This is a genomic window from Pseudarthrobacter sp. MOO14 (genome assembly GCF_058267675.1).
Genome location: NZ_CM177849.1, coordinates 3,738,819 through 3,969,504, shown reverse-complemented (window position 1 = coordinate 3,969,504; position 230,686 = coordinate 3,738,819). Strand labels below are relative to the sequence as shown.

General features: G+C 67.7%; 187 protein-coding genes, 4 tRNA genes and 2 riboswitches (2 of these 193 only partly in view). Of the genes, 73 read left to right on the top strand and 118 right to left on the bottom strand.

What is annotated here, in order from left to right:
• The 3 genes from AC4EEV_RS18270 to AC4EEV_RS18260 all read left to right on the top strand — a co-directional run.
• A protein-coding gene (locus AC4EEV_RS18270) for a DUF4439 domain-containing protein (RefSeq protein ID WP_491329664.1) crosses the window boundary here: on the top strand, positions 1–675 show its 3' portion. It extends 426 nt beyond the left edge of the window; only the last 675 of its 1,101 coding nucleotides appear in the window; its start codon lies beyond the left edge, outside the window; its stop codon occupies positions 673–675.
• 97 nt (positions 676–772) lie between these two features.
• The gene (locus AC4EEV_RS18265; RefSeq protein ID WP_491329663.1) at positions 773–1,540 is read left to right on the top strand and encodes a VIT1/CCC1 transporter family protein; all 768 of its coding nucleotides are present in this window, start codon (positions 773–775) and stop codon (positions 1,538–1,540) included.
• Positions 1,541–1,544: 4 nt separating this feature from the next.
• On the top strand, positions 1,545–2,576 hold the full coding sequence (locus AC4EEV_RS18260; protein WP_491329662.1) for an aminoglycoside phosphotransferase family protein: 1,032 nt from the start codon (positions 1,545–1,547) through the stop codon (positions 2,574–2,576).
• 39 nt (positions 2,577–2,615) lie between these two features.
• Here the strand turns inward: AC4EEV_RS18260 and AC4EEV_RS18255 are convergent, their stop codons facing one another.
• Genes AC4EEV_RS18255 through AC4EEV_RS18245 form a run of 3 tightly spaced genes read right to left on the bottom strand, consistent with a single transcriptional unit; the run spans position 2,616 to position 6,665 of the window.
• Entirely contained in the window at positions 2,616–4,007 is a 1,392-nt protein-coding gene (locus AC4EEV_RS18255; protein WP_491329661.1) for a pyridoxal phosphate-dependent decarboxylase family protein, read from the bottom strand.
• A gap of 55 nt (positions 4,008–4,062) precedes the next feature.
• Positions 4,063–4,857: a sulfite exporter TauE/SafE family protein gene (locus AC4EEV_RS18250; protein ID WP_133832606.1), complete on the bottom strand. Its 795-nt coding sequence runs from the start codon at positions 4,855–4,857 to the stop codon at positions 4,063–4,065.
• Complete coding sequence (locus AC4EEV_RS18245; protein WP_285320522.1) at positions 4,854–6,665, bottom strand: proline--tRNA ligase; 1,812 nt, start codon at positions 6,663–6,665, stop codon at positions 4,854–4,856. Before AC4EEV_RS18245 ends, AC4EEV_RS18250 begins: the two co-directional genes overlap by 4 nt.
• A 437-nt stretch (positions 6,666–7,102) precedes the next feature.
• On the opposite strand from AC4EEV_RS18245, the gene AC4EEV_RS18240 reads away from it, so the two are divergent.
• The 3 genes from AC4EEV_RS18240 (at position 7,103) to AC4EEV_RS18230 (ending at position 9,383) form a co-directional block, all read left to right on the top strand.
• Positions 7,103–7,918 (top strand): ABC transporter ATP-binding protein, encoded by an 816-nt coding sequence (locus tag AC4EEV_RS18240; protein ID WP_491329660.1) that lies wholly within the window; start codon positions 7,103–7,105, stop codon positions 7,916–7,918.
• An 11-nt stretch (positions 7,919–7,929) separates the two neighbouring features.
• Complete coding sequence (locus AC4EEV_RS18235; protein WP_491330910.1) at positions 7,930–8,673, top strand: ABC transporter permease; 744 nt, start codon at positions 7,930–7,932, stop codon at positions 8,671–8,673.
• Between the two features lie 143 nt (positions 8,674–8,816).
• On the top strand, positions 8,817–9,383 hold the full coding sequence (locus AC4EEV_RS18230; protein WP_018763465.1) for a TetR/AcrR family transcriptional regulator: 567 nt from the start codon (positions 8,817–8,819) through the stop codon (positions 9,381–9,383).
• On the opposite strand, the gene AC4EEV_RS18225 is transcribed toward AC4EEV_RS18230, so the two are convergent.
• The 8 genes from AC4EEV_RS18225 to dxr form a co-directional block, all read right to left on the bottom strand.
• Entirely contained in the window at positions 9,376–10,131 is a 756-nt protein-coding gene (locus tag AC4EEV_RS18225) for a hypothetical protein (RefSeq protein ID WP_491329659.1), read from the bottom strand. The genes AC4EEV_RS18230 and AC4EEV_RS18225 overlap by 8 nt on opposite strands.
• A gap of 38 nt (positions 10,132–10,169) precedes the next feature.
• Positions 10,170–11,060, bottom strand: a complete 891-nt coding sequence (locus tag AC4EEV_RS18220; RefSeq protein ID WP_026265065.1) for a GNAT family N-acetyltransferase — start codon at positions 11,058–11,060, stop codon at positions 10,170–10,172.
• Entirely contained in the window at positions 11,023–12,189 is a 1,167-nt protein-coding gene (gene ispG, locus AC4EEV_RS18215) for a flavodoxin-dependent (E)-4-hydroxy-3-methylbut-2-enyl-diphosphate synthase (protein WP_491329658.1), read from the bottom strand. Before ispG ends, AC4EEV_RS18220 begins: the two co-directional genes overlap by 38 nt.
• 34 nt (positions 12,190–12,223) lie before the next feature.
• Entirely contained in the window at positions 12,224–12,517 is a 294-nt protein-coding gene (locus tag AC4EEV_RS18210; RefSeq protein WP_018763461.1) for a YciI family protein, read from the bottom strand.
• 71 nt (positions 12,518–12,588) lie between these two features.
• Positions 12,589–13,071: a hypothetical protein gene (locus AC4EEV_RS18205; protein ID WP_018763460.1), complete on the bottom strand. Its 483-nt coding sequence runs from the start codon at positions 13,069–13,071 to the stop codon at positions 12,589–12,591.
• A complete protein-coding gene (locus tag AC4EEV_RS18200) occupies positions 13,068–13,805 on the bottom strand; it encodes a hypothetical protein (RefSeq protein WP_026265062.1) in 738 nt (245 codons plus the stop codon). The genes AC4EEV_RS18205 and AC4EEV_RS18200 overlap by 4 nt, the downstream gene beginning before the upstream one ends.
• A 79-nt stretch (positions 13,806–13,884) precedes the next feature.
• Positions 13,885–15,213, bottom strand: a complete 1,329-nt coding sequence (locus AC4EEV_RS18195; RefSeq protein ID WP_491329657.1) for a M50 family metallopeptidase — start codon at positions 15,211–15,213, stop codon at positions 13,885–13,887.
• Between the two features lie 17 nt (positions 15,214–15,230).
• Positions 15,231–16,412 carry a 1-deoxy-D-xylulose-5-phosphate reductoisomerase gene (dxr, locus tag AC4EEV_RS18190; RefSeq protein WP_491329656.1) on the bottom strand — a complete coding sequence of 394 codons (1,182 nt, stop codon included), beginning with the start codon at positions 16,410–16,412 and terminating at the stop codon, positions 15,231–15,233.
• A gap of 73 nt (positions 16,413–16,485) precedes the next feature.
• Between dxr and AC4EEV_RS18185 the strand changes: the two genes are divergently transcribed.
• Positions 16,486–17,952, top strand: a complete 1,467-nt coding sequence (locus AC4EEV_RS18185; protein ID WP_133832614.1) for a lipase maturation factor family protein — start codon at positions 16,486–16,488, stop codon at positions 17,950–17,952.
• On the opposite strand, the gene AC4EEV_RS18180 is transcribed toward AC4EEV_RS18185, so the two are convergent.
• The 7 genes from AC4EEV_RS18180 to AC4EEV_RS18150 are packed head-to-tail and all read right to left on the bottom strand — an operon-like array spanning position 17,949 to position 25,925.
• Positions 17,949–18,788: an HpcH/HpaI aldolase/citrate lyase family protein gene (locus AC4EEV_RS18180; RefSeq protein ID WP_491329655.1), complete on the bottom strand. Its 840-nt coding sequence runs from the start codon at positions 18,786–18,788 to the stop codon at positions 17,949–17,951. The genes AC4EEV_RS18185 and AC4EEV_RS18180 overlap by 4 nt on opposite strands.
• The gene (locus tag AC4EEV_RS18175; protein WP_240617721.1) at positions 18,785–19,351 is read right to left on the bottom strand and encodes a MaoC family dehydratase; all 567 of its coding nucleotides are present in this window, start codon (positions 19,349–19,351) and stop codon (positions 18,785–18,787) included. The genes AC4EEV_RS18180 and AC4EEV_RS18175 overlap by 4 nt, the downstream gene beginning before the upstream one ends.
• Positions 19,348–20,127: a CoA transferase subunit B gene (locus AC4EEV_RS18170; RefSeq protein ID WP_018763453.1), complete on the bottom strand. Its 780-nt coding sequence runs from the start codon at positions 20,125–20,127 to the stop codon at positions 19,348–19,350. Before AC4EEV_RS18170 ends, AC4EEV_RS18175 begins: the two co-directional genes overlap by 4 nt.
• A complete protein-coding gene (locus AC4EEV_RS18165; protein WP_018763452.1) occupies positions 20,124–20,930 on the bottom strand; it encodes a CoA transferase subunit A in 807 nt (268 codons plus the stop codon). The genes AC4EEV_RS18170 and AC4EEV_RS18165 overlap by 4 nt, the downstream gene beginning before the upstream one ends.
• Positions 20,931–20,978: 48 nt before the next feature.
• Positions 20,979–22,142 (bottom strand): acyl-CoA dehydrogenase family protein, encoded by a 1,164-nt coding sequence (locus tag AC4EEV_RS18160; protein ID WP_491329654.1) that lies wholly within the window; start codon positions 22,140–22,142, stop codon positions 20,979–20,981.
• Between the two features lie 2 nt (positions 22,143–22,144).
• The gene (locus tag AC4EEV_RS18155) at positions 22,145–24,310 is read right to left on the bottom strand and encodes an acetyl/propionyl/methylcrotonyl-CoA carboxylase subunit alpha (RefSeq protein WP_491329653.1); all 2,166 of its coding nucleotides are present in this window, start codon (positions 24,308–24,310) and stop codon (positions 22,145–22,147) included.
• A 7-nt stretch (positions 24,311–24,317) separates the two neighbouring features.
• Entirely contained in the window at positions 24,318–25,925 is a 1,608-nt protein-coding gene (locus AC4EEV_RS18150) for a carboxyl transferase domain-containing protein (protein WP_491329652.1), read from the bottom strand.
• Positions 25,926–26,070: 145 nt separating this feature from the next.
• On the opposite strand from AC4EEV_RS18150, the gene AC4EEV_RS18145 reads away from it, so the two are divergent.
• Positions 26,071–26,751: an SACE_7040 family transcriptional regulator gene (locus AC4EEV_RS18145; RefSeq protein ID WP_491329651.1), complete on the top strand. Its 681-nt coding sequence runs from the start codon at positions 26,071–26,073 to the stop codon at positions 26,749–26,751.
• On the opposite strand, the gene AC4EEV_RS18140 is transcribed toward AC4EEV_RS18145, so the two are convergent.
• Genes AC4EEV_RS18140 through pdhA form a run of 3 tightly spaced genes read right to left on the bottom strand, consistent with a single transcriptional unit; the run spans position 26,748 to position 30,363 of the window.
• Positions 26,748–28,175: a dihydrolipoamide acetyltransferase family protein gene (locus tag AC4EEV_RS18140; RefSeq protein ID WP_491329650.1), complete on the bottom strand. Its 1,428-nt coding sequence runs from the start codon at positions 28,173–28,175 to the stop codon at positions 26,748–26,750. The genes AC4EEV_RS18145 and AC4EEV_RS18140 overlap by 4 nt on opposite strands.
• Positions 28,176–28,183: 8 nt before the next feature.
• The gene (locus AC4EEV_RS18135; protein ID WP_018763446.1) at positions 28,184–29,194 is read right to left on the bottom strand and encodes an alpha-ketoacid dehydrogenase subunit beta; all 1,011 of its coding nucleotides are present in this window, start codon (positions 29,192–29,194) and stop codon (positions 28,184–28,186) included.
• Positions 29,194–30,363: a pyruvate dehydrogenase (acetyl-transferring) E1 component subunit alpha gene (gene pdhA / locus AC4EEV_RS18130; protein ID WP_491329649.1), complete on the bottom strand. Its 1,170-nt coding sequence runs from the start codon at positions 30,361–30,363 to the stop codon at positions 29,194–29,196. Before pdhA ends, AC4EEV_RS18135 begins: the two co-directional genes overlap by 1 nt.
• Before the next feature lie 193 nt (positions 30,364–30,556).
• On the opposite strand from pdhA, the gene AC4EEV_RS18125 reads away from it, so the two are divergent.
• From AC4EEV_RS18125 to AC4EEV_RS18110, 4 genes are all read left to right on the top strand, one after another.
• Positions 30,557–31,030: an Lrp/AsnC family transcriptional regulator gene (locus AC4EEV_RS18125; protein WP_491329648.1), complete on the top strand. Its 474-nt coding sequence runs from the start codon at positions 30,557–30,559 to the stop codon at positions 31,028–31,030.
• A 123-nt stretch (positions 31,031–31,153) separates the two neighbouring features.
• Positions 31,154–31,699: a hypothetical protein gene (locus tag AC4EEV_RS18120; RefSeq protein ID WP_240617723.1), complete on the top strand. Its 546-nt coding sequence runs from the start codon at positions 31,154–31,156 to the stop codon at positions 31,697–31,699.
• Between the two features lie 171 nt (positions 31,700–31,870).
• The gene (locus tag AC4EEV_RS18115; RefSeq protein ID WP_491329647.1) at positions 31,871–32,275 is read left to right on the top strand and encodes a DUF4383 domain-containing protein; all 405 of its coding nucleotides are present in this window, start codon (positions 31,871–31,873) and stop codon (positions 32,273–32,275) included.
• A 2-nt stretch (positions 32,276–32,277) separates the two neighbouring features.
• Complete coding sequence (locus tag AC4EEV_RS18110; RefSeq protein WP_491329646.1) at positions 32,278–32,928, top strand: hypothetical protein; 651 nt, start codon at positions 32,278–32,280, stop codon at positions 32,926–32,928.
• Positions 32,929–33,037: 109 nt separating this feature from the next.
• On the opposite strand, the gene AC4EEV_RS18105 is transcribed toward AC4EEV_RS18110, so the two are convergent.
• Both AC4EEV_RS18105 and AC4EEV_RS18100 read right to left on the bottom strand, forming a co-directional pair.
• On the bottom strand, positions 33,038–34,654 hold the full coding sequence (locus tag AC4EEV_RS18105; RefSeq protein ID WP_018763440.1) for a monocarboxylic acid transporter: 1,617 nt from the start codon (positions 34,652–34,654) through the stop codon (positions 33,038–33,040).
• Complete coding sequence (locus tag AC4EEV_RS18100) at positions 34,651–35,031, bottom strand: DUF485 domain-containing protein (RefSeq protein WP_491329645.1); 381 nt, start codon at positions 35,029–35,031, stop codon at positions 34,651–34,653. Before AC4EEV_RS18100 ends, AC4EEV_RS18105 begins: the two co-directional genes overlap by 4 nt.
• 207 nt (positions 35,032–35,238) lie before the next feature.
• Here AC4EEV_RS18100 and AC4EEV_RS18095 point away from each other — a divergent pair, with 207 nt between their 5' ends.
• From AC4EEV_RS18095 to AC4EEV_RS18075, 5 genes are read left to right on the top strand one after another with little or no spacing between them, the layout of a single operon-like run.
• On the top strand, positions 35,239–36,420 hold the full coding sequence (locus tag AC4EEV_RS18095; RefSeq protein WP_491329644.1) for a sensor histidine kinase: 1,182 nt from the start codon (positions 35,239–35,241) through the stop codon (positions 36,418–36,420).
• Between the two features lie 33 nt (positions 36,421–36,453).
• Positions 36,454–37,170: a LytR/AlgR family response regulator transcription factor gene (locus AC4EEV_RS18090; protein ID WP_018763437.1), complete on the top strand. Its 717-nt coding sequence runs from the start codon at positions 36,454–36,456 to the stop codon at positions 37,168–37,170.
• Positions 37,167–37,538: a DUF485 domain-containing protein gene (locus tag AC4EEV_RS18085; RefSeq protein WP_133832624.1), complete on the top strand. Its 372-nt coding sequence runs from the start codon at positions 37,167–37,169 to the stop codon at positions 37,536–37,538. Before AC4EEV_RS18090 ends, AC4EEV_RS18085 begins: the two co-directional genes overlap by 4 nt.
• 34 nt (positions 37,539–37,572) lie before the next feature.
• Positions 37,573–39,045 (top strand): sodium/solute symporter, encoded by a 1,473-nt coding sequence (locus tag AC4EEV_RS18080; RefSeq protein WP_491330909.1) that lies wholly within the window; start codon positions 37,573–37,575, stop codon positions 39,043–39,045.
• Positions 39,046–39,064: 19 nt separating this feature from the next.
• On the top strand, positions 39,065–39,754 hold the full coding sequence (locus tag AC4EEV_RS18075) for a hypothetical protein (protein WP_043424430.1): 690 nt from the start codon (positions 39,065–39,067) through the stop codon (positions 39,752–39,754).
• Between the two features lie 22 nt (positions 39,755–39,776).
• Here the strand turns inward: AC4EEV_RS18075 and AC4EEV_RS18070 are convergent, their stop codons facing one another.
• From AC4EEV_RS18070 to rpsB, 6 genes are all read right to left on the bottom strand, one after another.
• Positions 39,777–40,361 carry a DivIVA domain-containing protein gene (locus AC4EEV_RS18070; protein ID WP_491329643.1) on the bottom strand — a complete coding sequence of 195 codons (585 nt, stop codon included), beginning with the start codon at positions 40,359–40,361 and terminating at the stop codon, positions 39,777–39,779.
• A 147-nt stretch (positions 40,362–40,508) separates the two neighbouring features.
• Positions 40,509–41,429, bottom strand: coding sequence for a phosphatidate cytidylyltransferase (locus AC4EEV_RS18065; protein ID WP_018763432.1), 921 nt, complete (start codon positions 41,427–41,429; stop codon positions 40,509–40,511).
• Entirely contained in the window at positions 41,429–41,986 is a 558-nt protein-coding gene (gene frr / locus AC4EEV_RS18060) for a ribosome recycling factor (protein ID WP_018763431.1), read from the bottom strand. The genes AC4EEV_RS18065 and frr overlap by 1 nt, the downstream gene beginning before the upstream one ends.
• Before the next feature lie 126 nt (positions 41,987–42,112).
• Positions 42,113–42,850, bottom strand: coding sequence for a UMP kinase (gene pyrH / locus AC4EEV_RS18055; RefSeq protein ID WP_018763430.1), 738 nt, complete (start codon positions 42,848–42,850; stop codon positions 42,113–42,115).
• 145 nt (positions 42,851–42,995) lie between these two features.
• Positions 42,996–43,832 (bottom strand): translation elongation factor Ts, encoded by an 837-nt coding sequence (gene tsf / locus AC4EEV_RS18050; RefSeq protein ID WP_018763429.1) that lies wholly within the window; start codon positions 43,830–43,832, stop codon positions 42,996–42,998.
• Positions 43,833–43,959: 127 nt separating this feature from the next.
• The gene (gene rpsB, locus AC4EEV_RS18045) at positions 43,960–44,817 is read right to left on the bottom strand and encodes a 30S ribosomal protein S2 (RefSeq protein ID WP_491329642.1); all 858 of its coding nucleotides are present in this window, start codon (positions 44,815–44,817) and stop codon (positions 43,960–43,962) included.
• Between the two features lie 451 nt (positions 44,818–45,268).
• Here rpsB and AC4EEV_RS18040 point away from each other — a divergent pair, with 451 nt between their 5' ends.
• Positions 45,269–45,913: a M23 family metallopeptidase gene (locus tag AC4EEV_RS18040; protein WP_491329641.1), complete on the top strand. Its 645-nt coding sequence runs from the start codon at positions 45,269–45,271 to the stop codon at positions 45,911–45,913.
• A 23-nt stretch (positions 45,914–45,936) separates the two neighbouring features.
• Here AC4EEV_RS18040 and AC4EEV_RS18035 read toward each other — a convergent pair whose 3' ends face one another.
• The 6 genes from AC4EEV_RS18035 to AC4EEV_RS18010 form a co-directional block, all read right to left on the bottom strand.
• Positions 45,937–47,127, bottom strand: a complete 1,191-nt coding sequence (locus AC4EEV_RS18035; RefSeq protein ID WP_491329640.1) for an acyl-CoA dehydrogenase family protein — start codon at positions 47,125–47,127, stop codon at positions 45,937–45,939.
• Between the two features lie 162 nt (positions 47,128–47,289).
• A tRNA-Ile gene (locus tag AC4EEV_RS18030) sits at positions 47,290–47,363 on the bottom strand.
• Between the two features lie 74 nt (positions 47,364–47,437).
• The gene (locus AC4EEV_RS18025) at positions 47,438–48,634 is read right to left on the bottom strand and encodes a glycosyltransferase (protein ID WP_018763425.1); all 1,197 of its coding nucleotides are present in this window, start codon (positions 48,632–48,634) and stop codon (positions 47,438–47,440) included.
• 112 nt (positions 48,635–48,746) lie between these two features.
• Positions 48,747–49,655 carry a DMT family transporter gene (locus AC4EEV_RS18020; RefSeq protein WP_109044947.1) on the bottom strand — a complete coding sequence of 303 codons (909 nt, stop codon included), beginning with the start codon at positions 49,653–49,655 and terminating at the stop codon, positions 48,747–48,749.
• On the bottom strand, positions 49,655–50,278 hold the full coding sequence (locus AC4EEV_RS18015) for a CDP-alcohol phosphatidyltransferase family protein (RefSeq protein ID WP_109044948.1): 624 nt from the start codon (positions 50,276–50,278) through the stop codon (positions 49,655–49,657). Before AC4EEV_RS18015 ends, AC4EEV_RS18020 begins: the two co-directional genes overlap by 1 nt.
• 63 nt (positions 50,279–50,341) lie before the next feature.
• The gene (locus AC4EEV_RS18010) at positions 50,342–51,199 is read right to left on the bottom strand and encodes a phage holin family protein (protein ID WP_026265057.1); all 858 of its coding nucleotides are present in this window, start codon (positions 51,197–51,199) and stop codon (positions 50,342–50,344) included.
• A gap of 175 nt (positions 51,200–51,374) precedes the next feature.
• On the opposite strand from AC4EEV_RS18010, the gene AC4EEV_RS18005 reads away from it, so the two are divergent.
• The 3 genes from AC4EEV_RS18005 (at position 51,375) to AC4EEV_RS17995 (ending at position 53,292) form a co-directional block, all read left to right on the top strand.
• Entirely contained in the window at positions 51,375–52,604 is a 1,230-nt protein-coding gene (locus AC4EEV_RS18005) for a multidrug effflux MFS transporter (RefSeq protein WP_018763421.1), read from the top strand.
• Between the two features lie 36 nt (positions 52,605–52,640).
• Positions 52,641–52,820 carry a glycine zipper 2TM domain-containing protein gene (locus AC4EEV_RS18000; protein ID WP_018763420.1) on the top strand — a complete coding sequence of 60 codons (180 nt, stop codon included), beginning with the start codon at positions 52,641–52,643 and terminating at the stop codon, positions 52,818–52,820.
• 64 nt (positions 52,821–52,884) lie between these two features.
• Positions 52,885–53,292 carry a hypothetical protein gene (locus AC4EEV_RS17995; protein ID WP_018763419.1) on the top strand — a complete coding sequence of 136 codons (408 nt, stop codon included), beginning with the start codon at positions 52,885–52,887 and terminating at the stop codon, positions 53,290–53,292.
• An 84-nt stretch (positions 53,293–53,376) separates the two neighbouring features.
• Here AC4EEV_RS17995 and AC4EEV_RS17990 read toward each other — a convergent pair.
• From AC4EEV_RS17990 to AC4EEV_RS17940, 11 genes are all read right to left on the bottom strand, one after another.
• Positions 53,377–53,449: transfer RNA gene (locus tag AC4EEV_RS17990), tRNA-Asn, on the bottom strand.
• A 122-nt stretch (positions 53,450–53,571) separates the two neighbouring features.
• Positions 53,572–53,644 (bottom strand) — tRNA-Asn (locus tag AC4EEV_RS17985).
• A gap of 86 nt (positions 53,645–53,730) precedes the next feature.
• A complete protein-coding gene (dnaG, locus tag AC4EEV_RS17980) occupies positions 53,731–55,665 on the bottom strand; it encodes a DNA primase (RefSeq protein WP_491329639.1) in 1,935 nt (644 codons plus the stop codon).
• A gap of 15 nt (positions 55,666–55,680) precedes the next feature.
• Positions 55,681–55,941: a ferredoxin gene (locus AC4EEV_RS17975; protein ID WP_491329638.1), complete on the bottom strand. Its 261-nt coding sequence runs from the start codon at positions 55,939–55,941 to the stop codon at positions 55,681–55,683.
• Positions 55,938–57,194: an NADH-ubiquinone oxidoreductase-F iron-sulfur binding region domain-containing protein gene (locus tag AC4EEV_RS17970; RefSeq protein WP_491329637.1), complete on the bottom strand. Its 1,257-nt coding sequence runs from the start codon at positions 57,192–57,194 to the stop codon at positions 55,938–55,940. Before AC4EEV_RS17970 ends, AC4EEV_RS17975 begins: the two co-directional genes overlap by 4 nt.
• Positions 57,191–57,748, bottom strand: coding sequence for a ferric reductase-like transmembrane domain-containing protein (locus AC4EEV_RS17965; RefSeq protein ID WP_240617724.1), 558 nt, complete (start codon positions 57,746–57,748; stop codon positions 57,191–57,193). The genes AC4EEV_RS17970 and AC4EEV_RS17965 overlap by 4 nt, the downstream gene beginning before the upstream one ends.
• Positions 57,741–58,877 carry an FAD:protein FMN transferase gene (locus tag AC4EEV_RS17960; protein WP_491329636.1) on the bottom strand — a complete coding sequence of 379 codons (1,137 nt, stop codon included), beginning with the start codon at positions 58,875–58,877 and terminating at the stop codon, positions 57,741–57,743. Before AC4EEV_RS17960 ends, AC4EEV_RS17965 begins: the two co-directional genes overlap by 8 nt.
• Before the next feature lies 1 nt (position 58,878).
• Positions 58,879–59,193: a hypothetical protein gene (locus AC4EEV_RS17955; RefSeq protein ID WP_491329635.1), complete on the bottom strand. Its 315-nt coding sequence runs from the start codon at positions 59,191–59,193 to the stop codon at positions 58,879–58,881.
• Positions 59,194–59,316: 123 nt separating this feature from the next.
• Entirely contained in the window at positions 59,317–60,657 is a 1,341-nt protein-coding gene (locus tag AC4EEV_RS17950; protein ID WP_442852944.1) for a deoxyguanosinetriphosphate triphosphohydrolase, read from the bottom strand.
• A complete protein-coding gene (dusB, locus tag AC4EEV_RS17945; protein WP_491329634.1) occupies positions 60,641–61,819 on the bottom strand; it encodes a tRNA dihydrouridine synthase DusB in 1,179 nt (392 codons plus the stop codon). Before dusB ends, AC4EEV_RS17950 begins: the two co-directional genes overlap by 17 nt.
• A 107-nt stretch (positions 61,820–61,926) precedes the next feature.
• On the bottom strand, positions 61,927–63,399 hold the full coding sequence (locus tag AC4EEV_RS17940) for a YibE/F family protein (protein WP_491329633.1): 1,473 nt from the start codon (positions 63,397–63,399) through the stop codon (positions 61,927–61,929).
• Between the two features lie 140 nt (positions 63,400–63,539).
• Here AC4EEV_RS17940 and AC4EEV_RS17935 point away from each other — a divergent pair, with 140 nt between their 5' ends.
• On the top strand, positions 63,540–64,322 hold the full coding sequence (locus AC4EEV_RS17935; RefSeq protein ID WP_133832634.1) for an alpha/beta hydrolase: 783 nt from the start codon (positions 63,540–63,542) through the stop codon (positions 64,320–64,322).
• An 11-nt stretch (positions 64,323–64,333) separates the two neighbouring features.
• A complete protein-coding gene (locus AC4EEV_RS17930) occupies positions 64,334–65,161 on the top strand; it encodes a lysophospholipid acyltransferase family protein (protein ID WP_491329632.1) in 828 nt (275 codons plus the stop codon).
• Between the two features lie 75 nt (positions 65,162–65,236).
• On the opposite strand, the gene AC4EEV_RS17925 is transcribed toward AC4EEV_RS17930, so the two are convergent.
• The 3 genes from AC4EEV_RS17925 to AC4EEV_RS17915 form a co-directional block, all read right to left on the bottom strand.
• The gene (locus AC4EEV_RS17925) at positions 65,237–66,268 is read right to left on the bottom strand and encodes a GNAT family N-acetyltransferase (RefSeq protein WP_491329631.1); all 1,032 of its coding nucleotides are present in this window, start codon (positions 66,266–66,268) and stop codon (positions 65,237–65,239) included.
• 2 nt (positions 66,269–66,270) lie between these two features.
• Positions 66,271–67,656 (bottom strand): glycine--tRNA ligase, encoded by a 1,386-nt coding sequence (locus AC4EEV_RS17920; RefSeq protein WP_133832637.1) that lies wholly within the window; start codon positions 67,654–67,656, stop codon positions 66,271–66,273.
• Positions 67,657–67,783: 127 nt separating this feature from the next.
• Positions 67,784–68,779 carry a DMT family transporter gene (locus AC4EEV_RS17915; protein WP_491329630.1) on the bottom strand — a complete coding sequence of 332 codons (996 nt, stop codon included), beginning with the start codon at positions 68,777–68,779 and terminating at the stop codon, positions 67,784–67,786.
• Between the two features lie 32 nt (positions 68,780–68,811).
• Here AC4EEV_RS17915 and AC4EEV_RS17910 point away from each other — a divergent pair, with 32 nt between their 5' ends.
• Positions 68,812–69,045 carry an RNA-binding S4 domain-containing protein gene (locus AC4EEV_RS17910; RefSeq protein ID WP_018763404.1) on the top strand — a complete coding sequence of 78 codons (234 nt, stop codon included), beginning with the start codon at positions 68,812–68,814 and terminating at the stop codon, positions 69,043–69,045.
• A gap of 31 nt (positions 69,046–69,076) precedes the next feature.
• On the opposite strand, the gene AC4EEV_RS17905 is transcribed toward AC4EEV_RS17910, so the two are convergent.
• A complete protein-coding gene (locus tag AC4EEV_RS17905; protein WP_018763403.1) occupies positions 69,077–69,727 on the bottom strand; it encodes an alpha/beta hydrolase in 651 nt (216 codons plus the stop codon).
• A gap of 77 nt (positions 69,728–69,804) precedes the next feature.
• Between AC4EEV_RS17905 and AC4EEV_RS17900 the strand changes: the two genes are divergently transcribed.
• Both AC4EEV_RS17900 and AC4EEV_RS17895 read left to right on the top strand, forming a co-directional pair.
• Positions 69,805–70,674 carry an SGNH/GDSL hydrolase family protein gene (locus AC4EEV_RS17900; RefSeq protein ID WP_018763402.1) on the top strand — a complete coding sequence of 290 codons (870 nt, stop codon included), beginning with the start codon at positions 69,805–69,807 and terminating at the stop codon, positions 70,672–70,674.
• 49 nt (positions 70,675–70,723) lie between these two features.
• Positions 70,724–71,329 carry a hypothetical protein gene (locus AC4EEV_RS17895; protein WP_491329629.1) on the top strand — a complete coding sequence of 202 codons (606 nt, stop codon included), beginning with the start codon at positions 70,724–70,726 and terminating at the stop codon, positions 71,327–71,329.
• A 20-nt stretch (positions 71,330–71,349) separates the two neighbouring features.
• On the opposite strand, the gene AC4EEV_RS17890 is transcribed toward AC4EEV_RS17895, so the two are convergent.
• From AC4EEV_RS17890 to AC4EEV_RS17880, 3 genes are all read right to left on the bottom strand, one after another.
• On the bottom strand, positions 71,350–72,486 hold the full coding sequence (locus tag AC4EEV_RS17890) for an alcohol dehydrogenase catalytic domain-containing protein (protein ID WP_491329628.1): 1,137 nt from the start codon (positions 72,484–72,486) through the stop codon (positions 71,350–71,352).
• 120 nt (positions 72,487–72,606) lie between these two features.
• On the bottom strand, positions 72,607–73,722 hold the full coding sequence (gene metX / locus AC4EEV_RS17885; protein WP_491329627.1) for a homoserine O-acetyltransferase MetX: 1,116 nt from the start codon (positions 73,720–73,722) through the stop codon (positions 72,607–72,609).
• A gap of 12 nt (positions 73,723–73,734) precedes the next feature.
• Positions 73,735–73,850: riboswitch (SAM riboswitch) on the bottom strand.
• 99 nt (positions 73,851–73,949) lie between these two features.
• A complete protein-coding gene (locus tag AC4EEV_RS17880) occupies positions 73,950–75,275 on the bottom strand; it encodes a bifunctional o-acetylhomoserine/o-acetylserine sulfhydrylase (protein WP_018763399.1) in 1,326 nt (441 codons plus the stop codon).
• 43 nt (positions 75,276–75,318) lie between these two features.
• Positions 75,319–75,433, bottom strand: a riboswitch (SAM riboswitch).
• Between the two features lie 270 nt (positions 75,434–75,703).
• Between AC4EEV_RS17880 and AC4EEV_RS17875 the strand changes: the two genes are divergently transcribed.
• The 3 genes from AC4EEV_RS17875 (at position 75,704) to AC4EEV_RS17865 (ending at position 80,713) form a co-directional block, all read left to right on the top strand.
• Positions 75,704–78,061, top strand: coding sequence for a S8 family peptidase (locus tag AC4EEV_RS17875; protein ID WP_491329626.1), 2,358 nt, complete (start codon positions 75,704–75,706; stop codon positions 78,059–78,061).
• A 101-nt stretch (positions 78,062–78,162) separates the two neighbouring features.
• A complete protein-coding gene (locus AC4EEV_RS17870; RefSeq protein WP_026265047.1) occupies positions 78,163–78,801 on the top strand; it encodes a VOC family protein in 639 nt (212 codons plus the stop codon).
• Positions 78,802–79,015: 214 nt separating this feature from the next.
• Positions 79,016–80,713, top strand: a complete 1,698-nt coding sequence (locus AC4EEV_RS17865) for an HNH endonuclease signature motif containing protein (protein WP_491329625.1) — start codon at positions 79,016–79,018, stop codon at positions 80,711–80,713.
• Between the two features lie 43 nt (positions 80,714–80,756).
• Here the strand turns inward: AC4EEV_RS17865 and AC4EEV_RS17860 are convergent, their stop codons facing one another.
• From AC4EEV_RS17860 to tdh, 6 genes are all read right to left on the bottom strand, one after another.
• On the bottom strand, positions 80,757–81,536 hold the full coding sequence (locus tag AC4EEV_RS17860) for a CPBP family intramembrane glutamic endopeptidase (protein WP_491329624.1): 780 nt from the start codon (positions 81,534–81,536) through the stop codon (positions 80,757–80,759).
• Positions 81,537–81,670: 134 nt separating this feature from the next.
• Positions 81,671–82,459 (bottom strand): DeoR/GlpR family DNA-binding transcription regulator, encoded by a 789-nt coding sequence (locus AC4EEV_RS17855; protein WP_018763027.1) that lies wholly within the window; start codon positions 82,457–82,459, stop codon positions 81,671–81,673.
• Positions 82,460–82,558: 99 nt separating this feature from the next.
• Positions 82,559–83,770: an imidazolonepropionase gene (gene hutI, locus AC4EEV_RS17850; protein ID WP_491329623.1), complete on the bottom strand. Its 1,212-nt coding sequence runs from the start codon at positions 83,768–83,770 to the stop codon at positions 82,559–82,561.
• 11 nt (positions 83,771–83,781) lie between these two features.
• Complete coding sequence (locus tag AC4EEV_RS17845) at positions 83,782–84,897, bottom strand: NAD(P)/FAD-dependent oxidoreductase (RefSeq protein ID WP_491329622.1); 1,116 nt, start codon at positions 84,895–84,897, stop codon at positions 83,782–83,784.
• A gap of 108 nt (positions 84,898–85,005) precedes the next feature.
• Positions 85,006–86,202 carry a glycine C-acetyltransferase gene (locus AC4EEV_RS17840; RefSeq protein WP_491329621.1) on the bottom strand — a complete coding sequence of 399 codons (1,197 nt, stop codon included), beginning with the start codon at positions 86,200–86,202 and terminating at the stop codon, positions 85,006–85,008.
• Positions 86,203–86,210: 8 nt separating this feature from the next.
• Positions 86,211–87,257 carry an L-threonine 3-dehydrogenase gene (tdh, locus tag AC4EEV_RS17835; RefSeq protein ID WP_491329620.1) on the bottom strand — a complete coding sequence of 349 codons (1,047 nt, stop codon included), beginning with the start codon at positions 87,255–87,257 and terminating at the stop codon, positions 86,211–86,213.
• Positions 87,258–87,388: 131 nt separating this feature from the next.
• Here tdh and AC4EEV_RS17830 point away from each other — a divergent pair, with 131 nt between their 5' ends.
• Positions 87,389–88,300, top strand: coding sequence for a LysR family transcriptional regulator (locus tag AC4EEV_RS17830; protein ID WP_133830281.1), 912 nt, complete (start codon positions 87,389–87,391; stop codon positions 88,298–88,300).
• A 71-nt stretch (positions 88,301–88,371) separates the two neighbouring features.
• Here AC4EEV_RS17830 and AC4EEV_RS17825 read toward each other — a convergent pair whose 3' ends face one another.
• The 5 genes from AC4EEV_RS17825 to AC4EEV_RS17805 form a co-directional block, all read right to left on the bottom strand.
• On the bottom strand, positions 88,372–88,980 hold the full coding sequence (locus tag AC4EEV_RS17825) for a DUF5666 domain-containing protein (protein WP_491329619.1): 609 nt from the start codon (positions 88,978–88,980) through the stop codon (positions 88,372–88,374).
• A gap of 210 nt (positions 88,981–89,190) precedes the next feature.
• A complete protein-coding gene (gatB, locus tag AC4EEV_RS17820) occupies positions 89,191–90,699 on the bottom strand; it encodes an Asp-tRNA(Asn)/Glu-tRNA(Gln) amidotransferase subunit GatB (RefSeq protein WP_109864150.1) in 1,509 nt (502 codons plus the stop codon).
• Positions 90,699–92,270 carry an Asp-tRNA(Asn)/Glu-tRNA(Gln) amidotransferase subunit GatA gene (gatA, locus tag AC4EEV_RS17815; protein ID WP_491329618.1) on the bottom strand — a complete coding sequence of 524 codons (1,572 nt, stop codon included), beginning with the start codon at positions 92,268–92,270 and terminating at the stop codon, positions 90,699–90,701. The genes gatB and gatA overlap by 1 nt, the downstream gene beginning before the upstream one ends.
• Positions 92,271–92,272: 2 nt before the next feature.
• Complete coding sequence (gene gatC / locus AC4EEV_RS17810) at positions 92,273–92,569, bottom strand: Asp-tRNA(Asn)/Glu-tRNA(Gln) amidotransferase subunit GatC (protein WP_018763018.1); 297 nt, start codon at positions 92,567–92,569, stop codon at positions 92,273–92,275.
• Positions 92,570–92,714: 145 nt separating this feature from the next.
• Positions 92,715–94,217 carry a CitMHS family transporter gene (locus AC4EEV_RS17805; RefSeq protein ID WP_491329617.1) on the bottom strand — a complete coding sequence of 501 codons (1,503 nt, stop codon included), beginning with the start codon at positions 94,215–94,217 and terminating at the stop codon, positions 92,715–92,717.
• 212 nt (positions 94,218–94,429) lie between these two features.
• Between AC4EEV_RS17805 and AC4EEV_RS17800 the strand changes: the two genes are divergently transcribed.
• Together AC4EEV_RS17800 and AC4EEV_RS17795 are read left to right on the top strand one after the other, a co-directional pair.
• The gene (locus AC4EEV_RS17800) at positions 94,430–96,199 is read left to right on the top strand and encodes a sensor histidine kinase (RefSeq protein ID WP_018763016.1); all 1,770 of its coding nucleotides are present in this window, start codon (positions 94,430–94,432) and stop codon (positions 96,197–96,199) included.
• On the top strand, positions 96,192–96,854 hold the full coding sequence (locus AC4EEV_RS17795; RefSeq protein WP_018763015.1) for a response regulator: 663 nt from the start codon (positions 96,192–96,194) through the stop codon (positions 96,852–96,854). Before AC4EEV_RS17800 ends, AC4EEV_RS17795 begins: the two co-directional genes overlap by 8 nt.
• Before the next feature lie 13 nt (positions 96,855–96,867).
• On the opposite strand, the gene AC4EEV_RS17790 is transcribed toward AC4EEV_RS17795, so the two are convergent.
• From AC4EEV_RS17790 to AC4EEV_RS17695, 20 genes are all read right to left on the bottom strand, one after another.
• Positions 96,868–97,248: a RidA family protein gene (locus AC4EEV_RS17790; protein WP_018763014.1), complete on the bottom strand. Its 381-nt coding sequence runs from the start codon at positions 97,246–97,248 to the stop codon at positions 96,868–96,870.
• A 47-nt stretch (positions 97,249–97,295) separates the two neighbouring features.
• Complete coding sequence (locus tag AC4EEV_RS17785; RefSeq protein ID WP_133830277.1) at positions 97,296–97,799, bottom strand: GNAT family N-acetyltransferase; 504 nt, start codon at positions 97,797–97,799, stop codon at positions 97,296–97,298.
• A gap of 131 nt (positions 97,800–97,930) precedes the next feature.
• Positions 97,931–98,740, bottom strand: a complete 810-nt coding sequence (locus AC4EEV_RS17780) for an inositol monophosphatase family protein (protein WP_491329616.1) — start codon at positions 98,738–98,740, stop codon at positions 97,931–97,933.
• Positions 98,737–101,091, bottom strand: a complete 2,355-nt coding sequence (gene ligA / locus AC4EEV_RS17775; protein ID WP_109045929.1) for an NAD-dependent DNA ligase LigA — start codon at positions 101,089–101,091, stop codon at positions 98,737–98,739. The genes AC4EEV_RS17780 and ligA overlap by 4 nt, the downstream gene beginning before the upstream one ends.
• Before the next feature lie 79 nt (positions 101,092–101,170).
• Positions 101,171–101,806, bottom strand: a complete 636-nt coding sequence (locus AC4EEV_RS17770; RefSeq protein WP_491329615.1) for a hypothetical protein — start codon at positions 101,804–101,806, stop codon at positions 101,171–101,173.
• Between the two features lie 122 nt (positions 101,807–101,928).
• Positions 101,929–106,374, bottom strand: coding sequence for a type VII secretion EssC family protein (locus AC4EEV_RS17765; protein WP_491329614.1), 4,446 nt, complete (start codon positions 106,372–106,374; stop codon positions 101,929–101,931).
• The gene (locus AC4EEV_RS17760; protein ID WP_018763009.1) at positions 106,371–107,075 is read right to left on the bottom strand and encodes a hypothetical protein; all 705 of its coding nucleotides are present in this window, start codon (positions 107,073–107,075) and stop codon (positions 106,371–106,373) included. The genes AC4EEV_RS17765 and AC4EEV_RS17760 overlap by 4 nt, the downstream gene beginning before the upstream one ends.
• 88 nt (positions 107,076–107,163) lie before the next feature.
• The gene (locus AC4EEV_RS17755; RefSeq protein ID WP_491329613.1) at positions 107,164–108,918 is read right to left on the bottom strand and encodes a serine/threonine-protein kinase; all 1,755 of its coding nucleotides are present in this window, start codon (positions 108,916–108,918) and stop codon (positions 107,164–107,166) included.
• A complete protein-coding gene (locus AC4EEV_RS17750; protein WP_491329612.1) occupies positions 108,915–110,969 on the bottom strand; it encodes an FHA domain-containing protein in 2,055 nt (684 codons plus the stop codon). Before AC4EEV_RS17750 ends, AC4EEV_RS17755 begins: the two co-directional genes overlap by 4 nt.
• A complete protein-coding gene (locus tag AC4EEV_RS17745) occupies positions 110,956–111,891 on the bottom strand; it encodes a PP2C family protein-serine/threonine phosphatase (protein WP_133830271.1) in 936 nt (311 codons plus the stop codon). The genes AC4EEV_RS17750 and AC4EEV_RS17745 overlap by 14 nt, the downstream gene beginning before the upstream one ends.
• Complete coding sequence (locus tag AC4EEV_RS17740) at positions 111,888–113,717, bottom strand: RDD family protein (protein WP_491329611.1); 1,830 nt, start codon at positions 113,715–113,717, stop codon at positions 111,888–111,890. Before AC4EEV_RS17740 ends, AC4EEV_RS17745 begins: the two co-directional genes overlap by 4 nt.
• Positions 113,714–116,371 carry a transglutaminaseTgpA domain-containing protein gene (locus AC4EEV_RS17735; RefSeq protein WP_491329610.1) on the bottom strand — a complete coding sequence of 886 codons (2,658 nt, stop codon included), beginning with the start codon at positions 116,369–116,371 and terminating at the stop codon, positions 113,714–113,716. The genes AC4EEV_RS17740 and AC4EEV_RS17735 overlap by 4 nt, the downstream gene beginning before the upstream one ends.
• Positions 116,368–117,711, bottom strand: a complete 1,344-nt coding sequence (locus AC4EEV_RS17730; protein ID WP_491329609.1) for a DUF58 domain-containing protein — start codon at positions 117,709–117,711, stop codon at positions 116,368–116,370. The genes AC4EEV_RS17735 and AC4EEV_RS17730 overlap by 4 nt, the downstream gene beginning before the upstream one ends.
• Positions 117,712–117,785: 74 nt before the next feature.
• Complete coding sequence (locus AC4EEV_RS17725) at positions 117,786–118,757, bottom strand: AAA family ATPase (RefSeq protein ID WP_018763002.1); 972 nt, start codon at positions 118,755–118,757, stop codon at positions 117,786–117,788.
• Positions 118,758–118,835: 78 nt separating this feature from the next.
• Positions 118,836–124,946 (bottom strand): Ig-like domain-containing protein, encoded by a 6,111-nt coding sequence (locus tag AC4EEV_RS17720; RefSeq protein ID WP_491329608.1) that lies wholly within the window; start codon positions 124,944–124,946, stop codon positions 118,836–118,838.
• A 169-nt stretch (positions 124,947–125,115) separates the two neighbouring features.
• Positions 125,116–131,244: an Ig-like domain-containing protein gene (locus tag AC4EEV_RS17715; RefSeq protein WP_491329607.1), complete on the bottom strand. Its 6,129-nt coding sequence runs from the start codon at positions 131,242–131,244 to the stop codon at positions 125,116–125,118.
• A 189-nt stretch (positions 131,245–131,433) separates the two neighbouring features.
• Positions 131,434–132,648 carry an adenylate/guanylate cyclase domain-containing protein gene (locus AC4EEV_RS17710; RefSeq protein ID WP_491329606.1) on the bottom strand — a complete coding sequence of 405 codons (1,215 nt, stop codon included), beginning with the start codon at positions 132,646–132,648 and terminating at the stop codon, positions 131,434–131,436.
• Complete coding sequence (locus AC4EEV_RS17705) at positions 132,638–133,234, bottom strand: PH domain-containing protein (RefSeq protein ID WP_491329605.1); 597 nt, start codon at positions 133,232–133,234, stop codon at positions 132,638–132,640. The genes AC4EEV_RS17710 and AC4EEV_RS17705 overlap by 11 nt, the downstream gene beginning before the upstream one ends.
• Complete coding sequence (locus tag AC4EEV_RS17700; protein ID WP_018762996.1) at positions 133,227–134,135, bottom strand: biotin--[acetyl-CoA-carboxylase] ligase; 909 nt, start codon at positions 134,133–134,135, stop codon at positions 133,227–133,229. Before AC4EEV_RS17700 ends, AC4EEV_RS17705 begins: the two co-directional genes overlap by 8 nt.
• A gap of 119 nt (positions 134,136–134,254) precedes the next feature.
• A complete protein-coding gene (locus AC4EEV_RS17695; protein WP_026264931.1) occupies positions 134,255–135,142 on the bottom strand; it encodes an SDR family oxidoreductase in 888 nt (295 codons plus the stop codon).
• Positions 135,143–135,357: 215 nt separating this feature from the next.
• Between AC4EEV_RS17695 and AC4EEV_RS17690 the strand changes: the two genes are divergently transcribed.
• From AC4EEV_RS17690 to AC4EEV_RS17675, 4 genes are all read left to right on the top strand, one after another.
• Positions 135,358–136,941 (top strand): acyl-CoA carboxylase subunit beta, encoded by a 1,584-nt coding sequence (locus AC4EEV_RS17690; RefSeq protein WP_018762994.1) that lies wholly within the window; start codon positions 135,358–135,360, stop codon positions 136,939–136,941.
• A gap of 11 nt (positions 136,942–136,952) precedes the next feature.
• On the top strand, positions 136,953–137,180 hold the full coding sequence (locus AC4EEV_RS17685; RefSeq protein WP_043424302.1) for an acyl-CoA carboxylase epsilon subunit: 228 nt from the start codon (positions 136,953–136,955) through the stop codon (positions 137,178–137,180).
• Between the two features lie 95 nt (positions 137,181–137,275).
• Positions 137,276–138,961, top strand: a complete 1,686-nt coding sequence (locus AC4EEV_RS17680; protein ID WP_491329604.1) for a DUF885 domain-containing protein — start codon at positions 137,276–137,278, stop codon at positions 138,959–138,961.
• A gap of 251 nt (positions 138,962–139,212) precedes the next feature.
• The gene (locus tag AC4EEV_RS17675; protein WP_026264930.1) at positions 139,213–140,652 is read left to right on the top strand and encodes a dicarboxylate/amino acid:cation symporter; all 1,440 of its coding nucleotides are present in this window, start codon (positions 139,213–139,215) and stop codon (positions 140,650–140,652) included.
• A 145-nt stretch (positions 140,653–140,797) separates the two neighbouring features.
• Here the strand turns inward: AC4EEV_RS17675 and AC4EEV_RS17670 are convergent, their stop codons facing one another.
• Positions 140,798–141,352 carry a hypothetical protein gene (locus AC4EEV_RS17670; RefSeq protein ID WP_491329603.1) on the bottom strand — a complete coding sequence of 185 codons (555 nt, stop codon included), beginning with the start codon at positions 141,350–141,352 and terminating at the stop codon, positions 140,798–140,800.
• 175 nt (positions 141,353–141,527) lie between these two features.
• Between AC4EEV_RS17670 and AC4EEV_RS17665 the strand changes: the two genes are divergently transcribed.
• The 6 genes from AC4EEV_RS17665 to AC4EEV_RS17640 all read left to right on the top strand — a co-directional run bounded on the left by AC4EEV_RS17665 (position 141,528) and on the right by AC4EEV_RS17640 (position 148,597).
• Positions 141,528–142,199: a TetR/AcrR family transcriptional regulator gene (locus AC4EEV_RS17665; RefSeq protein ID WP_491329602.1), complete on the top strand. Its 672-nt coding sequence runs from the start codon at positions 141,528–141,530 to the stop codon at positions 142,197–142,199.
• 16 nt (positions 142,200–142,215) lie between these two features.
• Positions 142,216–144,738 carry an MMPL family transporter gene (locus AC4EEV_RS17660; RefSeq protein ID WP_491329601.1) on the top strand — a complete coding sequence of 841 codons (2,523 nt, stop codon included), beginning with the start codon at positions 142,216–142,218 and terminating at the stop codon, positions 144,736–144,738.
• 9 nt (positions 144,739–144,747) lie between these two features.
• Positions 144,748–145,392, top strand: coding sequence for a Maf family protein (locus AC4EEV_RS17655; RefSeq protein ID WP_491329600.1), 645 nt, complete (start codon positions 144,748–144,750; stop codon positions 145,390–145,392).
• A 129-nt stretch (positions 145,393–145,521) separates the two neighbouring features.
• A complete protein-coding gene (locus AC4EEV_RS17650) occupies positions 145,522–147,333 on the top strand; it encodes an acetyl/propionyl/methylcrotonyl-CoA carboxylase subunit alpha (RefSeq protein ID WP_491329599.1) in 1,812 nt (603 codons plus the stop codon).
• A 17-nt stretch (positions 147,334–147,350) separates the two neighbouring features.
• Positions 147,351–147,788, top strand: coding sequence for a YybH family protein (locus AC4EEV_RS17645; RefSeq protein WP_018762985.1), 438 nt, complete (start codon positions 147,351–147,353; stop codon positions 147,786–147,788).
• 77 nt (positions 147,789–147,865) lie between these two features.
• On the top strand, positions 147,866–148,597 hold the full coding sequence (locus AC4EEV_RS17640; RefSeq protein ID WP_491329598.1) for a glutamine amidotransferase: 732 nt from the start codon (positions 147,866–147,868) through the stop codon (positions 148,595–148,597).
• A gap of 57 nt (positions 148,598–148,654) precedes the next feature.
• Here the strand turns inward: AC4EEV_RS17640 and AC4EEV_RS17635 are convergent, their stop codons facing one another.
• Positions 148,655–150,064 (bottom strand): MFS transporter, encoded by a 1,410-nt coding sequence (locus tag AC4EEV_RS17635; RefSeq protein ID WP_018762983.1) that lies wholly within the window; start codon positions 150,062–150,064, stop codon positions 148,655–148,657.
• 279 nt (positions 150,065–150,343) lie between these two features.
• Here AC4EEV_RS17635 and AC4EEV_RS17630 point away from each other — a divergent pair, with 279 nt between their 5' ends.
• From AC4EEV_RS17630 to AC4EEV_RS17620, 3 genes are read left to right on the top strand one after another with little or no spacing between them, the layout of a single operon-like run.
• Positions 150,344–151,819, top strand: coding sequence for an MFS transporter (locus AC4EEV_RS17630; RefSeq protein ID WP_018762982.1), 1,476 nt, complete (start codon positions 150,344–150,346; stop codon positions 151,817–151,819).
• A gap of 1 nt (position 151,820) precedes the next feature.
• Positions 151,821–154,028: a molybdopterin oxidoreductase family protein gene (locus AC4EEV_RS17625; RefSeq protein ID WP_491329597.1), complete on the top strand. Its 2,208-nt coding sequence runs from the start codon at positions 151,821–151,823 to the stop codon at positions 154,026–154,028.
• Positions 154,025–155,578 carry an FAD-dependent oxidoreductase gene (locus tag AC4EEV_RS17620; RefSeq protein WP_491329596.1) on the top strand — a complete coding sequence of 518 codons (1,554 nt, stop codon included), beginning with the start codon at positions 154,025–154,027 and terminating at the stop codon, positions 155,576–155,578. The genes AC4EEV_RS17625 and AC4EEV_RS17620 overlap by 4 nt, the downstream gene beginning before the upstream one ends.
• Positions 155,579–155,611: 33 nt before the next feature.
• Here the strand turns inward: AC4EEV_RS17620 and AC4EEV_RS17615 are convergent, their stop codons facing one another.
• A complete protein-coding gene (locus tag AC4EEV_RS17615; protein ID WP_026264929.1) occupies positions 155,612–157,027 on the bottom strand; it encodes an NAD(P)H-quinone dehydrogenase in 1,416 nt (471 codons plus the stop codon).
• A gap of 104 nt (positions 157,028–157,131) precedes the next feature.
• Between AC4EEV_RS17615 and AC4EEV_RS17610 the strand changes: the two genes are divergently transcribed.
• Both AC4EEV_RS17610 and AC4EEV_RS17605 read left to right on the top strand, forming a co-directional pair.
• Positions 157,132–157,950, top strand: a complete 819-nt coding sequence (locus tag AC4EEV_RS17610) for a purine-nucleoside phosphorylase (RefSeq protein ID WP_018762978.1) — start codon at positions 157,132–157,134, stop codon at positions 157,948–157,950.
• Between the two features lie 58 nt (positions 157,951–158,008).
• A complete protein-coding gene (locus AC4EEV_RS17605) occupies positions 158,009–159,751 on the top strand; it encodes a phospho-sugar mutase (protein WP_491329595.1) in 1,743 nt (580 codons plus the stop codon).
• 49 nt (positions 159,752–159,800) lie between these two features.
• On the opposite strand, the gene nirD is transcribed toward AC4EEV_RS17605, so the two are convergent.
• Positions 159,801–160,181 carry a nitrite reductase small subunit NirD gene (gene nirD, locus AC4EEV_RS17600; RefSeq protein ID WP_133832166.1) on the bottom strand — a complete coding sequence of 127 codons (381 nt, stop codon included), beginning with the start codon at positions 160,179–160,181 and terminating at the stop codon, positions 159,801–159,803.
• A 258-nt stretch (positions 160,182–160,439) separates the two neighbouring features.
• Here nirD and nirB point away from each other — a divergent pair, with 258 nt between their 5' ends.
• The 6 genes from nirB to AC4EEV_RS17570 all read left to right on the top strand — a co-directional run bounded on the left by nirB (position 160,440) and on the right by AC4EEV_RS17570 (position 167,544).
• Positions 160,440–163,082: a nitrite reductase large subunit NirB gene (nirB, locus tag AC4EEV_RS17595; protein ID WP_491329594.1), complete on the top strand. Its 2,643-nt coding sequence runs from the start codon at positions 160,440–160,442 to the stop codon at positions 163,080–163,082.
• Positions 163,083–163,084: 2 nt separating this feature from the next.
• A complete protein-coding gene (gene cobA / locus AC4EEV_RS17590; RefSeq protein WP_491329593.1) occupies positions 163,085–164,116 on the top strand; it encodes a uroporphyrinogen-III C-methyltransferase in 1,032 nt (343 codons plus the stop codon).
• A 14-nt stretch (positions 164,117–164,130) separates the two neighbouring features.
• A complete protein-coding gene (locus AC4EEV_RS17585) occupies positions 164,131–165,279 on the top strand; it encodes a uroporphyrinogen-III synthase (RefSeq protein WP_018762973.1) in 1,149 nt (382 codons plus the stop codon).
• Between the two features lie 201 nt (positions 165,280–165,480).
• Positions 165,481–166,374, top strand: coding sequence for an FAD-dependent oxidoreductase (locus AC4EEV_RS17580; RefSeq protein ID WP_491329592.1), 894 nt, complete (start codon positions 165,481–165,483; stop codon positions 166,372–166,374).
• Between the two features lie 133 nt (positions 166,375–166,507).
• The gene (deoC, locus tag AC4EEV_RS17575) at positions 166,508–167,227 is read left to right on the top strand and encodes a deoxyribose-phosphate aldolase (protein ID WP_133832162.1); all 720 of its coding nucleotides are present in this window, start codon (positions 166,508–166,510) and stop codon (positions 167,225–167,227) included.
• Positions 167,228–167,280: 53 nt separating this feature from the next.
• A complete protein-coding gene (locus AC4EEV_RS17570) occupies positions 167,281–167,544 on the top strand; it encodes a hypothetical protein (protein ID WP_018762970.1) in 264 nt (87 codons plus the stop codon).
• A 78-nt stretch (positions 167,545–167,622) separates the two neighbouring features.
• Here AC4EEV_RS17570 and AC4EEV_RS17565 read toward each other — a convergent pair whose 3' ends face one another.
• Together AC4EEV_RS17565 and mfd are read right to left on the bottom strand one after the other, a co-directional pair.
• On the bottom strand, positions 167,623–168,438 hold the full coding sequence (locus AC4EEV_RS17565; protein WP_491329591.1) for a metal-dependent hydrolase: 816 nt from the start codon (positions 168,436–168,438) through the stop codon (positions 167,623–167,625).
• Between the two features lie 3 nt (positions 168,439–168,441).
• On the bottom strand, positions 168,442–172,137 hold the full coding sequence (gene mfd, locus AC4EEV_RS17560) for a transcription-repair coupling factor (protein ID WP_243835492.1): 3,696 nt from the start codon (positions 172,135–172,137) through the stop codon (positions 168,442–168,444).
• 213 nt (positions 172,138–172,350) lie between these two features.
• Between mfd and AC4EEV_RS17555 the strand changes: the two genes are divergently transcribed.
• The 3 genes from AC4EEV_RS17555 to AC4EEV_RS17545 are packed head-to-tail and all read left to right on the top strand — an operon-like array spanning position 172,351 to position 174,623.
• A complete protein-coding gene (locus AC4EEV_RS17555) occupies positions 172,351–173,856 on the top strand; it encodes an SDR family oxidoreductase (RefSeq protein WP_491329590.1) in 1,506 nt (501 codons plus the stop codon).
• Positions 173,857–173,900: 44 nt separating this feature from the next.
• Positions 173,901–174,398 (top strand): DUF2505 domain-containing protein, encoded by a 498-nt coding sequence (locus AC4EEV_RS17550; RefSeq protein ID WP_018762966.1) that lies wholly within the window; start codon positions 173,901–173,903, stop codon positions 174,396–174,398.
• Between the two features lie 3 nt (positions 174,399–174,401).
• Positions 174,402–174,623 carry an SCO4848 family membrane protein gene (locus AC4EEV_RS17545; RefSeq protein ID WP_018762965.1) on the top strand — a complete coding sequence of 74 codons (222 nt, stop codon included), beginning with the start codon at positions 174,402–174,404 and terminating at the stop codon, positions 174,621–174,623.
• A gap of 89 nt (positions 174,624–174,712) precedes the next feature.
• Here AC4EEV_RS17545 and sufU read toward each other — a convergent pair whose 3' ends face one another.
• From sufU to AC4EEV_RS17500, 9 genes are all read right to left on the bottom strand, one after another.
• Complete coding sequence (gene sufU, locus AC4EEV_RS17540; RefSeq protein ID WP_018762964.1) at positions 174,713–175,162, bottom strand: Fe-S cluster assembly sulfur transfer protein SufU; 450 nt, start codon at positions 175,160–175,162, stop codon at positions 174,713–174,715.
• Between the two features lie 23 nt (positions 175,163–175,185).
• A complete protein-coding gene (locus AC4EEV_RS17535; RefSeq protein ID WP_491329589.1) occupies positions 175,186–176,511 on the bottom strand; it encodes a SufS family cysteine desulfurase in 1,326 nt (441 codons plus the stop codon).
• 535 nt (positions 176,512–177,046) lie between these two features.
• Positions 177,047–179,638 carry a LuxR C-terminal-related transcriptional regulator gene (locus AC4EEV_RS17530; RefSeq protein WP_491329588.1) on the bottom strand — a complete coding sequence of 864 codons (2,592 nt, stop codon included), beginning with the start codon at positions 179,636–179,638 and terminating at the stop codon, positions 177,047–177,049.
• A gap of 52 nt (positions 179,639–179,690) precedes the next feature.
• Complete coding sequence (locus AC4EEV_RS17525; protein ID WP_026264928.1) at positions 179,691–182,426, bottom strand: helix-turn-helix transcriptional regulator; 2,736 nt, start codon at positions 182,424–182,426, stop codon at positions 179,691–179,693.
• 109 nt (positions 182,427–182,535) lie between these two features.
• Positions 182,536–183,141 carry an aminoacyl-tRNA hydrolase gene (pth, locus tag AC4EEV_RS17520; RefSeq protein WP_018762960.1) on the bottom strand — a complete coding sequence of 202 codons (606 nt, stop codon included), beginning with the start codon at positions 183,139–183,141 and terminating at the stop codon, positions 182,536–182,538.
• Between the two features lie 103 nt (positions 183,142–183,244).
• Entirely contained in the window at positions 183,245–183,868 is a 624-nt protein-coding gene (locus tag AC4EEV_RS17515) for a 50S ribosomal protein L25/general stress protein Ctc (RefSeq protein ID WP_018762959.1), read from the bottom strand.
• Positions 183,869–184,136: 268 nt separating this feature from the next.
• Positions 184,137–185,117 (bottom strand): ribose-phosphate diphosphokinase, encoded by a 981-nt coding sequence (locus AC4EEV_RS17510; protein WP_018762958.1) that lies wholly within the window; start codon positions 185,115–185,117, stop codon positions 184,137–184,139.
• 2 nt (positions 185,118–185,119) lie between these two features.
• The gene (gene glmU, locus AC4EEV_RS17505; RefSeq protein ID WP_133832156.1) at positions 185,120–186,598 is read right to left on the bottom strand and encodes a bifunctional UDP-N-acetylglucosamine diphosphorylase/glucosamine-1-phosphate N-acetyltransferase GlmU; all 1,479 of its coding nucleotides are present in this window, start codon (positions 186,596–186,598) and stop codon (positions 185,120–185,122) included.
• 103 nt (positions 186,599–186,701) lie between these two features.
• Positions 186,702–186,773: transfer RNA gene (locus AC4EEV_RS17500), tRNA-Gln, on the bottom strand.
• 134 nt (positions 186,774–186,907) lie between these two features.
• On the opposite strand from AC4EEV_RS17500, the gene AC4EEV_RS17495 reads away from it, so the two are divergent.
• Positions 186,908–187,534, top strand: coding sequence for a TetR/AcrR family transcriptional regulator (locus AC4EEV_RS17495; protein ID WP_018762956.1), 627 nt, complete (start codon positions 186,908–186,910; stop codon positions 187,532–187,534).
• A gap of 70 nt (positions 187,535–187,604) precedes the next feature.
• On the opposite strand, the gene AC4EEV_RS17490 is transcribed toward AC4EEV_RS17495, so the two are convergent.
• The 5 genes from AC4EEV_RS17490 to AC4EEV_RS17470 form a co-directional block, all read right to left on the bottom strand.
• Positions 187,605–189,437, bottom strand: a complete 1,833-nt coding sequence (locus AC4EEV_RS17490; protein ID WP_491329587.1) for an ABC-F family ATP-binding cassette domain-containing protein — start codon at positions 189,435–189,437, stop codon at positions 187,605–187,607.
• 35 nt (positions 189,438–189,472) lie between these two features.
• Positions 189,473–190,435, bottom strand: coding sequence for a 4-(cytidine 5'-diphospho)-2-C-methyl-D-erythritol kinase (locus tag AC4EEV_RS17485; RefSeq protein WP_109863438.1), 963 nt, complete (start codon positions 190,433–190,435; stop codon positions 189,473–189,475).
• Positions 190,432–191,304: a 16S rRNA (adenine(1518)-N(6)/adenine(1519)-N(6))-dimethyltransferase RsmA gene (gene rsmA / locus AC4EEV_RS17480; protein WP_285320083.1), complete on the bottom strand. Its 873-nt coding sequence runs from the start codon at positions 191,302–191,304 to the stop codon at positions 190,432–190,434. The genes AC4EEV_RS17485 and rsmA overlap by 4 nt, the downstream gene beginning before the upstream one ends.
• Before the next feature lie 109 nt (positions 191,305–191,413).
• Positions 191,414–192,580 carry a resuscitation-promoting factor gene (locus AC4EEV_RS17475; protein ID WP_018762952.1) on the bottom strand — a complete coding sequence of 389 codons (1,167 nt, stop codon included), beginning with the start codon at positions 192,578–192,580 and terminating at the stop codon, positions 191,414–191,416.
• 280 nt (positions 192,581–192,860) lie between these two features.
• Complete coding sequence (locus tag AC4EEV_RS17470) at positions 192,861–193,763, bottom strand: TatD family hydrolase (protein WP_491329586.1); 903 nt, start codon at positions 193,761–193,763, stop codon at positions 192,861–192,863.
• A 163-nt stretch (positions 193,764–193,926) separates the two neighbouring features.
• Between AC4EEV_RS17470 and AC4EEV_RS17465 the strand changes: the two genes are divergently transcribed.
• Genes AC4EEV_RS17465 through AC4EEV_RS17455 form a run of 3 tightly spaced genes read left to right on the top strand, consistent with a single transcriptional unit; the run spans position 193,927 to position 199,040 of the window.
• Entirely contained in the window at positions 193,927–195,027 is a 1,101-nt protein-coding gene (locus AC4EEV_RS17465; RefSeq protein ID WP_461841432.1) for an AAA family ATPase, read from the top strand.
• 9 nt (positions 195,028–195,036) lie between these two features.
• The gene (locus AC4EEV_RS17460) at positions 195,037–196,500 is read left to right on the top strand and encodes a DUF58 domain-containing protein (RefSeq protein WP_133832151.1); all 1,464 of its coding nucleotides are present in this window, start codon (positions 195,037–195,039) and stop codon (positions 196,498–196,500) included.
• Positions 196,497–199,040 (top strand): transglutaminase TgpA family protein, encoded by a 2,544-nt coding sequence (locus AC4EEV_RS17455; RefSeq protein WP_018762948.1) that lies wholly within the window; start codon positions 196,497–196,499, stop codon positions 199,038–199,040. Before AC4EEV_RS17460 ends, AC4EEV_RS17455 begins: the two co-directional genes overlap by 4 nt.
• Positions 199,041–199,101: 61 nt before the next feature.
• Here the strand turns inward: AC4EEV_RS17455 and AC4EEV_RS17450 are convergent, their stop codons facing one another.
• Together AC4EEV_RS17450 and rsmI are read right to left on the bottom strand one after the other, a co-directional pair.
• On the bottom strand, positions 199,102–200,601 hold the full coding sequence (locus AC4EEV_RS17450) for an NAD-dependent succinate-semialdehyde dehydrogenase (protein ID WP_018762947.1): 1,500 nt from the start codon (positions 200,599–200,601) through the stop codon (positions 199,102–199,104).
• Between the two features lie 183 nt (positions 200,602–200,784).
• Positions 200,785–201,660, bottom strand: a complete 876-nt coding sequence (rsmI, locus tag AC4EEV_RS17445) for a 16S rRNA (cytidine(1402)-2'-O)-methyltransferase (RefSeq protein ID WP_018762946.1) — start codon at positions 201,658–201,660, stop codon at positions 200,785–200,787.
• A gap of 45 nt (positions 201,661–201,705) precedes the next feature.
• Here rsmI and AC4EEV_RS17440 point away from each other — a divergent pair, with 45 nt between their 5' ends.
• Both AC4EEV_RS17440 and AC4EEV_RS17435 read left to right on the top strand, forming a co-directional pair.
• Positions 201,706–203,430 carry a dolichyl-phosphate-mannose--protein mannosyltransferase gene (locus AC4EEV_RS17440; RefSeq protein WP_491329585.1) on the top strand — a complete coding sequence of 575 codons (1,725 nt, stop codon included), beginning with the start codon at positions 201,706–201,708 and terminating at the stop codon, positions 203,428–203,430.
• A 67-nt stretch (positions 203,431–203,497) separates the two neighbouring features.
• A complete protein-coding gene (locus tag AC4EEV_RS17435) occupies positions 203,498–205,327 on the top strand; it encodes an AMP-dependent synthetase/ligase (RefSeq protein WP_491329584.1) in 1,830 nt (609 codons plus the stop codon).
• Here AC4EEV_RS17435 and AC4EEV_RS17430 read toward each other — a convergent pair.
• The gene (locus AC4EEV_RS17430; RefSeq protein WP_491329583.1) at positions 205,318–206,430 is read right to left on the bottom strand and encodes a TIGR01906 family membrane protein; all 1,113 of its coding nucleotides are present in this window, start codon (positions 206,428–206,430) and stop codon (positions 205,318–205,320) included. The two genes, AC4EEV_RS17435 and AC4EEV_RS17430, sit on opposite strands and share 10 nt — an antisense overlap.
• A gap of 124 nt (positions 206,431–206,554) precedes the next feature.
• Positions 206,555–207,547, bottom strand: coding sequence for a stage II sporulation protein M (locus tag AC4EEV_RS17425; protein ID WP_491329582.1), 993 nt, complete (start codon positions 207,545–207,547; stop codon positions 206,555–206,557).
• An 87-nt stretch (positions 207,548–207,634) separates the two neighbouring features.
• Here AC4EEV_RS17425 and AC4EEV_RS17420 point away from each other — a divergent pair, with 87 nt between their 5' ends.
• Complete coding sequence (locus AC4EEV_RS17420; RefSeq protein WP_109863447.1) at positions 207,635–208,435, top strand: RDD family protein; 801 nt, start codon at positions 207,635–207,637, stop codon at positions 208,433–208,435.
• Position 208,436: 1 nt separating this feature from the next.
• Here the strand turns inward: AC4EEV_RS17420 and AC4EEV_RS17415 are convergent, their stop codons facing one another.
• From AC4EEV_RS17415 to AC4EEV_RS17400, 4 genes are all read right to left on the bottom strand, one after another.
• Entirely contained in the window at positions 208,437–209,675 is a 1,239-nt protein-coding gene (locus AC4EEV_RS17415) for a L,D-transpeptidase (RefSeq protein ID WP_285320090.1), read from the bottom strand.
• A 64-nt stretch (positions 209,676–209,739) separates the two neighbouring features.
• Positions 209,740–211,206, bottom strand: a complete 1,467-nt coding sequence (ahcY, locus tag AC4EEV_RS17410; protein ID WP_491329581.1) for an adenosylhomocysteinase — start codon at positions 211,204–211,206, stop codon at positions 209,740–209,742.
• A gap of 74 nt (positions 211,207–211,280) precedes the next feature.
• Entirely contained in the window at positions 211,281–211,508 is a 228-nt protein-coding gene (locus tag AC4EEV_RS17405) for a Trm112 family protein (protein WP_026264923.1), read from the bottom strand.
• Between the two features lie 79 nt (positions 211,509–211,587).
• The gene (locus AC4EEV_RS17400) at positions 211,588–211,974 is read right to left on the bottom strand and encodes a DUF3499 domain-containing protein (protein WP_026264922.1); all 387 of its coding nucleotides are present in this window, start codon (positions 211,972–211,974) and stop codon (positions 211,588–211,590) included.
• Between the two features lie 118 nt (positions 211,975–212,092).
• On the opposite strand from AC4EEV_RS17400, the gene AC4EEV_RS17395 reads away from it, so the two are divergent.
• The gene (locus AC4EEV_RS17395; RefSeq protein ID WP_026264921.1) at positions 212,093–212,605 is read left to right on the top strand and encodes a metallopeptidase family protein; all 513 of its coding nucleotides are present in this window, start codon (positions 212,093–212,095) and stop codon (positions 212,603–212,605) included.
• A 68-nt stretch (positions 212,606–212,673) separates the two neighbouring features.
• Here the strand turns inward: AC4EEV_RS17395 and AC4EEV_RS17390 are convergent, their stop codons facing one another.
• The 3 genes from AC4EEV_RS17390 to AC4EEV_RS17380 are packed head-to-tail and all read right to left on the bottom strand — an operon-like array spanning position 212,674 to position 218,277.
• On the bottom strand, positions 212,674–214,368 hold the full coding sequence (locus AC4EEV_RS17390) for a DUF5719 family protein (protein WP_491329580.1): 1,695 nt from the start codon (positions 214,366–214,368) through the stop codon (positions 212,674–212,676).
• The gene (locus AC4EEV_RS17385) at positions 214,361–217,717 is read right to left on the bottom strand and encodes a glycosyltransferase (RefSeq protein WP_491329579.1); all 3,357 of its coding nucleotides are present in this window, start codon (positions 217,715–217,717) and stop codon (positions 214,361–214,363) included. Before AC4EEV_RS17385 ends, AC4EEV_RS17390 begins: the two co-directional genes overlap by 8 nt.
• Before the next feature lie 29 nt (positions 217,718–217,746).
• The gene (locus AC4EEV_RS17380) at positions 217,747–218,277 is read right to left on the bottom strand and encodes a WhiB family transcriptional regulator (protein WP_018762934.1); all 531 of its coding nucleotides are present in this window, start codon (positions 218,275–218,277) and stop codon (positions 217,747–217,749) included.
• 389 nt (positions 218,278–218,666) lie between these two features.
• Here AC4EEV_RS17380 and AC4EEV_RS17375 point away from each other — a divergent pair, with 389 nt between their 5' ends.
• A complete protein-coding gene (locus tag AC4EEV_RS17375) occupies positions 218,667–219,368 on the top strand; it encodes a TIGR03089 family protein (protein ID WP_491329578.1) in 702 nt (233 codons plus the stop codon).
• Positions 219,369–219,380: 12 nt separating this feature from the next.
• On the opposite strand, the gene AC4EEV_RS17370 is transcribed toward AC4EEV_RS17375, so the two are convergent.
• Positions 219,381–219,938, bottom strand: a complete 558-nt coding sequence (locus AC4EEV_RS17370) for a GtrA family protein (protein WP_018762932.1) — start codon at positions 219,936–219,938, stop codon at positions 219,381–219,383.
• 219 nt (positions 219,939–220,157) lie between these two features.
• Between AC4EEV_RS17370 and AC4EEV_RS17365 the strand changes: the two genes are divergently transcribed.
• From AC4EEV_RS17365 to manA, 4 genes are read left to right on the top strand one after another with little or no spacing between them, the layout of a single operon-like run.
• Positions 220,158–221,306 carry a 5-(carboxyamino)imidazole ribonucleotide synthase gene (locus AC4EEV_RS17365; RefSeq protein WP_243835491.1) on the top strand — a complete coding sequence of 383 codons (1,149 nt, stop codon included), beginning with the start codon at positions 220,158–220,160 and terminating at the stop codon, positions 221,304–221,306.
• Positions 221,303–221,887, top strand: coding sequence for a 5-(carboxyamino)imidazole ribonucleotide mutase (gene purE / locus AC4EEV_RS17360; RefSeq protein WP_018762930.1), 585 nt, complete (start codon positions 221,303–221,305; stop codon positions 221,885–221,887). Before AC4EEV_RS17365 ends, purE begins: the two co-directional genes overlap by 4 nt.
• A gap of 10 nt (positions 221,888–221,897) precedes the next feature.
• Positions 221,898–223,541 (top strand): LCP family protein, encoded by a 1,644-nt coding sequence (locus tag AC4EEV_RS17355; RefSeq protein ID WP_491329577.1) that lies wholly within the window; start codon positions 221,898–221,900, stop codon positions 223,539–223,541.
• 33 nt (positions 223,542–223,574) lie between these two features.
• A complete protein-coding gene (gene manA / locus AC4EEV_RS17350; protein ID WP_491329576.1) occupies positions 223,575–224,819 on the top strand; it encodes a mannose-6-phosphate isomerase, class I in 1,245 nt (414 codons plus the stop codon).
• On the opposite strand, the gene AC4EEV_RS17345 is transcribed toward manA, so the two are convergent.
• Positions 224,816–225,859: a lipid II:glycine glycyltransferase FemX gene (locus AC4EEV_RS17345; RefSeq protein ID WP_491329575.1), complete on the bottom strand. Its 1,044-nt coding sequence runs from the start codon at positions 225,857–225,859 to the stop codon at positions 224,816–224,818. The two genes, manA and AC4EEV_RS17345, sit on opposite strands and share 4 nt — an antisense overlap.
• Positions 225,860–225,948: 89 nt before the next feature.
• Positions 225,949–226,971: a class II fructose-bisphosphatase gene (gene glpX, locus AC4EEV_RS17340; RefSeq protein WP_018761877.1), complete on the bottom strand. Its 1,023-nt coding sequence runs from the start codon at positions 226,969–226,971 to the stop codon at positions 225,949–225,951.
• A 138-nt stretch (positions 226,972–227,109) separates the two neighbouring features.
• On the opposite strand from glpX, the gene AC4EEV_RS17335 reads away from it, so the two are divergent.
• The 4 genes from AC4EEV_RS17335 to AC4EEV_RS17320 all read left to right on the top strand — a co-directional run.
• Positions 227,110–227,877 carry a DUF4245 domain-containing protein gene (locus AC4EEV_RS17335; protein ID WP_240617805.1) on the top strand — a complete coding sequence of 256 codons (768 nt, stop codon included), beginning with the start codon at positions 227,110–227,112 and terminating at the stop codon, positions 227,875–227,877.
• A 9-nt stretch (positions 227,878–227,886) separates the two neighbouring features.
• The gene (locus AC4EEV_RS17330; RefSeq protein ID WP_018761879.1) at positions 227,887–228,501 is read left to right on the top strand and encodes a carbonic anhydrase; all 615 of its coding nucleotides are present in this window, start codon (positions 227,887–227,889) and stop codon (positions 228,499–228,501) included.
• Positions 228,502–228,588: 87 nt separating this feature from the next.
• Entirely contained in the window at positions 228,589–230,016 is a 1,428-nt protein-coding gene (locus tag AC4EEV_RS17325; RefSeq protein ID WP_018761880.1) for a class II fumarate hydratase, read from the top strand.
• A gap of 129 nt (positions 230,017–230,145) precedes the next feature.
• A protein-coding gene (locus AC4EEV_RS17320; RefSeq protein ID WP_043424020.1) for a TetR/AcrR family transcriptional regulator crosses the window boundary here: on the top strand, positions 230,146–230,686 show its 5' portion. It continues 131 nt past the right edge of the window; the window shows 541 of its 672 coding nt (coding positions 1–541); it begins with the start codon at positions 230,146–230,148; the stop codon falls past the right edge of the window.

The window sequence follows — 230,686 nt, the reverse complement described above, 5'->3', positions numbered from 1 at the left end:
GGCGGCTTGGCCCGCCTCCTGGCCGGGACCGGCACCGCCCAGCTGCTCGCGGCCGGGAGGCTCGCTGCGGCGGCCGGGCTGCCGGCGCCGCAGGGCACGGCACCATTATCCGACGCGGATGCTTCCGGGGCTGCCGCCAGCGCGTCACCCTGCGTGGCGCCACCTGCCACTGCGGCCGCGCCGGAGTCCACCGGGTCCGGCGCTCCTGCCGGCGCGCGCCAGGCCTTGGCAGCCGTAACTGTCGCCGAGCAGCAGGCCATCTATGCCTACCAGGCGGCCCTCCCCCGCCTCGCACCGGCGGAGGCGGGCCCTGCGTCTGAATTCCTGGGCCAGCACAAAGGCCTTGCCGCGTCCGCGGAAGCACGCTTCCGGCGTGCCTGCGGAGTACCCGTGCCGCAGCAGCCGGGCTTTATCCTCGATGGCGGCTTCCTGGCCGCACCTGTGGCGGGGCTGGGCCGGATCGAAGCGTCAACCTTGGCGGCCTACGGCGATGCCGTGGCACTGACCCAAGGCCAGGACCGGGCCTGGGCGCTGGGGGCGCTGGAGTCCACGGCGGTCCGGGCCGCGCGGTGGGGCGCAGACCCGGGACCGGTCCCAGGCCTCATCCTGGACGTGGGGCAACTGCCTGCGCTTCGTGGCGGCGAATCCGCCACGGCATCCCCCACACCATCCTGACCGCAAACTGTGCCCCGTTGACTCCCAAAGGCGCCGGCTCGCAGGGGACCACGCCGGAGGGGTGGCACCGGGGCGTCCGGGGTGGTTTGCTGAAGGCATGAACGCGGACGAACCGGCCGACGCCCGGGGCACCACCCCGGAAACCCCGGAGCTGAACCGCCACCGTGAGACCGAACCCCACGGCGACGATACAGCCCACCGGCTGAACTGGCTGCGTGCCGGTGTCCTGGGCGCCAACGACGGCATCGTCTCCGTGGCGGCGATCGTGGTGGGCGTGGCAGGTGCCACCGCCGCGTCCGGCCCCATCCTCACGGCGGGTGTCGCCGGCGTGGTGGGCGGTGCGGTGTCCATGGCGTTGGGCGAGTACGTTTCCGTGAGCAGCCAAAGTGACAGCCAGCGGGCCCTCATCGAGAAGGAACGCCGGGAACTGGCGGAAGAACCGGACGCGGAACTGGCCGAGTTGACCGCCATCTACCAGGCCAAGGGCTTGACCCCCGAGACTGCAGCCAAGGTGGCCCGGGAACTTACGGCCCATGATGCCCTGGCAGCACACTTGTCCGCGGAACTGAACATTGACGAAACGGATATCGTCAGTCCCTGGCACGCGGCGTTCGCCTCGGCGCTCGCCTTTACCATCGGCGCCATCCTGCCCATGCTGGCTATTCTCCTTCCGCCGCCGGAGCTCCGGATCCCGTTGACGTTCGTGTCGGTTTTGGTGGCCTTGGCGTTGACGGGAGCCCTGGGGGCATGGATTGGCGGGGGGTCAAGAACCAAGGCGGCCGTCCGGGTGGTGGTGGGCGGGGCCCTGGCGCTGGCGGCGACGTTCCTCATCGGCAACCTGCTCGGCGCCTCGGGCGTTGTCTGATCCGGTGACCAGGGCGCAGGCAGTCTCCATCCCTCCGGACCTCGAGTCCCGGTACGCACGCACCAGCGCCGGCCGGGCCTGGATCGGCGCCTTGACCGGGCTGCTGGAGGACCGCTTGGCGCAGTGGCACCTTGAGGTCGACCTGGCCCCCGCCAGCCTCCCCTGGAGCGGGCACGGCGGCATGGTGGTCCCGGTCCGGCAGGAGGACGGCTGCCCTGCGGCGCTCAAGATCGCTTTTCCCCACGACGAGGCCATGGTGGAGCGCCATGCGCTGGCGCTTTGGAACGGGCTGGGTGCCGTGGCCCTGCTGGCCTCGGACACCGGGTCATGCGCCATGCTCCTGGAACGCCTTGACGCCGGGCGGTCGCTGGCTGCCCTGCCGGTGGACGACGCCGTCCCGGTGTGGGGTGCCTTGGTCCGGCAGTTGGGGCTGCTCCCGGATGAGCGCCCGCAGTGGCTGGAGTTCGGCCACATTGCAGCGCGGGCGGAGCAGTGGAGCGACGACTTTCCCGCGGACTGGGAGCAGCTTGGACGGCCTTTTCCCCGCTGGCTGCTGGAAGCCGCCCTGGAAGTGTGCCAGACCCGCGGCGTGGTCGGGCGGAGGTCTGCCCGGGACCTGCTGGTCCACACAGACCTGCATTTCCTGAATGTCCTGGCCCGTCCCGGGACTGCGGCACCGGATGGGCCACACAGGCGGGACGGTTACGCGGCCATCGACCCGCAGCCAATGATCGGCGAGCCGGAATTCGCCGTCGCGCCCCTGCTGTGGAACCGCCTGGCGGACCTGCCGGCAAAAGATGCCGGCCGCGGCCTGCTCCGGCGGTGCCACGACTTCAGCACGGCCGCCGGCCTCGACCCGGACGCGGCCCGGCAATGGGGCATCGCCAGGGAGGTGGACAACGCGCTGTGGTACGCCGCGCACGGGCACGACGGCGACCTGGCCCGGTCGCTCTGGGTTGCCAGCACGCTGGCCGGGGGCACCCTGGAGGGCTTGCCGCACCCCCATGCCCTGCCGGAGCCGGGCCAGGGCGGATAGGAGCCGGCAGCCGGCCGGAACGTCCCGCACCGGAAATGGTCACGAAGTCCGCACGGCGGCCAGGGCTGAGCGAACAGCTTCCACGGCGGTGGCGACGTCCCCACCGCCGGTATGCCAGTTGCTCACGGAGACGCGGAGGATGTCGCGGTCCTGCCAACGCGAACCGGACATCCATACTTTCCCGTCCTCGATGATGCGGGCCGTCACCGCACGGGTGGTCTCGTCGTCTCCGAACGCGATGCACACCTGGGTGTAGCCGACGTCATTGAGGACCTCCACGCCGTCCAGCGCTGCCAGGCCGTCGGCGATCGCGGCGGCAGCAGCCGCCAGCCCGGCCACCTGGGCTGCGACCCCATCGCGGCCCAGGCTTTTCAGGGCTGCCCAGACCGGCACTCCGCGGGCGCGCCGCGACAACTCCGGGACCTTCTCGAACGGGTCCCCCGGGCCTTCGGCGTCGTGCACGAGGTAACTGGCGTGCAGGCCCATGGCGGCCCGGAGCGCCGCGGCGTCCCGGACAATCGCAATGCCGCAGTCATAGGGCACGTTCAGGGTCTTGTGGGCATCGGTGCCCCACGAGTCTGCTTCCTCGAAGCCTGCGGTGAGGTGCCGCAGTTCCGGCGCGGCAGCCGCCCACAATCCGAACGCACCATCGATGTGCACCCACGCCCCGTGCTTGCGCGCGACGGCGATGGCGTCCGCAAACGGGTCGAAGGCGCCGGAGTGCAGGTTCCCGGCCTGGAGGCACACCAGGGCGGGTCCCGTGCCGGACGCGAGGGCGGCATCCAGCGCGGCAGGGACCAGGCGCCCTTGACCGTCGGCGTCCACCGCCGTCGGCTGTCCCAGCCCAAGGTACCGCAGGCCGAGGTCCACGGTGTCGTGGCGCTCCTTGCCCACGAAGCAGCGGATCCGGGGTGCGCCGGACAGCCCGTCGCGGTCCAGGTCCCAGCCTGCGCCGGTCAGCAGCCGCCACCGGGCGGCAGCCATGCCAGTGAAATTCGCCATGGTGGCGCCGGTGACGAACCCAACGTCCGCGGCGCCGGGCAACCCCAACAAGTCCAGCAGCCAGGTGCCGGCGGCTTCCTCTATGGCAGCCGTGGCCGGAGTGGCATAGCGCAGGCCGGCATTCTGGTCCCAGGCGCTGACCAGCCAGTCCGAGGCAAGGGCAGCGGGAAGGGTGCCGCCGATCACCCAGCCGAAAAACCGGCCCGAGGGCATGGCCATGAGTCCGGGTTCGGCCGCGGCGGCAAGCAGGTCGATGACCTCTGCTGCCGGCATGCCGGCGTCCGGGAGCGGCCCGCCAAAGGCTGCGGCAAGCTCGGACGCCTGCAGGCTGGGCCCCACAGGCCGGATTGGAAGGCTGGCCAGCCAGGCTTGGGTGTGCCTCGCCGCGGCCGCGAGTGCCGGTGCGTACTCGTCATCCCCGGGTGCCATACCTGCATGCTACGCCCGGGCGGGTTCCGCCACGAGGAGCAGTTTTGCGCACCGGTCAGGCGAAGTTGTCCTCCCAGACGTCGTAGCCGAGCTTGACGATCAGCGCGGCGACAACCACCAGGAAGACCACCCGGACAAACTTGCTGCCCTGGTTCACAGCGGTGCGGGCGCCAAGGTAGCCGCCGGCCATGTTGGCCGCCCCGAGCAGCAGGCCGAGGCCCCACAGGATGGACCCGTGCGGCAGGAAGAACAGCAGCGCACCGGCGTTGGTGGCCATGTTCACGATCTTGGCTTTGGCGCTGGCCTCCAGGAACGCGTAGCCCATGGCGGACACCAGGGCGATGACCAGGAAAGACCCCGTCCCGGGACCGATGAGTCCGTCGTAGAAGCCGATCACGGCACCGATGAGGCAGGCGACGACGTAGTGCTTGTGGCCGTCGTGCCGCAGCGCCGTCAGCTCGCCCACAGTGGGCTTCAGCGCGGTGAAGAGCGCGACGGCGACCAGCGCCACCACGATGATCGGCTTGAACACCCCGGCGGGCAGGGAAGCGGCCAGGCTGGCGCCGCCAAAACTGCCCGCCAAGGCAATGGCTGCCATGGGAACGGCGGTCCGAAGGTCTGGTCCCACCCGCCGGTAGTACGTCGCTGCACTCGTGGCGGTTCCGAAGATGGAGCCCATCTTGTTGGTGGCCAATGCCTGCACCGGCGCGATGCCGGGAACCAACAGCAGCGCCGGAAGCTGGATGAGGCCTCCCCCGCCCACTACCGCATCAACCCAGCCGGCCGCGAACCCAGCTACCACGATCAGGATGATGGTGGTGAGCTGGATCGACTCGAAGCCGGAGATCACCGGTTGCGGACGGCGTTGACCACGTAGTCGACGGCCTTGTCCACTGCAACGTTCTCGGCCTCGCCGCTGCGGCGGTCCTTGATCTCCACCACGCCGTCCACCAGTCCGCGGCCTACGGCCAGGATGGTGGGCACGCCCACAAGCTCGGCATCGCCAAACTTCACGCCGGGCGAGACTTTGGGGCGGTCGTCGTAGATCACGGAGAGGCCGGCCTCTTCGAGTTCTGCGGACAACTTTTCCGCTGCCTGGAAGATTTCGTCCCCGCGGCCCACGGCCACGACGTGGACGTCGGCCGGAGCCACCGTGCGGGGCCAGACCAGGCCGCGCTCGTCATGGTTGGCTTCGGCAAGCGCGGCAACGGCACGGGTGACGCCGACGCCGTAGGAGCCCATGGTGACCACCACCTGCTTGCCATTCTGGTCCAGGACCTTGAGGTCAAGGGCTTCGGCATACTTGCGGCCGAGCTGGAAGATGTGGCCCATCTCGATGCCGCGGGCCGTCTCCAGGGGGCCGGAACCGTCAGGTGAGGGGTCCCCTGCGCGGACTTCGGTGCACTCGATGACGCCGTCCCAGGTGAAGTCGCGTCCGGCCACCAGGCCGAAGACGTGCTTGCCTGCCTGGTTGGCACCGGTAATCCACGTTGTTCCGCTGACCACGCGCGGGTCCACCAGGTACAGCAGCTTGGTGGCACTCTCGGTGCCCAGGAGCGGCTGGTCGAGCGACAGGCCGGGGCCCAGGTAGCCCTTGACGATCAGGGGCTGCTTCTTGAGGTCTTCCTCGCCGGCCTGCTCGAGGCCGATCTCGCCCGCGATCGGCAGGAACGCACCAATGTTGGCTTCCACGCGCTTGAGGTCCACGGCGCGGTCGCCGGGAACGCCGATGACCACCAGCTGCCGCTCGCCGGTGGGCAGCGTCACGGCGAGGACCACATTCTTCAGCGTGTCAGAGGCGCTCCAGGCGCCGCCGTCGGCCTCTGCCCGCGGGGCAATCTGGTTCGAAGCCGCCACCAGCGTCTCGATGGTGGGCGTATCCGGGGTGTCCAGGACTTCGGCGGCCGGGGCGTTGCTGAAGTCGATCTCGTCGGGAACCACGGTGGTGACGGCCTCGACGTTGGCTGCATACCCGCCGGCGGAACGGACGAAAGTGTCCTCCCCGATTTCGGTGGGGAACAGGAATTCCTCGCTCTTGGACCCGCCCATGGCACCGGCGGTGGCTGCCACCGGAACCACCTCGAGGCCCAGGCGTTCGAAGATCTTCAGGTAGGCGCCCCGGTGGGCTGCGTAGCTGGCATCCAGGCCGGCGTCGTCGACGTCGAAGGAGTAGGAGTCCTTCATGATGAACTCACGGCCGCGCAGGAGGCCCGCACGCGGGCGTGCTTCATCGCGGTACTTGTTCTGGATCTGGTACAGGCTCAGCGGGAGGTCCTTGTAGGAGGAATACAGGTCCTTGACCAGGAGCGTGAACATTTCCTCGTGCGTGGGAGCCAGCAGGTAGTCGGCGCCTTTGCGGTCCTGGAGCCGGAACAGGCCCTCACCGTATTCGGTCCACCGGTTGGTGGCCTCGTACGGTTCGCGCGGGAGGAGTGCCGGGAAGTGCACTTCCTGGGCGCCGATGGCGGCCATTTCCTGGCGGATGATCTCCTCGACCTTGCGCAGGACGCTCAGCCCCAGCGGAAGCCACGTGTAGATTCCGGGAGCCGCGCGGCGGATGTAGCCGGCGCGGACCAACAGTTTGTGGCTGGCAACCTCGGCATCGACGGGGTCTTCGCGCAGCGTGCGCAGGAAAAGCTGGGACAGTCGTAGGACCACGGGTGGTATCCGTTTCTGGGGAAGTGCTGGGTCAGCAGGGCCGGACAATTCGTCTGGGTACTAATCTACCGGCACACGCCCTGCGGCACTGACTGGAGGGGCAGCCCGCCCGGGCCGGGAAGCCCGCTGCGCCGGGAAACAGTAGGGCCACGCCCGGAAAATACAAAGCCCCTGGCCCCCCAGTGAGGCTGGTCATCGCATCCGGGCGTGGCCCAACGCCGTTATCGCCTAAGTACTGGTGAGGACTGGTGAGACCGCCCACCCCACTTCCAGCGCAGCTAGATTGAACCTATGTGATGGTGAACACGTTTGACAAGTGTTTCTGCGCCGGAGGATTCCCTTGCCCCCTCGGCCACCCCGGCCTACATTTAATTCACCAGGTGATGAATTCCCCGGCGGATCCGTCAGGGGAAGCCCTGCGCGGCGACGGAGGCGTTATGACCCACCCGGAAGCACCCCTGGCGGAGGTCCGCCGGCAGGCCATCCCGGCCGTCGCGGCGTCCTCACTGACCGTGAAACTGGGACGGCGTACCGTGCTGGCCGGGCTGAACTTCAGCATTCCCGCAGGACGCATCACCGGTCTGCTGGGACCCTCCGGAAGCGGCAAGACCACGCTCATGCGCACCATCGTGGGAGCGCAGCGCATAGCCGGCGGCACCGTCGAGGTGCTGGGCCTGCCGGCGGGCAGTGCCACCTTGCGGCGGCAGGTTGGGTACGTCACCCAGTCCCCCAGTGTCTATCCGGACCTGACCGTCGAAGCGAACGTCCGCTATTTCGGTGCCATGCACCGGAAAGGGAAAGCCGACGTGGCCGAGGCGATTGCCGCCGTCGGCCTCGAAGCCCTGGCACGCCGCAAGGCCGCCGACCTCTCCGGCGGCCAGGTCAACCGCGTCTCCCTGGCCTGCGCACTGGTGGCCCACCCCCGCCTTTTGGTGCTGGACGAGCCCACCGTCGGCCTGGACCCCGTCCTCCGGGCCGACCTGTGGGAACGGTTTCGGGCCATGGCGCGGGCCGGGACCACCCTCCTGGTCTCCAGCCACGTCATGGAGGAGGCCAGCCGCTGCGACACGCTGCTGCTGTTGCGGGAGGGCCGGCTCCTCGCGCAGCTCACTCCGGACGAGCTCAGCAGGCGCGGGCACAGCAGCAACCTGGAACAGGCCTTCCTGGCCATCATCCGGAAGGCGGACCACGACGGGACAGGCGATGAACCGGAAGCCGTGGCATCGTCCCGCCCGGAGGGGACGGTGCACTGATGGATATCCTGATGATGCTCGCCACCACCCGCCGGGTGCTCAGCCAGCTCCGCCACGACCACCGCAGCATCGCCCTGATCCTGGTGGTGCCGGCGCTGCTGCTCACGGCGGTCTACTTCCTGTATGAGAATGAGGTGCTGCCGCCGGGTGTTCCCCGGACGTTCGACCGGGTTGGCCTGATGATGCTGGCGATCTTTCCGTTCGTGGTGATGTTCCTGGTCACGTCCATCACCATGCTGCGGGAACGCATGTCCGGGACCTTGGAGCGGCTGCTCACCACGCCGGTGCACAAGGCGGACCTGTTGTTCGGGTACGGCGTGGCTTTCTCCCTGATGGCCGCGCTCCAGTCACTGGTGGCCACAGCGGTGGCCTACTGGATTTTTGGCCTGGACATCGCCGGCGCCCCGGGCTACGTGGTGCTGATCGCGGTGATCAACGCGGTCCTGGGCGTCGCGCTGGGCCTGTTCTGTTCGGCCTTTGCCAGGACCGAATTCCAGGCCGTCCAGTTCATGCCGGTGGTGGTGGTGCCGCAGATCCTGTTGTGTGGCCTGTTCGTTGCCCGGGACCGGATGAATGACGTACTGGAAGCCATCTCCAACGTGCTCCCCCTGACGTACTCCGTGGACGCCCTCCAAGAGGTCGCCGCCCATGCTGAGGCCACCAGCCGGTTGTGGCAGGACGCGGCGGCCATGGCCGGGATCTCGCTCGGCGTGCTGGTGCTTGCCGCGTTGACGCTTCGCAGGCGAACAGCGTGACCTTTCCCGGACCAGCGGATCCGGGAGGGAGTCCGGCAGAGGATCCGGCTGGCCGTCCGGCGGGTTCCGCCGGACGCCCGAAGGGTTCCGGCCGCCCGGCGGGCTCCGGCCGCCCGGCGGGTTCCGGGCGCCGCGGACGCCGCGTGGGCGCCACCGCGTCCCGCGACCACATCCTCGACGCCGCCCGGAGGCTTTTCGCCGAACACGGCTTTGACGGGACCAGCCTGCGCCAGGTGGCCCGCGCCGCGGGAGTGGATCCGGCCATGATCCACCATTTCTTCAACGGCAAGGACGAACTCTTTGCCCTCAGCGTGGAACTGCCTGCCGACCCGGAGCAGGTCCTTGCGGGCATGGCGGAATCGGACCCTGACCAGCGGGCCGAGTTGATGGTCCGCACGGTCCTCCGGCTCTGGGAAAGCCCCGCCCAGGCCGGCCTCCTGGCCTTCCTGCGCGGAACCATCGGGTCCACGGCCAGGACGTCGCAGCTTCGGGAGGCGGTGGCACGCCGGGTGATCACCAGGATCACGGCTTCGGTTCCCGGGCCGCCGCAGGAAGTGGCGCTGCGCGGAAGCCTCGTGGCAAGCCAGATCGTGGGTTTGATGATGGTCCGTTACGTGGTGCGGCTGGAACCGCTCGCGTCAGCACCCGCGGATGATGTGGTGCGGCTGGTGGCACCCACGGTGCAGCGCTACCTCACCGGCCCTATTTGACCAGGGCAGCAGCCGAGTCGAGGAGCGCACCGGCCCGTTGGACGGCGTCGTCCTCGCTCGCGCCCCCGGAGGCGACGGAAGTGAGCACCACGCCCTGCTGCACCGCCTGCGCCGTGACCGTGGACTGCGTACGGCCGTCCGGCAAGGTGGCGTCCGTACGATATGCGAAGACGCCGGGAACAGAGCCCACGCCCTGCAGGGCCTTCACGGTGACCGAGACCTCCACGCCCGAGGCCGTCATGGTCATGGAGGAGCACTTGGCCAGCTGGTCCGCGGAGCTGGCCACCTTGCCCAGCAGGCTCTGGTCCAGGCCGGCGATCAGCGATAGCGCGGTCGCCGCGCCTGTGCCGGCGTCGGTGCTCATGCCGATGGCCATGGTGGCGCCATCGACGTTCGGCACGGCGCTGGCAGCTGCGAGTTCCTTGCACTCCGCGGGCTTGACGTCGATCGACGCGAGCATGGTCTTGGTCTGGTCCAGCGTCTTGGTGATATCAACGGCGGGCAGGACGGTCAGCCTGCGGTCCGCCGAGTCCCTGACCTGCCCCACGATGGCAGCAAGCTGTTCGGACGTATAGGCCTTGGCGGTAGGCGTGGGCGTTGCCGTGGGAGTTGGGGCGGCTGTGGTCTGTGACGCCGCGGGCGCTGCGGTCGGGGAATCCGCGGCCTGCGGGGCCGGTCCCCCGCACCCGGATACCGCCATGGCCAGGAGGGCGGAAGCCCCGAATGTTCCCAGCACGGTCTTCTTCATTTTTCCCCCAATTTTCAGTTCTCCTCCGGCGGACGCCGCTAGAAAAGAACTGTAGCGAACGTACCCACCTGCCGGAAGCCGACACGTTCGTACGTGGACCGGGCCTTGGTGTTGAAGCCGTTGACGTACAGGCTGGTCACGGGCGCGATCTTCTGCGCTCTTTCCACCACGGCGGACATGTAGCCGGAGCTCAGCCCCTGGCCGCGGTACCGGGGATTCATCCACACGCCCTGGACCTGGGTGACGTCCGCGGTGACGGCCCCCAGTTCGGCCTTGAAAACCACTTCATGTGCCTCGTTCAGGTGGACCAGGGAGTGGCCCTGCCGGATGAGGCCTTCCACCCGGCGGCTGTAGAACTCCCGGCCGCCCAAGTATGGCGAGTACCCTACCTCTTCCTCAAACATGGCGGCGCAGGCCGGAAGGATACGGTCAAAGTCGGCCAGGTTGCCCTGGGCCAAACCCGGGTGGGGCTGGACCCGTGGCCGCTCCGCGATGACCATCAGCGGCTGGTCCGCCCGCACTTCGTGGGCACGGTGGCCCAGTTGGGCGAGTTCCGCATGAAGGGCCAGCACTGCCTCTGCGGGGCCAAAGGCGGACGCATACCGGCGCCCGGAGCTGTTCGCGGCCCCGGCTACCAGCGGCGCAAGGGCGGGGTCCAGCTGGACCGGCACCAGGTTTGCCCCGGCCCAGCAGGCACCGGAAAGGACGCCGTTGTCGAACACGCCCAGAACGCCGGCGCCTCCGGCAGTGGGTGCTGCGGTGCCCGTGGCGCGCAAATGCGCCAGGATGAACACGTTGGTAACGGGATCCTGCTGCGCCAGACTGGTCAGCGCCGCGGTGTCCTGGCCGTCAAGCGTTCGGACGGAAATACCCGCAGGGTCGGGATCGTCCCTACGAGACGCTAACCACGGGGCTACCCTTGACAGCATCTTCGCCATCGGCCTCCCCCATCTCTTCCGCGATACGCATGGCCTCTTCGATCAGTGTCTCAACAATCTGGCTCTCAGGGACAGTCTTGATGACCTCGCCCTTCACAAAGATCTGGCCCTTGCCGTTTCCGGACGCAACGCCGAGGTCCGCTTCGCGGGCCTCGCCCGGACCGTTCACGACGCAGCCCATGACAGCGACGCGCAGCGGGATCTCCATCCCTTCCAGCCCGGCGGTGACCTGCTCGGCCAAAGTGTAGACGTCCACCTGGGCCCGTCCGCAGGAGGGGCAGGAGACGATTTCCAGCTTGCGGGGACGAAGGTTGAGGGACTGGAGGATCTGGTTGCCCACCTTGATTTCCTCCACCGGCGGGGCGGACAAGGACACCCGGATGGTGTCACCGATCCCCCGGGACAGCAGGGCTCCGAACGCGGTGGCGGACTTGATGGTCCCCTGGAACGCGGGGCCGGCCTCGGTGACGCCGAGGTGCAGCGGCCAGTCGCCCTTTTCGGCGAGCATTTCGTAGGCAGCCACCATGATCACGGGGTCGTTGTGCTTGACCGAGATCTTGAAGTCGTGGAAGCCGTGTTCCTCGAAAAGGGACGCTTCCCAGACGGCGGACTCGACGAGCGCTTCGGGGGTTGCCTTGCCGTACTTCTTGAGGATGCTCGGTTCCAGGGAGCCTGCATTGACGCCGATCCGGATCGAGGTGCCGTGGTCCTTCGCGGCGGCCGCGATTTCCTTGACCTGGTCATCGAACTTCCGGATGTTCCCGGGGTTCACGCGCACTGCCGCGCAACCGGCCTCGATGGCGGCGAAGACATACTTGGGCTGGAAGTGGATGTCTGCGATCACCGGGATCTGGGACTTGCGGGCGATGATGGGCAGCGCCTCGGCATCGTCTGCGGACGGGCACGCGACGCGCACGATGTCGCAGCCGGACGCCGTCAGCTCAGCAATCTGCTGGAGGGTGGCGTTGATGTCCGTGGTGGGCGTGGTGGTCATGGACTGCACGCTGATGGGGAAATCAGATCCCACGCCTACCGAGCCGACTTTGATCTGGCGCGTCTTGCGGCGGGGTGCCAGGACGGGCGGCGGTGCTGACGGCATTCCCAGGCTGACCGAGGTCACGTGGACTCCTTGGGTTGAAAGGGTAGGGATGCGGTTACGCGGCGAGCCCGGCAAGCATGCCGGTGACCGGTGACCATTCAGTGATGCGGGTCCCGGCGATGACGCCGGCCGCGGCAAACGGGTCCTGCTTAAGGATCGAGTTCAGGGCAGCTTCGTCTGTTGCCGTGAAGATCAGGAGGGCACCGGCCCCGTCGCCGTAGGGTCCGCTGGCCACGATGACACCGTCCTGCGCCAGGCCGCCTGTCCATTCGCGGTGCGCGGGCCGGACCTCGTTGCGGGTTTCGGTGGAGTTGGCGGCGTAAACGTACTCAACGGCAAAAACTGTCATACGGCTACCCTATCGCCATGCCTGCCTTCGTACCCATCCGGGCTGTCCCGGTTCGAGGACGCGGTGGACGTTTACTGCAGGAAAAGGACTTTGGCGGCGGCTGCGGTTCCTGCCGCCCAGAGCATGGAGGTGAGGGTTCCGATGATGAAGCGCTCCGCGGCCACAGGGGTCTCCTTGAGTTCAGCGAATCTGCCGAGGCCCTTGATCGCGACGATGTAGGCGATGGCGACCGGCTGGCCGGCCAGGATGGCAAGGCATACGCCGAGCCGTTCCAGCACGCCGATGATGGCGCCGCCGCGCAGGATGCGCTGGCCCGGAGCCGACGCTGCTGCGTCCGTTCCGTTCGACGCCGCCGGCCCGGGTTGCGCCGTCAGCTCGCCGTCCACCGTGACGTCGGCAGACGGGTCCTGGGCAGCGGAGCCGGCGTCCGTTGCCGTCGTGGCGGCATCGGCTTTGTCGTCAATGGTCCTGGCGAGCTTGAACACCAAGGCCGTCACCGGCCATCCCACGAAACCTGCCACCGCCAAGGCCACGGCCACCCACACTGCGGTCACTTGACTCCTCCATCGCCGGCTCCGGTTTCCTGTACGGCCGGGACCACCTGTGCTTGGGCGAGATCAAGCAGCAGCGATGCGGCCGGCCGTGCTGCCCATTCTTCCTGCCATCCGGAGCGAAGCACGGTACGGCTCACGGACTGCTCCGATATTCCAAGTTCCCTGGCCACCTGCTTTTGGCTGCCGTGCCGGGCCGGACCAGGCCGGCCGGCTCCGGGCGCGCCGGCGTCCAGGTGCCGCAGCGCGTCAACCACCCGCCACTGGGCTTCCGTCCGCTCTTGGACCAGGCGGCCCAGCAGCCGGAGCACCGCTTCGGCTTTGGCGCATGTCCGCTCCCCTTCCCCGGCCGGGGTATTCCCGCCCGCCTCCCCCGCCATGATGCCGGCCACCACTGACACCGGCACTTGGGAAGCGGCGGCCTTGGCGCGCTCAACGGCCTTCCGGGCAGCCACGAACGCGGTTCCGGTGCCTTCCCGCGGGCTGGCACCCGCCGGCAGCGTCACGGTTCCGACGCCGATGCCGACGTACCAGTGCCCTTCGCGGAGCGCGTACAGGGCGATGTCCACGACGGCATCAGCGTCCCGCACCACCCCTTGGACTTCGTCGCCGACCGACCGCTCGAAAGCCGGCCTGCCGGCGCCGGCAGGTTCGAGGCGCGCGATCTGCTCAATGAAACCCGGGACCCGGTCCAGGTCACCGGTGCTGCCACGCTGGTCGATCGTCATTACGAACATAGATCAACCATAGGCGGATGATTCATATCAATCAATCAAATCTGACTGATTTAGCAAAGTCAGCCTAAATCGGCTGATATCAGAACAGATTGACGGGCTTGACGATGTCCGCGTAAATCAACAGGGCGCTCATGCCCATCAACAAGGCCGCCACGACGTAGGTCACTGGCAGCAGTTTCGCGATGTCGAACGCTCCCGGGTCCGGCCGGCCGCGCAGCCTGGCCACGGCGCGGCGCGCTCCTTCGTACAGGGCTCCGGCCACATGGCCGCCGTCAAGGGGCAGCAGCGGGATGAGGTTGAATACGGCCAGTGCGAAGTTCAGGCCGGCCAGCAGGCCCACGAGGGTGGCGAGCCGGGACTGGAGCGGGACAGCTTCCATGGCGGCAACCTCGCCGGCCACCCGGCCCACGCCCACCACGCTGATGGGGCCGTTGGGGTCCCGGGGTTCCTCGCTGAAAGCGGCCTTGGCTACGCCCACCACACGGGCGGGCAGGTTGAACACCACGCCGGCCACCTGCCGGATGTTCTCTCCGGCCATGGGCAGGACCGACGACGCCGGCTGGGACACGAGCGCCGTTTGCGCGCCGATGCCAAGGAAACCGACGTCCTGGTACTCGAGGTTGCCGGCAGCATCGGTGGCCTGCCGCCCGTCGGCGCCCATCACGGGCCGGGAAGACAGGACCGGCGTCACCGTGGTTGACACGGCAGCGCCGTCCCGCTGAACGGTGATGGCCACGTCCTTGCCGGCAGAGGCGCGGATCCACTCCGTCAGCTGGTCCCAGCTGGTGACGGCCTTGCCGTCGAAGGAGGTGATGGTGTCATTGGGTTTGAGCCCCGCCGCTGCCGCGGGGGTCAGCTGGCAGTCGGCAGAGTCGGGATCGACGGTTTGCCCTGCGGCCACTTGGCATTTGGAGACGTCGGAGATGGTGGTGGTGGCGGTGGCAATGCCAAATCCCATCAGGAGGACGGCCGTCAGCACCACCCCAAGGACCATGTTCATGGCCGGCCCGCCCAGCATCACGATCACTTTTTTCCAGACCGGCAGCCGGTAGAAGACGCGGTCGTGGTCGCCGGGTCCTACCTCTTCGTGGGCTAGTGACCGGGCTTCCGTAGCCAGCGTCTGGAACATCCCGGTACTGGAGGGCCGGACCGAGCCGTCCTCCTTGTTGGGCGGGTACATGCCGATCATCGAGACGTAGCCGCCCAGCGGAACGGCTTTCACGCCGTACTCGGTTTCACCCTTGCGGCGTGACCAGAGGGTGGGCCCGAAGCCGATCATGTACTTGGTGACGCGCACCTTGAAGAGCTTGGCCGGCACCAGGTGCCCCACCTCGTGGAGGGCGATGGACACGGCAATGCCGACGGCCACGAAGACGACGCCGAGGATGAAAAGTAGGACAGGGGTCATGGAGGTGCTGCTGCTTCCTAGAGACTGCTGACTGCTAAACGTTCGTGGGCGCGGGCGCGTGCCCAGCTTTCAGCATCCAGCACCGACTCCACTGTCAGCCCGGAGGAACCTGAGTGTTCGCTGAGCACCCCGTCCACGGTATCGACGATGTCGGTGAACCGGATCCGGCCCGCATGGAACGCCGTAACGGCCTCTTCGTTGGCCGCATTGAAAACAGCAGGGAAGGTGCTGCCTTGCTTGGCGGCGTCCTTGGCAAGGTCAACGGCCGGGAAGGCTGCAGCATCCAGGGGTTCAAAGGTCCAGGTGGCGGCCTGGGTCCAGTCGCAGGCGGGCGCGGCCATGGGTACCCGGGCCGGCCAGCCCAGGCCAAGGGCAATCGGAAGCCGCATGTCCGGTGGGGAGGCCTGGGCAATGGTGGAGCCGTCAACGAACTGGACCATGGAATGGACGACGGACTGCGGGTGCACCACCACATCGATCCGGTCGAGCGGGATATCGAACAGCAGGTGGGCTTCGATGACTTCCAGTCCCTTGTTGACCAGGGTGGCCGAATTGGTGGTGACCATGACCCCCATGTCCCAGGTGGGGTGCGCCAGCGCCTCGCGCGGCGTGACGGAATGCAGCTGCTCCCGGCTCCTGCCGCGGAAAGGCCCCCCCGAGGCGGTCAGGATGAGCCGGTCCACCTCGGCTGCCGTCCCTGCGCGCAGGCACTGGGCGATCGCCGAGTGTTCCGAGTCGACGGGCACAATCTGGCCTTCCTTGGCCGCAGCCTTGACCAGGCTGCCGCCAACGATCAGCGATTCCTTGTTGGCCAGGGCCAGGGTGGCCCCGGAGCGGAGTGCCGCAAGGGTGGGCGCCAGGCCAATGGAACCGGTGATGCCGTTGAGGACCACGTCCGCTTCCACCGCGGCGATCCGGGCCGAGGCGTCAGGTCCGGCCACGATTTCCGGGCGGTACCCGGGACGGCCGGCGGCGGCTGCTTCCCGGATAAGGGATTCCAGCCGGCCGGGGTCACCGGCGGCGATGCCCACCACGGCGGCGCCGGTGTGGACCGCCTGGCGGGCCAGCAGTTCAAGGTTGCCGCCACCGGCACTGAGTGCCACCACCTCGAAGAGGTGCGGGGCGCCGTCGACGACGTCGATCGCCTGGGTGCCGATGGAACCGGTGGATCCGAGGAGGACGATTCTGCGTGGCTGCATCCGTTAAGTATCCCGCACGCGGCCGGGCCTGCTGCGCCTTGACCGCCGGGCGGCCGGGCGTAACGTGGAAACCGTGGACTGGCTCACCTGGTTCGATGCGCCGGAGTATGAATTTGCCCGGCAGGTGCTGCAACGGGGCGTCGCAGCGTTGTACTTCGTTGCGTTCCTGTCCACGCTGAACCAGTTCCCGGCCTTGCTCGGAGAGCGCGGCCTCCTTCCGGTGCCGGACTTCCTGGCCGCGTTTTCCCGGTTGTCCCGGCCCACGCTGTTCCGTTGGCGGTATTCCGACCGGCTGCTGCGCGGTGTCTGCGCCGCAGGCCTGGCGGTCTCGGCGCTGCTCGTCGCCGGGCTCCCCCAGGCCGGACCGCCCTGGGTTCCATTGCTGGCGTTCCTTGCCCTGTGGCTTTTGTACATGTCCATCGTGAACGTGGGGCAGACCTTCTACGGGTTCGGCTGGGAGATGCTGCTGCTGGAGGCCGGTTTCACCGTGGCCTTCCTGGGATCGGACCAGACGGAACCGCCGCGGACCATCCTGATCCTGGTGGTGTGGCTGGTGTTCCGGCTGGAATTCGGGGCAGGCATGATCAAGATCCGCGGCGGCCGCGAATGGCGGGACCTGACGGCCTTGTACTACCACCATGAAACCCAGCCCATGCCGGGCCCCCTCAGCAGGCAGGCACACCTGCTGCCGAAGCCGCTGCACCGGGTCGAAGTGGTGGGCAACCACATCGCCCAGCTGGTGGTGCCGTTCCTGCTGTTCGCCCCGCAGCCGGTGGCGGGCGTGGCGGCGGCCGTCGTCGTGGCCACCCAGCTGTGGCTGGTGGCGAGCGGCAACTTTGCATGGCTGAACTGGATGGCGATCATCCTGGCGTTTGCCGCGGTCAGCGATCCCGTGGCCCACGCCGTGATCCCGGCCGTCCCGGCGGACTGGCACGCCGGCGCAGCACCGGCCACTCCCCTGTGGTGGCTGGCCATAACGCTGGCGGCGTCCCTCCTGCTGCTGGTCCTTAGCTACTGGCCTTTGCGGAACCTCTTCTCCCGCCGGCAGCTCATGAATGCCAGCTTCAACCGGTGGCAGCTGGTCAATGCCTACGGCGCCTTCGGCACGGTGACCAGGCAGCGCATCGAGATCGTGGTTGAAGGAACCTTGGACGGGAACCCCGGGGACGCGTCGGACTGGCGCGAGTACGGCTTCAAGGGCAAACCCGGCGATGTCAGCCGCATTCCCCGGCAGTGGGCTCCGTACCACCTGCGGCTGGACTGGCTGATGTGGTTCCTGCCGCTGCGGAGCGTGCACGAGGAATGGTTCTATGCCTTCCTGGGCAAACTGCTCGTGGCGGACCGGCAGGTGTTGCGGCTGCTCCGGCATGACCCGTTCGACGGCGCCGCGCCGCGCCTGGTGCGCGTGCGAAGTTTCCATTACCGCTTCGCCACCCGGAAGGAGCTCCGGGAGACCGGGAACCGCTGGGTGCGGACGCTGCTGTACGAGCCCATTCCGCCCACGTCCCTTCGCCGGCCGACGGGACGGAAGGGCAGCTAGGCGTCCCTGCCTGCACGGCGCAGGATGCCTTCGGCGTGCTTCAGGATTGGCCCGTCGATCATCTTTCCGTGGTGTTGGAAGACCCCGCTCCCGGCCGCCGCGGCAGCGTCCAGCAGTTCACGCGCCGCGGCCACCTCCTCCCCGGAGGGAGCGTAGGCTTTGCGGACCACGGCAGCCTGGCCTGGATGGATACACGCCTTGGAGCCGAACCCGGAGGCCACGGCGTCGGCGGTTTCGTCCGCCAGCCCGTCGAGGTCGGGGATGTTGGTGTACACGGCGTCGATGGCTTCCTTGCCCAAGGCCCTGGCGGCCAGCAGCACCGAGGAGCGGGCGTGCAGGGCCACCGCCCGGTAGCCGCCGTCGTCCTTCCTGCTGGAGGTGCCGCCCAACGTGGCCACGAGGTCCTCTGCTCCCCACATCAGGGCCACAACGTTGGGGGCAGCCGCAATGGCGGGGGCGTTCAGCACGCCCAGGGCCGTTTCGCACAGCGCAATGACCTGGTAGCCTTCCAGCGCCTTGAGCTGTTCAGCCGATTCCGCCTTGGCGAGCATCACCGTGCGGTACGGCGTGTGCGCCAGGCAGTGCAGGTCCTTCGCGAAGTCGTCCGTGCCGACCGGGTTGACCCGGACGATGGTCCGGCTGGGGTCAAGTTCGGGATCGTCTCCTGCAGCGCCCGCCTGGGCCAGGATTGCCCCGCGCGCCCGCTGCTTGTCCGGTGGCGCCACGGCGTCCTCGAGGTCCAGGATCACGGCGTCCGCCCGCGCTGCGGCTTTCAGGTAGCGCTCGGGGCGGTCGGCGGGGCAAAAGAGCAGGGCCGGGCCCATCACAAATGTCATACGGGCATTCTCCCCTGTGCGTCGGGCTGGTCCTGGTGGGCGGCCCGGGTCCACATCAGGCAGCTTCTCGTGGCCCGTGCCACCACGGCTCCGTCCTGGTTGCGCCCGGTGTGCTCCATGGTGGCAATGCCCTGGCCCGGCCGGGAGGCCGAAAGCCGTTTGCCGGTGATCACGGTCTCTGTGTAGAGCGTGTCCCCGTGGTAGAGCGGGTGCGGAAAGGAGACATCGGTCAGCCCGAGCTGGGCGATGATGGTCCCCTGGGTCAACTGGGTGACGGACTGCCCCACCATGGTGGCGAGGGTGAACATCGAGTTCATCAGCCGCTGGCCAAAAGGCTGCCCCGCGCTCCAGGCAGCATCCAGGTGCAGCGCCTGCGTGTTCATGGTGAGGGTGGTGAAAAGGACGTTGTCCGTTTCCGTCACGGTGCGTCCAGGCCGGTGGGCATACAGCACGCCCTCCTCCAGCTCGTCGAAGTAGAGCCCGCGCTGCTCGATGACGCGCCGGCCGCCCCCTGGGGCCGCTGGTCCGGCCGGGAACCTATCAGTGGGGTCGGTGCCGGTCATACGGTGAGTTCCTGGTCTTCTTCGTACAGTTCCGCGCCGGTGGCGGCCACCACGTCTTCGACGGAAACGTTGGGGGCCAGCTCGCGCAGGACCAGCCGGGAGGGGCCGCCGTCCCGGACGACGTCGATTACGGCGAGGTCGGTGATGATCCGGTCCACGCAGCCTTTGCCGGTCAGCGGGAGCGAGCACTCCCTGACAATCTTGGGATTGCCGTTCCGGTCCACGTGCTCCATCATCACGATCACGCGCTTGGCGCCAAACACCAGGTCCATGGCGCCGCCCATTCCCTTGACCATCTTTCCCGGGACCATCCAGTTGGCGAGGTCTCCGTTGGCGGCCACTTCCATCGCGCCGAGGACGGCGAGGTCCACGTGGCCGCCGCGGATCATGCCAAACGACGTTGCCGAGTCGAAGAACGCCGCACCCCGGTTGACCGTCACGGTTTCCTTGCCGGCATTGATCAGGTCCGGATCCACCGCGTCCTCTGCCGGGTAGGGGCCGACGCCCAGGATCCCGTTCTCCGAGTGCAGCACCACTTCCACCCCGGCCGGAATGTAGTTGGGTATCAGGGTGGGCATGCCGATGCCAAGGTTGACGTACTGGCCGTTGCGGAGTTCCCGGGCAACCCTGGCGGCCAGTTCGTTCCGCGTCCAGCCTTTGCTGCCTGCTGCGGCGGCGGCTCCGCCGGGCCCGGGCTGGTGCCCGCCGCCGCGCCGGTACTCCGGACGGACCGCTTCCGGGCGGGGCGCCTCGGGGCTGTTGGGATCCATGGTCATGCTCCTGCCTGCTGGTCACTGCCGGCGGGGTTCCCGCCCGCCGCGGCCGGGGCCTCCAAGGCCACCGTCCGCTTTTCGATGCGCTTTTCCCCGCCGGCCGCCAGGACCACCCGCTGGACAAAGATCCCGGGGGTGTGGATGTGTTCGGGGTCCAGTTCGCCGGGTTCGACGAGTTCCTCCACCTCGGCGATGGTGATGCGTCCGGCCATGGCGCAGAGCGGATTGAAGTTCATGGCCGTGGCATGGAAGACCAGGTTGCCGTGCCGGTCACCCTTCCAGGCGTGCACCAGCCCGTAGTCGGGGGTGAGGGATTCTTCCAAGACGTAGTCCACTCCCCCGAAGGAACGCACTTCCTTGGCCGCGGAGGCGATCGCGATGCCGCCGTCGGCGTCGTACTTCTGCGGCAGGCCGCCGTCGGACACCTGGGTCCCCACCCCCGCCTTGGTGTAGAACGCGGGGATGCCGGCGCCGCCGGCGCGCAGCTTCTCGGCCAGGGTGCCCTGCGGTGTCAACACCACCTCGAGCTCACCGGCAAGGTACTGGCGGGCGAACTCCTTGTTCTCCCCCACATAGGAGCTGATGGTGCGGCGGATGCGGCCGTCGCGGAGCAGGATGCCCAAGCCCCAGTCATCCACGCCGCAGTTATTGCTGACCGTTTCCAGGCCAGTAGTGCCGGCGCGGTGCAGGGCGTCGATCAGGGCCACCGGGATGCCGCACAGCCCGAAGCCGCCAACCGCCAGGGAAGCCCCGTCCGGGATATCCGCCACGGCGTCGTCGGCGCTGGCTACAACCTTGTCAATCATCATTGATCCTTTCCGGCCGGCTGCGATCAGTACTGCTGGCGCAGGTGCTTACAATCCCAGTTCACGGGCGATCAGCATCAGCTGGACTTCCGTGGTGCCCTCCCCCACTTCAAGGATCTTGGAGTCGCGGTAATGGCGTGCCACGGTGAACTCGTTGATGAAGCCATAGCCGCCGAATACCTGGGTGGCATCCCGCGCGTTGTCCATGGCCGCCTCGCCTGCGACCATCTTAGCGATGGCCGCCTGGGTCTTGAACGGCTTGCCGGCCAGCATCCTGGCGGCCGCATCGTAGTAGGCCAGGCGGGCCGTGTGGGCCCGCGCTTCCATCCGCGCGATCTTGAAGGAGATGGCCTGGTACTTGCCGATTTCCTGGCCGAATGCCCTGCGTTCCCTGGCGTATTTGACCGACAGGTCCACGCAGCCTTGGGCGGCGCCGGTGGCCAGCGCGGCAATGGCGATCCTGCCTTCGTCCAGGATGGACAGGAAATTCGCATACCCGCGCCCTTCTTCGCCGAGGAGGTTTTCCTCCGGTACGCGGACATCCTTGAGGGTCAACGGGTGGGTGTCGGAGGCGTTCCAGCCCACCTTGTTGTACGGCTTCTCGGCTTTGAAGCCCGGCGTATTCGTGGGCACGAGGATGGTGGAGATCTCCTTCCGCAGGCTGCCGTCTGCGGCTTCCTTCCGGCCGGTGACGGCGGTGACGGTGACCAGCCGGGTGATATCCGTTCCCGAGTTGGTGATGAACTCCTTGTTGCCGTTGATGACCCAACTGCCGTCCTCGCGGCGGGCGGTGGTCTTGGTACCGCCCGCATCCGAACCTGCCTCCGGTTCGGTGAGCCCGAAGCCCGCGAGCGCCTGGCCTGATGCCAGGAGCGGAAGCCATTCCTGCTTCTGGGCATCGGTTCCAAAGCGGTACACCGGCATGGCACCCAGGGAAACGCCGGCCTCCAGCGTGATGGCCACCGACTGGTCCACGCGTCCGAGCTGTTCCAAGGCCAGGGCGAGCGCGAAGTAGTCGCCGCCCATGCCGCCGAATTCCTCCGGGAAGGGCAGCCCGAACAGGCCCATCTCGGCCATCTGTTTCACCACGTCATAGGGGAAGCTGTGTTCCTCATCGTGTTTGGCGGAGACCGGGGCCACCACGTTGTCCGCGAAGTCGCGGACGGTGTCGCTGAGGTCCTGGTATTCCTCGCTGAGTTCGAATCCGGTCATGGTCAGGCTCCTTCGCCTTGGCTGGTGTCTGTGTCTGTGTCGGTATCTGCGGGCGTCGGTTCCGCGTCTGCAGGGTGGGGGTGCACGGTGGCCAGAACCTGGTCGGCCTTCACGAGGTCGCCGGTGCGGGCGCTGAGGTGCACGGTGCCGGCCAGCGGCGCAACGAGGTGGTGCTCCATCTTCATGGCCTCCACGGACACCAGGACCTCCCCGGCCTGGACCGCGTCGCCGTCGGTGACCGGGACGGCCACCACGGTTCCCGTCATTGGCGAGCGCACCTCGGGATCCGCTGAGCCTTCTTCGCGTTGAATGGCGGCCAGCACCCGGTCCAGCCGTGCCTCCCGGGCCAGGACCTCAAGCCGGCAGGACCAGCCATCACTGCCCAGGAAGAGCCGTGTGGGTCGGCCGGGGATTGCGCCGACGGCGTAGCTTCGGGTGCCGTCGCCCAGCCGGAGGACGGCCCGCCGCGGGTCCTCAAGGGACAGTCCGGCGCGCTCCTGCTTTCGCCCGTCAACGGCTGCCGTGACGGCGGCTTCCCCTGCTGGGCTTCCGGTGACCTCAACCGTGGCCACGCCGTCGTCGGCCGTTCCCAGGCTGATCCGGCGCGGTGCCGGCGTTCCGAGCCGCCAGCCGTTGTGGGCCCGCCACGGTCCGCTCCCCGGGGCAGTGTTGTGGTCCTCCAGGGAGAGCGCGTACAGCGCCGCGGCCACCAGTTCGGCGTCACCGGCCTTCCGGAATTCCATGCCGGGCAGCTTGCGTTCGATCAGGCCGGTGTCCAGGTGGCCGGCCTTGACGTCGGGGTCGTTCAGCAGGAGCCGCAGGTACTCCACATTGGTGTCAATGCCCAAGGCGGTGTAGCGGGCCAGGGCCTCGTCAAGGGTTGCCAGCGCGGCACCGCGGTCTTCGCCCCACGCGATGACCTTGGAAATCATGGGGTCATAGTGGGCCGGGAGTTCCAGGCCCTCCAGCAGGGAGGAGTCCACCCGGACCCGGCCCCCGGCCGGGGATGGCAGTTCGTCCAGCACCAGCACGGTCCCGGTGGAGGGGAGGAAATTCTTCTCCGGCACCTCGGCGTACACGCGCGCTTCCACGGCATGGCCGGAAAGTTCGACGTCGGCCTGCCGGAGCGTCAGTTCCGCACCTGCTGCGATCCGCACCTGCCATTCCACCAGGTCGATGCCGGTGACCATTTCGGTCACCGGGTGCTCCACCTGCAGCCTGGTGTTCATCTCCATGAAGAAGAACTCGTCCGGTGCGTCGTCGGAAACCAGGAATTCCACGGTTCCGGCGCCCCGGTAGTTCACGCTGCGGGCTGCATTGCAGGCCGCCTCGCCGATCCGTGCCCGAATGGCCGCCCCGTCCGGAAGGCCCTCCAGCAGCGGCGACGGCGCTTCCTCGATGACTTTCTGGTGACGCCGCTGCAGCGAGCATTCCCGCTCGCCCAGGTGGATGACGTTGCCGTGGCTGTCCGCCAGCACCTGCACTTCGATGTGCCGTGGGGTGGTCACCAGGCGTTCCAGGAACAGGGTGTCGTCGCCGAACGCGGCGGCGGCCACGCGCCGGGCCGTTGCCAGGGCGGCGGCCAGGTCCTCCGGTTTTTCGACGGCGTGCATCCCCTTGCCGCCGCCGCCGGCGGAGGGCTTGATCAGGAGCGGAAAGCCGACCCCGCCGGCTGCCTCCACCAGTTCGCTGTCGGTCATGCCGGGCTCGGCGATGCCGGGAACCACCGGCACGCCGTAGCCGGCCACGTGGTTCTTGGCCCGGATCTTGTCCCCCATAACGTTCAGGGCCTCCACGCCGGGTCCGATGAACGTGATGCCGGCCTTCTCCAAGGCGCGGGCGAAGTCCACGTTCTCGCTCAGGAAGCCGTACCCCGGGTGGACGGCCTCGGCGCCCGATTGCCGGCACGCCTCAATGATCGCGTCCGCGCTCAGGTAGCTGTCGACGGCGGCTGCCGGGCCGATGCGCACGGCCGCGTCAGCTTCGCGGACGTGGCGGGCGCCGGCGTCGGCATCGCTGTAGACGGCCACCGACCGGATGCCCAGGCGGCGCAGGGTCCGGATGACCCGGCAGGCGATTTCACCGCGGTTTGCCACCAGGACCGTGCCGAACAGGCGTGGGGTGGACGTGCCGCCGGGGGCTGGATCTGTTCGGGTTTGCATGGTCATTACGGGCTCACATCCGGAAGAGGCCGAAGGAGGTCTCCGGCAAGGGGGTGCGGGAGACGACGTCGAGCGCCAGTCCCAGGACGGTGCGGGTGTCTGCGGGGTCGATCACGGCATCGTCCCAGAGCCTGGCCGTGGAGTAGTAGGGGCTGCCTTGGTCCTCGTACTGGCGGCGGATGGGTGCTTTGAACGCCTCTTCATCGCTTGCCGGCCATTCTTCGCCGGCCGCCTCGTACTGGTCGCGTTTCACGGTGGCCAGGACGCTGGCGGCCTGGTTGCCGCCCATGACGGAGATCCGGGCGGCCGGCCACATCCAGAGGAACCGCGGCGAATAGGCCCGGCCGCACATCGAATAGTTGCCGGCGCCAAAGGAGCCGCCGATCACCACCGTCAGCTTGGGAACGCGGGCGGTGGCTACGGCGGTCACCATCTTGGCGCCGTTCTTGGCGATGCCGCCCTGCTCGGCGTCCTTGCCCACCATGAAGCCGGAGATGTTCTGCAGGAACAGCAGGGGGATGCCGCGCTGGTCGCAGAGTTCGATGAAATGGGCGCCCTTGAGCGACGATTCGCTGAAGAGCACGCCGTTGTTGGCCACGATTCCCACGGGGTGTCCGCAGATCCGGGCGAATCCCGTGACAAGGGTGGTGCCGTATTCCCGTTTGAACTCGTGGAACCTGCTGCCGTCCACCAGCCGGGCGATGACTTCGTGGACGTCGTAGGGGGCGTTGACGTCCGTGGGCACGGCGCCGTAGATTCCGTCCGGGTCCACGGCGGGTTCGACGACGGGCTCCACCTGCCAGGCGGGCGCGGCGGGCGGTGGGAGGGTGGCAACGATATCCCGGATGATCTGCAGGGCGTGCTCGTCATTTTCGGCCAGGTGGTCGGTCACCCCGGAGATGCGTGCGTGCACGTCTCCACCGCCGAGTTCCTCCGCAGTCACGATCTCCCCGATGGCGGCCTTCACCAGGGGCGGGCCGCCCAGGAAGATCGTGCCTTGGTTCCTGACAATGACTGTCTCGTCGCTCATGGCGGGGACGTAGGCACCGCCGGCGGTGCATGACCCCATGACGGCGGCGATCTGCGGTATCTTCGCGGCGGAGAGCCTGGCCTGGTTGTAGAAGATGCGGCCAAAATGGTCCTTGTCCGGAAAGACCTCATCCTGCTTGGGAAGGAACGCCCCGCCCGAATCCACCAGGTAGATGCAGGGCAGCCCGTTTTCGAGAGCTATCTCCTGGGCACGCAGGTGCTTCTTCACCGTCATCGGGTAGTAGGTTCCGCCTTTGACGGTGGCATCGTTGGAGATCACCAGCACCTGCCGCCCGTGCACCAGTCCGATCCCGGCGATGACCCCGGCTCCCGGTGCGTCGTCGCCGTACATCCCGTTGGCAGCCAGCGGCGCGATCTCCAGGAACGGGCTGCCGTCATCCAGCAACTGGTCGATCCGGTCCCGTGGCAGCAGCTTCCCCCGGGCCACGTGCCTCTCCCGCGATTTCTGTGGGCCGCCGAGGGCCGCGTCCGCCAGCCTCTTCCGGAGGTCGCCGGCGAGGGCCAGTTGCGCTTCCCGGTTGGCGCGGAAGGACTCGCTTGCGGGGTCGAGCCTGCTGGCCAGGGTCTCCATTTACGATCCGTTCCTGTCTGGACCGGGCCGGCTCCAGGCCAACTCGGTTAGTGACTAATAACTGAAATTCAGGTTAGTCTCGATTAACTGTGATGTCCAACACATGGCGGTGTTGGTAGAATCTGCGTCGGTCCGAGGAGGAAAAGTGCCAAGCACGGAAACACAGTCCAGCAACGCCGCGCAGCCAGGCACCACGCCGCACCCGGCTCCCACCACGCAGCGCGGCAAGGCGAAGGAGAACCGGCGGCAGGCCCTGCTCACCGCCGCGGCTTCCCTGTTCGCACTGAACGGGTTCAACCGGGTGTCGCTCGAAGACCTTGGCGCGGCCGCGGGCGTGAGCGGCCCCGCGGTGTACCGCCATTTCCCGGGCAAGCAGGCAGTCCTCGCCGACCTCCTGGTGACCGTGAGCCAGGAACTGCTGGACGGCGGACGCCAGGTGGTGGAAGACAGCGCCGACCCGGCAGCCGCCCTGCGCCGGCTGGTGGAGTTCCAGGTGGACTTTGCGCTCGGCAAGCCCGACGTGATCCGCGTCCAGGACCGGGACCTCAGCAACCTCTCCGAGCAGGACCAGTCAGCGGTGCGCTCCCTGCAGCGCAGCTACGTGGAGCTATGGGTGGACGTCCTCGCCGGAGTCCACCCCGGGACGGACGCTGCCGAACTCCGCATGCGGGCGCACGCCACCTTCGGCCTCATCAACTCCACTCCGCACTCCGTCCGCAGCCATGGCCGGCGGATGGCGGCAGGCGTGGCCCGCCCCCTGCTTGAGCGCATGGCACTGGCAGCGCTGCTGGCGGACAGTGCAGGGGACGCCCCGCCCTCCCGCTAGACCATGGTGAGCACCATTCCCGGCTCGGCCAGGATGGTGCCGACGTCAGCCAGGAACCGGGAGCCTTGTTCGCCGTCCACCAGCCGGTGGTCGAAGGACAGGCTCAAGGTGATCACCTGGCGCAGGGCCACCTCGCCCCGGTATTCCCACGGCAGGGTCCGGACGGCGCCCAGCCCCAGGATGGCCGCTTCACCGGGATTGAGGATGGGAGTACCGGCGTCGATGCCGAAAACGCCGATGTTGGTGATGGAAATGGTGCCCCCGGACAGCTCGGCAGGCGTGGTCTTGCCGGCGCGGGCCGTTTCCGCGAGCGCCGTCAACGCCTGGGCGAGCTGCGGAAGTTGCATGGTGTCCGCATCCTTGATGTTGGGAACGGTGAGTCCCCGGGGCGTGGCCGCCGCGATGCCAAGGTTGACGTAGTTGTAGGTGACGATTTCCTGGTGTTCCTCATCCCAGTGCGAATTCAGCGCCGGATTCCTGCGGAGGGCGACGAGGACTGCCTTGGCCGCGAGCGTCAACGGGGTGAGCTTGAGGCCGGCGAACTCCCTGCTGTTCTTGAGCCTGGCCAGCAGTTCAAGGCTTGGCGTCACGTCCACGGTGAGGAATTCGGTGGCGTGCGGGGCGGTGAAGGCACTCTGCACCATGGCGGCCGCGGTGTATTTGCGGACGCCCTTGATGGGAGTCCGGGTTTCCCGCTCCCCCAACCGGCTGCCTGAGAGGGCCACCGGCTCCGCCAGGGGCGGGACAGCTTCTTCGCCGTGTCCGGCAAATCCCCGGACGTCTTCCCTGGTGATCAACCCGCCAGGCCCGGTGCCGGGAACCCGTGCCAGGTCCACCCCCAGGTCCCTGGCCAGCTTGCGCACCGGTGGTGTGGACCGTGGCCGCTCGGCGGTTGCAGTGTCAGCAGGCTTGGTTTCGGCAGGCTCAACCACCGAAGGCCCGTTTTGGACCGGCGCGGTTTTGACCTGCTCAGTTTTGAGCGGCTCGATTTTGACCGGCTCGGTTTTGACCGCGCCAACCACCGGGGCGGCGAAGTTCCGGGGCCGGCGGGCCGGCCGGCCGGAGCCTTCGACGACGGCGCCGTAGCCCACCAGGTTCGGTTCCCGTTTCTGCGTTTCCGCGCCGCGCTCCCCCGGCTCCGCCGTCAACGTGCCGGCCGGGTCCGAAGGTGCCGTTCCGGCGTCGTCCGGCACCTCGAACGAGACAATGGGCTTGCCCACCTCAACCACGGACCCGGGCTGCTCGTGGAGCTCCTTGATAACCCCGGCATACGGAGAGGGAAGCTCCACCACGGCTTTGGCTGTCTCCACCTCGGCAATGACCTGGTTCAGGCTGACGGTGTCCCCAACGTCCACTTTCCAGCTGAGGATTTCTGACTCTGTGAGCCCTTCACCCAGGTCAGGGAGACGGAATTCCTTGATCATGGTGGCGCTCATCCTTCCAGCCCGCTCAGGGAATTCGGGCGGCCCAAGGCGCGGTCCACGCCGTCGAGGATACGGTCCAGGCCCGGCAGGTGGTGCATTTCCAGCTTGGAGTACGGGTACGGAATGTCGAACCCGGTGACCCGGACCGGAGCAGCTTCGAGGTGGTAGAAACACCGCTCGGTGATGCTGGCGGCCACTTCCGCTCCGAGGCCGCCGGACTGTCCGGCTTCGTGCGTGACCACCAGGCGCCCGGTCTTCCGCACGGAGGCGACCACGGCGTCGTAGTCCACCGGGGCCAGCGATCGCAGGTCGATGACTTCGAGGGAGATTCCCTCGTCGGCTGCGGCCGTGGCAGCGTCCAGTGCGGTCTTGACCAGGGGTCCGTAGGCCACCAGGGTGGCGTCGGTACCCTCGGTCAGCACGCGGGCCTTGTCCATGGGCAGGGCGGAGGAAAGAGCGGCCGACTCATCCACCTCGCCTTTGTCGTGGTAGCGGCGTTTGGGTTCGAAATACAGGACGGGATCGTCGCAGGAAATGGCCTGCTGGATCACGGTGTACGCGTCCTGGGGGTTGGAAACGGCCACCACGCGCAGCCCGGAGGTGTGCGTGAAGTACGCTTCCGGGGACTCGGAGTGGTGCTCCGGCGAGCCGATCCCGCCGCCGAAGGGAACCCTGATGGTGATGGGCATCTTCACCGCGCCGCGGGTGCGGTAATGCAGCTTGGCCACCTGGCTGACGATCTGGTCGAACGCCGGATAGATGAATCCGTCGAACTGGATCTCCACCACAGGGCGGTAGCCGCGGTAGGCCAGGCCGACGGCAGTCCCCACGATGGCGGATTCGGCCAGCGGCGTGTCCACCACCCGGTGGGTGCCGAAGTCTTTTTGCAGACCGTCGGTTACCCGGAACACGCCGCCGAGGGCACCGATGTCCTCGCCGAGGAGGACCACCTTGGAGTCGCTTTCCAGCGACTTCCGCAGGCCGGCGTTTATGGCGCGGGCAAAGGTCAACTGGGTCATCAGCGTGCACCTTCCTCTGAAACTGCTCCTGCGGGGTCGCCGAATGAAGCCAGGTAGCGGGCGTAATGGTCCTGCTGGCGTTCAAGCCAGGAGTTGGGGGCGCTGTAGACGTGCTTGAAGACGTCCATCGGCTGGGGATCCGGCATGGTGGTGCAACCGCGGCGCATTTCCGCTGCCACGGAATCGGCCTTGCGCCGGACCTGCTCCTGCAGCTCCGCGGTCAGGAGGCCCTTCCGGTCCAGGAGCGATACCAGCCGGGAGATGGGGTCCTTTGCCGCCCAGTCCTCCAGTTCGTTGGCGTCCCGGTAGCGGGTGGGATCATCGGCGGTGGTGTGCGGTCCCATCCGGTAGGTGACGGCTTCGATGAAGGTGGGGCCGCCGCCGCGCCGCGCCCGGTCCAGTGCAAGCCGGGTGCCTGCCATGACAGCCAGGACGTCATTGCCGTCCACCCGCAGGCTGGGGATGCCGAAGCCGGTGGCCCGCTCCGCAAGGTGGATGTGCGACTGCAGCCGTACGGGCTCGGAGATGGCCCAGTGGTTGTTGGTGCAGAAGAACACCACGGGGGCCTGGAAGCTGGCGGCGAACACCATGGCCTCGTTGACGTCGCCTTCGCTGGTGGCGCCGTCGCCGAAGTAGGCAACTGCCACGGCATCGGCGCCGTCGTTCTGGATGCCCATGGCATAGCCGGTGGCGTGGAGGGTTTGGGCGCCAATGATGATCTGCGGCGTTGCCATGTTGATGCTGTAGGGGTCCCAGCCGCCGGAGGCGTTGCCGCGCCAGACCCGGAGCAGGTCTGTCAGGTCCACTCCCCGGCAGTAGGCCACGCCGTTCTCGCGGTAGCTGGAGAAGACAAAGTCGTCCGCCCGCATGGCGCGTCCCGAACCGATCTGGGACGCCTCCTGCCCCAGCAACGGCGGCCAGAGCGCCAGCTCTCCCTGCCTTTGCAGGGCGGTGGCTTCAACATCGATCCGCCGGATGACCGTCATGTCCTCGAACAGCGAACACAACTGCTCGTCGGTGATGTCCTTGACCCAAAAATCGAACTCCGGGTGGCTGATCCGCTCGCCTTCCGGGGTGATCAACTGGAGGAGTTCCTGCCCGGACGCGGTGGATTCCCCTGCTTTGTCGGGGGTGATTGCACCGCCATGGCCCGTTTCGTCTGTAGACACGATTGCCGCAACCTTCGTACGTCGTTGACCTGTGGTTTTCGGGCTTTTGGCTCCAGCCGCCACCGGCCTTCCGGGCGCCATTGCCCCAGATACTGTGACCCTACTCACAATGCTCAGGGGGTACAACCACCACGGCTGTTTCTGAGCAAAATGCCCTGTCCGCCGTGCTGCCACCGTGCTAGCGTTGCGCATTATGCAAGCTTTGGATGGCACTGACACCCGCCTGCTGTCGGCGCTGTCGCAGGACCCGCGCCGGACCGTGGTGGCACTGGCGCAAAAGCTCGGCCTGTCCCGGAACACCGTCCAGGCGCGGATGGCACAGCTGGAAAAGAAGCACGTCTTCCTGTCCTTCGAACGGCGCATTAATCCAGTGGCGCTGGGGTACCCGCTGATGGCCTTCATCTCCGTGCACGTCCAGCAGCAGAAACTTGGGCGGCTGGCGGAGGAGATGGCGGCGATCCCCGAGATCCTGGAGGGGTACGGGCTCACGGGGTCGGCAGACCTGCTGCTGCGCGTGGTGGCCAAGGACGCCGAGGACCTGTTCCGGATCAACGGCAAGATCCTGGCCTGCGACGGCGTGGAGCGGGCGGACACGGCCCTGGCCATGGGCGAGCTGATCCCCTTCCGGGTGCAGCCCCTCCTGGAACGGGGCTCGGAGGGAGGGTAGCTGCACCACTGGAGGCACGACGCCGGAGGCCGGGGTTATAGGCTGGTTCCAGTTACGCGCCGGGCCGGGATGGGCCCGGGCAATCCGCCGGTGCCACCGCACCCGTCCCCGAAAGGCTCCCCCTTGAGCAGTCCCCAGGATTCGTACCGGCACGGACACGCGGACCCGTCGCCGCAGCAACTGCCCCCGATGCCTGCGCAGCCGGCCCCGTTCGGCCTGCCCGGGGAACGTCCGCGGGTGCGCAGCCGGCGGAAACTGTGGATCGTGCTCGGCGGCATCGGCGGGGTGCTGCTGTTGGTGATCCTCGGCGTCGTGATCCTGGTGAACGTGGTGAACAGTGCCACCAACCAGGCCAGGGGCCTCGCCGACGACTTCACCAAGAAGGTGATCGCGGGCGAGGTGACCACCGCATATGACAACTACCTTGACCCCGCGCTCCAGCAGCAGCTTTCCAAGGAGGCGTTCATCGCCGGGGTGAAAAGCCTGGAACTGGATGACTCCTGCAAGCCCGCCTACACCGACCTCAAGGTGGCCACCGAAAACGGCCTGAAATCAGCCGACGTGGCGGGCCAGATCAGCTGTAACGGCAAGAAGGTCGACCTCGCCTACCGCTTCGAGGGCACCAACGACCTCAAGATGACCAACATCAAGCTCCGGCCCGCTGCCTGACCGCTCCGCCGCGCGATTGCGGGCGGGCCGGTGCGGCCCCGGCAGCCGCGCAGTACAAAGGGTACTGATCTTTTCACCCATCCTTCTCCTGCAGTGATGCGAACTGCTTCCGAGGGTCCGTCCGGGCCCGGCGTTCGGGGAACTGTCCCCGCCCTAGGAAGGATTCGTCCCATGCGCAACTCACCCAACCGTCTCGTCGCCACCGTTTTCGGAGCCGTCTACCTACTGGTGGGCCTCCTAGGCTTTGCCGTCACGTCCGGCGTCGGATTCGTCGCCACCGAAGGCGCGAACCTGATCATCTTCGAGGTCAACCCGCTCCACAACGTCATCCACCTGGCCATTGGCGCGGCCCTGCTGTTCGCCGGACTCCGCGGGACGGACACCGCACGCACCCTCAACGCCACCGTGGGCGCCGTTTACCTCCTGGTGGGCATCGTGGGCTTGTTCCTGCTGGACGCGCCGCTGAACATCATCGCCCTGAACGGTGCCGACAACGTCCTGCACCTCGCCAGCGCCGTCCTGCTCCTGGGCGTGGGCCTGTCCCTGGACAAGTCCCCGGCCGCTGCCCGGGCATAGCCATGGCGGCATCCGGCATGGCCGCCTCCGGCCCGGCGGCTCCGGGGGCTGCTGCTGCCGCCCCTGCCTGGGCGGCGTCCCCTGCCGTCCCGGCCGTCCGGCTTGTTGCCGGGTTCGCCGGCTTCGGCGCGGGATCGGTCAACCTGGCCATCGCGTCCAGCTTCTTCGCCGCGGCAGCCGGGCCCGCGCAACCTCTCGGGCTTGCCGCCGGTGCGGCAGCCGCGCTGTGGGGCACGGCCCTGCTGGCGGGAGCCATCGTGTTCCTGGCCAAGGAGCCTCCGGCGGGCGGCCGCCGGGTGCGGTATGCCTTGGGAGGCGCCGCAGCAGTCCATGTGGCGGCCATCGCCTTCGCCGCTCCGCGGATGTCCGGGCTCAACCTCACGCAGCTCTCCGCCCTGCTGCTGACGCTGATGATCATTGCGTCCCTTGGCTGGCTCGGGCGGGCGGAAGCACGCCGGGAAGGCGGGCCGCGGGCAGGCCGCGGTACGGCGGGATCGGTCCGGCCCGGACGGCTGCTTGCGGCAGCCTTCGCCGGCGCCGTGCTGGTGGCGGGAATAGCGACGCCGGGACTCGCTGCGTCGACGGCGGGCCAGTACGCCGTCCCGCACGGAGAACACGGAAACCTGGCCCCGGCCGGCCACCATCAACGATGAAACGCAACGGCGAAAGCCGCCCACGGCTGCACCGCTGCACAACAAAAGAGCCTCCACACCGCACCAGCGGCATGGAGGCTCTTCCGTGTTCCGGGCTGCCCGGCGTCAGTTAGTGGTCCACCGCCTTTTCAGCCCCGATGCCCGTCAGCGAGCGCACTTCCATTTCGGCCTGCTTGGCCGGGTCCTCGCGCCGCTTGTCCAGCGTGGTGCCCAGCCAGCCCAGCAGGAACGCCAGCGGGATGGACACGATGCCGGGGTTGCTGAGCGGGAAGAGGGCGAAGTTGGCGCCCGGGATCATCGAGGTCTTGGCACCGGAAACAACCGGGGAGAAAACGATGAGCAGGATCGCCGACGCCAGGCCGCCGTACATGCTCCACACCGCGCCCTGGGTGGTGAACTTCCGCCAGAACAGCGAGTAGATGATGGTGGGCAGGTTGGCGGACGCGGCGACGGCGAAGGCCAGGGCCACCAGGAAGGCCACGTTCTGGCCGTTGGCGAAGATGCCGCCCAGGATGGCCAGGATGCCGATCACCACCACGGTGCGCCGGGCCACCCGGACTTCCGTGGCGGCGTCGGCCTTGCCCTTGGCGATGACGTTGGCGTAGATGTCGTGCGCGAAGGAAGCGGCGGCGGTGATGGTCAGCCCGGCCACCACGGCCAGGATGGTGGCGAACGCTACCGCGGAGATGAAGCCGAGCAGCAGCGGGCCGCCCAGGTGGAAGGCCAGCAGCGGGGCGGCCGCGTTGACGCCGCCGGGGGCGCTCTTGATGGTGTCAGCGCCCACCAGGGCGGCTGCGCCGTAGCCGAGCACCAGGGTGAAGAGGTAGAACAGGCCGATCAGCCAGATGGACCACACCACGGATTTCCGGGCCTCCTTGGCCGTGGGCACGGTGTAGAAGCGCATCAGCACGTGCGGCAGGGCTGCCGTGCCCAGGACCAGGGCCAGGCCCAGGGACATGAAGTCCAGCTTCGAGGTTTCCGTCTTGCCGTACTGCAGGCCGGGGTTCAGGACGGCCGGGTTGTTGGCGGTTTCCACGGCGCCGCCCAGGAGGGCGGAGAGGTTGAAGCCGTAGATGGCCAGGACCCACAGCGTCATGACGGCGGCGCCGGCGATCAGCAGCATGGCTTTGATGATCTGCACCCACGTGGTGCCCTTCATGCCGCCGATCAGGACGTACATGATCATGAGGGCGCCGACGACGATGATTACCAGCGCCTGTCCGCCCCAGTCACTGATGCCCAGCAGGAGTGAGATCAGGCTTCCCGCACCGGCCATCTGGGCCAGCAGGTAGAAGAAGCAGACGGCAAGGGTGGAGATGGCCGCCGCTATCCGGACCGGGCGCTGCTTCAGCCGGAAGGACAGGACGTCCGCCATGGTGAATTTGCCGGTGTTCCGCAGCAGTTCGGCCACCAGGAGCAGCGCCACGAGCCACGCCACGAGGAAGCCGATGGAGTACATGAAGCCGTCATAGCCGTTGATGGCGATGGCGCCGGTGATGCCCAGGAAGGATGCCGCCGACAGGTAGTCCCCGGCGATGGCGGTGCCGTTTTGCGAGCCGGTGAACGACCGGCCGGCGGCGTAGTAGTCGGCGGCGGTCTTGTTGTTCCGGCTGGCACGGAACACGATCACCATGGTCACGGCCACGAACAGGCCGAAGATGCCCATGTTCAAGAGGGTGGTGTCTTTGAGCGCGGCAACATCCACGGCGGCTGGGATTGCGATCATTTGTTGGCTCCGCCCACTCGGTGTCCGTCCTTGTCGAATTCGTGCCCCTCGATCTCGTTCCTGATTTCGGTGGCGATCGGGTCCAGTTTCCGGTTGGAGTAGTGCACGTACCAGCCGGTGATGGCGAAGGTCGAGACGAATTGAAGCAGCCCCAGGATCAGGCCGACGTTGATGTTGCCCCAAATTTTGGTGGACATGAAGTCCACCGCGTAATCGGCCAGGAGGACGTAGGCGAAATACCACAGCAGGAAGGCCACTGCCATGGGGAAGACAAAGCTGCGGTGACGCCTGCGCAGTTCCTGGAACTGCCCGGTCGACTGGACTTGCTCGAAGTCCACGGACGCCGCTGCGTCCGGAGTATGGGCCTCGTTACCCATCGTTCCTCCTCATTGAGTCATGCGGGTACACACCGGGCGGCAGGGCCCGCGGCAGGAAACTGCCCGGGAACTCTGCCAGGGAAACCGCAGATGTGACTGCAATCACTCTGCGGCCTGTCCGGCGCGGTATTCCAGAACTACGCGGCGCGGGGTCGCTCAACGGCTGCGATGCTGCGGCAAACGGCACCCGCCGCTACGCTGGGCACCATGCCGGACTCCCCCCTCCTGACCGCCGCGGCAGTGGCGCTGATCGCCATGGCCATTGCCGTCGTCGTCGGCGTGGGCCTGAAGGTGCTCCGTTCTTTCAGGGAGCTGGGCACGGACGCCGAGCGGGCCACCTACCGCACGCTGCACGCCGCCTCCCAGGCAGGCCAGCACCTGCGCCGAGGGCTGAACCCGTCAGGAGCCGCGAAGGCCGCCCGCCAGCTTCGTTGCCTGCTGGGCTGCGACGCATTGGCCATAACCGACACGTCCGGCGTCCTGGCCTGGGATGGCGGCGCTGAGGAAATCCGGGCGCGGCTGATGCAGCTCGCCGCCGGCGCCATGGAATCAGGCCGGGCGGCCGTGCTTCCTGCAGGCGCGGAGGGAACCGGCGGGCCTCTGGCCGCAGTTATCGCCCCGGTGCGGGCCGGCACCCGCGTGGTGGGCGCGGTGGCGGCGTTCGCCCCCACGGCCGGCGCGGGCCTCGTCCGTGCAACGGGGGAAGTGGCCGACTGGGTTGCGGTGCAGGTGGAACTCGCGGAGCTGGACGCATCCCGCACGCTGTTGATGGAGGCGGAAGTGCGGGCGCTGCGGGCGCAGATCAGCCCGCACTTCATCTACAACTCGCTGAACGCCATCGCCTCGTTCATCAACACGGATCCCGAGCGGGCCAGGGAGCTCGTGGTGGAGTTTGCCGACTTCACCCGGTACTCGTTCCGGCGGCACGGCGACTTCACCACCCTTGCAGAGGAACTCCGGTGCATTGACCGCTACCTGCTGCTGGAACGGGCCCGGTTTGGCGAACGCGTCCAGGTCAGCCTGCGCGTAGCCCCCGAGGTCCTCAGCACCGTCATCCCCTTCCTGAGCCTGCAGCCGCTGGTGGAGAATGCCGTCCGGCACGGCCTTGAGGCCAAAGCGGGGCCCGGACACATCACCATCACCGCAGAGGACGCCGGCGCCTTCGCCGAAGTCACCATCGAGGACGACGGCGTGGGGATGGATCCGGAACAGCTCCGGTCCGTGCTGGCAGGCCACACCGACGGGGACCACGTGGGGCTGCGGAACGTGGATGCCCGGCTCCGGCAGGTTTACGGCAACGACCACGGGCTGGTGGTGGAAACGGCGCCGGGCGAGGGAACCCTGATCACCATGCGCGTACCCAAGTCCCAGCCCGGACATGACGCGTGAGGCGGCTCCCGCTGCTGGAAGTACCCTAGGAGCATGATTAACGTCCTCGTCGTTGATGATGAGCTGCCCGCCGTTGAGGAACTGGCTTTCCTGCTGGGCAGGGATGAGCGCATCGGCAAGGTGCTGCGGGCAACGTCCGGCGCGGAAGCCCTCGCAGCCCTGGCGGGCGGCGGCATCGACGCCGTGTTCCTGGACATTCACATGCCCGCCGTGTCCGGCCTGGACATCGCCGGCTTCATCGCCCGGAGCAGCAATCCCCCGGCGGTTGTGTTCGTTACCGCCGACGAGGACCATGCCCTGGCAGCGTTTGAACTGGCCGCCGTCGACTACCTGCTCAAGCCCGTCCGCACCGAACGCCTGGCGCGCTCTGTGGGCCGGATCAGTGAACTGCGCGACGGCGGCAGCGCGCCGGAGATGATCACGGTGGACCAGGGCGGGACCACCAGGATGATCCGGCGGGACGACGTCACGTATGTCCAGGCGCAGGGCGACTATGCCCGCCTGCACACCGCCGACGCCAGCTACCTGATCCGGGTGCCCCTGGCCGACCTGGAACAACAGTGGGCGGATGCGGGATTCATCCGGACGCACCGCTCCTACCTGGTGGCGCTGAAGCACGTGTCCTCCATGAAGCTGGCGGCCGACGGGCCCCGCGTGACCGTGGCCGGGGCCGGGCTGCCCATCAGCCGGCGCCACCTGCCCACGGTGCGGGAGAAGCTGGAAGCAACCCGGATCAGGCCGCACGCATGACCAGGGTCCGGGTTACCGCCCCGCACGCCTCCCCCGGCGGCCCCGGCCGCGGCGGACCGCGCCCGCTGGAATCACGCGAAGCCGCCCAGGACACCGAGGTTGGCCAGGTATTCGTGCGTTCCCTGATCCGCTCGCAGCTGCGGCTGGCACTGGTTGTCGCCGGCGGCTTCCTGCTCATCCTGGCCGCGTTCCCCCTGGTCCTGGTTGCGGTTCCCGGCCTTGCCGACACCAGGATCGCCGGTATCCCGTTCGACTGGCTCCTGCTGGGCCTCGGCATCTACCCGGTCATCGGCTTGAGCGCGTGGCTGTATGTCAGGAGCGCGGCCCGCAATGAGGCGCGCTACCGCGACCTGGCCGGCGAACAATGAACCCGGCGGCACGGGGCGCCCCGGTGGTGCCGCAGTGAACGCCGGGGTCGCCATCACAGCGGTCGCGGTGGTGTCCCTCGCCACGGCGATCATCGGGTTCTACGGGCTGCGCATCTCGCGCACCACCGGGGATTTCTACGTCGCTTCCCGGACGGTGCGGCCATGGTGGAACGCGTCCGCGATCGGCGGCGAATACCTGTCCGCCGCCAGCTTCCTTGGCGTGGCCGGGCTGATCCTGTTGTCCGGGACCGACGCCCTGTGGTTTCCCGTGGGGTACACGGCGGGCTACCTGATGCTGCTGCTTTTCGTCGCCGCGCCACTGCGCCGGTCCGGGGCGTACACCATCCCGGACTTCACGGAATCCAGGCTGGCGTCGCGGACCGTCCGCAGGGTGACCAGCCTGGTGGTGGTCATGGTCGGCTGGCTGTACATCGTGCCGCAACTCCATGGCGCGGCCCTGGCGATCCGCATCACCACGGGCCTGCCGTCCTGGGTCGGCTCGGTGGCCGTCGTGGTGGTGGTGTGCCTGACCGTGGCAGCCGGCGGCATGCGGTCCATCACGTTCGTGCAGGCATTCCAGTACTGGCTCAAGCTCACGGCGCTGGCCGTGCCCATCCTGTTCATTGTGTTCGTGCTGGCCGGCCAGGGCAGGCAACCGCTGGCCCCGGCCGCCGTCAACCCCACCGGGGCGGCCCCCGCAGGCCCGTACCAGAATATTTCCCTGCTGGTGGCGTTGCTCTTCGGAACGCTGGGGCTGCCGCACGTCCTGGTGCGTTTCTACACCAACCCGGACGGACACACCGCGAGGCGCACCACGCTGATCGTCCTGGGGTTGCTGTCCGTGTTCTACCTGTTTCCCACCGCATACGGCCTGGTGGCGCGGATGTTCGCCCCGGACCTGGCACGTTCGGGCCAGCCGGACGCCATGGTCCTGCGGCTGCCCGGTGAATTCCTGGGCGGCACGGCGGGCAGCCTGCTCTCCGCCCTGGTGGTGGCCGGGGCCTTCGCCGCGTTCCTCTCCACCACCTCGGGACTGGTGGTCTCCCTGGCCGGCGTCATCAGCCAGGACGTCCTGGGCGGAAGCGTCCGCGGCTTCCGGCTCGCCGCCGTCGTATCCGCCGTCGTGCCGCTGGGCTTTGCCTTCATGACCGATTCCCTGGCCCTGGCCGGAAGCGTGGGACTGGTGTTCGCGTTTACTGCCTCGACGGTGTGCCCGGTCCTCCTTCTGGGCATCTGGTGGCGTGGCCTAACGGACACAGGGGCGATCGCCGGCATGGTGACCGGCGGCGTGCTTTGCGGCGGGGCGATGATCGCCGGCTCGCTGGCGCTGGCCGGTTCCGGGCAGACTCCGGCGTGGCTTGCCCAGCCTGCCGCCTGGAGTGTACCCACGGCCTTTGCCGTCATGGTCCTGGTCTCCCGGGCCACGGCGCACCGTATTCCCGCAACGATGCCGCGGACCATGACGCGCCTGCACACCCCGGAAAGGCCGCTGGCAACCGGACGGTGATCGGGTGGACAATAACGCCATGTCCATCGAGGACGGCGGGCCGTCCCGCCGGGAAGGCGCAGTCCCTTCCTCCGTTCGGGCGCAGCTGCTCGCCACGGAACACTGGGGCCTGCTGGCATCCCGGAGCACCGCCCAAAGCGAGGTCCTGACGCGGATCAGCATGTTCCTGACGTTCACTTCCGCGAGCGTTGTCAGTGTTGCCTTGGTGGGCCAGGCGACGGGATTCTCGGAAGCCTTCGTGCTCTTGGCCGTGGTGGTGCTGTTCATCGACACCGCGATTGGGCTGCTGACCCAGCTCCGGGTCATGAACGTGGCCCACGAGGACCTGATGTACGTCACGGCCATGAACCGCCTGCGGGCCGCGTATGTTGACCTCGACCCGGGCGTGGCCCCCTACCTGATGGCGTCATACCATGACGACGAGGCAGGCTCCGTCCAAACGTACTATTTCTTCGGCCACCGAGGCACATTCAGCCACGTGGCCGGGAGCAGCATGATCTTCATGACGACGGCGAACGCCGCCTTGATTGCCATCTTTGCCGGGCTGCTGGTGTCCCTGGCGGGCGCGGGCATCGCGGCCGCGACGGTGGCGGGAGCTGTGTGCGGTGCCGGGTTCCTGGCAGTGTCCGCCGTGCGCGGCTACCGCAGCTACCGCGAGGTGTGGCGGCGGTTCAGCCCGCTCTCCCCCACCCCTCCGGCCGGGGACTAAGCGGCCTCCCGGGAGCGGTTCGTCAGTCGATGGCCGCCATGAGTTCGACCACCCGGTCCAGGAACGCGTCCACCTGGGATTCTTCGTAGCCGTCGCGGCCCACGGCCGGGCGGAAGACCGCACGCCGGACGCTGTCGACGCTCAGCGGCTTGTCCTGCTCCAGGTAGGCAACGAGTTCGCGGCACAACCGGTCGACGTCGGCCGTGTTGTAGCTTCGGGCTTTCTTCTTGGTGGGCCGGCGGAAGCGCTCGCCGTCCGGCCGGTGCAGCCGTCCGCGGAGGATACCCGAAAGGCTTCCGATTTCACGCAGCCAGGCCTCTTCGCCCCGGGCGGCGATCAGTTCATCGCGCTCGCGGCGGGCGAACGCGTCCTCAAGCCGGTCCAGCGCGGCGTCCACCACAGCGGCGGAGTAGCCTCCCTTGACGGGGTCGAATGAAACGGCCCTGACGTCGGAGCTGTTGACGGGCTCGCTTGCGGACTCGGGGGTTTCCAAGGAGACCCGGGCCCGCTGCAGGAACTGGTCCACCTGCTTGGCGTTGTAGCCGTACTCACTGCGCTGCACGCGCTCAAAGGACGCAGGGATCTGCCGATGAATGTCCAATGCCACTTTGATTCCTTCAATGCTCTTCAGCCTTAGTGCTTCCGCACCAGTTTAAGGTGCCGGGGAAGGTGCAACCCTCCGGCCCCGTTGTGTGTCACGGGCGCCCCGCGTGGGGCCAGTTTCTCGTTGGCTGCCCCGCGCCGGGGGCATCCCTCAGGCGCCGGCCACGAGTCCGTACAGGATGAAGGCCACGGGCGAGGCGAAGACGATGGAGTCCAGCCGGTCCATCACGCCGCCGTGGCCGGGCAGGATGCTGCTCATGTCCTTGACGCCAAGTTCACGCTTGACCATGGACTCGGCCAGGTCCCCGGCGGTGGCGGCGGCCACCGTTCCCACCGCGAGGACCACGCCTACCCACCACGGCTTGTCCAGTACGAAGATGGCGGCCAGAACGCCGATCAGCATGGCGCCCGCTGCCGATCCGGCGAAGCCCTCCCAGGACTTCTTGGGGCTGATCTTGGGGGCCATGGGGTGCTTCCCGATGGACGCTCCCACCAGGTAGCCGAAGGTGTCGTTCGAGACCACCAGCAGCAGCATGACTGCAATTTCCCAGGCGCCGATGGGCGCCAGGCCGCCTGGCCACAGCCCCAGCGGGATGGTTCCGGCCGCGTGCAGCGGCAGGGCCGCGAAGCTGATGAAGAACGGAACCCAACCCAGCGTGAAGACGCCGGCGAAGATGCTGTTGGCCGATCCTGCGGCGCTTTCGATCGACCGCCACAGCAGGACGGCCACGGCGCTGAGCAGGAGGGCGAACAGCTGGCTCTCAATGCCGCCGAAGTAGGCGGCGAACGGCAGGGCCACCGTGCCCGTCATGACCGGCACGATGGGCATCCTGGTTCCGTTGGCCTCCAGCGCACGGTAGATTTCCCAGACGCCGAAGACGGCGAAGGCCGTAACGATCGCTACGAACGCCAGCGGGAGGAACAGCAGGCCGCCCAGCACGCCCAGCAGCATGGCCAGGCCCACCACGACGGCGGCGGGCAGGTTCCGCCCGGCTTTCGGCGTCGGGTTGCTCCTGGGCTGCTTCCCCCGTGTGCGGGCCCGTGAAGCGGGGGCCTGATCTGCCTGGCCCATCAGACTTCGAGCAGCTCTGCTTCCTTGCGCTTGAGCAGTTCGTCGATGCCGTCCACGTGGGCCTTGGTGAGGCTGTCCAGTTCCTTCTCGGCCCGGCTGCCTTCGTCCTCGCCGGCTTCGCCGTCCTTGACCAGGCGGTCCAGCGTTTCCTTGGCCTTGCGCCGGATGTTGCGGATGGAGATCTTCGCGTCCTCGCCCTTGGTCTTGACGATCTTGACGTATTCCTTGCGGCGTTCCTTGGTCAGCTCAGGAATGGTGATCCGGATGACGTTGCCGTCGTTGGACGGATTGGCGCCAACCTCGGAGTCGCTCAAGGCGCGTTCGATGTCCCGGAGGGCGGTCTTGTCGAACGGGGTGATCAGGATGGTGCGGGCGTCCGGGATGGCGAACGAGGCGAGCTGCTGCAGCGGCGTGGGCGACCCGTAGTACTCCACCAGGACCTTGTTGTAGAGGCCGGGGTTGGCGCGGCCGGTGCGGACGGACGCGAAGTCTTCCTTGGCTACCTCTACCGCCTTGTCCATCTTTTCTTCGGCTTCGAGCAAGGTTTCTTCGATCACGGTCTCTCCTGACGGTTCTGGTGCAGTCCGATCGCGCCGGTTGCACTCACGTGGTTCTCTGTTGCTGTCTCCGTCCCCGCCGTCGCAGGCGGGGACGGAACTGTCCTGAAATCATCCTAGCCGGAGCTAGGCGGTGACCAGCGTGCCCAGCTTCTCGCCGAGGATGGCGCGGGTGACGTTGCCTTCACCCTCCATGCCGAAGACGACCATCGAGAGGTCGTTGTCCTTGCACATGGTCATGGCAGTCTGGTCCATGACCCGGATGTCACGGCGCAGCGCATCGTCGTAGCTGAGGGTTTCGAGGCGTTCGGCGCTCGGGTCCTTCTTGGGGTCTGCCGTGTAGACGGCGTCCACTCCGCTCTTGGCCATCAGGACGACGTCGGCGTGGACTTCCAGGGCCCGCTGGGCGGCCACCGTGTCGGTGGAGAAGTAGGGCAGGCCGGCGCCGGCGCCAAAGATGACCACGCGACCCTTTTCCATGTGGCGGATAGCGCGGCGTGGGATGTAGGCCTCGGCCACCTGGCCCATGGTGATGGCGCTCTGGACGCGGGTTTCCACTCCGGCCTGCTCCAGGAAGTCCTGCAGGGCGAGGCAGTTCATGACGGTCCCCAGCATGCCCATGTAGTCGGCGCGTGAGCGGTCCATGCCGCTCTGGGACAACTCTGCGCCGCGGAAGAAGTTGCCGCCACCTACCACGATGGCCACCTCAACCTGCGGGACGGCCGCTGCGATCTGCTTGGCGACGTCGCGGACGGTTTCGGGGTCGACACCCAGTTTCCCGCCGCCGAAGACCTCGCCGGAGAGCTTCAGGAGGACCCGCCGCTTGCTCTTCTCTGAATGCATGTCAGTGTTGACGGCTTCCATGATGCCTTCCCGTTGGTGATTCTGAAAAAAGGGTATCCTGCCGGGTCCCGTGCTCGGAACCGGCCGCGCTTGCCGCTGCGTTTCCAGCGGATTGGGCGCATGCAAAAGGGGCGGCCACCGAAGTGGCCACCCCTTGCAGTTTCGACTAGGAGCCGACGCGGAAACGCGTGAACGCAGTTCCCTTGACACCGGCCTCTTCAAGGATCTGTGCCACGGACTTCTTGGCGTCCTTGGCGAATGCCTGGTCAACCAGGACCTCGCCCTTGTAGAAGCCCGTCACGCGGCCTTCAACGATCTTGGTGAGGGCTGCTTCAGGCTTGCCTTCTGCCTTGGCGGTCTCCTCGGCGATGCGGCGCTCGGACTCAACGAGATCGGCCGGAACGTCCTCACGGGTGAGGTAGTTCGGAGCCATCGCGGCGATGTGGACGGCGACGTCGTGGGCAGCCGTGGCTGCGGCTTCGCCTTCACCGTCAACGGCGAACAGGACGCCGACCTGGGCGGGGAGGTCCTTGGAGGTCTTGTGCAGGTAAGCGTCGACCGTTGCACCCTCGATGCGGGAGATGCGGCGAACCACAACCTTCTCGCCCAGGATGGCACCCTCTTCGACGACGACCTCGGACAGCGGCTTGCCGTCGACATCGGTGGCGAGCAGGGTTTCGAGGTCGGCAGCGCCGGACTCGACGGCGACGGCCAGGACCTTGTCGGCCAGCTGGATGAACTTGTCAGCCTTGGCAACGAAGTCGGTCTCGCAGTTGACCTCGATCATGACGCCGACGCCGTTGCTGACCTTTGCGGCCACCAGGCCTTCGGCGGTGGAGCGGCCTTCACGCTTGGTAGCGCCCTTCAGGCCCTTGATGCGGATGATCTCGATGGCCTTCTCGGCGTCACCGTTGGCTTCGTCAAGAGCCTTCTTGACGTCCATCATGCCGGCGCCGGTGCGCTCGCGCAGGGCCTTGATGTCAGCGGCAGTGTAGTTCGCCATGTGAACCCCTCTGTCTAGAAATGTTTGGTGGTGTACGGACCGACAGGACGGCAGCCCACGGGTGTGGGCTGCCATCCTGTCAGCAGCTCCGGCTGCGGACAGCGCGGAGAATCCGGATTGACGTGTGTTACTTGGCGTCTTCGGCGGGAGCCTCGGCAGCGGGAGCTTCGGCGGCCGGAGCTTCAGCGTTTTCGGCCGGAGCGGCAGCGGCTTCCGCCTTGTTGCCTTCGAGGAGCTCGCGCTCCCACTCGGCGAGGGGCTCTTCCGGAGCGTCGGTGGTGCCGGTGCCGCGGTTGTTGCGGGCGATGAGGCCCTCGGCGACGGCGTCGGCGACAACGCGGGTCAGGAGGTTCACGGAGCGGATGGCGTCGTCGTTGCCCGGGATCGGGAAGTCGACTTCGTCGGGATCGCAGTTGGTGTCCAGGATGGCAACAACCGGGATGTTCAGCTTCTTGGCCTCGTCAACGGCGAGGTGTTCCTTCTTGGTGTCGACAACCCAGAGCACGGACGGCGCCTTGGTCAGGTTGCGGATGCCGCCGAGGTTGGACTCGAGCTTGGTCAGTTCACGCTTGAGGAGCAGGAGCTCCTTCTTGGTGTAGGCGGAACCGGCGACGTCGTCGAAGTCGATCTCTTCGAGTTCCTTCATGCGCTGGATACGCTTGGCGACAGTCTGGAAGTTGGTCAGCATACCGCCGAGCCACCGCTGGTTCACGTAGGGCTGGCCCACGCGGGTTGCCTGCTCTGCGATTGCTTCCTGGGCCTGCTTCTTGGTACCGACGAACAGCACGGTGCCGCCGTGGGCAACAGTGGCCTTGACGAACTCGTAGGCGCGGTCGATGTAGGACAGCGACTGCTGCAGGTCGATGATGTAGATACCGTTGCGCTCGGTGAAGATGAAGCGCTTCATCTTCGGGTTCCAACGGCGGGTCTGGTGTCCAAAGTGGACGCCGCTGTCAAGCAGCTGGCGCATGGTTACGACGGGCATTCCGACGCTCCTTATTTTCCGGCAGGTCATTCATGAGAAACCCCGAAGGCTTCTTACCCTGCCAATAGTTGACGGTTGATCAGCGTGGCCCGGACGGGCCTTGCTCCTGGCATCCTCCGGCCGTCCCATCAGGACCAAAGCCCTGACCGCGGGAAGACCGGTCCTCCAAGGCCAACGCCGTGGCGTTGGGTCCCGGAGGCCCGGATGCGCGTAGTCAGCCGCTGTTCCCCCACACTCCTGAATGAGATGTGCCGACGCAATCCGGACAGGGGAAGGCACCGCGGGGGTGAACCACTGGGACGGGATGCGTTGAGGGCGCAGCAAACTGCTCCATCAAGTGTACTACAGGGACCCCTGCGCGCCGGACCGTCCCGGCAGGGCCCGGGCCGGCATATCCACATAGCCGGACTGCCCCCTTCCGGCCTGCGGAACGCCCGGGCACGCTGGTGCCATGAAACGATCAATCCTCCTGGCAGCAGTGCTGATGCTGCCGGCATCCATGGCATCGGCAGGGCCGCCGTCGGCAGTCGGTCCGGTTTCGGCAGTCGGTCCGGCTGAAGCCGGCGCCTCCGCGACGGCAGGCGGCCCGGTTGAGGCCGGCAGCTCCGCCAGGTCCGGCGCGGCACCACTCCAGCGGGCCGGGGGCACGACGGCGGCTGCCCGGCCTGGTGCCACGGCAGCCTGGCGCTGGCCCCTTGCCCCGAAGCCGCCGGTGCTCCGGTATTTCTCTCCCCCGCCGCTCCCCTGGCTCAGCGGTCACCGCGGCGTCGACCTTGGCGGCGCCGCGCCCGGCGCCGACGTAGTGTCCCCTGCGGCGGGGACGGTGAGTTTCGTCGGAGTCGTGGTGGACCGGCCCGTGATCACCATCGACCACGGCGATGGCCTGCGGAGCAGTTTCGAACCCGTGGACAGCCCGCTGGCCGTTGGGACGCCGGTGGCGGCAGGCGAGGTGGTCGGCACAGTGGTCCCCGGCCACTGCCCCTTGGCGGCGTGCCTGCACTGGGGCGTCAGGGACGGGGAGCAGTATGTCAATCCGCTCCAGTTCGTCCTGGACCTGCGCCCGTCCATCCTGCTCCCACTGGCCGGCGCACCCTGACCGGAACGCGGCCGGGCGGCGGATCAGACGATGGCCGAGATGCCCGTGATGGCCCGGCCCGTGACCAGGGTGTTGATCTCGGCGGTCCCCTCGTAGGAGTAGATGGCCTCTGCGTCGGCGAAGATCTTGGCCATCTCGAAATCGGTCACGATGCCGTTGCCGCCAAGGATGCCTCGACCCAGCGCCACGCTCTCGCGCATGCGCGCGGTGGTGAAGGCCTTGGCCAAGGCGGACTGCTCGTCCTTCGCCACTCCCGCGTCCTCCAATTGCGACAACCGGACCATCATGCCCATGGAGCTGACCGCGTTGCCGAGGATCCGCACCAGCTGGTCCTGGACGAGCTGGAAGGAGGCCAGCGGCCGGCCGAACTGCTGACGTTCCACTGCGTAGCGCCGGGCAACGTCGAACGCTGCCAACTGGAGTCCCACGGCCTGCCAGGCAACGGCCAGGCGGGTGACCTTCAGGACTTTGTTGACGTCGCGGAAGCTGTTGGCGTTCGCGAGCTTGAAGTCTCCGGGAACGGCAACGTTATCCAGGACAATGTCGGCGTTCTGGACGGTGCGCAGGGATATCTTGTTTTCGATCTTTGTGGCGCTGAAGCCGGCCAACGAAGTGTCCACCATGAAGCCCTTGACCTGGTTGTCCGCCTCATCCCGGGCGTACACCACCACCCAGTCCGAGAAGGTGGCGTTGCCGATCCAGCGCTTGGCCCCGTTCAGGATCCACCGGTCACCGTCTTTGCGTGCGGTGGTGCGGGTTCCGCCGGCAACGTCGCTGCCGCCCAGCGGTTCGGTCAGGCCGAAGGCGCCGATCTTCTTCAATGCATAAATATCCGGCAGCCACTCGGCCTGCTGTTCCGGGGACGCCAGCAGTTCGATGGACCCGGTGAACAGCCCGTCATGCACCCCCAGGAAGGTGGCGATGGAGGCGTCGGCCCGGGTGGCCTCGGCATGCAGCATTCCTGCGAAGAGGTTGGAGTAACCCTGCCGCCGGACGGGGCTGACCAGGTCCACATCGGCGAGCTTGGGCACCAGGCCCATCGGGAACTCGGCGCGGTTCCAGCAGTCCACGGCGATCGGCCGGACCTCGCGCGCCAGAAAGTCCCTGACTTCGGCCAGCCGGTCGCGTTCCTTGTCCGAGAGGAGTTGCTCAAAGGCGAAAAAGTCGCCGTCGGCGTAGGGAAGCTCACGGGGATCGGCTGCAGAGGCGGGCATGGGTACCTTCTTTGGTGATCAGCGCTGACCGGGCCGCGGTGGCGGCCAGGATGTTACTGATCAGTAACATACCCGAGGGTGTCCAGTTAACCAAGAACACCCGGCCTTAACCACGAAGACCGCGGCCGACAGGGATTGTCGGCCGCGGTCTTCGTGTGGCGGTAGGGCTACTCGGACTTGAACCGAGGACCTTAGGATTATGAGTCCCGCGCTCTAACCAGCTGAGCTATAGCCCCCAACCACCCCGGGAGCGGGCCTGAAGGCCGCGCTCCGGCAGGGCAGAAACACTCTAGCAAACCCGGGAAAGGGTTCAGACCACTTTGTCCTCGTAGGTGGCACCGCGGTACAGGTCCTCGAAGGTCTGCAGGGTCCCCTGGATACTGTGGGGCTCCACCATCTCCCGGCTGGCCCTGCCCATGGCGCGCCGTTCCTCCTCGGGCAGTTCCAGGACCTGGGTGATCTTCTTGGCGAGATCGTCACTGTCGTTGGGCGTAAACAGGTAGCCGTTTTCGCCGTCGCGCACCAGATGCGGAAGGGCCATGGCGTCGGCAAGGACCACGGGGGTGGAAGCGGACATCGCCTCAAGGGTCACCAGCGACTGCAATTCAGCAGTTCCGGGCATGCAGAAGAGGTCGGCCGCGATGTAGGCCCTTCGCAGTTCCTCGTCGCTGGCAAGCCCCAGGAATTTCACCCGGCCGCCAAGTCCCAGCCGCAGGACCAGGTCCTCGAGGGCGGGCCGTACTTCGCCGCCGCCCACGATCTCCAGGTGCACATTCAGTTCCGGCGGAGTCTTACCGATGGCTTCGATGAGCACGTCAACGTGCTTTTCTTCGGCCAGGCGGCCGGCGAAGAGCACCGTGGGGTGGGCATGCGGCTCAATACGCTCGCCGGGCTTCAGCTCATAGGCGGCGGAGTCGATGCCGTTGGACAGCGGCAGGACTTTGCGCAGGAAGGCGTGCTCATGCATGGCCCTGGCGGCCAGCGGCGTGGGCGTGGTGACGACGTCGGCCTGGCCCATGACCTTGCCCATGTCCTTCCAGGAAACCCGGCCGACGATGTCCTTGAACCACTGCGGGAACGGCAGGAAGGGGTTGAGGTTTTCCGGCATGAAGTGGTTGGTGGCCACTACCCTGATGCCGCGTTTCACGGCCTCATAGAGGACGTGCTCGCCGATCATGTAGTGGCTCTGGATGTGCACCACGTCCGGTTTGACCCGGTCGAAAAGCAGGCTGATTTCCTTCTTGATTTCCCACGGGAAGCAGATGCGGAAGGTCTCGTGGGTGAACGCCCGGTGCGAGCGGAGCCGGTGCACGGTTGCTTCCGCACGGAATTCGGTGAAGCTCTTTCCCTTGCTGTCGCGGGACGCCAGGACATGGACGTTGTGGCCCCGGGCGGTCATGCCCTTGGCCAGCCGGTATCCGAACTGGGCGGCGCCGTTGACGTCCGGCGGGTAGGTGTCCGCCGCGATCAGGATGGTCAGGGGGCGCTGGTCGGCTGGCGTGGTCATGTGGAGTACTCCTGATGGTCACGGTGCGGGCAGCGTGGAACTGACAGCACGGTTGGCCGCCGGCGCAGGTGGCGCACGGCCTCGTGGTTTGCTTGATGTGTGCGGTGACGGGCTACTGGTTCGGTTTGCCGGCGGCCCTGCGCGCGTCCTTCTTGCGCTTGGTGACCTCCGGGTGGTGCCGGGAAAGGGCGATAACCCCAACGATAGCAAGGCACGCCGCCGTTCCCATTGCGATGGCCATGACGGCGTGGACGTCGGGGCGCAGTTCGCCCAGGATGATGATGCCGATGGCGATGCCCACCATGGGGTCGATCACCGTGAGTCCGGCGATCACCAGGTCCGGAGGGCCGGTGGAGTAAGCGCTCTGGACAAACCAGGAGCCCAGGCCGCCGGCAGCGATGATGGCCACCACCGAGTACCACTGCACGTTCAGCAGGAAAAGCCCGTTGGGGTCCAGGAGGTGCTTGCCGATGATCCGGGTCAGGACCGCAACGAAGCCGAACAGGATACCGGCGCCAAGGATGTAGACGAACGCGTTCATGCGGTGCCTGAACGTCACCGCCAGCGTACCGAACAGGCCCACCGCGAGGGCGAGGAGCAGCACGATGGTCAGCTCGTCTGCAAGGCTGACGTGGTGGCTTTCCTGCGTCACGTTCACGGCAAGGAGGACGAAGAGCGCCGATCCCGTGACGCATGCGGCGATGGAGACCGCCGTGGCGCGGTTGATGGTGAGGTCCTGGTCCCGGGCGTTAACCACCGTGGTGATCACCAGGGCAATGGCACCAATGGGCTGGACCACGGTCAGCGGGGCTGATACGAGGGCCACGGCATTCATGGCCATGCCCAGGCACAGCAGCAGGAGCCCGAACATCCAGCGCGGGTTGCGCAGCAGCCGGAGGAAACCGTTGGAGCTCAGCGCGAGCCCGCCGGTATCGGCTTTGACGGCACTCCCCTGGCGCTGGGCACCGAGGGCCAGGCAGAAGGCACCCAGGACCGCCAGCGCGACGGCGAACCACACCATCAGCCGTGACCGCCGTTGTGTTGTTCCGTTTCCCGGCCCTTGCGCAGCATGGCCCAGAAGTAGTTGTAGGCGGCAATCCAGTGGCCCACCAGGCCCAGGACCAGGACCACCCAGGCGGCAGCGAGGAGCAGGCCCGCGGCGACGGTGTCCACCCTGGACAGGAGCAGCAGCGGCGTTCCCAGCAGGAGCAGGCCGGTCCTGACCTTGCCCACAACACTGACGGGGAGGTCGGGATGGCCATGGAAAAGGGAGAGCGTGAGGACCAGCAGAATGGCGTCGGGAATCACCAGCGCGGCGAGGTAGAGCCAGTGCACGACGCCGGCGATCACCAGGGTGACCGCCACGGCAAGCAGGGCCAGCCGGTCAGCAATGGGGTCCAGGACACGGCCGAGTTTGGAAGCTTGGTCGAAACGGCGGGCAATGTAGCCGTCAATCCAGTCCGTACCCGCCATGACCGCCAGGACGGCCACGCCGGCTCCGTATTCCCGCTGGGCCAGGACGAGCCAAATGAAGAGCGGAACCCCCATGAACCGCACCACGGTAAGCAGGTTGGGGATGGTGAACACGCGGTCGTGGTCCACCTGGGGGCGGCCGGGGCGGGCGCCTGCGCCAATGAACCTCACCCGTCCCCCTCTCCTTGCTGTTGCGCCGCGGCGCGGTCTATCGGTTGTGCGTTACGGACCTGTTCAGGCTTGGTTGGCGCGCAGGAGCCGCCGGAGCAGGACCACCAGCACCGTACCGGCCGCTGCGAGGGCTGCCAGCGGCTTCCAGCGGCGGCCCAGGTCCGCGGAGTCGGCGACGGCGGCGAACCGCTGCGATGCCGCGTCCGCGCCGCGGGCGGCGAGCAGCTGGGCCTCACGGGCTTTGACCTGGGCGGCGGCCAGCAGGTAGCGGGCCTGCGTCTTGAGGTCCAGCTCCGTGCCGAGTTCATCCCGGACCTCGGCGAGGTGGTGCCGGCGCTGGCTGAGCCGGCGAACCAGCTCGGGCTCGGAAGCGTGCGGGAACTCCTGATCGTGCTGGGCGGCCTTGGCTTCCTTCTCGGCCTTGGCCTTGGCGGCGGCTTCGGCCTTTGCAGCCTTCGCTGCCTTTGCTTCCGGGCTGTCCGGATCCAGGACCGCGGGATTGAAGGCGGACCCTTCGCGGGCGACGCCGAGATCGTACTTAATGCCGCGGATGGTTTCTTCAGGCACCAGCGGCATGGCTTTCTTGAACCTCGCAAGGCCTACAAGGCCGCCGACCAAAGCGATGACCAGGAAGGCGGCGGACACCAGGAGTGCTGCCAGCCAGGCAGGCATGATGGTGGCCAGCCCCATGATGGCGGCGACGATCAGGCCAACTACCAGGAACGCCACGAAGACCAGGGCGATGGCGAAGAACGCTGCGGCCACCCCAACCTGGATGCCCTTGCGCTTGAGTTCGATCTTGGCGAAGGCGATCTCGTCGTTGAGCTGGCGTGGGGCCAACCGGAAAAGGAGTCGTGCCGTTCCCGGCAGCGCGGTGATGCGCAATCCGGGACTGGTACGCCCGCTGTGACGTCCGCTCATCGGTTCCGCCTTACTGGTCGTCTGGGTCGATACTGCCTGCGTTGTCCTGCGGAAATGTGCAGCCGCACAGTCCACGCCACCCAAACTATCATTCAGGTTCAGGGCGAACTCCGGGGCTTGCCGGGCGGCGCGGCCTACAACGCTGAAAAAACGTCCCCCGCCGGGCCTAGGATTGGTGATCGTGACCAATGCCCCCAATCCCGGCGACCTGCTGACCCGCCGCCGGAAGCTTCTGTACATCCTCCTCCTGGGCGCCCTGACGGCCTTGGGTCCGTTCACGATCGACCTTTACCTGCCCGCATTTCCTGCGCTGGAGGCAAGCCTGGGCGTGACGGAGGCGCAGGTTCAGTTGACGCTGGCCGGCACCACCGTGGGCTTTGCGTTCGGGCAGCTGGTGGTGGGGCCGTTCAGCGACAAGTTTGGCCGCCGGACACCCTTGATCCTTGCCACCGCCCTCCATATCGCAGCGTCCGTGGGTGCGGCCTTGTCCGCGGACATCACCACCTTGGGGATCTTCCGTGTCCTGATGGGTGTCGGCGCTGCCGGCGGCGGCGTGGTGGCCATGGCCATGGTGCGCGACCTGTTTTCCGGGTATGCCATGGTACGGATGTTTTCGCGGATGGCGCTGGTCAACGGCCTGGCCCCCATCCTGGCACCGGTGATCGGCTCGCAGCTGCTGCTGGTCATGCCCTGGCCCGGGATATTCGTGTTCCTTGCCTCCTACGGAACCCTTGTCATCGTGGCCGCCCTGCTGCTGGTGCGCGAGACGCTTCCGCCGGAGAAGCGCGGCAAGAGCGGCATGACTGCCCGGCAGCGGTACAAGGCGCTCTTCAGCGACCGGATCTTCGTGGGGCTGCTGATGGTGGCCGGATTCAACTTTGGCGGCCTGTTCACGTACCTGTCGGCGTCGCCCTTCCTGTTCCAGGACGTGTTCGGCTTCTCCGCCCAGCAGTACGGGTTGCTCTTTGGCATCAACTCCCTGGGCATCGTTGCCGGCGTCCAAACCAGTGCGCGCCTGATCCGGGTTGTCCCGCCACAGTGGATCCTGGCGTGCGCCACGGCCTGGATGTTCCTGATGGCCGTGCTGATCGTCGTGTTCGACCGCATGGGCCTGGGGCTGTGGGGAGTGATGGTCCCGCTGTGGTTCTACATCCTGGGGACAGGCTTCATGTTCCCCTGCGTCCAAGTGCTGGCACTGGCCGGCCACGCAGCCCAGGCGGGGACGGCGGCGTCGCTCCTTGGTGCGGCCACGTTCCTCATGGCCGGGCTGATTTCCCCCGTGGTGGGCTGGCTGGGCATTACCAGCGCGGCGCCGATGGGTTCGGTGCAGGCCGCATGCATCCTGCTTGCCATCGGGGCCTTGTGGCTGGTTGTCCGCCCGCGCACGGTACCCTCAATCCACTAACGCCGATCCACCGAACGTCCACCAGGAAGGCCGCCGATGAGCCGGAAACCGCACCGCAACGGACGGGGACTCTTCCTGGGCGCCGTGCTCGGCGCCGTCGTCGGCTATTTTGCCGGCCGGGCCGTGGGCAACCCGGCCTGGGGCATCATCCTGGGCACGCTGGCCGGCGCAGCCCTGCTGTACCGGATCAACCCCGGGTCCCGGAAACGCCGCTGACTGCCGGGCCCGGCTGCGGACGCGCCACCTGCCTTCCCGGGCCTTCCCGCGATAAAATATTCCCGTGCCCAGCTGGCAGAACCAACCGCCACTTCCGGCCACATGGCAACGGTGCGACGCCCGGATCCTGCCACTGTGGTGGGAGCGCCTGTGTGCCCAGGCCGGGCAGCAGTCAGCGGCGCTGTACGCCGCGGGGCTGTTCACCGAGGACCGCCGCCGGCCCATCGCCCAGTGGTTCAATCCCGCCTTCAATGCAGCCCTGCTGGTGGCTCCGGAAACCTCGCCGGAGTGGCCGGTCCAGCGGTTCGGTATTTTCTACGCCCCGCCGGATGCCGGCTTTGTCCGCATCCACTCGGCCCCGCACGAATGGAACCCGCGCGAACCCCGCAGGTCGCCCACGGAAAACGAGGCCTTCAACGCAGCCATCGCGGAGGCCGAAAGATTCCTGCAGGTGGAAATGGACTTCGTCTGATCTGCCGGGCGCGTCCAAGGCTTTGCCCGCGAAGACAAAAAATCCCTGTTCCGCCGGCTGGAGGAACAGGGATTTTCCGTTGCGCTCCTCCTGCTGGACTTGAACCAGCAACCCTTCGATTAACAGTCGAATGCTCTGCCAATTGAGCTAAGGAGGAATGAAGCAGCTATGACATTAGCAAAGGATTCCGGCCCAAGGGAAATCGGCGGTTTTCCGGGCCCAAACAGCCCGCGGGCAAAGAAAAGTCCCCGTTCCGGAGGCCGGAACGGGGACTGTGCGCTCCTCCTGCTGGACTTGAACCAGCAACCCTTCGATTAACAGTCGAATGCTCTGCCAATTGAGCTAAGGAGGAATGAAGCGGGTATTAGCCTAGCAAACACTTGCGGCGGAAACGAAATCGGGACGCCGTCCGTCCCGGCCACCCCGGTACGGGCCCGGCTACGCCTCGGCGCGCAGGGCCCGGCGTTCCATTTCCAGCATCATCAGTTCACGGTTGAGCCGCTGGTAGGTTTCCGGATCCGCGGCCGGATCGAGCCGTTGCAGCTGCCCCATCTTGTCCGCCTTGACCCGGGTGATCTGCAGCTCGAACAAGCGGGACAGGATGTCGCGGCAATACTTCAGCACGGCCTCCTCCGTGTGGGCAGGCAGCGGCACCACAGCCAGTTCCGAGACCAGCGGCCGGAGGGGTTCGGGAACTTCGTGCATCACGTGTTCCACCCAGCGCACCGGATCACCGGCCGCCTGCCCCGGACCGGTGGCGCGCATGGCGTCGTGGACCGCCTGGAAGGCGGGCGTGGCGAACCGGGCGTCTGCGAAGCGGTCCCAAACGGCGCCGGCCAGCAGGGACGGCTGCTGGAGTGCCACCTCCAGGGCCTGGCGTTCCATCGAGGCCACGGGGTCCCGGGGGTCGGGCCGGTGGTAGGAAGGCACCGCGCCCGACGACGGCCCGGCAGCAACGCCGGGGCCGCCGGGTTGGGCGGCGCCCGGCTGGGCGGCCTTGCCGGCCTGCGGGTGGCCGGAGGCCGCCGGACGTCCGGTGTCCCCCCGCTTCACGGCGGCCGTGACCAGGCGCAGGACTTCGTTGGGGTCCGGCATCCCGAGCCAGCCGGTCAGCGCCTGGCAGTAGCCGGTCCGCGTGGAGGCGTCACGAATGGCGGCCACCACGGGCACTGAGGCTTTCAGGCCCTGTACGCGGCCCTCAACGGTATCCAGGTTGAACTGCTTCAAGGTGGTGCGGATGGCGAATTCAAACAGCGGCCGGCGGGACTGGATGAGGGCGTGCACTGCTTCGTCTCCCCTGCTCAGGCGGAGGTCGCAGGGGTCGGCGCCCGTGGGTTCCACCGCCACGTAGGTCTGGGCCGTGAAGCGCTGGTCTTCCTCGAAGGCGCGGAGGGCCGCTTTCTGTCCCGCGGCGTCCCCGTCGAACGTGAACACCACTTCTCCCCCGGTGCCGTCGTCGGACAAAAGCCGGCGGGCAATCTTGATGTGCTCGGTGCCGAACGCCGTTCCACAGGTGGCCACCGCCGTCGTAATTCCTGCAAGGTGGCAGGCCATCACGTCCGTGTAGCCCTCCACCACCACGAGTTGGCGGTCCTTGGCGATGCTGCGCTTGGCGAGGTCGATTCCGTAGAGGACCTGGGACTTCTTGTAGAGCGTGGTTTCCGGGGTGTTGAGGTACTTGGGGCCCTGGTCGTCCTCGTAGAGCTTGCGGGCGCCGAAGCCGATGGTGTCGCCGGCGATGTCCTTGATGGGCCAGATGAGGCGGCCGCGGAAGCGGTCGTAGATGCCGCGGTTGCCCTCCGAGAACATGCCGGTGAGCTTCAGCTCGGCGTCGGTGAAGCCGCGGCCCCGGAGGTGCTTCAGCAACGCATCCCAGCCTTGGGGGGCATACCCGCAGCCGAAGTGCTCGGCGGCTGCCCGGTCAAAGCCCCGTCCGTGCAGGAAGTTCCGGGCCTCGGCGGCACCAGGCGTGAGCAACTGGGCGCGGAAGAACTCGTCGGCAACTTTGTGGGCGTCCAGCAAACGCTGCCGCCGGCCCACTTCCTCCCGGTTGGGCCCGCTTCCGCCATCCTCGTAGCGCAGCTCGTAGCCGATCCGGGCGGCGAGTTTTTCTACCGCCTCGTGGAAGGAGCTGTGGTCCTGCTTTTGGACGAAGGCGATGACGTCACCGTCCTCGCCGCAGCCAAAGCAGTGGTAGCGGCCTACCTGGGGGCGGACGGTGAAGGACGGCGAACGCTCGTCGTGGAAGGGGCACAGGCCCTTCCAGGTTCCCAGCCCGGCGCCTTTGAGCGTGACGTAGCCGTCAACCACTTCCTTGATGTCCGTGCGCTGGCGTACTTCGTCGATATCTTCACGTTTAATCAGCCCAGCCACACAGCAATCTTAGTGTCACCGTCCCGGCTTACGGCTTTCACGTGCCGTCGCCATGCGTTCCTGGAGGCTCAGGGCCAGCTTGGGGCAGAGGAACACGGCCTCCTGCGCGGCGTCCCGGTCCGGGTCCCGCAGCGGAATGTCCGTCCGTTCGCGGCCGGACTTCCCGCGTGCCACGGGGTATCCCCAGTCATCACGGTCCAGTACACCGGGAAGCAGTTCTGTGCACAGGCCGCGGCCGTCGCAGCTGGTCCAGTCGATGTGCAGAATGGCCGTCATGCCGCCACTCCCCCCAGGGGAACACAGTAACCGGCGAGGTGCGCACGGAAGTCCGCGGCGAACACCTCCAGGGCGCTGCTGACCAGCCCAGTGGTCCCCTCAGGATGCCGGCAGGCGCCGCGGCCGGACACCAGCCGTCCCAGTCGGTCCAGTTCGGAGGCGAGGCGGGGGTTGCGTTCCCCGCCAGCGATCCGGTTGAGGACGGACGCCATGGCCGGCAGGCCGAACATGCAGGGTCCGCATTGCCTTGCCGATTCATTGGCGAGGTAGGTGAGGATCCGGGCGGTCGCCCCGATCCCGCAGGCGTGCGGATCCAGCGCATGGATCACGCCTGCTCCGGGGCGCACCGTCCCGCCCACCGGCCCCACCGGCGAGAGCACATGGGCAGCAGGCCGTACCCAGCGGCCGTGGTAGCCGCCCACCAGGACGGCCGACAAGGGAGCCGGGTCCATCCCCGCTTCCTTGAGGACGGCAGACAGTTCCACCCCGCCCGGCACCTCCAGCACCACGTCGCGGACCGGGGCCGGACCGGAAACTGACACGAGCCGGGTTCCCGGATCCGTCGCAGTTCCCGCTTGGCGGAACCACTGCGCCCCGTAGCGGGCGATCAGGGCAACCTGTGCCAGGGTTTCGACATTGACCACCAGCGTGGGGCGGCCGTTCAGTCCCGATTCGCTCAGGCGCCGGCGTTGGTCAACCGGCACCGCATTTCCGGTGGCAATCATGTTGACCACCGCGCTCGACTCGCCCGAGATGAACGTTTCCGGCGCCTCCACCACCCGGACCCGCTTGGTGCCGGGACGCCCCGCGAGGGCCTGCCGGACACGGGGCAGGCCTGCTGCCGGCGCGTACACGTAGGTGCCGGCGCCGCCCAAGGCAGCCGCCAGGGTGAGCAGGCCGTCGATGACCAGGTGCGGTGCATGGCTAAGGAGGGTCCGGTCTTTGAAGCTGAGTGGTTCGCCCTCGGCGCCGTTGGCGATCACCACCGGCCGGGCCGCAAACAGGCCCTTGCGGCCGGACTCCGCCGTGGCGGTCACCTTGCGCCAGGTTTCGAACGCTGCCCCGCCCCGGCCGGTCAGCCCCGACGCCGCGAGCGCGTCAAGCAGCCCCGGTGCGGCCGCGTCTGCGTCCAGGGGGCCGAAGGTATCCAGGTGCTGGTCCCAGCCGGCATCCGGGCCGGCCGCGAGGAGGCGCGGTTCCTGCCGTGCCGCATCCGGGGGCGCCGGCTGGGAGGTGTCTCTGGCGTGGCTCACGGGAGGTTTCCTTGCCTGGCAGCGGAGGTTTCAAGAAATGTCGGTGACAGCCGCCACAACAGCGCCGCGGCCACGGCGACGGCGGACGCCGCGGCAAGCAGCAGGAACCAGCCGCTCGAGACGTCGGTACCGTTTCCGAGGGCGTGCGCCATCGCCACCGGCCAGACGCCATAGGTCAGCCAGTGGACCGCCTTGAAGGTCCGTTGTCCGATCCGGTGCCGCAGCAACCCGGTGACAACCACGGCCAGGACCAGGTCAAGGGCCACCGTCCCCAAACCCTGCCAGAACGGTTGGAAGGAGCCCAGGAAGGGCACCACGACGTCCACCGGCTTCAGCTTGGCAAAGGAGTCCAGCAGCAGTGAGCCCACGTGGAGCCCCAGGAAGACGGTGGCGAGCAGGGCGATGTTCCGGTGCAGGAGGCTGATGGAAAACCGCGGCAGCACCATCAGGGGACGGCCAGACCTGTTGAGGATTCCCAGCAGTACGGACGCGGTGAACAGGGCAAGGGAGATGAAGCCGCTCACCCGCCCGAAAGCCCACATTGCCTCATCCATGGCGGCCACCCACCGCAGCGCCGGGGCGGGCTGCTTGGCGGGGTGGGTCTGCAGGATTGGACCCGGCGCCGCGGGGGACTTGGCTATCGGTGGGCCAGCCGCCGGTGGTGACAATCCGGCCGTGGCGGTCCACGAGCCGGGCCACGATATTTTCGGCCCGGAACCAGTCCACGGCGGCGTGGCCGCGGACAATGGCGGCCGTGCTGCAGGCGTTGGCATCCAGGCATGTGGGTGCGGCCACTGTCACGGACCGCCAGACGGGCTCGGCCGGGAGCCCGAAGCGCGGGTCAAGGATGTGGTGGACGTCGGTTCCCCGGTGCGTCCAGCGGCGCTTTTGCGTGCTGGACGTGGCGAGGGCATACCCGGACGCGAGGGAGATGTGCTGGGCGGGGTCGGCGGGCAGGTCCTGGACCAGTATTTGCCACTGGCCGGGTTGGCCATCCACGAGGGGTCCGGGCCCTGCGCTGGCCAGGTCTCCGCCGAGCCCTACGAGGACCCCGCAGCCGAGCCGCTGGTGCACTTCGTCGGCGGCGAGGTCCGCCGCGACCGCCTTGGCCGTGGCACCGAGGTCAAGCCGGAGTTCGGCAGGCAGGGTCAGGGTGGTGGAGTCGAGGCCGAGCCTGGTCCATCCGGGTGCCCGCGTCGCGGGCATGTCAGGGGATGCGGCCGACGGCGGCGCAGGAGTTCGCGCCGCTCCGTTCGCCAGTGCCGGCACCGGCACGCTGCGGAGCCCCGTCATACCCTGTTGGTCCGGGCCGTGGCCCAGTGCGGCCAGGTCCGCTCCGAGGGTGGGGTCGACGTCGCCGCCGGTCATGGCCGCCGCGTCCAGGGCCCGTTGCAGGAGCAGCCGGAGCATCGGGCTGACGGTGACGCCCTGCGCCATCCGGGGTTGGAGGATCACAAGTTCCGAGTCGTTGCGGAAACGGCTGCAGGCGGCGTCGACGGCGGCCACCACGTCGCGGACGATCCGTTCCGCGCCAGCCAGGGCGCCGGCGTCCGTAACGGTAACGGAGGCCTCAAGCTCCCAGACTGTCCAGGTTGATTGGGCCGCCATACCGCGTTCCGCCGCCCCAGTGCCGGCCGGGCCGGACCGGCCCATGCGGGCACCGTGCGCGTCAGGACCGTTCATTTCAGGATCCCGAAGACCTGCCGTGGACCGTGCCGCCGTTGCCGGGTTGGACCGGCGTGGTGCTTCCGTAGCTCTTGGAACGGCGCGTGCCGTCCTGCCGGCTCCCGTAAATGTCGTTGCCCGAACCGGTGGAACCGCTCGGTTTCGGCGTGGTGCCTTGGGTGCTGTTGTCCGTCCCGGGAGTGGTCCTGGCGATGACGGAAGGCGTGGCGGCGTACACGGCGGCCGCGCTGACGCCCGCAACGGCGACGCTGCCCACGCCCACCGCCACGGTAATCCCGGTGGCGAGGCGCTTGCCCCTGCTGCGAGTACTCATGACCTGCTCCCGTGCTTTAACGGCCTGCCTTTTCCCCTATCTTGCCCCTCGTTCCTGTGGAAACTCTTAGAGCAAGCTGTTGATCGGTCGGGTGTTGGCAGGATCCGCCACGGCCTCGCGGGGCTACCAGAGCGAAGGCAGGCTCCCCACCAGGCGCTCGTACATGGCAAGCGCCGAACCATCCGTCAGGGACGCCACCTGGTCGATGACCACCCGCAGCCGTGCCCCGTCGTCGGCAGCGTCCCGCCAGTCGGCGGCAAACATCGGTTCCAGGTGCCTGTCCCCCGTGGCGCTCAGGGCAGTGACCAGGGCGTGCAGCACTTCGCGCTGGCGCTCGTAGATGGGCTGCCGGTGTTCAGTGGTCATCACGAACGTGGTGGCGAGGCCCTTCATGACCGCGATCTCCATCACCGTCTCATCCGGCACCATGAGCTCGGCGCTGTACCGGGTGAGGTTTTCGGGGCCGTAGACGGCACGGGTGGTTTCCAGGGCGCTCTGGCAGAACCTGCCGATCAGCTGGCTGGTCATGTTCTTCAGGGCTGCCATCGACTTGCGGCTGCCGTCCGCCTCGCGCACCCACACGTCCGTGGCCTCGAGCCGGGCCAGCGCGGCGTCGATCGCCGCAGGATCGTTGTGCGGCAGGTACCACTGCTTCGCGTACCCCACCACGCGGGCCCGGTGGTCCGGGTTGTCAAGCCAGCGCAACTGGAAGTGGCCGGCAACGATCGCGTCCTCCACGTCGTGCACCGAGTAGGAAATGTCGTCCGCGAGGTCCATCACCTGGGCTTCCAGGCAGGACCGGCGCTCCGGGGCACCCTCGCGGATCCAGTTGAAGATGGGGAGATCGTCCTCGTAGGCGCCGAACTTGCTGGTCCGCTGGCCGTGGATCACCGGGGCTTCCAGGGCAGACCACGGATATTTAGACGCGGCATCGAGGCTTGCGCGGGTGAGGTTCAGCCCTGCCGGGCGGCCGTCAGCCGTGAGCACTTTGGGTTCGAGCCGGGTGAGCAGGCGGAGCGTCTGGGCGTTGCCTTCGAACCCGCCGATGGCGTGCGCCACCTCGTTCAGCGCCGATTCGCCGTTATGGCCGAACGGCGGGTGGCCGAGATCGTGGCTCAAGCAGGCCGTGTCCACCACGTCGGGGTCGCAGCCCAAGGCCCGGCCGAGTTCCCGGCCCACCTGCGCCACTTCCAGGCTGTGCGTGAGCCGAGTGCGGACGAAGTCGTCCGTGTCAGGGGCCACCACCTGGGTTTTGGCGCCCAGCCGGCGCAGGGCCGAGGAGTGCAGGACCCGGGCGCGGTCCCGCTCGAAATCGGAGCGGTACGTGTTCTTGGGCGGTTCCTCCACCCAGCGGGCGGAATCGTGCAGCTCGTAGCCGGGCAAGGCGAGCGCCGCGGTAGGCGTGCCGGACGCCGGAGTGCCGGCGACCGGGGTGCTCAGGGAAGCCTCAGCCACCGGAGACATCCAGCTCGGCAGCAGCGATGTCCCGGGACTGGTCGGCGTTCAGGGCGCGGGAATCGAGCCAGTCCTTGGGCAGGGCAGGACGTTTCGGGGAGCCGGCACGTCCGCGCGGGCCCTCGGCGTCAACCCCGGGGTAGGGCGAGTCCAGGTCCAACTCCGCGAGGGTATCCCGGAGCACCTCAAGGCTGGTGACCAGGGCCAGCCTGGTGCGCAGCTCACCGCCCACCACGTAGCCCTTGAAGTACCAGGCGATATGCTTCCGGATTTCACGCAGCGCCTTGCCCTCGTCACCGAAAGTCTCCACCATCAGTTCGGCGTGCCGGTAGACACCCTCGGCCACCTGGCGCAGGTTGGGCCGGTGCCGGACATCACTGCCTTCGAATGCCGCCTGAAGGTCGCCGAACAGCCACGGGCGCCCTTGGCAGCCGCGGCCCACCACCACGCCGTCCACGCCGGTTTCGCGGACCATCCTGACGGCGTCCTCTGCTGACCAGATATCGCCGTTGCCCAGCACCGGGATGTCCGGCAGGGCCTCGCGGAGGCGCGCGATGGCGGACCAGTCCGCCTTGCCGGAGTAGAACTGGGCGGCCGTGCGGCCGTGCAGCGCGACGGCGGCAACCCCGGAGTCGCGGGCGATGCGGCCGGCATCGAGGTACGTCAGGTGGTCATCGTCAATGCCCTTGCGCATCTTGATGGTCAGCGGAACGTTACCCTTGCCGGCTTCCTTGACGGCGGTCTGCACGATCGCGGTGAAGAGGTCGATCTTCCAGGGCAAGGCCGAGCCGCCGCCGCGCCGGGTCACCTTGGGGACCGGGCAGCCGAAGTTGAGGTCGATGTGGTCCACCCGGTCTTCCTCCACGAGCATCCGCACGGCGGCGCCGACGGTGCCCGGATCCACACCGTACAGCTGGACGGAACGGACTTTCTCGTCGTCGTCATGCGAAATGATGCGGAGTGATTCAGGGGTCCGTTCCACCAGTGCGCGGGAGGTGACCATCTCCGCCACGTACATGCCGCCGCCGTATTCACGGCAGAGCCTGCGGAAGGCGGAGTTGGTGATGCCGGCCATGGGGGCCAGGATCACCGGAGTGTCAACGGTGATGGGTCCCAGCTTCAGGGGCGGGAGTTCCAGCTTGGGGGCGGGAGGGGTTGCTGCAACAGTCACCTGTCCATTGTTGCAAAGCCGGGCAAATCGAAGGTTTCCGCCGTGACACCAGGCCTCTCCGGCGGGGCTTTCCGGCCCGCCCCGCAGGCACATCGCCGCGCACCCCGTCAGCCGCGGTCCGCCCTCCGGCCCCGGCGGGTGGCGGTTTCCGCAGCTGGTTCGACGCCGGCCCGCCGGCTGCGCTCCCCCAGCGCGGCTGCGGCGAGCGCCCCGGTATCCGCCACGTCTCCGGCGTGGACGTGGCCGTCGTCGTGCGCCCCGACCCCGGCATGGCCCTCAACTGCCCTGATGCCGGTGGCCTTGACCACGAGCACGGCGATCAGGGTGGTGACCGGGATGGCCAGGACCAGGCCGATGGAGCCCACCAGCGTGCGGATGACTTCCTCGGACAGTTCCGAACTGGTGAGGGTATCCATCAGGGGCCGGTCGTAGAGCATGACGATGATCAGGATGGGCAGCGCGGCCCCCGCGTAGGCGAAGGCGATGGTGTACACGGTGGAGGCGATGTGGTCTCGGCCGATCCGCATGGCGGAGGTGAAGAGTTTCCGGGCGCTGGTGCCCGGCGCCAGTTCGTAGAGCTCCCACACGGCAGAGGACTGGGTGATGGTGACGTCGTTCAGGACGCCCAGTCCCGAAATGATGAGCCCGCACAGGATCACGCCGGAGATTGAGATGTTCGCCGAGGTGTTCACCAAGGTGGCGGCGTCATGGCTGCCGACGCCGGCGAGGTTGGCAGCGTCCGTGGCCCAGGCGGCCAACAGCGCCGTGATGCCGAGCCCGAAAATGGTGCCCAACAATGCCGTGGACGTCCTCGCCGAGAATCCGTGGGCAAAGTAGAGCACACCGATCATGATCACGGTGGAGCCCACCAGGGTCAGGAGCAGCGGAGGCTTGCCCTCCACCAGGCCCGGGAGCAGGAAGTTGGCCAGGACAAAATAGGCGCCCACGAGTCCGACCAGGGCGCGGAGACCGCGCCACCGGGCGACAGCGATGACCACCGCGGCATAGAGCACGGCGAGCAGGACAATCGGCAGGGTGCGGACGAAGTCCACAAAGACGTAGGCCGGCGAACCCTGCGACCCGGTGGCCCCTTGGACCTTCGAGAGGTTCAGGTACCGGATCTGGTCCCCGGGCTTGACCCCGTGCGAAGAGGCCACATCCGGGTTGATCACCACCTTGACCGGGCTCCCGCCCTTATCCGGCTCCGTGAACGCGAACGTGCAGTCCGAGCCCTGGCGGGGAGGCTGTCCGGTGGAATCCTGGCCCGTCCCCTGCTGGGTGGAATCCTGGCCCGTCCCCTGCTGGCTGGACTGCTGGCCGGCCCCCGGCTGGCCGGATTGCTGGCCGGCCCCCGGCTGGCTTGATTGCTGGCTGGTCCCCTGCATGCAGTTCTCGGCCACCACGCTTTGGATGGTTCCCGTATCGAATGTCACGCCGGGGGCCGTGGAGTACGGGTTGGCGAGGGTGATTCCTTCCTTGCTGCCGGAGGGCCACAGCGCGGCCATCCCGGCCAGGGTCAGCAGCGCCAGCGGGATCAGGACCGCGGCCAGGATGCGGTTCGCCTTGCTGCGGGCAGCCATCGCTTGCGGTGTCGGCTCCGAATGGCTCTCGGAAGTGTGGGAGTGACCGGCGCCCATCAGCAGTACAACCTCATGGCTTGTACTCTACGTGCGGCGCCATAGGGTTTATAAATGGACCATCGGATGGGGAGGAACCAGGCATGGACAACGGTGGGACACGTGGAACCGATACCCGCGGGACGGGAAAAAGTGGCGGGGAACAGGCCGGGCGCGCGCCTTCGGATCCCCAGCACCGTCCCGTACTGAGCGTCCTTGCGGCATCCGGTGCCACCAAGGGAGTGGTCCTGGTCCTGCACGGCGGGAGGGCGCACAGCCGCGCACCCGTGGAGGCCCGGCACCTGAGCCCGGCCAGGATGGTCCCCTTTGCCCGGGACCTGCACCGCATGGGAAGGAAACACGGGCTGGCGGTCTGGTCCCTGCGCAACAGCGTCCGCGGCTGGAATGGCCCGGACATGACCCCGCTGCAGGACGCACGGTGGGCGCTACGGCAGATCGAGGAACAGCACCCGGGCGTACCGATCTTCCTGCTGGGCCACTCGATGGGCGGCCTGACAGCCGTCTGCGCCGCAGACCATCCGCAAGTTGAAGCCGTGGTGGCCCTTGCGCCATGGCTAAGCCCGGAGACCCCTTCCGCCCGGGTCGCCGGACGGAAGGTGCTGATCGTGCACGGAACCACGGACCACATGACCAGCCCCAGGCAGTCGCTGGCATTCGCCCGCCGCGCCACCGCGGAAGCGTCCAGCATGCAGTATGTGTCCCTGAAGGGTGTGGGGCACTTCATGCTCCGAAAGATCCGGGTGTGGCAGACGCTGGCCTCCGGGTTTGTCATTAAGTCCTTCGCGGAGAGCACGGGCGCCCCTGTCCGGCCGCCGCGTTCTTTTTCGCAGCTGCTGCCGGAATCGTCCGTGCACGTCACCCTCTAGGCGCGGTCCCGATGCCTTGGCGTCCCCCGTCCAACGACACCTTCTACCGGGTCATCGTCCGTACCGGGCAGTTCCTGCGCTGGGCCCTCCGGCTGGACATCCAGGCGACCGGCCTGGAAAACCTTCCCGCGAAGGAACCGGCCACCGGCCCTTCCCGCCGGGCGTCCCCCGGAAAGGGAGCGGTCTTCGCCATCACGCACTTCGGCTACGTGGACTTCGCGGTAGTTGAGCTGCTCCTGTGGCGGCATACGAGTGCCCAGCTGCGGTTCCTCGTCCATCAAGGCGCCGCAGACCACTGGTTGGCCGGCCCCGCCATCAGCGCCAGCGGCCATGTGGTGGTGGGCTATGCGGACCGTTCAGACGCCTACGATGCCGCGGTGGCCAAGCTGCGGGCCGGCGAGTACCTCGCGGTCTTCCCGGAGGCCGGGGTGAGCCGCAGCTTCACGGTTCGCGAATGCAGGACCGGTGCCGTGCGGATGGCTGCGGAAGCCGGGGTCCCGGTCATTCCGGTTTCGGTCTGGGGTGCCCACCGGGTGATGACCCGCGGCCACGGATTTTCCCTTCGGCGCAGCTGGCGGGCACCGGTGCGCCTCGAAGTGGGAGCGCCGATCGTCTTTCCGCATGACGTTGACGTTGAGGAGGCCACGGAGGCGCTGCGCGGCACGCTCCAGGCCGGGATCGACCGGTGCATTGCAGGCTTTCCGCTGCAGCCGGAGCACGGGGCGTGGTGGATGCCGGCGCACTTGGGCGGCGGCGCTCCTTCGGACGCCGAGCGGCAGCGCCTGGACGCCGCAGACGCCGCCGCGGGCCGGCGTCGTGGTTCCCGCCAAACGAAGTAAGCGCCAGGTCTTGCCGTGAAGGTCACGGCAAAACCTGGCGCTGCCTTGGCTGCCGGGTGGGCCGGCCGGCCCCGGTCAGTCGGAGACCACCAGGGTTTCCGCCGCGGCGAGGCGGGCCTTGCCGGACTCCAGGAGGGGTTCGACGGCGGCGCGCAGCGCGGTCATCGAGTCGTCCAGTTCCAGCATCACCGGGTGCTGGTACGCGATGAGGGCGAGCATGTCGCGCACGGCCTCGGCAGCGTCCGCGGCGGACAATGCCGGCTCATGTCCCACGAAAACGTCCGTGGGCGTGTCCGGTCCTGCGGACTCGGTCCCCGGGGCCGCGTCCGGCCCGGCGGGGGCCGCGTAGCTGACGGCGAAGGCCCGGATGCGGCCCTTCTTGCTCGGCGCCACGCCGGCACCGAAAGCCGATTCCGGTTCGGCCCGCAGCACGATGGCGCCGTGCGCGCCGGTGAGCTCGTCCAGGAACAGTTTCTGCACCTGTCCCACGGAGAGGACCCCGGGTGAATCCCAGTCATGGATGGCGGTGTAGTAGCGTCCCACCACGTCGGTGAGCTCCACCGAGCCGGTGGCCAGGTCCATGACGACGTCGGAGCCTGCGTTCTCGCCGCCGGCCGCACCGTCCCCGTCCTTGGCCGGGAAGACGGGCAGCCGGAGGGCGCCCGGCTCGACGACCACCAGGCGCGAGCGCTGGATGGGTTCCAGCCCGAACGCTTCGGCGAAGGCGGCCCCGGCGGTGCCGGGCTCCACCTTGGCGCGCAGCCTGGTGACACCCGACGGCGCGTTTTCGGCTTCGCGGCGCAGCATGGTCAGCAGGCTGGCGCCGATGCCGGCGCGGCGGTGGTCCCGGGCCACCTCGATGTAGGTCCAGAGGCGTTCCGGGTGCAGGGACGCCTCGTAGACGACGCCGGCGGCTACCGGGATGCCGACGCCGTCAATGACGTCCTCGGCCACGATGCAGCGGCGCCACGGCGTGCCGTCCCGGCCGTTGGAGGACAGTGCCAGGGCGCCGCGGAACTGGCGGGCCTCGCCGGTGTCCGGGTCACCCCAGATTTCCAGCAGCGCAAGGTCGTCACCATCGCGCCATGGGCGGTATTCGATGGTCATTTTCAGGCGCCGATCAGCCGTGCGGCCAGGTAACCTTCCACCTTGTCCAGGGAAACACGTTCCTGGCTCATGGTGTCCCGCTCGCGGATGGTGACGGCCTGGTCCTCGAGGGTATCGAAGTCCACGGTGATGCAGAACGGGGTGCCGATCTCATCCTGGCGGCGGTACCGGCGGCCGATTGCACCGGCGTCGTCAAAGTCGATGTTCCAGTTCTTGCGCAGCTGGGCGCCGAGTGCCTTGGCCTTCGGTGACAGGTCCTCATTGCGGCTCAACGGCAGCACGGCGGCCTTGACGGGGGCCAGGCGCGGGTCAAGCTTCAGCACGGTGCGCACGTCCACGCCGCCCTTGGCGTTGGGGGCCTCGTCCTCGGTGTAGGCGTCCACCAGGAACGCCATGAAGGAACGGGTCAGGCCGGCCGCGGGCTCGATCACGTAGGGGGTGTAGCGCTCGTTGGTGGCCTGGTTGAAGTAGCTCAGGTCCGTGCCGGAAGCCTTCGCGTGGGTGGAGAGGTCAAAGTCGGTCCGGTTGGCGATACCTTCCAGTTCGCCCCACTCCGAGCCCTGGAAACCGAAGCGGTACTCGATGTCCGTGGTGCCCTTGGAGTAGTGGCTCAGCTTCTCCTTGGGGTGCTCGAAGAAGCGCAGGTTCTCGTCGCGGATGCCCAGGCCGGTGTACCAGGCCATGCGCTCGTTCATCCAGTACTTGTGCCACTCTTCATCCGTGCCGGGCTCGACGAAGAACTCCATTTCCATCTGCTCGAACTCGCGCGTGCGGAAGATGAAGTTGCCCGGCGTGATCTCGTTGCGGAAGGACTTGCCGATCTGGCCGATGCCGAACGGCGGCTTCTTCCGCGACGTGGTGAGGACGTTGTTGAAGTTCACGAAGATGCCCTGGGCGGTTTCGGGGCGCAGGTAGTGCAGGCCTTCCTCGCTGGCGACCGGGCCGAGGTAGGTCTTGAGCAGGCCGGAGAACTCCTGTGGCTCGGTCCACTGGCCGCGGGTGCCGCAGTTGGCGCAGGCAATGTCCTTCAGGCCATTTTCCGCCGGGCGGCCCTTCTTCTCCTCGTACTCTTCCTCGAGGTGGTCGGCGCGGTACCGCTTGTGGCAGGAGAGGCATTCCACCAGGGGGTCGGAAAAGACCTCGACGTGGCCGGAGGCCTCCCACACCTGGCGGGGCAGGATCACGGAGGAGTCAAGGCCCACCACGTCCTCGCGGCCGCGGACCATGGACTGCCACCACTGACGCTTGATGTTTTCCTTCAGCTCAGCGCCCAAGGGGCCGTAGTCCCAGGCAGAACGCGAACCTCCGTAGATCTCACCGGCCTGGAACACGAAGCCCCTCCGCTTGGAGAGGGAAATGACCTGGTCGAGGACGGATTTTGCTGCCATGGGGTAACTCCAATTTCTACAGGGCCGCTGGGTGCGGTCCGCGGTGTGCAAACCCCGGCTGCGGCGTGCAGGGCACACCGGGCACCGGGTGGGCGGATGGGGGAAGATGCGTCAAAAGCTGCGTGTACTAGCCTACCGGCCGGCGCCCCCGGAGCGCGCCCCGCGGCCAGGGCAAGGTTGCCAGGATGATGGCGCCGAGGGTGAGCAGGGTCCCAAGGACCGTGGCAGGGGCGACGACGGTGCCAGGCGCGGGCAGCACCAGGTCCAGTGCCAGGGACCCCAGGAGTTGGCCCGCGATCATGCCGAGCCCGGTGACCAGGACGCCGAGGCTGCGGACCAGCAGGGCACCCAGGCCGATGAACACGCAGCCCATGGGACCGCCCAGGTAGTACCACCAGTCGGCGGGCAACGGATTGCCCGGCCCGGCCACGGCGAGCTTCACAGCGAACGCCGCCCACAGCACGATGGTGCCGGCCACGAAGTTGACCAGGGTGGCGGCGATGGGGGTGCCGTAGTGGACGGTGGCGGTGCCGTTCATGGCCTGCTGGAAGCTCATCAGGAAGCCTGCGGCCACCGGCAGTAGCAGCGGAACGAGCAACGCAGCCGGGTCGGCGCCGGTACCGGCGCCTCCCCCGCCGAACCGCGGCGACACTGCCCAGGCGACGGCGGCGATGGTCAGGAGGCAACCGATGATGCGGATTCCCGTAACGGACTTCTTCCCGGCCGGGCCGATCCCCAGCCGGTCCACCAGCAGCCCGCTCACGGTCTGTCCCGTGACGGTGGCGACGGTGAAGAGGGCCACCCCGAGGAGGCCCACGGTAAAGGACTGGGCGAAGACGAACAGCGCCCCGATGGCGCCGGCCAGCACGTAGATGCGGGGAAAAGCCCGGGTACGGACGGCCGGGAGGATGGCCGCCAGCCCGGCCCGGCCCCGCGGCAGGACCAGCGAGATCAGGATCATCACCAGCAGGCCGGTGCTGAAACTGACCACGGCAGCGGCGATTCCGTCGTTGAGGCGGGCGCCGAGGGCCCCGTTGATGCGGCCTTGGACGGGGATGGCCAGGCCGGCGCCCACCGCCAGGGGCAGGCCTGCGAGGACGGGCAGGCGTGGAGGGGAGGTCATTGGATCCACCTTAGTTCAGGCATTATTGCTGTATGAGCAACCCCATTGACGACGTCCCCATCCGCGACAGCATGATCCGGCTGGGCCAGCTGTTGAAGCTTGCCAACCTCGTGGAGGACGGCGTGGAGGCAACGGAGCTCATCAAGAACGGGCTGGTGAAAGTCAACGGCGAAATCGACGACCGCCGCGGCCGCCAGTTGCACCACGGCGACACCGTCACCGTGAACGGGCACACCGTGAAGGTGGTCGCGCCGGAGGCGGGCTGACCGCCACGGCCGCGGCGCCGTCGTCGTACGCCTACTTGTTGAGCACCTCGTGGGTGAGGAACTCCCCCACGTGGCCGATCTCCTGCTGGTTGATGCCGTGCCACATGCCCGTGTAGAGCACCTTGGTGAGCTTGACGTGCTTGCGCACCCACCCCATGGTGAACTCGATCTTGTCCTGGGTGATCACCGGGTCCTGCTGGTCCCGGCCCCAGAACATGGGGATGGTTCCGTCCAGTTCGGCATCCTTGAAGGTGGGGTCGCCGGCGGCGTCCACCACGAAGCCCGAGAGCCCGACGACGGCAGCGAAGTCCGTGGGACGCTGCCGCAGGAGGGTGGTGGCCATGGCCATGCCCATGGAGAAGCCCAGCAGGGAGACGGAGGGGTGGCCTTCCCTGATGGTGTCAATCCATTCCTGGACGTAGGCCGACGCCGCCTTGACCCGGTCCAGGGAGTAGTCGATGGACGCCGTCAACGGGAACCAGGTGAAGCCCGGGCCCATGGCTATCGGCGCCCGGACGGATGCCACCGCAAAGTCCCCCGGAAGCATCCCGGCAAGGCTGAACAGGTCCTGTTCGTTGGCGCCGTAGCCATGGAGCAGCACCAGCAGCGGTTTGCCGGCACGCTGGTCTTCGGGGTGGGACCACAGGACAACGGGAGCGGGAAATACTTCGGCGTCAGTCATGGTTTCCATTCTTACAGTTACCCGAAAGTAACAACCTACGTTGGCGTAGCCATTGAAGCGGAAGGCAGGATAGGACAGTGACTGACGCAAGTGCCATCCAGACCCCGTCCGTGCACCCCGGTTCCCACCCCTGGAGCCGGTACGTGGCGATGGGCGATTCCTTTACCGAGGGCATCGGCGACCCCGAGCCCGCAAGCCCCGGAGGCCACCGCGGCTGGGCCGACCGGGTGGCCGAAGAACTGGGCCGCACCAAGCCGGACTTCGCCTACGCCAACCTCGCCGTCAGGGGCCGGCTCCTGCAGCAGATCGTGGACCAGCAGCTGGCCCCGGCCCTGGCCCTGAAGCCGGACCTGGTCACCTTGTCAGCAGGCGGCAACGACCTCATCCGCCCGGGCGGCGACCCCGACGCACTGGCCGAAAAGCTCGATTCCGTGGTCCAGATCCTGTCCATGGGCGGCGCCACCGTGGTCTTGTTCAACGGTCCGGACACAGGCTCCTCGGTCCTGGGCAGGATCCGGAGCAAGGTGGCCATTTATAACGAGAACCTGCGGACTGTCGCGGCCCGGCACGACGCCGTCATCGCCGACATGTGGTCCCTCCGGCAACTGAGCGATCCGCAGATGTGGGACCAGGACAGGCTGCACTTCTCCCCGTTGGGGCACCACACCATCGCGGCCATGGTGCTGGATTCTCTTAACGTTGAACATTCGCTGGAACCCCTCCAGCCCAAGGATCTGCCGCCCCGGACCTGGCGCGAGGCAAGGACCGGGGACTTGGTGTGGGCGCGCGAATACTTCGTGCCCTGGGTCCTGCGCCGGCTCCGGCACCAGTCCTCCGGTGACGGCGTCACGGCGAAACGGCCGACGCCGGGTCCCGTCTTTGGCCCGGGCGTTCCGTTGGGGTCCGGCGAGGGTCCGCTGGGAACCTCGGAACCCAGCCGCCGGTAGGACCGCACGGGGTTACGCTGGAGGGACAACCTTTGAGAGGCGCGGCACCGTGAGCAGCTTGTTTTTGTGGATCATCATCCTGTCCTTCGTTGTCCCCATGGCCATGCGGATGTACCGGCGGTCCATGGCACGGCGGGACCGGGACCAAGGCTTGCCGGGCCAGTACCCTGGCCAGTTTCCGGGACAGTACGGGCCTGGCGGGTTCCCCGGGTCCGGCCAGTTTCCCGGGTCCGCGGGGCCGCAGAGCAACCAGCCCCGCGACGGCTACACCCAGCAGGACTACTACTCCGGCGGCTTCCGCCAGCCCACCCCGGCCGGTGAATCACAGCCACAGCCCTACCAGTACGGGCAGCCCCCCATGCCGGACCCCCGCTACGGCGCGCCCCAGGAACCGCCGTTCCAGCAGTTCCCGGGCCAGCAGTTCCCCGGCCAGCAGTTCCCGGGCCAGCAGGGTCTGGGCCAGCAGTTCCCCGGCCAGCAGCAGGGTACCGGCCACACGCCGGCCGGCCCGCCTCCAGGCCCGGCCGTTCCCCCGCCGGGAGCGCCCCAGGGATTCCGTGCCCGGAAGCTCGCAGAACTGGACCAGCAGTACAGCAACGGCGAAATGTCCATGGAGGACTACATGAAGCGCCGCAGCGACATCATGAACGGCTGAGCCCCAGCCGCCGCCACGCCTCAAGCCCGGAAGAGCCGCCTGACCACCTGCCCGGACGCCAGCGCATCCAGGCCTTCATTGACGTCCGCCAGCGGCCGGGTATCGGTGTGCAGCAGTTCCACCGGAAGCCTGCCTTCCCGCCAGTAGCCCAGGTACGCCGGGATGTCTCGGCGGGGAACCGCGTCGCCCATGTAGGAGCCGAGGAGCCGTTTGCCCGCGCCTGCGAACTGCAGTGCCGGAACGGACAGTTCAGCAGACGGATGGGGCAGTCCCACCGAGACAACCGCGCCGCCCCGCGTCACCAGATCAAGGCACGTTGCGATCACGCCGGCCAAGCCGACTGCTTCGACGGCCACATCCACCCCGTCACCGGCAGCCTCGGCCACAAGACGGGCCGCATCCGCAGGCGTTCCCACCGCCGTGGCACCGGCGTCCAGGGCCAATGGGTGCTTGCCCGGATTCGGATCGATGGCTATCACTCCGGCGGCCCCGGCGAGGCGGGCCGCCATGACGGCCGATAAGCCTACTGCGCCGATGCCGAAGACAGCCACGGACTGTCCCGGACTGACGCCTGCCGTATTGAGCACGGCCCCCATTCCGGTGAGCACGGCGCAACCAAACATCGCCGCGACGGTGTCCGGGACGTCGTCGTCAATCACCACCACCGACTCCCGCGCCACCACGGCGTAATCCGCAAACGCCGAGACGCCCAAATGGTGGTTGATGCGCTCCCCCCCCGGCGTGCGCAGCAAGGCCGGCCCATGCAGCAGGTCACCGGAGCCGTTGACCTCCGCAGCGCGGTGGCAAAGCGCGGGCCTCCCGGCCCGGCAGGCCCGGCAATGGCCGCAACTGGGCACGAAAACGAGCACCACGTGGTCTCCCACGGACACATCGGCTACCCCGTCGCCCACGGACACCACCCGCCCCACCGCCTCGTGGCCCAATGCCATCGGAAGCGGCCGGACCCTGGAGCCGTCCACCACGGACAGGTCCGAATGGCACAGGCTCGAATAGGTGATGGCAACCCCAAGCTCACCGGCGCGCGGCTGCGGTTGGTCCAGTTCCTGCACGACCAATGGTTTCGCGTCAGCGTAGGCGGGCTTTCCCGGTGCCTGTCCGGCGGCGGGAACGGTCGAATACAGGACGGCTGCCTTCATGACACGATCATGCCGTACTTCCACCCCGGGCCTGCCGCACTGTGGCACCGCGGCGTCCACCGGCAGCGTGCACCGGAAGCACCGCAGGGCAGCAGCCGGCCGCTGCCGGGACGGGCACAGCTAGGCCAGGAACGTCGTCCGGAGCTGGTTCCCCAGCTGTCCGATCTCGGTCAGGAAGCCGTCATGGCCTATCGGTGCCGAGATCATATGCACGTCAACCTCACCCGGCAGGGCCTGGGCCAATTCGCGGGACTGGGACGGGAAGTAGAGCCGGTCGGAGTCCACGGCGGCAACGAAGAACCGGGCGGTGGCGGATGCCAGGGTCTCGGCCAGCGGCCCGCGGCCACGGCAGACATCGTGGCTCATCAACGCCTCGGTGAGGGCGATATAGCTGTTGGCGTCGAACCGGCGGACGAGCTTCCTGCCCTGGTGGTCCAGATAGCTTTCCACTTGGTAGCGTCCGCGGTTTGCCAGCAGTCCGCCGTGCAGGGGCGACTCGGGAGCCTGGGGTTCCCGGCCGAAGCGCCCTTCCAGTTCCGCGGCGGACCGGTACGTGATGTGGGCGATCCGCCGTGCCAGGGCCAGTCCGTCTTCCGGACACGGTCCGCCGTAGTAGTCGCCGCCGTTGAAGTTCGGATCCTGGCGGATGGCCAGGGTCTGGGCCTGGGCGAAAGCGATCTGTTCAGCCGTGCTGGCAGCGCCGACCGAGATGACGGCGCAGCGCTGCACCCGGCCAGGGTAGGTCACCGCCCACTCCAGGGCGCGGGCACCCCCCATGGAACCCCCAAGGACGGCGTACCAGCTCCCGATGCCCAACTGGTCCGCCAGCCGGGCCTCGGCAACAGTGCTGTCCCGCAGGGTGACCAGGGGGAAGCGTGAGCCCCAGGGTGCTCCGTCGGGAGCGGCCGACGACGGGCCCGTGGACCCGTAGCAACCGCCCACAATGTTGACGGACACCACGAAGAACCTGTCCGTATCGACGGGAGCCCCGGGACCGGCCAGCTGTTCCCACCAGCCCTCTTCGTCGGTGTCGCCCCGGGTCACGTGGGTGCTGCCCGTCAGGGCATGCTCGATCAGGATGGCGTTGCTGCCGTCCGCGTTCAGCGTGCCCCAGGTTTCGTACGCCAGGGTGACATCCGGCAGGTAGCCGCCGCCTTCGAGCTCGAGTCCTCCGATGGAGGCGTAGCGGACAACTCCGTGTTCGGGAATGGTGGTACGGGCGACGGTAACCGTCATGGCAAGACCTCTTCTACGCGCTTGCCTGCCGTCATTTGACCGGCAGGCCAGGTCTTCACCCGGGGCACCCCACCGCGGAAGGAGGGTTGCCGGCCAGCAAGCCGGGGCTGTCACTGGCACTCATGACCTGGTTCGAGTGTACGAAACACTCCCCGGTCCAGGCCAAGAGTGTGACTGGTTGTGACTTCCCGGCGCTGCCGGCCGGCAGCGCCCCGGCGTGCTGGCGGTCAGGCGTCGGCGCCGCCCTTGGCCGCGCGGAAACCGGCCTCCAGGTCGGCCAGGATGTCGTCGATGTGCTCCAAGCCAACCGACAAGCGGACCAGCCCCGGATTGACGCCGGCCACCACCTGCTGCTCGGGCGAGAGCTGGCTGTGGGTGGTCGACGCCGGGTGGATGACAAGCGAACGGACGTCGCCGATGTTGGCGACGTGCGAGTGCAGTTCCAGGGCGTCGACGAAGCGCTTGCCCGCCTCCGCGCCTCCGGCCAGGTTGAAAGCGACGACGGCGCCGGTCCCCTTGGGCCCGTACTTGCGGCCCCGTTCGTACCAGGGGCTGGACGGCAGCCCCGCGTAGGCGACCGATTCGACGTCGTCCCTTCCCTCCAGCCAGCGCGCCACCTCCGTGGCGTTGGAAACGTGCCGTTCCACCCGCAGGCTCAGCGTTTCCAGGCCCTGCGAAATCAGGAAGGCGTTGAAGGGCGAAACCGCCGAGCCAAGGTCGCGCAGCAACTGGACACGGGCTTTGAGGATGTAGGAAAGGTTGGCGCCCAGTGCGCCACCCTCGCCAAGGTCCCGGGCGTAGACCAGCCCGTTGTAGGTGGGATCCGGGGTGTTGAAACCGGGGAACCGGTCGGGGTCCTTGCCGAAATCGAACTTGCCGGAGTCGACGATGACGCCGGCAATCGCCGAGCCATGACCGCCCAGGTACTTGGTGGCGGAGTGGATCACGATGTCCGCACCCCACTCCAGCGGCCGGATCAGGTAGGGCGTGGACAGGGTGTTGTCCACGATCAGGGGAACGCCGGCGTCGTGGGCCACCTGGGAGATGCCTTCGATGTCCAGGACGTCCTGGCGCGGGTTGGATACCACCTCGCCAAAGAACAGTTTGGTGTTGGGCTGAACGGCATTCCGCCACTGATCCAGGTTGTCCGGATCTTCCACGAAGGTGACCGCGATGCCGAACTTCTTCAGGGTGTGGGCGAACAGGTTGTAGGTGCCGCCGTACAGGCTGGGGCTGGCCACGATGTGGTCCCCGGCCTCGGCGATATTCAGGACGGCGAAGGTCTCCGCGGCCTGCCCCGAGCTCAGCAGCAAAGCGGCCAGGCCACCTTCGAGGCTGGCGATCCGCTGCTCCACCGCGTCCTGGGTGGGGTTGCCGATGCGGGTGTAGATCGGCGCCAGTTCGGCCAGCGCAAAACGGTTGGCTGCGCTCTCGGCGCTCGGGAACACGAAGGACGTGGTCTGGTAGATGGGAAGGGCGCGGGCCCCGGTGGCGCTGTCAGGCTCCTGGCCTGCATGGATCTGGCGGGTTTCGAAGGACCATCCGTTGGACATCTCAGTCTCCTATGACATGGGCCCGGCATGCTGGGAGCACCACGGGCCGCGCTTGCTTCCGGCAATTGCCGGACAGCCTGGTCCTCACCCGGGGCACCCCACCGCGGATGGAGGGTTGCCGGCCAGCGAGCCGGGGCTTAACGCTGGCACTCATGACCTGCGCCCAGTGTAGGAACATCACTCCGGCCGGGACAGCATTGTGACGAACATGGTCTTGCCGCTGTGTGCGGGCCGTGGGGGTCTCAGCCGACGGGCGGGGGACGGATCCGGGCGCGATGGCAGTCCGATGTGGAGGTTTTCCAAGGTTCCACAAATAATGCGAAGGATCGCCCGAGGTTTGGCCGCCAGCCGTCCTGGCCCGGATACCGTGGAAGCCGGACGACGTTATCCCGTCGCCCCCCAACCACGCACAAAGGAATTCGATTCCGTTGCCCCAGTCTTTGCGCCTGGCCCTTGCCGCCGCACTGTTGTCCGCCGTCGCCTTCTGCTCAAGCGGTACACCAGTGCAAGCCTCGGCGCCGCCAGCGGCAGCCACCGCGCCCGCCGCCGCTCCCTCGTCCGCTCCCGACAGCCCCAATGGCCGCTACCTGGTCCAGTTCCCGGCGGGAACTGACGTCCCAACGGCGGCGCGCAACCTTCGTTCCCAGGGGGTCGCCGTCGACCACACGTTCAGCAAGGCCCTGCACGGAGCGGCGATCAAAGCCACGGCGGCGCAAGCCGCCGCACTGCTGCGGTCCGGCAAGGCAACAGCCGTGGAACCCGATGCGGTATCGACGATTTCCGCCACGGAAAAACCCGCGCCCTGGGGTCTTGACCGGCTGGACCAGCAGGCGTTGCCACTGTCCGGCGCCTACACGTATGACGCTTCCGGCCTCGGTGTCCGCGCCTATGTGGTTGACACCGGAGTTCTCGCCTCGAACGTGGATTTCGGCGGACGGGTTGCCGCGGGATGGACGGCACTTTCCGACGGCGGCGGGACAAGTGACTGCAACGGACACGGCACCCACGTTTCGGGGATCATCGCCGGAACCGTCTACGGCGTGGCCAAATCCGCCACGATCGTGCCCGTGCGGACCTTGGCCTGCGACGGGTCCGGCTACTACTCGGACATCATCGCCGGACTCGACTGGATTGCCGGGGACCATGCCGCAGGAACTCCGGCCGTGGTGAACATGAGCCTTGGCGGACCGGTCAGCAGCCTCCTTGACACCGCAGTCCAGAATGTCGTCGACGATGGAATTTCCGTCGTCGTCGCGGCCGGGAATTCGGCCACGGATGCCTGCACGTCCTCGCCCGCCCGGGTCCCGTCCGCCTTGACGGTGGCCGCGAGCGACTCCTCGGACCACCAGGCCTCGTTCTCCAACTACGGCCAGTGCGTGGACCTTTACGCCCCGGGGGTGGCCGTTACCTCCACCTGGAACACGTCGTCGACGGCCACGGCAGCGCTGAGCGGGACCTCCATGGCCTCACCGCACGTTGCCGGCACGGCAGCCCTCATCCTCTCCCGGCACCCGCTCTTCACGCCTGCGCAGGTCACGGACACCGTCCTGTCGACGGCTGTTCCGGGAACCATCGCCGGTGCCGGCGCCGGAACGCCAAACAAACTGCTGCACGTGCCTGCCAGCCCGCGCCTGCCGGGGGCATTCTCGTCGCAGGCGCCCTTCCGGCAGCTGGACACCCGCTACGGCACCGGCGGAGCCAGCGGCCCCGTCGCACCCGGAGCCACCATCCGCGTCTCCGTCACCGGCCACGGCGGCATCCCCACCACCGGAGTCTCCGCCGTCGCCGTCAACGTCACCGTCACCTCACCCACCAGATTCGGCAACATCACCGTCCACGCCGGCGGCACCCCCACCCCCGGAACCTCCAACCTCAACTTCAACACCGACCAAACCACCCCCAACCTGGTCATCACCCCCGTTGCCGCCGACGGAACCATCGCCCTGACCAACAACTCCGCCGGCACCGTCCAACTCATCGCCGACACCTTCGGCTACTACATCGCAGGGGCCCCGGTAGACCCTGGCACCTTCTCGTCGCAGGCGCCCTTCCGGCAGCTGGACACCCGCTACGGCACCGGCGGCATCAGCGGCCCCGTCGCACCCGGAGCCACCATCCGCGTCCCCGTCACCGGCCACGGCGGCATCCCCACCACCGGAGTCTCCGCCGTCGCCGTCAACGTCACCGTCACCTCACCCACCAGATTCGGCAACATCACCGTCCACGCCGGCGGCACCCCCACCCCCGGAACCTCCAACCTCAACTTCAACACCGACCAAACCACCCCCAACCTGGTCATCACCCCCGTTGCCGCCGACGGAACCATCGCCCTGACCAACAACTCCGCCGGCACCGTCCAACTCATCGCCGACACCTTCGGCTACTACATCGCAGGGGCCCCGGTAGACCCTGGCACCTTCTCGTCGCAGGCGCCCTTCCGGCAGCTGGACACCCGCTACGGCACCGGCGGCATCAGCGGCCCCGTCGCACCCGGAGCCACCATCCGCGTCCCCGTCACCGGCCACGGCGGCATCCCCACCACCGGAGTCTCCGCCGTCGCCGTCAACGTCACCGCCACCTCACCCACCAGCTTCGGCAACATCACCGTCCACGCCGGCGGCACCCCCACCCCCGGAACCTCCAACCTGAACTTCAACACCGACCAAACCACCCCCAACCTGGTCATCACCCCCGTCGCCGCCGACGGAACCATCGCCCTGACCAACAACTCCGCCGGCACCGTCCAACTCATCGCCGACACCTTCGGCTACTACATCGCAAGCTGAACCCGACCTGCCGGGGGCTTCTTCAACCACTGCCAGGGACGCAAATCCAAGTAAGGGCACCCTTAGCTGAGAGCCCGATCACAAAGTGCCAAGATGTTGCCATGCGCATGGATCACGTCTCTTACGCCTGTGAACACGATGGCCTCGCGGCCACTACCGAACGTATTTCAACTGCCCTCGGCGTTGAGGCAGTGAAGGGCGGGGTCCACCCCCGGTTCGGCACCCGGAATATGATCATCCCCCTCGCCGGGCACAAATACCTCGAAGTTGTGGAGGTCCTGGACCACCCGGCTTCGGACAAAGCACCGTTCGGACAGGCAGTTCGTGCCCGTTCCGCTGCGGGCGGCGGCTGGATGGGCTGGTGCGTTGAAGTGGACGACCTTGCCCCGTTCGAGGAACGGCTGGGCCGAGCTGCCGTAAACGGCAACCGCAAGTTCCCGGATGGCCGCGAACTCGTGTGGAAGCAGATAGGCATCCTGGGCCTTATTGCAGACCCCCAGGTCCCCTACATGCTCAAATGGGAAGGCGACCCGTCCCTGCACCCCTCCAATGCCTACGAGAGCAACCTCAAGATGAGCTGCCTGACCATTGCCGGCTCCGCGTCGCGGGTGACCGAGTGGCTGGGCGAGCCGGTGGAGAAGCCGCTTGAAGACGTTGCGGTCGAGTGGGTAGCGCCGCACGGCACTCCCGGCATTCTGTCCGTCACATTTGAAACCGCCAACGGGGCCGTCACCATCTGACCATCCCTCGCGCTCTCCGGCTTAGTTCCGGAGAGGGCCTTATAAGCGTGCGCCCAAAAGCTTCGGCCGCCATCGGGTGGTGACAACGGCGTCACCACCCGATGGCGGCCGAATTCATTTAAGCGTTCCCGGGGAGGATCGCTGAATTATGCGGAAGGGCGCTGAACCACAAGCCTCCTCCATAAATGTCGGACCCTGGTTGGATGATTTCTTTATGGGAATCGGTACTGATCTGGCGGTGGTGATGGAGGGTGTTTCTGCCTCTGTTGCTGCCCTGGATGCACTGGTTCTGAGGGATGTTTCCCTCGCTGCCGGTCCCGGCACTGGCGCGGATGTGGACGTGCTTCAGCGGCGGTATGGGCTGTGCCTGGAACGGCTGGAGCTGGTGGCCCGGTTGGAGGCTCAGCTGGCGGCGGTGAAAGCCCAAGACGTGGCGGATGCCGTTGACATCCAGCATGCTTTGCTTCCGCCGGACGCCCCGGTGGATGAGCGCACGTTCGCGGAGATGTCCGCGGTGGAGGAGATCGCCGGGATCCTCACCATCAGCTCCGCCGCCGGGGCGCTGGTGGAGCAGTCCCGGCGGGTCTGTTCACTGCCACCGGTGTTCGAAGCCTTGGCTGCGGGTGGGGTGTCGTGGCAGCACGCCCGGATCGTGGCCGACGAAACCGAAGGACTGACCCCTGCAGGGGCGGCCGGCCTGGTGGCGCACTTCTTCGACCCTGACGCGCCCAACCCGGCCCGGGGCGCCGCACCCGGTGACCTTGTCCCGTCCCGGTTCCGGGCGAAGGTCCGGGCCTGGCGGGAACGCCACCACCCCGAAACCCTGGAAAAACGCCATGCCAAGGGGGTGGCGGACCGGCGGATGGATTACGCCCCGGACCGCGACGGGATGGCCTGGCTCTCGTTCTACCTGCCCGGGGACACCGCATGCGCGATCTGGAACCGCAGCACCGCCACCGCCCGCGGCCTCCAAAACCCCGACGAGCCCCGCACCCTCACCCAGCTCCGCGCCGACGTCGCCGCCTCACTCCTCCTCGGCGCCAGACTGCAGCCCACCACCACCCCCAACGGCCGCACCAGCCTGTCCCTCGGGGCCGGAACCAGCCCCACCGGTGGCACCGAACCTCCGCACCAGCCTGACACCTGCCGCGCCACCGGCCCGGGCAGCTTCACCGATGCGGGAACCGCCGGCGGGCTTGGCAAGATCCCCACACCCCGGGCGGATGTCCTGGTCACGGTCCCGGTGTTCTCGCTGCTCGGCCTCACCGAGGAACCCGCGCTGCTGGACGGATTCGGACCGATCCCGGCATCCATGGCGCGCAAGCTCGTCGCCGGCGGCGCGGAATCCTTCTACCGGGTCCTCACCGACCCCCGCGACGGGGCACCCCTGGAAATCGGCCGCACCCGCTACCGGCTCCCCGAAACCATCAAACAATGGATCCGGCTACGGGACCGCACGTGCACCTTCCCCGGCTGCACCAACCACACCCCCGACAACGACACCGACCACCTCACCCCCTGGCACCACGGCGGCACCACCGACGCCCAGAACCTCGCCCAACTCTGCCCCAAACACCACCGACTCAAACACCACACCACCTGGACCCCCGACCCGGCCACACGGAATGAACCACCCGGCTGGACCTCACCCACCGGCCGACACTACAAACCCGAACAACACGACCCCCAACCAACCCACTGGCCACCAGGAACCCTGCCACGTGCCGAAGTTCAAGCGTGGCCGGCTCTGGAGACGGAGGATCCGGAAACGGAGGAGCCTGACGGAAACAACCTGCTGGATCCCGACGAGCTTTGCGCGACTGATGCCCTCTGGGACGACTTCTACGCAAAACCCTTCGTGTTGCCACCGGACCCGCAAGCACAGTGGCCCTTGCTGTTGTCGCTGATGTGACAGCACATGTACGGGTTGAGCCGCCGAGGCTAATTCCCCACTCCTACCCCAACCCCACGGCCTTGCCAAAGAGACTGAAGCCGACGAACGCCACGATGTCCAGCAGCGCGTGGGCGATGACCAGCGGCATGACGCGGCGGGTTCGGGTGTACAGCCAGGCGAAAACCACCCCCATGATCGCGTTGCCGATAAATGGCCCGAAACCCTGGTAGAGGTGATAGCTGCCGCGGAGCACCGAACTGACGGCGATAGCGAGAGGCGTGCTCCAACCGAATTTGCCGAAGCGGTCCAAGAGGTAGCCCACCACAATGACTTCTTCCAGGACCGCGTGCCGGATCGCGGACAGGATCAGGACCGGCACCGTCCACCAGTAGGCGTCGAGCGCACTGGGAATGATCGCCGTCGTGATTCCCAACGCGCGGCCGGCGGCGTACAGCCCCAGCGACGGGATCCCGATCAGGGCCGCCAGCCCCAGGCCCTGCAGCAGGTCCCTTCCGGGCCGCGCAAAGTTGAACCCAAGCTTCCGGAACGCCGAACCTGATGAACCGGCGTCGCCCGGGGCGGCCTGGCGCTGGTCCGTGAGGAAGTAGAGGACCAGCAGCACGGGAACCAGCGCAAAGATGATGTCCAGCAACTGGTAGGTCAGGTCAAAGTACTCCCGCGTACTCTGCGACCGGTTCAGGGTGGAGGTTCCCTCCGCCAGTGGCGCACGGGTCATCTTATCCAGCAGCTGCACCACAGAGTACACAGCCGACTGGCCGAGTGAAAGGCCCAGAACGATCCAGACTTCGAGCCGCAGGCGACGGCGGGAGGGAACCAGCATGTTCCCATCTTGCCCTCAGTTTCTGGATCCGGGCTGATGGAGCGGCCGGAGGGAACCACAAGCCGGGGCAACACCAAGGATCCAGGCAGCACACCAGAGGGCGCACAGGCCACGCTTACACCAGCTGCCGGGCATCAGGCAGGCGCGATAATAACTTCCGTACCCCGGGCTTCGAAGGCCGCCTTGTCGTGGGCAGAAATGCCGGAATCAGTGATGAGCCGGGTGAAGTCGTAACCGTCCATGGTGGCGAAGGCCCGGACGCCCACCTTGGAAGAGTCGGCCAGGACGTACGAGACGCGGGCCCGGCTGGCGAGCAGCGCATTGACCGAGGCCTCCCCTTCGCCGGTGTTGGTGGGTCCCACCTCGGGGTCGATGCCGTTGACTCCGATGAATGCGATGTCCAGCACCACCTTTTGCATGATGATGTCCGTATAGGGCCCAACCAGCTCGTAGGAGCGGGGGTTGAGGATGCCCCCGGTGACCATGACTTTGATGTTGGGCCGCACCGCGAGCTGGCCGGCGATGTTGATGGCGTTGGTGACCACGGTGAGAGTTGGCTGGTTGGACGGGGCGTTCAGGTCTTCCCGCGTCGCCAGGATCTGCGCCAGGGCTGTGCTGGTGGTGCCCCCGCACAGCCCAATGACTGCTCCAGGCCGGATCAGGGCCGATGCGCACTGCGCGATTTGTTCCTTGGCCTCTGCGTGGTCGTCACGGTTGTAGCGTCCGGGCAGGTCGTAGGCCAAGGCACCGGTAGTGGCGCCGCCGCGGGTCCGGGTCAGCAGCCGCCGCTTGGCAAGGCTGTCCAGGTCGCGGCGGGCAGTGGCCGGCGAAACATTCAGGCTGCTGACGATCTCGTCAACTTCCACTTGGCCGGTCCTGGCCAAGAGGTCAAGAATGGCCGTCAGCCGGTCTGTGCGCGTCATGCAGGGGGGCCTTTCAGTACACCAGCCACCCTATCGGATGACGTTTTCTGATTGTAACCCCGGGTGAACAATCAAGAAGAATCACTTAACCGGCAATCTTTACCGAGCCCGCACTCCGGCACGCCACACAGCGTACGTCAGCGGCATGCCCGGGCGGTAAGCGAGGTGGGTGGCGGAGGGTGCGTTGAGCAGGTGGAGGTCGGCCCGGTGGCCGACGGCGATCGATCCTACGGCCCGCTCGCCGTCCGCGTCACGCCCCACCTCCCGGTGCAGCGCCAAGGCACCGCCATAGGTGGCAGCACGGACGGCCTCGTGCACGCTCAGGTGCATCTGGAGAACGGCAGTGGTCACGCAAAATGCCATGGAACTGGTGTAGGACGTGCCCGGATTGCAGTTGGAGGCCAACGCCACCTGGACGCCAGCATCAAGGAGTGCCCGCGCCGGTGCCAGCGGCTGGCGGGTGGACAGGTCGCAAGCGGGCAGGCAGGTGGCCACCGTGCCCCGCTCCCCCGTGCCGGTGGCCGGGTCCCACGCGGACCACGAGGCCGCCAGGGCCTTGACGTCCCGCCCGGAAAGGTGGTTCACGTGGTCAACACTGGCAGCGCCCACCTCGACGGCTAATTGGACGCCCGGCCCTTCGCCCAACTGGTTGCCGTGCACGCGCAGGCCGAGCCCGGCGTCGCGGCAGGCCAGGAGCACACGGCGCGACTGCTCGGCAGTGAAGGCACCTTCCTCGCAGAACACGTCCGCCCACTGGACATAGGGCCTGACGGCGGCGAGCATCGGCCCGCAGACCAGGTCCGTGTAGGCCTCGGCATCCTGGCCGGCGGGAACCAGATGGGCACCAAGGTAAGTCACCTGGTCTGCCACTGTGGATGCGATCCGGGCGCTCCTGGCCTCATTCTCAATGTCCAGGCCGTACCCGGTCTTCGTCTCCAGGTAGGTGGTCCCCTGCGAGACGGCCTCAGCCACCCGGCCCATGGCCAGGCGCGTGAGATCAAAATCGGATGTGGCCCGGGTGGCCTTCATGGTAACGGCGATGCCGCCGGCAGCGTAGGCCTCACCGGCCATCCTGGCTTCGAACTCGGCGGTGCGGTCCCCGGCAAACAGCAAGTGGCTGTGGGAGTCCACCCATCCCGGCAGCATGGCCCGCCCGCCGGCATCGACGGCGTCGTCCGCGGCAGGTGCATCGGCCGCCGCGCCGATCCACGAGATCCGTTCCCCATCCACCACCACGGCGGCGTCCCGCAGGACCCGGTGCTCAAGGTCCTGCGTCATCAGCTCGGCGATATTGGTGATCAGGGTGCTCATGGGACCATTCTTCAGCGTCGAACGGACCAGCGTGTGGCAGCCAGTGCCTCCACTGTCCGGGATGCCGGACCCGCCCCGCCTGCGCCGCCGCCGCCGGATTGCCCGGCAAGGATCTGGGTGGCTGCAAACTCGGCCATAGCTGCGGAGGTCTGGAATCCGTAGCCGCCCTGCCCTGCGAGCCAGTAGAACCCCGGCGCTTCGGCGTCGAAGCCCGCCACCGGCACCCCGTCGGCCGCTTCGGTGCGCAGGCCCGTCCACGCACGCCGGATGTGGGTGATCCCGAGGCCGGTGGCGGAGTTCAGCATGGCCACCAAGCGTTCCACGTCGCCTGGCCGCGGACGCGCATCCTCGGGGCCGCTGGGCACCGTTTCGGACGGAGAAATCAGTACATCCTGGCCGTCCGGCCGGAAATAGAAGGAATTGTCCGCGGCGGCCACCATGGGGCTGTGTTCAGGCAGGGAGCGTTCGACGGCGGCAATCGCCGCAGTGCGCCGGTACGGCTGGAGTCCGAGCTTCTCGACGCCGCTGATCACGGCTAGTTCGTCGGCCCAGGCACCCGCCGCGTTGACCAGGACCCCGGCCTCAAAGCCTTCGCTTCCGGCGCCCACCTGCCACCCCGAGCCCTGCCGCTGGGCCGAGTGGACGCGGGCGCCCGTGATGATGTCCGCCCCGGCAGCGAGCGCCCTCTCGCGGTGATCCGCCAGCAGGACAGGGGCGTTGCATCCGAAGGAACCAGTGTCCAGCCCTGCGGCGGTAAACGTTCCCGGCAAGAGCGCCGGGCAGAGCTCGAGGGCACGGTCCACCGTGATCGGCTGCATGTGTCCGCTCGCCTCGGATGCCACATCCGGCTCCGAGCCGATCAACATGAAACTGCGCGGCGCCAGAACCGGTTCGGGCAGTTCCCTGTCGCGGGCGGCAAGCAGTTCGAGGGTCCGGACGGTGAGTTCCTGCACCACGGGAGGCCCGTAACTGGGGATGAGCTGGCGGGCGGAGCGGGAGGACGTGTGGTACGCCAGTTCCTGCTCCGCCTCCACCAGCGCAACGCTGCAACGCCCCGCCAGCGCGGACGCCAGGGACAGGCCGGCGATGCCGCCGCCTACGATCAGGACATCGTAATGTGCTGCCATTGGTCCATCCTCGCAGAGTTCATGCCGGGCGGGGGTTTATGCCGGGCGGAGTTCAGGCCACGCATGGGTCCATGCCGGGCGCGCGTTCAGGCCAGCCGGCGCTGCCGTCTAGGCTGCCGCCTCGGCACGGCTGGCAACGAACGCACGCACGCATGCTTCGACGTCGTCCGCTGTATGCGCGGCGGACAACTGCACCCGGATCCGGGCGGCACCGCGCGGGACCACGGGGAAGCTGAAGGCAGTGACGAAGACACCGTGCTGCAGCATCCGGTCCGCCACCTTGGCTGCCATCACTGCGTCCCCAAACATGACGGGCACGATGGCGTGCTCGCCCGGGAGCAGGTCGAAGCCTTCTTCGGTCATCCTGCGGCGGAACTGCGCGGCGTTCTCGATCAACCGGCGCCGGAGGTCCGCGGAGTTCTCCACGAGGTCAAGCGCTTTGAGCGTCGCGGCCACAATGGCGGGCGCCAGTGAGTTGGAGAACAGGTACGGCCGCGCCTTTTGCCGCAGCATGGCCACGATCTCGCCGCGGCCGGACACGTAGCCGCCGGACGCCCCGCCAAGTGCCTTGCCGAAGGTTCCGGTGTAGATGTCCACCCGGTCCGAAACCCCTGCATGCTCCGGGGTGCCCGCGCCGGTAGCGCCCATGAAGCCCACCGCATGGGAGTCGTCCACCATCACCATGGCGCCGTATTTTTCGGCGAGGTCGCAGATGGCCTCGAGCGGGGCGAGGAAACCGTCCATGGAGAACACGCCGTCGGTGACGATCAGCTTCCGCCGCGCGTCCTGGGCCTCCTGGAGGCGGGCCTCGAGCTCGGCCATGTCCTGGTTGGCGTACCGGTAGCGGCGGGCCTTGCACAGGCGGATGCCGTCAATGATGGAGGCGTGGTTGAGGGCGTCCGAAATGACGGCGTCGTCCGGGCCGAGGAGGGACTCGAAGACGCCGCCGTTGGCATCGAAGCAGCTGGAGAAAAGGATGGTGTCCTCGGTCCCCAGGAACGCGGAGACCCTGGCCTCGAGGCTGAGGTGCAGGTCCTGGGTTCCGCAGATGAAACGGACACTGGCCATGCCGAAGCCGCGCTCATCCATGGCGGTTTTTGCGGCATTGATGATGTCCGGATGGTCGGCCAGGCCCAGGTAGTTGTTTGCACAAAAGTTCAGCACGTCGCTGCCTTGACCGCCGATCCGGCCCGCGATGATGTGGCTTGACTGCGGTGAACTGATGCTGCGTTCGGTCTTGTAGAGTCCCGCGGTGCGGATCTCGTCCAGCTCGCCGCGGAGCTGGTCCTTGATGGAGGTGTACATGGGGTTCCTTACAGTCGGGTCCAGTCGAGGACAACTTTTCCGCCCACGCCGCTGCGGGCGATGTCGAAGCCCTTCTCCCAGTCCGTGGCGGGCAGCGTGTCCGTGACCACGGCGGAGATTCCGGCGTGCAGCACCAGGTTGGAGGAGAGCATGGCGCTCATGGCGTACCAGGTTTCGTACATCTCCCGGCCATAGATGCCTTTGAGCGTGAGCATGTGGGTGACCACCTTGCCCCAGTCGATGGTGATGTCCTGGCTGGGCAAGCCCAGCATGGCGATCCGGCCGCCGTGGTTCATGTTGTCGATCATCTCAGGCAGGGCGGTGGGGTGGCCGGACATTTCCATTCCGACGTCGAACCCCTCCCGCATGCCCAGTTCACGTTGGGCATCGCGGACGCGGGTCGTGGAGACATCGATGGCGAGGTCGGCGCCCAGCTGCTTGGCCAGCTCCAGCCGCGGCACCGACACATCCGTGATGGCGATCTTGCGCGCGCCGGCGTGGCGGGCCACAGCGATGGCCATCAGGCCGATGGGACCTGCGCCGGTGATGAGCACGTCTTCGCCCACCAGGGGGAAGCTCAGCGCCGTGTGGACGGCGTTGCCGAACGGGTCGAAGATGGCGCCAAGCTCGGGAGTGACCGAGGGGTCGTGGTGGACCCAAACGTTGGTCTCCGGGATGACCACGTATTCGGCGAAGGCGCCGTCCCGTTGGACTCCCACGCTGACCGTGTGGATGCACATCTGCCGGCGCCCGGCACGGCAGTTGCGGCAGATACCGCAGACCACGTGGCCTTCGCCGGAGACTCGGTCTCCCACCTTGACCTCGCGGACGTCCTCGCCCACCTCCACCACTTCGCCGTAGAATTCGTGGCCGGCGATGAGCGGAGCCTCGATCATGCCCTGCGCCCAGGCGTCCCAGGACTGGATGTGGAGGTCGGTTCCGCAGATCCCGGTGGTCATCACGCGGATCTTGACGTCGGCCGGACCCGCCGTGGGTTCCGGCCGGTCGACGAGTTCGAAACCGGCGTGCGGGCCGGCCTTGTACAGGGCCTTCATTGGCGTCCTTACTTCTTGGCATTCACATCAGCGGGTTGGTGTCCTCCTCATTGAAGCCCCGGGAAAGCATTAGCACAACAGGAATCTTCTCAATCGACGATTTAGATTTTCCTAATGTATACACTGGCGGAGTGGAAATACATCAGCTGGAAATCCTCCGCGAACTTGGGGCGCTGGGCAGCGTGAAGGCGGTGGCCGACACCCTCATGGTCACCCCGTCGGCGGTCTCCCAACAACTGGCCCACCTGCAACGGACGGTGGACGTGCCGTTGACGCGCAAGGAGGGCCGGAACCTGGTCCTGACCGAAGCCGGCCAAGTCCTCGCCGACGCCGGCGCCGCCGTCCTCAGCGCCATGGCCGATGCCCGTGGCGCGCTGGGCTCATACCACGGTTCGCCCGCCGGCCGGGTCACCGTCAGTGGGTTCCACAGCGCCGGGCAGGCCCTCTTTGGCCCGCTGGCGCGGATGCTGGACCAGCCGGGACATCCGCGGATCGAACTCTCCGACGAGGACGTCGCCCAGCAGGACTTCCCGGCCCTCACCGCCCGGTACGACCTCGTGCTGGCGCACCGGATGGACCACAGCCCCCGCTGGCCCGCCGAGCGCGTCGCCGTGATCCCGCTGGCCCACGAGCCGCTGGACGTGGCCCTCCCCGCCGGGCACCCGCTGGCCCGGCAGGACACCGTCACGGTGCACGACGTCGGCGCCGAAGCCTGGGTGACCAGCCACCCCGGCTACTCCCCCGCCGACGTGCTCTCCGCCGTCGCGGCCGTATCCAGCCGGGAACCGAACATCGTCCACCGCATCAACGACTACTCCACGGTGGCTGCCCTGGTGGCCGCGGGCGGGGTGGTGGGGCTGCTGCCCAGGTACACCGCCGGGCCGGTCCTGAATCCGGACATTGTCCTGCGCCCGCTCGAAGGCATCAGCACCCGCCGCCGGATCGACCTGCTGGCCAGGCCGGAAAACCTCAAGCGGCGTGCAGTAGTGCTGGTCTGTGAGGCCCTGGAAGACATCATGGCAGGGCTGGTGCAACAGGGGTAAGCGGGAGCTGGCTGGTGCAGGGGCGGGCACGGTGTCACGGACCCGTGGCAGGCGTGGCCGGACCGGCGCAGCTACGCCCCTTCGCCATCCTGATGGTTGCCCGCACCCATCTTTTTGCCCATGCCGTGCCCACGTCCCAACCCCAGGCCCGGGCCGTCACCGGCGCCGTCGACGATCCGCTTGGCAGTGGCCTGGTCCCCGTCCTTCACGCCGGCCACGCGCACGGTGTCGCCGGCGGCGATGTCCGCCATCGATCCGGCTGCCGGCTTGCGGCCCGCACCATCGTCGGCCGCCGAAAGTTTGGTGATCCTGGTGTCCGCGTTGACTGCATAGGACTGGATGAAGCCGTCCTCGCTCTTGACGGTGATGGCGGAGTCGCTGACGGACTCCACGGTTCCGCGCTGTTCGAGGACAGTCTGGAAGGTTCCGTCGGGCTGCTTGACCACTGCCTCACCGTGGAGCGGTTGGCCATGCCGGGACTTCTGCTGCCCGGGTGCCTTCTGCTGCCCGGGTGCCTTTTGTTGGCCCGGTGCCTTCTGCTGTCCCGGTGCAGTCTGGGAGGGGGACGGCGTTGGCGTCCCGGTGGCCGACCAGGCCATTGCCGCCCCGGTTCCGGAAAGGGCCAAGGCCACCGCCCCGGCCAGCATTGCCTTGCGCATCCTCAATGGGTCCCGGACCATGGTTGTTCCCTCCTCAGCACTGCCAAGGCATCATCGCCCTGTACCCTCCTGTGCCCTGTGGGCTCCAGTCTAGGTCCGCCACGCACGTGCGGCCACGGGTACTTTGCGGCCGGCGGCACCTGAGTACTTAAAGCCCAACCGGGCCGCAGTTGATGTCGTTATGGATGCTCAAAACGGACATCTGCTGCGACCCGGGTGGGTATCGGAGTGCTAAGCGGTGACGCCCAGCTTCTCCAGGATCAACTCCTTGACGCGTCCTGCGTCGGCCTGCCCGCGGGTGGCCTTCATGACCCCGCCCACGATCGCTCCCACGGCCTGCACCTTGCCGGCGCGGATCTTGTCCGCGACGCCGGGCTGCGCGGCCAGCGCGGCGTCGATGGCTTCCAGGAGGGGTCCGTCGTCGGACACCACGGCGAGGCCGCGCGCTTCGACGATCTCTTCCGGGGTGCCTTCGCCGGCGAGCACGCCGTCCAGCACCTGGGAGGCCATCTTGTTGTTGATCTTGCCGGCCTCCACCATGCGGCTGAGCTCCACCACGGTGGCAGCCTCGACGCCCAGCTGGCCGGGGTCCACATCGGCAGCCTTGGCGCGGCCGACGATCTCGCCCATCCACCACTTGCGGGCCACGGAGGCGGAAGCCCCGGCCGCGATGGTTTCCTCGATTTCGTCCAGGACGCCGGCGTTCACAACGTCGCGGAATTCCAGGTCGGAGTAGCCCCAGTCGGCCTTGAGCCGCTTCCGGCGCTCGGCGGGCGGCTCGGGCAGCGTGGCACGCAGTTCCTCCACCCATTCGCGCGAAGCGACCACCGGCACCAGGTCAGGTTCCGGGAAATAGCGGTAATCGTCGGCGTCGGACTTGGGCCGGCCCGAGGTGGTGGTGCGGGTGTCCTCGTGCCAGTGGCGGGTTTCCTGCACCACCGGGTTTCCGGAGTCCAGGACGGCGGCGTGGCGCTGGATCTCGTAGCGCACGGCGTGTTCCACGGCGCGCAGCGAGTTGACGTTCTTCGTTTCGGAGCGGATGCCGAAGCGTTCGCGGCCGTGCGGGCGCAGCGAGACGTTGGCGTCGCAACGGACGTTGCCGCGTTCCATCTTTGCATCGGAGACGCCGAGGTTCTTGACGATTTCGCGGATGGCGGCCACGTACGCCTTGGCGAGCTCCGGTGCGCGCGAGCCCGCGCCCTCGATGGGCTTGGTGACAATTTCCACCAGCGGTACGCCTGCACGGTTGTAGTCCACCAGGGAGAAGTCGGCACCCTGGATGCGGCCGGTGGCGCCGCCCATGTGCGTCAGCTTTCCGGCGTCCTCTTCCATGTGCGCGCGCTCGATTTCCACCCGGAACACGGTGCCGTCGTCGAGTTCAATATCCAGGTAGCCGTCGTACGCGATGGGCTCGTCATACTGCGAGGTCTGGAAGTTCTTGGGGGTATCCGGGTAGAAGTAGTTCTTCCGGGCAAACCGGCAGGATTCGGCGATCTTGCAGTTCAGCGCCAAGCCGATCTTGATGGAGGACTCCACCGCCGTCTTGTTGACCACCGGCAGGACACCGGGCATCCCCAGGTCCACCTCGTTGACGTTGGTGTTCGGCTCGTCGCCGAAGACGTTGGGCGCGGAGGAGAACATCTTGGTCTTGGTGTTCAGTTCGACGTGGACCTCGAAGCCGAGGACGGGGTCGTACTTCTCCATGGCCTCTTCGAAGCTCAGGATTTCGTCGGTGCTCATTATTTTGCCTCCTGGGTTTCGAGGGATTCAGCGCCCAGCGCGGGAGCCTGGGCCAGCAGCGGGCCGCCCCATTTGGCTTCCAGCAAGGACTCCAGGACAGCACCCACCCGGTAGAGGCGGGCATCCTCGCGGGCGGGTGCCAGCAGCTGGATGCCCACGGGCAGGCCGTCCTCGTCCGCCAGGCCGCCGGGCAGGGACAGCCCGGGGACGCCGGCGAGGTTCGCCGGGATGGTGGCGACGTCGTTGAGGTACATGGCCAGGGGGTCGTCCAGTTTTTCGCCGAGCGGGAAGGCCGTGGTGGGGGCGGTGGGCGAGATCAGGACGTCGGCCTGCTCAAAGGCGGCATCAAAGTCCCGCTGGACCAGCGTGCGCACCTTCTGGGCGGACCCGTAGTAGGCGTCGTAGTAGCCGGCCGACAGGGCGTAGGTACCCAGGATGATGCGGCGCTTGACCTCATCGCCGAAGCCGGCGGCGCGGGTGGCGCCCATGACGCGTTCAATGGTCATGGGACCGTCTTCCGGCAGGACCCGCAGGCCGTACCGGACGCCGTCGAACTTGGCCAGGTTGGAGGAGGCCTCGGACGGCATGATCAGGTAGTAGGCGCCCAGGGCGTACTGGAAGTTGGGGCAGGAAACCTCCACGATCTCGGCGCCGGCTTCCTTGAGCAGCTCCAGGGCATCGTTGAAGCGGTTTTCGACGCCGGCCTGGTAGCCCTCGCCGTGCAGTTCCTTAATGATGCCGATCCGCAGGCCCTCGACGTTGCCGGTCTTCGCTGCGGCAACGAGGTCAGCCAGCGGTTCCGGCAGGGAGGTGGAGTCGCGTGGGTCGTGGCCGCCGATGACCTGGTGCAGCAGGGCAGAGTCCAGGACGGTGCGGGTCACGGGGCCGATCTGGTCCAGGGAGGACGCCATGGCGATGGCGCCGTAGCGGGAGACACTGCCGTAAGTGGGCTTCACGCCCACGGTGCCGGTGACGGCACCGGGCTGGCGGATGGATCCGCCGGTGTCCGTGCCGAGCGCCAGCGGAGCCTCGAAAGCGGCCACGGCCGCAGCCGAACCGCCGCCGGAGCCGCCCGGAATCCGGTCCAGGTCCCAGGGGTTGCGGGTGGGTCCGTACGCGGAGTGCTCGGTGGAGGAGCCCATGGCGAACTCGTCCAGGTTGGTCTTGCCAAGGATCGGCATCTTGGCCGCGCGCAGCCGCTCGACGACCGTGGCGTCGTACGGGCTGTGCCAGCCTTCGAGGATCTTGGAACCGGCAGTAGTGGGCTGGCCGATGGTGACGATGAGGTCCTTGACGGCGATGGGCACGCCGGCGAGGACGTGCAGGGATTCCGCCTCCGCGCCTCCGGCGGCACGGATGGCGTCCACCTCGGCGGCGACGGCAAGGGCTTCCTCGGCGTTGACGTGCAGGAAGGCGTTGACCTGCCCGTCGACGGCGGCGATGCGGTCGAGGTACGCCTGGGTGGCCTGGACGGCGGTGACCTCGCTGGCAGCCAGCTTCTCAGCGAGCTGCGCGGCGGAGAGGCGGATCAGGGTTTCGGCGCTGATGCCGGTGGAGTTCTGTTCAGTCATGGTTATGCCTCATCCAGGATGGCCGGGACCTTGAAACGGTTGTCATCGGAATCCGGAGCACCGGAGAGCGCCTGTTCCGCCGTGAAGGTGTGTCCCACGACGTCGTCGCGGAAGACGTTGGTCAGCGGGATGGGGTGGGAGGTCGCCGGGACGTCATCCCCTGCGGCCTCGCTGACGGACTTGACCGAATCGACGATAACGGCCAGTTCGCCGGCCATCCTGTCCAGCTCTTCGGCACTCATCTCGATGTGAGCGAGCCGCGCGAGATGCGCGACGTCGTCACGGTTGATCGCAGCCATGGATCTCCCCTGCAAAGTTCGAATTGTTTTCCGATCCAGTCTAGTGGGGAAACGCCGATGCCCGTCTGACATCCCCCAGCGGGCGTCAGACGGGCACCTTCGTGCCAGGCCCTGCCTCGGGGACAGGAGCACAGGCAGCTACAGACTAACCGATTCCGATGGCTCCGGTCAGCATCCCGACGCCAAGCATGACCAGGGAGATGACGGCGGTACGCCACAGGACTTTCTTGTGGTGGTCACCGAGGTCCACCTTGGCCAGCGAAACCAGCAGCAGGATGGCCGGAACGAGCGGGCTCTGCAGGTGGAACGGCTGGCCGGTGATGGAGGCCCGGGCCATGTCCGCGGCGCCGACACCGTAGTGCGCGGCCGTCTCGCTGAGGACGGGCAGGACGCCGAAGTAGAAGGCGTCGTTGCTCATGAAGAACGTCATGGGGATGCTCAGCACACCGGTGATGACGGCCATGAACGGGCCCATGGAGGACGGGATGATCTGGACCAGCCAGGCGGACATGGCTTCCACCATGCCGGTGCCCTTGAGGACGCCGGTGAGGACGGCGGCGGCCATGACCATGCTGACCACGGCGACGATGGAAGGTGCGTGCGCAATGAGCTGGGCGCCCTGGTCCTTGACCTTGGGGAAGTTGACCAGGAGGGCGATCGCGGCGCCCACCATGAACACGAACGGCAGCGGGATGACGTTGGCGACGAGCACCACCATGACGGCGACGGTCAGGGCCAGGTTGAACCAGAACAGCTTGGGGCGCAGGGTGCTGCGGTTGGGATCGAGCGCGGTGTCGGTGAGTCCGGCGCTGCTGTCCTCAAGGAGGGTGTCGGTGCGCTCCAGCACGGCTACGGAGGATCCTACCGGGGAGCCGCCGACGGTGGGGGCTGCTCCGCCGGGGTTGCCGCCCTTGCGGCCACGGCCGGCGCCGGACACGCCGGTGCGCGAACCGCCGGCGGTAGTGCCGCCGTCGAACTCTTCTGCCGTGAAGGGCTCTGCCGAAGACGGGACGCCCCAAATCTCGGGAGCAACGGCACGGAGGCGGTTGCGTTCCTGAAGCCCCAGGAGCCAGGCGAAGGCGAATACCACGACCAGGCCGGCCACCAGGGACGGGATCATGGGGACGAAAACGTCGTTGACATCGATCTTCAGGGCGGTGGCGGCGCGGGCGGTGGGACCACCCCAGGGCAGGATGTTCATGGTGCCGTTGGCCAGGCCGGCCACGCAGGTGAGGACCACGGGGCTCATCTTCAGGCGCAGGTAGACCGGCAGCATGGCGGCGGTGGTGAGGATGAAGGTGGTGGACCCGTCGCCGTCCAGCGACACGGCGGCCGCGAGGATGGCGGTGCCCAGGACCACCTTGGCGGGGTCGTTGCCCAGCTTGCGGAGGATGAACTTCACCAGCGGGTCAAAGAGCCCGACGTCGATCATCAGGCCGAAGTAGATGATGGCGAACATCAGCAGGGCCGCGGTGGAGGTCATGGACTTCATGGAGTCCATGACCATGTCGCCGACGCCCAGGCCGGCGCCGGCAAAGAGGCCAAAAACGGTGGGGACAATGATCAACGCCAGCACTGGCGTCAACTTCTTCGTCATGATCAGCACCATGAAAACCGCGATCATGGCGAATCCAAGTATTACCAGCACAGCCGGCTCCTTCTTGTGAACAGCGGCACACCGGTGTGACGCGTGCTACAGACTGTAGGGTGGCGTCCGTCACGGCGGTGCCTTTGGCTCAATTGATTGGCATACTGCTTATTGGGAGCATTTTGCTCATTGTGCTCACGCTGTGTCGGCGCCTGGCGGCAGCCGATACGGTTGAGCCATACCCGTCGCGCCACACCCGTCAAGGAGGATGAATGCAGCGTCCCGCGCCCCGGCAGCCGCTGCGCTTTTCCACCCAGACACTCTTGCTGCAGGTGGCCGTCGTTCTCCTGGTGGTCCTCCTGAGCGCCACGGTGCATGCCTGGCTGACGTATGACCGGGTAGGCAGCGACGCGGAGAACCAGGCCCTGACGCTGGCCCGGACCGTCGCATCCGATCCGGAGGTCAGGGCAGACGTACTGGCCATCAGCGAACAGCCCGGCACTCCCCCGCCGGCCGCGCTCCTCGCGGGTCCGCTGCAGGCCTCCGCAGAGGCCGCACGGACCAGGACCGGCGCCCTGTTCGTAGTGATCACCGACGAAACCGGGATCCGGCTGGCCCACCCGGATCCGCAGCGGCTCGGCGAGAAGGTGAGCACGGACCCGTCCGAGGCGCTGTCCGGGCAGGAAATCACCACCCGGAACACGGGAACCCTGGGCCCTTCCGCCGGAGCAAAGGTTCCGGTGTATGCCCCCGGCACCGCGACGGTGGTGGGTGAGGTGAGCGTGGGCTACTCCATGGAAACCGTGGCCCAGAGCGTGAGCCGCGACATCGGCCCGGTGGCCCTGACCGCCGCCGGCGCACTGCTGGCCGGAGTCCTCGGATCCTTCCTGCTGCGCCGCCGCCTCCAGCGGCTCACCCTGGGCCTGGAACCGGAAGAGATCAGCACGCTGGTCCACGACCAGGTGGCAGTGCTGCAGGGCGTGGACGACGGCGTCATCGGCGTCCGTGCCGACGGCCGGGTCAGCGTGTTCAACGCCGCGGCGCAGCGCCTGCTCGATTTGCCCGACCTGTCCGGGACACGGTGGGAGGACGCCCCCGTTCCCGCCCAGCTGAAGTCACTCACCAGCCCCGCCCCCGTGGCCGCCGCTCCGCGGTTGGCTGCCGCCGGACCGGAAGGGAATGCCGCGGGGCCGGATGCCCTGGAACTGGTGGCGGGCGGCCGGGTCCTGGTGGTCAATGCCCGCAAGGCGCTGCACCGCCGGGAGGACCTGGGCTGGGTGATCATGCTCCGCGACCGCACAGAGCTGCAGGAGCTCACCCGGCAGCTGGACGCCGTGGGCACCATGTCCACGGCCCTGCGCGCCCAGCGGCACGAGTTCGCCAACCAGCTGCACACCCTGGCCGGTTTCCTGGGCATCGGGCAGCACCAGGAGGCCCGTGACTACCTGGCCGGGCTGGCCGCCACCGGTCCCCTGAAGTTCCCCGTGGACCAGGCCGAACTGCTCCAGGACCCCTACCTGCAGGCGTTTGTGGGGGCCAAGGGCGTGGAAGCGGACGAACGCGGCGTCGCCCTCCGCATCGGGCCCGAAACCCTGGTCCGCGGCCAGGTCACGGAGGCCCAGGATGTGACCACGGTGCTGGGGAACCTGATCGACAACGCCGTCAACGCCGCCGTGGCAGGATCCTCGACGGACCGCTGGGTTGAGCTCGAGGTGCTGGATGAGCCGGGCGACGACGGCGGGACGCTGCACATCGTGGTGGCGGACTCGGGCGACGGGCTGGCGGACGGAACCGATCCCGAAGGCGTCTTCGTAGAAGGATTCACCACCGCTGCGGGCCCGGTGCGTGCCGGTGGCGGGCAGGGCTTCGGCCTGGCCCTGGCCCGGCAGCTGGCACGCCGCCGCGGCGGCGACGTCAAAGTACTGGATCGCGGCACCGCCGGCGGGCCGGGCGCCGTCTTCATGGCGGTCCTCCCGCACACGACGGCGGGAAACCCTGCCGCGAAGACCCCCGGGGCAGCCGGAAAGGACAACAATGGCTGATGATTTTCGGGTCCTGATCGTGGACGACGACTTCCATGTGGCCAAGCTGCACGCAGCCTACGTGGACTCCGTGGCCGGATTCCTGGCCCTGGCCCCCGTTGGCACCGCCTCGCTTGCACTGCAGGCAATCCACAGCCTGCGCCCGGACCTGGTGCTGCTGGATGTCTACCTCCCCGATGCGTCCGGCCTGGACTTGCTGCAGCAGCTGGATGTGGACACGATCATCCTCAGCGCCGCCTCGGATGCCGCCTCCGTCCGGGTGGCGTTCCGCCGGGGCGCCTTGGGGTACCTGCTCAAGCCCTTCACCGCTGAGTCGCTGTCCCAGCAGCTTCGTTCCTATGCCAGGTACCGGCGCCTCCTGGGCCAGGCCGGGGCCCTGGACCAGGAGGCCGTGGAACGCGCAAAACGGTCGCTGATCCCGGGGGACGTCACGTCGTCGTCGAAACCCCGCTCGGCAACCGAAGCCGCGGTGCTGGAATCACTGGCTCCGGGCGAACAGTATTCCGCCGCCGAGGTGGCCGCCCGGGTGGGCGTCTCCCGCGCCACGGCGCAGCGCTACCTGTCGTCGCTGGCCGACGACGGCGCCGTGGACATCCAGCTGCGCTACGGCACCACGGGCAGGCCGGAACACCGCTACGGCCTGCCGGCAAGGTAGGGCAGGGAGAGCGTCAGGCAGCTTTCCGGGCGACCAGTTCGATCTCGACGAGCATGTTCGGGTCAAGGAACGGCAGCACATGGACCAGGGAGAGGGTGGGGCGGATCTCGCCGAATACTTCGCCGTGTGCCCGGCCGGCCTCTTCCCATTTGCTGATGTCCGTCAGGTACAGCTTGGACTGCACCACATCTTCGTACGCGAAGCCGGCGTCGGCCAGGACCTTGCCGAGCTTCTGCAGGATGTACTGGGTCTGCGTGTAGAAGTCGTCTCCCACGATTCCGTCGTCGCCGCTGGCCGCGGTGGCGGAGATGTAGAGGGTGTTGTCCACCTGGACGGCGCGGGAATAGCCGAGCGTCTGCTCCCAGACGGAGCCGGTGCCGAAGGTTTTACGCATGGGTGGGCCTTTCAAAGCTGGAATGGGTCGCCACCACTGTAGGGCCGCTACAGGTCGCGCCGGTAAACCAGCAGTTTTGTGTCGGTTCCGGGAACGAACCAGTCCCGTTCAGGCACCCGGTGGAAGCCGGTCCTGCGGTACAGGCCATGCGCGCTTTCCCAGTCTTTCCCCGTGGTCAGTGCCACCGCACGGATACCCGGCAGGGTTCGGGCATGGCTGATGATGGCTTCCACCATGACGCGTCCGGCGCCGCTGCGCTGGACGGCAGGGTCCACCACCAGCATCCGGAATTCCAGTTCGTCCGGCAGGGCAATGTCAGCGTACGGTTCACCGGCAAGTGCCAGGGTGACCGAGCCAATGACCGACCCCTCCCGTTCAGCCACCCAGATGGTGGCCTGCTCCGCGCGCGCCGCAACGTCCATGACCTTGACCATGTACGGGTGGGCGGCGTCGTCGAAATACCCTGCGGCGAGGTAGGAGTCGCCGGTGATGCGGGCGACGTCGCCGAAGTCGGCTTCGACGGCGGGACGGATGGTTAGCTGCGGCTGCACCCGTCAATGGTAGTGGCGGTTCGGGTCCCCGCGGGCCCAAACGGGGCTTTCCGTGATCGAACTATCAGTACCGGGAGGAGTTACCGCCGCACCCAAGCCGGCCGGCGGACAGCGCGCCCGGCTCGGTACACCTAGAGCGGAAACTTTCCTGACAGTTCCAGCCCGGCCGCGCAGGTCCAGGCGTCCAGGCGTTCGTCGTCGGAGGGACCGCCGTCGAGCGGACTGGTCAACCGCGGCCGGCGCACCCAGCAGCCTGCTTCCTCGGCGATCAGGGCACCGGCCGAGAAATCATGCTCGTTCAGGCCGCGTTCGCCGTAGGCGTCGTGTGTCCCGTCCGCCACCATGCACAGGTCCAGGGCAGCGGAGCCGAGCCGCCGCACGTCGGCGAAGCCATCCATCAGCGTGGCGAACGCTGCCGCCTGCTCGGAGCGGACGGCCGGCTCGTAGCTGAACCCGGTGGCCAGGATCTGCCCGGTACGGCCCGAAACCGGCCCTTCCAGCCGGGTGAGCGTTCCCCGCTCCTCCAGCCACGCGCCCTGGCCGCGGGCGGCGTAGTACACCCGCCCCAAGGCTGGGGCGTTGACGACGCCGGCCTGCCAGACGCCGTCGGCATCGGCCACTGCCACGGAGGTGGCGTAGTAGACGATGTTGCGGATGAAGTTGGTGGTTCCGTCCAGGGGATCGATGGACCAGCGGTACCCCGTAGATTCAGCGGGGCGCGTCGTTCCCTGTTCCTCCCCGGTGACAATATCGCCAGGGCGGGCAGCGGCGATCACGGCGCGCACGGCGTCCTCGGCGGCGATGTCGAAGGCAGTGACCCAGTCCCCGGCCGCACCCTTGTTGTTGGGGTCCAGGGCGTTGCCGTCACGGCCGGACAGTACCTGGGCACCGGCCGCGGCGGCCCGCCGGGCCACATCCAACAGTTCAGACGCGGATGTCATGCGCTTTCCTCCACAGTGGTGTCGTCGGGCGTGTTGTGGCGGGCGCTGCCTTGGTCCGGGCTGCCTTGGTCCGCGGCGTGGTGGTCCGCGGCGTCGGCGTCCGGTGTGGTGCCGTCGGGTGCGGCGTCGCCCAGGGCTGCCGGCCCGCCGTCGAGCAGCTGCCTGAAGCCGTCCTCATCCAGCACCCGGATCCCCAGCTGTTCGGCCTTGTCCAGCTTGCTCCCGGCGCTTTCCCCCGCCACCACGTAGCTGGTGTTCTTGGAAACGGAGCCCGCGGCCTTGCCGCCGCGCAGCAGGATGGCTTCCTTGGCTTCGTCGCGGCTGAAGTTGGGCAGCGAGCCCGTCACCACCACGGTGAGGCCCTCCAGGGTCCGCGGCATGGACTCGTCCCGTTCGTCCTCCATGCGGACGCCCGCAGCCGCCCACCGGTCCACGATCTCCACGTGCCAATCTTCGGCGAACCACTCTTTGAGGGCGGCGGCGATGGTAGGTCCTACGCCGTCAACGTGGGCGAGCTCCTCCTCGCTGGCTGCCCGGATACGGTCCATGGTGCCGAAGGCCTGCGCCAGGGCGCGTGACGCCCGCGGGCCCACGTGCCGGATGGACAGCGCCACCAAGACCCGCCACAAGGGCTGCGTCTTGGCCTTCTCCAGTTCCTTGAACAGTTTCTGGGTGTTGGCGGTTGGCTTGGATGGCGATTTGGCGGTGCCCTTGCTGTAGAAGTACGGCACCAGCTCGAACTCCCCGGTGGGGACGCCCTTGGACTTCTTCTCCCGGCGGATCCGTACCTCGGCCAGGTCCTCGGGGGTGAGGTCGAACAGCCGTGCTTCGGACGTCAGCGGAGGCACTTCAGGTTCGGCCGGCTGGGTCAGGGCGATGGCCGCTTCCCAGCCCAGGGCCTCAATGTCGAACGCGCCCCGGCCGGCCACGTGGAATACCCGCTCGCGGAGCTGGGACGGGCAGGACTTGGAGTTGGGGCAGCGGACGTCCACATCGCCTTCTTTGGCGGGGGCCAGCGGGGTTCCGCAGGAGGGGCATTCGGCGGGCATCACGAAGTCCCGGACCGGCGGATCCTGCTGGTCCCGGAGGGCCAGGACCGGGCCAACGATCTCGGGGATGACGTCCCCTGCCTTCCGCAGGATGACGATGTCGCCGATCTTCACGCCCTTGGCTTTCACCACGTCCTGGTTGTGCAGCGTGGCCATTTCCACGGTGGATCCGGCCACCTTGACCGGCTCCATGACGCCGAAGGGGGTTACGCGGCCGGTGCGGCCCACATTGACCTGGATGTCCAGCAGCTTGGTGTGGACTTCCTCGGGCGGGTATTTGTAGGCCACCGCCCAGCGGGGAACGCGGGTGGTGTTGCCCAAGGCGCGCTGGGTGGCGAAATCGTCCACCTTGATCACGATGCCGTCGATTTCGTGGAGCAGCTTGTGGCGCTGGTCCCCGTACCGCTGGATGAAACCCAGGACGTCGTCGCGGGCCGCCAGCACCTCGAAGTACGGGCTGACGGGCAGGCCCCATTCTTTGAGCTGATGGTAGGTTTCCGACTGGCTGCGGGCTTCAAGCCCCTCGCGGGCGCCGATGCCGTGCACGAACATTTTCAAGGGCCGCTTGGCGGTTTCGGCGGGGTCCTTCTGCCGCAATGAACCCGCCGCCGCGTTGCGGGGGTTTGCCAGCGGGGCTTTGCCGGCCTCGATCAGGGCGTCGTTGAATTCGGCGAACGCCTTGGAGGGAATGAAGACCTCGCCGCGTATTTCCATCTCGGCGGGAAAGCCGCTGCCCTGCAGTTCCTGCGGGATTTCCTTGATGGTGAGCAGGTTGTGGGTGATGTCCTCGCCGGTGGTACCGTCGCCGCGGGTGGCCGCGCGCACCAGCTTTCCGTCACGGTACAGGAGGTTGACGGCGAGGCCGTCGATCTTGAGTTCAGTCAGCCATGCGGCTTTGGTGCCGCCGTCACCGATCTTCGCGATGCTTGCCTCGGCCCGGTTGAGCCAGGCTTCGAGTTCCTCAAGCGAGAAGACGTCCTCCAGGCTGTACATCCGCTGCAGATGCTCCACCGGGGCGAATGCGGCAGAAACCTCGCCGCCGACTTCCTGGGTTGGCGAGTCATTGGCCACCAGTTCCGGGTGCAGGGCCTCAATCTCTTCCAGGCGGCGGAAGAGGGTGTCGAACTCGGCGTCCGAGACCAGGGGCGCATCCTCCTGGTAGTAGGCGAACCGGTACTTCCGCACCAGGTCCGCGAGGTTTTCGTATTCCTCGCGGAGGGCTTCGGTGGGGATGGCCTCGGGCTCATGCGGGGCCGCGGTCCGGGCGGCGGTCTGTTCTGCGGGTCCTGGTCCTGTACTCACAGACCTATCTTGCCCTACCCCTCCGACGATTTCCTTGGCAGGGCGGCGCGGCACGGGACAGGGCGGCGCGGAGCCGGCGTCAGTGCGACCGGAGCCGGTTGCGGTTCCACCAGGTGAACGCGCCGGCCGCTATGGCCAACAGCACCGTTCCCAGTGCGATGGGCAGGAGCGCCGGGCCGCCGGGGCCTTCGCCCCGGGCGGGAGAAACGGCAGCCAGCTGGGTTGGCGCCGCGGACCGGGTGACCGGGCTGTTCCAGTCCACCCCGCTGGAAGGACCGGTGGGCGGGCGGTACCCGGCGTCGGCCGATGGGACTGCGGTTGGCGCGCCGTCGGATGCTGCTTCCGCCTCTGCAGCCGGCACCGAAGCGTCGGCTGGTGGCGCGGTGGCGGCCGGAGGCCCGGCGGGCTGTGGCGGCTGGACCGGAGCTTCGGCGGCGGGAGGCGCGGGCTGGGCGGTCGGCGGTACGGGGTCCTTGGACTTGCGCGGCCGCCCGGTTTGGCCGGTGTCCGGACTGCTGGCAAGGACGGGCAGGCAGAGCAGCCCGCAGTCCGGCGCCGTTTGGGTTCCCGACACCTGGGTGGATGAAGGCTGGGCAGGTGCGGCCAGGGGGGCGGCGGCCGCCGCCCCGGCCGGGAAGATGCCGAGGGCCAAGGCCATGACAGCTGCTGTTGCCGTCGTCGAAACAGTGCGGAGAACCGGTGCGGACGGGGCCATTGCTACCTTTCGCTGCGCGCAGTCCCCCCACCGCGGCTTTCTGGTGTCCCCGGTAGTCTTCTACAGCGCCGTGCGGGGCCGCAAATCCGCGGCTGCGGCGGCCCCGCACATCTCCGGGCTGCTCAGTCGCGGTTTTCGGGCGGCAACGCCACCTGGATCTTCCGTGCCTTGCCGCGTCCCACCACGTAGCCCCGGCCGGGAATGAAGTCCGGGCTGACCCGGCCCAGGGAGGTGTTGAGCAGGCCGTCCCCTTCGATATCCCCGGGGTTGAGCAGCAGTCCCCGCCGGCCGGATTTGAAGGGCTGGGCAAGCTGCCAGGCCGAGGACCAGGTGGAGGACTCGGACTCGCCGATCACCCACTGGTCTGCCTTGAGGGACGCCGTGACCAGCTGGGCAATGCCGGATTCGGCGATGGTGTCCGTGAACTCGGTGAGGCCTTCGATGAAGATGGCCACCGAACCGGGATTTCCGGTTGAGTGCTCCACCAGGTCCTCGACCACCTCGGCGAGATCATCCGGGCCCACCACGGAACGGTTCCAGATGGGCAGGGACGCGACGGCGGAGCGGCGGGAGCCGAGGTAGATCAGCTCGGTGGCGGGGTTGGACCGGCGCAGCGCGTAGGCCAGGGTGACCAGTGCAACGGTACGCCCGGACCCTGGCGGGCCCGCCAGGAGCAGCGGGCCGCGGGCCATGAGCTCGGCCGGCTGCAGCGATTCGTCGTCCACGCCGATGACGGGCAGGTCCGGGCTGCCGGCGGGCAGGACGTCCAGGTCCACCTGGTCCGGGAGCCGTTCGATTCCGGGGGCGGTGTCCAGGCCCTGGCGCTGCATGGCTTCGCTGAGTTTGTGGACTTCGCGGGCCTGCAGGGCCAGGTTCGAGTTCCCGCCCAGGACTGCCAGCTGGACTTCGAGGCCGTCGAGGAGACCGCGCCCAGGGGGCGAGGTGGCGGTAAGGACGTCCCTGGGAACATCCAGGGAGATGTAGTCGTCCTCGGAGGACAGGCGCAGGACCAGCCTGCGCTGGATCGAGGCCAGCAGGGAGGCCGGCACGGCGTTTGGCCGGTCGCCCGTCACCACGAGGTGGATGCCCAGGGTGCGGCCGTCGGTGGCCAGCTGGAGGAAGATGTCCCACAGTCCGGAGAGCTTGCTGTGCTCGTATGCCTCGCGGAACGCCGACATGCCGTCCACCAGCACGAAGATCCGCTTCTCGTCCGGCCGGTTCGCGAGCTTCCGGTATTCGACGATGGTGGACGCACGTACCTCGGCGAACTGCGCTGACCGCAGCTCGGCGATGTCGCGCAGGAGCCGCAGCAGGCGCCCCACGCGTTCGACGTCGTCGCCGTTGATGATTTCACCGACGTGCGGAAGCTCCTCGAGCATCCGCAATCCCGCGGAGCCGCAATCGATGCCGTAGACGTGGACCGGTCCGCCGCGCGGAGTCACCGCGGCGGCAATGGCGATGCCCCGCAGTGCGGCCGACTTGCCGGAGCCGCCCGTGCCGTAAATGGCCATGTTGCCGTCCCTGTCCGGTTCGTAGAACACGGTGGGCTGCTCCTGGTGCACGGGGTCGTCGGCAACGCCCAGAAGCAGCTGTTCGTCCGTGCGGGGATTGGGCAGCTTGGAGAAGTCGTAGGTCTTGGCCAGCTCATCCAGCCACGGCTTGCGGGGCGCCCTGATGTCCAGCGAGTCCGCCGCGTGCACGATCGTGGACGTCATCCGTGCAATGTCGTTGGGGCCGGCAGGCTCCTGCGCCAGGGGCTTATCGGGCGCGGGCGCCTCCCAGCTGGGACCGGAACCGAAGGCCATCTCCACGATGTCGATCTGCGGCCGCTGCGGCTTGTCCGTGGTCCAGCCGCCCGCGTAACCGGTTTGGAACCCTTGGATCCTGCCCGGGCCGGTCTTGGCTGCGCCGCGGCCGGGGATGGCGGGATCGAAATAGGCAGCGTCCGGGACGCCCAGGATGTCCGTGGCGTCCTCCTCGTCGGCCATGCGGAGGGCCACGCGAAGGTTGGTGTTGGCGCGGAGGTTGTCCTTGATGACACCGGCCGGCCGCTGGGTGGCCAGGATGAGGTGCAGGCCCAGGGACCGTCCACGGGCCGCCACGTCCACCACGCCGTCAACGAACTCGGGAACCTCGTTGGCCAGGGCGGCGAACTCGTCCACGATGATGATCAGGTAGGGCGGTGCGTCCGGGTCGGCTTCCCGCTGCAGTGCCAGCAGGTCCTTGGCCTTCTTCCGGTTCAGCAGCTGTTCGCGGTAGTGCAACTCGGCGCGCAGGGACGTCAGGGCCCGGCGCACCAGGTGCGGGGAAAGGTCGGTGACCAGTCCCACGGTGTGCGGCAGGTTGATGCAGTCCGCGAACGCGGCGCCGCCCTTGTAGTCGACGAACAGGAAGCTCACCCGGTCCGGGCTGTAGGCGGCGGCCATGCCCATGACCCAGGACTGCAGGAACTCGGACTTTCCTGCACCGGTGGTACCGCCCACCAGGGCGTGCGGGCCCTCATTCTTCAGGTCGAGGTAGAGCGGTTCGATGCCTTTGGAACCCACGAGTGCGCGGAGGGTGCCGTTGTCCTTGCGGTTCGCCACGGCGGTGGCGTGCACGGAGTTGTTTTCGGTCCAGCGCTCGGCCACCGCCTGCGGGTTGTCCAGGAAGTCCTTGCCGATCAGGGTGGCATACGAAACGGCCCGCGGCAGGTCGGAGTCGTCGTTGACCGGCTTGCCCACATCCACCACGGGAGCCAGCATCCGCGCGAGCTGGGCCGCCAGCTCCGCGTCCACGCTCTCACAGCTGACCGGGTAGGTGTGCCGGCCCAGGCGCACCTGTCCGGTGGTGGTGCCGTGCTCGCCGTCCACAACCATGAAGTCGCGGCAGGCGGCCGGCAGCGCCTGGATGTCCGTGGCCACCCACAGGACGTGGACGCCGGCATCGGGTCCCCGCTCGGCCAGCCGGGTCAGCCGGCCGCGGTCGACGGGCGCGTCATCCTCCACGACCACCAGCACGGCGGGCAGGACAGGATCTTCGAGGTCGTGCTTGTCGGGGTCGATGCCCGGGCGCAGCTCCGGACCCGACCGCTTGGCCGCGGCTTCGCGGGCGTCCACCAGGTCCTCAAGCCGGGCCAGCAGGGAGGATCCGCCGGCCGAGCCCGCCGCAAGGTGGTCCCCGCCCAGCGGGCTGTGGCCGGAGCCGACGTGCGGCAGCCACTGCAGCCAATCCCAGCGCCCGCGCGACTGGGCGGATGTGATGGCGGTGAGGACAACCTCGGCCGGGGAATGCAGGCCTACCAGTTGCAGCACCATTCCCCGGGCCACATCGTCCACCAGGCCGCGGGCACCGGCGATGCCCAGGGCACCGGAGGTCCGCAGCTGGGAAACAACCGGAACGCCTTCGATCTCGCTGAACTGCTTGATGCAGTCTTGGATTTCGCGGCTGTACTGTACTTCGGTGTCATTGCTGGAGGGTTCCTCCAGCGGGACCCGGGACGGCGCCGTGCCCAGCCCAAACCGGAGGCCCAGGAACGAGGAATGCTCCGGGCGGTGGGTCCACAGCAGCGGGCCCAGCTTATAGATGGCATCCACCGTGTCACTGACCGACGGTGCTTCCTGCAGCCGGACAGCCCGCTCCACCTGCTGCAGTTCCGTCAGGTCCTGCCGGAACGCCGCCATGGACGCCCGGAACTGCTTGAGCTGCTCCTTCTGCTGCTTCCTGGTCCGCATCTTCTGGTCCACGTAATGGCCCACGATGAACAACGGCATCATCAGCATGAACACCATGGACAGCACGTTTTGCGTGACCGCGAAGATCACGGCGCCCATCATCAGCGGCGCCACCAGCATGATGTACGGGAAGGGGTGGTCTTCGGGGCGTTTGGGGCCGGAGGGCAGGACCCGTTTGGGCACCTCGAAGCGGGGCACCACCCGCGGGGAACGGTTGAAGTCCACCAGGGGCGACGTCGGCGCTGCCGCATGGTTGTGGCCCAGCGGAACCACGGTGACCGTGGTGTCCCCCAGCGTCACCGTGTCGGAGGAGTTCAGGGTTGCGCGCGTGACGGGAAGTCCGTCCATCAACAGGCCGTTGGCGGAGTTCGTGTCCACGATCTCGATGCCCTCTGCCACGGTGATACGGGCATGCCGCTTGGAGGTGAGGGGGTCCGTGAGGCGGATATCGACGTCCCGGTCCCGGCCGATGTAGCTGGTGCCGGTGGGCAGCGAAAATTCGCGGCCGACGTCGGGCCCTGACAGGACACGCAAGGTGGCCGCAGCCGGTCCGCGGCCGGCGCCGGGCTCATGGAATGGCTCGCTGACCTGGGCCAGCGATACCACCGAGCCGGGGCGCAGGCCTGATTCGAGCAGGTTGTCCTGGCGGGCCAGGACATTTCCGCTGATGCCGGCACCGACGAACGCTTCATCGATGCGCAGCGAGAGGTTCTCCGGAGGGGGCGTTCCTTTCCGGTCCGGATCAGCAGCCCACAACACGGTGGCGATGTCGGCCACGGTGGCCAGGCCGTCCACCGTGACGGCCAGATCCTTGGCGTCGGCGGGCTCGCGGCGGAGTGTCAGGCGGATCCTCATCCTTCGTCCACGCCCCTCATCTTCTCCAGCAGGTACAGGTCATCGGGTGTTACCAGGTGCGTGGTGACGGCGTGCTCCACCAGCCGGGCACGGCGGTTGGTGGCCAGTTTGCCGCCGCCTCCGCGCAGCCCGACGACGCCCACCCTGTCCAGCTTGTCGCAGACGTTGTCCAGCTTCCGGTTGAAGCGGGTCAGCGCCCAGCCCAGCGTCTTCGCGGCCGCGGCCGAGGACGGAATGGTGCTGAAGCCGGTGCCTTCGCGCCGGAGGACCGGCTCGGCGAGCGCCACGATCAGGGCCTTCTGGGCATCCGTGAAGACCACCGGTCCAATCGTCGTGTCGCCGCCGCTGCTGTCCTCACGGGCTTCCTGCCGGAAGGACGGCGTCTTCAAGTGCACGGCGAACTCATAGGTGGTCGGGCCGGCCGTAAAAATAATGTTCGTGTGGCTGAACACCAGCGGGATCCGGGCGCCGGGGGAAAGCCACGCCTGCATGCCACCGGAAGCGTCGGCCACCGTGGCGGAGAGCATGCTGCCGACGTTGCTGAGCCACCAGATGCCGTCGTAGCGGGCAACCTGCAGGAACTGCCGGTGCAGGTACGGGTTGTCGTCCACTTCAAGGTCGCCTTCGCGGCCGATGTTGAAGATGTCCTCGTCGGATGGCTCGTACCATTCGCCACAGAAATCTATTGCTAGATCCCCCATGATCTGTGCCTCCTCAAGGCAGAAGTGTTGCGGTAACCGTCAGTGCTGGTGGTGCGGAGCGGCCGCCCCGCCGGTTCGTGCAGGCCGCTCATTGGCCGGTGCAGGCGATGGAGCCCTCCTCCATGGGTGAAAATGCGCCGTCGGTGCGCACGATCATCACCTGGATACAGGTCTGTCCGCCGGGATTGGGCCGGATCTTGACGGGCGGGTTCGCGACGGACGTGAATTCCGCGCTGTTGCCGCCAATGGTGTACACCTTCCACTTGTAGGTGTCCCCGTCCTTGGGCTGCGGGTTGGTCCAGGTGAAGGTGGCTTCCCCGTCGGCCCCGATTGAGCCCTTGAGACCTTCGACGTCGGGGACGGTGCCGTTGTCCAGGGCGTCCGCGGGAGGTTTGCTGACCTGTTGGGTTTCCACGGCCTTGGGGGTTCCGGTGGCCGTGTTCGCCACCACGATGCCCACCACCGCCGCAAGTGCCAGCAGGGTTCCCCCGGCGAGGGCGAGCCAGAGGTTGCGTTTGCCGTGGTCGGCCTCGGGCGCCTGCTGTGGCTCCGCGGTTTTTACCGCCCGCTGGACCGTAGCGTCCGCGGCGTACGCCGGATCTTCGCTGCTCCCCGCCGGACCGGTGACGGGCGCACCATAGTGTGGTGCCGCGGCGCTGCCCCGCAGCACGGTTGACTGTGCCCACTCCCCCGCCCGGACGCCGTCGGCTGCCTCCGGTGCGGCCGGCCCGGCCGGAAGGTGGGGTACGGATGGGGCGGGCTGCCATTGGCCAGGCGCGGCGGGAGTGAAGTGCGACGGCGGGGCGGCACCTCCCCTGGGACCGGTTGCGTCCGTGCCGCCGGGCTGGCTGGGGCGCGTGCGCGCGGGAAACGTCGGTGCGCTGCCGGTCCGTTCGGGATCAATGGCGGCGATGCTGCGGACCCGGGTTTCCTCGGTTCCGTCGTCCAGGTGGCTTTCCTCCTGCTGCGGTTCCTCCAGCACTTCGAAGGGCGTGACGGAGAGGTTCAGTTCGGCCTGGATGCGCTGCAGTGCCAGGGCGAATGCGTGCGCGGAACTGTAGCGGGACTGTGCGGACTTGGCCATGGCGGTGGACAGCGCCAGTTCCAGCGACTCCGGCACGTCGGCCCGGCCCAACCGCGGAAGGGCCATGTTGCTGATCCTGTTGATCAGTTCGCGTTGGGAGTTGTCCGCCCCGGGCATGACGAAGGGCGAGCGGCCGGCCAGCAGGGTATAGAGGGTGGCGCCGAGGGCCCATACGTCCACCATGACGCCGTCAACGCTTCCATCCCGGAACTGCTCGGGCGGGGACCACGGGATGGACATCCCCGAGTCGTCGTCCGTGTCGCCTGCCAGGGTTCCGGAAATGCCGAAGTCGGTCAGGGCCGGGCGGTTGTAGTCCGTCACCAGGATGTTGGCCGGCTTGATGTCGCGGTGGGCGATGCCGGCACGGTGCGCGGTTTCGACGGCGGACGCCACCTGGATGCCGACGGCCAGGACCTCGTCCACGCTGAAGCGCTGCCGCCGGTAGCGCACGTCCAGGCTGGGCCGGGAGCAGTACTCCATGGCCAGGTAGGAATGCCCGTCGTCGGTCACTTCCGCTTCGAAAATGGTGACGATGTAAGGGTGCGAGGACAGCTGGGCCATCAGGTTGGCTTCGGACTCGAAGCGCCGGCGGGCGCCCTCGGTCTTCAAATCGGAGAGCAGCACCTTCACGGCGACTTTCCGGCGCGGCCTGTCCTGTTCGTACAGGTAGACGTCAGAGAACCCGCCCGAGCCGAGCAGGCTGATGTACGTGAACCCCTGGATCCGGGGCGGCGGCGCTACGGGCCGTTTGGAACTCAAGGAATCTCCTCAAAACGCAGTGAGATGTTGTCGCCCAGTTCCGCGATGTCGCCATCGAGCAGGATGGCCATCTCGTTCTGGGCCAGGCGGCGCGGCGGCTGGCCCTCACGCACCAACACGGTGCCGTTGGTGGCCTTCAGGTCGCAGAGCATGACGTGCCAGCCTTCGAGCCGGACTTCGACGTGGGACCTGGAAATGTCACCGCCCGGGCTCGCCACCTGCACCAGGCGCGGCATCACACCGCCCTGGACGCGGGATACCGACGGTTGCCGCCCGATGACCATCGACTGGTCGAGGTCCAGCACGTCGCCGGTGGACAGGCGCACCCGCCCCAGCCTGGGGCGCGCCACCTGGACGGCGTCCGGCAGCAGGCTGCCCCCGCAGGCGCTGCAGAGGGCACGTGTGGGTGGGTTGGCGTGGCCCTGGGCACAGACGCGGGCCAGCACCATTGGTCCATTGGCGGGGTCCTGCTGGACGGCCGGCGCCGCTGGATGCGGAGCCATTCCGGGGAGGCTGCTCTTCATGACAGTCTCGCCGTCATGGTCGGGATCGAAGCCGGCGGCAGGGGCCTGGTCGGGAGTTCCTGCCGCAGGGGCCTGGCTTGCTGAGAAGGCCGGCGCGGGAGCACGGTTCGCAGATGCTTCAGGGCCTGCCGGTGGGGTGACGGCAGGAGGTGCCCCCAAGGATGGGCCGGACGGGGCCGACGACGGAGCGGCCGCGTTTCCGCCGGTGCGCCACGGTACCGAATCGATGAGGCCGCCGGCGGGAGGCGGGGCGGGAGCCTGCGCTTCCGGCCCGGGATCCGGGGTGGGGTTGGGGCTCCGCCTGGCGCCCCAGGCTGGGTCGCTGCCCGCGGAACCGTCCGCCCCGGCGCCCGGCCCGGCGCCCGGCCCGGCATCGGAACCGGACTGCTGTCCGGCCGTGGACGCGTCGTCGGCCGGGCCCAGGGCGGCGGGCTGTTCGGCCGCAGGCAGGGCGGGCTGCGGGCTGACAGCGATGAGGCCGGAGTCGGCGTCCGGGTCCTCACGGACTGCCGCGTCCTCGATGTTCCGCATCACGGTGCGGTCCCACAGGTGGTCGTAGGACGTGGTCATTTCCACCGCGGGACCCGCTTCAGCCGATACGGTGTCACCGGCCGGCGGCGCATCTTCCTCCGGCCCATCGTCTTCCCCGGCGCCGGGCGCGTCCGCCGGGTCAGGGGGGATGATGGTGCCGGGGGCAATCGTGGCATCAGGGTCGGCGGCTTCCCCCACGGCCTCCGCGGCGTCTGCCGTATCCGCGGGGAGCCCCTCCTGGTCTTCGTCGATCACTGCCAGAACCGTCTCGGCGGATGCCCCGTGCTCAGGAGTGGGGGTGCCGGGGAGCTCGTCCTCCCCGGCAAAGTCGGTCACGCTGGCTTCTGCGCCCGGGTCCCCGGCCGTGCCTGGAGAATCCAGCGCAACCACGCTTTCTACGACCACGGGGTTTGCGACCGCAACCACGCTTTCGACGACAACCGGGTTTTCGGCTTGGTCCATGCCCTGTGCCTCGACAGGACTTTCCGCTGCAGCCGGGTGTTCCGTTGTTGCGGCCCGTTCCTTGGCAGCGGGGGCTGCAACGGCGGCCGGCCCGGACGGGACGCCGAGCGTCAGCGCCTGCAGCAAGACCACCCCCTCGCCGAGCGGCAGCTCGGGCTGGTCTCCGCCGGCGTCAGCGATGTCCAGCCGGCACATCCCGGGGACGACAAACCGGCGTTCGTTCCAGGTGGTGACGTCACGGCCGTCCAGGTCCACGGCTCCGCCGGGCTGCTCCACGCGAAGGTCGAGGTTGCCGCGCAGGAAGACCCTCAGCGAACCGTTGAAGTCCAGGATGCCGAAGGAGGGTATGCGGGCCAGCGACCCGCCCGAGCTGCTGGTCACGGCAGCAAGGACCTCATGCGGTTCCGGCCGGGCTGCCAGGAGTTCCCAGAGGGCACCGGCAAGTTCGGCCGGTGATTCGGGGCCCAGGAGGACGGCCGTGCCGGACCGGACGACACCAAGCCAGCTACCCGGAATGTAGCTAGCGGCGGTCATTGTCGCCCTCCCCCTCGGCGTCCGTGCCGGCCTCCGGCTGCTCAGGCAAGGGCTGCGTCACCGCGCCGTTGGCCAGCGGACGCGGCAGCGTCTCCTCGTCCCGGTCCGCCGGGCTGTAGCGTGGCGCGGTGGTGCCGGCGCCGTCGTCGTTCGCCACGTTCCTGGCGTCCACCACGATGGCCGTGACGTTGTCCCTGCCGCCGCTGCGCAGGGCAGCCTGGATCAGGGCATCCACGGCGTCCTGCGGTTGGGCCACGGTGCTGAGGATGCGGAGGATGTCCTCGTCCGCCAGTTCACCGGTCAGCCCGTCCGAGCAGACCAGGACCCGGTCTCCTTCCTCGACTGGGAGGAGCCAGTAGTCAGCCTCCGTCTCATCCCCCGTGCCCAGGGCCCGGGTGACCACGTGCCGGCGGGGATGCACGGTGGCTTCCTGGGCGGTGATCTCGCCGGCATCAACGAGTTCCTGGACCTCTGAGTGGTCCACGCTGATCTGCTCGAACCGGCCCTGGCTGAGCCGGTAGGTCCGGGAGTCGCCGATGTTCAGCACCAGCCAGTACGGCATGCCCATCTGTTCCACCACCACCGCGCCAGTGAGGGTGGTGCCGGCGCGGGCTCCCGCGGCCTCACGGATCGAGTTGTCCGCCCGCACCAGGTACTGCTGCAGGACCGCGGCCGTAATGCTCCGCTCACCGGTGGCGAGCTGCGGAATCCCGGCCAAGGCCCTTACGCACAGGCCGCTGGCGATCTCGCCGGCCTCGTGGCCGCCCATGCCGTCGGCCACCGCGAAGACGGGATCCGCCGCAATGTAGGAATCCTCGTTCAGCTCCCTGCGGAGTCCCCTGTCCGTCCCGTAGCCGTAGGTGAGGCTAAGGCCCGGCCCCGGCTGGATGGTGGAGGAAACACTGGCGGGGTGCTGGTTCATGCCTGTCCTAGGTAAAAGGTGCGGTCTCCAAAATGCACACTGGAGCCGGGGGTAACAAACGTTGGGACGCCCGGCGCCAAGGGGGTGCGCAGGCCGTCAGGGGTGGTCACGGCGCTGCCGTTGGTGGACTGCCGGTCCGTAACCCATATCCCCGCACCATCGGTGAGCAGATGCAGGTGGGTTTTTGAGATGGAGCGTCCGGGATCATCCACGGCAAGCAGTTGGGCATGCTGTTCCCCGGGCTGGCCTACCGGGTTGCGGCCCACCAGGACGCTGCGGTCCAGCTGGAAGTCGCGGCCGTCGTCCAGGCGGATCCGCAGGACCGCCACGGGGGCGGGCCCGCCGGTATCCGAACGCACCTGGGTACGTTCGACGTCGTCGTCAAGGTGCGGCCCGGGCACCCGGTGGCCTGCCGTGGACGCCTGGGCGCCCGGGGCGAACCCGTGGCTGCCGGCCGCCGGCTGGGCGGCGTGCGGCGTGACGGGCTGCGGGTTCTGGGTCGCTGCGGGATAGGCGGTGGCGGGATACGGGGCGTCCTGCACGGATGGCGGCGCGAAGGAGGCAGGGCTGGTGTAGGGCATGGTCTGCGATGGAGCCGCAGCGGCCGGTGCAGGAGCCTGGGGTGCAGGAGCCTGGGGTGCCGCCGCCTGGGGTGGAGCGAATTGGGATGCCGGGGCCTGGGCGGCTGGCGGCAGCGGGACTGCCTGGGGAAGGGCTGTCTGCGGCTGGGCCGATTGCGGCAGCGGCGCCTGGGCGGCCGGCGGCTGCGGGGCCTGGGCGGCCAGCCCCGGGGCAGGCTGTGGCGTGGGCTGCCGGGCGGCCGCGGTGGTGGCCGTCCTGGCCCCGGCCACCGGAGACAGGACCTGCTGAACGGGCGGAAGGTCCAGTGGCGCGAAGCTGTACGGGCCCTGGATGCCCCCCGTGGTGATGGGGTCGCGCCCCGCCTTGACGTCGAACACGAGGGTCTTGGCGGCGGTGTCGTTCCAGGCCCGCAGCCCGCCGTTTTTGTCCCACTGGCTCGAAACCACTACCAGCACCGCCCACACAGCACCGAGCAGGAGCAGCGGGCCGAGGATGAACATGGCGGCATCAAACCACTTGAACACCACCACCAGGACCGCAGCCACCAGGGACAGCAGGATGCCCGCGCCGGTGATCGCGCCCCGGAGGAAGACACCTCCGGCCCCGGGCGCGTAGCCGTCCTGGTCCGCGCTGCGGATGCCCATGAGCAGGTTGCCGGGGGTCTTGCCGGTACGGGCTTCCAGGCCCAGCACCACAAAAAGGTAGGCAAGGGTCAGCCCGAGGCCGATGCCGCCGAACAGCACCAGGGACGAGGTGTCATAGACAATGAAGCCGCCGCTTCGGGAACGGGTGATCCCGGCGAAGCCGATGGCGAACGTCACCACCAGCACTGCCACGGCGGGCAGCCAGTCGATGACGGCAGCGCCCAACCGCTTGCCCGCCGCAGCCGGAACAAGCTCGAGGTTTACTGCCATTCCCGTTCCTCCCCCTGGAGCGGCCCCCACCCTGGTGGAACCGCCGGCACTGCCCGGATCGGTGCCCGCAGGAGCGGTACCCGGATATGCGATGCCCGCCGGCTGTGCTGCCGGAGGCCTTTCTACTACCGGGATAGTACCGGGAATCCCCGGCGCATGCGCGGCATGCCCGTCCCGGGCGCCGGCCTCGTCATCGTGCGGGCCAGGGCCCTGGCCGCGGTTGCGGCGCGCCGCCCGGTTGGGCAGCGGCGCACCGCAGGCCGCGCAAAAGGTGGCTCCCGCGCGGACGGTTTGTTGGCAGCGCGGGCAACGGTCGACGTCGGAGGTCACTGCTGGCTTGGTCCTTGCTGGTTCGTTCCTTGCTGGCTGGTTCCCTGCTGGTTCGTTCCTTGCTGGCTGGTTTCCTGCTGGTTGGCCTCCGGCGCGCCGGGGCCCTGCGGTTCGCTTGCGGGCGCCCCGGGTCCTTGTTGGTCACCTGCCGGCGTGCCTGGCGTGTCAGTACCTCCGCTGCCGCGGCGGCGACGGCCGGCGGACAGGGCTGCCAGCGCACGCAGTCCCGCCCGGAGGCGGCGAAGGGAAAGCCCGCCGCCGGAGTTCATCGCGGTCCGGGCGTCGCTGAGCAGGGAACGGGGCGAGAAACGTGCCTGTTGCCGGCGCCAGAAGCCCACGGTGGCGGTCATCTCCTTGAGCGAGCCGTCCACGATGGTCCAGTACTCTTTGACCTCCTCTTCCGTGGGCTGGCCGGCGCCAAAGATGGAGGCATCGGCCCGGCGGGCCAGGAGCGTTGTGGTTCCCTGGCTGGCAGGGAACGCCTCGGCCAGCACGGCGGCGCTCTCCCGGCGTGTCGACCGGGTGTCGACGGCGGCGCCCATGTCCGTGGCCAGGCTCACCACTTCGCTCCAGCCTCCGCCGACGCGCTGGGCCGGATGGCCGTCCCGGAAACGCTGTTTCCGGCGTCGTGTCTTCAGCAAGGCGATCAGCAGCAACGGGAGCGCAAGGATCACCACGGGGATGGCGACGACGCCCAGGGCACCCAGCAGGGCGCCCCAGAACAACCACGGATTGTTCTTCTTCTGGTCAGCGTCCAGCGCGTCCGGCGACGAGTCCGGCGGCAGGTCCGCGGGCTCCTGTGGCGGGGGCGGCGGCTGCAGCACCTGCGGTTTGGGCTTTGACTTGCTTTCCGGGTCCGGCGGAATGGGGATGTTGTCCTTGGGCGGGGTGGGATCGAAGCTGACCCAGCCGACGCGCTCGAACGCAACCTCCACCCAGGCGTGGACGTCCTTTCCGGTGATCTTCACTTCGCCGGCACCGTTTTCCGGGCTGGTGGGCTCAGGATAGAAGCCCATCACCACCCGGGACGGGATGCCCAGGTGCCGGAGCATCAGGGACATCGCCACGGCGTACTGCTCGTCGTCGCCGAGCATCTGCTTGGCGGTGAGCAGGTTCCGGATCCGGGCCGAGCCGTGGCCGGAAACGCTGGGCAGCTGTCCTTCGCTGACCAGGCCGTTACTGAACGCACCTGTCTTCTGGAAATGGGCCTCGATCTGGCGGACCCGGTCGATCGCCGTGGGGACGTCCGCGGAAAGGTCGTTGGCCTGGGAGCCTACGACGGGCGGCACCTCCAGTGGATCCGGGAGGGAGACTTTCGCGAAGTCGTACTGGGTCAGCTGGCCGTGCTCAAGCTTGACGGGATCCGAAACCTGCACGCTGTACGAATCGCCGCGGGTGAGGCCGTTGGTGGTGACGGCGGTGTCCGTCCCGGGGTTGAAGTAGAGGCCTGCAGCCGCGGCGGAACCGGACTGGTCAAAACTGATGCCGGTGGTCTTCCGCCCGCCGGGGACGAAGAAGCCCTGGTAGTCCTCGATGTTGATGCTGATCGAGTAGTCGTTGGTGGGCACTACCCCGGCCGAATCGGCAAGGGTGTTGATGGACTTGGCGTCGCCCACCTTGCTGAAGTTACCGGAGCCGTTGGGATCCATGTTGTAGTTGGTCCCGTTGAAGGCGTCCAAGGCACCCAGCCGTACCCGGCCGTCCCGCGGCAGCCCCTTGACCACGAACAGGGTGTCGTCCTTCTTGTCTTTGACGTAGGTCCGGAAACTCGCCAGCGGCGTGACATAGTCCTTGGGGTCGAACGGCGGGACCACCACGTTGCGGAGGACTTTGCGGTCCTCGCCGGCGTTGACCAGGGGCGCAGCCACGGCGGTGACGCCCACGCTGAGGGCAATCACGCCCGCTGCCATTCCCAGCCGCCGGATTTGGGCACGCCGGGCCGTGCCGCTGTCGGCCTGCGGGGTGTTAACGGCAACCCTTCGGGTGCTGTCCCGCCGCAGGATGTCCCGGCGGAACGTGGCCCAGGCTATGCCGAGGACTGTCAGGCCGATGCCGCGTTCCAGGGTCAGGAACGCCGCGTTGGTGCTGAAGGCAATGCCGGCGACGAACAGGACCAGGACCGGCAGCAGGGGCAGGTAGGGGCTCCGCGCGCGCCACGTCAGGAGCGCGGCCACGAGTGCGGTGATAAGCGAGCTGAGGAAGGGCACGATGAGCACGCCGCCGGCAGTTCCCACCGGCACCCCGACGGTGAGCATGTCCTTCCAGGCGAACACGACGCCCAGGAGCAGGGTCCGCAGGGAATCCAGGGAGGGGACGAAACCGGCGATGGCCGAGTCCGGCACCGCCAGCCAAGTCCCGAAGACCAGGTAAGCTGCCAGCGCCAGGGCCGTGGTGATCAGCAGGCCCAGGCGCAGGTGCGCGTTGGCGGCGCCAATGCCCAGGCCAAGGATGATGCCGCCGAATCCGGACAGCAGGTAGTAGGGATCGCCGCCGAAGCTCAAACCGAAGCCGAGCAGGCCCAGCCCCAGGAGGACAACCAGGGCGCCGGCGTCGAGCAGGAAGTGCCACGGCCGGCCGTGGGCGAAGGCGGACTCCGGGCTGGGGGCTTTGCGGCGTGTACGGGTTTGCGGGATCTGGCCCGGTGCGGTGCTCATGCGGCGGCCTTTCTCAGCACGATGGCAAGGTCGGCCAGGTCGCCGAGGGTCAGGACGGTCAGGTCTGCGATGTTGGCCCGGGTGGGCGCTGCGCCGGCTTCCACCCGGACGGCCAGGCTGCGGACTCCCGGCGGGACGGAAGCGGCTGCGGAGCGGAGCTGGGTGGCGGTCACGTTGCTTCCCACCACGAAGAACACCACGGACGCGTTGGGGACGGTGTCCGCCAGGGTCCGGGCAAGGTCGACGGCGGTGCGGCGCATCGGGGCGCCGACGATCCGGGTCATGTCATCCAACAGGTTGCGGCCGGTTTCGCAGCGCAGCGGGCCTTTCTGGGTGAGGACGTCCAGTTCCCGCTGTTCGCGGATGGCCTGCCGGCCGATGGACCCTGCCACCGAGATAGCCAGCTCGAATTCGTTCTCGGAGGCGTATTCCTCCGTGTTGATGGACAGCGATATGGCCAGGTGGGCGCGGCGGGTTTCCTCGAACTGGCGCACCATCAGCTTGTTGGTCCGGGCGGTGGTCTTCCAGTGGATGTGCCTGCGGTCGTCCCCGGGCACGTAGTCGCGTAAGGCGTGGAAGGAGACGTCGGCGCTGGACAGGTCCGTGGTTGGCATGCCCTCCAGGTCGCGGATGAAGCCCGCCGCCGAACCGGCCAGGGCTACGGTCCGGGGATGCACGAACAGGTCTTCCGGCTCGGTCCAGAGGACCTGCCGGCGCAGGAGGTGCAGCGGGTCGGCCCGGACGGAGCGGACCGGTCCCACCACGATGACGGCGCGCCGGGCGGTGGGGATGGTGAAGAGGTCCTCGTGGACCTGGCCTGGCTTCATCCTGGGCAGGTGGAACACGGCGGTGGTGTTGCCCACCGGAAGTTCCAGCGCGGCAGGCAGCAGCGGCCGGGCGGAAGTATTGGAGACGGCGATGCTTCCGACGGCGCTGTCCCCCACCGCCACGCGGGTCCGGGCAAGGTCCAGGACCACGCCATAGGAGGACCGGCCCAGGATGAAGGCGACCGCGATCACGAACATGGCGAAGGCGGCGATGGCGGCTGCCGTGGCTTCCTGCCAGCCGAACGCCTGGCCGGTAATCCACAGCAGGACCGAGGCGGCGAGGACGGACCAGCCGAGGATGCTGACCACGGACAGCACCGGCCAAACGTACGTCAGCCAGGTGGTCCGGATGGTCCGCCAGGCCGGGGTCAGGGCGAGGAGGGCCGTGTTGCTGGCTTCAGACCACACCGCTGCAGGGTGCAGACGGGTGGGGCGGCCGTTCCGGTGGAAAAGGAGCCGGAACCGCTCCGCGAACCGGGTCAACGGGGTGCCGGTGGACGTGCCGTCGGACATGTGGGTGTGCCTTCGTTGTTGCGGTGGAAAGGAAAAGGGGCCGGCGTGCAGCCGTTGGTTGCGCGCCGGACCGGTCAGGCGTTGGTGCGCTGCTGCGGGGCGGCGACGTCGGCCAGGATCCTGGCCAGGACGGCCTCTGCGGTGGCGCCGGAGAATTCCGCCTCAGGGTCCATCACGAACCGGTGCGTCCACACCACGGGTGCCAGTTCCTTGATGTCATCCGGCAGGACGAAGTTCCGTCCCTGCGAGGCAGCCCAGACCTTGGCAGCCCGGACCATGGCCAGCGCACCGCGCACGGACACGCCCAGCCGGGTCTCGGGGGCGCTGCGGGTTTCCTCGCACAGCCGCGAAATGTACTCCAGCACCGCCGTGTCCACGTGCGCGGTGGCGGCGAGGTCTGCCATGTCCGCCACGGCCTGGGTGGTGATGACGGCGGACAGTTCCTTGGAGCGGTCCTTCAGGTTGTTGCCGCCGAGCAGACGGACCGTGGAGGCGTGGTCCGGATACCCGATGGAGGTCTTGATCAGGAACCGGTCCAACTGGGCTTCGGGGAGGCGGTAGGTACCCGCCTGCTCGATCGGGTTCTGGGTTGCCATGACCATGAACGGCCGGCCCGCGGAATAGGTGACGCCGTCCACTGTCACCCTGGACTCTTCCATGACCTCAAGCAGCGCGGACTGGGTCTTGGGCGATGCACGGTTGATTTCGTCGGCCAGGACGATGTTGTTGAAGATCGGGCCCTTGTGGAACTCGAACTTCTGCGTCTTCTGGTCGTAGATGGTCACGCCGGTGACGTCGGAAGGAAGCAAGTCAGGGGTGAACTGGATGCGGTTGTTGGACCCCTGCACGGTGGCCGCGAGGGCCCGGGCCAGGGAGGTCTTGCCGGTTCCGGGCGCGTCCTCGAACAAGACGTGGCCCTCCGCCAGCATGGCCGTGAAGGTCAGCCTGATGACGTGTTCCTTGCCCAGCACCGCCTGCCCCACGTTGGCAACCAGCTTTTCGAACGTACCGGCAAACCATTCGGCCTGCTCCATGGTCATGGTCATGAAATGTGCTTCCTTTAGATGGATCGAAAGTTGCCTTGTGGGCCCGGGAAACCCGGGCCCACAAGATGGATGCGGTTGCTAGCGGTTCGGCATGCCGTTCGGCGGGTTGCAGCCCACGTTGGACGTGTCACAGCGGAGCCAGTTGCCCGAGGCCATACCGGAGTTCAGGTGGTACCAGATACCGCTGGGGTTGTTCGAGGTCTTGTACCAGACCTGGTAGCGGTCGGCCGTGGACGGGGCACCGGCGTCGAGCCATTTGCCCGCGCCCGTGCACTGGGACGGGTTGCCGTCAACGAAGCTGTCCGTCCCCTTGCGAGGCTCCGTGCAGCTGCGTGTGGGGCTGGCCGTGACGTTCCACTCCGTGGGCGGCGGCGGGGTTGGGTCTGCACCGGACTTGGAGGTGGCCGACCCGATCGCGCCGTCGGTCACCGTGACCGCCCGAACCCGCAACTGACGGCTTTGGTTCCAGCCACCAGCGTCGCGGTCATAGCGGTTGGCCTTTCCAACGTTGATCCAGCCACCGCCTTCGTAACTGACCTCGTAGTAGCTCAGGGGCCGGCCGTTCGTGCTCGGATCGTTCCAGGTCCAGTGCACCTGGCCGTCGCCCTTCGTTGACGTGGTGCCGTTGACGTTGGGGGCGCTTGCCGGCCCATACGGGTTGGCTGTCCCGATCGCCTTGGCATCGCCGGACATGGTGTTTTTCGTGGACGTCGCGATGATGGTCACCGTGATGTCCCTGCCGTTGGTCATGCCGCCGATGGTTCCACCGCCGGCTGGGATCGGGCCGCTCTTGCCGTCAGCGTTGTACGAATAGGTCATTTCACTCGCGGTGGACCCGTTCCGCTGCGCCTCGCTCAGCGGCGTGAACGTCACTTTCAGCTGTCCGCTGGTTCCCGTTTCCGCGACCGTCCCGCTGCTCACCTGGCCCGGTTTGCCTGCTGCCCGGATGGGGGCGGACTGGGCACTCGTGCCGCCTGTTCCGGCCTTGTTGGTGGCCGAGACCGTGAAGGTGTAGTTCGTTTCCGAATTATCCACGGTGACGTTCTGCGACGTTCCGGATACCTGCTGGCTGGCCACCGCCGCACCGCCGCGGAGGGTGGTCAAGGTGTAGGACGAGACAGGGTCGCCGTTGTTGTTGGGTGCGGACCAGACCACCCGCAGCTGGCTCTGCGAGCCCACCGGAGTTGCCTGCGACACGCTCGGCGCGGTGGGCGTCGCGGGAACACCCGCGGGCACCTCCGCTGCCGAGTACGGGCTCCATTCGGAGGGTTCCTTGGCGTCGTTGCGTGCCAGGACCCGGACCTTGTAGGAAACGCCGTTCTGCAGCCCCTTCCAGACATAGCTGACCGACGTCAGGTTCTGGATCTGTGCGTTCTGGCCTGCCGGTGCCGGCGAGATTTCCAGGTCGTAGGACTTCACCGGCGATCCCTTGCTGGCGGGCTGGGTCCAGTTGACGGTCAGCTGCTTGTCGCCAAATTTCAGCGAGGGCGCCAAAGGGGTATCCGGCTTCACGTCCGGCCGGACATCGGCCGAGGCCGGCGAGCGGTCGGACTCGCCGAACTCGTTCGTGGCCGTCACCTGGAAGTGGTAGGTGGTGTTGTTGGTCAGGCCATTAAGGGTGCAGGTGTTGGCCGGGCAATCCTGGCGGAACCCGCCCTCGCCATACACCGTGTACTTGGTGATGGGCGAGCCCCTGTCGGCCGGGGCGGTCCAGTTCAGCAGCGCCGTGCGGTCACCCACGCTCTGTGCCTGCGCCGTGGTGGGGGCCGCGGGCTTGTCCTTGACGGTCAAGCGGATGCGCGCCGTGGCATGCCGGGACGCGTCACCGGTCTTGTCCTCCACGGTGTAAGCCACCACCATGGTCCCGGTAAAACCGGGCGCCGGAGTGACGGTCACCGAGTCGCCATTGACGCCTACGTTGCCGGTGCCCGTTTCGGTGTTTGCGGCAATGATCTTCAGCGGGGTCTCCGGGAACGGGTTGGCGTCGTTGGCGAGCACGTTGATGGTGACGGGCTTGCCAGCGGCGGCGTTCGCTTCGACGTCGTCGTTGGCCACCGGCTTGGGCCGGTTCGAGGCGGTCACCGAAAGCTGGTACGTGGCCGTTGCCTCGAGCCCGCGCGGATCCCTTGCCTTGACCTGGACGGCGGCCCTGGTGCCGGTGGCGGTGGAGTCCGCCGCCGAAGCCTTGAGGGTCTTGCCGTCGATGCTGACGTTGAAGCCGCCGGGCGCTCCGCCCACCAGTTCATACTTCATCTTTTCGAGGTCGCCCTGGTCCGGATCGGAGGTCAGCTTGCCCAGGTCGGTGCTGGCCGTGTCGCCCTTGGGAACGTCCACGTCCGAGCCAAGCAGTTCGGGCGGGTTGTTCTTGTTGGGGTCCGGGAGCACCTTGGTTCGGATGCTGAGGGTGGACTTCAGGCCGGCGGGATCGTCCGGTCCGGTTCCGTCCGTCACCTCGAACGTCAGGGACCCTGGGCCCACGTAGTCTGTTCCCGCGGTGTATTTCAGACCGGTGCCGTCGCCAATGACGGGGTTGCCGCCGTCGGCTCCGATGAGGTTGATCCGGTCCGCCTGGGTCAGCCGGGGCGACCTGCCCTCGCGGACCTTCACCCATTCGTTGAGGTTTACGTCGACGGACTGGCCCGCTACCACCTCGATGACCTCGTCCTTGGCCAGGGTGGGAACCTGCTGGCCGAGGCCCGGGACCCAGATAACAGCGGTGGACTGCAGTCCGTCCACGTCTTCCACGGTGTACGGGATGAGCTGGGGATCCTTGGTCAGGTCTACCAGAACGTTGCCGTTGCCGCCAGGCCTGGCGGTGGTGGCCTCCGTGCTGATCTTGAGGTTCTCGCCCACGCCGTCCGGGTCCTCATCGTTCTTCAGGACGGGGACATCAACGGCGGTCTTGCCCATTGCCTGGGCTGAGGTCACCCTGTCGTCACGGGCGATCGGCGCCTTCAGGGGCACGTTGTTATCGACCACTAGGCGGATGGTGGCCTGGGCGGTGGCGTCCCGGTCATCGGCGATGGTGTAGCGCACGTTGACGGTTCCTGCCTCGTTCGGGGCCAGGAGGATGATGCGGCCGCTGTTCCTGCTGACTGTCGCCTGGAGTGCGGGATCGGCTTCGATGCCGTCGGTGAGGATGCGGATGCGGTCGCCGTCGGGGTCGGTGTCGTTCGCGGTGGCGTCGACGGCGATCTGGCGGCCGGGACGGACCCGGACTTCGTCGTCCACGGGCGTGGGCTTCTGGTTCACCTCTCCGCGCGGGGCGATGCCAACCGTTACGGTGCCTGTGTTCACGGCACCCTGGCGGTCAACCACCTTGTAGCGGAACGTGTCCGTACCCGCGCCGTCGCCGGCCGCGGTGAAGTCGATGAAGTTGCTGCCCACCGTCGCGGTGCCCATGGCGGGGGTGCTGTCGATGCCCGTGAGCTGGACGGAGTCGCCGTCGGGGTCGATGCCGTCGAGGGGAACCGGGATCCGGACCGTCCCGGCAGCCACCACCCGGGCGGTGAGGTTCCGCGGCTGGGGCCGGGAGTTCTCCGCACCTTCCAGCGGAAGGATGTGGATGGTCACCGCGGCGGCACTCTTCTGGCCCTGCGGATCGACGGCGTTGTAGATGGCGCGCACCGTCTTGGGCTGGCTGCCGGCGATAAAGCGAACGGTGTTCTCGGAAACAAAGCTCTTGCCGTCAGCCGGATCCACGGCCTGCGGCAGGACGGGGTCCACGGTCAGTTCCTGCCCCTGCGGGTGGGTGTCGTTGTCAAGGACGGGGATGGTGACGACGTCGTTGACCCGGACGTTCACCTCGTCCGGTTTGGGCTGGGGTGCTTCGAGCACGGCCGGCGCCGGGACGGGCACGACCGAGACACTGCCCGTGGCGGATTTCTTGCCGTTGGACATGGTGTATTCGAACAGCAGGGGGTCCTTGGTGCCAAGGATGTCGGTGATCCGCAGGACGCTGTGGTTGATCACGCTGACCGATACCGGGGCGTTGTCCGGGATTTTGACGGACTGCAGCACCAGGACGCCGCCGGAGGGGTCGGAGTCGTTGGCCAGGGGGTCCAGCAGGACACTGCCGCCGGTAGGCATCAGTGCCACGTCGTGGACCGCCACGGGATCGCCGCCGTCGTTGCCGGATTCGACGTCCACGCGGATCAGCCCCTGGCTGCTCTGCGGCCCGTTGCTGGCGATGTACGTCAGGTACACCGGCCCGGGGGTGCTGCTGCGGAACGTGAAGGTGCCGCCGTCCGTGACGGGGCCGAGTTCGGCCGGTCCGTTGGCTTCCACCTGGGCCAGCCGCAGGGCACCGCCGTTCGGGTCGACGTCGTTCTTCAACGGCGAGATGACCAGGTCCTGGCCCACGACGGCGGTGACATGGTCCGCGTTGACCACCGGTGCCAAGGCGCCGGGTGGCTGGACGTTGACCACCACCTTGCCGGTGACCGTGGCGCGGCCGTCCCAGATGGTGACCTGGACGTTCTTCTTGCCGGCGGTCGCACCGGAATCCTGGAAGGTGAGGAGGCCGTCGCGCCGGACCTTGACTTGGTCCTGGTCGTTGTCGGCCTTCGCGTCGAGCAGGACCAGATCATCGCCGTCGGGGTCGATCCAGTCCGTCAGGATGTTCTGGCTGACCGTCTTGCCCTGTTCCACGAGCATGGTGGTGTCCTCGCCGCGCTTGAACTTGGGCGGCTTGTTTTCGTCGGGCCCCACGACGCTGAGCGTGACCTGCCCGGTGGCGGAGAGCCCGCGGCCGTCGGAGGCGCTGTAGTTAAAGGTCTCCGTGCCTGGTTTGGCATCCGCCGGAACGGTGATCTGGAAGGCAGTGCCGCCGTAGATGCTTTCGAGGGTGCCGGATTTGGGTGCGGCTTCCGGCGCCACGGCAGCGGTCAGGACGTCGCCGTCGGGGTCCGAGTCGTTGTCCAGGACGCTGAGGATCGTGGTGCGGCCAGGCCGGACGCCGATGGCGTCGGGCTTGGTTTCCGGTGGCCGGTTGGGTTTAGTGCGGTCCGGCAGGACGTTGATGGTGTTGTTGTCTGCCGATTCCTGGTCCTGGTCATCGGACTGGTTCTTGGGCGGGACGACGTCGTCCCAGTTGTTGACCAGCTGCATGTTCTGGTTCACCAGCCACACGTTGCCCGAATTCACATCATTCAGGACCACCAGGTCCCGGTTCACCCGGAACACATACGACGGCGACGCACTCGCCTTCGGCACCGCAACATTCTTATCGTCCGCATCATTGGTGCAGTCCCGGATGTACTTGTTCGCACCCGACCACGCCGCATGCACACACCCGCCCAACTGCACCGGAGCCGCAGGCACGCCCTCACCATCAAACGAGACCGTCTTCGCCGCCGCCCCGTCCAAGGGCTGCTTCAACAACGCCTTCCGCGTCGCAACGGCAACAAAATCACTGCCCGGCCCCGCCTGCTGCAACTTCGCATCCCGCGCATTCTCCAACACCAGCCGCTTACCACCAGGCAAAAACAGGTTCCCCGCCGCAGCATCCAACACCACCGGCTTGTCCCCCACCACCGTCATCTGCAGATCCCCGGAACCCTTCAACCCCTCCCAGGTACTGGACTCCGAGGACATCACCGCACCATTGGCATCCACCCCCGTCACGGACACCACCCCGGACTTCGGATCCGCCGAATAAATCCGGTCATCAGACCCCACCGCGGAAACAATCCCCTCAGAACCCACCATGACAGGCTCCGACGCTTCCTCATCAAAACCATTCACCGTCGACGGAGACACCGCCCACACCTTGCCCGACGCCGGATCCGTCACCGAAATCGTCTGCGCCCCAAAACTCACCGCAGCAGAACCCGGCAACCGCTTATCCCCACCCAGGCGCATATTCGCCGGCGACACCTGGTTCAACGTCGAACCAGTCGCATCATCAACAAACACCTCACCCGCATGCTGCAACACATCAAACGTCGTCGACGCCGGCGTCACCGCACCATCAAGCACCCGCGAAGGATAATTCAACCGCCCAACAGCATTCTTGGACTTCGACACCACCCACACGCCACCATCATTCAACTCAACCTCAGTGGTCTTAAACCCCGGATACAACACCGCACCCGTCACCACCACAGCCACCACCACACCAAACGCAGCCCCGGCGGCGGCCTTCTTATGTCGCTTCTTCAGCCCAAGCTTCCCCAGCAGAGTTGTCACAGCGTTACTTTTCCCTCAGATTGTGTTGCCAGATACGGTCCTGTTCGCGGGACAGGCAGTAGGCTTTCTTTCCCCGGGCCAAGCCTACCGAAGCCCCGCAAGACCCCGCGATGGGGACCTCTATCCCGTGTACCGCTCATTCCGGGGCACTTGCCCGGCGCCGCGGCGGCTATGGCGTTGCCCCGGTCGGGAAGGTGCACAGCGGTACACCGCTTTGCGCGGGAGAGCCCAGGGTGGTGTGCAGCGACTGGATCCAGCGGGTGGCATTGGGCGAGCCGCGCATGATGTAGTACCACTGTCCGTCTCCGCTGTATGTGGTGCCGTGCGGCTTCCAGCACATGACATCGAACGTGTCCAGGTGCGACATCCAGGGCCGGTCGTAGCCGCCTTGGCCATCGCAGGTATTCCTCGACGGGTCATATGACGTGGCGCCGGGCAGGTCGGTGCAGCTGCGGTCCATGCCGGGACCAAGCCGCGTGGTCCAACGGGTTTTCGCGGCACCCGACTGCGCGGAGGCAGACGCGACCGGGCCACCGGTGCCGCGCGAATTGACCGTTTGTACGTCGATCGAATGCCGCTCGTTGAATCCGGCGGTGTTGATGGTGCGGTTGCCGGAGGCAGCCACCCGTTCCCAGCCCCCGCCGTCGATCCTGATCTGGGTGTAGGCGATGTCGTGGCTGCCCGCCGCCGGGGATGCCCAGCTCAAGGTGAGGTTCTTCTGGTTCTCCGCGCCGTCCTGCCCGGCGGCCGACGGCGTGCCAGGAGAACCGTACGGGTTGGCGGTGGCCGGCGTGCTGGCGTCGGAACTGGGGGCCACCGAAGAGTTGGCGATGACGGTGATGGCCGTGGAACTGCCGTTGGCGAATCCTCCGACGGTTTGCCCTGGCCTGATCGGACCGGACTGTCCCGTGCTGGCCCGGTAGGTGTAGCTGACTTCGGCGTACGTTGAGCCGTTGCGTTCGGCGGCGGTGAGTTCGCGGAAGTCGATGGTGACGGAGCGCCCGGCTCCGCCGGTGTTGGCTTCCGTGGCGCTCACGCCGGAGACTTGCGCGAGCTTGCCGGTGGCGCGGCGCGGGGCGGACGCCGCACTGACCGCGCCCTTCCCGGCCTTGTTCTCGGCCTGCACGGTGAAGGTGTAGGCCGCTTCGGAGTTGTTGGCGGTGAAGTTGGCTGTCCGGACGGTGCCGGCCACCATCTGGGTTTGGGCTGCCCCGCCGCCGCCGCTCATGGTGACGTAGTAATTCCTGATGGCGTCACCGTTGGTGTTTGGCTCGTTCCAGTCCACCTTGAGCTGGTTGGAGGTTCCCACGGAAGATGCCACGGACGACGTCGGAGCGGCGGGTGCGGCGGGAACACCGGCAGGATTGTCCTCGGCGGAGTACGGGCTCCAGTCTGAGGGGCCCAGTTCGTTGACTGCCTGGGCGCGCACCTTGTACCGGACGCCGTTGGTCAGCCCGGGCCAGGTGTAGTTCAGCCCGGTCACGCCGTTCTTGACCGCCGCCCCATTCGCGGGCGGCGGTGAGATCTCAAGGTTGTAGTTCTTGACGGCCGAACCCTCGGTTTTGGCTGCCGGCCACGTGATTTCCATGGTCTTGTCGCCGGCCTTGACGGCAGGCGCGTCCGGCGGCGACGGCTTTTCGTCCGGCCGGATCTCATTGGAGGCCGGCGACGGGTCGGATTCCCTGACCTCGTTCGTGGCGGTGACGGTGAAGACGTACTTGACGTCGTTGGTCAGGCCGGTCAGCGTGCAGGTGGTGGTGGCACACTCCTGGCTGAAGCCGCTGGTGGAGTGCACGGTGTATTTGGTGATGGCCGCGCCGTTATCCGACGGCGGTGTCCACTTGAGCACGGCCGTCCGGCTCCGGACATCCGTGGCCGTGGGCGCGGAGGGCGCGTCGGGCCGGTCACGGACGGTGATCCGGACCCGTCCGTCGGTCTGCCGGGATACGTCTCCGGTCTTGTCCATGATGGTGTAGCGCACCACCATCACGCCTTTGAACCCGCTGGCCGGTGTGACGGTGATCGAGTCCCCCGCCACGGCGGGCTGCCCTGCGGCCGATCCGGTCTCCACGGTGGCGGAGGTGATCCTGAGGGGCGTCTCCGGGAAGGGGTTGTAGTCGTTGGCGAGGACGTTGACGGTCTCGGACGTGCCGGCGTTCGCTTTGTCCACCACGTCCTCGTTGGCTGTGGGAAGCGGTCGGTTGGAGGCCACCACGGTGGCGGTGATGGTGGCGCGGACCGGATCTGAGCGGCCGTCGGTGACTTTGAGCGGGATGCTGCCTTTCCAGCCGGCGGCCCGGGCTGAATCGGGGGTGACCTTAAGGGTTGCCTTGTCCACTGTTGCGTTGAAGCCCTCGGGGAGCGCGCCGTCGAGAGCGAAGGCGAGCTTGTCCTGGTCGCCGGCGTCAACGTCCTTGGCCAGGTTGCTCAGGTCCAGGGTGGCCGACTCGCCGGCGGGAACGTCGAGGGTGGCTCCGCTGAAGGTGGGCGGATGGTTGGCGTTGGGGTCCGGGATGACTTTGGTGATGATGCTCAGCGTTGACTTGAGGCCGGCGGGGTCGTCCGGCCCTGTGCCGTCCGTCACCTCGAAGGTGATGGAGCCTGGACCCACGTAGTCCTTGAGGGCGGCATAGCGCAGGGCATTGCCGTTTCCGGCCACCACGTTGTCCGGTTCCCCGCCCAGGATGCGGACCTTGTCCACCTGGGTGATCCGGGGCGTGCGGCCTTCCCGCACCCGGACGTAGTCCGCCAGGTTGAGGGTAATGTCCTTCCCGGACATGACTTCCACGGTCTCGGTCTTGGCCAGCGTGGGGTGTTGCTCCCCCTGCCCGGGCACCCAGATGACCGCCGTCGCGCTTTGGCCGTCAACATCGGTGACAGTGTAGGGAACCAGCTGGTCGGCCGGCCCAAGCGTGACGCGCACGGTGCCGTCGCCGGTGACGCGGGCGTTGGGGTTCCCGTCCGGCAGGCCGATCTTCAGTTCGGAGGCCACGCCGTCGGGGTCTGAGTCGTTCTTGAGGACCGGCACGTCCACGGCGGACTTGCCCAGCGTCTCTGCGGGGGTGACCACATCGTCTTTGGCAACCGGGGCCTTCAGTGCGGCATCAGGGCTGGCCTTAACCCGGATCACTGCACCGGACTGGGCTTTCTTGTCGTCCTGGATCTTGTAGCTGACGCTGTCATTGCCGGCAGCGTTCGGGGCCGTGAGCAGCACCTTGCCGCCTTCGGCTGCCTCCACGGCGAGGTCCGGGCGGGCCTCGAAGCCGTTGGACACCAGGGTGATCGGGTCACCGTCCGGATCTGAATCGTTGGCGAGGGCTTCAACGGCGATCTTGCGTCCGGGCCGGACTTCAATGGCGTCGTCGACTGCGATGGGCTTCTGGTTGGTGGCTTCCGCGGGTGCGATGCCGACGATCACAGTTCCGGTGTTCTCGGCCCCGATCCGGTCGCGGACCCGGTAGGTGAAGGTGTCAGTGCCGGCTGCATTGCCCGCTGCGGTGAATTCGAGGTAGCCGTCCTTGACCACGGCCGTGCCCATGGCGGGAGCCTTGTCCACCCCGGTCAGCTGGACGGAGTCGCCGTCGCTGTCCACGCCATCGAGGGGTACCGGGATGCGGACGGTCATGCCCGCCACCACCCGGGCGGTGAGGTTTCTTGGTTCTGGCCGGGTATTGAGTTGGTCGTCGCGGGCCCGGATCCGGATCGTGACCTGCTGGGAGTCGGACTGGCCTGATTCGTTGGTGACCTTGTAGATCGCGTAGACGGTTTTGGGTACGTCGCCGGCGATGAACCGCACAGTTCCGCCTGCCGTGAAGATGCGCCCGTCCGCCGGGTCCGGCTGCTGGGCCAGCTGCGGGTCAAGGGTGAGGGCGCCGCCGTTGGGATCGGTGTCGTTGGCCAGCACGGGGATGGTGACGACGTCGCCGGCACGGACGGTGGCCTCATCCGGCTTGGCCTGGGGGGCCTGGAGTTTCGCCGGTGCGGGGACCACCAGCACGGCGATCTCGCCGGTGGCCGAGGCTTTGCCGTTGGAGATGGTGTATTTGACGGTGAGCTGGCCCTGGGCGCGGATGTCGGTGATCCGGACAACGGAATGGTCCAGCACGGAGACGCTGATGGGCAGGCCGTCCGCGGCCGTCACGGACTGGACCACCAGCACGCCGCCGGAGGGGTCGGAGTCATTGCCGAGCACGTCCACCAGCACGTTGCCGCCACTGGGCAGCAGTGCGGTGTCGCGCACGGCGACGGGGGCGCCGTCGCCGTTCCCGGGCACGACGTCGACACGCACCAGTTGCTGGGCGCTGGCCGGTCCGTTGGTGGCCAGGTAGGTGACGTAGTGCGCGCCCTCGGCGGTGGAATTGAACGTGAAGGTTTGCTGGTCGGCGCCCATGGTGGCGGTGGAATTACCGTCCGGGGTGGCCTGGGCCAGGCGCAGCGCCCCGCCTTGCGGGTCTGAGTCGTTCTTCAGCGGCGCGATCACCGTGTCCACCCCGGCGACGGCGACCACGTGGTCCGCGTTGGCGATCGGCGGCAGCGCCCCGGGCGCGCGGACGTCGACGGTGACCTTTCCCTCGGTGGTGGCCCGGCCATCCGAGACGGTGACGGTGACGGTTTTGCGTCCCGGTTCAGCACCGGAATCCTGAAAGCTGAGCAGGCCGTCAGGCCGGACCCGGACTTGGTCGCGGGGGTCGCTGCCGCTGGCACCGACCACGAAGAGGTCGTCGCCGTCGGGGTCGATCCAATCGGTGAGGATGTTTTGGCTGACGACCTTGCCTGCCTGCACCACCAGGGTGGTGTTGCGGTTGGGCTTTTGCCGCGGTGCCGAGTTCTCCCCCGGCGGGACGACGTTCAACGTGACATCGGCGGAACCGGAAAGGCCGCGGCCGTCGTCCACCGTGTATTTAAACGCCTCAGAGCCCGTTTTGTCGGCGCCGACGCTGACCTGGAACCCGGTGGCGCCGTAGATCGGCGCGAGCAGGCCTGACTTCAGGGGGTCGGGCGTGCGAACGGTGAGGACGTCGCCGTCGGGGTCCGAGTCGTTGTCCAGCACGGGAAGGACGGTGGTCTTGCCGGCGCGCACGCCAAAGGTGTCCGGTTTGGCCACGGGGGCGTTGTTGGGTTTGGTGCGGTCCGGCAGGACGGTCTGCTGCACCTCATCGGCCGAGTCCTTGTCGGCGTCGTCCGAGGTCTGTTGCGGCGGGATGACGTCGTCCCAGTTGTTGACCAGCTGCATGTTCTGGTTCACCAGCCACACGTTGCCCGAATTCACATCATTCAGGACCACCAGGTCCCGGTTCACCCGGAACACATACGACGGCGACGCACTCGCCTTCGGCACCGCAACATTCTTATCATCCGCATCATTGGTGCAGTCCCGGATGTACTTGTTCGCACCCGACCACGCCGCATGCACACACCCGCCCAACTGCACCGGAGCCGCAGGCACGCCCTCACCATCAAACGAGACCGTCTTCGCCGCCGCCCCGTCCAGGGGCTGCTTCAACAACGCCTTCCGCGTCGCAACGGCAACAAAATCACTGCCCGGCCCCGCCTGCTGCAACTTCGCATCCCGCGCATTCTCCAACACCAGCCGCTTACCACCAGGCAAGAACAGGTTCCCCGCCGCGGCATCCAGCACCACCGGCTTGTCCCCCACCACCGTCATCTGCAGATCCCCGGAACCCTTCAACCCCTCCCAGGTACTGGACTCCGAGGACGTCACCGCACCATTGGCATCCACCCCCGTCACGGACACCACCCCGGACTTCGGATCCGCCGAATAAATCCGGTCATCAGACCCCACCGCGGAAACAATCCCCTCAGAACCCACCATGACAGGCTCCGACGCTTCCTCATCAAAACCATTCACCGTCGACGGAGACACCGCCCACACCTTGCCCGACGCCGGATCCGTCACCGAAATCGTCTGCGCCCCAAAACTCACCGCAGCAGAACCCGGCAACCGCTTATCCCCACCCAGGCGCATATTCGCCGGCGACACCTGGTTCAACGTCGAACCAGTCGCATCATCAACAAACACCTCACCCGCATGCTGCAACACATCAAACGTCGTCGACGCCGGCGTCACCGCACCATCAAGCACCCGCGAAGGATAATTCAACCGCCCAACAGCATTCTTGGACTTCGACACCACCCACACGCCACCATCATTCAACTCAACCTCAGTGGTCTTAAACCCCGGATACAACACCGCACCCGTCACCACCACAGCCACCACCACACCAAACGCAGCCCCGGCGGACCACCGCGAGCGCAGCAGCCGGCGTTTCGAGGGCATGGCAAAACCAGGGTTTTCAGCGCGCGATTGGTCGCGACGTTCCATGAAGTGTTATCCCCCGATAGCTCTCTGCCCCTGCCGGCAGCCGGTGGCACAGGACCCCGGGCATCACAACCATACCGCTATCCGCCAACAAGTGGACAAATTGTTTTCGGGCAGCCCCGGGTCACCCGTCGCCGGGTGGCGCCCCTAGTCCAGGACCAGGCCCTTGCCGCGTCCGCGCGTGAGGCGGACGGGTTTGATTTCGCCGAAACCGCGGACATTTTCCGGGTCCTGGGGAATCATGACGAACCGCTCGTCGTGCTCCAGGGCGGAGGCGGTCATCGAGTCCACCAGCACGGTCCCCGGGTCCGCGAGCGTGGTCAGCCTGGCTGCCAGGTTGACGGTGGGGCCGTAGATGTCACCGAGGCGGGAGAGGATCCTTCCCCAGACCATGGCCACCCGGGCTTCCGGGAGGATTTCGTCTGCGGTGAAGGCTTCGGCGAGCGCCAGGGAGATCTCGGCACCGGCGGCGGGTGTTTCGGCAATGTACAGGACTTCGTCGCCCACGGTCTTGACCAGCCGGCCGCCGCCCACCGAAATGATTTCAGCGCATTTGTTTTCGAACCGCTGGACCAGGCGGGCCAGGGTTTTTTCGTTCATCCGCCGGGACAGGCTGGTGTAGGACACCAGGTCGGCGAAACCAACCGCGCGTGCCAAGGGCAACGGCGCATCGTCTTCGTCGCCTTCCCGGCCTTCTTCGCTGGCCTGGAGGCCCGCCTCGGCGCGCACGGCGAGCCGCTGGACGCCTGCGTTGAGCTGGCGGCGCCATGAGTACACGAGCACTTCCTCAAGCGCATCCACGAGGGCGGGAAGTTCGTTGACCAGGCGCTTGCGGGCCACGGCGTCCGTGACGCCCTGCTCGTGGACCATGTCCTCCACCAGGGCCTCGATCTGCCAGACGACCATGCGATCCGTCATTTGGCCGATTGCCCGGGTGACTGAAATCGCCGCTTCCTCGGTGAGTTTGCCGGCGCGGACCAGGTCCACCACGGTGGACAGAGCCGCCTGGTCTCGTTCGGTGAAGGCAACGTCTTCGTCGCCAAAGTTCGGGAAGCCAAGGGCGCGCCAAAGTTTGCGGGCGGAGAGGAGGGAAAGACCGGCGCCGGCGGCCACTTCACGACGACGGAGCTTGCGTTCCCCGCCAAGGAGCCGTGCTTCCAGGGCCTTCATGGCGAGGCGCTCGGCGGACATGGCACCGGTGGGCGGGTGCCTGTCTGCGCCGGTGTCGGGAGCGGAGGTGCCGGGTGCGGAGGTGCCGGGCGCGGCCGCGTCGACGGCGGCAGAGGTGTCGGCGGCGGTGTCGATGGCGCCGATGCCGGGATCGATGCTGTTGACGCGTTCCTGCTGGTCCTCATCGGTCATCCCGTCCACCTTCTCTCATGTCCTCCGGAACAGCACCGGCGGGATAAAACGTCGCATCCGGCAGGGCATCGGCCTGGTCCGGCAGTTCCCCGATGGCGTCGAGGATAAAGTCGCGGAACCGGGCAACCTCGGGCACGTCCGGAAAGGTCACCACGCCCTGGTACCCGGTTTCCAAGGATATATTCCCGGAGCGCACCAACCGCTGAAGGAGCGATTCATGGACGGTCAGGTTACGCACGGATACCAGGTTCACTTGTTGGTCACGCCTGTTCAGCATGCCGTACCGGGCCACCATCCGCTGGCTGGTCAGGGTGTACCGGGTTCCCTGCCAGCGGAGGAGCCGCGGCAGGCAGTAGCCCAGCCACACGGCGGCGACAGCAAGGACGCAGCCGGCCACGAGCCATGATGTCGATTGCCGGTTCAGGACCGGCGCCACCCGGGCAGCGCCGCCGCGGATGATCCAGGCGCTGGCAAAGGCTGCCAGCGCGGGGGCGAGCACGAAGGCTGCGGCGGCACCGGCGAGCTTCCTGGGCTGCGGGCGGGTGGTGACGATGACTTGTTCCCCGGGAAGGAGGCTCTTACGCATAACCGCCTTGGCCGGAGTCTTCCGGTGCTGTCCACGGCCTCAGGTGCACCACGTCGCCGGCCGTCACCACATGCTCCCGCCCATCGCGGTCCACCACCAGCAGGGAGCCATAGTCATCCAGCCGGGAAGCGTGTCCAATGATCTCGTGGTCGCCGGGCAGCTGTGCACGAACCTGTTTGCCCAGCGTGACCATCACCGCCTCTATCCGCTTGTGCAGGGAAGGGCCGCCGGCCATCCCGGCCGTGGGGTCGCCGTCGGCGTTGCAGAAACTGCGGTACAAGGTGGCGAAGTGGGTGAGGTAGCTCTTGAGCAGGACGGTGCGGTCGGTGGTCCGGGCGCCTTCAAGTGCCACCGATGTTGCGGTGGGGACCGGGAGTTCGCGTTCGCGGAGGGTGACGTTCAGGCCGGTGCCCAGGACCACCGCGGGCACCTTGCCGTCAGCCATCGGACCAAGCTGGGCCAGGATGCCGGCGATCTTCCGGCCGCGCACCAGGACGTCGTTGGGCCATTTGAGCTCGGCCGGGATGCCGGCGGTATCCAGCAGCGTCTCGCGCAGTGCGAGGGCGGCGATGAGGGACAACCAGGAGTAGCTCTGGGTGGGGAGGGGCCGGCCTTCCGCATTTACGGGACGCAGCACCACGGAGACGGACACCGAGCTCAGCGGCGGTGCTTCCCAGCGCCTGTCCAGCCGGCCCCTGGCGGCTGTCTGGTATTCGGCCGTCAGGACTGAAAGGTCCGGCCAGGCCGAAGGGTCCACCGTGACGGCACGAAGAAGGTCAGCGTTGGTGGAGCCCGTCGAGTCCACGACGTCGATCCGGGAAATGCCTGTGGCGGAGAGGAAACGCTGGTCGGCCAGGTCCACTCGGTTCAGGGGGGTGCCCGGTACGTGCGTGTCATCCATACCTGAATCCTACCGAGCGAAGCTGGAGACTACCCATCACTACGGATTCCTCCCGGGACCGTCCACCACCCGCAACAACAGGGAGGTGGCCGGGCGGTCCGGATGGGACCCAACCGGCCCTAGAGGAAGATGTCCGGAACCAATTGGTCCTCGGCCGCACCGAGGCTGTAGGGCCGGAAATCAGTGACGCCGGCGCCCGCCAGGACCTGCTCGTCCGTGTAGAAATTGCCCGATTCCGCATCTCCTGCGGCAAGGTGGCTTCCGGTCAGGACGGCGTGGGCGGCATCGGCCATGATCTGCGGGCCCCGCGCGGCCAGCACCATCGTTGAGCCGTGGGGCATGTTGCGGATGGCGGCCGTATCGATCAGGGTGCACGGCCAGAGCGAGTTCACCCGGACGCCGTCGGCCTTCAATTCCTCGGCCAGGCCCAGCGTGGTCAGGCTCATCCCGTACTTGGCCATGGTGTAGGCGAGGTGCTTTCCCGCCCATGAGGGGTGGAGGTTCAGCGGCGGGGACAGCGTCAGGATGTGCCCGTGCGCCGAGGCCCGGAGGGCGGGGAGCGCCAGCTTGGAGAGCAGGAAGGTACCGCGGACGTTGATGTCCTGCATGAGGTCGTACTTTTTCATGTCGACGGCGTCCGTGGTGGACAGGTCGATGGCAGAGGCGTTGTTGATGACGACGTCGATGCCGCCGAAGCGCTCCGTGGCGGCAGCGACGGCTCCGGCCACGTCCTCGTCCCGGCGGACGTCGCCCACCAGGGGCAGCGCCTGGCCGCCGGCCTCCACCAGTTCTTCGGCGGCGGTAAAGACCGTGCCCGCCAGTTTGGGATGGGGCGTGCCGGTCTTGGCCAGGAGCACGATATTGGCGCCGTCCCGGGCCGCCCTCTTGGCGATGGCCAGGCCGATTCCGCGGCTTCCGCCGGAGATGAGGATGGTGCGTCCTGCCAGGGAACCGGCTGCCCGGTAGGGGCTCCGGGGTGCCTGCAAAGCCTCGTCGCTTGAAGTCATGGAAACACTGTAGCCCAACTAAGTTACTGGCGGGTAACATAACGGAGAGGGTGCTGGAACCGCAGAAAATTGTAGGTTCCCTACAGCTGCGGGCGCACAAACCGTCACTAGACTTGCCACCAGGGTCCTTCTTTTGTGTGGATGCTACTTAAAGCTCCTGCGAATGCGGACCGACTGCCAACAGAACTGACTTGCTACAGAGCCGGAGACACTTGATGAGCCACGATCTGACAACGACAGCGGGAAAGATCGCAGATTTCCGCGACCGCCAGGCGCGTGCCGCACAGCCCTCCGGCCCCGAGGCCATCGAAAAGCAGCATGCCCGCGGCAAGAACACGGCCCGCGAACGCATCGAGCTGCTGCTGGACGAGGACTCGTTTGTTGAATTCGATGCCCTCGCCGTGCACCGCTCCACGGCATTCGGCATGGAAAAGAAGAAACCGCTGGGCGACGGCCTGGTCTCTGGCTACGGCACCGTGGACGGCCGGCTGGTGGCCGTCTACAGCCAGGACTTCAGCGTCTACGGCGGCTCGCTGAGCCAGGTCAACGGCGAAAAGATCGTCAAGGTCCAGGAATTTGCCCTCCGCAACGGCTGCCCCGTGGTGGGGATCCTGGACGGCGGCGGCGCACGCATCCAGGAAGGCGTGGCATCCCTTGCCATGTTCGCGGACATCTTCCGCAACAACGTGCACGCCTCAGGCGTCGTGCCGCAGATCTCGCTCATCATGGGCCCCTCCGCCGGCGGTGCCGCCTACTCCCCCGCCCTCACCGACTATGTGGTGATGGTGGACAAGACGTCCCATATGTTCATCACCGGCCCGGACGTCATCAAGACCGTCACCGGGGAGGACGTGGACATGGAAACGCTGGGCGGTGCCCGGCAGCACAACGCCACCACAGGAACGTCCACCTACCTGGCCTCCGACGAAACCGACGCCATCGAGTTCGTGCGCGAACTGCTGGACTTCCTGCCCTCCAACAACCTGTCCGAGGCACCCGTGCTGGGACACCAGCAGGAGTTGGAGGTCGACGACGACGACCTCGCCCTGGATGCGCTGGTTCCGGATTCCGCCAACCAGCCCTACGACATGCGGGCCGTCGTCGAACAGATCGTGGACGACGGGCACTTCCTGGAGATGCAGGCCCTGTACGCCCCCAACGTGATGATCGGCTACGGCCGCGTCGAGGGCCACACGGTGGGCATCGTGGCCAACCAGCCGCTCCAGTTCGCCGGCACCCTGGACATCGCCGCCTCCGAAAAGGCGGCCCGGTTCGTGCGCCACTGCGACGCCTTCAACATTCCCATCATCACCCTGGTGGACGTTCCCGGCTTCCTTCCGGGCAAGGACCAGGAGTTCCAGGGGATCATCCGCCGCGGCGCCAAGCTCCTCTACGCCTACGCCGAGGCGACCGTCCCCAAGCTCACGGTGATTACGCGCAAGGCCTACGGCGGCGCCTACATCGTGATGGGCTCCAAGAAGCTCGGCGCCGACCTGAACCTTGCATGGCCCACCGCGCAAATCGGCGTCATGGGCGCCCAGGGTGCCGTCAACATCCTCTACCGCCGCGACCTTGCCGCCGTTGCGGAAAACGGCGGGGATGTCGAAGCGCGCCGCGCCGAGGTCATCCGCCAGTACGAGGAAGAACTCCTCAACCCCTACCAGGCGGCAGAGCTGGGCTACGTGGACGCCGTGATCGCCCCCTCCGACACCCGGGTCCAGATCATCAAGGGACTGCGGGCACTGCGCGACAAACGCGCCAGCCTCCCGGCCAAGAAGCATGGGAACATCCCGCTGTGACGCCCGACCAGATGCCGGTGGTTGAGCCTGCCGAAACCCCGACCGCGCCGCTGTTCTCTGTCGTCAAAGGACAACCGAACGCCGAGGAACTCGCCGCGCTGGCCGCCGTCGTCCTGACCCTCGGCGGCCCGGCGCCGGCCAAGCCTGCCGCACCCAGCGTGCGGCACTGGGTGCGCCGGCAGCAGTTGCGGCTCGCGCCGTCGCCCGGCCCCGGCGCGTGGAAGCGCAGCCACGGCTGACGCTCCCCAGCGCCTCCCTCACCTCGCTTCGCTCGGCCAGGGAAGCCGCGGCCGCGTGGGCCCGCCCTGTCCGCCCGGCCGGGTAGTCTCGGAATGTGACTACAGACACTGCACCCGCCGCGCGCCCGCATACCCGCATCGACGCCGTCGCCGATGACTACACCGACACCCTCATCAGGCTCAACCCGACCTTCGCCACGACTCTCGGCCTGCCGGGCCACGAGACGGAATACCAGGACTTCTCTCCTGCCGGCATCGCAGGTTTCGCCGAGGCCGCGCGAGACGCGCTGGCCGCACTGGAGGGCCTGCAGCCGGAAGACGACGTCGACGCCGTCACCCTGGACGCGATGCGGGAGCGGCTCGGGCTGCAACTGCTGATCCACGCCTCCGGCTGGGAGTATGCCGAGCTCAACAACATCGCCTCCCCCACCCAGGACATCCGGGCCATCTTCGACCTCATGCCCACCGCCACCGCGCAGGACTGGGAGCACATCGCGGGCCGCGCCGGCAACGTGCCGGCGGCCATCAGCGGCTACATCGAATCCCTCCGCGTCGCCAGGGACGCCGGCAAAGTCGCCGCCGCGAGGCAGGTCCGGATGGTCATTGAACAGGTCACCAAGTACGCCGCCGACGACGGATTCTTCGCCAAGCTGGCCGCCGGTGCAGCCACCGCCGGCGGCCCCCTGCCCGCGCCGCTCCAGGAAAAGCTCGACGCCGGAACCGGCGCGGCCCGGAGCGCCTACGTGGGGCTGGCAGAGTTCCTGCGCACCGAGCTGCTCCCGGCAGCACCCGAAAAGGACGCAGTGGGCAGGGCGCGGTACGCGCTGGCTTCGCGTGCATTCCTCGGCGCCGAAGTGGACCTGGAAGAAACCTACGCCTGGGGCGTCCAGGAACTGGAGCGCCTCATCGCCGAACAGGAGCGCGTCGCCGACAGCATCAAGCCCGGTGCCACCATCGCGGAGGCCAAGGAAATCCTCAACAACGATCCCGCCCGGCAGCTCAAGGGGACCGATGCCCTGCAGGCCTGGATGCAGGATCTTTCGGACAAGGCCATGGCCGGGCTCGCCGGCGTCCACTTCGACATCCCCGAGGCCATGAAGACCCTCGAATGCCGGATCGCCCCCACGGACGAGGGCGGCATCTACTACACCGGTCCGTCAGATGACTTCAGCCGGCCCGGCCGCATGTGGTGGTCCGTCCCGGCCGGCGAGGACACCTTCACCACCTGGGCCGAGACCACCACCGTCTACCACGAGGGCGTCCCCGGCCACCACCTCCAGGTTGCCACTGCCACCTACCGCCGCGAACTGCTCAACAAATGGCGGCGCAACGTCTGCTGGACCTCGGGCCACGGGGAAGGCTGGGCCCTCTACGCGGAGAAACTGATGCAGGAGCTGGGGTACCTCACCGATCCCGGCGACCACCTGGGAATGCTGGACATGCAGCGCATGCGGGCTGCCCGCGTCGTCTTCGATATCGGCGTCCACCTCGAACTGGACATGCCCGGGCGCTGGGGATCCGGCACCTGGACAGCAGAGTCGGGCTTCGGCTTCCTTAAGGAGAACCTCCCCATCAGTGAGGGCCAGCTCAACTTCGAGTTCACCCGCTACCTTGGCTGGCCCGGCCAGGCACCCTCCTACAAGGTGGGCCAGCGGCTTTGGGAACAAATCCGCGCCGAGCTCGAAGCCCGTCCCGGGTTCGACCTGAAGGAGTTCCACACCAAGGCCCTCAACATCGGCTCCGTAGGACTGGACACCCTCCGCCGGGCGCTCTTGTCTTGACCCTGAACTGCGCGGCCCCAAGGGGCCCATCCTCTGCGCGCTGCTCGTTCCTCGCTTTGACACGCGCTGCCGGATGGGCCGCTTGCTGGCTCCGCGGGAGACATTAAGCACACCCATCGTGGGAATAAGTAACAAATACCGCTGCCTGCCTTGTCTTCACGGGTGTTTCCAGCGCATAGCACAATTGTTGCCGCGTAATATTTCTCAATATTCTTTCGACGTGGTATGCGGTGCAGGTCTAGCTTGTTCTGGTGACCACTCAGACAAGCACCCCATCCTCCGCGGGGAAGACCGGATTCCAGTTGCCCAAGTGGGCTTCCTCCTTCGGCTTCCAGATCATCGCCGCCCTCATCGTGGGCTTGGGCCTCGGCCTGCTCGCCAAGTACACCGGCAGCACCAAGACCAACCCGAACGCCCTCGGCGCCACGCTGCAGACCATCGGCTCGAGCTACGTCTCGCTGCTGCAGACCGCCGTTGTTCCGCTGATCTTCACCGCCGTCGTCAGCTCCATCTCCAACCTGCGCCAGGTATCCAACGCGGCAAGGCTGGCATGGAACACGCTCCTGTGGTTCGCCATCACGTCCCTGATCGCCGTGCTGATCGGAATCGGCCTGGGCGTGCTGCTGCAGCCCGGCGCCAACACCGGCATCACAGAGGAAGCCAAATACACCGGCAAATCCGGTGACTGGTGGGCATTCCTCGTGGGCCTCTTCCCGAAGAACTTCCTTGGCCTCGGCGCCAGCTCCACGGTTGCCGACTCCGGCGCAGTCACCACGTCGGTCAGCTTCAATGTCCTCCAAATCCTGGTGATCGCGATCGCCGTGGGCGTTGCGGCCCTCAAGGTGGGCAAGGCCGCTGAACCCTTCCTGAACCTGAACGCTTCGGCCCTTGCCGTCATCCAGAAGGTGCTGTGGTGGATCATCCGCATCGCCCCGCTTGGCACCATCGGCCTGATCGGCAACGCCGTCGCAGTCTACGGCTGGGACACCATCGGTTCCCTGGGCAAATTCGCCGTCGCGATCTACGTGGGCCTGGCCCTGGTCCTGTTCGTGGTCTACCCCATCCTGGTCCGCAGCCACGGCCTGTCCATCAAGCAGTACTTCTCCGGTGTATGGCCGGCCGTGCAGCTGGCCTTCGTGTCCCGCTCCTCGGTGGGTACCCTGCCGCTGACCCAGCGCGTCACCGAACGCAGCCTGGGCGTCCCCCGGGCCTACGCTTCCTTCGCAGTGCCGCTGGGCGCCACCACCAAGATGGACGGCTGCGCCGCCATCTACCCGGCCGTTTCCGCGATCTTCGTGGCCCAGTTCTTCGGCATCCACCTGGACTTCAGCCAGTACGTGCTGATCGCACTGGTCTCCGTGCTGGGTTCCGCAGCGACCGCAGGCACCACCGGCGCCGTGGTGATGCTCACGCTGACGCTCTCCACGCTGGGACTCCCGCTGGCCGGCGTCGGACTCCTCCTCGCCATCGACCCCATCCTGGACATGGGCCGGACTGCGGTGAACGTGGCGGGCCAGGCGCTGGTTCCCACCATCGTGGCCAAGCGCCAGGGCATCCTCGACGAGTCGCTCTACAACGCCCCGCGCAACGGCACCCCGTTCGTGGACGACCACGAAACCGCAGCCGGTGAGCCCACCGACGGCACCACTGCCGACACGGCACCGCGCGAACTGCAGGACGCCAAGGCGTAAGGGCAGCCGCACTGCATGAAGTCCCCCGGGAAAACTTCCCGGGGGACTTCATGCCGTTAAGGGCTTCATGCTGTTAAGGGCTTCCTGCTGCCCGGGGCGTCCACCGGCCAAGGGAAACGCAGGCCCGCCCGACCGGAGGAATCAGTCAGCGCCCGCCGCCACCGATCACACCATTCTGGACCGCCTTGGTCACGGCATCGGCTTCAGCCTGCGTCAGCTTCCCGTCCGTCACAGCCTTGTCCAGGCGGGTCTTGAGCTCAGCAGCGTGCTCAGACTGCTCATCGCTGCGGATCTCCTGGAGGGCCGCCGTCACCTTCGCTTCGTCGATGCCCAGAGCGGCGGCCAGCGACTTGGCCAGCGCCGCTTCCCTGGCGGCCGGGTCCGGCTTCTGTCCCTCAGCAGGGGCAGTGGGCTTGTTGGCATCGCGGAAGGCCTTCAGCGCGTCCTGGACTTTGGTTTGGTCCACGCCGAGCTTCGCGGCCAGCGCAGCAGCCCGGTCCTCGCCGTGTCCGCCACGGCCACCATGCCGGCCCATGCCGTCGGGGGCCCCGCCATTACTTGAGTCAGCCGGGGCGCTTGAGCTAGCGCTGGGCGCGGGCGTCGTGGTGGTTGCGGAGGCCATGCCGGCCACCCCGATCCCGGAGCCGAGGACCAGCGCGGCCGCTGACAGGCCCAGGGTCATCTTCTTGGTACGTGACATCTTTCGTCTCCTGATTCGCCGTCCTGCGACGGCTGTAGGTTTATGCCTCTCTCACTGAGACACACCAAGCATCCACCGCGAGCTTCAGGAAAGGCTGTTGGGAACCTTTCGATCTCCTGTGAATGCACGTGAAAAATACTTGCATGTAGTGCAAAGTTGCACGTAGTGTAATCCTGTGCCAAACGCCTCCCCCCACGACCAGCAGGCACCCCCATCACGGCGGGAACTGAACAAGGCAGCCACCAGGCAGGCCATCACGGACGCCGCCCTGGAACTGCTGCGCGCAAAAGGTCCGGGAAACTTCACAGTGGAGGATATTGCCGACGCCGCCGGGATCTCGCGCCGCACCTTCTTCAACTACTTCAGCAGCACCGACGCCGCGCTGGCGTCCGTCGTGCACGGCTTCCTGGACACTGCCATCCAACAGTTCCGGCTCCGCCCGGCAGAGGAGCCCATGCTCGAATCGGCCCAGGCAGCCCTGTCGGCCCTGGCCGATCCCGAGGCCGTCGCTCCACTGGCGGAACTGTTTAGCCTGACCCAGCAAAGCCCCCTGATGGCCCACTCCGAACTGGAGGCATGGGACCACTGCCGGGCGCAGGTCTTCGCCGTCGCCCGCGAGCGCCTCGCCGGCACCCCGGGCGGGCAGGACGAACTCTATGTCCATGCCTTGGCCGGCTCCATCATCTCCTGCGGCAAAGCTGCCATGGAGGTCTGGTTCAGCCGGCGCGGCCCCGACCTCACGACAGGGTCCCTGACCGAGCTGCGCCAACTGTTAATTGATTCGATTGCCCTGCTGGGCTCAGGCTTCGCTCCCCCTGCTTCACCTTCCGCTGTCCGCTCCTCCTGATCAGATCGGTTCCCGCATGGCACTCCTCCTCTACCGCCTTGGCAAGTTCTCCTACCGCCGGCGCTGGCTTGTCATCTCCTTGTGGCTCGCCGTGCTGGTGGCCGTTGGCGGCTCGGCCGCAGCGTTCCACGGCACGCTGTCCAACAACTTCCAGATCCCGGGAACAGAGACCCAGCGGATCGCAGATAAGCTCAAGCAGGACCTGCCGTCGGCTTCCGGCGGCAGCGCCACGATCGTGTTCGAAGCCCCGCCCGGCGGCTTCACGGACCAGGGCCGCGCAGCCGTTACGGACGCGCTGAAGAAGCTCCAGGCCTTGCCCGAAGTCCGCGGCACGGTTGACCCGTTCGCCACCCAGGCCCAAGTGGACCAGGCGGCCAAGGCGATCACCGACGGTGAACAGCAGTTGGCCGCCGGGCAAGCGCAGCTGGACTCCTCGCGGGCCCAGCTGGAGGCAGGCAAGGCCCAGCTGGCCGCGGCCGAGCAGCAGCTCACGGCCGCCGGGGCACCGGCTGCGGCGATCGACGCGCAACTGGGCCAGCAGAAGGCGGCACTGGCGGCAGGCCAGGCCAAGCTCGACGCCGGAACCCGGGAACTCGAGGACAGCAAGGCCAAGCTGGAGCTCGGCAAACGCCAGGCGCAGGCGGCGTCCGCCATCCGCTTCGTCTCGGAAGACAACCAGGCCGCCGTCGCCCAGGTCCAGTTCAACACCTCCATCAACGGGCTCTCCCCGGCAGTCCGGAAACAGGTCCAGGACACCGCCCATGAAACGTCCTCAGCAGGCGTCACGGCCCTGGCCAGCAAGGAGATCACCGAGGACATCTCGGCGCTGTTCGGCACGGCGGAGATCGTGGGCATCGCCGTCGCCGCGCTGGTCCTGATCCTCATGCTGGGCACCCTGATCGCCGCCGGCCTGCCGCTGCTGATGGCCATCATGGGCGTCGGCGTGGGCGTCGGCATCACCTTCGCACTCTCCGGCCTGTTCGACATGAGCTCCATCTCCCCCATGCTGGCCCTCATGCTCGGCCTCGCCGTCGGCATCGACTACTCGCTGTTCATCGTCAACCGGCACCGGACCCAGCTCATCGCCGGCATGGGCGCAGAGGAATCGGTGGCCCGGGCCAACGGCACCTCGGGCAACGCAGTGGTCTTCGCCGGCCTCACCGTGATCATCGCCCTCGCCGCCCTGGTGGTCCCCGGGCTGCCGTTCCTCACCGTCATGGGCCTTGCCGCAGCAGGGACCGTAGCCGTGGCCGTGCTCGTGGCCATTACGCTGACCCCCGCCATGCTGTCCCTGATCGGCCGCCGCATCATCTCCCGGCGCGCCTGGGCCAAGGCGGAGGCGCACAACGCCGAGCCGGGCCACGAAGCCGCGGACCTCGCCACCGACCGCCAGCGCAGCACCCGCGGCTGGGGCGGACTCGTCACCCGGCACCCGTGGGTGGCCCTGGTGGCCGGCGTCCTGGTGCTCGGCACCCTGGCGCTGCCGGCCACGCAGCTGCAGCTGGCCCTGCCGGACGGCGGCTCCGAGCCCGTCGACTCGGAGGCATACCAGGCCTACGACCTGACGGCGCGCAGCTTCGGCGAGGGCGTGACAGGTCCGATCGTGGCGGTGGGCGAGTTCCCGGCGAACCTCGACGCGGCCCAGGCACAGAAGCTGCAGTACGACATCGCGGACAAGCTCCGCGCCGTTGACAACGTGGTGGCCGCCGTGCCGGTAGCCCTCAGCGATGACCGCCGGACCGCCGTGTTCCAGGTCATCCCCAAGGAAGGCCCCGCCAGCGCGAGCACCGTCAAAGTGGTCGCCGAACTGCGCGGACTCAACGGCGAAATCCAGTCGGACTACGGCGTGGCCATGGGCCTGACCGGGCAGACGGCCGGCAACGTGGATGTCTCCACCAAGCTCGGTGCCGCCCTGCCGCCGTACCTGGCGATCGTCGTCGGGCTTTCCCTGATCCTGCTGTTGCTGGTCTTCCGCTCCATCGTTGTCCCGCTGCTGGCCACCGGCGGCTTCCTGCTGTCCCTGTCCGCGGCCTTCGGCGCGGTGGTGGCGGTGTACCAGTGGGGCTGGCTGGGCAGCGTCTTCGACGTCGCCAACCCGGGAGCCGTGCTCAGCTTCCTGCCCATTATCCTGATCGGCGTGCTGTTCGGCCTGGCCATGGACTACCAGGTGTTCATCGCCTCCGGCATGCGCGAGGCATACATGCACGGATCGTCCGCCAAGGAAGCGGTCAGGGTGGGCTTCCGGCACGCGGCCGCCGTAGTCACCGCGGCCGCGATCATCATGGTCAGCGTGTTCTCCGGCTTCATCTTCAGCCACCTCACCATGGTCCGGCCGCTGGGCTTTGCCATGGCCTTCGGCGTACTGTTCGACGCCTTCGTGGTCCGCATGACCATCGTCCCGGCCGTGATGTACCTGCTGGGCGCCAGGTCCTGGTGGCTGCCGCGGTGGCTGGACAGGATCCTGCCGGACGTGGACGTGGAGGGCGCCAAGCTCAACAGGGGCCAGGCAGCACCCGCCTCCGGCGAGCTGGTCCACTAGGCTGAAGCCGTGCTCCATCTGATTCTCGCCTCCCAGTCCCCCGCCCGCACCAAGCTCCTGGCCGAGGCCGGCATCCGGCACACCGTGCTGGTCTCCGACGTCGACGAGGCCGCCGTGCAGGCGCGGTACGGCGTCACGGACCCGCACGACACCGCGCTGCTGCTGGCCCGCGCCAAGGCCGAGGCCGTGGCGGCGCTGCCGGAAGCGGACGGCGCCCTGGTGCTGGGCTGCGACTCGGTCTTTGAATTCGACGGCGAGGCGCACGGCAAGCCCTACACCGCCGACGTCGCCCGCGAGCGGATGCTCCGGATGAGCGGCAGCGCGGGAGTGCTGCACACGGGCCACTGGCTGGTGGACTGCAGGGACACGGACGACGACGGCCCGGGCGGCCGCGGTTCGGGCGCCACGCTCGGGGCGGTCGCCTCTGCCGAGGTCACCTTCATGGACATGGAGCCGGCGGAAATCGACGCCTACATCGCCACCGGCGAGCCGCTGCACTGCGCCGGTTCGTTCACCATCGACGGCCTGGGTGGGGCCTTCATCCGGAAGGTCGACGGCGACCCGCACGCCGTCGTCGGCCTGTCCGTCTCCACCCTCCGTGGCCTCCTGGCCGCCGCCAATGTGCGCATCACGGATCTCTGGCCCGCGCGGTAAGTCCTCCATTTTCGGGACGCCTTGTAGCTTCCCTACAAAGGAAGCCTGGTTTACACGCGGATTCCGCAAGTAATATCGGCGGAACCCTCAAAACCGCGCTAGGCTCCCTGAAGGAAAGAAGGAGACGCCTTGTCAGCAAATTTGGAGCAGTCCGCAGGTCCCACGCAGTCGACGACCCTCACCAAGGTGCTGATCGCCAACCGCGGGGAAATCGCCGTCCGCATCATCCGTGCGGCCCGGGACGAAGGCATCGCCTCCGTGGCCGTCTACGCCGACCCCGACCGGGACGCCCTGCACGTCAAACTCGCCGACGAGGCCTATGCCCTGGGTGGCACCACGGCCGCCGAGTCGTACCTGGTGATGGACAAGATCATTGACGCCGCCCGCCAGTCCGGCGCCGACGCCATCCACCCCGGCTACGGCTTCCTGGCCGAGAACGCCGACTTCGCCGCCAAGGTCATCGCCGCCGGCATCACCTGGATCGGCCCCTCCCCAGAGGCCATCTCCGCCCTGGGCGACAAGGTCCAGGCCCGCCACATCGCCGAGAAGGTCGGCGCCCCGCAGGTCCCCGGCACCGCCGACCCCGTGGAATCCGCCGAGGAAATCCTGGAATTCGTGGACAAATTCGGCCTGCCCGTGGCCATCAAGGCGGCTTTCGGCGGCGGTGGACGCGGCATCAAGGTGGCCCGCACCCGCGAGGAAATCCCCGAACTCTTCGAGTCCGCCGTCCGCGAAGCCACCGCCGCCTTCGGCCGCGGCGAGTGCTTCATCGAGCGCTTCCTGGACGCTCCCCGGCACGTGGAGACCCAATGCCTCGCCGACGCACACGGCAACGTTGTGGTGGTCTCGACCCGCGACTGCTCCCTGCAGCGCCGCAACCAGAAACTGGTCGAAGAGGCGCCCGCCCCGTTCCTCACCCCGGAACAGAACCAGCGGCTCTACGAATCCTCCAAGGCCATCCTGAAGGAAGCCGGTTACCTGGGCGCGGGGACCTGCGAGTTCCTGGTGGGCCAGGACGGCACCATTTCCTTCCTTGAGGTCAACACCCGCCTCCAGGTGGAGCACTGCGTCTCCGAGGAAGTCACCGGAATCGACCTGGTCCGCGAGCAGTTCCGGCTGGCCCGCGGCGAGGAACTCGGCTACGGCGACCCCGAGGTCCGCGGCCACTCCTTTGAATTCCGCATCACCGGCGAGGACCCGGGCCGCAACTTCCTGCCCTCCCCCGGCACCATCAGCGTCCTGAAGAACCCCACCGGGCCCGGCGTGCGGATCGACTCCGGCGTGGAGCAGGGCGATGTCATCAGCGGCAACTTCGACTCGATGCTCTCCAAGTTGATCGTTACCGGCGCCACCCGCACCCAGGCACTGCAGCGCTCACGGCGTGCCTTGGAGGAAATGGTGGTCGAGGGCATTCCCACCGTCATCCCGTTTGATCTCGCCGTGGTCAGCAACCCCGACTTCGCCCCCGCGGAGGGCCCGTTCAAGGTCCACACCCGCTGGATCGAGACCGCCTTCGTCAACGACATCCCCGCCTGGACACCCAGCGGCACCGCGGAAGAAGAGTCGGAGGCCGGCGAACGCCAGCGCGTCGTCGTCGAGGTGGGCGGCAAGCGCCTGGAAGTGGTGCTCCCCGCATCCCTCGGCGTCCCCGGCACCGCCGCAGCCGCCGGCAAGCCCGGCAAGTCCAAGAAGCGCTCACGGTCAGCAGGTCCCGCCGCGGCCACGGGCAATGCCCTCACTTCCCCCATGCAGGGAACCATCGTGAAGGTCGCCGTTTCGCACGGTGACGTGGTGTCCGAGGGCGACCTGGTGGTGGTCCTGGAGGCCATGAAGATGGAGCAGCCGCTGACGGCGCACCGTTCCGGCACCATCACGGGCCTGACGGCAACGGCGGGCGAAACGGTGTCCGCCGGCGCGATCATCGCCACGATCGAAGACTAGAAAGCGCTGCGCCGGACATGCTCGCACCAAGCTTCCAGGAAGAAGTGGACCGCTACCACCAGGCGGTTCCCGAAATCACCCGGGGCAACCCGGCCCCGATCAAGGACCTGTACTCCCGGCAGGACGATGTCACCCTGGCCAACCCATTCGGCGGCATCGCCCGCGGCTGGGCCCAGGTGGAGGCCCGCCTTGACCAGGCGGCCCGGCAGTTCCGCGACGGCGAAATGCTGGGCTTCGACACCGTCACCTCCTACACCGCCCGTGACACCGCCTACCTGGTGGAAACCGAGCACTTCCGGGCGCGGCTGGACGCCGCGTCCGCCACGGAGGAATTTGCCCTGCGCGTCACCAGCATCTTCCGCCGCGAGGAAGGCTACTGGAAGCTGGTGCACCGGCACGCGGACCCCGCCGCCCGGCCCCAGTCCCGGCGCTCCCTGACCCAGCCCGCCGCCTGACCTGCCGCCGCACCCGGTTCGCCGTCGGGACGGTCCGGGTGCTGGCAGGGCGCGCCGCCAGCAGGCAGACTTAGCAGATGCTGCCTTTCCTGCTTCTCGCATCCCGGGCCGAGGATGCCGCCGCCGACGACGAATATGCGGCCTACCTGCGCTACGGCGGACTGGAAGAGAGCGAACTTCACCGGGTCCGGCTGGAGGCCGCACCGCTGCCCGCACTGGACCTTTCGCGGTACTCCGGGGTGATCGTCGGCGGCAGCCCGTTCACCTCCAGCGATCCGCCCGGGAACAAGAGCGCGGTGCAGCACCGGGTGGAACGGGAACTTTCGGGCCTCCTGGACCAGCTCGTGTCGCTCGACTTTCCGTTGCTGGGTGCCTGCTACGGGGTGGGAACCCTGGGCACACACCAGGGCGCGGTGATCGACCGGACCTACGGCGAGCCGCTGGGCGCCGTAGAAATCGAGCTGACGGAGGCGGGAATGCAGGATCCCCTCCTCCACGGGCTGCCCCGGACCTTCACGGCCCTGACCGGCCATAAGGAAGCGGTCAGTTCCCTGCCACCGCACGCGGTGCTGCTGGCGCGCTCCGCCACCTGCCCGGTCCACATGTTCCGGGTCAAGACCAACCTCTACGCCACCCAGTTCCACCCCGAACTGGACGCGGAGGGGCTGGTGACCCGGATCGACATCTACCGGCACGCCGGGTACTTCCCGCCGGAATCCGCCGGGGAACTGATGGCGGCGGCACGCCGGTCCACCGTGACCGAGCCCATGACCGTCCTGAAGAACTTCGTGGCACGCTACGCCCGCTGAGCATGACAATGCCCGGCGGGCCGGATGGCCGCGCCGGGCATTGTGGCGTTGGAGAAATCAGGCCACGTTGTTCTCGTAGTCAAGGTCGCGGGTTTCGCGCGTGAGGAACAGCGCGATCAGTGTCAGCACGGCCATGGACGTCAGGTACAGGCCCACCAGGACGGGGCTGCCCTTGGCCGCTTCCCAGAGCGCGACGGCGATGAACGGCGCCACCGCTGCACCCAGGATGCTGGAGAAGTTGTAGCTGATGGCAGAGCCGGTGTAGCGGACGTTCGTGGGGAACAGTTCCGGCAGCAGCGCCCCCATGGGCCCGAAGGTCAGGCCCATCAGGGAGAAACCAAGGATCAGCAGGCCCATGGTGCCCACGAACCCGCCGCTGAACAGCGGGACGAACAGCAGGCCGAACACGAAGATGCCGGCGGTGACGGCCATCAGCATCTTGCGGCGGCCGTACTTCTCGGCGAGCGGGCCGGAGACCAGGGTGAAGATGCCGAAGAAGACGACGCCGGCGATCAGCATCCAGAGGAAGTCGTTGCGGGTGTAGCCCAGGCCGGGGACGAACGCGGCAGCGGCCGCCTCCGTCATGGGCTTTCCGGCCTTTTCGGCGGCCGCCTGCGCACCGGCCAGCGTGGGCTTGGTGCCGTAGGTGAGGGTGAACGTGGTCATCAGGTAGAAGAGCACGTAGGTGGCCAGCATGATGAAGGTGCCCAGGATCAGCTGGCGCCAGCTGGTCTTGAAGACGCGGCCCAGCGGAAGTTTCGCCACTTCGTTGGATTGCACCACCTTGGTAAAGGCGGGGGTCTCGATCAGCTTGAGCCGGACGTACAGGCCCAGGATGACCATGACGGCGCTGAGCAGGAACGGTACGCGCCAGCCCCAGGCCGCGAAGGCCTCCGGCGAGAGCGTGTAGCTGGCCACGAGGAAGATGACGTTGGCGATGATGAAGCCAATGGGGGCGCCCAGTTGCGGGAAGGTGCCGTAGATGGCGCGCTTGTTGGCGGGCGCGTTTTCCGTGGCCAGCAGGGCCGCGCCGCTCCATTCGCCGCCCAGGGCCAGGCCTTGGGCAAAGCGCATGATGACGAGCAGGGCCGGTGCCCAGAATTCCCAGCCCGGTACCAGGGCGGTGGGGAGGCAACCGATCAGGAAGGTCGCAATGCCCATGGTGAGCAACGACGCCACAAGGGTTCCCTTGCGGCCAAACTTGTCACCGAAGTGGCCGAACACGATGGAGCCAAGTGGACGTGCGACGAACGCCACGCCAAAGACGGCGAAGGAGCTCAGCAGCTGGGTGGTCTCGTTCTGGCCCGGGAAGAAGAGCTTCGGGAAGACGAGCACGGCGGCAGTGGCGTAGACGTAGAAGTCGTAGAACTCCACGGTGGTGCCGATCAGGCTCGCCACGATGACGCGGCCGCGGGAGTTCACCGGCTGGTGCGAACCGGGCACCGTGGTGGTATCGGGGGATGACATAGGTAAGCGCTTTCGTGAGACCGGCCGGGCACAGGCGGGGCCGCCTCCCGGCTCGAATAATTAGAGTTCGATCTTACTTCGCTGCGTCCAGTCAATGGACGAATCGTCCATCATGCGGACACGTGTTGTGCGTCTCACCATGCGGGCCTCCACACCGGGCCTCACGCCGACGTACAGGCCCGGATAGGCAAAAGTCACAGCGCGTTAACAAACATCGTCCGTCCGCGAAACGAGCCGTCCCTACCTTGGAGGAACAACATCCCCTGAAGGAGGTAACCCGTGACTGTTGACCGCACCGTTGATGCCGGCGCCGGAAATACCCTTGACCTCGAAGAGGCCACTGGACCGGCAGCCGTTGCCGCATCCGCCAGCGCACAGCCCGGCCGTACCCGCACCACAGACGCCCCTGCCCTTGAATTCCGCCCCGGCCGCTGGATCGCCAACTGGGATGCCGAGAACAAGGAGCAGTGGGAAACCGCCGGCCGCGCCATCGCCCGCCGCAACCTGAACTGGTCCATCTTCGCCGAGTTCCTCGGCTTCGTGGTGTGGCAGCTGTGGTCCATCGTGGTGGTCCAGCTTCCCGCCGCCGGCTTCACCTTCTCCACCTCGGAGATCTTCTGGCTCATCTCGATGCCCAGCCTCGTGGGCGCCACCCTCCGCATTCCCTACACGTTCATGGTCCCCCGCTTCGGCGGACGGAACTGGACCATCGTCTCCGCACTGCTGCTCCTGATCCCCTCCACCGGACTGGCGCTGTGTGTCTCCAACCCGGACACGCCGTTCGGCGTCATGCTCCTGGTGGCTGCCCTCGCCGGCTTCGGCGGCGGCAACTTCGCCAGCTCCATGGCCAACATCACGTTCTTCTACCCGGCGAGGGAAAAGGGCTGGGCGCTGGGCCTGAACGCCGCCGGCGGAAACCTGGGCGCCGCCGTCGCACAGCTTGCCGTCCCGATCGTCATCACCCTCCTCGCAGCCGGCACCGTCAACCTGCCTATGGCCGGGTGGATGTGGGTCCCGTTCATCCTGCTGGCAGCATTCGGCGCCTTCAAGTACATGAACAACCTCACCAGCGCCAAGGGCGACGTGGCCGGCTCGGTCGCGGCGCTGAAGGAACCGCACCTGTGGATCATGGCCCTGCTGTACATCGGCACCTTTGGCTCCTTCATCGGCTTCGCCGGCGTGTTCCCCAAGCTCATCAAGGACTACTTCCCCGCGTTCTCCTCCATCGGAGTGGGGACCGTGGCCCTGTCCCTGGCCTTCCTGGGCCCCCTGGTGGGTTCGCTGGCCCGCCCGTACGGCGGACGCATGGCGGACCGGATGGGCGGCGCCCGGATGACCGTTGCCGCCTTCGCCTCCATGGCCGTGATCACGCTGACCATGGTTTGGACCCTCCCGCTGAAGAACTTCCTGCTCTTCCTGGTCCTTTTCCTGATGCTGTTCACCGCCAGCGGCTTCGGCAACGGCGCCACCTACCGGATGATCCCGGTCATCTTCGCCACCTCCAGCCGGGCTGCCCGCAACGGTGCCAACCCGGTGGCCACCCAGCGCCTGGCGTCCTCGGCCCTCGGACTGATCTCCGCGATCGGAGCCTACGGGGGCTTCGTGATCCCCCAGGTGCTGAATGCCTCCAGCACCGCCAGCGGCTCCTACACTCCGGCCTTCTACGGATTCGTCGGCGCGTATGTCCTCATGCTGGTGGTCTGCTGGACCTGCTACATCCGCAACGCCGGCCGGAACGCGATGGGGCACGTCTAACATGACCAAAAGCGCCGACACGCACTGCCCCTACTGCGCCCTGCAGTGCGCCATGACGCTCACGTCCCCCGCGGACCTGGCCCCGGCTGAACAGCCGGGGCCAGGCCCCGTGCCTGCCCTGAACCCCGCGGCAGCCCTGGAAGTTGCCGGCCGGGACTTCCCCACCAACCGCGGCGGACTCTGCCGCAAGGGGTGGACCTCCCCCACGCTCCTGAACCACGCGGGCAGGATCACCGAGCCGCTCCTGAAGGGTCCCGACGGCGTCCACCGGCCGATCGGCTGGGACCAGGCCCTGGACCTGGCCGCCTCGGCAGTCCGGGATGCCCGCGCCCGCCACGGGGCCGACTCCATAGGTGTTTTCGGGGGCGGCGGACTCACCAACGAGAAGGCCTACCAGCTGGGCAAGTTCGCCCGGCTGGCACTGGGGACCTCCCGGATCGACTACAACGGCAGGTTCTGCATGTCCTCGGCAGCGGCCGCCGGCATGCGCGCCTTCGGCGTGGACCGCGGCCTGCCCTTCCCGCTCGAGGCCCTGGATGCCGCCGGCACCATCCTCATGCTGGGTTCGAACGTCGCCGAGACCATGCCGCCTTTCGTCCAGCACCTGCAGGGTGCCCGCAATGCCGGCGGACTGATCGTGGTGGATCCGCGCCGCTCCGCCACGGCAGCCTTCACAGCCGACGGCGGCGGCATCCATCTCCAGCCACTGCCGGGCACTGACCTGGCCCTGCTGCTCGGGCTCTCGCACGTGGTCATCCACGAAGGCCTGGCGGACACCGGCTACCTGCAGGAGCGCACCACGGGCTACGACGCCGTAGCCCGCAGCGTCAACGCCTTCTGGCCCGAGCGCGTGCAATCCCTCACCGGCGTGCCCGCGGACCTGATCCGGGAAACCGCCCGCAGGCTGGCCGCCGGAGCACAGGCAGGCGGCAGCTACATCCTGACCGGCCGCGGCGTGGAACAGCACGTGGACGGCACCGACACCGCCACCGCCGCCATCAACCTCAGCCTCCTGCTCGGCCTGCCGGGCTCGGCCCGCAGCGGCTACGGAACGCTCACCGGGCAGGGCAACGGCCAGGGCGGCCGCGAGCACGGCCAGAAGGCGGACCAGCTCCCCGGCTACCGCAAGATCACCGACCCCGCCGCCCGGGCCCACGTCGCCGCTGTCTGGGGCGTCCCCGAAGCGTTGATCCCCGGGCCCGGCCTGCCCGCCGTCCAGTTGCTGAAGTCGCTGGGACAGCCCGACGGCGTCTGGTGCCTTTTCGTGCACGCCTCCAACATCGCCGTGGCCGCCCCCGACGCCAACGCCGTCATCAAGGGTCTGCGCAGCCTGGACTTCCTGGTGGTGTGCGACTTCTTCATGTCGGAGACCGCCGCGGAGGCCGACCTCATCCTTCCGGTCCTCCAGTGGGCCGAGGAGGAAGGCACCCTGACCAACCTGGAAGGTCGCGTCCTGCGCCGGCGCCGCGCCATCTCCCCGCCTGCCGGTGCCCGCAGCGAACTGTGGATCATGGCCCGGCTGGCTGAGCGGCTGGACGCCCCCTCCACCTACAGCGAGGACCCCGAGACGGTCTTCGAGGAACTGCGGCTTGCCTCCGCGGGCGGGCTTGCCGACTACTCGGGCATCGACTACGCCATGCTGGACCGGGGCGAAGCCGCCTACTGGCCCTACCCTGCCGGCAGCACCGGCACGCCGCGGCTCTTCCGGGACGGCTTCGCGCACCCCGGCGGCAAGGCGGTCATGGTCCCGGTGGTTCCACGCCGCCGTCGCCCCTCCACTGCGGGCCCCGGCGCAAACGCGGCGGCCGGCGCCAAGGAAATGACCCTCATCACCGGGCGCCTCCTGGAGCACTACCAGTCCGGCGCGCAGACCCGGCGGGTCCAGGAACTTCTCGCCGCCCAGCCGGAAGCGAAGGCCCAGATCCACCCTGCGGCCGGCGAGGCACTCGGCATCACCGCCGGCTCCCTGGTCTCCGTGGCCAACGCACGCGGCGAGGTGGTGTGCCGGGCGGAACTCACCAGCGCCATCCGGCCCGAAACGGTCTTCCTCCCCTTCCACTTCCCGGGATCAGAAAGCGCCAACCGGCTGACCGAAGCCGCCACCGACCCCATCTCCGGGATGCCTGAATTCAAGTTCAACACCGTGTGGGTCCGGCCCGTGGCCGCCCTCGATTCCGCCCTTATGCTGCAAAAGACGGAGGCCTCATGAGCGAGCAGATTGTGATCGTGGGATTCGGCCCCGTGGCCGCCAGGCTGGTGGACGAGCTCCTGCCCGCCGTCCGCGGCGGGCACGCCCGGCTCACAGTGGTGGGTGAGGAGTCCGAGGCCGCCTACAACCGCGTCCTGGTGGCGGACCTCGGCGTCGGCCGCACCACCGCCGGCGCCCTGGCCCTCGCCGACGCCGCCGACCTGGCAGCCGAGGGAGTGGACGTCCGCCTGGGCGTGCGGGTCAAGCGGGTGGACCGGGCGCGGCAGCAGGTCCTGCTTTCCGACGGAACCGCCGTGCACTACGACAGGCTGGTATTTGCCACCGGATCACGGCCCGTCATCCCCAACCTCACCGGAATCAACCCCGATCCCGCCTCCCCCGTGCTTCCCGCCGGGGTCACGGCCTTGCGCGACCTCCGCGACGCGGACGTGCTCCGCCAGGCGGTGGACGGCGGCAAACGGGTGGTGGTCCTGGGCGGCGGCGTCCTCGGGCTGGAGACGGCACTCGCGGCCGCGGAAGAAGGGGCTACGGTCACCGTGGTCCACAACGGGCCGCACCCCCTGGGCCGCAACATCGACCGCGGCGGCGGCGCCGTCCTGGCCGCCGGACTGCGCCGGTGCGGCGTGAGGGTGGCAGGCAACGCCCGCTCCACCGGCGTTGAGCACAACGCGCCCGACGGCGGCTTCTCGGCGTTGCTGCTCGACGACGGGTCCGCGATCGACGGCGACCTCCTGGTCATCTCGTGCGGGGTCCGTCCCCGAACCGAACTGGCCGAAGGCTGCGGACTGTCCACCGGCACCGGGATCCTGGTGGACCACCGGCTGCGGGCGCACCACGAACCGCACATCTTCGCCATCGGCGACTGCGCAGAGGTTCGCTGCCCGGATCCGGGCTGCGCCGCATGCAGGAACGCCATGGGCCCGTCCGGGCTGGTAGGCCCCGGCTGGCGCCAAGCCGAATGGTTGGGCGGCTACCTCACCCTGCTGGCCGAAGGGGCCGTTGCCGAGGCGGACCTGCTGCCGGCCCTGCCGCCGGAACAACCCGCCGTCGTGGTGTTGAAGGCCCGCGGCCTGAACATGGCGGTGGCCGGGAACAACGGCGCCGACCCCTGGGACGAAGAAGCGCTCACCGCAGGTGCCGTCAACGGCAGGCCGCGCTTGCAAATCGCCCAGTGGGCCGATCCGGAGCACGGCCGCTACGTCAAGATGACCACCCGCGGCGGCGTCCTGGAGGGCCTGGTGTCAGTGGGAATGCCGCGGACCGCGGCCGAACTGGTGGGCCTTTTTGAACGCGGCGCCGAACTGCCCGCCGACCGTTCCCTGCTCCTGCGCCTGGACGGGCCGGACCTGGTCCCCGGCGCCGCCGACCCCGCAGGCACCGTCTGCCGGTGCGCCGGTGTCAGCGGAGCGGCGATCCAGGGCGCTGTGGAGGGCGGCTGCTCAACGGTGGCGGACGTGTCCAAGGCCACCCGGGCAGGCACCGGCTGCGGCGGCTGCCACGAGGACATCAAGGGGCTTATCGAGAAGCACTTCTCCCCGGCCCTCCCCTAACCCCGCAAGGCCACACGGGGCCCCGGCCTTGCCCTACATGTGGACGTGCAGGCGGCGGGCGGCCTCGGAGATGGAGCCGGTCAGCGACGGGTACACGGTGAAGGTGCTGGCGAGGTCGTCCACGTGCAGCTTCTGCTTGACCGCGATGGCGATCGGGAAGATCAGCTCGGACGCGTTGGGCCCCACCACCACGCCGCCGATGACGGTTCCGGAGCCCTTCCGGGCAAAGATCTTCACGAAGCCGTCCTTGGCGTTGCGCATCTTGGCGCGGGCGTTGCTGCGCAGCGAAAGCTTGATGATGTCCGCCTGGTATTTGCCGGACTCGATCTCCGCCTCGGACACTCCCACGTTGGCGATTTCCGGGGACGTGAAGATGTTCGACGCCACCTGGTGGAGCTTGAGCGGGGTCACGCCGTCGCCCATGAAGTGCGCCACAGCGATGCGGCCCTGCATGGCGGCCACGGAGGCCAGCGGCAGGACGCCGGTGCAGTCGCCGGCGGCGTAGATGTTCGGGGCCGTGGTGCGGGATACCCCGTCAACCTTGATGTGGCCGCTGTCGCTGACGGCCACACCGGCTTCTTCAAGGCCCAGTCCGGCGGTGTTGGGGATGGAGCCCAGGCAGAGCAGGCAGTGGCTGCCGGTCACGGTGGAGCCATCGGCGAGGGTCACCACGACGCCGTCGTCCGTACGCTCCACGGACTGGGCGCGGGAGCGGGACAGGACCCGGACCCCACGGCGCTCGAAGACTTCTTCCAGTACCACCGCGGCGTCGACGTCGGAGCCCGGCAGCACGCGGTCGCGGCTGGAGACCAGGGTGACCTTGGATCCCAAGCCGTTGTAGGCGGAGGCGAATTCGGCACCCGTCACGCCGGAGCCGACGACGATCAGTTCCTCGGGAAGTTCGTCAAGGTCGTAGATCTGGGTCCAGTTGAGGATCCGCTCACCGTCCGGGCGGGCAGTTTCCAGTTCGCGGGGGTGCGCGCCAACAGCCAGCAGGATGGTGTCGGCTTCCACCGTCTCGGTGCCGTCAGCGGTCAGGACCTCGATGGTGTGGTTATCCACGAGGCGGCCGGACCCGGCAATGATCCGCACACCCACCTTCTCCAGGCCCTCGCGGATGTCATGGGACTGGGTGCGGGCCAGGGTGAGGAGGCGGTCATTGATGTGCTTAAGGTCAGCGTGCATCACCGGCACGAAATCGCCGCCGTCGACGTCGAATTTCACGCCGAGCTCGCCCGCCTCGGCCACCCGGGCCATGAGGTCTGCCGTGGCGATGAGGGTCTTGGAGGGAACGACGTCGGTCAGCACCGCGGAGCCGCCGAGCCCGGCACGTTCGATGATGGTGACCGTTGCCCCCAGCGAGGCGGCGACCATGGCCGCCTCGTATCCGCCGGGACCGCCTCCCAGGATCGCGATTCGGGGGGAACTGAAATCTGGATGCGTAGTCACAGTCATCCATTCTCGCCCATCTCCGGCCTGACCACCAAGAAAACAGGGCGTTTTCCGGGCCGGCCGTGATGAGGGCAACAGTGGCGGCAGGATAACTTGTACTGGTGAGTACAACAGACTTCCTGAACACTGACCCGTTTGCCGCCGCCCGGGCCGCCGCTGACTACATCGCCGAGGAGACCGGGGTGGACCGCCACGACGTCGCCCTGGTCCTCGGTTCCGGCTGGGGCGAGGCCGCCGACCTGATCGGCGAGACCACCGCCACCCTCTCCGCGGAGGAGGTCCCCGGCTTCCATGCCCCCGCCGTGGAAGGCCATGTGGGAACCATCCGGTCCGTACTGGCCAAGGACGGAAAACGCGCCCTGGTCCTGGGTGCGCGGACCCACTACTACGAAGGCAGGGGCGTCCGGGCAGTGGTGCACGGGATCCGGGCCGCTGCGGCCGCCGGGTGCAAGACCCTGGTCCTCACCAACGGCTGCGGCGGACTCAACGAGGCGTGGACGCCCGGCACCCCCGTGTTGATCAGCGACCACATCAACCTCACCGCTGCGTCCCCGCTGGAGGGCGCAACGTTCGTGGACCTGACGGACCTGTACTCACCGCGCATCCGTGGACTGGCCCGCGAGGTGGATCCCACCCTGGACGAGGGCATCTACGCCCAGTTCCCCGGCCCGCACTACGAAACCCCGGCTGAAGTGCAGTACGCCAAGCGGATCGGGGCGGACCTGATCGGCATGTCGACGGCACTGGAGGCCATTGCCGGCCGCCACGCCGGAATGGAAGTGTTCGGCATCTCCCTGGTCACCAACCTGGCAGCGGGCATCAGCCCCCAGCCGCTCAGCCACCAGGAAGTCATCGAATCCGGCCAGGCCGCGGGCCCGCGCATCTCCCGGTTGCTGGCTGACATCATCGCCCGGCTCTGAACGCCCCTGACCGCCGGGGTGCGGGCAACGGACCTGCAATGACGATAGCGTTAGGCCCATGACGTCTTCCGATGCCGAACTTCGCCTGCTTGCCGAGGCCCGGGAATGGGCCGCCCTGGATCCGGATCCCGCAACACAAGCATCGCTGCTTGGGCTTGTGGGGCTCGTTGAAGAGGGCGACCCCGCGGCACGGCAGGAGCTGGAAGACAGCTTCCGCGGCACGCTGCAGTTTGGCACGGCGGGCCTGCGCGCCGCCCTCGGACCCGGGCCGAACCGGATGAACCGGGTGGTGGTCCGCCGCGCCGCAGCCGGACTGGCGGCCTTCCTGGTGGACGCCGTAGCCGAAGCTGCGTCCGGCACCCGGCCGCGCGCCGTCGTCGGCTATGACGCCCGGCACAACTCGGATGTCTTCGCGGCCGAAACGGCCGCCATCTTCACCGCTGCCGGCATCGAGACCTTCCTGCTCCCGGCAGCCCTCCCCACTCCCCTGCTGGCCTACGCCGTCCGCGCCCTGGAATGCGACGGCGGCGTCATGGTCACCGCCAGCCACAACCCGCCGCAGGACAACGGGTACAAGGTCTACCTGGGCCGGCACGCAGTGTCCGCCGACGGGGACGGCGCCCAGATCGTGGCCCCCTACGACGCCCGCATCGCCGCGCGGATCAGCGCCGTGAGCCCCGTCGGCTCCATCGAACTGGCGGCCGGCGGGTGGACCGTGCTGGACGGCTCGCTGGCCGCCGACTACCAGCGGGCGATTGCTGCACTGGCCATGCCGGACCGCTTCCCCGCCCGCGACCTGCGGATCGTCCTGACCCCGCTGCACGGCGTGGGTGGCGGGACGGCACTGGAGGTCCTGAACGCGGCAGGTTTCACGGATGTCACCATGGTGGCCGAACAGGCCGAACCGGACCCCGAATTCCCCACCGTCAGCTTCCCCAACCCGGAAGAACCCGGGGCACTCGACCTCGCCCTCGAAGCGGCCGAACGGCTCGACGCCGACCTGGTCATCGCAAACGATCCCGACGCCGACAGGGCTGCCGTCGCCGCCAAGGACCCGGACACCGGCGCCTGGCGGATGCTCCGCGGCGACGAAGTCGGCGCCCTCCTGGGGGCCCACATCGCCGCCCGGCTCGCGGACGCCGGCACCGAAGCGGACCAGCAGGGTGTCTTTGCCAACTCGATCGTGTCCTCCCGCCTGCTGGCGCGCGTCGCCGCTGCCGCGGGCTTCGCCCATGAAGTAACCCTGACCGGGTTCAAATGGATCTCCCGGGTTCCCGGCCTCACCTACGGCTACGAGGAAGCGCTGGGTTATTGCGTCGCGCCGGACCTGGTGAAGGACAAGGACGGCATTTCCGCCGCCGTGCTGATCGCCGAACTTGCTGCCGCCGCCAAGGCCGCCGGCAAGACCGTCTTCGACACCCTCGATGAGCTGTACCTCCAGCACGGCCTGCACGCCAGCGACCAGCTGAGCATCCGGGTCGCGGACCTGGGCCTCCTGGACGCCATGATGAACCGTTTGCGGGTTTCGCCGCCGGAATCGTTTGGGCAGTCCGCGGTGGAAGTCTTCACCGACCTGGCAGAGGGAAGCGGCCAGCTGCCGCCCACGGAGGGCCTGCTGTACATCACCAGGGACCTGACCCGCGTGATCATCCGGCCCAGCGGCACGGAGCCCAAGCTCAAGTGCTACCTCGAAGTGATCCACCACGTGGGATCCGCCGCCGAACTGCCGGAGGCGCGCCAGGCGGCGCGTGCCTCCCTGGACGAGGTCCTGCACGACGTCAGCGAGGCACTGGGACTTTAACCGCGGAAAGGGGCGCCGCCTGGCGCCCCTTTCCTGTGTGCGGGAAGTCCTAGAGTTCCACCTCGACGAACCCGTCGGTGATCCGGGTGTTGAAGGCGGCCAGGCGCAGGCCCGGAGTGGTGAAGCATTCACCGGTCTCGAGGTCGTAGACCTCTTTATGCAGCGGCGAGGCGATCGTGGGGCGCGTGCCCTTGGAACCCAGGATGCCGCGGGCCATGACGTGGGCTCCGGTGGCCGGATCCTCATGCGCCACGGCGAAGACTTCGCGTGGACCGGTGCGGAACAGCGCCACCTGGCGGCCGGCAAGCAGCGCTGCCTCGCCCCAGGCGGGCTCAAGGTCCTCCACCGCGCAGACGCGGTGCCAACCGGTCCCGGATCCGGCGGTGTCTGATTCGGCGGCGAGCGCCCCAAGTTCCAGTGTTGCCGTCATGTCCGGCTCCTCTCCTGTGCCTGTCATCCCTGCAAGCGGCTGCTTGTGATGCCGTGTCCAACGCTAGGTTCCGGGTGTTTCAAAGGAGTGCGGTGAATGTGTCCGGCGGGTAAAAGAGACCTCACGCGGCCGGAAATGCGCTCGTGATGCAGAAGTTAAGTTGACGAAACAAAAGGGAAACTGAGGCGAAACTGCCCCTCCCTAGGCTGGGAGCACAAGCTGCAGAGCACCGTCTGCGGCCCATGCGAAAGGCCCACAGTGACCGAACAGACTTCAAGCACCGAGACTCCGCGCCGCATCGTCGTCGCCGGCGGCGGCCCTGCGGCCCACCGTTTCGCGGACGCCATGCATGCCCGCGGCCTCGACGGCTGGGATGTCACGGTCCTCACCGAGGAAGCCCACCTCCCCTACGACCGCGTGGCCCTCTCGAAGGCCCTCACGGACACCGGTGTGGACCTGACGCTGGGAACGACCTCCATGTGGGAGCACGGCTCCTTGACCCTGAAGACCGGCGAGCGCGTCGTGAAGGTCAACGCTGAGGCCAAGACCGTGGAGACGGCCGCCGGCAACACCTACGAATATGACGAACTGGTCGTGGCCACGGGTTCGGACGCCGTCCGCCTGCCCATCCCCGGCGCCGGGCACGCCCACGTCTACCGGACGCTGGAGGACGTGTGGGCCATCAACAAGGCCGTCGCCGACCTCACCGCGAAACTCGGCCGCAAGATCAACGCGGTCACCATTGGCGGCGGGCTCCTGGGACTGGAATCCGCAGCCGGCACGGAACAGCTCGGCGCCACCCCTGTGGTCATCAACGGCGCCCCCTGGCTCATGAACACCCAGCTGGACGAGGGCGCGGGCCAGGCCTTGGGCCGCCTGATCGAAGCCAAGGGCTTCGAGGTCCACGGCGGTGTCTTCCCGTCGGAGATTTTGGCGGACGACGACGGCCAGGTCACCGGAGTGCTGATGGCCGACAACAGGATCATCCCGGCCGACCTGGTCATCGTCGCGGTCGGCGTCAAGCCCCGTGACGAACTCTTCCGCGCCGCCGACGGCGAAGAGCAGCTTTTCAGCCTGGGCCCGCGCGGCGGCGTGGTCATCAACGACTACTGCGCCACCGAAGTCCCCGGCATCTGGGCCATTGGCGAGGTAGCCAACTTCGGGGGCATGTGCCTTGGCCTGGTGGCGCCCGCCAACACCATGGCCGAGATCGTCGCCGACCGGCTGCACGGCGGCGACGCCACGTTCCCCGGCTTCGACACCGCCACCAAGCTGAAACTCTCCGGCGTGGACGTGGCCAGCTTCGGTGACGCTTTTGCCCGCACCGAGCACGCCCTCGAAATCGTCTACGCGGACCCCGCCCGCGGCGTCTACCAGAAGATCGTCACCACGGACGACGCCAAGACCCTCCTGGGCGGCATCTTCGTCGGCGATGCCTCTCCCTACATGAGCCTGCGGCCTCTCCTGGGCCGTGAACTCCCCGCAGAGCCCGGCGCATTCCTGACCGCGGCCGGCGGCGGCGAAGCTCCCGAAACCGAGCTCCCGGACGACGCCACCCTGTGCTCCTGCAACAACGTCACTGCAGGTACCATCCGCGACGCCATCAACGGCTGCGGCGCCTGCGACGGCAACGCCCCGGTCCAGGAACTGGGCGAACTGAAGGGCTGCACCCGTGCCGGCACCCAGTGCGGTTCGTGCGTGCCCATGCTGAAGAAGCTGCTGGAAACCGAACTCACCAAGTCCGGCGTCGAGGTCTCCAAGGCCCTGTGCGAGCACATCGAACTGTCCCGCCAGGAACTTTTCGACGCCATCCGCGTCCTGGGACTGACCTCCTTCGAGGAGATCATGGCCAAGTACGGCACCGGGGCCGGCTGCGACATCTGCAAGCCCACCATCGCCAACATCCTTGCCAGCCAGAACAGCGCCTACGTGCTGGACGCCGGCCGCGGCACCCTGCAGGACACCAACGACCGCGCCCTGGCCAACATGCAAAAGGATGGCACCTACTCGGTGGTCCCCCGCATCGCCGGCGGGGAGATCACCCCCAGGAAGCTCGGCGTGATCGCCGCCGTCGCAGAAAGGTACGGCCTGTACACCAAGATCACCGGCGGCCAGCGGATCGACATGTTCGGTGCCCGGCTGGAGCAGCTGCCGGAGATCTGGAAGGAACTGGTGGACGCCGGCTTCGAGTCCGGCCAGGCGTACGGCAAGAGCCTGCGCACGGTGAAGTCGTGCGTCGGGTCCACCTGGTGCCGGTTCGGTGTCCAGGACTCGGTGGCCATGGCCATCCAGCTGGAGCTGCGCTACCGCGGCCTGCGCAGCCCGCACAAGCTGAAGATGGGCGTCTCCGGCTGCGCCCGTGAGTGTGCCGAAGCACGCGGCAAGGACGTGGGCGTGATCGCCACCGCCGACGGCTGGAACCTGTACGTCGGCGGCAACGGCGGAGCCACCCCGGCCCACGCCCAGCTGCTGGCCAAGGACCTGGACGACGAAACCCTGATCAAGTACATCGACCGCTACTTCATGTACTACATCCGCACGGCGGACCGCCTGCAGCGCACGGCCCGCTGGCAGGAGGAGCTCGACGGCGGCATCAAGCACGTTGAGGACGTGGTGGTGAAGGACACCCTGGGTATCGCCGAGGACCTTGAGGCCGCCATGGCCAAGCACGTGGACACGTACGTGGATGAATGGGCAGACACCCTCAAGGACCCCGAACGCCTGCGCCGGTTCCGCTCCTTCGTCAATGCCCCCGACCAGAAGGACGACTCCATCACCTTCGTCCCGGACGAGCGCGGCCAGATGCGCCCCGCCACCCCGGAGGAAAAAGGCAAGGTCCTGATCGGGGCTTCCATCCCGGTCCGCGCCGCCACCACGGAAACCCCTGGAAACGAGGCATAGCCATGCAGCTCAGTATCGACCTCACCGGCCGGAACGTCCTGGTGGCCGGCGCCCCGGATGCCGCGCGGCAGGCGGTGCGGCGGTACGAAGCCGCGGGCGCCGTCGTCCACCGCGTTGGCAGCCCCGAAGAGGCGCGGCTCGTCCACGTGCCGGAGCGGCTGTTCCTGGTCGCCGCCGTCGAGGACGGACAGAACGGCTGGGGCGCTTTCCTTGACCGCTGCCGGAACGCCGGCATCCCGGTCGCTGCCGAGCCCGCCGCCGGCCCGGCCGGCCACGTCACCCTGGTGGGCGGCGGCCCCGGCACGGGCGACCTGCTCACCGTGGCTGCCGTCAAGGCGCTCCGGGACGCCGACGTCGTCTTCTACGACCGGCTGGCCCCGTACCAGGAGCTGCCGCGGCTGACCTCCGCGGAGCTGGTGGACGTCGGAAAGAAACCGGGCCACCACAAAGTCAGCCAGTCGGACATTGAAAAACTGATGGTCGAAAGCGCCCTGGCCGGCAACAACGTGGTGCGCCTCAAGGGCGGGGACCCCTACGTCTTCGGTCGGGGCGGGGAGGAAGTTGCCGCGTGCGTGGCCGCCGGTGTCAAAGTGCACGTCATCTCCGGCGTTACCAGCGCCATCTCGGTCCCGGCCGCGGCAGGCATCCCGGTCACCCACCGCGAGGTCAGCCACATGTTCACCGTGGTCTCCGGACACGCGCCGCTGACGGAGAAGGAGCACCACCACCTGGCCGGCCTGGGCGGGACCATTGTGGTGCTCATGGGCATTGGCACCCTGCACCAGCTGGCAGCGGGCTTGCGCCGCGCCGGGATGCGCCCGGACATGCCCATGGCCGTGGTGGAGCGGGGCTACCGGCCCGGCCAGCGCACCACCATCGCAAACCTGGGCACCATCACCTCCGCCGCTGCCGGCTGCAGCAATCCCGCAGTACTGGTGATCGGTGAGGTGGTCCGGGTGGCCGAAGCCAACCGGCAGCACGCCGGAGCCGCCGCCGACCTGGACATGCTGGCGGCCTCGCTGCTGGGATCATGAAAGGATTGACCCCCATGACTGCACTTGCACCGGCCGAACCCACGCAGGCTGAAGAAACAACAGATGCCGCGGAATCGCCGCTTGAGGGGTTCCGCATCGGCGTCACCTCGGACCGGCGGTCACGCGACCTGATCGAGGCCCTGGAGCGACGGGGTGCCGAAGTGCTGCATGCTCCGGCGCTGAAGATCGCCCCCGTCCAGGAGGACATGCGCCTGATCGAAGACACCAGGGCCATCATCGCCGCCAAACCGGACCTGTGCATCGCCACCACCGCCTACGGCATGCGCCGGTGGTGCGAGGCCGCTGACTCCTTCGGAATCGGCGACGAACTGCTGGAAACGCTGGGAAGCTGCCGGATGTTCGTCCGGGGACCCAAGGCCCGCGGGGCCGTGCGTGCGGCCGGCCTCGCCGACGTCGGGATCAGCAGCGACGAAACCACTGCCACGCTGGTGGACATGCTGCTCACCGAAGGCGTCCGGGGCAAGACCGTCGCCATGCAGCTGCACGGCTACACCGACGTCCGCCAGATCGAACGGCTCCGGATGTCCGGCGCCACGGTCCTGACCGTGACGCCCTACCGCTGGGTCAAGCCCGACGGCGAGGACAAGCTGCCGCGGCTGATCGAGGCTGCCTGCAACGGAAACCTGGATGTCCTCACGTTCACCAGCGCCCCCGCGGTGGACGCGATGTGGAGCACGGCCCACGAGATGGGCCTGTACAAGCAGCTGGTGGAGAGCCTGAAACTGAATGTCACTACCGCGGTGGTGGGTCCCGTCACGGCGCAGCCCCTGCTGGACGCCGGGGTGACCCCGCTGATCCCGGAACGGTTCCGGATGGGAGCCCTCATCCGCCTGGTGTGCGAGCACCTGGCATTGAACCACGTCCGGCGGCTCGACACCCGCTCCGGAAACATCGAGCTCCGGGGCCGCAGCCTTCGCATCGATGGCCGGCAGGTGGAACTGGCCCCCGCCCCGCTGCTGCTCCTGCGGGCGCTGCTCGGTGCCGGGGGCGCGGTCCTGTCCCGCGAGTCCCTTTCGGACCTGCTGGAGCTCCGTGGTTCCGTCCACGCGCTGGACATGACCGTGAGCCGGCTGCGGTCGTCGCTGCCGGACGGCAAGCTCATCGAAACCGTGGTGAAGCGGGGCTACCGGATCCGCGTTTGAAGTCCGGGGGCGGCCGAATGTGTCCGCCGGCTCCCGGATGAGAGGTGCGTCACGGGTTCTGTTACCGGCCGGTAAATACTGGCGAACAGCACCCTCCGAAACAGCAATGGACGGGTAACACAACCGAAAAAGCAGGCCCCTACGCTGGGGTGCATCACGAAGTTCCGGCCGGTTAACGGCCACCAGCGAAAGGGCCAGCACATGTCCGCTCCGGCACCCTCCCCGTCCACCTCCGAGGCAACCCGCATCGTCATCGCCGGGGCCGGACCGGCCGCCCAAGCCCTGGTTGCGCAGCTGGACCGCGCCCGTTTCACCGGAAGCATTACCGTACTGAGCAACCGGGACGACACTCCCGCCGAACTGCTGGAACTGGCCATGCTGCCCCAGGTTTCCGTGCGCTTCGGCCAGCCCGCAAGCCACATCGACGCCGCCAACCGCACCGTGGCCACCGCCGACGGCATGGAGTTCGCCTACGACCAGCTGGTCATCGCCACCGGCTCCGCCCCCGCTGCCAGCCCCGTGGACGGCGCCGCCCAGTGCCTGAGCTACTCCACCATCGACGACGCCCCGCGCATCGCCGAAGGCGTCCAGGAAGTCACCCGTGAACTGGGACGCAGGCCCGTCGGCATCCTCGTCGGCACGGGCGCGGCCGCCGGACAAGCCGAAGCCGTCCTCCGGGCCAAAGGCGTGCGGCCCATCCGCACAACGGCCCGGCCCGCCGCCGTCGTTCCTTCCGCTGTTCCGGGCGGATCCGCTTCCGGCCTGGCCTCCTCCGCCGTCGTCTTCGAGGACGGCAGCAGCATGACCGGAGACCTGGTGGTCCTGGCCGAGGAACGGGTCTCCCGTGACAGCCTCGCCGCCACGGCCGGGGTGCGGACGGCCGCCGGCGGCGGCATCGTGATCAGCCGCGACTTCCGCACGTCGGTCCCCGGCATTTGGGCCATCGGTGATGCTGCGGCGTTCGACGGCGTGCGGCTGGGCCTGCTGGTGGCGGCCGCGTCCGCGGCGGGGGCCTGCGCCACCCAGTTGCTGACCGCCGTTGCCACCGCAGTTCCGTCCGCCGCCGCCGTGCCGGCACTGCAGGTGGCCGCCTGACCGGCCCGGCCGGGGTTGTCCCGCGGCGTCCGCCACCGGGCTGCCGGTGCGGCCCCGGCGCGCTGTGACAAGATGGTTTCAGCAACGAGTCACCGACGCGCCGGGCCCACGAAGCCCCTCGAGAGGACCATCCATGAGCAATGAAGCCACCGTTCACGCAGGCACCGCCACACCGGCCGGTGACGGGAACATCGCCTCCTACATCGACCACACGCTGCTCAAGCCCGAAGCCTCGGAAGCCGAGGTGCTGAAAGTCTGCGCCGAGGCCGCCGAGTACGGGTTCAAGTCGGTCTGCGTCAACCCTGTCTGGGTCAAGACCGTCACCACCGCGCTGAAGGGCTCAGGGGTCCTCACCTGCTCCGTGGTCGGCTTCCCGCTGGGGGCGACCCCCACGGACGTGAAGTCCTTCGAGGCCCGCGGCGCGGTACTGGACGGCGCTGACGAGGTGGATATGGTGATCAACATCGCCGCTGCCCGGGCAGGCGACAAGGGCGCCCTGGCCGATGACATCGCCGCCGTGGCCGAGACCGTGCACGCCGGTGGCGCCATCCTGAAGGTCATCATCGAAACCGCGCTCCTGACCGACGAACAAAAGGTCCTGGCCTGCCAGGCGGCAGTGGAGGCCGGCGCGGACTTCGTCAAGACGTCCACAGGCTTCAACGGTGGCGGCGCCACCGTTGAAGACGTGGCGCTGATGCGCAAGGCCGTGGGCCCGAACGTGGGGGTCAAGGCCTCCGGCGGTGTACGGTCCCTGGCCGACGCTCAGGCTATGATTGCTGCAGGTGCAACACGAATCGGCGCCAGCTCCGGGATTGCCATCGTCAAGGGTGAACAGGGTTCAGCCGCTTACTGACCGGGACCGGACGGCCGCCACAGACCAAGCCCCGCGGGGCCGAGGAGGAACACATGTCCAGCAAGATCAACGCGTCCAGCCGGGACACGACGTCTAACCAGGACATGGTCCGCACCCCGCAGAACGAGAACAACACGGCCACCAGCGCTGTCCTTTTCGTGGTCAGCTTCGCCCTGTTCCTGGGCGCCATCTACTCCCTGTCCTTCCTCAGCCTGGACAACCCCTGGCCGATGGCGGTGTGCCTGGTCCTGTTCGCCCTGGCGTTCTGGATCCCGCAGACCATCCTCGGACGGTCTGACTCCGCAGGCGAGCACTGATCCCCACGCAGACAGCAAAGGACCCCGGACACGCCGTCCGGGGTCCTTTGCTGTCTGCTGCCCGAGGCCTTCCTGCTGCTAGAACCACTGCCTGATCCAAGCCCCCGCGGCGGCGGCCACCGGGCCCCAGTGGTCCCTGGCGATGGCCCAGCCGGCCATGGACATGCCCACCATGGCGTAGGCGCTGACCGGGATCAGCACCAGCCACTCCCGCTTGGATCCCGCCCGTCCCAGCAGGGGCACCGAGAGGGCGCCGTTGGGGCGCCAGACGTTCCGCAGCAGGGGCAGCCGGCGCAGCAGCCGGGGTGGCCTGATGACCAGCGGCCACAGCAGCGGCACTCCCCCGGTGGTGACCAGGTCGCCGACAATATGGACCACCACTCCGATCAGCATCGAGGTGGGCAGCCAGGTCCATTGGTCCGGCGCGAAGAACGTGACCAGGCCGGCCATCGCCAGGGCGAAAATCCAGTTCGAGATGAATCCACTCTTGGGAAAGAGTTTCAGCGCCTTGGCCGCGATGTTGATCAGGAACATGCACAGCAGCCCGGCGCCGACGGACAGGCGGCCCCAGGGGGTGTCCATATGGACCTGAGATGCCAGGCCGGCCAGGAACACGAACAGGGCGGCGCCCACGATGGAATGCGTGCCCTGCCGGTGGCCGCCGCTGGCGTTCTCGATGCCACGCGCGATCACATTGGACAGCGGCGGGAGCGAGTGCGCCACCGTGCTGGAGCGGTGGTCCCAGTCGCACACCAGGGCCGTGCCCGCCGTCGCCATCCCGCCGATGAGGATGCCGGTGGGATCCAGCGGATACCAGCCCAGTGTGTACGGTCCCGTGGACGCAACAGCAACCCACGCCGCGGCTCCCGACGCGGCGTGGTGTCCTCCCATCATCCCCTAACCGACGGTCAGGGGAGCATCGGAGAAGATGTTCCGGATCACGCCGTTGGCCCAGTCGAGGATCTCGGCGTCCTGCAGGTCCCGGCCGCCGATCCGTGCGGTTTTCGGTTTGGGGATGAGGACGGCGTCCAGGGCGGGCTTGGATTGGGCGCCCGGGTACATGCGGTTCAGTCGCATCACCTTGGATTCCGGCAGGGTGGCCGGGGAAAACTTGATGAAGTTGCCCTGCAGCGCGACGTCGGTCAGGCCGGCCTCGCGTGCACCCACCCGGAACCTGGCCACGGCCACGAGGTTCTGCGCCGGGAGCGGCAGTTCGCCGTAACGGTCCACGAGTTCCGCCATGACCTCGTCGATGGCCTCGTTGGTGACCGCGGAGGCGAGCTTCCGGTAGGCCTCCAGGCGCAGCCGCTCGCCGGGGACGTAGTCGTGCGGCAGGTGCGCGTTGACCGGCAGTTCGATCTTCATCTCCGCAGCCTTCTCTTCGGCTTCGCCGCGGAAGTCCGCCACGGCCTCGCCCACCAGGCGGATGTACAGGTCGAAGCCCACCCCCTGGATGTGCCCGGACTGTTCACCGCCCAGCAGGTTGCCGGCGCCACGGATCTCCAGGTCCTTCATGGCCAGCTGCATGCCGGCGCCCAGTTCGTTGTGCGCGGCCACAGCTTTGAGCCGCTCCAGGGCCACCTCGCCCAGCGGCTTTTCCGAGGGGTAGAGGAAGTAGGCGTAGGCGCGCTCCCGGCCACGGCCCACCCGGCCGCGGAGCTGATGCAGCTGGGACAGGCCGTACTTGTCCGCGCCATCGACGATCAGGGTGTTGGCGTTGGAGATGTCCAGCCCGGTCTCGATGATGGTGGTGCAGACCAGGACATCGAACCGCTTCTCCCAGAAGTCCACGATGATCTGCTCCAGCCGGCTCTCGGACATCTTGCCGTGCGCCACCTCCACGCGCGCCTCCGGCACCAGTTCGCGGATCTTCGCGGCGGTGCGTTCGATCGTGGACACCCGGTTGTGGACGAAGAACACCTGTCCTTCGCGCATCAGTTCGCGGCGGATCGCGGCGGAGGTCTGCTTGTCCGTGTACGGGCCCACATAGGTCAGCACCGGGTGCCGTTCCTCCGGCGGGGTGGCCAGGGTGGACGTTTCCCGGATGCCGGTCAGGGACATCTCCAGGGTGCGCGGAATCGGGGTGGCGCTCATGGCCAGGACGTCCACGTTGGTGCGCATCTTCTTCAGCGCTTCCTTGTGCTCGACGCCGAACCGCTGCTCCTCGTCCACGATCACCAGGCCAAGGTCCTTGAACTCGAAATCCTTGGAGAGCAGCCGGTGCGTGCCGATCACCACGTCCACCGTGCCGTTCTTCACGCCCTCGGCCGTCTCCTTGGCCTCCTTGGCAGCCTGGAAGCGGGACAGCGGCTTGACCCGCAGCGGGAAGCCGGAGAACCGTTCGGTGAACGTCTCATAGTGCTGCTGCGCGAGCAGGGTGGTGGGCACCAGCACGGCCACCTGCTTGCCGTCCTGGACAGCCTTGAACGCCGCCCGCACCGCAATCTCGGTCTTGCCGTAGCCGACGTCGCCGGAGACCAGGCGGTCCATGGGGATCTCCCGTTCCATGTCCGCCTTGACCTCGTTGATGGTGGTGAGCTGGTCGGGGGTCTCGACGTACGGGAAGGCCTCCTCCAGTTCCCGCTGCCAGGGCGTATCCGGGGCGAACGCGTGCCCGCGGGAGGCCATCCGGGCTGAGTAGAGCCGGATCAGTTCACCGGCGATTTCCTTGACGGCCTTCCGGGCCTTGGACTTGGTGCTGGCCCAGTCGGCGCCGCCCATCTTGCTCAGGACGGGAGCGTCACCGCCCACGTAGCGGGTCACCTGGTCGAGCTGGTCCGTGGGGACGAACAAGCGGTCGCCGGGCGCCCCGCGCTTGGCCGGCGCGTACTCCAGCACCAGGTACTCCCGCACGCCGTCACCGCCGCCGGCCACCTTCCGCTGGATCAGTTCCACGAACCGGCCGATGCCGTGCTGTTCGTGCACCACGTGGTCCCCGGCCACGAGCTGCAGCGGGTCGACGGCATTGCGCCGCTTGGAGGGCATCCGCCGCATGTCCTTGGTTGATCCGGCGGAGGTCCGGCCCAGGAGGTCGGCCTCCGTCAGCAGGCCCAGTTTGAGCCCGTCAAGGACAAACCCGCGGCCGACGGCGGCGGTGGTCACTTCGATGATGCCCGCCTGGGGTTCGTGGTCCAGGCTGTCCACCCGGGCGCACGGAATGTCGGCGTCATGGAAGAGCTCGGCCAGGCGCTGGGCCGGGCCGGGTCCTTCGGTAGCCACCACGATGCGCCACTGGTCGCGGACGTGCGAGCCGATGAACTCCATCATTTCCGCCACATCGCCCTGGTAGCCGCGGGGTTCGCGGGCATGCAGGTTCAGTACGTCGATCTCCGGAAGCAGCTCCGCGTCCTGCGCCAGGGAGGTAATGGACCACCAGGAGACCCCGTGCGCCAGGGCTGAGCCACGGGTTTCAGCCAGCGACCGGAAGCTCGCCGAATGCAGCGCCGCGCTGGCCTGGGAGCTGAGGTCCAGGGGCGCCGTCCCGCCGTCCGATGCCGTGGACCAGGCCGCCTCAAGGAACTCCTCGTTGGTGGCGGCGAGGTCGTGGGCGCGGGTGCGCACCTTCTCGGGTTCGATGACCACCGCGATGGAATCGGCGGGCAACTGGTCCACGAACGGCACCATCGCGTCCACCAGCACCGGGGCCAGGGATTCCATGCCTTCCACGGCGATGCCGCCGGCAATCTTTTCGAGCATGTCCGCCGCGGCCGGCAGCTGGGCCTTCAGCGTGGCGGCGCGGGACATCACGGACGGCGTGATGAGGATTTCCCGGCACGGCGGCGCATGCAGTTCCGCGGGGTGGTGGATGCCCGGGGCAGACAGCGATCGCTGGTCGGCAACGGCGAACCAGCGCATCTGGTCCACTTCGTCCCCGAAGAACTCCACCCGGATGGGGTGGTCCTCGGTGGGCGGAAAGACGTCGATAATGCCACCGCGGACCGCAAATTCGCCCCGGTGCGTCACCATGTCCACGCGGGCGTAGGCAGCGTCCGCGAGGCTCTTCACCACATCGGAAAACGGTACCTCCTGGCCCACTTTCAACGTGACCGGAACCAGGTCCCCCAGGCCGGCCACCACCGGCTGGACCACGGCGCGGACGGGCGCGACGACGACGCGCAGCCGGGCCGTCGTCGAACTTTCCGGATGGGCCAGGCGGCGAAGGACCGAGAGCCGGCGGCCCACGGTATCCGAGCGCGGCGAGAGCCGCTCGTGCGGAAGGGTCTCCCAGCTGGGGAACTCGGCCACGGTGTCCGCCGGCAGGTACGCGCGCAGGGCCGCGGCGAGGTCCTCGGCTTCCCTGCCCGTGGCGGTCACGGCAAGCACAACGCCCGGTTCACCGCTGTCCGCCGCTGCTGCCAGGCCGTCTGCCATCTCCGCCAGCAGCACGGGCCTCAAGCCCGCAGGGGCGCTGATCTGGTAATCCTGTCCACGGACCTCGAAGCCCCGTGCGGCCTCGGCCCGGACCCGGCCGAATGTCCGGTCCGGCTCCAAGGCACGGCGCAGGCCATCCAGCGTGGGGACCGCGCCGGACGTGCCGGCGCGGGTTTTGCCGGTGCTGGACGTGCCGGCGGCGGACTGGCCGGAAAGACTCATGGCAGTAGCTCCTGTGCTGTTCATCAAAATCGCAGGCAACGCGAAAACCCGAAATTCGCTGCGAATCCCGGGGAACTTCCAGCCTACCGCGCGGGACCGACATGGCAGTCCCGCGATTGCGGGCCTAGGCTGGCAGTGCCATCGCATTCGGCGTCGGAGCAGCCGTCCGGACAAGCCGCCGCTCCGAACCACAAGGGACGAACAGGAGCCAGTATGAGCGAAATGACTGCCCGGCCTACATCAAAGACCGTCCTTGTCACCGGTGCCACCGGGTACATCGGCGGCCGGCTCGTGCCACGGCTGCTGGAAGCGGGCCATACGGTCAAGGTCCTGGTCCGCTCCCCCGACAAGATCGCCGGTGTGCCCTGGCGCACCGAGGTGGACGTGGTGGAAAGCAGCCTTGACGACGGCGACGCCCTCCGCGCAGCCCTTACCGGCGTCGACGTCTTCTACTACCTGGTGCACTCCATGGCGGCAGGGGCCGGTTTCGAGGCGAAGGAAAAGGCGATGGCCCGGACGGCGGCGGATGCTGCCACGGCGGCGGGCGTCCACCGGATTGTCTACCTGGGCGGCCTGCACCCGAAGGGGGTGGAGCTGTCCACCCACATGCGCTCACGCGAGGCCGTGGGCAAGGTCTTCCTGGACAGCCCGGTGGATTCGATCGTGTACCAGGCGGGCGTGGTGATCGGTTCCGGCTCCGCTTCCTTCGAAATGATCCGGCACCTGTCCGAGACGCTGCCCCTCATGCCCGCACCAAGCTGGGTGCGCAACCGGATCGAAGCCATCGCCGTCCGCGATGTGCTCTATTACCTGGTGGCTGCGGCGTCGCTGGAGGGTCCCATCAACCGGACCTTCGACATCGGCTGCCGGCAGGTGCTGACCTACGCCAAGATGATGCAGGAGTACTCAGCCGTGGCCGGCCTGCCTTACCGGGTGGTGTTGGCGCTGCCTGTGCCGGCGCCCAAGCTGGCCGGCATGTGGGTGGCCCTGACAACCCCCATCCCATGGTCCATGGCGGTCCCCCTGGTCCAGTCGTTGCAACATGACGCCGTGTCCGACGAGCACGACATCGACCAGTTCATTCCGCAGCCCGACGGCGGCCTCACGCCCTACCGCACCGCGGTGGCCTTGGCGCTGGGCAAGGAACGGGACGGCCAGGTGGAGACCACGTGGGCGAACGCCGGCGCGGATTCCGACCCGCTGCCCAGCGACCCCGAGTGGGCCGGGCACAAGGTCTACATCGACGAACGGACGTTCCACGGAGACGTGGACCCGGCGCACGTCTGGACCATCATCGAGGGGATCGGCGGCCGCAACGGCTGGTACTCGCTGCCCTTGGCCTGGCAGGTGCGGGGCTGGCTGGATAAATTGACCGGCGGCGCCGGGCTGCTGCGGGGCCGCCGGCACCCGCACTCCCTGGCCGCCGGCGAGGTGGTGGACTGGTGGCGGGTGGAGCGGATCGACCGCGGCAGGCTGCTCCGGCTGCGGGCAGAAATGCGCGCGCCCGGCCGTGCCTGGCTGGAGCTCTCCGTGGAGCCGGACGGCGGAGGCAGCCGGTACCGGCAGCGGGCCATTTTCTTCCCGAAGGGTTTGAGCGGACGGCTCTACTGGCTGGCCGTACTTCCCTTCCACAGCCTGATCTTCCCGGCCATGGCCCGGAACATCACCGCGGCAGCCCAAAAACTGGCCGATGCGGAGCGCGCAGAGGTGACCCCGTAGGATGTTGGAGGCGTAAATCCTTTCCCGACGTCCCAGGAGGACCCATGGCGCTGAGCGCAACCACCACCCTTCCGCACTCCGTTGACAGCGTTGCCGCTGTGCTGGTGAACGAGGATTTCCAGCGCCACGTCAGCCGGCTGGTGGGCGGCGAACTGGAGTCCTTCAAGGTCGACGGCGACACCGCCGGGGCGTTCAGCGCCACGTCGGTGCGGACGTTGCCCACCACCCGGCTGCCCGAGATTGCCCGCAAGTTTGTCGGTGAGCACCTCAAAGTGACCCAGGTGGAAAACTGGGACGCCCCCGCCGCTGATGGCTCCCGCCAGAGCAACATCTCGCTGAAGATCGCCGGCGCCCCGGTGGATGTCACGGCCGTGCAGCGGCTGGTGGCCGACGCCGGTGGAACCCGGGTGGAGCTTGAGGGCGCCGTGAAGTCCTCCGTTCCGTTCCTGGGCGGCAAGATCGCCGATGCCGCCGAGCCCATGGTGGCCAAGGCCTTGAACCTGCAGGCCACGCAGGCGCAGGCCTGGCTGGAAAGCCACTAGTACATGGAGCTGCCCGTTTTCGCTGCGCTGGTCCTGATTGTCGCCGGCGTCTGGTCGCTGGTGGTCTGGCCGCAGTTCCTGCGCCGGGTCATGAACGATCCCCGTGCCCGCGACACTGCCGGCAAGGCCACCAAATTCCTGACCGTGCACGTGGTGCTGGTCAGCATCTCCATGGTGCTGGGACTCGCCACCGCAGTCATCGGCGTCCTGGGACTGCTGGGCTGACCCTTCCGCGCGGCAGCACGGCTCCGGCATGACACAGCCCGGGCCTTCCTCCGGAACGAGGAAGGCCCGGGCTGTTCTCATCCCTGCGGTTATGCCGCCTGGTTGAGCGCGTCCTCCGCCGCCACCCAGGAGATCATGGCGCACTTGACCCGGGCCGCGTAGCGGGCAACCCCCTCGAAGGCAGCGGCGTCCCCCAGCAGTTCGGGATCGGCCTGGACCTTGCCGCGTGAGCGGAGCACCTCGCGGAAGCTCTCGATCACCTGGTGCAGTTCGGCAACGGTCATGCCGTCGGCGAGTTCGGAGAGAACCGACGCCGAGGCCATGGAAATGGAGCAACCGGCTCCGTCCCACGCCACCTGGACCACCTTGCCGTCCTGCACCGCCAGCCGCAGGGTGACTTCGTCTCCGCATACCGGGTTGAGCTGGTGGGACTGGCCTGTTGCCGCGCCGGCCGGGGCATCGGTGGCGGCCAGCCCGCTGCCGTGGCGGGCCTTGGAATGGTCCAGGATGATCTGCTGGTACAACTGGTCGAGGCTCATGGTGTCACCCTTCGTGTTCTCCGCTAGGCGCGGAAGTAGGCCCTGACGCCGGCCACGGCTTCAAGGAAGCGGTCCACGTCGTCGGTGGTGTTGTACAGGTAGGCGCTGGCGCGGGTGGTGGCGGTCAGTCCCAGCCGCCGGTGCAGCGGCTGGGCGCAGTGGTGCCCGACGCGCACGGCGATCCCGCGGGAGTCCAGGAATTGCCCGACGTCGTGGGCGTGGACGCCTTCGACGTCGAACGCGGCAAGGCCGATCCGCTCCCTGCCTGCGGCCGGGCCAAGGACCCTGACACCGGGAATGGCCTCAAGGCCCACCACCATGCGCTGGCCGAGTTCGGACTCCCAGGCGTGGATCCGGTCCAGCCCGGTCTCGGTGAGGTAGTTGGCCGCGGCGGCCAATGCCACGGCCTGGGAGATGCGCTGGGTACCGGCTTCGAAGCGTTGTGGTGCCGGCAGGTACTCTGCCCGCTCCATGGTGACGGTGGTGATCATGGATCCGCCGGTCAGGAACGGCGGCAGGATGTCCAGCAGTTCCTGCCGTCCGTACAGCACGCCGATGCCCGTGGGGGCGAGCATTTTGTGGCCCGAGAGGACCGCGAAGTCCACGTCCAGTTCCTTGACGTTCAAGGGCAGGTGCGGGGCGGACTGGCAGGCGTCCAGGACCACGAGGGCGCCGGCGGCGCGGCCCAGGGCCGTCAATTCCTGCACCGGGTTGATGATGCCCAGCACGTTGGAGGCATGGGTGAAGGCCAGGACCTTTGTCCGGGGTCCGATGACTGAGGCCGCAGCGTCCATGCGCAGGCTGCCGTCGTCATCGATGGGAATATGGCGGAGCTTCGCCCCGGTACGGAAAGCCAGCTCCTGCCACGGAATAAGGTTGGCGTGGTGCTCCATCTCCGTCACCACGATCTCGTCGCCGGGCCCCAGCGCCAGTTCCCGCAGGCCGCGATCGCCGCGGCCTTGGGCAGCCCAAAGGGCGGCGTTGGACAGGGCGTAGCTGATGAGGTTCAGCCCCTCGGTGGCGTTCGAGGTCCAGATGGTCTCTTCATAGCCGGCCCCGATGAAGTCGGCGATGGTTTGCCGGGCATCTTCGAAGACTTCGGTGGCCTCCACCGCAAGATGGTGTGCGCCGCGGTGCACGGCAGCATTGCGCTGTTCGTAGAACTCCTGTTCGGCTTCGATGACGCTGACCGGGTTCTGCGAGGTGGCGCCGGAGTCAAGGTAGACCAGCGGCTGGCCGTTGACCAGCTGGTTCAGCACGGGGAAGTCGTTGCGGATGCGCAGCACTTCCGCGTTGTCCATGGCCGGCAGGGCACGTTCCAGCGTGGCTGGCGTTGATACTACGGCCAAAACGAACTCCTTGGGCTGCCAATGTTTGACACCCAATTGTCCCACAACACGGCTGTGGCGGCCGCCCGGAGGGGCTGCCGCCACCGCTGCCCCGGGCTTCGGCCGAGGGAGCAGAGGGCCGGCGACGGCTGGGGGGAGAGTCTCGGTCTCAGAAGACTCTGACGTCGCCGGCCCCGTCTGTGCCCGGTCCGTGGGGACCGGAAATATGAGGGGCCTCAATGTCCTGATCGGCTGCTCCGCGGCTTCCAGCCTGCCGCTTTGCTTTGCCTCCTTAAGTAAATCCGGTAGCGCCCTCCCGTACACGAGTAGGGTGTACTCGAATCCTCGGGGGTGCACTACCGGGCCGCGGCCAGGTAGCCATGCACAGGCGCATGCTGCGGCCGGGGTCTGGTTCCGCCGCCAGCGGAACGGCGGTCACAGGGCACCCGCGGCACGGTGACGTACGGCGCGTGGAAACGGCGCCGCAGGGCACCAACGGCGAGGGGGCGGCCGACGGCGGCCGTCGCGGCCAGGTACCGGGGAAGGGCAGCCGGGACTACTTGGGCAGGGCCGTCTCCAGCTCGTCGCGGCTGCGGACGCCAAGCTTGACGTAAGTACGGTACAGGTGCCCTTCCACCGTGCGCACCGACACCATCAGGCGCTGGGCGATCTCCCGGTCGGTCAGTCCCTGGACGGCCAGTTCGACGATGTCCTGCTCCCGGCGGGTGAGGTGGACCGCGGGTGCGGCGGCGATGAAGCGTCCCTCGCGGAAGCGCTCGCCGAGTTCGTGGTCGCACTTTTCCCGTTGGGCCACCGCCTGCCGGGACCGGCGGCGTTCGCCGGCCTGTTCCAGCACCGTGCTGGCACGGGCATAAGCCTCCCGGGCCAGGTTGACAAAGGCTGCTTCCTCCAGCGAGGCAGCCGTTGCCATCAGGGTGTCGCCGTCGGCGTTTTCCCACGCCGTGGCCAGGGTCAGCAGCGCCTCCGCCCAGCGGCCTTCCACGCCGCGGGCAACCGTCTGGACCATGGGGATCACCGAGGGGTCCCCGAGGTCCCAGCACATGGCCAGGACTTCGAGGAGGTTGCCGGCCCTTGCGGCTGCCTCCGTCGTCGTCATGAGCGTCTGCAACGCAGCCAGTCCCTTGCCGTCACGGGCGGTGTACTCTGCCCCCGCTGCCACGTACGCCTCGGCCAGGAGGTCATGTGCGGGGCCGCCGGCGAAGGCATCCTTGTGATCCTGTTCCAGCCGTCTTGCCTGTTCAGCATCCCCGAGACGGGCCGCCACGTAATAGCCCAGCGCGGTACCGAACCGGTACAGCTGCAACGGATCGTTGAGCCTCAGGGCTTCCACGGCGGGCAGCAGGACCTGGTAGGCCCGCTCCATCCGGCCCTGGCGAAGCAGGGAGTAGCCGCGGAGTACGTTCAGGCTCCCGTCGAAAATGGCCGCACTGGCGCCGTGGCCTGCCGCGTAGCCGTTCAGTTCCCGCTCGGCCGATTCCCATTCGCCCATGGCCAGGTAGTTGGAGACCAGCCGTCCCAGCACGAACTCAGGGAAGAAGAACAGGCTGCCTTCGAGCGGAGGAAGCTCCGACGCCGCCATCATGGCAGCATCCAAGCCCTGGACGGGACGCCCTGCAGCGGCCAGGGCATGGGCCAGGAGCGCCTCAGCCAGGGCACGCAGCGGCTCTCCCCCGGAGCCCGCTGCGCCGCGTTTCCTGATCCTGTCGACTTCCTCGCCAAGTGCCTGGACGTTGACCTCGGCCCCAAGCTGCAGCACTTGCAGAAGCTCCGCCTGCCAGCTGCCATCCTGGCCGAATTGGGCGATGGCCCGCTCCACGTCCTCCGCTACATCTGCCAGCAGCCGGCCATTGGCCTGGTGTGCCGAAACCCGGAGCACCAGGGCTGCCGGCCCTTGCGGGTCCCCGGCCAGCGGGAGCCAGCACTCGTCCAGGAGGGCCGCCGCTTCCTGGTAGGAGCCCTCGTTATACAGGGCCCGGGCCTGGACCGCCTGGGCCAAGGGGATCAAGGCGGGGTTGCGGATCTTGGCCGCGATGGACCGGGCGCTGTGGTTGCGGTACGCGAGCAACGCCACTTTGGCGGCGGCCAGCAACTCGTCGTCGCCGACCCGGAGGCCACACTCCAGCGCCCATTCCACCGAACGGAGCCGGCCTTCCCCCTGCAGCAATCCGGGGTCCTGGTGTGCCTTGACCTTCTCCAAGAGCTGGAGGCTCCGGGAGACCGATACCGTGTTCCTGATGGCGCCGGCGAAGAGCGCGTTCCAGAGGTAAAGTTCCGCGGGAACGCCGGGGGTCTCCACGATCATCTGCTGGTCCAGCAGAGACCGGACCACCGCTGCCCCACTGATGTCTTCGATGACCTTGCGGCCCACCGGGCCGGCCAGGGCAATAAGCTTCAGGGCTTCCTGTTCCTCGGGTCCGCGGCGCAGGTGGTCTTTGGCAACCACCGCTGCCAGCCGGGGCCCGTCGGCAGGAAGGTCCCCGAGCAGGATCCAGATGCCGTTGCGTTTGGCCAGTACCCCGGCTTCCGCGGAGTCATGCAGCAAGGCGTCAAGGATCCGTGGATTTCCGCTCGAAGCGCTCCACATGGCGTCCACCGTGGCAGCCGGAACGGTCCCGTCCAGGACGTGGGCCAGGACTTCCTCTATCTGCTCGCGGTTCAGGGGCCGAAGATCGACGCGCTCGGCAAGGCCGTCGTACCAGAGCTGCTCCAGCGGCTGCGGAAGGCCGGGCCGGGGCCGCGCGGCCGCCAGCACGGTTGCCCAGCCCGCCGAAATCAGCTCAGCCAGTACCCCTGCCGAGGCCTCGTCCAGGTGATGTGCGTCGTCCACCGCGAGCAGGACTGCCGAGCCGTTACCGGCTTTCAGCTTTTCAAAGTAGGACCACATTGACCGCAACACGGCCACCGGCGAGACCGACTCCTCAGCCGTGAGTTCCCCGGTATAGGGGGTCAGGACCCCGAAGGGCACCCCGGAGAGCGCGGAACTGGCATGGATGCGCACCACGTTCAGGTGCCCGGCGAGCCGTTCGGTGACGGCGTCGGTCACCGCCGATTTTCCAATCCCCGGGCCTGCCATGACGAAGACCGCATGGCTGGTGCCATTGCGCACCAGGTTGCAGATCCGGTCCACGGGCTCCCGCCGTCCGGTCAGGAGCCGATGGGCAGATGTGGGTTTGTGGCCATTAGACGAGTCCAGTCAGATCACCCCTTGAAGTTACGCCCAGCTTGGTGAACACCTGGTACAGGTGGCCTTCGACGGTGCGGACTGAGACACCCATTTCCAGGGCGATGTCACGGTTTGAGGCACCCCTGCCGGCCATTCGTGCAATCTGCCGCTCACGGCTGGTCAACAGCGGGCTGCCGCTGCTGGGCACGATGGGGAGGTTGGCTACCGTGGCGGCCAGGATGTCCAGCCGTGCCTGCGCGGTCCGGGCCGACAGGGCATCCCCGTCCTGGCGCGCAAAGTCCACCGCCAGTGCCATGCAGCGGGCTTCGACGGCGTCGAGTTCCAGGGTGGCCGCGAGTTCGCCGCCGGCGAGCAGCGCCTTGGCGTCCTTTGTCCGGCTTCCCACGGCGATCAGCCGGGATACTTCGGCCAGCGGGCCTTGCCGGTGGCCCGCGATCTCCTCCAGGAAGCGGAAGTCGGCATCGCTGCCGTTCACCGTTGCCGCCAGCAGGTAGATCCCGGCCATGGCATACCGGCCCGCTTCTGCGTTCGCGCGGGCCCCCTGCTTGAGGCTGGTGACGGCGTCGGAGTCGCCCAGCCACCGTCCGGCCACGAGTGTGCAGAACTCGATGATGCTCTCCACGGCAAACCCTGACCTGCCGGGCATCCGCTGGACTTTCGTCAGGTACTTGCGTGATAGCGCGGCGTTTCCGGTCTGGGCGTAGGCCAGGGCCGTGGCCGCGTACGCGGTGCGCAGCGCACCCTGGACCGGTTGCAGCTCCAGCTGCGCTGCGGCAGAAATCAGGGGTTCCAGGGCAGCTTCGCCCCGGCCGGAAAACGCGAAAGCTATTCCGGCAGCGATTTCCGTGGCCGCGCTGCGGTAAGGAAGCCGGAAGGGCTGGCCGGCGCTGAACGGGGCCATGAGGTCAATGCAGCGCCGCCACTGGCCGGCCATCAAAAGGACGAAGTAGGCCTCCCGCGTGTACCGTTCCCGCAGGCCCACAATGTGCGAGGCATCGCTGAGTTGGCCGCCGATCTGGCGCACGAGGCCCAAGGCGTCCATCTCCCGGCCCGTCATGGCCAGGGAGCTCATCAGGATGATGGCGCACTGGAGCCGGTAGCCGGTGTCAGGGTTGGCGGCTGGATCAACGGCCCGCTCAAGGGCCGGAATCATGGCGGCGTACCTTCCCGCGTGCGCCTGGTACTCGAATTCGCTCAGCGAAATGCGGTTGGCCGCCACCGCGGCAGGAGCAGGCCAGTCCGGATGGTCTCCCGCAGTGGCCAGGCGTTCGCGGGCGGAGGCGAAGAGCTCCCCAACCGAGCCGGACCGTTCCGGAAGGCAGAGCATCACCCGCGCCTTGGCGGCCACCACCTGGGCGTACTCTTCGAGGTCGAGGGCCTCCAGTTCAGGTTGGGTAATGTCCTCAAGGGCGGCCAGGGCCTGGACCGCCATGTCCAGCTGCAGGTACGCGGCGGCCTTTTGCCGCTGCGCGGATGCCCACAGGGCATCCGTCCGCTGGATCATCTCCGCATAGGTCAACGCGAACCGGGGGTCGAAGAGCTGGACGGCGGCCTGGGCGGCCGCAAGCGCCAGTGCCGGGCTGAGTTCCGCCTCGCATTCATGGGTCCACGCGGCGAACGACATCAGTTCATCGACGGTCATGGCCGCGGGGTCGGGCTCCTCGCCGCCCAGCAGCACGGAGCGGAGCTCCCGCCGCCGGGAAATGCTCAGCCAGGTCCTGACGACGTCGCCAATGTACTTCTCCCGCAGTGACACCCAGCGGTACTCGGAGTCGTCGATCTCGAGCAGCCCGGCGTCCTCCATGTCCGCCACGACGTCGGCGCCATAGATGGCAGTCAGCCGGGACAGTTCCACCCGGCGGGCGCAGGACAACATTTCAATGACTTCGCGGGTCTCCGGTGTTTCCCTTGTCCAGCGCGACCTGACGATGTCATCCAGGCTCGCGGCGCCGTCGAGCACCACCTTGTCCCGGAGCGTCCAGACGGAATCGGACAGCACGAGGTTCCCGGAAAGCTGTTGCTCGGTAACCAGGGCTTTGAGCAGCAGGGGGTTGCCGCCCACCATCTGGTGGTAGGTGGTGACCAGGGACGATGCGACGCGGTGCCCCAGCAGGGACAGCAGGACCTGCCGGGTCTGCAATTCGTTGAGGTTGCTGAGCCTGACTTCGGTGAGCTTGCGGTCCGTCAGGAGCCAGTGGAAATCCGCCGGCAGGTCACTGGCTTTGGGGGCGACGGCGATGATCCTTGCCGTGCCGGTCAGCAACACGTTCAACAGCACGCCGGCGCTCATGTCGTCGACAGTGCCGGAGGTGTCCAGCGTGATGATGCAGGGCCTGCCGGCCGCATCGCTGCGGATCAGGGAGGTGATCCCGCGCAGGATGGCAGTGGGTGAACCCATGTAGGCCTGCGGCAACCGGGCCAGGAGGAAGGAGAGGCAGCCATACGGGGTGTTGGAGCCCGAGGGTGCGCTCCGGAGCTGCAGCGACCAGATGTCCGGGCCCAAGTCGGCGACTGCCGCCCTGGCCAGGGAGGACTTTCCCACCCCGCGGGCGCCTGTGATGACCGCTCCGAAGGAGTTTTCGCTTGTCAACGCTGTGCGGACGGCGTCAAGGTTGGCACTTCGTGCCGGCACGGACCATTGCCGGCCCTCCGGCACTGCGGAGGATCCCGTGGCCAGCCCATCACCCTGAGGTGTTGACCCACGTCCCCAGCTGAGTGGCTCGATTGACATGAACTTGTCCCCTACATCCTGCAATAGCGGGATGTAGCCCCATTGCTCCCCCGCATAGGAAGAAGAGTACCCCTTGCCACTGACAAGGAAACAGGGCACAAGGGAACTTTTACGATTCTGCTTGGCGTGATCCGGACTTGGCGGGGTGGAATTTCTGCTGCGTGGCAGTGAGTCCTTCCCGGAGCAAGGACTCAACGGCGTCCGCTGCGTCGTCGAGCAGGAAGGGCAGTTCCTTCCGTTCCGCGGTGCCGAAGTCGCGCAGGACGTAGTCTGCCGTATCCATCCGCCCGGGCGGCCGGCCAACTCCCACCCGGACGCGCAGGTAGTCCTTGGTGTCGAGTGCTTTGGAAATGTCGCGCAGGCCGTTGTGGCCGCCTTCGCCGCCGCCGAGCTTGAGTTTCACCGTGTTGAAGGGGATGTCGATCTCATCGTGGACGGCCACCACGTGGTCGGCGGCGATCCCGTAGAAGTTGGCGAGGGCAGACACGGGCCCGCCGGAGACGTTCATGTACGTCATCGGTTTGGCCAGGACTACCCGCGGGCCCCCGATTCCCAAGCGGCCCTCCACGACCTGGGCCCTGGCTTTGTGGGCCTTGAAGCCCGCGCCCATCCGGGAGGCGAGTTCATCGAGGACCATCTGGCCAATGTTGTGCCTGTTGCCTTGGTACTGCGCCCCGGGGTTGCCGAGGCCGACGATCAGCCAGGTATCAGTCATGGATCAATCCTATGGGGGCGGTTGGGGCGGGAACGGCGCCGTGCGGACACGACAGTGGCCGGCCCCGTGCGGGGTCCGGCCACTGTCAGGGAGTGCGGAGTGCTTACTCTGCGGCTGCTTCTTCGGCTGCCTCGGAAGCTTCCTCGGCGGCGCCCTCGGACGCACCTTCGGTTTCCTCTTCCTCGGCGATTTCAACGGCCTCGGAGATGTTGACGACCAGTGCCTCGGCGTCGGTCAGCAGGACGGTGCCCTTGGGCAGGACCAGGTCGGAGCCGTGGATGTGCTCGCCGGCGCCGCGGCCTTCGATGCTCACGACGACGGACTCGGGCAGGTGGGTGGCCTCGGCTTCGAGGGACACGACCGTCAGTTCCAGGTTGTGGACGGTGCCGGGAGCGGATTCGCCCTCAACGTGCACGGGAACGTCGACGGTGACCTTCTCGCCCTTGCGGACGGTCAGGAGGTCGATGTGCTCGATGATCTGCTTTACGGGATCACGCTGGATGTCCTTGACCAGGGCCAGGTGGCCTTCGCCGTTGATGTCCAGGGACAGCAGGGCGTTGGGGGTGCGGACAGCCAGGGTGGTGGCCTTGGCCGGGAGGGTGACGTGGATGGGCTCTGCGCCGTGGCCGTAGATGACGGCCGGGATCAGGTTGGCCATCCGTGCGCGGCGGGCGTAGCCCTTGCCGAATTCGGTGCGCAGTTCTGCTGCGAGCTTCTGCTCAGACATGGAAATCTCCTTGAAGATGAAACGGTGTTCAGCAAGGGCCGAGGTCTGGTGTGACCTTCAACGCCGGGCGGCCGGTAGGCGGCCCTTCAAGAAGGCAGTCCCTCTCATCAAGGGACAAGCAGACCCAGTCGATAACGGAGACTTTGCTCTCCCTCGCCAAGGTATCGGGGTCAAGCCTACCAGCGCCGGAGCCGAATATTGAAAACGGTGAGGCGGCGGTGGTTGCCTGCCGAAACCGCAATCCCGGGTTTCGACAGGCAACCAGCCGCTACGCCTTGCCGTCGAAGAGGCTGGTGACCGAACCGTCGTCGAACACTTCGCGGATGGCACGGGCGATCAACGGCGCGATGGACAGCACCGTCAGCTGCGGGAACCGCTGCGAGGCGGTCAGCGGCAGGGTGTTGGTGACCACCACTTCGCGGGCACCGGATTCGGAGAGGCGGCGGGCGGCCGGCTCGGAGAAGACGGCGTGCGTGGCCGCGATGATGACGTCCTTGGCCCCGGCGTTCTTCAGCACGGTCACGGCCCCGGAGATGGTTCCGCCGGTGTCGATCATGTCATCGATCAGCACGCAGGTCCGGCCCTCGATCTGGCCCACCACCGTCTTGGAGACAGCCTGGTTGGGGACTGTGAGGTCCCGGCTCTTGTGCACGAAGGCGAGGGGTGCCCCGCCCAGGCGTTCGGCCCACTGTTCGGCCACGCGGACGCGGCCGGTGTCCGGGGAGACAACGGTGATGTTTTCGGCGTCCACCCGGGTGCGGATGTAGTCGGCCAGCAGCGGGATGGCCATCAAGTGGTCCACCGGACCGTCGAAGAAGCCCTGGATCTGGGAGGTGTGCAGGTCAACGCTCATGATGCGGTCCGCGCCGGCAGTCTTGTAGAGGTCTGCCACCAGGCGGGCGGAGATGGGCTCGCGGCCGCGGCCCTTCTTGTCCTGCCGCGCATAGGGGTAGAACGGGGAAACCACGGTGATGCGCTTGGCGGAAGCCCGCTTCAGCGAATCGATCATGATCAGCTGTTCCATCAGGTGGTTGTTCAGCGGTGCCGGGTGGGCCTGGATCACGAAGGCATCGGTGCCGCGGACGCTTTCACCGGCGCGGACGTAGATCTCGCCGTTGGCGAAGTCGTAGGCATCGACGGGCAGCAGGTCAGTGCCGAGTTCCTTGGCGATTTCCCGGGCCAGCTCCGGATGGGCCCGCCCGGTGGCGAGCACCAGCTTCTTTTCGCCGTGCGCCGTAATTTCGCTCATTCTTACTTGCCCTCTTCTGTAGATGCCGGGGTACTGGAGGAGTTCTGGGTGGCCGCCTGGGCCAGTTCGGCGGAGCGGGTTCCCGGACGGTTCGCGGGGACCCAGCCTTCGGCGTTGCGCTGGGCAGCGACGCTTAGTGCGAGCGCGCCTGCAGGTACGTCCTTGCGGATCACCGCGCCGGCGCCGCTGTAGGCACCGTCCCCCACGGTGACCGGGGCAACAAAGACCGTGTTGGAGCCGGTACGCACGCCCGAGCCGATCACCGTGCGGTGCTTCTTCTCGCCGTCGTAGTTTGCCGTAATGTTTCCACAGCCGATGTTGGTGTCTTCGCCGATTTCGGCGTCGCCTGCGTAGCCCAGGTGGGACAGCTTGGAGCCGCGGCCGATGGTGACGTTCTTGGTTTCGTAGAACGCACCGATCTTGCCCTTTTCACCAAGCACGGTGCCTGGCCGCAGGTAGGTGAAGGGGCCGACGGCGGCGCGCGGCCCGATCACCGAGCCGGAACCGTGGGTGCGGACCACCGTTGCGCCCTCGCCCACCGTGACGTCGGTCAGCGTGGTGTCGGGGCCGACGACGGCGTCCCGGGCCACGGTGGTGGCGCCGTGCAGCTGGGTGTTGGGCAGCAGCCGGACGTCCTCGTCCAGGGTGACCGATGCGTCGATCCACGTAGTGGCCGGGTCCACCACGGTGACGCCTGCGCGCATCCATCCCTCGACGGTGCGGCGGTTCAGTTCGGCGCCGAGGGCGGCCAGTTGGACGCGGTCGTTCGCGCCTTCCACCTGCCAGCGGTCGGCGGTGACGACAGCGGCAACCCGGCCGCCGGCGGCACGCGCCAGGGACAGGACGTCGGTGAGGTATTTCTCGCCCTGGGCGTTGTCGGTGGTGACCTTGCCAAGGGCGTCCCGGAGCACGGCTGCGTCGAAGGCGTAGATACCGGAGTTGACCTCGCGGATCAGCCGCTCGGCCTCGGATGAATCCTTGTGCTCGCGGATGCCCGTGACGGAGCCGTCCTCGCCCCGGAGGATGCGGCCGTAACCGGTGGCGTCGTCGAGGACGGCGGTGAGGACGGTGACCGCGTTGCCGTCACGCTCGTGGGTGGCCACGAGTTCGCCCAGGAGTTCCCCGGAGAGCAGCGGAACATCGCCGTAGGTGACCACAACGGTACCGGCCAGGCCTTGTTCCGCGTGGAGTGCCTCGAGGGCGGCTTCCACGGCGCGGCCGGTGCCCGGCACGTCGTCCTGGTCCACGATGACGGCGTCGGGATCCAGTGCCGATACATGCCCGGCAACCAGGTCACGTTCGTGGCGCACCACGATGGCGAGCCGCTGCGGGTTGATGCTGCGGGCCGCCCGGAGGGCGTGGCCCACCAGGGAGAGGCCACCGATTTCGTGGAGGATCTTGGGTGTACGCGACTTCATCCGGGTACCGGCGCCTGCTGCCAGAACGATGACAGCGGCCGGGCCGGCATTCTCGGGGATCACGTACGGGCTCTCCTTGCTAGGTTGTGCTGGCGCATTGCGGTGTCCGGCGTCCATGTCCGCCCGGCACCGGGTGCCATCCTACTGAACGCTCCTCGCACAGCAGTTCCGCCCATAGGATTCGAACCTATACTCCACGGCTCCAAAGGCCGGGGTGCTGCCGTTACACCAGAGCGGACCGTGCCGGAGGACTCAAGGCCCGGGCACAAGTCCCTATTTTGCCATGGGTTCGGGGCACCGCGCGACACCGGCCGGTTCTCCCCTGCCTGCCGGGCGGAATCGGGCCCGTGGCCGGTGGGGCATGATGGGATTGTGAGCAACAACCTGCCGCGGATGCGGATGACCGGCCTGCAGCGGCGTAGCCAGTTGATCGACGTCGGCCGGGCGCTTTTTGCCGTCCGGGGGCTCGACGGGACCACCATTGAGGAGATCGCCGCCAGCGCGGGCGTGTCCAAGCCGGTCATCTACGAGCACTTCGGATCCAAGGAAGGGTTGTACACGCAGGTGGTGGAGTGCGAGTTCCACATCCTGCTGGACGCCATCAATAGCGCCCTCACCGAGGAAGCCAAACCCCGGGTCCTCGTCGAACGCGCCGCCCTGGCCCTGCTGACCTACATCGAGGAGCGCACCGAGGGCTTCCGGATCCTCATGCGCGACGCTCCCCCGTCCCAGCCCGAGGGCGCCTTCTCCACCCTGCTCTCCCAGGTCACCGCCCGCGTGGAACACATCCTCTCCGACGAATTCTCGCGCCGCGGCTTCAGCGGCGAGGATGGCGCCATGTACGCCCAGATGCTGGTTGGCATGGTGGCCATGACCGGCCAGTGGTGGCAGGACAGCCGCCAGCCCGACAAGCAAACCGTCGCTGCGCACCTGGTCAACCTCGCCTGGAACGGCCTCACCGGCCTGAAGAAGGAGCCGGAACTGCAGTCTGAGGCGTAAGCCCAGGCCGCCTTCGCCGTGGTCACTTACGCGGCGCAGGGGCCCTCCGCTCTTGCCCGCGTCGCCTTTGTCAGTCCCCCAGGAGTTCTGAGGACTCCAGCCATTCCATTTCCAGGACGTCCTTTTCGTCCGTGAGGTTCTTGAGCTGTTTGTTCTGGTCCGCGAGCTTGTCGAAATCGCCGGCCTCGGTGGTCTTCAGCATCAGGTCGTGAAGCTTCTTTTCCTCTTGATCCAGCTTCTTGATTTGCCGTTCGATCCGGTTGAGGGCCTTGCGGGCCTCCCGCTTCTCCGCCTCGGAGGGGCCTGTGCCGGTGGCTGGGGCCGCGGGGCCCTGGCCCGCGCTGGTGACGGGATTGCCGCCTCCGGACACCGTGGAGCCGGCGAGGGCGGCCTCCCGCAGCTCAAGGTACTGGTCCACGCCGCCGGGCAGGCCGCGGAGCTTTCCGTCGCCCAGGAGGGCCATCTGGTGGTCGGTAACGCGCTCGAGCAGGTAGCGGTCGTGGCTGACCACCACCAGCGTGCCGGGCCAGCCGTCCAGGACGTCCTCCACGGCGGCGAGGGTGTCGGTATCAAGGTCGTTTGTGGGCTCGTCGAGCATCAGGACGTTGGGCTCCCCCACCAGCAGCCTCAGCAACTGCAGCCGCCGCCGTTCGCCGCCGGAGAGGTCCTTGACCGGGGTCCACTGCTTCTGGTTGGTGAACCCGAGCTGCTCCACCAGTTGCCCGGCGGTGAACTCCTTGCCCCCCACGTTGAAGGAACGCTTTTCCCGCTCGATCACCTCGATGACGCGCAAGTCCGCGACGTCGTCGAGCTCCTTGACCTCCTGCGTGAGAACCGCGGTGACCACGGTCTTCCCCCGCTTCAGCTTCCCGGCGTCGGGCGTGATCTCGCCGTTGAGCAGCTTCAGCAGGGTGGTCTTGCCGGCGCCGTTGACACCCACCAGCCCCAGCCGCTCTCCCGGGGCCAGGCGCAGGGTGATGTTGTCGAACAGCTTGCGGCCATCGTCGCCGCCGCGGAAGTTCAGGGAGATGTTTTCCAGGTCCAGGACGTCCTTGCCCTGGCGGGCAGTGGCCATTTTGTTCAACGCCATGGAGTCGCGGGGCTCGGGGACATCGGCGATCAGGGCGTTGGCGGCCTCGATCCGGAACTTCGGTTTCGAGGTCCGGGCCGGGGCGCCGCGGCGAAGCCAGGCCAGTTCCTTCTTGACCAGCTGCTGGCGCTTGCCTTCGACCACGGAGGCCATCCGGTCACGCTCGGCACGGGCCAGGACGTACGCCGCGTATCCACCTTCGAAGGGGTCCACGATGCCGTCGTGCACTTCCCAGGTCTTGTTGCAGACTTCATCGAGGAACCAGCGGTCGTGGGTGACCACCAGGAAGGCGCCCTGGTTGGCCCGCCAGCGGGTCTTCAGGTGCCGGGCAAGCCAGGCAACTCCTTCGACATCGAGGTGGTTGGTGGGTTCGTCGAGCATGATGACGTCGTGGTCCTCGATCAGGAGCTTTGCCAGGGCCACCCGCCGCTTCTGGCCGCCGGAGAGGGCGTGCACGTTGGCATGCCAGTCGACGTCGGACACCAGCCCGCCCATGATCTCGCGGATTTGCGGGTTGCGCGCCCATTCGTAATCCGCCTGGTCGCCCACGATCGCGGCGCCGACGGTCAGGTCGCCGTCGAGCACGTCGCTTTGGTCCAGGTACCCCACGTTGACGTCGCCGCGCTTCGTGACGCGGCCGGAGTCGGGCGTGGAGCGCAGTGCCAGCAGGCGCATCAGGGTGGACTTGCCGTCGCCGTTCCGGCCCACCATGCCGATCCGGTCGCCTTCCTCAAGGCCCAGGGTGATGCCGTCCAGGACGGTGCGGGTCGCGTAGGAAACTGTGAGGTTCTCGCCGCCAAGAAGGTGTGCCAAAAGGAACTGCTTTCTGCTGCCGAAATATAAGGGGTCTAGAGATGTGTGTCGGAGATGATGCGCGCGCCGTGGACGGGGCCGTGCACGTGAAGGGCCGCCAGTCCCTGGTGCCGCAGGTCCTCGGCCAGTGCTTCGGCCGCCACGGGATCATCGGCGAGCAAGGCCACGGTGGGGCCGGAACCTGAAACGATCCCAGCGATCGCGCCGTGGGATTCGCCGATACCCAGCGTATCGCGCAATGCAGGGGCCAAGGAGATGGCGGCACGCTGCAGGTCGTTGACCAGGACACGGCTCAGGGATTCGGCGTCGCCGCTGCGCAGGGCCGCCACAATGTGCGGGTCGACGCCGGTGGGCTCGTCCGCGGTGATGCCTTCGGCGTCCCGCAGCCTGTCCAGGGTGCGGTACACCTCCGGGGTGGACAGTCCGTAGTCTGCCGCCACCAGCACCCAGTGGGTTTGCGCCTTGGCCAGGGCCGGGGACAGTTTGTCGCCCAGGCCAAGGCCCACGGCGGTGCCGCCAAGCAGCGAGAAGGGCACGTCCGCGCCCAGTTCCGCGGCAAGGTGGGCCAATTCTTCGCGGGAGAGTCCGCTGTTCCACAGGGCGTCGCAGGCCAGGAGCGTGGCGGCGGCGTCGGCTGACCCGCCGCCCATGCCGCCGGCGACCGGGACGCGTTTGGTGATTTCCAGGTGTACGCCGGTGGCGTGCTCGGAGACGTCAGCCATGATGGCGGCTGCTTTGTAGGCCAGGTTGTTGCTGTCCAGGGGAATGTCGACGGCGTCGAGGTCCAGGGTGCTTTCGGGGCTGAGGCTGAGCGTGATTCCCGGCGTCGCGGTGCTGGTGGCGGCAACTTCCTCGTAGAGGGATACCGCGAGGTAGACGCTGGCAACGGAGTGGTAGCCGTCCCGGCGGAGCGGGCCCACCGCCAGGGATACGTTGACCTTGCCGGGTGCTTTGACCCGGACCGTCCTGGCCGCGAAGCGTCCTGCCGGGGCGTTCACAACCGTGCTTCCTTGGCTTCGGCGATCCTGGCGAAGGCTTGGATATCGATGACCTCGCCACGGGCGGTGGGGTCCACGCCGGCAGCCACGAGGCAGCGCTCCGCTTCCGGCGCTCCGCCTGCCCAGCCGGCGAGGGCTGCCCGCAGCGTCTTGCGGCGCTGCGCGAACGCGGCGTCCACCACGGCAAACACTTGCTCACGGGTGGCAGTGGTGGCCGGCGGCTCGCGGCGGGTGAAGGCCACCAGGCCGGAGTGGATTTTGGGGGCGGGCCAAAAAACGTTCATGCCGATGACGCCTGCCTTGCGCATCTGGCTGTACCACGCCGCCTTGACCGACGGCACCCCGTAGGTCTTGGACCCCGGGCCCGCGGCCAGCCGGTCCGCTACTTCGTCCTGCACCATCACCAGTCCGTGCCGCAGGCTTGGGAAATGCTGCAACAGGTGCAGTACCACCGGAACCGCCACGTTGTAGGGCAGGTTGGCCACCAGCGCGGTGGGTTGGACCGGCAGTTCGGTGACTTTCATGGCGTCGTCGTTGACCAGGTGGAACGCGTTGGCGGCGGCAGGGCGCCATTCCTTGACGGTTTCCGGAAGCTTCGCGGCCAGGACGGGGTCGATTTCGACGGCGACAACGGCCGCCGCCGCATCGAGCAGCCCCAAGGTCAGGGAGCCGAGGCCCGGGCCGACCTCGAGGACGGTTTCATCCGGCCCCACTCCGGCGGCGGAGACGATCCGCCGGATGGTGTTGCCGTCGATAACGAAGTTCTGGCCCAAGGTTTTAGTCGGCCTGATCCCGATTTCCTCTGCCAGCCGGCGGATGTCGGAGGCGCCGAACAACGGTGCGGGCACGGCAGGGATGGGTTCAGTCACCTAGGTATCCTATCCCGCGCGGCAGCTCCGCCCTGTCGGCTTAACGGCAGTGGCCGGGCCCGGATATCCGGGCCCGGCCACGCTGTGGGCGTCGTGTTCGTCCGCTGAATCAGCTGCTGGCTGCCCAGCCGCAACCCCACGGTGAGAGCCCGCGCTGGGCGTAGACGCGGTTGGCGATGTCGATTTGCTGCGCCTTGGTGGCGAGGCTGGCGTTCGGGGCGTACGCGCCGCCGCCTGCTCCGATCCAGGTGCGGATGTCGAATTGGAGGCCGCCGTAGTAGCCGTTGCCGCTGTTGATGCTCCAGTTTCCGCTGGATTCACACTGGGCGATCTTGTCCCACATGGCTTCGTTCATCATGGCCGGCGCTGCTGCCCCGGTGTTGGCGGCTGCTGCCGCGGGCGCCGCCTGGACGGCGGGCTTGGCCTTGGTGCCCACGGTGACCTTTTCGGTCACGGGCTGCACCGCCACGTTCTCGGACACGAGGGTGCGCGACGCTTCCCGGCCGTCAACGAGGACCAGCTTGAAGGTGCGCTCGATCTTTCCGGCCGCCCCGGCCTGGGTCACCTGCTTGTCACCCTTGAGCATGTCGGCGCTCTCGGCGGTGACCGTGTCGAAGGGCACGTCTTCGCTCGTAACGGCAGTCTTGCTGGTGTCCACCCGGGAGACCTTGATGACCATGTTGTTCACCACGTTGGCGTTGGCCGGCTGGGAGGAGCGGTCGCTGGCGCCGAGGGTGACACCGGAGTCCTCAAGGACCTTGCCTACGGTTGCGGCAGTGGTGGTGGCGGTGTTCACCTTGCCATCGGCCACGATGCTGACGGTCTTGGGTGTGGAGATGGAGACGTAGGAGCCGGCCAGTGCGAGCGTGGCATCCTTGGGCGCCGAGACGGCCGATGCGCTGGCAACGCCGAGCTCGCTGACGAGGCCTTCCACGTCCTGGGCGGTGGTGTTGACGGTCTTTTCGGCCCCGTCAAGGCTGACCTTGACCTCTTTGGCCTGGTTGACGTTGATGACGGTGCCGTTTTGCACGGATGAATCCAAGGACGGCGATACGCGGTCGCCGGGCTTGAGGTCCAGGTTGGCACTCTTGACCACCTGCGCCACTGTTCCACCAAAGGACTGCACGGACGAGGCTTTGCCGTCCACGTTGAGCGTGATTGTTTTGTTATTGCCCACGAAAGCCACGAGGCCCGCGACGAGGCCGCAGAGCACCAGAAGTTGGGCGCCAACCTTGATATAGCTGAACTTGCCGTCCGTTGTGAAGAACTTGATCACGATTGCCCGTAACTCTAGGTCCATCCGGGCACGGGGAATCGCGCAAGGGAATGCCCGGAACAACCTCAAATAGACCGTCCGGGCATCGATGCACCGCCACACTCCGCGCAGCGGCATGGCCGGGAACTGACGTGCCCGGAGCGGCTGCGAATGGAGCGAAATTATCCGTTGGCCTTCCCCGACCCCGGCTAATAGTTGTCCACTGTAACCGTAGCGTTATAAAGCGACCAACATTTTTGCATACCAGGTATTGCCCAGGATCACGGGACGGGGTGGGATTTCAGGTCCAGGATCCGTATGCCCGCACGGTATTTTCACTGATGGTGTTGCACAGCCCGGCGAGGTCGGAGCCTGTCAATTCTGCCATGGCCCGGACCGTGTACGGGACCATGTAGCTGGCATTTGGCCGCCCCCGGTGCGGATGCGGGGTCAGGAACGGCGCATCTGTTTCCACCATGATGAGTTGGCGGTCGGCGGCGGCGAGCGCGGCCCGAAGATTCGCGGCGTTCTTGAAGGTCAGGGTCCCGGCGAAGGACATCCACCAGCCCTGGTCGTTGCAGGTCCTGGCAAGCTCCTCGTCGCCGGAGAAGCAGTGGAACACCACCCTCCCCGGGGCGCCTTCCTCCCTCAGCACCCGCACCACGTCGCCGTGTGCGTCCCGGTCGTGGATCTGGAGGGTGAGGTCCAGGCGCTTGGCGATGTCGATGTGGCGCCGGAACGAGTGCTCCTGGTGGCGCAGTCCTTCGCCTTCCGTGCGGTAGAAGTCCAGCCCCGTCTCGCCGATCGCGCGGATCCGCGGATGCGCCGCGAGGCGTTCGATCTCTGCCAGGGCCGCCTCAAGTTCGCCCCTGGCGGCATAGTGCGGAGCATCGTTGGGATGGAGGGCCACGGCGCCCAGGAGACGGTGGTCCTGGTCCACGGCTTCCACCGTGAACCGCGACGACGCCAGGTCGCAGCCCACCTGGACCGCTCCCTGGACCCCCACGGCCGCTGCGGCATCAAGCGCGGCCTTGATTCCCACCGGCGCCGTTCCATCAGGAAAGTCCAGGTGGGTGTGGTTGTCCATCACGGGTACAGGCAACGGTTCAGGCGCGGGCGGATACTGCTTGCGGGGCGGAGCTTCCGGGTCCAAGGGGCCTGTGTCAGGTGCCCGGTAGGCGGCGGGAGTCAGCGGATTGCACATCCACCCAGCCTATCCGCCGAAAGCGGTGGCATATTTGCCGGAACTCTCTGTCAGGCACGGCAGTTGTGTTAGTAGTCTGGAACGAACACACGCGCACGCCCACCGACGGGCGAAGGCAGGCTTGCTGTCCCGTCCAGGTGAAACCCGGGCTGAAAGGTTGCCGATGGAACCCCACCGACGCACTGCCAACAATGGGAGCGCACCGAACCTCAACCTGGCCGGCGTCGCGGATGCCGTCAGCCGGCTGAACGGGCACCGGGCCGCCGCCATGGACCCGGAGTCGTTCCATGAAGCGGCCCAACGCATCCTTACCACCGTCAACACGGTGATCGACGGCAAATCGGATGCCGCCAAGCTGGCGCTGACTGTCCTGCTCGCACAGGGCCACCTGCTGCTGGAGGACGTGCCCGGCGTCGGAAAAACCCTCCTCGCCAAGACGCTCGCCCGGACCATCGACTGCACCGTCAACCGCATCCAGTTCACCCCCGACCTGCTGCCCTCGGACGTCACCGGGGTGTCCATTTACAACCAGGCCTCCCGGCTCTTTGAATTCCGGCCCGGCGCCGTGTTCGCGAACATCGTGATCGGCGATGAAATCAACCGCGCCTCCGCCAAGACCCAGTCCGCCCTGCTGGAATGCATGGAGGAGCACCAGGTGACGGTGGACGGCAACACGTACAGGCTCGATGAACCCTTCATGGTGGTGGCCACCCAGAATCCCATCGAGATGGAAGGGACGTACCCCCTGCCCGAGGCCCAGCGGGACCGCTTCATGGCCAGGATCTCCATGGGCTATCCGGACAAGGAAGCCGAGATCGAAATGCTTGAGACCCACCAGGCGGTATCGCCGCTGGCCGCCGTCAGCCCGGTGGTGACGGCATCTGACGTGGCGGCGATGACCACCACCGTCCAGCAGGTCTTCGTGTCCGAAGCCGTGAAGGAATACACGGTGTCACTGGGCCGCGCCACCCGGGAAAGTCCGCTGCTCCGCTTGGGGGCGAGCCCCCGTTCCATGCTCCAGCTGCTGCGTGCGGCCAAAGCCACGGCTGCGTTGGACGGAAGGGATTTTGTCCTGCCGGACGATGTCGCAGGCGTCGCCGAGGCCGTGCTGGCACACCGGATCATCGTCGAGCGCAAGGCTGCCGGCGCTGGCGAAAACCCGCACAGCGTCCTGCAGGGAATCCTCTCGCGCCTGCCCGTTCCGCAGGCGCCCCCGGGCCAGGCGACGCGGCCCGCGGCGGCGGCCGGCGGCAGGAACCGCTAGGGGCGGACCATGGCGTTCCTGGACAAGCTTCCCCGGCACCTGTTCACCAGGCGTGGCTGGGGCATGCTTGCCGCCGGGGCGTTTGCACTGGCCGCCGCGCAGGTCATGGGGCGCCGGGACCTGTTAACGCTGGCGCTGCTGCTGTTGGTGCTGCCGCTGGTGTCCCTGGCAGGAATCCGGCTGGTGAAACCGAAATTCCGGGTGTACCGCGAGTTCAATCCCTCACCCGTGGAAACATCCGCGCCAACCATCGTCCATTTGGCGGTGGGCAGGACGGGCCCGGGAACCGGCCAGGTGATCATGGAGGAGCGCCTGCCCCCGCACTTCGGCCAGGCGCCGGCTTTCCGGTTTCCTTCCCGTTCCGCAACTGGCGGCACCAGCCGCTACGAATACCACTTGACGTCCGGCTACCGCGGCTTGTTCCGGATCGGGCCGGTCACGGCGGAGTTCACCGACCCGTTCGGACTGTCGCTGCACCGCCAGGCCATCGACGACGGCGACATCCTCACCGTGACGCCGGCCGCCGTCGTGCTGCCTGCCACGGCGCTGGACGGAGCGCGGGGCAACGACGGCGTCACCGCCACGCGCACCCGCGCAAATCCGAGCGACGACGACGTCATGACCCGCGAATACCGGCACGGGGATCCCATGCGCCGGGTCCACTGGGCCGCCACGGCGAGGCACGGCGAGCTCATGGTCCGCCAGGAGGAATCCGTCACCACGCCGGAAGCCACCATCATCCTGGATCACCGTTCCGCTGCCTTCGGCGGCCCCTCCGGGATGACGATGCCAGGGCTGCCGGGGCGACACGGGCACGGACTGGCCACCAGCGAGACATTCGAATGGTCGGTCGTCGCCGCCATGTCCGTCAGCGCCCACTTGGCTGAACGCAACTACAGCCTCCGGATCCTCGATGCCGGCGGCAACCCGGCTTTCCTGCATTCACCGTCGTCCCCGGAACCTGGGGCCGACGAGTTCAGTGGCACCTCCGGGCTGCAGTCCATAGCCGAGAGCCTCGCCGCGGTCCATCTGTCCGGGCCATCCCACACTCGGCGGGACACTGCGGCCCGGGACGCCCAGGGCCGGAGCAGCCGGCGCCGGGCCGCCGGCGGAGGGCAGCCTCCGGGCGCGGACCAGGAGCCACCGGCCTTTGACGACCACCTGATGGACAAACTGGGCGCACACAGGATGCGCGGACCGTTGATCGCCGTGCTGGGAAGGATCAGTGCCGAGGAGGCGACGGCGTTGGCGCCGGCCGCAGCCTACGGAACCAACGCATTCGCCCTCCTGGCCGTGGACAAGCCGGCTGACTTCCACGGCGTGTTGGACGTGCTGCGGCAGAACGGCTGGCGCGCTGCCGCCGTGACGCCGCGTACCGCTCTGGCGGCGGCCTGGGGACAGTTCGACGAAGACCCTGCCGTGCCCGTGGCCCCTGCGTCCGAGGTCCGCCGTGGAGCAGGAGTAGCCACATGACAATGGCACCAGCCCGGCCCTCAGGCATCGGGAATGAAGCCCGCAACCAGCCCGAACCGCCGGCCCGGCGTCCGCAGGCCGGCGCTTATCCGTGGGCCATGGCGTTGGCGATTTCGGTGGCTGTCTGCGGAGCGGCCTTGTCTCTAAACGGCGTCCTTCGGGGCTGGAACTGGTTCTGGCCCGTCCTGACCACCGTGCTGACGGTCAGCGTGGCCCTGGCGGCACTGCGTTCGGTCCGAGCCCAGCCCCTCCTGGTCACGGCAGGCGGATTCATCTCACTGGCTGCCGTCCTCACGCTGACGTTCTTCCGCGGCTCAAGTTTCCTGTGGGTTATTCCGACCGGCGCCACGCTCCCCGACCTTGACCGGTTGATGCGGCGGGCCAGCGAAACCGTCCTGTCGGAGACAGCGCCGGTGGCTCCCAACGCCGGAATCGTGATGGTGGTCTGTGCGGTGCTGGGCCTCGCCGTCATCCTGGTCGACGCCCTGGCCGTGCCCCTCCGCATGCCCGCCGCCTCAGGGGTTGGTCTGCTGGCGCTGCTGGTGGTTCCCGCCATGATCAAGCCCCAGAGCGTGGGCGTGTGGAGCTTCGCTGCCACGGCGGCCGGGTACCTGCTGATCCTGGCCTGCAGCCAGCGGTTTGCCCCGGACGGACAGCTCCAGTCCGGCGCGCCCCGCAGCCCCGGCCTGGCAAGGCGGGCAGCCCTGACCGGAGCCGCGGCCATGGTGGCCACCCTGCTGCTGCCCCTGGCGATTCCCGGTTTCGACCAAGGCACGTTCCCGCAGGGGTCCAGGCTCAACCCGTGGGGCGGCGCCACCGGCCTGAACCCGATGATCACGCTGGGCAGCAGCCTGCGCGCACCGGACGGGAGCGGTCGGATCACCTATGCCACGAATTCCCCCACGCCGCTCTACCTGCGTTCTGTCACCGTGGACAATTTCGACGGCGACTCGTGGGGTCCGGATGACCGCACCGCGTCCCGGGTCCCGCTGGACGGGCGGATCGATCCCGGTTACGCAGTCCTCGCGGACGAGCAGGTGCGCCTGGTCACCGCCGTCGACACCGGTTCCTTCACCAGCCCCTACCTGCCGGTCCCGTATGCGCCCGAAACCATCCGGGGCCTCGGCGGCGAGTGGACTTGGGACCCCGCCACCCTGAGTATCAAGGGCACCGACACCACCACCCGGCGCCAGGAGTACGTCGTGACGTCGACCGAGCCAAAGCTCTCGGCCGCGCTCCTCGCCCAGGCGTCCGGCCCCGTCCGGGGAATCCCTGACGATTTCAGCCGGATTCCGGGAAATGTCCCGGACATCGTCAAGGCCACCGCCAAGACGGTGGCCGGCACTGCGGGGACGCCGTACCAGAAAGCGATGGCCCTCCAGAGATACCTGCGCTCGTCCGAGTTCACCTATTCCCTCCAGTCCCCGGTCCAGGGCGGCTATGACGGGAACGGGCTCTCTGTCCTGGCGGATTTCCTGCAGCAAAAGAGCGGATACTGCATCCACTACGCCTCCGCCATGGCCGTGATGGCGCGGCTGGAAGGAATCCCCAGCAGGATTGCCGTGGGATATGCCCCGGGCCGGTTGACCGGGGCGACCATAGCCGTGGCCGGGCAGGGTGCGCTCCCGGAATACGAAGCGGACGCCCGTGACGCCCACGCGTGGCCCGAGCTGTACTTCCAGGGCCTGGGCTGGGTGCCGTTCGAACCTACGCCGTCGCGGGGCGTGGTCCCGGACTACGCCACGGACGCGCCGGTGCCCGCCGTCCCGGATACCCTGGGCAACAATGACGGCCTCGTCCCTGACGCTGCCCCGGCGCCCTCCGCTACCCCGAGCGGCACGGCCTTGCCGGTCCCCGGCGGGACGGGCGGCGGCGAGGGCGGTTCGGCCGGCGTGTTGCCGTGGCTCCTTGGGACCGCAGGCGTGCTGGGCGCCTTGCTCCTGGCAGCCGCGCCGCACCTGGTCCGTTCCGGAACCAGGACGCGCCGGTTGAATCCGAGGTCCCCGGGCCAGTCCGTCCCGTTGGCGTGGAACGAGCTGACGGACCTGGGCATCGATTATGGCGTTCGAGCCGCACCCAGCGAGACTCCCCGGGCGTATTCCGCCAGGTTCCGGCAAACACTGCTGGGTGAACCCGGCGGGTTGGACCATGAAGCGCACCAGGCCGTGGCGTTCCTGACATCCGCCTTCGAGCACCACCGGTACGGCCGGCCGGACAACAGCTCCCCGGCAACCAGCCTACGGGGTCACCCTGCCGGCCAGGACATCCAGGCCGGGGTCGCCGCGGTCGTGGACTCCCTCCGGCAGAACGCCACCCTGCCGCGCCGCCTGCGGGCGGAGTGGCTTCCGCCGTCCGTCATCCGCCGCTTGGGCCTGCTGCTGGGCTTGCCGTTCCGGGCAGCCGGCAGCGGCATCCGGAAAGCCGCCCGTGCGGCCGCCCATTCCCGAAAGAGCCGTGCCGCCGCAACGTCCGGGGCACCGGTGGCGGGGCGTCGGGAAGCAGCGGCGGACGACGGCGTTCGCGGGCGGGGCAGGGGCTGAACGCAAAAGTGCCGGCCGGGAAGGATCCCGGCCGGCACGTGCGTCATTGGAACCGCCGAAGCTATCCCGCGTAGGGGTCGGCGATGCCGATGTACTGGGTGTAGAGGTACTCCTCGATGCCTTCGAGTCCGCCTTCGCGTCCCAGGCCGGACTGCTTGACGCCGCCGAACGGTGCGGCAGCGTTGGAGATCACGCCGGCGTTCAAGCCGAGCATGCCCGTCTCGAGCCGCTCACCCATCCGGATGCCGCGGTTCAGGTCCTTGGTGAAGACGTATGCCACCAGGCCGTACTCGGTGTTGTTGGCCAGCCGCACGGCCTCGTCCTCGGTGGAGAAGGTGATGATCGGGGCGACGGGCCCGAAGATCTCCTCCGAGAGGATACGGGTGCCTTCGGAGACGCCGGACAGGATGGTGGGCTGGTAGAAGTAGCCCGGGCCCTCGACCGGTGCCCCGCCCAGCACCGCCTTGGCGCCGGAGGCGACGGCGTCGGAGACCAGTTCGTGGACCTTGTCCCGGCTCTTGGCATCGATCAGCGGGCCCACCTTGGACTCGGGTTCGGTGCCGCGGGCGGTGGTCATGTCCTTCATCTTCGCCGCGAACTTCTCGGCGAATTCGGCGGCCACGGATTCGTGCACGATGAACCGGTTGGCTGCGGTGCAGGCCTCACCCATGTTGCGCAGCTTTGCCAGCATCGCACCGGTCACGGCCGCGTCCAGGTCCGCGTCCTCGAAAACCAGGAACGGGGCGTTCCCACCCAGTTCCATGGAGGTGCGCAGCACAGTTCCGGAGGCGTCGGAGAGCAGCCGGCGGCCCACCTCGGTGGAACCGGTGAAGGAGAGCTTACGCAGCCGGGAGTCCTTGATCAGGGCCCCGGTGGTCTCTCCGGCAGTGGAGGTGGGGATGAGGTTCAGGACCCCGGCGGGCAGGCCGGCCTCCTGCATGACGGCGGCGAACAGCTGGGACGTCAGCGGCGTCAGGTTGGCGGACTTCAGCACCATGGTGCAGCCTGCGGCCACCGCCGGGGCGATCTTGCGGGTGGCCATGGCCAGCGGGAAGTTCCACGGCGTGATCAGCAGGCAGGGGCCTACCGGCTTCTTGGTCACCAGCAGCCGGGACTTGCCGTCCGGGGAGACCGAGTACCGGCCGAAGGCCCGGACGGCTTCTTCGGAGAACCAGCGCAGGAATTCGGCTCCGTAGGTGACTTCACCGCGGGCTTCTGCCAGCGGCTTGCCCATCTCCAGGGTCATCAGCAGCGCAAAGTCCTCGGCCCGTTCGGTGACCAGCTCGAAAGCGCGGCGGAGGATTTCACCGCGTTCACGCGGGGGCACCTTGGCCCAGGATTCCTGGGCCGCAGCGGCAGCGTCCAAGGCCGCAGCGGCATCGTCCGCGCCGGCGTCGGCAATGCTCAGCAGCACCTTGCCGGTGGCGGGATCCTCGACGTCGAACGTCTTGCCTGAGGCGGCGTCGCGCCACTCACCGTTGATAAGCAGCCCGGTGGGAACAGAGGCCAAAAGCCGGGTTTCGCGCTCGGCGGTAACGGCCGGCTGTGCAGTGACAGTCACGATGACTCCCTCGTCAGTAGGGTTTCTGGCAGCCCCGCGCCGCGGCCGGAGTGACCGGGATCATTGGGCTGATTAACAGCCAGACTACTGCGGGCCCCTCCCCCGGTCTACGCCGTTGCGCACTGCCACATCAGCCCCACGCTGTGCATCTGCACAGATTCGAAGGGATGCCGGGAGAGGCTGCTACCGGGCGGCGAGCACTGCCGAGTAGAGCTCGCGCTTGCTGACCCGGACGTCCTCGGCCACGGCGGCAACCGCTTCCTTCAACCTGATGCCTTGGGCCACCAGCTCGTTGACGGCGGCCACATGGTCCTCCGGCTTGCCCGCCGCCTGTTCCGGAGCCCCGCCGAGGACAACGGCGATCTCGCCGCGGACCTCGTTCTCTTCGGCCCACTGGAGCAGTTCGCCGGTGGTTCCCCGGATCACTTCCTCGTACGTCTTGGTCAGTTCCCGGCACACCGCGATGGGCCGGTCCGGACCGAACCGTTCGCGCAGCGCCCGGAGCATGGATTCGAGGCGGTGCGGAGCTTCGAAGAACACCATGGTGCGGCGTTCCGCGGCGAGGTCGGCCAGGCGCGACGCGCGTTCGCCGGCCTTACGTGGGAGGAAACCTTCAAAGCAGAACCTGTCCGTGGGCAGGCCGGACAGGGCCAGTGCCGTGAGGACCGCGGAGGGACCCGGGACGGCGGTGACTGGAAGCCCGGCCGCGATGGCGCCCTCCACCAGCCGGAAGCCGGGGTCCGAGACGGCCGGCATGCCTGCGTCGGTCACCATGACCAGCGTGCTGCCGGCCCGCACCTGGTCAAGGAGCTCTGCCGTCCTGGTCGCCTCATTGTGTTCGTGGTAGCTGATGACGCGGCCGGACACTTCCACGCCCAGGCTCTGGACCAGGCGGTGCAAGCGCCGGGTGTCCTCTGCCGCCACGATGTCGGCGGTACCCAGCAGTTCCACGAGCCGGGCAGAGGCATCACCGGTATTCCCGATCGGGGTGGCGGCAAGGACGATCCGTCCCGTCGTTGACGGGCCTGGATCAGGAAGGGGGCTGGGGTTCGGGTCCACCCGTCAAGCCTACTGCTGCCGGGTCTTCCAGCCGCAAAAGGTAGCATGGGGCTCGTGACGCAGACCTCGACGCGGCCGGCCGGCGCCGGTGAACCCACCCCGCCGCCCTCCCCGGCCGCAGCCGCGGTAACTGCTACGGAGCGCGGGGAACACGCCCTTCGGTGGGTCAGCCGGCCGGAGGAGGCGTTCACCGTCCAGGCCCTGACGGCACGGCTCCTGGGCGCACACGCATCCTGGCGGGACCACCCGGCGTCCCTGCGACTGTGGTTCATCCTGGTTCCGGTCCTGACGGCGCTCATCGGCGGGGTCCTCCGGTTCGTGCGGCTCGAGGTACCGCACAAGCTGGTCTTCGACGAGACCTACTACGTCAAGGACGCCTACTCCTACCTCATCAGCGGCTATGAGCGCAGCTGGCCGGACAAAGCCAACGACTCGTTCAATACCGGCAATCCGGACGTCCTGCTGAATACGCCCGAATACGTGGTGCACCCGCCGGTGGGCAAGTGGATGATCGCGGCAGGTATGTGGCTCTTCGGGCCGGAGAATCCGTTCGGCTGGCGCTTCGCCGCGGCGCTCACGGGAACCCTCACGGTGTTGCTCGTCTCGCTGATCGCCTTGAAACTGTTCCGTTCGCTTCCGCTGGCGGGCGCGGCCGGACTGCTCCTCGCCGTCGACGGCCACCACCTTGTCATGTCCCGCACATCGCTGCTGGACGTCTTCCTGGCGTTCTGGATCCTTGCAGCATTCGGCGCCCTGCTCATGGACCGGGACGACGGGCGCCGCCGGCTGGCGGCCCGGCTGGCGCGGATTGCTGCCGCGCACGGCGGACAGCCGCCGGGCGGGGCACTGCTGGCCGGGCCATGGCTTGGCGTCCGCTGGTGGCGGATCGCCGCCGGGATCTGCCTTGGCCTGGCAGTGGGCACCAAGTGGTCCGGCCTCTTCTTCCTCGCAGGGTTCGGCATCCTCACGGTGCTGTGGGACCTGAACGCACGCCGGGTCGCGGGCATCCGCGGCTGGATCAGTGGCGGTGTCATCCGGGACGGCATTCCGGCCTTCGGCGCGTTGGTACCCGTTGCCGGCATCGTCTACTCGGCCACGTGGACGGGCTGGTTCCTCTCGGACAACGCCTACTTCCGCCATTGGGCCGAGAGCAACCCTTCCACCGAATGGGGCTGGCTCCCGGACTCCGTCAGGTCCCTCATCCACTACCACCTCGAAGCGTACAAGTTCCATCAGGGCCTGAGCTCCGAGCACCCGTACCAGGCGAGTCCCTGGAGCTGGCTGGTGATGGGACGGCCGACGTCGTTCTTCTATGAATCCCCGCCACAGGGCACCCCGGGCTGCACTGTGGAAAAATGCACCTCGGCCATCCTGTCTGTGGGCAACCCCCTGATCTGGTGGGCGGCGGCCATCTCGCTGGTGGTCCTGCTGTTCTGGTGGGCGGGCCGCCGGGACTGGCGCGCGGGCGCAGTACTGGCGGGCGTGGCAGCCGGATACCTGCCGTGGTTCATGTACCCCGAGCGCACCATGTTCTACTTCTACGCGGTGTCCTTTGAGCCGTTCCTGATCCTTGCCCTGGTGTATTGCCTGGGCTTGGTGCTGGGCCGCGCCACGGACCCGCCCTGGCGGCGGCGCTCGGGCCTGTACCTGGTGGCGCTCTACCTGGCCGCCGCAATCCTGCTGTCGGCGTTCTTCTACCCGATCTGGACCGCCGAGGTCATCCCCTATGTCGACTGGAAAGTCCGGATGTGGATGCCGTCCTGGATCTAGGGCAGGATGGCACTAGAGACCTGTTGGAGCCGCCGCCGCGGCGTGGCAGCGGAAACGGAGACCTGCTGTGAGAGAAGCGAGCACGGAACTGCTGGTTGAGCTTGATGCCAACAGCAACGTGACTGACCTGCTGCTGGAGCAGCATGCCGCAAACCCCGCCCACGCGCTGTACCGGCGCAAGGGCCCAAACGGTTGGGTGGACGTTTCCGCGCAGAAGTTCCTCCAGGACGTCAGCGCGCTGGCCAAGGGGCTCATCGCCGGCGGCCTTGAACCCGGCGACACGGTGGCAGTGATGGCCCGCACCTCCTACGAGTGGACCCTGGTGGATTTCGCCATCTGGTTCGCCGGCGGCGTTACGGTGCCGATCTACGAAACGTCATCCGCCAGCCAGGTGGAGTGGATCATCCAGGACGCAGGGGTCCGCCGCGTGTTCGCCGGCGACCGTGCGACGGTGCAGCTCGTGGCCGGAGTCCTGGCAGGTTCCGACGTCCTCAGGGACCGCCTGGTCAACGTGGTGCGGATGGATTACGACGGCGAGGCCCCGGACCTTGCCAGCCTTGCCGCGGCCGGTACCGGCGTCAGCGACACCGAGCTGGAAAGGCAGCGCAGCCATGCCGGCCTGGCCGATCTCGCGTCCCTGGTGTACACGTCGGGCACCACCGGCAAGCCCAAAGGATGTGAGATCACGCATGGGAACTTCGCGCTGGTGGCCAAGAACATCGTCGCTTTCCTGCCGGAAATCCTGCAGCAAGGCCAGCCTCGCACACTGATGTTCCTTCCGTTGGCCCATGTGCTGGCTCGGGCTGTGCAGGTGGTGTGCCTCACCGCAGGGGCAACCCTGGGGCACACCCCGGGCGCGGCGCAGCTGCTGGAGGACTTGGGTTCGTTCCGGCCGACGTTCCTTTTGGTGGTGCCGCGGATCTTCGAGAAGGTCCGGGCAACGGCGGCCCATAAGGCCGCGGTTGCGGGCAAGGGCCGGCTGTTCGACGCGGCCTCGGCGGCAGCAATCGAATACTCAAAGGAGCAAGACCGGCAGAACCGGGGCGAGGGACCGGGCCCTGGCCTGCTCAACCGCGTGCGGCACGGACTGTTTGACCGGCTGGTCTATCCCCGGCTGCGGCAGGCGCTGGGCGGCGAGGTGGGATACACGGTGTCGGGGGCCAGTCCCCTGGCTTTGGAGGACGCACACTTCTTCCGGGGCGTGGGCATTCCCGTCCTGGAAGGCTACGGGCTGACCGAAACCACGGCACCGTGCACGGCCAACACGCCGACCCGCACCAAGGTGGGAACGGTGGGGATCCCCGTTCCGGGTACCACCATCCGGGTGGCCGAAGACGGAGAGATCCTGGTCAAGGGAATTGGCGTCTTCCGTGGCTATCACGCAAACCCGGCCGCGAACGCGGAGGCGTTCGTGGATGGTTTCTTCCGGACCGGGGACCTTGGTGTGCTGGATAAGGACGGTTTCCTCACCGTCACCGGCCGGAAAAAGGACCTGCTGGTCACCGCGGGCGGCAAGAATGTGGCGCCTGGGCCGCTGGAAGAGAAGATCCGGACCCATCAGCTGGTGGGGCATGCGGTGCTGGTGGGAGACGGGAAGCCGTTCGTGTCCGCTTTGCTTACCCTTGACCCGGAAGGCGTGGCCAACTGGCGGGAGGAGCGTGGCCTCCCGCCGCTCCTCCTCAGCGAGGCAACCAGCGATCCCCAGGTCCTCGCCGCCGTCCAGGAAGCGGTGGACCTGGCCAACCAGCTGGTGTCCAAAGCCGAGTCAGTGCGCACCTTTACGCTTCTCAACACCGAGTTCACGGTGGAGTCAGGACACCTGACGCCATCACTGAAACTCAAGCGGGCCGCCGTGGTCCAGCAGTATGAGGCGGAGATCGCCAGGATTTACGGCTGATCCGCCGGCACCGGCTTTTCGGCGTCCGTGTCCTCCCGGACAATACCGCGCCGGCGACGCGTGGGCCAGGTGAGCACCAGCGTGATGATGGATGCCAGGAGCACCATGCCGCCGATGCCGATGCCGGCGTCGATCCAGAACTGGCTCGGGAACAGCCGGATCAGGGTGTCATCCAGGCTGAAGGTCCAGGACCCGTCGGCAAAGAAGATCCGGTGGAATTCGGTGAAGAACTGCTGCCAGCCCAAGGCTGCCAGCGTGCCCAGGCCCAGGATCAGGACGAGGGTAATGATCGAACCGGCGAAGAGGGCGCGCCGGATTCCGCCGGTGCTGCGCCTGCGCAGGTACACGAGGGCGATCAGGGCGAGGATGAGCAGCGCGGTGCCGGCGCCGAAGGTGGAGAGGATGACCGTCTTGACGTCAGCCATGTGGCTGACCTCGCCGTCCTTGAAGAGCTTTTCGCCGCCGCGCTGCACCAGGTCTCCCAGGTACCGCGGGCCGGCCCAGTTACTTAGGTAGTCAACGGCGTAGGAGCCGTAGGTCATCCTGTCGTCAGTGCTGAAGCCGTATCCGTCGCCGGGGAAACCGGGACGGTTGTATTCCACCCAGAGGAAGAGCGGGCTGGTCACTGCCCGGACGGCCAGGATGAGGAGGATGAAGGGGTAGATGACGGCCAGCAGGACCTGCATGACGCGGGGGGCAACCGGCTTGGCGTTCGCGGCGCTTTCGCGCTGGGCGTTGCGGCGCTCCACTTCTTCCTCGGGCGGCCGGACGTGCAGGGCGGAGGTGGGAAGCGATTCCTTGAAGACCGGGCCGGCTGAGCCGCGCGGCTCCTTAACGGATGTCCCGGCCGCCGCCTGCGAGGACCCGTCGGCCGAAGATCCCGTGCCGGAGGAGCCGACGGCGGATTCCGCCGCCCGGCGGCCCGCCCTGCTGTCCGCCTGCGGTGCTTTGGTTTCCTGTACAGCGTCTTCCCGGCCGGAAGTCTTACCACCGGCAGGTGTCAGCCAGGAAAACGCGGGCTCGTCGGAATCCCCGGAGGTGTCCAGGATCGGTTCCGGCTGCGGCGCTTCGCTTTTGGCGCGGGCCGGTGTTTCGTCGTTCACAGCAGCGTCACTTCCGTCAGGTTCCGCACCGGTCCAAGTCTGCCGGCGCGATTCATTCTGCCCTCGAGCCTACCGTCCGGAACTTCGGCTGGGCGAGGAACCACCCCGTCTGGATTACAACGATTCAGGCAGCGATTTCCGTATAGCCCGCGTCTTCGCTGCGAAGGTCGCCGCGTTCCCCTGCCAGGTAGGCCCGACGGCCCCACACCAGGACATAAAGCCAGTACGCTGCAAGAACCGCCGCGCCAATGCCAATCCTGGCCCAAGCCGGCAGCGGGCTGGGCGTCACGAAACCTTCCACGAGGCCCGAGACGAACAGCACCAGGACCAACCCCAGGGCCACCGTAACCAGCGACCTGCCCTCTTCCGCCACTGCGCGGCTCCTGGTCCGCGGACCCGGTGAGACCATTGCCCAACAGATGCGCAGGCCGGCAGCGGAGGCCACAAAGACGGCGGTGAGCTCCATCAGGCCGTGCGGCAGGATGTAGCTGAAGAAAACATCGGATTTGCCGGCAGATGCGAAGATCCCGGCCGCAATTCCCACGCCCTGCGCGTTGTTGAACAGGATCATCGGCACCCAGACGCCGGTAATTCCGAGGGCCACCGCCTGGGCGCAGATCCAGGCGTTGTTGGTCCACACGGCGCCGGCGAAGGATGCTGCCGGATTTTCCGAGTAATAGTTGATGAAGTCCTGGTCGACATACTGCGCGGCGGCGGATTCGGATGCCACCGCACGGAGGGCATCCGGGGACGTTCCGATCCACGCCGCGTAGGCGGCAGCGACGAGGACGAAGACTGCCCCGCAGGCCATCGTGAGCCACCTCAGCCGGTACAGCGCAGCCGGCAGGGCCGCCACGAAGAACCTCGCAAGGTCTGCCATCGCGTTGGACCGGGCACCGGTGAAGCGGGTCCTGGCCGAGGCGAGCGTGGCGGAGAGCGAGGCCGACAATGCACTCTCGGGTGCAATGGAACGAACCAGTGACAGGTGCCCGGACACGGATTGGTACAGGGCCAGCAGTTCATCGGCCTCGGCACCCGTGAGCCTGCGTTTGGCAGAGAGCTCCTTCAGCCGCGACCACTTGTCCGCGTTCACGGCGGAGAAGGCGTCCATATCCACGGCTACAGCCTAGCGCCCGGCATTAGACTTTGACCGTCCGCACCCATGCGGTCGTCCGCATCACCAGCTGCGAAGGGCAGGGACGCAGTGAGTCCAATCATCACCGGCGAAGCAGTCGTCCTCGAACTTCGGCCGGCCACCTTCGCCGCCCGCGCTCTGGGCCTGGTCATCGACGTCGTCTTCCACGTGGTCCTGCTGGTGGGATTCATGTTTGGCCTGGCCGCCGCCGGCAGGGACCTGGATGAGGCCGCCGCGCGTGCGCTGGCCCTGACCGCCGCGGTGTTCTGCCTCGTCGTCGTCCCGGTGGGGGTCGAGACCCTGAGCCGGGGCAGGTCGCTGGGCAAGTTAGCCACCGGCCTACGGGTTGTCCGCGAGGACGGCGGCAGTATCAGGTTCCGGCACGCGCTGATCCGGGGACTGACGGGATTCCTCGAAATCTACCTGACGTTCGGCGGCCTGGCATGCGCGGTGGCGCTCTTCAACGACAAATCCCGCCGCCTGGGCGATATGTTGGCCGGCACCTACGCGGTCCGCAGCCGGGTGCCTGCCGACGAAGCAATCCGCGTGTTCGTGCCGCCGCACCTGCAGCCCTGGGCAGCGGCCGCGGACATCGGCCGGATTCCGGACGCCACGGCCCGCAGGGCGGCGCAGTTCATTCGCCAGGCCGGCCGGATGGCGCCGCAGTCCAGGGCGCAGATGGCCGCGGCGATCGCCTCCGAACTGTCGTCGCACGTATCCCCCGCACCGCCCCCGGGGACCGGCCCTGACCACTTCCTGGCCGCCGTCGTCGCCGAGCGCCGGAACCGGGAGTTCACCAGGCTTTCTGAATCGCGCCGCCGAAATTCCTCGGTGGGTCAACGGCTCCAGCGGCTGCCGTTCAACGGCTGACTCAGTTGGCGTACTCGTTCCACGGGATGTTCCAGTCGCCGTAGCCGTCAGTGTTGGCCGCGTAGTCGCCCTCGGTGTTGATGATCTGGACCACGTCTCCGGTTCCCATGTTGTCGAACACCCAGGCTGCGCCATCGGGCAGGAATCCGATGCAGCCGTGGGAGACGTTGGTGTTCCCGATGTAGGGGTAGGCGGATTCGAGCGCCTGGTGGATGTAGGCGCCGCTCAGGGTGAGGCGGATGGTGTATTCGACGTCGGCTTCACCGTAGTAGGCGGGGTCACCGGGTTTCAGCCCGATGGTCGAGGCCCGGAAATGGTCAAACCTGTTCTTCTCCATCAGCACCGCGTATCCCTTGGCCGAAGGGAACCGTTTGTCCCCCATGCTGACCGGCAGCGTCTTGACCGGCTGGTCGTTGACGCTGAGCGTGAACGTGTGCGCGGTGGCATCCGCGACCGCCACCTTCTTGTCTCCGATCGAGACGTTGACCTTCTTGTTGAAGTTCGCGATCTGGCCGTTGCCCAGGTCGACACCAAAGAGCTGCATGTCCATGGTGATGGTGGAATTGGCTGCCCAGAAGTTTTCCGGCCGGTACCGGACCATGGTGTCGCTGTACCAGTGGAACGCACCACTCTGGCCTGCCGTGGTGGTGACCTTGATGGCCTTTTCGACGGCGTCGCGGTTGACTACCGGCTCGCTGAAGATGATCTGCAAGGGCTGCCCGACGCCCACCTTCATGCCGTTGAGCGGGTAGATGGCGGCATCTGCCTCATGCGAGCTGGACACTGTGTTGAAGGCCTGGGTGGTGCTGGTTTCGCGTCCGGCCGAGTCCTTGACCACGTACGTGTAGCTGTAGTCCGTGTTGAACTCCAGGGGGCCGGAGGCGGACCATGCCGTACCGTTGGGGTCGATGCTGCCTTCGACGATTTTCCCGGCAGTACTGGTAAGGGTGACGCGCTGGATGGTCCCGTTGGCCACTTTCAGGGAAACCGGCGCCGCGGGGTTGACCTGCTTGGCGCCGTTGGCCGGCGATGCATCCAGGGTCACCGGGGGCACGATGGGGGAAGCGATTCCGGGGGACGTCCGCAGTGCGGAGGAGGCTTCAGATTCGAGCGGACTCCCAGCAAGGCCCGGTGCGACGGCGGCGAAAACCCCGCCCACGGCAGCCAGGACACAGACGGCTGCTACGGCGAGAATCTTCTTTACGCTCCCCCGGCGGCGGGGCTTTTCCTCAGGCTCCATAGTGTCGATCCTACGTGCAGAAAATAACGGCCCGGGCGCGTTGCTGCGCCCGGGCCCTCACGTGTCAGTAACGATAGTGCTCAGGCTTGTATGGGCCGGCCGCGTCGATGTCCAGGTATTCAGCCTGGTCCTTGGTCAGCTCGGTGAGCTCCACGCCCAGAGCGTCCAGGTGCAGGCGGGCGACCTTTTCGTCCAGGACCTTGGGCAGGACGTACACCTTGTTTTCGTACTCGTCCTGGTCCTTCTTGGTCCACAGCTCGATCTGCGCGATGGTCTGGTTCGCGAACGAGTTGCTCATCACGAAGGACGGGTGGCCCGTGGCGTTGCCCAGGTTGAGGAGCCGGCCCTCGGACAGCACGATGATGGAGCGCTCGGCGTCGCTGCCGGCGTCGAAGACCCACTCGTGGACCTGCGGCTTGATCTCAACCTTCTTCACGCCGGGAACGCGGGCAAGGCCGGCAATGTCGATTTCGTTGTCGAAGTGGCCGATGTTGCCCACGATGGCCTTGTTCTTCATGCCCGCCATGTGCTCGGCCATGATGACATCCTTGTTGCCCGTGGTGGTGATGAAGATGTCGCCCTGTGCCAGGACTGATTCCAGCTTGGCCACCTGGTAGCCGTCCATGGCTGCCTGCAGCGCGCAGATGGGATCGATCTCGGTGACGATCACCCGTGAGCCTTGGCCGCGGAGGGCCTCTGCGGCGCCCTTGCCGACGTCGCCGTACCCGCAGACGACGGCGACCTTGCCGCCCATGAGCACGTCGGTGGCACGGTTGATGCCGTCGGGCAGGGAGTGTCGGATGCCGTACTTGTTATCGAACTTGCTCTTGGTGACGGAGTCATTGACGTTGATGGCCGGGAACAGCAGCTTGCCCTGGTCCGCGAGCTGGTACAGGCGGTGGACACCGGTGGTGGTCTCTTCGCTGACACCCTTGATGGTGGCCGCCGTGCGGGTCCACTTCTGCGGGTCCGCGGCGAGGGAGCGGCGGAGCACCTCGAGGAAGATACCGTACTCCTCGGAATCTTCGGGGTCGGCGGAGGGAACGTTGCCCGCGGCCTCGAACTCGACACCCTTGTGGACCAGCATGGTGGCGTCGCCGCCGTCATCCAGGATCATGTTGGGACCCAGTTCGGGGTTGGACTCAGCACCGGGCCAGGTGAGGATCTGTTCGGCCGTCCACCAGTATTCTTCGAGGGTCTCGCCCTTCCAGGCGAAAACGGGCACGCCCTGCGGATCCTCGACGGTGCCCTTGCCCACGACAACTGCCGCTGCGGCCTCGTCCTGGGTGGAGAAGATGTTGCAGGAGGCCCAGCGGACCTCGGCGCCCAGCGCGGTGAGGGTTTCGATCAGCACCGCGGTCTGCACCGTCATGTGCAGGGAGCCTGCGATCCGGGCGCCCTTGAGCGGCTGCGTTGGTCCGAATTCTTCGCGCAGGGACATGAGGCCGGGCATTTCGTGCTCCGCCAGGCGGATCTGGTGCCGCCCGGCTTCCGCCAGGGAGATATCGGCAACTTTGTACTCAAAAGTCATGAATGGTCCTTTGCTTGAGGCGGGGTCCTGGTCCCCGTTCTGCTGTTTCTCGGTGCGGGCTGGTGCAGGTGGATCTATTGCCCTGCCGCGGCAGGATCGTGCTGGTCCGAGCCCGCTGTTGCCGCTGCCGCCAGCAGTTCCGGCGGAAGGAGCAACGGAATACCGTCTTCGATGGCGTACCGGTTCTTGACGCCTGCTTCATCTGCCGTGGTGGCCACCAGTTCTTCGCCTTCCTGGACCAAGGGCGAGCCGGTCACGGGGCAGCGCAGGACGGACAACAGCTCGGGACTGATCTTTGGCATGTGTTCTTGCTCCCTGGCGGGCGCGCTCGCGCCGGTAGCGGAAAAGATGTGCAGCAACCAGCCTACCGCCAGATCCAGGTCAGGAAGGTTCCCGAAGGACGCGCAGGTGCCCCCGCCGGGTTCCTTCGGTTCCGGCCGGCGCTTCGAGGGCGGAATGGTGCCCGCGCTGGGTGGGCGGCTGTGGCTCCGACGGGCGCGCCGCGGCATCACGGACGGCGTTGGCGAGTGCCAGGAGGTCGTCCGGGCCGGGCTGCTGTGGGGTGGACGGCATAGCCAGCCGCAAAACTTCCCAACCGCGCGGAACGGTCAACGAGCCCGCATGCTGTTCACAGAGGTCGTAGCAGTGCGGCTCGGCGTAGGTGGCCAGTGGACCGAGGACGGCCGTGGAGTCCGCATAGACGTACGTCAGGGTGGCTACCGCCGACTGGCGGCAGGCGGACCTTGAACATTGACGGATAGCTCCCACGACATCACAGACTACCCTTATATCCCTCGAAAGCCGTGCATTGGCTGCGGTCCCCGACGCGGACGGGCCGCCCGGGGAATATATCGCGTAAATCCGCCCCCGGGTTTAGAGTCGGTATATGCAGTCATCGAACCATGAATCAGGTTTTTCGGTCCGGTTGGCTGACCCGGACGCCTCGGCTGCGCCGGGCGTGGAAACCACCGGCAGGAGCTTCCTGCGGCGGCGCCGGAACCGCCACGGACGCGGCCTGCGCGGCGAAGTAATGCTCCCCACCCACCCCGGCTACCGGACCCGCGGCGACCGCTTCGACGATCTGGTCCTGGACTCAGCGCAGCGGCTCCATGACATTTGGGGCAAGACCCTTGACGGCGTCCGGTTCGGCGTCGACGAAATCCCGCCGGACCTCGAACAGTTGGCCGCCAAGGGCAGCACTGCCCCCATGGGGGCCTATACGCCCGCCGCTGGTGGCGAGGGGCCCATGATTACGGTGTACCGCCGCGTGGTTGAGAACGCCTGCTCCAGCGTGGAGGAGCTCCAGGACCTGGTCCACGATGTCGTGGTGGAGCACACCGCGGAGATGCTCGGCGTAGCCCCGGAGACCCTGGACCCGGTCTACCGCCGCCGCTACTGAGCCCGCCACCCGGGGCAGCCGCGCGGCAGGCCCCGGGTCTTGACCGGGCGTGCCGGCTGTCAGGAATCCTAGTAGCCCAGGGTAACCGGGACGCTTTCCTGTCCGGCGGCAGCCGGCAGGAAAGCCAGGGTTGAGACGTCGTTGCGACCGTCCTGGCCCAACAGCACGGAACCGTAGGCGGCATCCCCCGACGCCGACACCACATACGCGACGACGTCGGCACCGTCAGCCTGGTCCGGAACGGTAATGGTGGCGGTGGTTCCGCCGGCGATGTCCGCGGTGGCGGCCGGCCTGACCTTGCCATCGGCGGTGATTGGCGCGTAGGTAATGGTGGCCCGCGTGTCCAGGGCCCCGAACACCAGCTGGCGCAAGCCGCCCTTGGGGACGGGAACAACATGCTGGCTGCCCAGCCGCACGGCGGATCCCGCCCATGCCACATCCGAGGGTTGCCCGGCTTGAAGGCCGCGGCTCATTCGGGCGGCCGCCACGAAGGAAACGTCCGATGAGGCGGCAATGGTGTACTGGCCCGCCGGAACCCCGGCCAGGGACACTTCCGTGACGGAGCCGGCCTTGGCGGTGACCACTCCGCCGGCTGGGAGCGCGGTTTGGCCGTCCCGTCCATACAGCTTGATCTCCACCACGGCGTCCGAAGCGCCCGGAACCGTCAGTTGGAGCGCCGGGGCGGCATCCCCGTAACCGTTGCGGGACGTCAGCGCGGCAAGCCCGGCCGGATCCTGGATATCCACTCCTGGCACGACCTGGCGGACGGCCGGTGCCGCCCCGGGCGCAATGAAGTCCACGCCGCCCGGGGTCAGGCCGCGCAGGACGCTTTGCTGGATCGAGGCGGCCACGGGTCCGCCGGCGCTGCGTACGCGCACGCTGAGCTGGGGAACGTTGGGGGCCAGGCCGGCAAGGACGACGCTGCGGGTGGTGCCGGGAGCCACCAGCAGGCCTCGGCTGCCCGGCGCCTGGATCTGCCCTGCGCCACCGTACAGTTCCAGGCTTACCGTGGCAGGGGTGCTGGAAGCGTTGGTCAATGCCAGGACGGAAGTGCGGCCCACTGTGGTGCTGGCACCTCCCAGCCACTGGTCGTTGGAAGGTTGTCCGCAGGTGGCTGCCGCACTCCCCTGCAAGTCGCCGTCGGTGGCGGTGTATTTCATGGCACCGGCCGCGGACGCGTTCTGGTTGGCCACGGCGTTGGCGCTGAGGACGTTGACCTGGTCTGCGGCCCGGTCCGCCACCACTCCGGCGAGGAGCTCCTGTGGTGCGCCGGCCGCCGGAGGCTTCCCGGCGTCCTTGGCGATCTCAACGACGGCCGTCCCGTCCAGGCGGGTCAGGCGGCTCGCAGGCAGAACGCCGCCGGCGCCCAGCACGGCCGCGGTGACCTTGGTTGCGGCGGTGGCCGACTCCGGCCGGAACTGGGCGTCGGTGCCTGTGCCCGTACCCTCCAGCAGCCTCGCCGGGCCCGGGCACACGCCAACACTGGCTCCTGCCGGAACAGCTGCCCGCACCACCGGAAGGACACGGCTCGATGCCGGCCCCTGCACCAGCGACCCCGCAGCCACTACGGCTCCACCACCCGCGAGGATGAGCACCCCTGCGGCTGCTCCGGCTACCGCCGCTGCCCGCCCGCTGACGCGAGGCACCCGGGTGGAACCGCGGCCGGTCCGTTTGGCGTTACCACCGTTTTCGCTTTGGACTGGAGCCGGTGCCTGGACCGGCGCGGGAGCCCCGGAATCCGCCGGCGGGGTGTGCTCATGCATTTTGGTGTTCCTTACGCAGGGAGCCCTCGTCGCGTGAGAGGCCGGTCCGCGGCCGTTGCGTCGGCATCGGGACAGCGAGGATGACGGTCAGGCCGATCACCGTGATTTGGCCTGCAGCGGCCCAGAAAGCCCACGGGTTGTCGTAGCGGACCGTGAGCTGGCCGGCCGAGGCCGGAAGGGTGAAGGCCTGGGCCCAGCCGGACGTGGTGGAGGTCAGCTTGCGGCCGTCGAGCCAGGCGCTCCAGCCCGGGTCCGCCCGCTCGGCAAGCACCACCAGACGGCCCTCCGGACCGGTTGGGACGGCAGCGTCAACGCCGTCCTTGTTGGAGGGGACGGAGGTTGTGGTGGCACCGCGCGGATCCACGATACGGACGCGGTGGGCGACGTCCGCGGCCTGCAGGACCGCCTGGTTCGATGGGCTGATGCGCCAGAGCCAGCCGACGTCCGTCTGACCCACTGCCACCAGGCCGGGTACGGCATCCATGCGGCTGGCCGTCAGTTGGGCTGCCGTGTCTGCGGCCCGCAGCACCACGAAGCCGACGCCCAGTTGTTCGAGGTCGGCACGGGGATCCACTCCCTGGCCGGCAACCAGCGTGGCGACGACACGGCGGACGGAGCCGGTGACGTCGTCGTCGTCGCGGACCTCTTCCGCGCCCGGGGCGCCGATGATGGTGCGGGCGGAGGCAATGGCCGAGAGGTTGTCCAGGGTGGTACCGGCCCCCCGCATCAGGGAAGCCTTATAGGTGCCGTCCTCATTGGTGCTGATGATCAGGGTGCGGGTCTGTTCGGGTCCGGTACCGCGGTCGATCGCCGTAGCAGGCAGGGACCGTGCGTTCGCGGCCTCCACCAGCCGGGCGGAGCCCAGTGCTCGGTCGGTCCCGGAGCCGGATGGGCCGGGAGTGCCGGCCGGTGCTGCAGGCGCGGGGGCGGCGGCCGGACGCAGGAGGTTTTGGGCGGACCACGCAGCCATCCCGGCCAAAGGTCCGGCCAGAAGCATCACCAGGCCCACTGCCAGCCCGGCGCGTGCCGCAGTGGTGGCCTTGGACCCGGCAGCGGATCTGCGGTCAACGGCAGACATGACCTGGCCGGCGCCCAGGATTGCCGCGGACAGCAGGGCGAAGGAGGCAGCCGAAACCGCCGGTCCCGGGAAGGGGGTTACCAAGGACTCGGCGTTGATGCCCGTGGCCACGTGGCTGGTCAGCCATCCGCTGGCCAGTGACACCAGTGCCACGATCCAGAACCAGCGAACGGCCCGGACCGGGCGTCCCGCGACGAAGAGGCCAACGATGGCCAGGGCCACGACCGGGACCGAGATCAGGAGTGCCATCAGCAGCGCCCACGGCACCGGTCCGCCGGAGAACAGGCCAAGCCCCTGCAGCCCGCCCGCAGGGTCAAACGCCAGGGGCTGTCCGATCATTTGCTGCCACAGAGGCGCGGCATCGAAGCCAAGCGGGAGTCCGGGGTCGGCCAGGAGTGCGCGCGGCCGGTCGATGGTGGAAAGGCCGAACGGCACGAACAGGGCCGCACTGGGCAGCAGGGCCCACCACACGGTCCTCCCCCGCCGGCCCAACAGGACGCCGCAGAGGACTATGAGCACAACGGCCGGGACAAGCAGGGAAGGGGCGGAGGCCGTCGTGACGGCCAGCGCCAGGCCGGCTGCGGCGGAGGCAGTCCAGGATGGCATGCCGTTGACGCCGGGTTTGGCAGGCGCTTGGTCGGCCGGACGTGCATCAGCGGGGGATTCCAGGCTGAAGCTGCCATGGCCCACGGCTGAACCAGTAGCCCGCAGCAGGCCCAGGACCACCAGCGGAATCATCATGTGCGCTATGAGTGCGCCGGCGCGGCCTTGGTTGAGGGCAACCTGCAGTGCCGGGGCAGCCGCCCAGAAAATGGCGGCTGCGAGCCGGAGCCGGCGCCGGGCCGTCAGGCCGCCTGCCGCAAACCAGGCGGTAAGGCCGGAGAGCGGGGCGCCCAGGAGGAGGAGCCACGCCATGGCCGGGTTGGCATCGCCGCCACCCAGGACACCGATAATCCACAGCACATAGTCAAAGGGGTCGCCATGGCCGGGAAGTCCGGCTCCCAGGCTGATCCACCAGCCGGAGGCGTTGTGCCAGATGTCGCCCAAACCCGCCGATACCGGGATCAGGCCGCCGCCGGTGACGGCATTGGCCCGGAACAATCCGGTGAGGGCGAGGAGCGAGGCGATTGACGCAATGATGACGGCAGCGAGGGCGCCGTTGCCCACCCATCCCCTCTTGGCGGTGGCGAGGGCGGCGAAGTCATCAGCGGCGTCACCGGTGGGCTGGTGGGCGAGCGGATCCTGCACCAGGTGGTCAGCGCCGGATCCGTCCGATCCCAGCGCCTCCATCAGGGACCGGCGGTGGCTCCACACTTCACGGCGTGGTGTTTGCAGCTTGCGGATCACCGAGCGGCGGATCCGCCGGGTCCGTTTGGCCGCCCTTCGGGCTTTTGCCACCAACCGTGGACGGCCCAGGGCCGCACAGGTTGCCAGGAGCTGTGAAATGCCGTGGCCGGGATCCTTGACCACGATGCTCAGGACGAGTTTGAAGAGGCTGCCCAGCAACGCTCCAAGGCCGTGGACCGGCACCATCCAGAGGGGGCTGTGCTTGAGCCGCAGGTGTACCTGTGCCTTGCGGGCTGCTGCGGGGTTGCCCAACGCGTGGGGCCGGTGCGCGACGTGGAACATGCGGGCTGCGGGGACCACCACGACGCGGTGGCCGGCCAGCCGGTTCCGCCAGCAGAAGTCAACGTCGTCGCCGCTGCCAGGCAGGGCGGGATCGAAACCGCCCAGTTGTTCCCAAACGTCCCGGCGGACCAGCATGCCAGCGGAATTGACGGCGAAAGTGTCGGTGCGGCCGTCGTACTGGCCTTGGTCCAGCTCATCGGCGTCGATCAGGGTGAGCCGCTCAGCCCACCGGCTGGTGGAAAGCCCGACGTCGATCAGCCGGCGCGGCGAGTGCCAGTCGAGCTGCTTGCAGCCGGCCACGGTCACGGAAGGCGCACGCTCCACGGCGCCGAGGAGTTCAGCGAGGGCATCCGGGGCCGGGGCCGCGTCGTCGTGCAGCAGCCAGATCCATTCCGTCCTGTCGCCGCCCGACCCGGCTTTAGGAACCAAACCGGCGAGGCCTGCGGAGATGGCCGCACCCATGCCCCCCTTGGTCCGGGGGTAGGCCAGGACGCTGGCGTCGCCCAGGGATTCCCGAAGCAGGCTGTGGGAGTCGTCGGCAGAACCGGCATCAACGCCGATGGCACGGTCGACAGGCCGGGTCTGGCCAGCCAGGGCTGACAGGGTTCTGGGCAGATAGGCACTGCCGTTGTGGGCGACCACAACGGCAGTGACATGGACATCCTGAAGAATTAGATCGCTCGCTTCCTAAGCCGCCGGCGCTCACGCTCGGAAAGGCCTCCCCAGATGCCGAACCGTTCGTCGTTGGCCAGCGCGTACTCCAGGCATTGCGACCGTACGTTGCAGGCGCCGCACACCTTCTTGGCGTCGCGGGTGGATCCGCCCTTTTCCGGGAAGAACGCCTCCGGGTCAGTCTGGGCGCACAAAGCGTCAGTCTGCCAGCCCAGTTCGCCTTCGTCATCGAAGTCCTGCTGGAGCGGCAGTCCGATCCACACCGGTTGCACGCTTCCGCCGGCGGCCAACTCCATGGGCGGATCCAGGTCGTCCTCCGGTTCCGCGCCGTCCAGCAGGGCCTCGTGCGCCGCGAGGAACGCCGTGGCCTGATCCTCGAGGACACTGCCGGAGTTCCTTTTGTACCGTTCCGCAGCATCAGGATCGGCGGGGTCAACGTACCAATCGCTTGGCACCCCCCGCGCACGGTACTTTGCCGTTGCCTGGCCGGCTACGACGGCATCTTCCTGGATACGCTCTGCTTGCCCCACGGCGACCCTCCTGACGTTGCAGCCACTGCCTTGATACGTGGACACTCGGTTGTGTGCCGGTATTTACGCAATTGCTTTAGATACCTAATTACACGCGTGTAACTAGGGTGAGTCAAGCCGTAGCCGGGATAATAGACAGTGAGACCTAAGAACTTTGCGCACGCCACGCCCGGGTTTTTTGCCGGCTTCGGCGTGGCGCGGGCCGGAAGCAGCATATTCCGGCCGTGAAAGCCGCAAAAACAGCGCCACGACGGGGAAAATACCCGCTAAGTGCCAAAATAGCAAGCACCCTTAGTAGGCCACGTGATAAACATCACTCCGCCTGCGGACTGGGGACGCAGCGTCCAGCTGCTGGTGACCCGGGGATGCCAGGATGGCAGGATGAAGCCATGACATCGATCCCCGCCATCACCCTGATGGGCAACCTCCGTTCCGGCAACTCCACGGCACCGCGCCTGACCTGGTACGGGCCGGATTCGGAACGGGTTGAATTGTCGGGCCGGGTCCTGGACAACTGGGTGGCCAAGACCAGCAACCTGCTTCAGGACGAGCTCGACGCGGAGCCGGGCATGCGCCTCGGACTTGCGCTGCCCGCGCACTGGAAGGCCTTGGTCTGGGCGCTGGCCGGCTGGCAGCTTGGCCTGGAAGCAGTGCTCGACGGCGGACCGGCGGACTTTACGGTGACAGCCGCCCCTGGTGAGGCGACAATCGGGCACGGCGCCGTGATCGCCGTCGCGCTGCCCGCCCTCGCCATGCGCTGGCCAGGGGAACTTCCGGGTGGCTGCATCGACTACGCGGCAGAGGTACGGTCCCACGCGGACGTGTTCATGCCGCACACGGATCCTGATCCCTCAGCCCGCGCGCTCCTGACGGGCGACGGGCGCCCGGTGGAGCACAAGGACCTGCTCACGGACTTTGGCGCATCCCATGGGGAAGGCGTCCGCCTCCACATTCCGGCGGGCAACGGCCTCGAGTCAGCGCTGTCCAACGCGCTGGGCGCCTGGCAGCACGGCGGCTCCGTGGTCCTGACCCACCCGGATGTTGAACTCACGGACAAACTGCTGGCCGACGAACGCATCCACGGCAGCTAGCAGGCGCGGGTCCTAGGCCTTCGGGCCACCGTCGACAGGGGCGGAAGCGGGACGTTCGGCGCGCGCGGACTCCCGGTGCGGGTGCGCTTCGATGAGTTCGTGGTCGTGCGAGAACTCCGGCTCCTGGTCCAGCTCCTGGTTGAACACCAGGAAGCGGTACGCGAAGAACCGGACAACAGTGGCGACGAGGATGCCCGCGACCCCTGCCAGGAAGAGCAGGTTCTTGTCGTCGATACCCATCCCGTACTTGGCCAGCGCGGTGAATCCGGTGGAGATCCCGATCCCGATGCCATTGATGATGACGAACATGACGAACTCGCGAAGAACATTGGCCTGGCGCCGGTGCCGGAAAGTCCAGAAACGGTTTGCGATCCACGAGAAGACCGTGGCCACGGTGGCGCCCACGAAGCGCGCCTTCGCTTCGCTGTCCGACATCGGGCCGTGCATCAGGTAGTACGTCAGCCCGTTGTCGATGACGAATGCCACACCGCCCACGGCCCCGAATTTGGCCACTTCCCGCCAGAAGAGCGAGGCAAGCCCCCGGATACGATCTGCAAGTGCGCTAAACATGACCCTCCATGGCCGTCCGAACTGTGGGCCACTCGGCCAAGGACCCATTTTAGCCCCCAAAGCTTTGGACTGGCCCCGGACTGCCCCCGCTGCCGGCCCGCAGCAGAAAATGTCACGCTCCCGCCGGGCCGTAAAAGCGCGATACGGTGCGTCTTCGGTAGGCTGGCATACGTGACTTTTCCAGTAATAGGTGTAGTTGGCGGCGGCCAGCTTGCGCGAATGATGGCCCCTGCCGCTACAGCACTCGGCTTCGAACTCCGTGTCCTCGCCGAAGGCGAGGACGTTTCCGCGGTCTCTGCCGTACCGGCCACGCCGGTGGGCGATTACAAGGACCTGCAGACCCTCCTGGAATTTTCCCGGGGCCTGGACGTGATGACGTTTGACCACGAGCACGTTCCCACGGCGCACCTCAGGGCGCTCCAGGAAGCGGGGGTCAATGTCCAGCCCGGACCGGACGCCCTGGTCCATGCACAGGACAAACTGGTCATGCGCGCAGCCATCGACCGGTTGGAACTGCCCAACCCCGCCTGGGCGTCAGTGGCCAATGTCGCAGACCTGGTCAGCTTCGGCGAGGAAACGGGCTGGCCCGTGGTGCTGAAAATGCCGCGCGGAGGCTACGACGGCAAGGGCGTCCGGATTATTGCCTCCGCAGAGGAAGCTGCCGGCGCCGCCGAATGGTTCGCCGCCATGAGCCCCTTGCTGGCCGAAGCGAAGGTGGAGTTCACCCGCGAACTGTCCGCCCTGGTGGCGCGGACACCTGATGGCGAAGCCCGGGCCTGGCCGGTGGTCCACACCATCCAGGTGGATGGTGTCTGTGACGAGGTGATCGCACCCGCGCTGGACATCCCGCTGGAGGTGGCCGCAGCCGCCGAGGACGCCGCATTGCGTATCGCAGCGGAGCTCAACGTCACCGGCGTCCTTGCTGTTGAACTTTTCGAGACGCCGGGCTCGGGCGCCGGCTTCCTGGTCAACGAACTGGCCATGCGGCCACACAACACCGGCCACTGGACCCAGGATGGCTCCATCACCAGCCAGTTCGAACAGCATCTGCGCGCCGTCCTCAACCTTCCACTCGGCGCCACCGACGCATTGGCCCCCGTCACCGTGATGAAGAATTTCCTGGGCGGGGAAAACCAGGACCTCTTCTCCGCCTACCCGATGGCCCTGGCCAGCGAGCCGGCCGCCAAGGTCCATTGCTACGGCAAATCCGTGCGGCCCGGACGTAAGATCGGCCATGTCAACCTGGTGGGAAGTTCGACGACGGACGTTGACTCGGTCAGGCGCCGGGCAACGGCGGTGGCGGCCATCATCCGTGATGGACGTGCCGGCGCCGAGGAACCATCCCCTATCTTCGAGGAGAACGCATGAGCGCCGAAGCCACCCCAGCCGCCGGTCCCGGTGCCAGCCCCCTGGTGGGCCTGGTCATGGGCTCCGACTCGGACTGGCCCGTCATGGAGGCGGCGGCCGAGGCCCTCGCCGAATTCGGCATCCCGTTCGAAGCTGACGTCGTCTCCGCCCACCGGATGCCGACCGAGATGATCCGCTACGGCCAGACGGCTCACGAGCGGGGGCTGCGCGTCATCATCGCCGGGGCCGGCGGCGCCGCGCACCTGCCGGGCATGCTGGCCAGCGTTACTCCCCTGCCGGTCATCGGCGTCCCCGTCCCGCTCAAGACCCTTGACGGCATGGACTCCCTGCTGTCCATCGTCCAGATGCCCGCGGGTGTGCCGGTGGCAACGGTATCCATCGGCGGTGCACGCAATGCGGGCCTCCTGGCCGTGCGGATGCTTGCCTCCGGTACGGACGAACTCGCTGCGTCACTGCGCGCCGACCTCCTGGATTTCGCTGCCGACCTCAACGCCGTCGCCTCGCGCAAGGGCGCCAACCTGCGGCAGAAAGTCAGCGAAGTCTTCCCTGACGTGTCCGGCTCACTTCGGGGCAGCCGTTAGGGCGGCGGGAATGGCCAGCAGCACGCAGCAGCCGGGCACCGGAGCGATTTTGACTGATCCGGTCCGTTACCCGGCCGGCGCTTCCCCGGCAATCCGCACCAAACGGGCCTTCGTGTTGGTCCTCCTGACGCTGCTGGTACCGGGAAGCGCTCAGCTCGTGGCCGGCGACCGGAAGCTGGGCAGGATCGCGCTGCGCACCACGCTCTGTGTCTGGGCGCTCCTGGCCCTGGCAGTGGTCCTCCTCCTGCTGGACCGGACGCTGGTGATCAACGTGTTCACCAACCCCGTCACGTCACTGGTCCTGGTGATCCTGCTGACGGCCCTGGCTGTTGGCTGGGCCCTGCTGTTCGTCAACACCCTGCGAATCATCCGCCCGGTCCTGCTGGCACCGCAGGCCCGCCCCGCTGTCGGGATCGCCCTGGTGCTGGCCTTGGTCCTTGGCAGCGGGTCCCTGGGCTATGCCGCCTACCTTCTGAACGTGGGCCGTAATGCGATCGGCAGCATTTTCTCGTCCGGGCCCGCCATTGAGCCAGTGGACGGCAGGTACAACTTCCTGATAATGGGCGGCGACGCCGGAGACGACCGCACCGGTCGCCGCCCCGACAGCCTTTCCGTGCTGAGCGTTGACGCCAAGACCGGCCAGACAGCCATCATTTCCATCCCCCGGAACTTCCAAAATGCCCAGTTCAGCGCGAACTCGCCCATGCGCGCCATCTACCCCGACGGCTACGACTGCGGGGACGAATGCCTGATCAACGCCATCAACACCGAGGTCACCAACGAGCACGCCAATCTCTACCCGGGCGTGGCGGACCCTGGGGCGCAGGCCACCCTGGAGGCCGTATCCGGCACGCTTGGCATGGACATCCAGGCCTACGTCCTGGTGGACATGGACGGCTTTTCCAAATTGATCGATGCCATGGGCGGCATCAGGATCAAGGCGGGCGGCTGGGTGCCCATCAGCGGTGAAACCATCGATGAAGCCAACGGCATCCACGGCATGCCCTTGGGCTGGATACCGGCCGGCGACAACACCCTGGACGGCTACCACGCCCTCTGGTACGGGCGGTCACGCGAGTTCGTGGACGACTACGCCCGCATCGCCCGCCAACAGTGCGTGCAGCAGGCCATGCTCAAGCAGCTGGACCCGGCCACCCTGCTGTCCAAATTCGAGGACATTGCCAACGCCGGCACCAAGGTGGTGGAGTCCAACATTTCCTCCACCCAGCTGGGCAGTTTTGTGGACCTGGCCATCAAGGCCAAGGGCAAGGAAGTCAAGCGGCTCACCATCGGGCCGCCGGACTTCGACCCCGCATTCTCCACCAACCCCGATTTCGACCAGATCCACGACCGTGTGGACCAGCTGCTGGCGTCGGCGTCAGGAGCCCAGGCAACAGGGGCGTCCGACGACACGATCAACGCACCGGCAGCCGGTGCCGGGCACGTCCAGGCGGCAGGACCGGCCGGGCTTTCCCGGGCCATGACCGGAGGACTGCCGCAGGAGTCCACGGCGCCGTCGGACTTCACACCGGTGACCACCACCCCCGACGGTGAGCCGATCACGGAGCAGATGCTGGACGATTTCAAGCGCCAGGGCAACGAGCAGGCCATCCGCAACCTCGTGGCCACCAACGGCCAGTGCGCCGCACTGTAGCCGTCCCATCACACCTAGGGAAACGGAACATCCTTGTACGAGATCGAGAACGTCCTTCGGGATTACGCATGGGGCTCGACGACGGCGATCGCCTCGCTGCTCGGCCGCCCCGAATCCGGGCGGCCCGAGGCCGAACTGTGGATCGGCGCGCACCCTGATTCGCCGTCGGTGGCCCACATTTCCGAGGACGGCGGACGACGCCCGCTCGACGACCTGATCGCCACCGACCCTGAGCATTTCCTGGGTGCGGAATCAGTGGCCGCCTTTGGCCCGCGGCTGCCTTTCCTGGCCAAGATCCTGGCCGCAGCCCAGCCGCTGTCCCTCCAGGTCCATCCCAGCCTGGAGCAGGCAAGGGCCGGGTTCGCGCGGGAAAAGGATGCAGGGCTCGACCCCCATGCCGCCAACCGGAACTACAAGGACGACAACCACAAGCCGGAAATGATCTTCGCCCTCACGCCGTTCGAGGCGTTGTGCGGGTTCCGCCCGGCGGCCGAGACCCGGAAGATCCTGGACCACGTTGCCGGGACCTTCCCGTCACCGGATGAGTGCCCTGTCCTGGTGCAGGACCTCTTGTCCGACCTCTCCGCGGAAGATGAAGGCGCCGGCCTGCACGATGCCTTCGAACGGCTCATCACCGGCGGGCAGGCCGTGGCCGAGACTACAGCCCTGGTGGTGGCAGCATTGCTTGCAGGAGCTCCCCTGGCGCCGTACGAGGCCGAGCTCGGAACCGTCATCAGCCTCAATGAGAAGTACCCCGGCGATCCCGGAGTCCTGATCTCGCTGCTGTTGAACAGGATCTCCCTGCAGCCCGGCGAGGCCGTCTACCTGCCGGCAGGAAACGTCCACGCGTACCTCCATGGCCTCGGTGTGGAGGTCATGGCGTCCTCGGACAACGTCCTGCGCGGCGGCCTGACCCCCAAGCACATCGATGTGCCGGAGCTCCTGAAGACCATCGACTTCCACCCGGTGGCCGTTCCGATGCTGCACGCCGGGAGGACCATGATGGACCAGGAGGTGTACCGGCCGCCGTTCGGGGAGTTCCAGCTTCAGCGCATCGAGTTGGGCCCGGACTCCGGCCCCGTCCCGTTGGCCCAGTCCGGCGCCGCCGTGGTCATAGTGGTGGCCGGTGCCGTCTACCTGGACTCACCCAAGGGCGACCTGGAACTGTCCCGCGGTTCCAGCGCGTTCGTGGCCGCTGCCGAGGCCCCGGTCAACGTCCACCGGGCAGCAGGCAGCAGCGAGCCCGCCCTGGCCTTCGCCGTGACTACCGGACTCTAGCGCCGCTTCATCAGCCCCTGCGCCCGGCCCGCCGCGCCCTTGACCAGCCGGCGGGCCGCCTGGAGGCCTTTGCGGGCAAGCGGCATGGCTGTGGAGTAAGCGGGGTAGAACGGCGACAACGGCTTTTCCCAGGTCCCCAGGAGCATGTCCTCATGCTTGGCGAACTGCTTCTTGAAGTCGGAGATGCCGTCGTTGAGGAGGCCGTTGAAGTCATACCGGCTGCAGCCGTCTTCCCGCATCAACTGCAATGCCGCCCACTTGACCCCGTAGTTCACGCGCTGCTTCTGGCCCTCGGCGGACACGCCGCCATAAAGTTCGAACGCGGTGGTGCCGCTGCGGGAAAGCCACGTGAACGCAAGCATCTGTTCGCCGTCGAAGGCTGCGACGATGGGCGAGGCGTCCCCCAGGTTCCGGAAGATGTCGCGATAGTACTGGTCCTCGTGGATGCCGAACCCGGCACGTTCCGCCGTGTCGTGGTAGATCGCTAGCACCTGCTCCAGCTCGGAGTCGTTCTTGACCTTGCGGAATTCCACGTCGCTGCGCATCGCCTTGCGGATGTTGGCCCGCGTTGACTTGGACATCTCCGCCATCAGTTCATCGTCTGACCGGGTGAGGTCCAGGATCAGTGTCCTGGGGATCAGGACGGTGTTGGCCGATTCCCGGAAGCCGGCTGCGGCGACGGCACCGGCGAAGGCAGAGCCGCGGTCCCATTCGGGTTCGATGCTGAGGGCAACGCCGCGGTGCCGAAGGGCTGCGTGCTCGGCCAGCCGGTTGAGCACCTCCTGCGCATTCTCCACGGTGCACATCGGACCGCGCGGGATGTAGACCAGGGCGCGGAAGGGTGCAGGCAGCTTCCGGACCAGGAGCTGGGCACAGCCAATGGTTTCGTCACCGGCCTTGACGAGGACCCGGTCCACGGACCAGCCGTGCATCGCCTTGGTCTCTCCCCAGCCCCACAGCTGCTGCGGGTGGCCCTGGAACCGGTCGACATATTCGTCCCAGAGGGCGCGGTCAATACAGGGCACAACGGCAGGAATCATGGCTTAAACCCTATACCAAGGCGTTAACGCCAAAGCCCCGGCAGCGCGCATGGCGCCCCGGGGCCCTGGTATCCGTTTCCGGATGCGGATCAGCTCTTGCGGGCGTAGCCCTCCCATTTGCTGGCCTGGTGCTCGCCGTCCACGAAGCGGATGGTTCCCGACTTTGAACGCATCACGATGGACTGGGTCAGGACCTTGTCCTTGGAGTAGCGGACGCCCTTGAGCAGGTCTCCGTCGGTGATGCCCGTCGCGGCGAAGTAGCAGTTGTCGCTGGAGACGAGGTCATTGGTGGAAAGCACGCGCTCCAGGTCGTGGCCGGCGTCGATGGCCTTCTGCTTCTCTTCGTCGCTGGTGGGCCAGAGGCGGCCCTGGATGACGCCGCCGAGGGACTTGATGGCGCAGGCGGCCACGATGCCCTCAGGGGTACCGCCGATGCCCATCAGGGCGTCCACGCCAGTGCCGGAGCGGGCCGCCGCGATGGCCCCGGCGACGTCGCCGTCCATGATGAATTTGGTGCGGGCACCGGCTTCGCGGATTTCCTCCACCAGCGGGCGGTGGCGGTCGCGGTCGAGGATCATGACGTTGAGCTGGTTGACCTTCACGCCCTTGGCCTTGGCGATCAGGTGCAGGTTCTGCTTGACCGGCAGGCGGAGGTCCACCATGTCTGCGGCTTCGGGGCCGGTGACGAGCTTTTCCATGTAGAACACGGCGGAGGGGTCGAACATGGAGCCACGCTCGGCGACGGCCAGGACGGCCAGTGCGTTGTTGATGCCCAGGGCGGTCAGCCGTGTTCCATCAATGGGGTCCACGGCCACGTCCACCTCGGGGCCGGTGCCGTCGCCGACGCGTTCGCCGTTGAACAGCATGGGGGCTTCGTCTTTTTCACCTTCGCCGATGACCACAACGCCGTTGAAGTGGACCGTCTGCAGGAAGGAGCGCATGGCATCGACGGCCGCACCGTCAGCGGTGTTCTTGTCGCCGAAGCCAACCCAGTGGCCGCCGGCAATGGCCGCGGCCTCGGTGACGCGGACGAGTTCAAGGGCAAGGTTGCGGTCCGGCTCGTCGTGGCCCACCGCAAGGGACGGTGAAATCGTGGAGTACTTCTGGGTCATGGACGCTGGTGACACGTGAACCTCTTCTTCGAGTGGCGATCATTGAACCCGCTTGCCGGTGCAGCAGAGCGGTGATTCCTCTGGTACCGATCATAGTCGCGGCGCCGCTCGGCGGGCGGCCCATGACGCTGCGGCGCAATGTGCCCGGACATCCGCCTCCGCGGCCTGCTGACCCCCGAATGGAACTACGGCTCCGGGATGGGCGACTATAGAGAAGTGAATGACATGCAGGAAGCCACCAGCCCCAATTCCGGCCAGGCACAGCCCGAAGGCCGGCCCGAGGCAGCAAAGGCCGGTGCGGAAACCCCCGTAAAGCCCGTCATTCCGGCGGCGGCCGCCAAACGGGCCAACGCCTCGGTGATCGGAATGATCATTGCCCTGGTCCTCAGCATTGCCGCGTTCCTGCCCGTGGTCCTCATGAACCCGCAACCGAAAAGTGACGGCTACCGGCCGGACATCGACGTCGCGTCGGTGGCCCGGAACGCCGCGGATGTGGCCGGATTCACACCCGTCGCACCGGATACCGGCAACGCCTTCCGCGCCAACTACGCGCGGTGGGAGGCCGGGACGGGCAGCGGCGTGCCCACGTGGGAAGTCGGCTACCTGACGCCCAAGACCTCATTCATCGCCCTCGTACAGACCAAGAGTTCCAACCCCACCTGGCTCCTCCAGCAGACCAAGAACGCCCCCGTGACGGGTACCCGGAACGCCGGCGGCCAGGACTGGGAGCTGCGTGACACCGGCAAGGGCGAAAAGTCGATGATCCTGAACTACCGGGGCAGCACCGTCATCCTCTCCGGCGCCGCCCAACTGGACGAATTCTCCACGCTGGCGGCCGCCGTCGTGACCTCCCTGGACAGCAGCCCGGCCGTCACAGTTTCACCCTCGGCGGCCCCCACGCCGTAAGGTGGGGCCGTGACGACTAACCTGACCCCTGCACTGGCCTGGCGCCGCCTGCGCGAAGGCAACGAACGTTTCGTAAACGGCGAGTCCTCCCATCCGAACCAGAACGCATCCCGCCGCTCATCGCTGGTGGAGACGCAGAATCCGTTCGCGGTGATCTTCGGCTGCTCCGACTCCCGGCTCGCGGCGGAAATCATCTTCGACGTCGGCCTGGGCGACGTCTTCGTGGTCCGCACCGCCGGCCAAGTGATCGACGACGCCGTCCTGGGCTCCCTGGAGTACAGCGTGGGAGTGCTCAACGTGCCCCTGATTGTCATCCTCGGCCACGACAGCTGCGGCGCCGTGACAGCCACCAAGGACGCCGTGGAGACCGGCGAGATGCCGGCAGGCTTCATCCGCGACCTCGTCGAGCGCATCACGCCCTCTGTCCTGACCTCGCTGCGCAACGACCAGCACGAGGTCAACGACATGGTGGTGGAGCACGTCAAGCAGACCTCGCAGCGCCTGGCGGACAGCTCCCGTGTGATTTCCGACGCAATCGAGGGCGGCCGCACCGCCGTCGTCGGCCTTTCCTACCGCTTGGCGGAAGGCCGCGCTGACCTGGTTTACGGAATCGGCGAGCTGTAGCCACACCGCCAAGGGGGCTGCACGGGACCTCCGTGCGGCCCCCTTAACGGTTTTCGATGGGGCCCCTGATCGCCATAAGCTAGCCCCATGACTTCCACTGAAGAGTTCCGCATTGAACATGACACGATGGGCGAAGTCCGCGTCCCCGTGAACGCACTGTACCGCGCGCAGACGCAGCGGGCAGTGGAGAACTTCCCCATTTCCGGCAAGACCCTGGAACGCACCCACATTGAGGCGCTGGCCCGGGTCAAGAAGGCTGCCGCCCAGGCCAACGCAGAACTGGGCGTGCTCGACGGCGAGCTGGCCAAGGCGATTGCAGACGCTGCCGACGAGGTGGCCGCCGGCAAGTACGACGGCGACTTCCCCATCGATGTTTTCCAGACCGGCTCCGGCACCTCCTCGAACATGAACACCAACGAGGTCCTGGCAGAGCTGGCCACCCGCGCCCTGAAGGCTGCCGGCAGTGACAAGGTGGTCCACCCGAACGACCACGTCAACGCTTCACAGTCCTCCAACGACGTGTTTCCCACCTCGGTCCACGTCGCCGCCACCTCCGCGCTGATCAACGACCTGATCCCCGCACTGGGTTACCTGGCCGAGTCGCTGGAGCGCAAGGCCGTCGAGTTCAAGGACGTGGTCAAGTCCGGCCGCACCCACCTCATGGACGCCACCCCGGTCACCCTGGGCCAGGAGTTCGGCGGCTACGCCGCGCAGGTGCGCTACGGCATCGAGCGGATCAACGCCTCGCTCCCCCGCGTCGCCGAGGTTCCGCTGGGCGGTACCGCCGTGGGGACCGGCATCAACACCCCCGCAGGCTTCCCGGAGCGCGTCATCGAACTGCTCGCCACGGACACCGGCCTGCCGCTGACCGAGGCGCGCGACCACTTCGAAGCACAGGCAAACCGCGACGGCCTGATCGAAGCCTCCAGCCAGCTGCGCAACATCGCCATCTCCTTCATGAAGATCAACAACGACCTCCGCTGGATGGGCTCGGGCCCCAATACCGGCCTCGGCGAAATTGCCATCCCGGACCTGCAGCCGGGCTCCTCCATCATGCCGGGCAAGGTCAACCCGGTCATCTGCGAGGCGTCCATCATGGTGGCAGCCCAGGTCATCGGCAACGACACCGCCATCGCCTGGTCCGGTACCAACGGCGCGTTTGAACTCAACGTGGGCATCCCGGTCATGGCCGCCAACCTGCTTGAGTCCATCCGGCTGCTGGCCAACACCAGCCGGGTCATGGCGGACAAGATGATTGACGGCATCACCGCCAACGTGGAGCGCGCCCGCTTCCTCGCAGAGGCTTCCCCGTCCATCGTCACCCCGCTGAACAAGTACATCGGCTACGAGAACGCCGCCAAGATCGCCAAGACCGCCGTCAAGGAGGGCCTGACCATCCGCCAGGCCACCGAGCAGCTTGGCTTCGTCGGCGACGGCGACGGCAAGGTGTCAGAGGCAGACCTGGACAAGGCCCTGGACGTCACCACCATGACGGCTCCGGCGCACAAGGCATAACCCGCCGCAGCGTCCGACGGCGGCCGGCACCTTTCGCAGGAAAGGTGCCGGCCGCCGTCGTCCGTTTAAGCCCCTGCCGGCTCCCAGCAAAACTTGCACTTGTTTTCACTAAGTGCAAAACTTTACTTTGTGAGTAACAGTGCAACTTCGGATCCCGGACTCCGCGAACGCAAACGGGCCGCCACCCGGCGCGCCATCACCGCCGCTGCCCGCAGCATGACCGCCGAACACGGGCTCAACGGTTACACCGTGGAGGAAGTCTGCGAGGCGGCGGATATCTCACGCCGGACTTTCTTCAACTACTTTCCCACCAAGGAAGACGCCATCATCGGCCACGCGGACGATGACGTCCCGTCGGCGGTCATCGACGAATTCGTGGCCGGCGGTTCGGATTCACCCGCCGGTGCCATCTCACCCACCCTCTTCCGGGACCTTGTCCGGCTCTCCCTGCGCCTGGCCGAGGACATGACGGAGTCCGAGGAAGATACCCGGCAACTGATAGGCGTGGTCCGCAAGGAACCGCAGCTCATCCTCCGCATCATCGGCGTCACCGAGCAGCGGGAAGCCCAGTTCGCCAAGGACGTGGCACGGCGCGAAGGCGTGGCCCCGGACCACCCGGTGGTGCAGATGGCCGTGGTCCTCCTGAGCACCATCGCCCGCAAGAGCAGCA

Excerpts from the sequence above, each read along its gene's own strand:
- AC4EEV_RS18265 (WP_491329663.1), top strand. The coding sequence starts at position 773 with ATGAACGCGGACGAACCGGCCGACGCCCGGGGCACCACCCCGGAAACC.
- AC4EEV_RS18255 (WP_491329661.1), bottom strand. The coding sequence starts at position 4,007 with ATGGCACCCGGGGATGACGAGTACGCACCGGCACTCGCGGCCGCGGCG.
- AC4EEV_RS18240 (WP_491329660.1), top strand. The coding sequence starts at position 7,103 with ATGACCCACCCGGAAGCACCCCTGGCGGAGGTCCGCCGGCAGGCCATC.
- AC4EEV_RS18235 (WP_491330910.1), top strand. The coding sequence starts at position 7,930 with ATGATGCTCGCCACCACCCGCCGGGTGCTCAGCCAGCTCCGCCACGAC.
- AC4EEV_RS18225 (WP_491329659.1), bottom strand. The coding sequence starts at position 10,131 with ATGAAGAAGACCGTGCTGGGAACATTCGGGGCTTCCGCCCTCCTGGCC.
- AC4EEV_RS18220 (WP_026265065.1), bottom strand. The coding sequence starts at position 11,060 with ATGCTGTCAAGGGTAGCCCCGTGGTTAGCGTCTCGTAGGGACGATCCC.
- AC4EEV_RS18210 (WP_018763461.1), bottom strand. The coding sequence starts at position 12,517 with ATGACAGTTTTTGCCGTTGAGTACGTTTACGCCGCCAACTCCACCGAA.
- AC4EEV_RS18200 (WP_026265062.1), bottom strand. The coding sequence starts at position 13,805 with ATGTTCGTAATGACGATCGACCAGCGTGGCAGCACCGGTGACCTGGAC.
- AC4EEV_RS18195 (WP_491329657.1), bottom strand. The coding sequence starts at position 15,213 with ATGACCCCTGTCCTACTTTTCATCCTCGGCGTCGTCTTCGTGGCCGTC.
- dxr (WP_491329656.1), bottom strand. The coding sequence starts at position 16,412 with ATGCAGCCACGCAGAATCGTCCTCCTCGGATCCACCGGTTCCATCGGC.
- AC4EEV_RS18180 (WP_491329655.1), bottom strand. The coding sequence starts at position 18,788 with ATGACATTTGTGATGGGCCCGGCCCTGCTCTTTTGCCCCGCCGACCGC.
- AC4EEV_RS18175 (WP_240617721.1), bottom strand. The coding sequence starts at position 19,351 with ATGACCGGCACCGACCCCACTGATAGGTTCCCGGCCGGACCAGCGGCC.
- AC4EEV_RS18170 (WP_018763453.1), bottom strand. The coding sequence starts at position 20,127 with ATGACCATGGATCCCAACAGCCCCGAGGCGCCCCGCCCGGAAGCGGTC.
- AC4EEV_RS18165 (WP_018763452.1), bottom strand. The coding sequence starts at position 20,930 with ATGATTGACAAGGTTGTAGCCAGCGCCGACGACGCCGTGGCGGATATC.
- AC4EEV_RS18160 (WP_491329654.1), bottom strand. The coding sequence starts at position 22,142 with ATGACCGGATTCGAACTCAGCGAGGAATACCAGGACCTCAGCGACACC.
- AC4EEV_RS18155 (WP_491329653.1), bottom strand. The coding sequence starts at position 24,310 with ATGACCATGCAAACCCGAACAGATCCAGCCCCCGGCGGCACGTCCACC.
- AC4EEV_RS18150 (WP_491329652.1), bottom strand. The coding sequence starts at position 25,925 with ATGGAGACCCTGGCCAGCAGGCTCGACCCCGCAAGCGAGTCCTTCCGC.
- AC4EEV_RS18140 (WP_491329650.1), bottom strand. The coding sequence starts at position 28,175 with ATGATCAAGGAATTCCGTCTCCCTGACCTGGGTGAAGGGCTCACAGAG.
- AC4EEV_RS18135 (WP_018763446.1), bottom strand. The coding sequence starts at position 29,194 with ATGACCCAGTTGACCTTTGCCCGCGCCATAAACGCCGGCCTGCGGAAG.
- AC4EEV_RS18125 (WP_491329648.1), top strand. The coding sequence starts at position 30,557 with ATGCAAGCTTTGGATGGCACTGACACCCGCCTGCTGTCGGCGCTGTCG.
- AC4EEV_RS18115 (WP_491329647.1), top strand. The coding sequence starts at position 31,871 with ATGCGCAACTCACCCAACCGTCTCGTCGCCACCGTTTTCGGAGCCGTC.
- AC4EEV_RS18110 (WP_491329646.1), top strand. The coding sequence starts at position 32,278 with ATGGCGGCATCCGGCATGGCCGCCTCCGGCCCGGCGGCTCCGGGGGCT.
- AC4EEV_RS18105 (WP_018763440.1), bottom strand. The coding sequence starts at position 34,654 with ATGATCGCAATCCCAGCCGCCGTGGATGTTGCCGCGCTCAAAGACACC.
- AC4EEV_RS18100 (WP_491329645.1), bottom strand. The coding sequence starts at position 35,031 with ATGGGTAACGAGGCCCATACTCCGGACGCAGCGGCGTCCGTGGACTTC.
- AC4EEV_RS18095 (WP_491329644.1), top strand. The coding sequence starts at position 35,239 with ATGCCGGACTCCCCCCTCCTGACCGCCGCGGCAGTGGCGCTGATCGCC.
- AC4EEV_RS18090 (WP_018763437.1), top strand. The coding sequence starts at position 36,454 with ATGATTAACGTCCTCGTCGTTGATGATGAGCTGCCCGCCGTTGAGGAA.
- AC4EEV_RS18085 (WP_133832624.1), top strand. The coding sequence starts at position 37,167 with ATGACCAGGGTCCGGGTTACCGCCCCGCACGCCTCCCCCGGCGGCCCC.
- AC4EEV_RS18075 (WP_043424430.1), top strand. The coding sequence starts at position 39,065 with ATGTCCATCGAGGACGGCGGGCCGTCCCGCCGGGAAGGCGCAGTCCCT.
- AC4EEV_RS18065 (WP_018763432.1), bottom strand. The coding sequence starts at position 41,429 with ATGGGCCAGGCAGATCAGGCCCCCGCTTCACGGGCCCGCACACGGGGG.
- pyrH (WP_018763430.1), bottom strand. The coding sequence starts at position 42,850 with ATGGAAGCCGTCAACACTGACATGCATTCAGAGAAGAGCAAGCGGCGG.
- tsf (WP_018763429.1), bottom strand. The coding sequence starts at position 43,832 with ATGGCGAACTACACTGCCGCTGACATCAAGGCCCTGCGCGAGCGCACC.
- rpsB (WP_491329642.1), bottom strand. The coding sequence starts at position 44,817 with ATGCCCGTCGTAACCATGCGCCAGCTGCTTGACAGCGGCGTCCACTTT.
- AC4EEV_RS18040 (WP_491329641.1), top strand. The coding sequence starts at position 45,269 with ATGAAACGATCAATCCTCCTGGCAGCAGTGCTGATGCTGCCGGCATCC.
- AC4EEV_RS18035 (WP_491329640.1), bottom strand. The coding sequence starts at position 47,127 with ATGCCCGCCTCTGCAGCCGATCCCCGTGAGCTTCCCTACGCCGACGGC.
- AC4EEV_RS18025 (WP_018763425.1), bottom strand. The coding sequence starts at position 48,634 with ATGACCACGCCAGCCGACCAGCGCCCCCTGACCATCCTGATCGCGGCG.
- AC4EEV_RS18020 (WP_109044947.1), bottom strand. The coding sequence starts at position 49,655 with ATGGTGTGGTTCGCCGTCGCGCTGGCGGTCCTGGGTGCCTTCTGCCTG.
- AC4EEV_RS18010 (WP_026265057.1), bottom strand. The coding sequence starts at position 51,199 with ATGAGCGGACGTCACAGCGGGCGTACCAGTCCCGGATTGCGCATCACC.
- AC4EEV_RS18000 (WP_018763420.1), top strand. The coding sequence starts at position 52,641 with ATGAGCCGGAAACCGCACCGCAACGGACGGGGACTCTTCCTGGGCGCC.
- AC4EEV_RS17975 (WP_491329638.1), bottom strand. The coding sequence starts at position 55,941 with ATGACGGCCATTCTGCACATCGACTGGACCAGCTGCGACGGCCGCGGC.
- AC4EEV_RS17965 (WP_240617724.1), bottom strand. The coding sequence starts at position 57,748 with ATGGATGAGGCAATGTGGGCTTTCGGGCGGGTGAGCGGCTTCATCTCC.
- AC4EEV_RS17960 (WP_491329636.1), bottom strand. The coding sequence starts at position 58,877 with ATGAACGGTCCTGACGCGCACGGTGCCCGCATGGGCCGGTCCGGCCCG.
- AC4EEV_RS17955 (WP_491329635.1), bottom strand. The coding sequence starts at position 59,193 with ATGAGTACTCGCAGCAGGGGCAAGCGCCTCGCCACCGGGATTACCGTG.
- AC4EEV_RS17950 (WP_442852944.1), bottom strand. The coding sequence starts at position 60,657 with ATGTCTCCGGTGGCTGAGGCTTCCCTGAGCACCCCGGTCGCCGGCACT.
- AC4EEV_RS17940 (WP_491329633.1), bottom strand. The coding sequence starts at position 63,399 with ATGGCTGCCCGCAGCAAGGCGAACCGCATCCTGGCCGCGGTCCTGATC.
- AC4EEV_RS17935 (WP_133832634.1), top strand. The coding sequence starts at position 63,540 with ATGGACAACGGTGGGACACGTGGAACCGATACCCGCGGGACGGGAAAA.
- AC4EEV_RS17930 (WP_491329632.1), top strand. The coding sequence starts at position 64,334 with ATGCCTTGGCGTCCCCCGTCCAACGACACCTTCTACCGGGTCATCGTC.
- AC4EEV_RS17925 (WP_491329631.1), bottom strand. The coding sequence starts at position 66,268 with ATGACCATCGAATACCGCCCATGGCGCGATGGTGACGACCTTGCGCTG.
- AC4EEV_RS17920 (WP_133832637.1), bottom strand. The coding sequence starts at position 67,656 with ATGGCAGCAAAATCCGTCCTCGACCAGGTCATTTCCCTCTCCAAGCGG.
- AC4EEV_RS17915 (WP_491329630.1), bottom strand. The coding sequence starts at position 68,779 with ATGACCTCCCCTCCACGCCTGCCCGTCCTCGCAGGCCTGCCCCTGGCG.
- AC4EEV_RS17910 (WP_018763404.1), top strand. The coding sequence starts at position 68,812 with ATGAGCAACCCCATTGACGACGTCCCCATCCGCGACAGCATGATCCGG.
- AC4EEV_RS17905 (WP_018763403.1), bottom strand. The coding sequence starts at position 69,727 with ATGACTGACGCCGAAGTATTTCCCGCTCCCGTTGTCCTGTGGTCCCAC.
- AC4EEV_RS17890 (WP_491329628.1), bottom strand. The coding sequence starts at position 72,486 with ATGAAGGCAGCCGTCCTGTATTCGACCGTTCCCGCCGCCGGACAGGCA.
- metX (WP_491329627.1), bottom strand. The coding sequence starts at position 73,722 with ATGACGGTTACCGTCGCCCGTACCACCATTCCCGAACACGGAGTTGTC.
- AC4EEV_RS17880 (WP_018763399.1), bottom strand. The coding sequence starts at position 75,275 with ATGTCCAACGGATGGTCCTTCGAAACCCGCCAGATCCATGCAGGCCAG.
- AC4EEV_RS17870 (WP_026265047.1), top strand. The coding sequence starts at position 78,163 with ATGCGCATGGATCACGTCTCTTACGCCTGTGAACACGATGGCCTCGCG.
- AC4EEV_RS17865 (WP_491329625.1), top strand. The coding sequence starts at position 79,016 with ATGGGAATCGGTACTGATCTGGCGGTGGTGATGGAGGGTGTTTCTGCC.
- AC4EEV_RS17860 (WP_491329624.1), bottom strand. The coding sequence starts at position 81,536 with ATGCTGGTTCCCTCCCGCCGTCGCCTGCGGCTCGAAGTCTGGATCGTT.
- AC4EEV_RS17855 (WP_018763027.1), bottom strand. The coding sequence starts at position 82,459 with ATGACGCGCACAGACCGGCTGACGGCCATTCTTGACCTCTTGGCCAGG.
- hutI (WP_491329623.1), bottom strand. The coding sequence starts at position 83,770 with ATGAGCACCCTGATCACCAATATCGCCGAGCTGATGACGCAGGACCTT.
- AC4EEV_RS17845 (WP_491329622.1), bottom strand. The coding sequence starts at position 84,897 with ATGGCAGCACATTACGATGTCCTGATCGTAGGCGGCGGCATCGCCGGC.
- AC4EEV_RS17840 (WP_491329621.1), bottom strand. The coding sequence starts at position 86,202 with ATGTACACCTCCATCAAGGACCAGCTCCGCGGCGAGCTGGACGAGATC.
- tdh (WP_491329620.1), bottom strand. The coding sequence starts at position 87,257 with ATGAAGGCCCTGTACAAGGCCGGCCCGCACGCCGGTTTCGAACTCGTC.
- AC4EEV_RS17825 (WP_491329619.1), bottom strand. The coding sequence starts at position 88,980 with ATGGTCCGGGACCCATTGAGGATGCGCAAGGCAATGCTGGCCGGGGCG.
- gatB (WP_109864150.1), bottom strand. The coding sequence starts at position 90,699 with ATGAGCACCGACGAAATCCTGAGCTTCGAAGAGGCCATGGAGAAGTAC.
- gatA (WP_491329618.1), bottom strand. The coding sequence starts at position 92,270 with ATGACTGAACAGAACTCCACCGGCATCAGCGCCGAAACCCTGATCCGC.
- gatC (WP_018763018.1), bottom strand. The coding sequence starts at position 92,569 with ATGGCTGCGATCAACCGTGACGACGTCGCGCATCTCGCGCGGCTCGCT.
- AC4EEV_RS17800 (WP_018763016.1), top strand. The coding sequence starts at position 94,430 with ATGCAGCGTCCCGCGCCCCGGCAGCCGCTGCGCTTTTCCACCCAGACA.
- AC4EEV_RS17795 (WP_018763015.1), top strand. The coding sequence starts at position 96,192 with ATGGCTGATGATTTTCGGGTCCTGATCGTGGACGACGACTTCCATGTG.
- AC4EEV_RS17790 (WP_018763014.1), bottom strand. The coding sequence starts at position 97,248 with ATGCGTAAAACCTTCGGCACCGGCTCCGTCTGGGAGCAGACGCTCGGC.
- AC4EEV_RS17780 (WP_491329616.1), bottom strand. The coding sequence starts at position 98,740 with ATGACATCCGCGTCTGAACTGTTGGATGTGGCCCGGCGGGCCGCCGCG.
- AC4EEV_RS17770 (WP_491329615.1), bottom strand. The coding sequence starts at position 101,806 with ATGGCCCCGTCCGCACCGGTTCTCCGCACTGTTTCGACGACGGCAACA.
- AC4EEV_RS17765 (WP_491329614.1), bottom strand. The coding sequence starts at position 106,374 with ATGAGGATCCGCCTGACACTCCGCCGCGAGCCCGCCGACGCCAAGGAT.
- AC4EEV_RS17760 (WP_018763009.1), bottom strand. The coding sequence starts at position 107,075 with ATGGGGGATCTAGCAATAGATTTCTGTGGCGAATGGTACGAGCCATCC.
- AC4EEV_RS17750 (WP_491329612.1), bottom strand. The coding sequence starts at position 110,969 with ATGACCGCCGCTAGCTACATTCCGGGTAGCTGGCTTGGTGTCGTCCGG.
- AC4EEV_RS17745 (WP_133830271.1), bottom strand. The coding sequence starts at position 111,891 with ATGAACCAGCACCCCGCCAGTGTTTCCTCCACCATCCAGCCGGGGCCG.
- AC4EEV_RS17735 (WP_491329610.1), bottom strand. The coding sequence starts at position 116,371 with ATGAGCACCGCACCGGGCCAGATCCCGCAAACCCGTACACGCCGCAAA.
- AC4EEV_RS17730 (WP_491329609.1), bottom strand. The coding sequence starts at position 117,711 with ATGTCCGACGGCACGTCCACCGGCACCCCGTTGACCCGGTTCGCGGAG.
- AC4EEV_RS17725 (WP_018763002.1), bottom strand. The coding sequence starts at position 118,757 with ATGACCATGACCATGGAGCAGGCCGAATGGTTTGCCGGTACGTTCGAA.
- AC4EEV_RS17715 (WP_491329607.1), bottom strand. The coding sequence starts at position 131,244 with ATGCCCTCGAAACGCCGGCTGCTGCGCTCGCGGTGGTCCGCCGGGGCT.
- AC4EEV_RS17710 (WP_491329606.1), bottom strand. The coding sequence starts at position 132,648 with ATGACCGATGAGGACCAGCAGGAACGCGTCAACAGCATCGATCCCGGC.
- AC4EEV_RS17705 (WP_491329605.1), bottom strand. The coding sequence starts at position 133,234 with ATGCGTAAGAGCCTCCTTCCCGGGGAACAAGTCATCGTCACCACCCGC.
- AC4EEV_RS17700 (WP_018762996.1), bottom strand. The coding sequence starts at position 134,135 with ATGGATGACACGCACGTACCGGGCACCCCCCTGAACCGAGTGGACCTG.
- AC4EEV_RS17695 (WP_026264931.1), bottom strand. The coding sequence starts at position 135,142 with ATGACTTCAAGCGACGAGGCTTTGCAGGCACCCCGGAGCCCCTACCGG.
- AC4EEV_RS17690 (WP_018762994.1), top strand. The coding sequence starts at position 135,358 with ATGAGCCACGATCTGACAACGACAGCGGGAAAGATCGCAGATTTCCGC.
- AC4EEV_RS17685 (WP_043424302.1), top strand. The coding sequence starts at position 136,953 with ATGCCGGTGGTTGAGCCTGCCGAAACCCCGACCGCGCCGCTGTTCTCT.
- AC4EEV_RS17670 (WP_491329603.1), bottom strand. The coding sequence starts at position 141,352 with ATGTCACGTACCAAGAAGATGACCCTGGGCCTGTCAGCGGCCGCGCTG.
- AC4EEV_RS17660 (WP_491329601.1), top strand. The coding sequence starts at position 142,216 with ATGGCACTCCTCCTCTACCGCCTTGGCAAGTTCTCCTACCGCCGGCGC.
- AC4EEV_RS17645 (WP_018762985.1), top strand. The coding sequence starts at position 147,351 with ATGCTCGCACCAAGCTTCCAGGAAGAAGTGGACCGCTACCACCAGGCG.
- AC4EEV_RS17640 (WP_491329598.1), top strand. The coding sequence starts at position 147,866 with ATGCTGCCTTTCCTGCTTCTCGCATCCCGGGCCGAGGATGCCGCCGCC.
- AC4EEV_RS17635 (WP_018762983.1), bottom strand. The coding sequence starts at position 150,064 with ATGTCATCCCCCGATACCACCACGGTGCCCGGTTCGCACCAGCCGGTG.
- AC4EEV_RS17625 (WP_491329597.1), top strand. The coding sequence starts at position 151,821 with ATGACCAAAAGCGCCGACACGCACTGCCCCTACTGCGCCCTGCAGTGC.
- AC4EEV_RS17620 (WP_491329596.1), top strand. The coding sequence starts at position 154,025 with ATGAGCGAGCAGATTGTGATCGTGGGATTCGGCCCCGTGGCCGCCAGG.
- AC4EEV_RS17605 (WP_491329595.1), top strand. The coding sequence starts at position 158,009 with ATGACGTCTTCCGATGCCGAACTTCGCCTGCTTGCCGAGGCCCGGGAA.
- nirD (WP_133832166.1), bottom strand. The coding sequence starts at position 160,181 with ATGACGGCAACACTGGAACTTGGGGCGCTCGCCGCCGAATCAGACACC.
- cobA (WP_491329593.1), top strand. The coding sequence starts at position 163,085 with ATGCAGCTCAGTATCGACCTCACCGGCCGGAACGTCCTGGTGGCCGGC.
- AC4EEV_RS17585 (WP_018762973.1), top strand. The coding sequence starts at position 164,131 with ATGACTGCACTTGCACCGGCCGAACCCACGCAGGCTGAAGAAACAACA.
- AC4EEV_RS17580 (WP_491329592.1), top strand. The coding sequence starts at position 165,481 with ATGTCCGCTCCGGCACCCTCCCCGTCCACCTCCGAGGCAACCCGCATC.
- deoC (WP_133832162.1), top strand. The coding sequence starts at position 166,508 with ATGAGCAATGAAGCCACCGTTCACGCAGGCACCGCCACACCGGCCGGT.
- AC4EEV_RS17570 (WP_018762970.1), top strand. The coding sequence starts at position 167,281 with ATGTCCAGCAAGATCAACGCGTCCAGCCGGGACACGACGTCTAACCAG.
- AC4EEV_RS17565 (WP_491329591.1), bottom strand. The coding sequence starts at position 168,438 with ATGATGGGAGGACACCACGCCGCGTCGGGAGCCGCGGCGTGGGTTGCT.
- mfd (WP_243835492.1), bottom strand. The coding sequence starts at position 172,137 with ATGAGTCTTTCCGGCCAGTCCGCCGCCGGCACGTCCAGCACCGGCAAA.
- AC4EEV_RS17555 (WP_491329590.1), top strand. The coding sequence starts at position 172,351 with ATGAGCGAAATGACTGCCCGGCCTACATCAAAGACCGTCCTTGTCACC.
- AC4EEV_RS17550 (WP_018762966.1), top strand. The coding sequence starts at position 173,901 with ATGGCGCTGAGCGCAACCACCACCCTTCCGCACTCCGTTGACAGCGTT.
- AC4EEV_RS17545 (WP_018762965.1), top strand. The coding sequence starts at position 174,402 with ATGGAGCTGCCCGTTTTCGCTGCGCTGGTCCTGATTGTCGCCGGCGTC.
- sufU (WP_018762964.1), bottom strand. The coding sequence starts at position 175,162 with ATGAGCCTCGACCAGTTGTACCAGCAGATCATCCTGGACCATTCCAAG.
- AC4EEV_RS17525 (WP_026264928.1), bottom strand. The coding sequence starts at position 182,426 with ATGTCAATCGAGCCACTCAGCTGGGGACGTGGGTCAACACCTCAGGGT.
- pth (WP_018762960.1), bottom strand. The coding sequence starts at position 183,141 with ATGACTGATACCTGGCTGATCGTCGGCCTCGGCAACCCCGGGGCGCAG.
- AC4EEV_RS17515 (WP_018762959.1), bottom strand. The coding sequence starts at position 183,868 with ATGTCTGAGCAGAAGCTCGCAGCAGAACTGCGCACCGAATTCGGCAAG.
- AC4EEV_RS17510 (WP_018762958.1), bottom strand. The coding sequence starts at position 185,117 with ATGAGCGAAATTACGGCGCACGGCGAAAAGAAGCTGGTGCTCGCCACC.
- AC4EEV_RS17470 (WP_491329586.1), bottom strand. The coding sequence starts at position 193,763 with ATGTGCAATCCGCTGACTCCCGCCGCCTACCGGGCACCTGACACAGGC.
- AC4EEV_RS17465 (WP_461841432.1), top strand. The coding sequence starts at position 193,927 with ATGGAACCCCACCGACGCACTGCCAACAATGGGAGCGCACCGAACCTC.
- AC4EEV_RS17460 (WP_133832151.1), top strand. The coding sequence starts at position 195,037 with ATGGCGTTCCTGGACAAGCTTCCCCGGCACCTGTTCACCAGGCGTGGC.
- AC4EEV_RS17455 (WP_018762948.1), top strand. The coding sequence starts at position 196,497 with ATGACAATGGCACCAGCCCGGCCCTCAGGCATCGGGAATGAAGCCCGC.
- AC4EEV_RS17440 (WP_491329585.1), top strand. The coding sequence starts at position 201,706 with ATGGGGCTCGTGACGCAGACCTCGACGCGGCCGGCCGGCGCCGGTGAA.
- AC4EEV_RS17415 (WP_285320090.1), bottom strand. The coding sequence starts at position 209,675 with ATGGAGCCTGAGGAAAAGCCCCGCCGCCGGGGGAGCGTAAAGAAGATT.
- ahcY (WP_491329581.1), bottom strand. The coding sequence starts at position 211,206 with ATGACTTTTGAGTACAAAGTTGCCGATATCTCCCTGGCGGAAGCCGGG.
- AC4EEV_RS17405 (WP_026264923.1), bottom strand. The coding sequence starts at position 211,508 with ATGCCAAAGATCAGTCCCGAGCTGTTGTCCGTCCTGCGCTGCCCCGTG.
- AC4EEV_RS17395 (WP_026264921.1), top strand. The coding sequence starts at position 212,093 with ATGCAGTCATCGAACCATGAATCAGGTTTTTCGGTCCGGTTGGCTGAC.
- AC4EEV_RS17390 (WP_491329580.1), bottom strand. The coding sequence starts at position 214,368 with ATGCATGAGCACACCCCGCCGGCGGATTCCGGGGCTCCCGCGCCGGTC.
- AC4EEV_RS17375 (WP_491329578.1), top strand. The coding sequence starts at position 218,667 with ATGACATCGATCCCCGCCATCACCCTGATGGGCAACCTCCGTTCCGGC.
- AC4EEV_RS17370 (WP_018762932.1), bottom strand. The coding sequence starts at position 219,938 with ATGTTTAGCGCACTTGCAGATCGTATCCGGGGGCTTGCCTCGCTCTTC.
- AC4EEV_RS17365 (WP_243835491.1), top strand. The coding sequence starts at position 220,158 with ATGATGGCCCCTGCCGCTACAGCACTCGGCTTCGAACTCCGTGTCCTC.
- purE (WP_018762930.1), top strand. The coding sequence starts at position 221,303 with ATGAGCGCCGAAGCCACCCCAGCCGCCGGTCCCGGTGCCAGCCCCCTG.
- AC4EEV_RS17355 (WP_491329577.1), top strand. The coding sequence starts at position 221,898 with ATGGCCAGCAGCACGCAGCAGCCGGGCACCGGAGCGATTTTGACTGAT.
- AC4EEV_RS17345 (WP_491329575.1), bottom strand. The coding sequence starts at position 225,859 with ATGATTCCTGCCGTTGTGCCCTGTATTGACCGCGCCCTCTGGGACGAA.
- glpX (WP_018761877.1), bottom strand. The coding sequence starts at position 226,971 with ATGACCCAGAAGTACTCCACGATTTCACCGTCCCTTGCGGTGGGCCAC.
- AC4EEV_RS17335 (WP_240617805.1), top strand. The coding sequence starts at position 227,110 with ATGTGCCCGGACATCCGCCTCCGCGGCCTGCTGACCCCCGAATGGAAC.
- AC4EEV_RS17325 (WP_018761880.1), top strand. The coding sequence starts at position 228,589 with ATGACTTCCACTGAAGAGTTCCGCATTGAACATGACACGATGGGCGAA.